This is a genomic window from Paenibacillus glycinis, assembly GCF_009909185.1.
In the GTDB taxonomy this organism is placed as follows: Bacteria; Bacillota; Bacilli; order Paenibacillales; family Paenibacillaceae; genus Paenibacillus_Z; species Paenibacillus_Z glycinis.
Map to the genome: position 1 here is coordinate 1 of NZ_JAAAMV010000009.1, position 227831 is coordinate 227831.

The 227831-nt window shown below is 57.5% G+C and carries 230 protein-coding genes and 1 pseudogene (1 of these 231 running past the window's edge); 177 read left to right on the forward strand and 54 right to left on the reverse strand.

Features of this window, described 5'->3' with window-relative positions:
* The coding region (locus GT019_RS12570) for an S-layer homology domain-containing protein (protein ID WP_161743526.1) at positions 1 to 1202 on the reverse strand (1202 nt) is incomplete at its 3' end.
* Positions 1203 to 1503: 301 nt separating this feature from the next.
* Here GT019_RS12570 and GT019_RS12575 point away from each other — a divergent pair.
* From GT019_RS12575 to GT019_RS12620, 10 genes are all read left to right on the forward strand, one after another.
* Entirely contained in the window at positions 1504 to 3510 is a 2007-nt protein-coding gene (locus GT019_RS12575) for a copper amine oxidase N-terminal domain-containing protein (protein WP_161743527.1), read from the forward strand.
* 302 nt (positions 3511 to 3812) lie between these two features.
* Positions 3813 to 4478 carry an MBL fold metallo-hydrolase gene (locus GT019_RS12580; RefSeq protein ID WP_161743528.1) on the forward strand — a complete coding sequence of 222 codons (666 nt, stop codon included), beginning with the start codon at positions 3813 to 3815 and terminating at the stop codon, positions 4476 to 4478.
* A gap of 23 nt (positions 4479 to 4501) precedes the next feature.
* A complete protein-coding gene (locus tag GT019_RS12585) occupies positions 4502 to 5584 on the forward strand; it encodes an amidohydrolase family protein (protein WP_161743529.1) in 1083 nt (360 codons plus the stop codon).
* Between the two features lie 18 nt (positions 5585 to 5602).
* On the forward strand, positions 5603 to 6001 hold the full coding sequence (locus GT019_RS12590; RefSeq protein ID WP_161743530.1) for a Rieske (2Fe-2S) protein: 399 nt from the start codon (positions 5603 to 5605) through the stop codon (positions 5999 to 6001).
* Positions 6002 to 6015: 14 nt separating this feature from the next.
* A complete protein-coding gene (locus GT019_RS12595; protein ID WP_161743531.1) occupies positions 6016 to 6900 on the forward strand; it encodes an aldo/keto reductase in 885 nt (294 codons plus the stop codon).
* Positions 6901 to 7086: 186 nt separating this feature from the next.
* Entirely contained in the window at positions 7087 to 7632 is a 546-nt protein-coding gene (locus tag GT019_RS12600; protein ID WP_161743532.1) for a thiol-disulfide oxidoreductase DCC family protein, read from the forward strand.
* Positions 7629 to 8069 (forward strand): hypothetical protein, encoded by a 441-nt coding sequence (locus GT019_RS12605; protein ID WP_161743533.1) that lies wholly within the window; start codon positions 7629 to 7631, stop codon positions 8067 to 8069. The genes GT019_RS12600 and GT019_RS12605 overlap by 4 nt, the downstream gene beginning before the upstream one ends.
* Positions 8066 to 9040, forward strand: a complete 975-nt coding sequence (locus GT019_RS12610) for an MBOAT family protein (protein ID WP_161743534.1) — start codon at positions 8066 to 8068, stop codon at positions 9038 to 9040. Before GT019_RS12605 ends, GT019_RS12610 begins: the two co-directional genes overlap by 4 nt.
* 239 nt (positions 9041 to 9279) lie before the next feature.
* Complete coding sequence (locus GT019_RS12615) at positions 9280 to 10044, forward strand: helix-turn-helix transcriptional regulator (RefSeq protein ID WP_161743535.1); 765 nt, start codon at positions 9280 to 9282, stop codon at positions 10042 to 10044.
* Between the two features lie 148 nt (positions 10045 to 10192).
* Positions 10193 to 10522, forward strand: a complete 330-nt coding sequence (locus GT019_RS12620; protein ID WP_161743536.1) for an antibiotic biosynthesis monooxygenase family protein — start codon at positions 10193 to 10195, stop codon at positions 10520 to 10522.
* A 102-nt stretch (positions 10523 to 10624) separates the two neighbouring features.
* Here the strand turns inward: GT019_RS12620 and GT019_RS12625 are convergent, their stop codons facing one another.
* The 5 genes from GT019_RS12625 to GT019_RS12645 form a co-directional block, all read right to left on the reverse strand.
* Positions 10625 to 11614, reverse strand: coding sequence for an oxidoreductase (locus tag GT019_RS12625; protein ID WP_161743537.1), 990 nt, complete (start codon positions 11612 to 11614; stop codon positions 10625 to 10627).
* A 300-nt stretch (positions 11615 to 11914) separates the two neighbouring features.
* Entirely contained in the window at positions 11915 to 12097 is a 183-nt protein-coding gene (tatA, locus tag GT019_RS12630) for a twin-arginine translocase TatA/TatE family subunit (RefSeq protein ID WP_161743538.1), read from the reverse strand.
* A gap of 16 nt (positions 12098 to 12113) precedes the next feature.
* Complete coding sequence (locus GT019_RS12635) at positions 12114 to 13313, reverse strand: ZIP family metal transporter (protein ID WP_328803953.1); 1200 nt, start codon at positions 13311 to 13313, stop codon at positions 12114 to 12116.
* Positions 13314 to 13333: 20 nt separating this feature from the next.
* Positions 13334 to 14380, reverse strand: a complete 1047-nt coding sequence (locus GT019_RS12640; RefSeq protein ID WP_161743540.1) for a multicopper oxidase domain-containing protein — start codon at positions 14378 to 14380, stop codon at positions 13334 to 13336.
* Between the two features lie 266 nt (positions 14381 to 14646).
* Positions 14647 to 14823 (reverse strand): hypothetical protein, encoded by a 177-nt coding sequence (locus GT019_RS12645; protein ID WP_161743541.1) that lies wholly within the window; start codon positions 14821 to 14823, stop codon positions 14647 to 14649.
* 270 nt (positions 14824 to 15093) lie between these two features.
* Here GT019_RS12645 and GT019_RS12650 point away from each other — a divergent pair, with 270 nt between their 5' ends.
* From GT019_RS12650 to GT019_RS12660, 3 genes are all read left to right on the forward strand, one after another.
* A complete protein-coding gene (locus tag GT019_RS12650) occupies positions 15094 to 15792 on the forward strand; it encodes a GT-D fold domain-containing glycosyltransferase (RefSeq protein ID WP_328803954.1) in 699 nt (232 codons plus the stop codon).
* 66 nt (positions 15793 to 15858) lie between these two features.
* The gene (locus GT019_RS12655; RefSeq protein WP_161743844.1) at positions 15859 to 16152 is read left to right on the forward strand and encodes an ArsR/SmtB family transcription factor; all 294 of its coding nucleotides are present in this window, start codon (positions 15859 to 15861) and stop codon (positions 16150 to 16152) included.
* A 67-nt stretch (positions 16153 to 16219) separates the two neighbouring features.
* Positions 16220 to 17032 (forward strand): oxidoreductase, encoded by an 813-nt coding sequence (locus tag GT019_RS12660; protein WP_161743542.1) that lies wholly within the window; start codon positions 16220 to 16222, stop codon positions 17030 to 17032.
* On the opposite strand, the gene GT019_RS12665 is transcribed toward GT019_RS12660, so the two are convergent.
* The 3 genes from GT019_RS12665 to GT019_RS12675 form a co-directional block, all read right to left on the reverse strand.
* Entirely contained in the window at positions 16992 to 18068 is a 1077-nt protein-coding gene (locus GT019_RS12665) for a glycosyltransferase family 4 protein (RefSeq protein ID WP_161743543.1), read from the reverse strand. The two genes, GT019_RS12660 and GT019_RS12665, sit on opposite strands and share 41 nt — an antisense overlap.
* Complete coding sequence (locus GT019_RS12670) at positions 18065 to 19291, reverse strand: glycosyltransferase family 2 protein (protein WP_161743544.1); 1227 nt, start codon at positions 19289 to 19291, stop codon at positions 18065 to 18067. The genes GT019_RS12665 and GT019_RS12670 overlap by 4 nt, the downstream gene beginning before the upstream one ends.
* Positions 19292 to 19434: 143 nt before the next feature.
* Complete coding sequence (locus GT019_RS12675; protein WP_161743545.1) at positions 19435 to 19815, reverse strand: hypothetical protein; 381 nt, start codon at positions 19813 to 19815, stop codon at positions 19435 to 19437.
* A 171-nt stretch (positions 19816 to 19986) separates the two neighbouring features.
* On the opposite strand from GT019_RS12675, the gene GT019_RS12680 reads away from it, so the two are divergent.
* A complete protein-coding gene (locus tag GT019_RS12680; RefSeq protein WP_161743546.1) occupies positions 19987 to 21234 on the forward strand; it encodes an exo-alpha-sialidase in 1248 nt (415 codons plus the stop codon).
* A 109-nt stretch (positions 21235 to 21343) separates the two neighbouring features.
* Here the strand turns inward: GT019_RS12680 and GT019_RS12685 are convergent, their stop codons facing one another.
* Positions 21344 to 21718, reverse strand: coding sequence for a hypothetical protein (locus GT019_RS12685; RefSeq protein WP_161743547.1), 375 nt, complete (start codon positions 21716 to 21718; stop codon positions 21344 to 21346).
* A 180-nt stretch (positions 21719 to 21898) separates the two neighbouring features.
* Here GT019_RS12685 and GT019_RS12690 point away from each other — a divergent pair, with 180 nt between their 5' ends.
* Entirely contained in the window at positions 21899 to 22327 is a 429-nt protein-coding gene (locus GT019_RS12690; protein WP_161743548.1) for a hypothetical protein, read from the forward strand.
* Between the two features lie 96 nt (positions 22328 to 22423).
* On the opposite strand, the gene GT019_RS12695 is transcribed toward GT019_RS12690, so the two are convergent.
* The gene (locus GT019_RS12695) at positions 22424 to 23221 is read right to left on the reverse strand and encodes an AraC family transcriptional regulator (RefSeq protein ID WP_161743549.1); all 798 of its coding nucleotides are present in this window, start codon (positions 23219 to 23221) and stop codon (positions 22424 to 22426) included.
* A 137-nt stretch (positions 23222 to 23358) separates the two neighbouring features.
* On the opposite strand from GT019_RS12695, the gene GT019_RS12700 reads away from it, so the two are divergent.
* The 11 genes from GT019_RS12700 to GT019_RS12750 all read left to right on the forward strand — a co-directional run bounded on the left by GT019_RS12700 (position 23359) and on the right by GT019_RS12750 (position 36149).
* Entirely contained in the window at positions 23359 to 25608 is a 2250-nt protein-coding gene (locus tag GT019_RS12700; protein WP_161743550.1) for an FAD-dependent oxidoreductase, read from the forward strand.
* Between the two features lie 143 nt (positions 25609 to 25751).
* On the forward strand, positions 25752 to 27308 hold the full coding sequence (locus tag GT019_RS12705; protein WP_161743551.1) for a response regulator: 1557 nt from the start codon (positions 25752 to 25754) through the stop codon (positions 27306 to 27308).
* 4 nt (positions 27309 to 27312) lie between these two features.
* Positions 27313 to 29070 (forward strand): cache domain-containing sensor histidine kinase, encoded by a 1758-nt coding sequence (locus GT019_RS12710; RefSeq protein WP_161743552.1) that lies wholly within the window; start codon positions 27313 to 27315, stop codon positions 29068 to 29070.
* A 229-nt stretch (positions 29071 to 29299) separates the two neighbouring features.
* Positions 29300 to 30286, forward strand: coding sequence for an ABC transporter permease (locus GT019_RS12715; RefSeq protein WP_407945080.1), 987 nt, complete (start codon positions 29300 to 29302; stop codon positions 30284 to 30286).
* Positions 30280 to 31140: a carbohydrate ABC transporter permease gene (locus GT019_RS12720; RefSeq protein WP_161743553.1), complete on the forward strand. Its 861-nt coding sequence runs from the start codon at positions 30280 to 30282 to the stop codon at positions 31138 to 31140. Before GT019_RS12715 ends, GT019_RS12720 begins: the two co-directional genes overlap by 7 nt.
* A 189-nt stretch (positions 31141 to 31329) precedes the next feature.
* Entirely contained in the window at positions 31330 to 32937 is a 1608-nt protein-coding gene (locus GT019_RS12725) for an extracellular solute-binding protein (RefSeq protein WP_235947878.1), read from the forward strand.
* Between the two features lie 16 nt (positions 32938 to 32953).
* Entirely contained in the window at positions 32954 to 33793 is an 840-nt protein-coding gene (locus GT019_RS12730; protein WP_161743554.1) for a phytanoyl-CoA dioxygenase family protein, read from the forward strand.
* A gap of 173 nt (positions 33794 to 33966) precedes the next feature.
* Positions 33967 to 34449: a DUF2975 domain-containing protein gene (locus GT019_RS12735; protein WP_161743555.1), complete on the forward strand. Its 483-nt coding sequence runs from the start codon at positions 33967 to 33969 to the stop codon at positions 34447 to 34449.
* A gap of 10 nt (positions 34450 to 34459) precedes the next feature.
* Positions 34460 to 34681: a helix-turn-helix domain-containing protein gene (locus GT019_RS12740; protein WP_161743556.1), complete on the forward strand. Its 222-nt coding sequence runs from the start codon at positions 34460 to 34462 to the stop codon at positions 34679 to 34681.
* 68 nt (positions 34682 to 34749) lie between these two features.
* On the forward strand, positions 34750 to 35523 hold the full coding sequence (locus GT019_RS12745) for a DUF817 domain-containing protein (protein WP_161743847.1): 774 nt from the start codon (positions 34750 to 34752) through the stop codon (positions 35521 to 35523).
* Between the two features lie 158 nt (positions 35524 to 35681).
* On the forward strand, positions 35682 to 36149 hold the full coding sequence (locus tag GT019_RS12750; protein WP_161743557.1) for a hypothetical protein: 468 nt from the start codon (positions 35682 to 35684) through the stop codon (positions 36147 to 36149).
* Between the two features lie 196 nt (positions 36150 to 36345).
* Here the strand turns inward: GT019_RS12750 and GT019_RS12755 are convergent, their stop codons facing one another.
* Positions 36346 to 36849, reverse strand: coding sequence for an Rrf2 family transcriptional regulator (locus GT019_RS12755; protein WP_161743558.1), 504 nt, complete (start codon positions 36847 to 36849; stop codon positions 36346 to 36348).
* A 223-nt stretch (positions 36850 to 37072) separates the two neighbouring features.
* On the opposite strand from GT019_RS12755, the gene GT019_RS12760 reads away from it, so the two are divergent.
* The 4 genes from GT019_RS12760 (at position 37073) to GT019_RS12775 (ending at position 40647) form a co-directional block, all read left to right on the forward strand.
* The gene (locus tag GT019_RS12760) at positions 37073 to 37516 is read left to right on the forward strand and encodes a carboxymuconolactone decarboxylase family protein (RefSeq protein WP_161743559.1); all 444 of its coding nucleotides are present in this window, start codon (positions 37073 to 37075) and stop codon (positions 37514 to 37516) included.
* A gap of 165 nt (positions 37517 to 37681) precedes the next feature.
* Positions 37682 to 38143, forward strand: a complete 462-nt coding sequence (locus GT019_RS12765) for a carboxymuconolactone decarboxylase family protein (protein ID WP_161743560.1) — start codon at positions 37682 to 37684, stop codon at positions 38141 to 38143.
* 75 nt (positions 38144 to 38218) lie between these two features.
* Positions 38219 to 38914, forward strand: a complete 696-nt coding sequence (locus tag GT019_RS12770; protein ID WP_161743561.1) for a YjjG family noncanonical pyrimidine nucleotidase — start codon at positions 38219 to 38221, stop codon at positions 38912 to 38914.
* A 356-nt stretch (positions 38915 to 39270) separates the two neighbouring features.
* Positions 39271 to 40647, forward strand: coding sequence for a DEAD/DEAH box helicase (locus GT019_RS12775; RefSeq protein ID WP_161743562.1), 1377 nt, complete (start codon positions 39271 to 39273; stop codon positions 40645 to 40647).
* Positions 40648 to 40820: 173 nt separating this feature from the next.
* Here GT019_RS12775 and GT019_RS12780 read toward each other — a convergent pair whose 3' ends face one another.
* The gene (locus GT019_RS12780; RefSeq protein ID WP_161743563.1) at positions 40821 to 41504 is read right to left on the reverse strand and encodes an NAD(P)H-dependent oxidoreductase; all 684 of its coding nucleotides are present in this window, start codon (positions 41502 to 41504) and stop codon (positions 40821 to 40823) included.
* A 176-nt stretch (positions 41505 to 41680) separates the two neighbouring features.
* Between GT019_RS12780 and GT019_RS32670 the strand changes: the two are divergent.
* Positions 41681 to 41874 (forward strand): annotated as a pseudogene (locus GT019_RS32670) (hypothetical protein); the annotation flags it as partial.
* A 139-nt stretch (positions 41875 to 42013) separates the two neighbouring features.
* On the opposite strand, the gene GT019_RS12785 reads toward GT019_RS32670, so the two are convergent.
* Positions 42014 to 43324, reverse strand: coding sequence for an ankyrin repeat domain-containing protein (locus tag GT019_RS12785; protein WP_161743564.1), 1311 nt, complete (start codon positions 43322 to 43324; stop codon positions 42014 to 42016).
* 284 nt (positions 43325 to 43608) lie between these two features.
* On the reverse strand, positions 43609 to 44103 hold the full coding sequence (locus GT019_RS12790) for a DinB family protein (protein WP_161743565.1): 495 nt from the start codon (positions 44101 to 44103) through the stop codon (positions 43609 to 43611).
* A gap of 712 nt (positions 44104 to 44815) precedes the next feature.
* Between GT019_RS12790 and GT019_RS12795 the strand changes: the two genes are divergently transcribed.
* From GT019_RS12795 to GT019_RS12820, 6 genes are all read left to right on the forward strand, one after another.
* Complete coding sequence (locus GT019_RS12795) at positions 44816 to 47281, forward strand: discoidin domain-containing protein (protein WP_161743566.1); 2466 nt, start codon at positions 44816 to 44818, stop codon at positions 47279 to 47281.
* Positions 47282 to 47754: 473 nt separating this feature from the next.
* Positions 47755 to 48084, forward strand: a complete 330-nt coding sequence (locus tag GT019_RS12800) for an ArsR/SmtB family transcription factor (RefSeq protein ID WP_161743567.1) — start codon at positions 47755 to 47757, stop codon at positions 48082 to 48084.
* Between the two features lie 107 nt (positions 48085 to 48191).
* Positions 48192 to 50453 (forward strand): ATP-binding cassette domain-containing protein, encoded by a 2262-nt coding sequence (locus tag GT019_RS12805; RefSeq protein ID WP_161743568.1) that lies wholly within the window; start codon positions 48192 to 48194, stop codon positions 50451 to 50453.
* Between the two features lie 285 nt (positions 50454 to 50738).
* The gene (locus GT019_RS12810) at positions 50739 to 51224 is read left to right on the forward strand and encodes a MarR family winged helix-turn-helix transcriptional regulator (protein WP_161743569.1); all 486 of its coding nucleotides are present in this window, start codon (positions 50739 to 50741) and stop codon (positions 51222 to 51224) included.
* Positions 51225 to 51271: 47 nt separating this feature from the next.
* On the forward strand, positions 51272 to 52312 hold the full coding sequence (locus tag GT019_RS12815) for an Atu2307/SP_0267 family LLM class monooxygenase (protein ID WP_161743570.1): 1041 nt from the start codon (positions 51272 to 51274) through the stop codon (positions 52310 to 52312).
* A gap of 231 nt (positions 52313 to 52543) precedes the next feature.
* Positions 52544 to 54058 carry a peptidase G2 autoproteolytic cleavage domain-containing protein gene (locus GT019_RS12820; protein ID WP_161743571.1) on the forward strand — a complete coding sequence of 505 codons (1515 nt, stop codon included), beginning with the start codon at positions 52544 to 52546 and terminating at the stop codon, positions 54056 to 54058.
* Positions 54059 to 54095: 37 nt separating this feature from the next.
* Here the strand turns inward: GT019_RS12820 and GT019_RS12825 are convergent, their stop codons facing one another.
* From GT019_RS12825 to GT019_RS12835, 3 genes are read right to left on the reverse strand one after another with little or no spacing between them, the layout of a single operon-like run.
* A complete protein-coding gene (locus GT019_RS12825; RefSeq protein WP_161743572.1) occupies positions 54096 to 55199 on the reverse strand; it encodes a GerAB/ArcD/ProY family transporter in 1104 nt (367 codons plus the stop codon).
* A 10-nt stretch (positions 55200 to 55209) separates the two neighbouring features.
* On the reverse strand, positions 55210 to 56358 hold the full coding sequence (locus tag GT019_RS12830) for a Ger(x)C family spore germination protein (RefSeq protein WP_161743573.1): 1149 nt from the start codon (positions 56356 to 56358) through the stop codon (positions 55210 to 55212).
* Between the two features lies 1 nt (position 56359).
* Positions 56360 to 57853, reverse strand: coding sequence for a spore germination protein (locus tag GT019_RS12835; RefSeq protein WP_161743574.1), 1494 nt, complete (start codon positions 57851 to 57853; stop codon positions 56360 to 56362).
* A 184-nt stretch (positions 57854 to 58037) separates the two neighbouring features.
* Here GT019_RS12835 and GT019_RS12840 point away from each other — a divergent pair, with 184 nt between their 5' ends.
* Positions 58038 to 58805, forward strand: coding sequence for an SDR family NAD(P)-dependent oxidoreductase (locus tag GT019_RS12840; RefSeq protein ID WP_161743575.1), 768 nt, complete (start codon positions 58038 to 58040; stop codon positions 58803 to 58805).
* A gap of 288 nt (positions 58806 to 59093) precedes the next feature.
* A complete protein-coding gene (locus GT019_RS12845; RefSeq protein ID WP_161743576.1) occupies positions 59094 to 59633 on the forward strand; it encodes a cupin domain-containing protein in 540 nt (179 codons plus the stop codon).
* Positions 59634 to 59731: 98 nt separating this feature from the next.
* On the opposite strand, the gene GT019_RS12850 is transcribed toward GT019_RS12845, so the two are convergent.
* Positions 59732 to 60511 (reverse strand): IclR family transcriptional regulator, encoded by a 780-nt coding sequence (locus GT019_RS12850; protein ID WP_161743577.1) that lies wholly within the window; start codon positions 60509 to 60511, stop codon positions 59732 to 59734.
* A gap of 243 nt (positions 60512 to 60754) precedes the next feature.
* On the opposite strand from GT019_RS12850, the gene pxpB reads away from it, so the two are divergent.
* From pxpB to GT019_RS12905, 11 genes are all read left to right on the forward strand, one after another.
* Positions 60755 to 61528: a 5-oxoprolinase subunit PxpB gene (gene pxpB, locus GT019_RS12855; protein ID WP_328803955.1), complete on the forward strand. Its 774-nt coding sequence runs from the start codon at positions 60755 to 60757 to the stop codon at positions 61526 to 61528.
* Positions 61525 to 62562, forward strand: coding sequence for a 5-oxoprolinase subunit C family protein (locus GT019_RS12860; RefSeq protein WP_161743578.1), 1038 nt, complete (start codon positions 61525 to 61527; stop codon positions 62560 to 62562). The genes pxpB and GT019_RS12860 overlap by 4 nt, the downstream gene beginning before the upstream one ends.
* Positions 62552 to 63343: an ABC transporter ATP-binding protein gene (locus GT019_RS12865; protein WP_161743579.1), complete on the forward strand. Its 792-nt coding sequence runs from the start codon at positions 62552 to 62554 to the stop codon at positions 63341 to 63343. The genes GT019_RS12860 and GT019_RS12865 overlap by 11 nt, the downstream gene beginning before the upstream one ends.
* Positions 63343 to 64146, forward strand: a complete 804-nt coding sequence (locus GT019_RS12870) for an ABC transporter permease (protein WP_161743580.1) — start codon at positions 63343 to 63345, stop codon at positions 64144 to 64146. The genes GT019_RS12865 and GT019_RS12870 overlap by 1 nt, the downstream gene beginning before the upstream one ends.
* Before the next feature lie 95 nt (positions 64147 to 64241).
* On the forward strand, positions 64242 to 65303 hold the full coding sequence (locus GT019_RS12875) for an ABC transporter substrate-binding protein (RefSeq protein WP_161743581.1): 1062 nt from the start codon (positions 64242 to 64244) through the stop codon (positions 65301 to 65303).
* 50 nt (positions 65304 to 65353) lie between these two features.
* Positions 65354 to 66784: a UbiD family decarboxylase gene (locus tag GT019_RS12880; protein WP_161743582.1), complete on the forward strand. Its 1431-nt coding sequence runs from the start codon at positions 65354 to 65356 to the stop codon at positions 66782 to 66784.
* Positions 66785 to 66909: 125 nt separating this feature from the next.
* Positions 66910 to 67689 carry a LamB/YcsF family protein gene (locus GT019_RS12885; protein ID WP_161743583.1) on the forward strand — a complete coding sequence of 260 codons (780 nt, stop codon included), beginning with the start codon at positions 66910 to 66912 and terminating at the stop codon, positions 67687 to 67689.
* A gap of 22 nt (positions 67690 to 67711) precedes the next feature.
* The gene (locus tag GT019_RS12890; RefSeq protein ID WP_161743584.1) at positions 67712 to 69439 is read left to right on the forward strand and encodes an FAD-binding protein; all 1728 of its coding nucleotides are present in this window, start codon (positions 67712 to 67714) and stop codon (positions 69437 to 69439) included.
* 19 nt (positions 69440 to 69458) lie between these two features.
* A complete protein-coding gene (locus GT019_RS12895) occupies positions 69459 to 69770 on the forward strand; it encodes a 2Fe-2S iron-sulfur cluster-binding protein (RefSeq protein WP_161743585.1) in 312 nt (103 codons plus the stop codon).
* 54 nt (positions 69771 to 69824) lie between these two features.
* Positions 69825 to 70784 (forward strand): type 2 periplasmic-binding domain-containing protein, encoded by a 960-nt coding sequence (locus tag GT019_RS12900; RefSeq protein WP_161743586.1) that lies wholly within the window; start codon positions 69825 to 69827, stop codon positions 70782 to 70784.
* An 81-nt stretch (positions 70785 to 70865) separates the two neighbouring features.
* Complete coding sequence (locus GT019_RS12905) at positions 70866 to 72065, forward strand: LLM class flavin-dependent oxidoreductase (protein ID WP_161743587.1); 1200 nt, start codon at positions 70866 to 70868, stop codon at positions 72063 to 72065.
* Between the two features lie 448 nt (positions 72066 to 72513).
* Here the strand turns inward: GT019_RS12905 and GT019_RS12910 are convergent, their stop codons facing one another.
* Positions 72514 to 73419 (reverse strand): alpha/beta fold hydrolase, encoded by a 906-nt coding sequence (locus tag GT019_RS12910; protein ID WP_161743588.1) that lies wholly within the window; start codon positions 73417 to 73419, stop codon positions 72514 to 72516.
* 136 nt (positions 73420 to 73555) lie between these two features.
* On the opposite strand from GT019_RS12910, the gene GT019_RS12915 reads away from it, so the two are divergent.
* Positions 73556 to 73918 carry a winged helix-turn-helix transcriptional regulator gene (locus GT019_RS12915; RefSeq protein WP_161743589.1) on the forward strand — a complete coding sequence of 121 codons (363 nt, stop codon included), beginning with the start codon at positions 73556 to 73558 and terminating at the stop codon, positions 73916 to 73918.
* Positions 73919 to 74076: 158 nt separating this feature from the next.
* On the opposite strand, the gene GT019_RS12920 is transcribed toward GT019_RS12915, so the two are convergent.
* The 3 genes from GT019_RS12920 to GT019_RS12930 form a co-directional block, all read right to left on the reverse strand.
* Positions 74077 to 74838, reverse strand: a complete 762-nt coding sequence (locus tag GT019_RS12920; RefSeq protein ID WP_161743590.1) for an SDR family oxidoreductase — start codon at positions 74836 to 74838, stop codon at positions 74077 to 74079.
* A gap of 45 nt (positions 74839 to 74883) precedes the next feature.
* The gene (locus GT019_RS12925; RefSeq protein ID WP_161743591.1) at positions 74884 to 75276 is read right to left on the reverse strand and encodes a MerR family transcriptional regulator; all 393 of its coding nucleotides are present in this window, start codon (positions 75274 to 75276) and stop codon (positions 74884 to 74886) included.
* An 86-nt stretch (positions 75277 to 75362) separates the two neighbouring features.
* Positions 75363 to 75617, reverse strand: coding sequence for a hypothetical protein (locus GT019_RS12930; protein ID WP_161743592.1), 255 nt, complete (start codon positions 75615 to 75617; stop codon positions 75363 to 75365).
* A gap of 136 nt (positions 75618 to 75753) precedes the next feature.
* Here GT019_RS12930 and GT019_RS12935 point away from each other — a divergent pair, with 136 nt between their 5' ends.
* Entirely contained in the window at positions 75754 to 75936 is a 183-nt protein-coding gene (locus GT019_RS12935; RefSeq protein ID WP_161743593.1) for a hypothetical protein, read from the forward strand.
* Between the two features lie 552 nt (positions 75937 to 76488).
* Positions 76489 to 76836 carry a CD3324 family protein gene (locus tag GT019_RS12940; RefSeq protein WP_161743594.1) on the forward strand — a complete coding sequence of 116 codons (348 nt, stop codon included), beginning with the start codon at positions 76489 to 76491 and terminating at the stop codon, positions 76834 to 76836.
* Between the two features lie 182 nt (positions 76837 to 77018).
* Here GT019_RS12940 and GT019_RS12945 read toward each other — a convergent pair whose 3' ends face one another.
* Positions 77019 to 77897 (reverse strand): LysR family transcriptional regulator, encoded by an 879-nt coding sequence (locus GT019_RS12945; protein WP_161743595.1) that lies wholly within the window; start codon positions 77895 to 77897, stop codon positions 77019 to 77021.
* A 175-nt stretch (positions 77898 to 78072) separates the two neighbouring features.
* Between GT019_RS12945 and GT019_RS12950 the strand changes: the two genes are divergently transcribed.
* Positions 78073 to 78531 carry a cupin domain-containing protein gene (locus GT019_RS12950; RefSeq protein WP_161743596.1) on the forward strand — a complete coding sequence of 153 codons (459 nt, stop codon included), beginning with the start codon at positions 78073 to 78075 and terminating at the stop codon, positions 78529 to 78531.
* Positions 78532 to 78907: 376 nt separating this feature from the next.
* Positions 78908 to 79114, forward strand: a complete 207-nt coding sequence (locus GT019_RS12955; protein ID WP_161743597.1) for a hypothetical protein — start codon at positions 78908 to 78910, stop codon at positions 79112 to 79114.
* 49 nt (positions 79115 to 79163) lie between these two features.
* On the opposite strand, the gene GT019_RS12960 is transcribed toward GT019_RS12955, so the two are convergent.
* From GT019_RS12960 to GT019_RS12970, 3 genes are read right to left on the reverse strand one after another with little or no spacing between them, the layout of a single operon-like run.
* Complete coding sequence (locus GT019_RS12960; RefSeq protein WP_161743598.1) at positions 79164 to 80273, reverse strand: Ger(x)C family spore germination protein; 1110 nt, start codon at positions 80271 to 80273, stop codon at positions 79164 to 79166.
* Positions 80270 to 81655 carry a spore germination protein gene (locus tag GT019_RS12965; protein ID WP_161743599.1) on the reverse strand — a complete coding sequence of 462 codons (1386 nt, stop codon included), beginning with the start codon at positions 81653 to 81655 and terminating at the stop codon, positions 80270 to 80272. The genes GT019_RS12960 and GT019_RS12965 overlap by 4 nt, the downstream gene beginning before the upstream one ends.
* Positions 81648 to 82727 (reverse strand): GerAB/ArcD/ProY family transporter, encoded by a 1080-nt coding sequence (locus GT019_RS12970; protein ID WP_161743600.1) that lies wholly within the window; start codon positions 82725 to 82727, stop codon positions 81648 to 81650. The genes GT019_RS12965 and GT019_RS12970 overlap by 8 nt, the downstream gene beginning before the upstream one ends.
* A gap of 244 nt (positions 82728 to 82971) precedes the next feature.
* Between GT019_RS12970 and GT019_RS12975 the strand changes: the two genes are divergently transcribed.
* The 4 genes from GT019_RS12975 to GT019_RS12990 all read left to right on the forward strand — a co-directional run bounded on the left by GT019_RS12975 (position 82972) and on the right by GT019_RS12990 (position 86918).
* Positions 82972 to 84363, forward strand: coding sequence for a sialate O-acetylesterase (locus GT019_RS12975; protein WP_161743601.1), 1392 nt, complete (start codon positions 82972 to 82974; stop codon positions 84361 to 84363).
* A gap of 225 nt (positions 84364 to 84588) precedes the next feature.
* Positions 84589 to 85014, forward strand: coding sequence for a MarR family winged helix-turn-helix transcriptional regulator (locus GT019_RS12980; RefSeq protein WP_161743602.1), 426 nt, complete (start codon positions 84589 to 84591; stop codon positions 85012 to 85014).
* Positions 85015 to 85121: 107 nt separating this feature from the next.
* The gene (locus GT019_RS12985) at positions 85122 to 85460 is read left to right on the forward strand and encodes a DoxX family protein (protein WP_161743603.1); all 339 of its coding nucleotides are present in this window, start codon (positions 85122 to 85124) and stop codon (positions 85458 to 85460) included.
* Between the two features lie 393 nt (positions 85461 to 85853).
* Positions 85854 to 86918: a major royal jelly family protein gene (locus GT019_RS12990; protein ID WP_235947990.1), complete on the forward strand. Its 1065-nt coding sequence runs from the start codon at positions 85854 to 85856 to the stop codon at positions 86916 to 86918.
* A 201-nt stretch (positions 86919 to 87119) separates the two neighbouring features.
* Here GT019_RS12990 and GT019_RS12995 read toward each other — a convergent pair whose 3' ends face one another.
* Together GT019_RS12995 and GT019_RS13000 are read right to left on the reverse strand one after the other, a co-directional pair.
* A complete protein-coding gene (locus GT019_RS12995) occupies positions 87120 to 87461 on the reverse strand; it encodes a nuclear transport factor 2 family protein (RefSeq protein ID WP_161743605.1) in 342 nt (113 codons plus the stop codon).
* 55 nt (positions 87462 to 87516) lie between these two features.
* On the reverse strand, positions 87517 to 88308 hold the full coding sequence (locus GT019_RS13000) for an SDR family oxidoreductase (protein WP_161743606.1): 792 nt from the start codon (positions 88306 to 88308) through the stop codon (positions 87517 to 87519).
* Between the two features lie 303 nt (positions 88309 to 88611).
* On the opposite strand from GT019_RS13000, the gene GT019_RS13005 reads away from it, so the two are divergent.
* The 5 genes from GT019_RS13005 to GT019_RS13025 all read left to right on the forward strand — a co-directional run bounded on the left by GT019_RS13005 (position 88612) and on the right by GT019_RS13025 (position 92585).
* Complete coding sequence (locus tag GT019_RS13005) at positions 88612 to 89034, forward strand: organic hydroperoxide resistance protein (protein WP_201755379.1); 423 nt, start codon at positions 88612 to 88614, stop codon at positions 89032 to 89034.
* Positions 89034 to 89657, forward strand: coding sequence for an isochorismatase family cysteine hydrolase (locus tag GT019_RS13010; protein WP_161743608.1), 624 nt, complete (start codon positions 89034 to 89036; stop codon positions 89655 to 89657). Before GT019_RS13005 ends, GT019_RS13010 begins: the two co-directional genes overlap by 1 nt.
* A gap of 20 nt (positions 89658 to 89677) precedes the next feature.
* Positions 89678 to 91003: an MFS transporter gene (locus GT019_RS13015; protein ID WP_161743609.1), complete on the forward strand. Its 1326-nt coding sequence runs from the start codon at positions 89678 to 89680 to the stop codon at positions 91001 to 91003.
* 263 nt (positions 91004 to 91266) lie between these two features.
* Positions 91267 to 91743: a GNAT family N-acetyltransferase gene (locus tag GT019_RS13020; RefSeq protein ID WP_161743610.1), complete on the forward strand. Its 477-nt coding sequence runs from the start codon at positions 91267 to 91269 to the stop codon at positions 91741 to 91743.
* Between the two features lie 215 nt (positions 91744 to 91958).
* The gene (locus GT019_RS13025; protein WP_161743611.1) at positions 91959 to 92585 is read left to right on the forward strand and encodes a DUF1003 domain-containing protein; all 627 of its coding nucleotides are present in this window, start codon (positions 91959 to 91961) and stop codon (positions 92583 to 92585) included.
* A 91-nt stretch (positions 92586 to 92676) separates the two neighbouring features.
* Here GT019_RS13025 and GT019_RS13030 read toward each other — a convergent pair whose 3' ends face one another.
* A complete protein-coding gene (locus GT019_RS13030; RefSeq protein ID WP_235947882.1) occupies positions 92677 to 93174 on the reverse strand; it encodes a cupin domain-containing protein in 498 nt (165 codons plus the stop codon).
* A 457-nt stretch (positions 93175 to 93631) separates the two neighbouring features.
* On the opposite strand from GT019_RS13030, the gene ilvB reads away from it, so the two are divergent.
* The 6 genes from ilvB to GT019_RS13060 all read left to right on the forward strand — a co-directional run bounded on the left by ilvB (position 93632) and on the right by GT019_RS13060 (position 99440).
* Complete coding sequence (gene ilvB / locus GT019_RS13035) at positions 93632 to 95377, forward strand: biosynthetic-type acetolactate synthase large subunit (RefSeq protein ID WP_161743612.1); 1746 nt, start codon at positions 93632 to 93634, stop codon at positions 95375 to 95377.
* Positions 95374 to 95892 (forward strand): acetolactate synthase small subunit, encoded by a 519-nt coding sequence (gene ilvN / locus GT019_RS13040; protein WP_161743613.1) that lies wholly within the window; start codon positions 95374 to 95376, stop codon positions 95890 to 95892. Before ilvB ends, ilvN begins: the two co-directional genes overlap by 4 nt.
* A 189-nt stretch (positions 95893 to 96081) precedes the next feature.
* The gene (locus tag GT019_RS13045) at positions 96082 to 97005 is read left to right on the forward strand and encodes a LysR family transcriptional regulator (protein ID WP_161743614.1); all 924 of its coding nucleotides are present in this window, start codon (positions 96082 to 96084) and stop codon (positions 97003 to 97005) included.
* Between the two features lie 147 nt (positions 97006 to 97152).
* Positions 97153 to 98136, forward strand: a complete 984-nt coding sequence (locus GT019_RS13050; protein ID WP_161743615.1) for an SLAC1 anion channel family protein — start codon at positions 97153 to 97155, stop codon at positions 98134 to 98136.
* Positions 98137 to 98205: 69 nt separating this feature from the next.
* The gene (locus GT019_RS13055; protein WP_161743616.1) at positions 98206 to 98427 is read left to right on the forward strand and encodes a hypothetical protein; all 222 of its coding nucleotides are present in this window, start codon (positions 98206 to 98208) and stop codon (positions 98425 to 98427) included.
* 155 nt (positions 98428 to 98582) lie between these two features.
* Entirely contained in the window at positions 98583 to 99440 is an 858-nt protein-coding gene (locus tag GT019_RS13060) for a hypothetical protein (protein WP_161743617.1), read from the forward strand.
* A 426-nt stretch (positions 99441 to 99866) separates the two neighbouring features.
* Here GT019_RS13060 and GT019_RS32675 read toward each other — a convergent pair whose 3' ends face one another.
* Complete coding sequence (locus GT019_RS32675) at positions 99867 to 100535, reverse strand: histone H1-like repetitive region-containing protein (protein ID WP_407945081.1); 669 nt, start codon at positions 100533 to 100535, stop codon at positions 99867 to 99869.
* A gap of 287 nt (positions 100536 to 100822) precedes the next feature.
* Between GT019_RS32675 and GT019_RS13070 the strand changes: the two genes are divergently transcribed.
* From GT019_RS13070 to GT019_RS13095, 6 genes are all read left to right on the forward strand, one after another.
* A complete protein-coding gene (locus GT019_RS13070) occupies positions 100823 to 101284 on the forward strand; it encodes a phage tail protein (protein WP_161743619.1) in 462 nt (153 codons plus the stop codon).
* Positions 101285 to 101977: 693 nt separating this feature from the next.
* Positions 101978 to 103021: a glycoside hydrolase family 19 protein gene (locus tag GT019_RS13075; protein ID WP_328803957.1), complete on the forward strand. Its 1044-nt coding sequence runs from the start codon at positions 101978 to 101980 to the stop codon at positions 103019 to 103021.
* Between the two features lie 38 nt (positions 103022 to 103059).
* Positions 103060 to 104625: a carbohydrate-binding protein gene (locus GT019_RS13080; protein ID WP_161743620.1), complete on the forward strand. Its 1566-nt coding sequence runs from the start codon at positions 103060 to 103062 to the stop codon at positions 104623 to 104625.
* Positions 104626 to 104735: 110 nt separating this feature from the next.
* A complete protein-coding gene (locus tag GT019_RS13085; RefSeq protein WP_161743621.1) occupies positions 104736 to 105665 on the forward strand; it encodes a GH25 family lysozyme in 930 nt (309 codons plus the stop codon).
* A gap of 73 nt (positions 105666 to 105738) precedes the next feature.
* Positions 105739 to 107082, forward strand: a complete 1344-nt coding sequence (locus GT019_RS13090; protein WP_161743622.1) for an esterase/lipase family protein — start codon at positions 105739 to 105741, stop codon at positions 107080 to 107082.
* Between the two features lie 297 nt (positions 107083 to 107379).
* Complete coding sequence (locus GT019_RS13095; RefSeq protein WP_161743623.1) at positions 107380 to 108117, forward strand: class I SAM-dependent methyltransferase; 738 nt, start codon at positions 107380 to 107382, stop codon at positions 108115 to 108117.
* Here the strand turns inward: GT019_RS13095 and GT019_RS13100 are convergent.
* The gene (locus GT019_RS13100) at positions 108114 to 108968 is read right to left on the reverse strand and encodes a helix-turn-helix transcriptional regulator (protein WP_161743624.1); all 855 of its coding nucleotides are present in this window, start codon (positions 108966 to 108968) and stop codon (positions 108114 to 108116) included. The two genes, GT019_RS13095 and GT019_RS13100, sit on opposite strands and share 4 nt — an antisense overlap.
* Positions 108969 to 109045: 77 nt before the next feature.
* Between GT019_RS13100 and GT019_RS13105 the strand changes: the two genes are divergently transcribed.
* The 8 genes from GT019_RS13105 (at position 109046) to GT019_RS13140 (ending at position 114147) form a co-directional block, all read left to right on the forward strand.
* A complete protein-coding gene (locus GT019_RS13105; protein ID WP_161743625.1) occupies positions 109046 to 109282 on the forward strand; it encodes a hypothetical protein in 237 nt (78 codons plus the stop codon).
* A 214-nt stretch (positions 109283 to 109496) separates the two neighbouring features.
* Positions 109497 to 110300, forward strand: coding sequence for a type II pantothenate kinase (coaW, locus tag GT019_RS13110; RefSeq protein ID WP_161743626.1), 804 nt, complete (start codon positions 109497 to 109499; stop codon positions 110298 to 110300).
* A 279-nt stretch (positions 110301 to 110579) separates the two neighbouring features.
* Complete coding sequence (locus GT019_RS13115) at positions 110580 to 111617, forward strand: GH39 family glycosyl hydrolase (protein WP_328803964.1); 1038 nt, start codon at positions 110580 to 110582, stop codon at positions 111615 to 111617.
* A gap of 2 nt (positions 111618 to 111619) precedes the next feature.
* Positions 111620 to 111919: a hypothetical protein gene (locus tag GT019_RS13120; RefSeq protein ID WP_161743628.1), complete on the forward strand. Its 300-nt coding sequence runs from the start codon at positions 111620 to 111622 to the stop codon at positions 111917 to 111919.
* A 161-nt stretch (positions 111920 to 112080) separates the two neighbouring features.
* Positions 112081 to 112272 carry an AAC(3) family N-acetyltransferase gene (locus GT019_RS13125; RefSeq protein WP_161743629.1) on the forward strand — a complete coding sequence of 64 codons (192 nt, stop codon included), beginning with the start codon at positions 112081 to 112083 and terminating at the stop codon, positions 112270 to 112272.
* Entirely contained in the window at positions 112269 to 112424 is a 156-nt protein-coding gene (locus GT019_RS13130) for a hypothetical protein (protein ID WP_161743630.1), read from the forward strand. Before GT019_RS13125 ends, GT019_RS13130 begins: the two co-directional genes overlap by 4 nt.
* A 171-nt stretch (positions 112425 to 112595) precedes the next feature.
* Complete coding sequence (locus GT019_RS13135) at positions 112596 to 112865, forward strand: hypothetical protein (RefSeq protein ID WP_161743631.1); 270 nt, start codon at positions 112596 to 112598, stop codon at positions 112863 to 112865.
* A gap of 283 nt (positions 112866 to 113148) precedes the next feature.
* Positions 113149 to 114147: a ribose-phosphate diphosphokinase gene (locus GT019_RS13140; RefSeq protein ID WP_161743632.1), complete on the forward strand. Its 999-nt coding sequence runs from the start codon at positions 113149 to 113151 to the stop codon at positions 114145 to 114147.
* 145 nt (positions 114148 to 114292) lie between these two features.
* Here the strand turns inward: GT019_RS13140 and GT019_RS13145 are convergent, their stop codons facing one another.
* From GT019_RS13145 to GT019_RS13155, 3 genes are all read right to left on the reverse strand, one after another.
* Positions 114293 to 114760 carry a DinB family protein gene (locus tag GT019_RS13145; RefSeq protein ID WP_161743633.1) on the reverse strand — a complete coding sequence of 156 codons (468 nt, stop codon included), beginning with the start codon at positions 114758 to 114760 and terminating at the stop codon, positions 114293 to 114295.
* Between the two features lie 18 nt (positions 114761 to 114778).
* On the reverse strand, positions 114779 to 115072 hold the full coding sequence (locus GT019_RS13150; protein ID WP_328803958.1) for a putative quinol monooxygenase: 294 nt from the start codon (positions 115070 to 115072) through the stop codon (positions 114779 to 114781).
* Between the two features lie 81 nt (positions 115073 to 115153).
* On the reverse strand, positions 115154 to 115813 hold the full coding sequence (locus GT019_RS13155; RefSeq protein WP_161743635.1) for a type 1 glutamine amidotransferase domain-containing protein: 660 nt from the start codon (positions 115811 to 115813) through the stop codon (positions 115154 to 115156).
* A gap of 200 nt (positions 115814 to 116013) precedes the next feature.
* On the opposite strand from GT019_RS13155, the gene GT019_RS13160 reads away from it, so the two are divergent.
* The 7 genes from GT019_RS13160 (at position 116014) to GT019_RS32290 (ending at position 123503) form a co-directional block, all read left to right on the forward strand.
* Positions 116014 to 116913 (forward strand): LysR family transcriptional regulator, encoded by a 900-nt coding sequence (locus tag GT019_RS13160; protein ID WP_161743636.1) that lies wholly within the window; start codon positions 116014 to 116016, stop codon positions 116911 to 116913.
* A gap of 138 nt (positions 116914 to 117051) precedes the next feature.
* On the forward strand, positions 117052 to 117888 hold the full coding sequence (locus GT019_RS13165) for a hypothetical protein (RefSeq protein WP_161743637.1): 837 nt from the start codon (positions 117052 to 117054) through the stop codon (positions 117886 to 117888).
* 141 nt (positions 117889 to 118029) lie between these two features.
* Positions 118030 to 119067, forward strand: coding sequence for an NADH:flavin oxidoreductase/NADH oxidase (locus GT019_RS13170; RefSeq protein ID WP_161743638.1), 1038 nt, complete (start codon positions 118030 to 118032; stop codon positions 119065 to 119067).
* 465 nt (positions 119068 to 119532) lie between these two features.
* Positions 119533 to 120414, forward strand: coding sequence for a LysR family transcriptional regulator (locus GT019_RS13175; RefSeq protein ID WP_161743639.1), 882 nt, complete (start codon positions 119533 to 119535; stop codon positions 120412 to 120414).
* A 354-nt stretch (positions 120415 to 120768) separates the two neighbouring features.
* Entirely contained in the window at positions 120769 to 122196 is a 1428-nt protein-coding gene (locus GT019_RS13180; protein WP_161743640.1) for an aldehyde dehydrogenase, read from the forward strand.
* 143 nt (positions 122197 to 122339) lie between these two features.
* Positions 122340 to 122903: a TetR/AcrR family transcriptional regulator gene (locus tag GT019_RS13185; RefSeq protein ID WP_161743641.1), complete on the forward strand. Its 564-nt coding sequence runs from the start codon at positions 122340 to 122342 to the stop codon at positions 122901 to 122903.
* 162 nt (positions 122904 to 123065) lie between these two features.
* Entirely contained in the window at positions 123066 to 123503 is a 438-nt protein-coding gene (locus GT019_RS32290; protein WP_161743642.1) for a MarR family winged helix-turn-helix transcriptional regulator, read from the forward strand.
* Between the two features lie 206 nt (positions 123504 to 123709).
* On the opposite strand, the gene GT019_RS13195 is transcribed toward GT019_RS32290, so the two are convergent.
* Complete coding sequence (locus GT019_RS13195; protein ID WP_161743643.1) at positions 123710 to 124186, reverse strand: glutathione peroxidase; 477 nt, start codon at positions 124184 to 124186, stop codon at positions 123710 to 123712.
* 347 nt (positions 124187 to 124533) lie between these two features.
* Here GT019_RS13195 and GT019_RS13200 point away from each other — a divergent pair, with 347 nt between their 5' ends.
* The 6 genes from GT019_RS13200 (at position 124534) to GT019_RS13225 (ending at position 128850) form a co-directional block, all read left to right on the forward strand.
* On the forward strand, positions 124534 to 124935 hold the full coding sequence (locus GT019_RS13200; protein WP_161743644.1) for a hypothetical protein: 402 nt from the start codon (positions 124534 to 124536) through the stop codon (positions 124933 to 124935).
* On the forward strand, positions 124932 to 125123 hold the full coding sequence (locus tag GT019_RS13205; protein ID WP_161743645.1) for a hypothetical protein: 192 nt from the start codon (positions 124932 to 124934) through the stop codon (positions 125121 to 125123). The genes GT019_RS13200 and GT019_RS13205 overlap by 4 nt, the downstream gene beginning before the upstream one ends.
* A 31-nt stretch (positions 125124 to 125154) precedes the next feature.
* Complete coding sequence (locus GT019_RS13210; RefSeq protein WP_161743646.1) at positions 125155 to 125883, forward strand: glycosyltransferase family 2 protein; 729 nt, start codon at positions 125155 to 125157, stop codon at positions 125881 to 125883.
* Entirely contained in the window at positions 125873 to 126997 is a 1125-nt protein-coding gene (locus GT019_RS13215; protein ID WP_161743647.1) for a glycosyltransferase, read from the forward strand. The genes GT019_RS13210 and GT019_RS13215 overlap by 11 nt, the downstream gene beginning before the upstream one ends.
* Before the next feature lie 28 nt (positions 126998 to 127025).
* Positions 127026 to 128099, forward strand: coding sequence for a polysaccharide pyruvyl transferase family protein (locus GT019_RS13220; RefSeq protein WP_161743648.1), 1074 nt, complete (start codon positions 127026 to 127028; stop codon positions 128097 to 128099).
* A gap of 175 nt (positions 128100 to 128274) precedes the next feature.
* Complete coding sequence (locus tag GT019_RS13225) at positions 128275 to 128850, forward strand: YjgB family protein (protein WP_161743649.1); 576 nt, start codon at positions 128275 to 128277, stop codon at positions 128848 to 128850.
* Positions 128851 to 129150: 300 nt separating this feature from the next.
* Here GT019_RS13225 and GT019_RS13230 read toward each other — a convergent pair whose 3' ends face one another.
* Entirely contained in the window at positions 129151 to 129651 is a 501-nt protein-coding gene (locus tag GT019_RS13230) for an SRPBCC family protein (RefSeq protein WP_161743650.1), read from the reverse strand.
* Positions 129652 to 129779: 128 nt separating this feature from the next.
* Entirely contained in the window at positions 129780 to 130118 is a 339-nt protein-coding gene (locus GT019_RS13235) for a DUF1801 domain-containing protein (protein ID WP_161743651.1), read from the reverse strand.
* A 307-nt stretch (positions 130119 to 130425) separates the two neighbouring features.
* Here GT019_RS13235 and GT019_RS13240 point away from each other — a divergent pair, with 307 nt between their 5' ends.
* The 14 genes from GT019_RS13240 (at position 130426) to GT019_RS13305 (ending at position 146858) form a co-directional block, all read left to right on the forward strand.
* The gene (locus GT019_RS13240; RefSeq protein ID WP_161743652.1) at positions 130426 to 131571 is read left to right on the forward strand and encodes a polysaccharide deacetylase family protein; all 1146 of its coding nucleotides are present in this window, start codon (positions 130426 to 130428) and stop codon (positions 131569 to 131571) included.
* Between the two features lie 391 nt (positions 131572 to 131962).
* Complete coding sequence (gene thpR, locus GT019_RS13245) at positions 131963 to 132517, forward strand: RNA 2',3'-cyclic phosphodiesterase (RefSeq protein ID WP_161743653.1); 555 nt, start codon at positions 131963 to 131965, stop codon at positions 132515 to 132517.
* Positions 132507 to 134039, forward strand: a complete 1533-nt coding sequence (locus GT019_RS13250; RefSeq protein WP_161743654.1) for a bifunctional metallophosphatase/5'-nucleotidase — start codon at positions 132507 to 132509, stop codon at positions 134037 to 134039. Before thpR ends, GT019_RS13250 begins: the two co-directional genes overlap by 11 nt.
* On the forward strand, positions 134030 to 135160 hold the full coding sequence (locus tag GT019_RS13255) for an ABC transporter ATP-binding protein (protein ID WP_161743655.1): 1131 nt from the start codon (positions 134030 to 134032) through the stop codon (positions 135158 to 135160). Before GT019_RS13250 ends, GT019_RS13255 begins: the two co-directional genes overlap by 10 nt.
* Positions 135154 to 136116: a carbohydrate ABC transporter permease gene (locus GT019_RS13260; protein ID WP_161743656.1), complete on the forward strand. Its 963-nt coding sequence runs from the start codon at positions 135154 to 135156 to the stop codon at positions 136114 to 136116. Before GT019_RS13255 ends, GT019_RS13260 begins: the two co-directional genes overlap by 7 nt.
* Positions 136113 to 136943, forward strand: a complete 831-nt coding sequence (locus GT019_RS13265; protein WP_161743657.1) for a carbohydrate ABC transporter permease — start codon at positions 136113 to 136115, stop codon at positions 136941 to 136943. Before GT019_RS13260 ends, GT019_RS13265 begins: the two co-directional genes overlap by 4 nt.
* A 118-nt stretch (positions 136944 to 137061) precedes the next feature.
* Positions 137062 to 138435: an extracellular solute-binding protein gene (locus tag GT019_RS13270; protein ID WP_161743658.1), complete on the forward strand. Its 1374-nt coding sequence runs from the start codon at positions 137062 to 137064 to the stop codon at positions 138433 to 138435.
* A gap of 89 nt (positions 138436 to 138524) precedes the next feature.
* Positions 138525 to 139352, forward strand: a complete 828-nt coding sequence (locus GT019_RS13275) for an HAD family hydrolase (RefSeq protein ID WP_161743659.1) — start codon at positions 138525 to 138527, stop codon at positions 139350 to 139352.
* A complete protein-coding gene (locus GT019_RS13280) occupies positions 139339 to 140949 on the forward strand; it encodes a bifunctional metallophosphatase/5'-nucleotidase (protein WP_161743660.1) in 1611 nt (536 codons plus the stop codon). The genes GT019_RS13275 and GT019_RS13280 overlap by 14 nt, the downstream gene beginning before the upstream one ends.
* A 161-nt stretch (positions 140950 to 141110) precedes the next feature.
* Positions 141111 to 142118 carry an aldo/keto reductase gene (locus GT019_RS13285; RefSeq protein WP_161743851.1) on the forward strand — a complete coding sequence of 336 codons (1008 nt, stop codon included), beginning with the start codon at positions 141111 to 141113 and terminating at the stop codon, positions 142116 to 142118.
* A 151-nt stretch (positions 142119 to 142269) separates the two neighbouring features.
* The gene (locus tag GT019_RS13290; protein WP_161743661.1) at positions 142270 to 143223 is read left to right on the forward strand and encodes a phosphotransferase family protein; all 954 of its coding nucleotides are present in this window, start codon (positions 142270 to 142272) and stop codon (positions 143221 to 143223) included.
* Between the two features lie 278 nt (positions 143224 to 143501).
* On the forward strand, positions 143502 to 144614 hold the full coding sequence (locus tag GT019_RS13295; protein WP_161743662.1) for a hypothetical protein: 1113 nt from the start codon (positions 143502 to 143504) through the stop codon (positions 144612 to 144614).
* Positions 144611 to 145561 (forward strand): VanW family protein, encoded by a 951-nt coding sequence (locus tag GT019_RS13300; protein ID WP_161743663.1) that lies wholly within the window; start codon positions 144611 to 144613, stop codon positions 145559 to 145561. Before GT019_RS13295 ends, GT019_RS13300 begins: the two co-directional genes overlap by 4 nt.
* A 91-nt stretch (positions 145562 to 145652) precedes the next feature.
* Positions 145653 to 146858 (forward strand): MFS transporter, encoded by a 1206-nt coding sequence (locus tag GT019_RS13305; protein ID WP_161743664.1) that lies wholly within the window; start codon positions 145653 to 145655, stop codon positions 146856 to 146858.
* Between the two features lie 85 nt (positions 146859 to 146943).
* Here the strand turns inward: GT019_RS13305 and GT019_RS13310 are convergent, their stop codons facing one another.
* Positions 146944 to 147765 (reverse strand): helix-turn-helix domain-containing protein, encoded by an 822-nt coding sequence (locus tag GT019_RS13310; protein ID WP_161743665.1) that lies wholly within the window; start codon positions 147763 to 147765, stop codon positions 146944 to 146946.
* A 282-nt stretch (positions 147766 to 148047) separates the two neighbouring features.
* Here GT019_RS13310 and GT019_RS13315 point away from each other — a divergent pair, with 282 nt between their 5' ends.
* The 8 genes from GT019_RS13315 (at position 148048) to GT019_RS13350 (ending at position 156099) form a co-directional block, all read left to right on the forward strand.
* Entirely contained in the window at positions 148048 to 149037 is a 990-nt protein-coding gene (locus GT019_RS13315) for a Gfo/Idh/MocA family protein (protein ID WP_161743666.1), read from the forward strand.
* A 187-nt stretch (positions 149038 to 149224) separates the two neighbouring features.
* The gene (locus GT019_RS13320; protein ID WP_161743667.1) at positions 149225 to 150373 is read left to right on the forward strand and encodes a glucose 1-dehydrogenase; all 1149 of its coding nucleotides are present in this window, start codon (positions 149225 to 149227) and stop codon (positions 150371 to 150373) included.
* Positions 150370 to 151542: a Gfo/Idh/MocA family protein gene (locus GT019_RS13325; RefSeq protein ID WP_161743668.1), complete on the forward strand. Its 1173-nt coding sequence runs from the start codon at positions 150370 to 150372 to the stop codon at positions 151540 to 151542. Before GT019_RS13320 ends, GT019_RS13325 begins: the two co-directional genes overlap by 4 nt.
* Positions 151543 to 151626: 84 nt before the next feature.
* Positions 151627 to 152397: an SDR family NAD(P)-dependent oxidoreductase gene (locus GT019_RS13330; RefSeq protein WP_161743669.1), complete on the forward strand. Its 771-nt coding sequence runs from the start codon at positions 151627 to 151629 to the stop codon at positions 152395 to 152397.
* Between the two features lie 40 nt (positions 152398 to 152437).
* Positions 152438 to 153199, forward strand: coding sequence for an SDR family NAD(P)-dependent oxidoreductase (locus GT019_RS13335; RefSeq protein WP_161743670.1), 762 nt, complete (start codon positions 152438 to 152440; stop codon positions 153197 to 153199).
* A gap of 27 nt (positions 153200 to 153226) precedes the next feature.
* On the forward strand, positions 153227 to 154201 hold the full coding sequence (locus GT019_RS13340) for a sugar phosphate isomerase/epimerase family protein (protein WP_161743671.1): 975 nt from the start codon (positions 153227 to 153229) through the stop codon (positions 154199 to 154201).
* 33 nt (positions 154202 to 154234) lie between these two features.
* Positions 154235 to 155020 carry an SDR family NAD(P)-dependent oxidoreductase gene (locus GT019_RS13345; protein ID WP_161743672.1) on the forward strand — a complete coding sequence of 262 codons (786 nt, stop codon included), beginning with the start codon at positions 154235 to 154237 and terminating at the stop codon, positions 155018 to 155020.
* Between the two features lie 203 nt (positions 155021 to 155223).
* Positions 155224 to 156099 (forward strand): LysR family transcriptional regulator, encoded by an 876-nt coding sequence (locus GT019_RS13350; RefSeq protein ID WP_161743673.1) that lies wholly within the window; start codon positions 155224 to 155226, stop codon positions 156097 to 156099.
* Positions 156100 to 156153: 54 nt separating this feature from the next.
* On the opposite strand, the gene GT019_RS13355 is transcribed toward GT019_RS13350, so the two are convergent.
* Complete coding sequence (locus GT019_RS13355; RefSeq protein WP_161743674.1) at positions 156154 to 157080, reverse strand: DMT family transporter; 927 nt, start codon at positions 157078 to 157080, stop codon at positions 156154 to 156156.
* Between the two features lie 329 nt (positions 157081 to 157409).
* Between GT019_RS13355 and GT019_RS13360 the strand changes: the two genes are divergently transcribed.
* The 13 genes from GT019_RS13360 (at position 157410) to GT019_RS13420 (ending at position 169923) form a co-directional block, all read left to right on the forward strand.
* On the forward strand, positions 157410 to 159146 hold the full coding sequence (locus GT019_RS13360; RefSeq protein WP_161743675.1) for a sensor histidine kinase: 1737 nt from the start codon (positions 157410 to 157412) through the stop codon (positions 159144 to 159146).
* Positions 159143 to 160237, forward strand: coding sequence for a response regulator (locus GT019_RS13365; RefSeq protein ID WP_161743676.1), 1095 nt, complete (start codon positions 159143 to 159145; stop codon positions 160235 to 160237). Before GT019_RS13360 ends, GT019_RS13365 begins: the two co-directional genes overlap by 4 nt.
* A gap of 105 nt (positions 160238 to 160342) precedes the next feature.
* Positions 160343 to 162058 carry an extracellular solute-binding protein gene (locus GT019_RS13370; protein ID WP_161743677.1) on the forward strand — a complete coding sequence of 572 codons (1716 nt, stop codon included), beginning with the start codon at positions 160343 to 160345 and terminating at the stop codon, positions 162056 to 162058.
* 88 nt (positions 162059 to 162146) lie between these two features.
* Positions 162147 to 163037: an ABC transporter permease gene (locus tag GT019_RS13375; RefSeq protein ID WP_161743678.1), complete on the forward strand. Its 891-nt coding sequence runs from the start codon at positions 162147 to 162149 to the stop codon at positions 163035 to 163037.
* A gap of 14 nt (positions 163038 to 163051) precedes the next feature.
* Positions 163052 to 163939 carry a carbohydrate ABC transporter permease gene (locus GT019_RS13380; protein ID WP_161743679.1) on the forward strand — a complete coding sequence of 296 codons (888 nt, stop codon included), beginning with the start codon at positions 163052 to 163054 and terminating at the stop codon, positions 163937 to 163939.
* A 153-nt stretch (positions 163940 to 164092) separates the two neighbouring features.
* Positions 164093 to 164746, forward strand: a complete 654-nt coding sequence (locus GT019_RS13385) for a M48 family metallopeptidase (protein WP_161743852.1) — start codon at positions 164093 to 164095, stop codon at positions 164744 to 164746.
* Positions 164747 to 164767: 21 nt separating this feature from the next.
* Positions 164768 to 165241 (forward strand): NUDIX hydrolase, encoded by a 474-nt coding sequence (locus GT019_RS13390; RefSeq protein WP_161743680.1) that lies wholly within the window; start codon positions 164768 to 164770, stop codon positions 165239 to 165241.
* Positions 165242 to 165383: 142 nt separating this feature from the next.
* Entirely contained in the window at positions 165384 to 165899 is a 516-nt protein-coding gene (gene msrA / locus GT019_RS13395; RefSeq protein ID WP_161743681.1) for a peptide-methionine (S)-S-oxide reductase MsrA, read from the forward strand.
* Between the two features lie 160 nt (positions 165900 to 166059).
* A complete protein-coding gene (locus tag GT019_RS13400; protein ID WP_161743682.1) occupies positions 166060 to 166389 on the forward strand; it encodes a PadR family transcriptional regulator in 330 nt (109 codons plus the stop codon).
* A 14-nt stretch (positions 166390 to 166403) separates the two neighbouring features.
* Positions 166404 to 167270, forward strand: a complete 867-nt coding sequence (locus GT019_RS13405) for a pentapeptide repeat-containing protein (RefSeq protein ID WP_161743683.1) — start codon at positions 166404 to 166406, stop codon at positions 167268 to 167270.
* A 250-nt stretch (positions 167271 to 167520) separates the two neighbouring features.
* Positions 167521 to 168273 carry a 3-oxoacyl-ACP reductase family protein gene (locus GT019_RS13410; RefSeq protein ID WP_161743684.1) on the forward strand — a complete coding sequence of 251 codons (753 nt, stop codon included), beginning with the start codon at positions 167521 to 167523 and terminating at the stop codon, positions 168271 to 168273.
* 188 nt (positions 168274 to 168461) lie between these two features.
* Entirely contained in the window at positions 168462 to 169052 is a 591-nt protein-coding gene (locus GT019_RS13415; protein WP_161743685.1) for a TetR/AcrR family transcriptional regulator, read from the forward strand.
* Between the two features lie 232 nt (positions 169053 to 169284).
* Complete coding sequence (locus GT019_RS13420; RefSeq protein ID WP_161743686.1) at positions 169285 to 169923, forward strand: HAD family hydrolase; 639 nt, start codon at positions 169285 to 169287, stop codon at positions 169921 to 169923.
* Between the two features lie 37 nt (positions 169924 to 169960).
* Here GT019_RS13420 and GT019_RS13425 read toward each other — a convergent pair whose 3' ends face one another.
* On the reverse strand, positions 169961 to 170308 hold the full coding sequence (locus tag GT019_RS13425; protein WP_161743687.1) for a DUF4260 domain-containing protein: 348 nt from the start codon (positions 170306 to 170308) through the stop codon (positions 169961 to 169963).
* A gap of 4 nt (positions 170309 to 170312) precedes the next feature.
* A complete protein-coding gene (locus GT019_RS13430) occupies positions 170313 to 170933 on the reverse strand; it encodes a TetR/AcrR family transcriptional regulator (protein ID WP_161743688.1) in 621 nt (206 codons plus the stop codon).
* Positions 170934 to 171220: 287 nt separating this feature from the next.
* Here GT019_RS13430 and GT019_RS13435 point away from each other — a divergent pair, with 287 nt between their 5' ends.
* The 3 genes from GT019_RS13435 (at position 171221) to GT019_RS13445 (ending at position 174133) form a co-directional block, all read left to right on the forward strand.
* Positions 171221 to 172021: an SDR family oxidoreductase gene (locus GT019_RS13435; RefSeq protein ID WP_161743689.1), complete on the forward strand. Its 801-nt coding sequence runs from the start codon at positions 171221 to 171223 to the stop codon at positions 172019 to 172021.
* Between the two features lie 487 nt (positions 172022 to 172508).
* Positions 172509 to 172937, forward strand: a complete 429-nt coding sequence (locus GT019_RS13440) for a DUF1641 domain-containing protein (RefSeq protein WP_161743690.1) — start codon at positions 172509 to 172511, stop codon at positions 172935 to 172937.
* Between the two features lie 17 nt (positions 172938 to 172954).
* Positions 172955 to 174133 carry an NAD(P)/FAD-dependent oxidoreductase gene (locus GT019_RS13445; protein ID WP_161743691.1) on the forward strand — a complete coding sequence of 393 codons (1179 nt, stop codon included), beginning with the start codon at positions 172955 to 172957 and terminating at the stop codon, positions 174131 to 174133.
* A 163-nt stretch (positions 174134 to 174296) separates the two neighbouring features.
* On the opposite strand, the gene GT019_RS13450 is transcribed toward GT019_RS13445, so the two are convergent.
* Positions 174297 to 175478 (reverse strand): MFS transporter, encoded by a 1182-nt coding sequence (locus tag GT019_RS13450; RefSeq protein WP_161743692.1) that lies wholly within the window; start codon positions 175476 to 175478, stop codon positions 174297 to 174299.
* Positions 175479 to 175915: 437 nt separating this feature from the next.
* Between GT019_RS13450 and GT019_RS13455 the strand changes: the two genes are divergently transcribed.
* From GT019_RS13455 to GT019_RS13545, 19 genes are all read left to right on the forward strand, one after another.
* Positions 175916 to 176668 carry an SDR family oxidoreductase gene (locus GT019_RS13455; RefSeq protein ID WP_161743693.1) on the forward strand — a complete coding sequence of 251 codons (753 nt, stop codon included), beginning with the start codon at positions 175916 to 175918 and terminating at the stop codon, positions 176666 to 176668.
* 42 nt (positions 176669 to 176710) lie between these two features.
* Entirely contained in the window at positions 176711 to 177298 is a 588-nt protein-coding gene (locus GT019_RS13460) for a TetR/AcrR family transcriptional regulator (RefSeq protein ID WP_161743694.1), read from the forward strand.
* 19 nt (positions 177299 to 177317) lie between these two features.
* A complete protein-coding gene (locus GT019_RS13465) occupies positions 177318 to 178550 on the forward strand; it encodes a serine hydrolase domain-containing protein (protein WP_161743695.1) in 1233 nt (410 codons plus the stop codon).
* Positions 178551 to 178810: 260 nt separating this feature from the next.
* Complete coding sequence (locus GT019_RS13470) at positions 178811 to 179527, forward strand: pentapeptide repeat-containing protein (RefSeq protein ID WP_161743696.1); 717 nt, start codon at positions 178811 to 178813, stop codon at positions 179525 to 179527.
* Between the two features lie 167 nt (positions 179528 to 179694).
* Positions 179695 to 180924: a serine hydrolase domain-containing protein gene (locus tag GT019_RS13475; RefSeq protein ID WP_161743853.1), complete on the forward strand. Its 1230-nt coding sequence runs from the start codon at positions 179695 to 179697 to the stop codon at positions 180922 to 180924.
* 262 nt (positions 180925 to 181186) lie between these two features.
* The gene (locus tag GT019_RS13480; protein WP_161743697.1) at positions 181187 to 181639 is read left to right on the forward strand and encodes a VOC family protein; all 453 of its coding nucleotides are present in this window, start codon (positions 181187 to 181189) and stop codon (positions 181637 to 181639) included.
* A 26-nt stretch (positions 181640 to 181665) separates the two neighbouring features.
* Positions 181666 to 182013 (forward strand): VOC family protein, encoded by a 348-nt coding sequence (locus GT019_RS13485; RefSeq protein WP_161743698.1) that lies wholly within the window; start codon positions 181666 to 181668, stop codon positions 182011 to 182013.
* A 205-nt stretch (positions 182014 to 182218) separates the two neighbouring features.
* Entirely contained in the window at positions 182219 to 182638 is a 420-nt protein-coding gene (locus GT019_RS13490) for a GNAT family N-acetyltransferase (RefSeq protein ID WP_161743699.1), read from the forward strand.
* Between the two features lie 199 nt (positions 182639 to 182837).
* A complete protein-coding gene (locus GT019_RS13495) occupies positions 182838 to 183458 on the forward strand; it encodes a PadR family transcriptional regulator (RefSeq protein WP_161743700.1) in 621 nt (206 codons plus the stop codon).
* A gap of 68 nt (positions 183459 to 183526) precedes the next feature.
* On the forward strand, positions 183527 to 184432 hold the full coding sequence (locus tag GT019_RS13500; RefSeq protein WP_161743701.1) for an alpha/beta fold hydrolase: 906 nt from the start codon (positions 183527 to 183529) through the stop codon (positions 184430 to 184432).
* Between the two features lie 251 nt (positions 184433 to 184683).
* On the forward strand, positions 184684 to 185577 hold the full coding sequence (locus GT019_RS13505; protein ID WP_161743702.1) for a M15 family metallopeptidase: 894 nt from the start codon (positions 184684 to 184686) through the stop codon (positions 185575 to 185577).
* A gap of 161 nt (positions 185578 to 185738) precedes the next feature.
* Entirely contained in the window at positions 185739 to 186419 is a 681-nt protein-coding gene (locus GT019_RS13510; RefSeq protein ID WP_161743703.1) for a response regulator transcription factor, read from the forward strand.
* Positions 186403 to 187713, forward strand: coding sequence for a sensor histidine kinase (locus tag GT019_RS13515; protein WP_161743704.1), 1311 nt, complete (start codon positions 186403 to 186405; stop codon positions 187711 to 187713). The genes GT019_RS13510 and GT019_RS13515 overlap by 17 nt, the downstream gene beginning before the upstream one ends.
* A 138-nt stretch (positions 187714 to 187851) precedes the next feature.
* A complete protein-coding gene (locus GT019_RS13520; RefSeq protein WP_161743705.1) occupies positions 187852 to 188379 on the forward strand; it encodes a hypothetical protein in 528 nt (175 codons plus the stop codon).
* A gap of 1 nt (position 188380) precedes the next feature.
* Positions 188381 to 189052 (forward strand): PspA/IM30 family protein, encoded by a 672-nt coding sequence (locus tag GT019_RS13525; protein WP_161743706.1) that lies wholly within the window; start codon positions 188381 to 188383, stop codon positions 189050 to 189052.
* Between the two features lie 455 nt (positions 189053 to 189507).
* The gene (locus GT019_RS13530) at positions 189508 to 190293 is read left to right on the forward strand and encodes a hypothetical protein (protein ID WP_161743707.1); all 786 of its coding nucleotides are present in this window, start codon (positions 189508 to 189510) and stop codon (positions 190291 to 190293) included.
* Positions 190293 to 190796, forward strand: coding sequence for a hypothetical protein (locus tag GT019_RS13535; protein WP_161743708.1), 504 nt, complete (start codon positions 190293 to 190295; stop codon positions 190794 to 190796). The genes GT019_RS13530 and GT019_RS13535 overlap by 1 nt, the downstream gene beginning before the upstream one ends.
* 229 nt (positions 190797 to 191025) lie before the next feature.
* A complete protein-coding gene (locus GT019_RS13540; RefSeq protein WP_161743709.1) occupies positions 191026 to 191664 on the forward strand; it encodes an HD domain-containing protein in 639 nt (212 codons plus the stop codon).
* Positions 191665 to 191865: 201 nt separating this feature from the next.
* Positions 191866 to 192219 (forward strand): YciI family protein, encoded by a 354-nt coding sequence (locus GT019_RS13545; protein WP_161743710.1) that lies wholly within the window; start codon positions 191866 to 191868, stop codon positions 192217 to 192219.
* Between the two features lie 215 nt (positions 192220 to 192434).
* On the opposite strand, the gene GT019_RS13550 is transcribed toward GT019_RS13545, so the two are convergent.
* Positions 192435 to 193154 (reverse strand): GNAT family N-acetyltransferase, encoded by a 720-nt coding sequence (locus tag GT019_RS13550; protein ID WP_235947905.1) that lies wholly within the window; start codon positions 193152 to 193154, stop codon positions 192435 to 192437.
* 1086 nt (positions 193155 to 194240) lie between these two features.
* Between GT019_RS13550 and GT019_RS13555 the strand changes: the two genes are divergently transcribed.
* The 3 genes from GT019_RS13555 (at position 194241) to GT019_RS13565 (ending at position 198661) form a co-directional block, all read left to right on the forward strand.
* Positions 194241 to 195287 carry a glycoside hydrolase family 19 protein gene (locus tag GT019_RS13555; protein ID WP_235947908.1) on the forward strand — a complete coding sequence of 349 codons (1047 nt, stop codon included), beginning with the start codon at positions 194241 to 194243 and terminating at the stop codon, positions 195285 to 195287.
* 76 nt (positions 195288 to 195363) lie between these two features.
* A complete protein-coding gene (locus GT019_RS13560) occupies positions 195364 to 197826 on the forward strand; it encodes a carbohydrate-binding protein (RefSeq protein ID WP_235947925.1) in 2463 nt (820 codons plus the stop codon).
* A gap of 346 nt (positions 197827 to 198172) precedes the next feature.
* A complete protein-coding gene (locus GT019_RS13565) occupies positions 198173 to 198661 on the forward strand; it encodes a C40 family peptidase (protein ID WP_161743711.1) in 489 nt (162 codons plus the stop codon).
* A 209-nt stretch (positions 198662 to 198870) separates the two neighbouring features.
* Here GT019_RS13565 and GT019_RS13570 read toward each other — a convergent pair whose 3' ends face one another.
* From GT019_RS13570 to GT019_RS13580, 3 genes are read right to left on the reverse strand one after another with little or no spacing between them, the layout of a single operon-like run.
* Positions 198871 to 199977: a GerAB/ArcD/ProY family transporter gene (locus tag GT019_RS13570; RefSeq protein WP_235948038.1), complete on the reverse strand. Its 1107-nt coding sequence runs from the start codon at positions 199975 to 199977 to the stop codon at positions 198871 to 198873.
* 8 nt (positions 199978 to 199985) lie between these two features.
* The gene (locus tag GT019_RS13575) at positions 199986 to 201047 is read right to left on the reverse strand and encodes a Ger(x)C family spore germination protein (RefSeq protein WP_161743713.1); all 1062 of its coding nucleotides are present in this window, start codon (positions 201045 to 201047) and stop codon (positions 199986 to 199988) included.
* A 27-nt stretch (positions 201048 to 201074) separates the two neighbouring features.
* Positions 201075 to 202547, reverse strand: coding sequence for a spore germination protein (locus GT019_RS13580; protein WP_161743714.1), 1473 nt, complete (start codon positions 202545 to 202547; stop codon positions 201075 to 201077).
* Positions 202548 to 202735: 188 nt separating this feature from the next.
* Between GT019_RS13580 and GT019_RS13585 the strand changes: the two genes are divergently transcribed.
* A complete protein-coding gene (locus GT019_RS13585; RefSeq protein WP_161743715.1) occupies positions 202736 to 203608 on the forward strand; it encodes an SPFH domain-containing protein in 873 nt (290 codons plus the stop codon).
* A gap of 13 nt (positions 203609 to 203621) precedes the next feature.
* Positions 203622 to 203819 (forward strand): Arc family DNA-binding protein, encoded by a 198-nt coding sequence (locus tag GT019_RS13590; RefSeq protein WP_161743716.1) that lies wholly within the window; start codon positions 203622 to 203624, stop codon positions 203817 to 203819.
* A gap of 54 nt (positions 203820 to 203873) precedes the next feature.
* On the opposite strand, the gene GT019_RS13595 is transcribed toward GT019_RS13590, so the two are convergent.
* Complete coding sequence (locus GT019_RS13595; protein ID WP_161743717.1) at positions 203874 to 204287, reverse strand: MerR family transcriptional regulator; 414 nt, start codon at positions 204285 to 204287, stop codon at positions 203874 to 203876.
* Positions 204288 to 204381: 94 nt separating this feature from the next.
* Between GT019_RS13595 and GT019_RS13600 the strand changes: the two genes are divergently transcribed.
* Positions 204382 to 205248, forward strand: coding sequence for an SDR family oxidoreductase (locus tag GT019_RS13600; protein WP_161743718.1), 867 nt, complete (start codon positions 204382 to 204384; stop codon positions 205246 to 205248).
* 191 nt (positions 205249 to 205439) lie between these two features.
* Here the strand turns inward: GT019_RS13600 and GT019_RS13605 are convergent, their stop codons facing one another.
* On the reverse strand, positions 205440 to 205883 hold the full coding sequence (locus GT019_RS13605; protein ID WP_161743719.1) for a MarR family winged helix-turn-helix transcriptional regulator: 444 nt from the start codon (positions 205881 to 205883) through the stop codon (positions 205440 to 205442).
* Between the two features lie 205 nt (positions 205884 to 206088).
* On the opposite strand from GT019_RS13605, the gene GT019_RS13610 reads away from it, so the two are divergent.
* On the forward strand, positions 206089 to 206796 hold the full coding sequence (locus tag GT019_RS13610) for an SDR family NAD(P)-dependent oxidoreductase (protein ID WP_161743720.1): 708 nt from the start codon (positions 206089 to 206091) through the stop codon (positions 206794 to 206796).
* Between the two features lie 295 nt (positions 206797 to 207091).
* A complete protein-coding gene (locus tag GT019_RS13615) occupies positions 207092 to 207691 on the forward strand; it encodes a TetR/AcrR family transcriptional regulator (protein WP_161743721.1) in 600 nt (199 codons plus the stop codon).
* A 324-nt stretch (positions 207692 to 208015) separates the two neighbouring features.
* On the opposite strand, the gene GT019_RS13620 is transcribed toward GT019_RS13615, so the two are convergent.
* A complete protein-coding gene (locus tag GT019_RS13620; protein ID WP_161743722.1) occupies positions 208016 to 208468 on the reverse strand; it encodes a MarR family winged helix-turn-helix transcriptional regulator in 453 nt (150 codons plus the stop codon).
* Between the two features lie 286 nt (positions 208469 to 208754).
* Between GT019_RS13620 and GT019_RS13625 the strand changes: the two genes are divergently transcribed.
* From GT019_RS13625 to GT019_RS13645, 5 genes are all read left to right on the forward strand, one after another.
* The gene (locus GT019_RS13625) at positions 208755 to 209309 is read left to right on the forward strand and encodes an NADPH-dependent FMN reductase (RefSeq protein ID WP_161743723.1); all 555 of its coding nucleotides are present in this window, start codon (positions 208755 to 208757) and stop codon (positions 209307 to 209309) included.
* 138 nt (positions 209310 to 209447) lie between these two features.
* The gene (locus GT019_RS13630) at positions 209448 to 209933 is read left to right on the forward strand and encodes a DinB family protein (protein WP_161743724.1); all 486 of its coding nucleotides are present in this window, start codon (positions 209448 to 209450) and stop codon (positions 209931 to 209933) included.
* 376 nt (positions 209934 to 210309) lie between these two features.
* Positions 210310 to 210642, forward strand: coding sequence for a winged helix-turn-helix transcriptional regulator (locus GT019_RS13635; RefSeq protein WP_161743725.1), 333 nt, complete (start codon positions 210310 to 210312; stop codon positions 210640 to 210642).
* Positions 210643 to 210897: 255 nt separating this feature from the next.
* A complete protein-coding gene (locus GT019_RS13640; RefSeq protein ID WP_161743726.1) occupies positions 210898 to 211626 on the forward strand; it encodes an NAD(P)-dependent oxidoreductase in 729 nt (242 codons plus the stop codon).
* 15 nt (positions 211627 to 211641) lie between these two features.
* Entirely contained in the window at positions 211642 to 212103 is a 462-nt protein-coding gene (locus GT019_RS13645; protein WP_161743727.1) for a DUF2269 family protein, read from the forward strand.
* A 54-nt stretch (positions 212104 to 212157) separates the two neighbouring features.
* Here GT019_RS13645 and GT019_RS13650 read toward each other — a convergent pair whose 3' ends face one another.
* Positions 212158 to 212406 carry a hypothetical protein gene (locus GT019_RS13650; RefSeq protein WP_161743728.1) on the reverse strand — a complete coding sequence of 83 codons (249 nt, stop codon included), beginning with the start codon at positions 212404 to 212406 and terminating at the stop codon, positions 212158 to 212160.
* Between the two features lie 246 nt (positions 212407 to 212652).
* Between GT019_RS13650 and GT019_RS13655 the strand changes: the two genes are divergently transcribed.
* From GT019_RS13655 to GT019_RS13690, 8 genes are all read left to right on the forward strand, one after another.
* The gene (locus GT019_RS13655; RefSeq protein ID WP_161743729.1) at positions 212653 to 213198 is read left to right on the forward strand and encodes a HupE/UreJ family protein; all 546 of its coding nucleotides are present in this window, start codon (positions 212653 to 212655) and stop codon (positions 213196 to 213198) included.
* Between the two features lie 150 nt (positions 213199 to 213348).
* Positions 213349 to 213744, forward strand: a complete 396-nt coding sequence (locus tag GT019_RS13660) for a (R)-mandelonitrile lyase (protein ID WP_161743730.1) — start codon at positions 213349 to 213351, stop codon at positions 213742 to 213744.
* Between the two features lie 219 nt (positions 213745 to 213963).
* Complete coding sequence (locus GT019_RS13665) at positions 213964 to 214497, forward strand: hypothetical protein (RefSeq protein WP_161743731.1); 534 nt, start codon at positions 213964 to 213966, stop codon at positions 214495 to 214497.
* 126 nt (positions 214498 to 214623) lie between these two features.
* On the forward strand, positions 214624 to 215778 hold the full coding sequence (locus GT019_RS13670; RefSeq protein ID WP_161743732.1) for a serine hydrolase domain-containing protein: 1155 nt from the start codon (positions 214624 to 214626) through the stop codon (positions 215776 to 215778).
* A 348-nt stretch (positions 215779 to 216126) separates the two neighbouring features.
* The gene (locus GT019_RS13675) at positions 216127 to 217023 is read left to right on the forward strand and encodes a nucleoside hydrolase (RefSeq protein ID WP_161743733.1); all 897 of its coding nucleotides are present in this window, start codon (positions 216127 to 216129) and stop codon (positions 217021 to 217023) included.
* A 64-nt stretch (positions 217024 to 217087) separates the two neighbouring features.
* A complete protein-coding gene (locus GT019_RS13680; RefSeq protein ID WP_235947927.1) occupies positions 217088 to 218008 on the forward strand; it encodes an ABC transporter permease in 921 nt (306 codons plus the stop codon).
* An 82-nt stretch (positions 218009 to 218090) separates the two neighbouring features.
* A complete protein-coding gene (locus tag GT019_RS13685; protein WP_161743734.1) occupies positions 218091 to 219011 on the forward strand; it encodes a carbohydrate ABC transporter permease in 921 nt (306 codons plus the stop codon).
* A gap of 51 nt (positions 219012 to 219062) precedes the next feature.
* Positions 219063 to 220682: an ABC transporter substrate-binding protein gene (locus tag GT019_RS13690; RefSeq protein ID WP_161743735.1), complete on the forward strand. Its 1620-nt coding sequence runs from the start codon at positions 219063 to 219065 to the stop codon at positions 220680 to 220682.
* Positions 220683 to 220737: 55 nt separating this feature from the next.
* Here GT019_RS13690 and GT019_RS13695 read toward each other — a convergent pair whose 3' ends face one another.
* The 3 genes from GT019_RS13695 to GT019_RS13705 form a co-directional block, all read right to left on the reverse strand.
* Positions 220738 to 222564, reverse strand: a complete 1827-nt coding sequence (locus GT019_RS13695) for a cache domain-containing sensor histidine kinase (protein WP_161743736.1) — start codon at positions 222562 to 222564, stop codon at positions 220738 to 220740.
* Positions 222561 to 224141, reverse strand: coding sequence for a response regulator (locus GT019_RS13700; protein ID WP_161743737.1), 1581 nt, complete (start codon positions 224139 to 224141; stop codon positions 222561 to 222563). Before GT019_RS13700 ends, GT019_RS13695 begins: the two co-directional genes overlap by 4 nt.
* Positions 224142 to 224218: 77 nt before the next feature.
* Complete coding sequence (locus tag GT019_RS13705) at positions 224219 to 225151, reverse strand: AraC family transcriptional regulator (protein ID WP_161743738.1); 933 nt, start codon at positions 225149 to 225151, stop codon at positions 224219 to 224221.
* Between the two features lie 241 nt (positions 225152 to 225392).
* On the opposite strand from GT019_RS13705, the gene GT019_RS13710 reads away from it, so the two are divergent.
* Complete coding sequence (locus GT019_RS13710; protein WP_161743739.1) at positions 225393 to 226388, forward strand: aldo/keto reductase; 996 nt, start codon at positions 225393 to 225395, stop codon at positions 226386 to 226388.
* Positions 226389 to 226582: 194 nt separating this feature from the next.
* Positions 226583 to 227831, forward strand: the 5' portion of a protein-coding gene (locus GT019_RS13715; protein WP_161743740.1) for an ATP-binding protein. The gene runs 341 nt beyond the window's last position; the window shows 1249 of its 1590 coding nt (coding positions 1–1249); its start codon is at positions 226583 to 226585; its stop codon lies beyond the right edge, outside the window.

Below are 227831 nucleotides of genomic sequence, written 5' to 3' on the forward strand. Positions count from 1 at the left end.
CCGCTTGTCTGAAGGGTATTGACGAGCAGGTACGTGAACGACTCGCGGGTCACGACGGCGTTCGGATCGATCTTGATCTGCAGGTTCGCCTTCGGACCGACGACTTGCTTGATCAGCTGCACGGCTTGTTCGCCCGTGATCGCTTCGTTATGCGGCGCGGACGGCGCTTGGTGAGCCTTCAGGTATTGCGTGGCTTGGTTCGCGATCGCGGTCGCATCGGCAACGGTGAGGCCGGCTTTCGGATTGAAGTTGCCGGCTTGATCCAATTTCACGAAGCCGAGGGCAAGCGCCGTTTGGATCGCGCCTTGGTGGTCGACTTCGATGTTATCGCCGTCTTTGATATCCGCCGGAACGAGGTTCAGTCTCGGCAGTTGGCCGCTTGTCTGAAGGGTATTGACGAGCAGGTACGTGAACGACTCGCGGGTCACGACGGCGTTCGGATCGATCTTGATTTGCAGGTTCGCTTTCGGACCGACGACCTGCTTGATCAGCTTCACGGCTTGTTCGCCCGTGATCGCCTCGTTATGCGGCGCGGACGGGGCCGTAGGCGCATGGTGAGCCTTCAAGTAGGCCAGCGCGTTGCTGATCTCGACGGCCGCTTCTGCCCGGGAGACTTCGCGCTTGGGGTTGAACTTCCCGTGGTTGTCCAGATGCACGACGCCGTAGCTCAAAGCGCGCTGGATCGTACCGGAGTAGCTCGTGGCAATGCGGTCCTGGTCTTTGATCTTCACGACGACCGGCTTCACCGCAGGCAGTTGGCCGCTGGCTTCGATCGCATGGATGAGTTGGTACGTGAATGCTTCGCGAGTCAGCTTCTTGCCTGGCAGCAGATTCTTGGGCAGGTCCATGCCGTTGACTTGCGCCACGATGAATGCGTTCGAGTACCAGGCGTTATTGCTGACGTTCGTAAAGTAATCGGAAGCTTTCGGCGGTTTGGCGAAGCGGACCAGATCCAAATTCAGTCCCAGCGCATTGACGATCAGCGTCACGCCTTCGGCTTGGGTGATCGTTCTGTACGGGGCGTATTGATAAGGGCTGATGCCGCTCAGCAGGCCGCTATGCTGCAGGGCAATGATTTTGTCTTTGCCCGGAACGTTGGCGATATCTTTGAACGATGCTGCGGAAGCCATCGATTGGCTTGCAACGCTAAGCGCGATGAGAGCTGCGGTGGAGAGTGCGATCATTTTGAACGGTTTCTTCATTTTCTGTCACCTCGTAGAGTAATGTGTTTGTGCATTTCGACATCATAGACGGGGCGTCCGCGAAAAAGGTTCCACGATTTTATGAGATCCCATGAATTGGAAGAAACGAGCAGCGGCAAGCGTCCATTCGCATAAGAGTGAAATAGCTCGCAAATCCTGTGTCGCGACTAAAAATAATTTTCCAATATTTCGCAACTATTACAAGGAGTGTATCGTCTTACTTACCATTGTAGCCAGATAAGACTGCCGACGGACGCGTTCCCGCGTTGGGGGCAAATAGAGTGAGCAGAGGAGACGTAGCATGAAATTGTCAAAATGGTTGTTGGTCGTATCGATGTTTTTGTTGTCCATCGGACTCACGGAATCCAACCCGGCTTCTGCTTCGGCCGAAGGCCTTGCGCCGCTCGAGCCGGCGGCGGCCGCGGATAGGCTCGACTTGACGATGGGGAGCGCCAAGATGATCCATAACGGCGTCATCTATCAATCCGCGCAGCCCGTCGCGGCCAAGGAAGGCAGAACTTATATCCCATTCAGCTCCATCGCGGCCCGATACGGCTATGCGATCTCGTACGACGCCGCGAAGAAAGAATCCATCGCGGCAAACGACAAGCATCGGCTCGTCTTCAAGATCGGCAGCGGTTTCGCTGCCCGGGACGGCGTCCAAACCAAGCTTGCCGGCGCGGCGTATATCTCGAACGGTTACCTCATGGTACCGCTTCGCTCCTGGGGGGAGATGGCGGACAGCACGATCGCGGTCGTCGGCAAGCAGATCACGCTGAAGTGGTCGACGGCGGTCATCCCTCCGAAACCGACGGCGGATTTCGAAGTGCAGCCCGCCGAGATCTATGCGGGCCAAACGTTGGTCACGTACGTGGACCATGCGACGAACGCGACGGGCATGCCGTTCATGGACGAACGCTGGACCGGCCGGATGGACGTGTTTCCCGATGCCGGCATCTATATCGTCACGAGAGAGGTGGAGGACAGCAACGGCGTCTGGAGCGATCCGTATTCCGTCACCGTGACGGTCAAACCGCCGAACCTGCCGCCGGTCGCGGATTTCGCCACGGATAAGCCGCAATACCGGATCGGCGAGACCGTGACGTACACGGATCTGAGCTCCGACGACGAGAACGCCATCGTCCGCAGCGCGTTCACGGGGAACGACAAGGCATTCTTCGAGCCGGGGGACAAAGCCGTCACGCTGACCGTCGAGGACAAGAACGGCCTGACGTCCACGGTCACGAAGACGGTCACGGTCACGAGCGAGGTGCTGTACACGAAGGACGAGTACGACCGGCTGTTCACGGCGACGGGTGATATCTACGCGGTCGACGGTCAAGCGGTGCTGAATTATCCTTCGTACAAATACGCGATCGTCTCGGAACCGTCCCAGATGATTCGCAGCAACAGCCCGGAGACGCTGGTTCAAGAAGGCATCGAGTACCATGCCCAGATGACCGGCAAGGTCCGGTTCATGTTCCATAACGTCAATAAGATCGGTTATCCCGTCACGATCCATCTGCTGGCGACCAACATGGGGAATTCCTCGGTCAACTACAACAAGAGCGCCGCGGGCATGGGCGGACCGACGGCATCGCCGGAGCTGGCCGGCAAGCTGTCCACGTCCCGTTATCTGACCTCGCTCGCCAGCAATCCCGCGCCGCAGTGGTCGACGATCCGTCCCGGCGAGACGATCGAAGTCCTGCCCGAGATCGCCAAGACGCCGATCAAGCCGGGCGAATCGCTCAGCTCCTACGTGGATGCGTATTCCGATAAAGAGCTGCTATACAACATCGTCGTCACTGCCGTAGGCAAGGATCCGAAGGCAGAGCTTCAGAACCTGCCGGTGATGCCGCGGGACGGCGTCCATGTCAGGGGCACGTTCTACAACGCCGACCGCTCCATCGCTATCGAAGACGTGCTCGGCGCAACCCCGCAGCGCATCATGTTCGGCGAGAAAGGCGGCATCGATACGATCCTGGACGGCATCGACGAGACGACGGGGCAGCTGGAGTACAATCGCGGCAATTACGGCGTGCTCTACCGCTTGCATTTGTCGCATGTGGCTCCGCGCACCATGATCGCGCTGAATGCGCGGGGCGGGTTGTACACGGGAGCGTTCCTCGTCAATAATCAGCTCGTGACGGTCGCGAACAACCAGGCGCTGCGAAGCAGCGACCAGGCGGCCGTCATGTACCGCACCGGACTGCTCGAGGAGGACGTCGACATCGTGTTCACCATCGCATCGGGCAGCAACCTGCCGATCGCGATGACCTTCACGCCGCTGCCGCCGCTTCGCCCATAGAGGAATAGCCGCGGGACGCATTCCCGGCGCAGCCTCGGCCCGCTTGAGAAACGGGTCGAGGCTGTTTTGCATTTTGGCGCGGCGCATCGGTTAGGTTACCTTGAAGTAAGTAACTGAATTCCATTTCAGTTCTTATTGTCGGACGCGTTTTCTTTTATAATGGGTATCATATTGGCCGGGAAGGCAGCGACATCCATATGGCGCTGAATGCCAAACGCCTAGCGGCGCGTAATCGCTAAAGCGCTTTCTCGGAGCGGACGAGCACGCCGCGCATGGAAATCGATCGCGAGGGAGCTGAAGCAATGGACCCGACAGACGGAAAGGGCAACGCCGGAACGATCCGATGGGACGTATTGACGATCGGGCACCTAAGCCGCAACAAGTTTTGGGGCGAGTCGTCCGATAAGGCATACCGGTCGCCCCGCTGCACCTGCACCTTGATCAGACTGAACGAACGAACGATCATCGTCGACCCGAGCTGTCCGCCCGAAGAAATGATCCGCGTCTTGGACCAGCGGACAGGCTTGAAGGCGGAGCAAATCACCGATGTGTTCCTGACGCATTTTCACGGCGATCACCGGTACGGCATCGAAGCGTTTCCGGACGCGAGGCGGTTCATGGCCCGGCGCGAGATCGATCACTGCCGCGGGCAGCTGCCGCCGGACAGCCCCGAAGGCCTGCTATTGGATCGATTGATCCCGGTGGACCATAGCTTGACGCCCGGTATTCAAATCGTGCATACGCCCGGACATTCGGAGGGACACAGCTCGCTCGTGTTCGATAGCGGGGGCTTGACGGTGGTCGTGGCCGGCGATGCGGCGATGACCCGGGATTTCTTCCGCGCGCGCGACTATTACTTCAATACGACCGATCCGGAAGCGGCCGTCCATTCCATCGACCGCATCGCGGCCATCGCGGATATCGTGATTCCCGGGCACGACAATTATTTCTTGAATCAGCGCTCTTAAACGAATCGGAGGCGAACTGACGGATGGAACAGCAGACGGAAACGAAAGCCGAACAAAAGTCGGCGCGAACGGGAATCATCGATTGCGACGTGCATCCTTACCCGCGCAACACGGAGGAGATCCGCTCGTACATGAAGCAGCCTTGGCGCGACCGTTATAACGGAGGCGGACGCGGCTTTTTCGGGAATCCCGTGCAAGGCGACCGGGTGGACGCGAGACCGCCGCAGGGAGGACCGTCCGGCTCCGATCCGGAGCTCCTGCGCAAGCAGCTCATCGACGAGTACGGCCATGCTTATGCGATCCTGATGCCGCGCGCTTTCTGCAACCTGCACCCCGATCCCGACTTCGGGACCGCGATCGCGGCCGCCTTTAACGACTGGCTCGCGGACACGTGGCTCGACAAATACAACGCCGACGGCGTATTCAAAGGCTCCATCACGGTAAACACGCAGGATCCGCAAGCCGCCGCGCGCGAGATCGAGCGTTGGGCGGGACATCCGCACTTCGTGCAGGTCATGACCGATTCCGGCGCCCGCGCCCCGTTCGGACAGCGGCAATATTATCCGATCTACGAAGCTTGCGAGAAATTCGGACTGCCCTTCGCCATTCACCCCGGCACCGACGGGATGGGCATCAACGTGCAGCCGTCGCCGGGATTTCCGACGCACTACATCGAGTGGCACACCTGCCTGTCTCTCGGGTTTCAGTCGCATCTGGTGAGCTTTATCACGGAGGGCGTCTTCGAGCGGTTTCCGGGCTTCAAGATCGCCCTGGTCGAGGGCGGCGTCTCGTGGCTTGCGCCGCTCATGTGGCGGCTCGACGCGGAGTATAAAGCGCTCCGTTCCGAGGTCCCCTGGTTGAAGCGCAAACCGAGCGAATATTTGCGCGATCACGTGCGGATCACTTCGCAGCCGCTGGAGAGACCGGATAACGACAACCATCTGCTGCAAATTTTCGACATGATGGACGCCGAGCATATTCTCATGTTTTCCAGCGACTACCCGCATTGGGATTTCGATTCGCCGACCCGCGCATTCCCCAAGCTGCCGGAATCGCTGCGCCGTCGGATCTTTTACGAGAACGCGCTCGAATTTTACAAGCTATAGGCCAAGGAGGCGCTAGGCATGGGAAAGCACGTGATTGGAGCAGTCGCCGATTTTCCGGCGGGAACGAGAAAAACGCTGATCCTGGAAGGACGCCCGATCGGCGTATTCAACGTCAACGATACGTACTACGCGCTCAAGAACAGCTGCCCGCATCAAGGCGCGCCGCTGTGCGTCGGCACCGTAACCGGCATGACCCTGCCCTCGGCGCCGGGCGAATACGCCTACGGCCGGGAAGGCGAGATCCTGATCTGCCCGTGGCATGGCTGGGAGTTCGACCTTACGACCGGCAAGTCCGTTTTCGACCCGCATAAATGCTTGGTCAAGACCTACGACGTGACGGTCGAAGCCCTGGAATCCCCGGGCGTGGATACGTATCCCGTCACGGTGGAATCCGGTTCGATCGTCGTGCACGTATAGAGGGGGACGGGGAAATGAAGTACGCGGTACTGGGGAGAACGGGGCTGAAAGCGAGCCGTCTCGCGGTCGGCGGGTACGTGTTCGCGGGGGTCAACAAAGCGAGGGGCTGGGACCCCTACAGCGCGGAGGGCAGGCAGACGGCGATCGGCACGATCCATGCCGCGCTCGATGCGGGCATCAATTATATCGACACGGCCCCGAGCTACGGCAACGGCCACAGCGAATCGATTATCGGAGAGGTCATGCGCACCCGCCGGGACGAATGCTTCTTGGCCACGAAGGTGGCCGGGCACGGCCAAGACAAGGCAGCCGTCATCCGGAACGTCGAGGAAAGCCTGAAGCGGCTGCGGAGCGACTATGTCGACGTCATTCAATTTCACGGCGGCACGTACTCCGCCGCGGATACGAACCATATTCTGAACGAGGGACCGCTGGACGCCTTGTTGACCCTCCGGGAGCAAGGAAAGGTGCGCTGGCTCGGCTTGACGACGGAAGACGCCTATTCGGCGCTGGATCTGGTCGAGTCGGATCAATTCGGTCTCGTACAGGTCAATTACAGCCTGATCCATCAGTCCGCTTCGCTGCATTTGTTGGACAGCGCCGTCCGCAAGAACGTCGGGGTCGCCGTGATGCGGCCCATGACGTCCGGAATCTTGCAGCGGCTGCTCGAACGGCTGGAGCCTAGCTGGCTCGAGGCGGCGGATCCGTTTGAAGTGTGCTTGAAATTCCTGTTGTCCGATTCGAGAGTGGGCGTCATCAACGTCGGCATGCGCTGGCCGAGCGAAGTGCAGCGAAACGTCGCGCTCGTCGACCGGTACGAGCCGTCCTTCGACATCGCGGAGCTCCCGCGCTTGACCGCGAAGATCTATGAAACGGACGACGCGGCGAACGGGTTCTGAACCGGGCTTCCTACAAGCCCCGGCGACCTGTCTGCGATAATGCCGGATGGGTGAACTGCCATCCGATCGAATGAAGAGGTACTACTTCGCGTAGTACCTCTGTTCGGCATGCGGCTATGAAAGTTGGCACTGCGCAGCGGCGGCCGCCGGGTCTACAATGACGGTAGAAGAAGGAGGGATGCCGTCATGAAACGATCGAAATCCGGCACGGAAGAACCCATCATCATCCTGATCGACGGAGATTGCCCGCTGTGTCATCGCATCGCCCGGTTCGTCTGCAAGCGCGACGCTAGGGAGAGGTTCCGGTTTGCCGCGCTTCGCTCGGCGGCCGGGAGACGCCTGCTGACGCAAGGAAGTAGCGGCGGGAGCATTGAGGTCGCAGCCGGACAAGTCGGAAGCGCCCCGTTGACCGGCCGCCCGGGGACCTCCGAGTCGGCGCTGGACGGAGCGGTCGGACCGGAGTTGCATGCTGACAGCTTCGTTCTGATTGAAGGCGGGAAATTTTACGTCAAATCCATGGCCGCGCTTCGCGTGCTGCGGAGCCTCGACGGGCCATGGCCGTTGATGTACGGAGCCGTCGCGCTGCCGGCTGTCCTCCGGGACGGCGTGTACGATCTGATCGCGCGCTGGCGCTACCGTCTCGCCGGCCGCGGACCGAGCTTATGCACGCTGCATGCCGACGGGAAGATGCGAGTCAGGTTGATCGAAGACGAGGAAGGTGACGGAGCATGACGGCAACGGCGCACTGGATAGAGGGATGGATCAAAATCGCCGGCATGCTGCAGCTCGGCGTGGCCGTCGGCAGTCTGGCGGTTCCGCGGCTCCTGCGGTGGAAGGAGCAGCTGACGCGCCTTCGTCCGCTGCTCGGACAGATCTTCTGGACGTACGCGGCCTACATATTCGTCACCAACCTGTTCTTTGCGGGCCTGTCCCTCGCGCTGGCTTCGAGCTTGGCGGACGGGTCGCGGCTGTCCACGGCGGTCTGCGGCTTCATCGCATGCTACTGGGCCGGCCGGCTCGGCATCCAGTTTTTTTATTTCGACAAGCGGGGCCTCCCGATCGGCGGGATCTATCGTTACGGGGAATGGCTGCTGGTCGCGAGCTTCGCTTTTTTCGCCGTCGTATACGGCGGGGTCGCATTTGCCGGCTTCGCGGGACTGTCGCGATGATCGCCGGCATCGTATGGCTGCTGGCGTCGTTGCCCGCGGCGGGCTTCCAGGTTGCCAGGCTGCGCTCGCTCGGGCTCAAGCGCCTGCTGGCGTGGACGGCCGCGATACTCGCCGTGGCGATCGCGGATATGGCCGCGGCCGGTTATCCCGCGACCGTTCGCATGCTGGCTATCATCGGCGTGCTGCTGTATGGCATGAAATCGGTCGTCTACATCGAGTGGACGAGCCGCACCGGCCGATATTTGTCTTGGCGGCGATGGATCGCCTTTCATCTCTGGTTCGGCATGAGACCGGAAGCATTCGCCCGCAGGGCGGCAGCGCCTTACGGCGATGCGGTCGGTTATATCCGGAGCGGAGCCTGGCGGTTTGCCGCCGGACTCGTCTTGACCGTGCTAGCCGCGCAGCCGTGGATCCCGCTGCCGGCGGAACCCGGAGCCGCGCGGAGCCTCGGCTCGATCATGGCGGTGCTGCCGCTGCTTGCGGGACTGAGCCTGATGCTGCATTTCGGCCTTTTCACGATCGTTGCGGGATTATGGCGGCTGGCCGGCTTCGATTGCCGGCGGCAGTTCCGCAATCCGCTCCTGTCAAGAAGCCTGGGCGAGTTTTGGAGCCGCCGGTGGAACCTGGCCTTCTCGGACATGACGGCGATCGGCGCGTACCGTCCGCTATCGCTGGTATGGGGCCGAACCGCCGCCCGGTTCGCGGCTTTCGCATTCTCGGGCATCCTGCACGAGCTGGCGATCAGCTTGCCCGTCCGGCAGGGCTTCGGCGGGCCGGCGGTTTATTTTCTGCTGCACGGCGCGGCCGTCTCGTTCGAAAGCCTGCTCGAGCGGAGCGGGAAGCCGCTGTCGGCCGTGCCGGGACTGGGCCGGGCGTGGACGCTGACGTGGCTGATCCTGCCCCTGCCGCTGCTGTTTCATCCCGCTTTCCTGCAAGAAATCGTCCTGCCGCTGGTTGCGCGGTTCAAGTAGCGGAGGGGGGACAGGAAAGACGCAAACGCCAAAGAAGCTTCCGCGCAGGAAGCTTCTTTGGCGCGTGGATTGCGCGCGCCTCCCGGCGCGCGGACGAGGCTTGACCGCCGAAGTGTCATCGGAATCTTAGCTGCGGCGATCAAAGGCGATCAAGATCAAGCAAGCCTCGATGACGGTCTGACGACGGAGGTCGATTACATCGTCAACGATTGACGCCGGAGGAGGTTGGGCTGCCCGGCATGGCCGGCGTCCGCCGCCGCGCCGCGGGGCTGCGTCGCGAGGAAGTCGCGGCACTGGCCGGAATCTCGCTGCATTGGTACACGGCGATGGAGCAGGGGAGGGATATCCGCGTCTCGGACAGCGTTCTTGAAAGCCTGGCCCGGACGCTTCGGCTTCAGCCGGACGAACGGGTCCATCTGTACAGGCTGGCGAATCGCAATATACCGCTGGAGACGGGGAGCGAAGCGTATCGACCGACGGCATCCGATCCCGAACTGGAGCTTATCGTCAATCAATTCGGCCGGATGCCCGCATACGCGATCGACGGCAATTGGAACCTGCTCTCGTGGAATCGCGCAGCGGACGAGATGTTCGGCGGCTTCAAGCTATCTTGCAAGGAAGACGGCACCAAGAACTTGCTGTGGCTGTTATTCACCGATCCTGCGTTCCGGTCCCGGTTCGCGGATTGGGAGACGTCGGCCGCCAAGCTGGTCGCGGCGTTTCGCACGGCCTACGCCCGCCGCATGGAAGATCCTTGCGTGAGCGAGATCGTCGAGGAGCTGGGGAAGACAAGCGCCGAATTCGTGGGAATGTGGGAACGCCACGATGTGCGTTGCCTGCACGAGAATCAATTCCGGATGATGCACCCGGCATCCGGCGAGATTGATCTAAGGTCCAATGCCTTCTATGCCGCAGAGCGGGAGGCAGTCACGCTGGTCGTGTACACGCCGGGCAGCGCCGCCGATAGCGAGAGACTGTCTTCCATGCTGAAGGCAGGCGGGTAAGAATCGCAGACGGCGCGTTGATGCGCAGCATGACGGGCGATATTCGGCATGATCGCGATGTATACGGGAGCGGCATCCATCCAAAGATAAGCAGAGCAAATGACGCCTCTGTCCGCATTTGCGAAACTACGAACAAGGAGTTCGCGTTATGACCCTTATCGCCATGGATGCTGGCGTCTTGACGTTCATCAATGTTTTCACGGTCGATCCCGCGAATCAGGAGCGCGTCGTCGAGCTGCTTGCAAGCGCGACGGACGTCTCGGTCCGTCATGCCCCGGGCTTCGTGTCCTGCAGTCTTCATCGAAGCTTGGACGGGACGAAAGTCACGATGTACGCGCAGTGGAGAAGCGAAGAAGATTACCAGGCGATGCGAAGCGATCCGAAGCCGCTGCCGTATCTGCAGGAGGCCCTGACCATCGCGACGTTCGAACCCGGCATGTACGAAGTCGTCCGTACCTTCGAACCGTCGCAAGCATAGCGGGACATGAAAACAAGTCCGCTGCGCATCACCGGCAAAGGTGAACGCAGCGGACTTTTCTTCAGCCCGGCATGGCATTGCGCGTGCAAACTTGGCATCGGGTTATCGCGAGAATTCCGGAATCGCTCCGTGCGTCATGCCCAGAAGGTCTTCGCTGAGGTTCCAAAGCGATTCGGCCGCCGCCGGATCGATGGCCCATGAACGTACGCCCGCGAGGAGCTTGCTGTCCGCGGGAACGATAGCCGCGATGTCGCAGTTCTCGCAGTACACGCCGCCTTTCCCTTCCAATAGCGGGCTGGTCGCGCACCATACGGACGTGGCAGCGCCTTGCTCGGGGGTTTTGAAGCCCTCAGGGGCGATAAATGCGCCGTTCTCGTCGCGGCGAACGCCCCAAGCGGCCAATTCCTCGTCGCTCAGGTGGCGCGTCAAGCCGGTGAGAATCGCGCCGGGGTTAACGGCGAACGCGCGAACGCCATGCGCTTCGCCCCGTTTGTCGAGCTCGACCGCGAAGAGCGAGCAGGCGGTCTTCGATGCGCCGTAGGAGAGATCCTTGTCGTACGGCCTCCGCGTATAATTCACGTCGTCCATGTCGATCGGCCCCAGCATGTGGCCGATGGAAGAAAGGGTGATGACGCGGGCATGGCCGGATCGGAGCAAGGCTTCCCACAGTCTTGCCGTCAGTTGAAAATGTCCTAAATGATTCGTCGCGAATTGGGTATCGAATCCGCGGGCGTCGCGGATCTCCGGAGGATTCGCGACCCCGGCGTTGTTGATCAACAGATCCAGCGCCCGATTGGACGCCAGAAATTCGGCGGCGAACCGGTCGATGGACCGGGGATCGGCAAGGTCGAGCTGCAGGACTTCGACGCCTTTCATGGCGGAGAGCGCGTCCTGCGCCTTCTTGACGTCGCGCGCGCCGACGATGACTTTGGCGCCCGCGCCTACAAGGACGCGCGTCGTTTCCAGTCCGATGCCGCCGTGGCCGCCGGTCACGATCGCGAGCTTTCCTTGAAGGTCGCGGCCCGCAAGCGCTTCTTGCGCCGTCGTTTGCGGACCGAATCCCGAATGTAAAGGTTGTTGTGCCGTAGTCATGGATGCGAAGTCTCCTTAATTTCATTTTAAGCAATAGGCAGAGGTCAGGATGCGAAGTTTCTATGGGTCTCTGGGCGAAGCTTGCGCGAAAGCGCATTGCGCATGTCGTTGGCCCGCAAGAATAGGATGCCACCGGTTACAACCATTTACGCAGCGTGAAGATCTCCCGAGGCGGAAGCATGCCGATAAACGTTGTATGTAGGACGAGTGCGCGGATCCGACTCGCCGCCGCGCTTGCCGCGGACGAAAAAGCCGCGTGAGGTTCACGCGGCATTTCGGCGTGCCGGCAATCGGCAGGCGCTATTTCTCGGCTTTTTCTTTCGTCGTATCCTCTTGCTCGATCAATTCCTTGGTGCCGGTGCGAAATTCCCGAATGGTCGTTCCGATCGCTTTGCCGAGCTGCGGCAGCTTGGAAGGGCCAAATAACAGCAGCGCAAGCAGGGCAATCAATACAAAACCGGTAATGCCGATATTCATGGGCATTCACATAACCTCCTCGTTAGTTCACTAAGATCGCCGTCGCGTACATGATCGCCACGCCGAGCGCAAGACCGGTAAAATTCGACCAGGAGACGGCAGGGGAGCCCGATTTGCCGGCTTCCCTCAGCATCATCTTGCTTATGACGTACACGACCTGCAGGATCGCGCCGGCGCCGATGCCGAAGAACAACGCCGAGAGCGTCGGGTTAAACAGGAAGCCTCCCGTCCAAGTGCCCAGGATGGCCGGCCCGCCGGCCAGCACCGCCAAAGCAAGAAAGGTCCTCCAGCCGGGCCGCTCCTTCAGCATCGGCGCGGCGATGCCGACGCCCTCCGTGATATTGTGCAGGGTGAAGCCGATGATCAGGAAGGTGCCGAGCGCGGCATTGCCGGCCGCGAACGCGGCTCCGATCGCCAAGCCTTCTCCCAGATTATGAAGGCCGATCCCGCCCGCGATCTTGTAAGCCGCGGCCCTGCCCGACACCGCGCCGTTCTTGCTGTTCGACTGATCCACCGCGAGCAGGAACAGGAAGCTCAGCAGCGCCGCGAGCCACACCAGGCTCGTGCCCTGGAAGATCCCGGGAGACGCCGCCCCGAGCTCGAAGCCTTCCTGAAAGGTGTCGATCGCGAGGAAGAGCAGCAGTCCGACCGTCAGCGCCAACACGGCTTGAATCCCCCGATCGGAGAACCGCCGCATGAACGGAAACCACAGCAAGCCCAGTCCGACCGGCACGACGCCGACATAGATGCCGATCAGTCCGTATTGCAGGAAGCGGTTCGGGTCAAGCTCGGGCGTCATGACGGCCAGCGGGACTTCCCCCGTGAACAACAGCCCGTTGGTCGTGATCAGCACGATGGAATAAGGATCGGCTTCCACCCAGCCGTAAGGAATCCGGATCTCGGTCTCGCCGAACCTGCCGACGGTCGGGCCAGGATGGAAATCGGCGTTCCAAAACGCGTCGTTCACCACCACCTGCGCGATCGTCACGGCTTCCGGACCCGTGTTCAGCACCTTCAACGTGAAGCCTTCATCGGTCAAGATAATGCGCTGGATGTCCAGCGCTTCGATCGGCGCCACGGCTTTATCCTTGATGCCGGTGCCCAGGTTCGAGAGGAGAGCGATGATGCCGACGAGCAGAACCAAGGGGATGATGCCCCATAACCAGATAACGGTCTTTGATTTCTTCGGCTTTGCTTGCACGGGTTCGACTTCCGCGTTCACTGTTGCCTCGCCTCCATTCCTTAAACTTTCGCCTCGAAGAATCCCATCCATCCCAGCTCGGCAAACTCGCTTTGGTGCGCATGGAACATGTATTTGCCCGGTTCCGGGAAGACGATCTCGAGAATGCCGCGCTGTCCCTGGCATTGCATGATCGTATCCGTAATGACGGGCCGCGCGTCGGGGTCCGCGCCGACTTCGTAATACTTGAAAATATTGGCGTGCAGATGGAAGGAATTGATAAGATCGAACTCCGTTAGATTGCTTAAGTACACCCGGACCAGCTCCCCGACTTTAACCGCGATGGGATGCGCTTGAAAGGCGAATGCGTAGCCGTTCACGGTATACACCTCGTTCGCGCCGTCCAAGTCCAGATCGTAGCCGTTCATCACCATGTTCAACTCCCTGGCCGGCTTCCGGGGCGTCTTCGGATCGATGATCAGATTGCCGTAAAGTCCTTTGTGAATATGCTTCGCGAGCGGAGGGATGTGACAGTGGTAAACGTGCATGCCGGCCGGCTTGGCTTCGAACTCGTAGACGAATTCCGTGCCGGATCGGACGGGCTCGAGACCGTCCATCCTCGGAGAATGGATGCCGTGGAAATGAATGGAGTGCGGATGCGTCGAGCCGTTCCAGAACTTGACCCGGACGATATCGCCTTCCGTGCACCGGATCGTCGGACCGGGGATGATGCCGTTGTAAGCCCAGCCCGGGAATTTGATGCCCTTGGCGATCTCGACTTCGACATCCATCGCGACGAGCTGATAGTCCCGTACCGTTTTCCCGTCCGCCCGCGTACTCGTCTTGCCGTAATCGAATGCCGTAAGCGCCTCGATCGCTTGCTTCAATCCGTCCGTCATTGCGGTCCCCGGATCGTATCCGTGCGCCATCCGTTCATGTTCTTTCGACTGATTGCCCGAATGCGCCGCATGATCCTGCGCGGCGCTGGCGGACCTCGTGAACAACGAAGCGGGGTTAAGCATGGAACTGCCGATTACGCCGAGGGCGCTGGCAGCCCCCCATTTCAAAACTTGCCGTCTGGAAACCGGACGCTTTGGATCGAACGCCATTCGTAGAACACCGCCTTCTTGTATGAGGGAAATTTAGTTGACCAAGTGCAACATTATTGGCAAAAAAAAGCATGTTTGTACACGGGACAAAATGTTGCACTGAAGCAAAACTTTTTTCAAGTTAACTATATGCTACGTGCCCCTCGTTGTAAACCTAAATTTTTCGATTCTGGTTTCTGCTCGGCGGGGGATTGCCGTGCGGCGATTCGACTTTGAGGCAAAGCAAAAACGTCCAAGCTTGGACGTTTTTTGGTTGTGCAGGCTATTTATCGCGTAATGACGGCAATGACCTTGCGAATCGGCACGAATATCCGGGTGCCAAGCAATGTGCGAAGAATGACGACTCTGCCGACCACTTTGACGATTCGGCCTCCGATTTCTTCCGAAGAAGATGTTTTCAGCACTACGAGCTTCCCGCGCAAACGGTTCAATAACGCAGCCATCCTGCTATCCCCTTTCTATCAGGTCTATCATTATTACTATGCGGCGGCAGCGAGATGGTTTGGGCTTGTATGCCCTCGCGAAAGGAAGTTGCCGGGCAGCCTAACAGCCGGCGGCGTCTAAGGGCATGCGCTTGCTTCATGAGAGGACGGGCGAGGAAAAGCGATATTTCCCGCGCATAGACCATGACCCATCCGGATTGGCGAACGCCTACGTATACTGGGATTGACCGGCCATCGAGGCCCCAACCGCGCCGAAAAGAGGGTATTCAAGTGACGAAACAATTAACGACCAAGCAGGTTTTCCGCCGCATCAAGCGTGCCATGAAACGCAAGAAACCGCTGTCCCTGGTCAGGGTCGGAGACGGCGAAAATATCGTTTTGGCGCAAAAATCCGTCTGGCCTCTCTGCACCGTCATGCGTCAAGAGTGGGCCAAAGACGCCAAAAGAGGCAAGAAGGGGATCCCGTTCCCGAATACGAAGTTCCGCAACCAGGTGGCCCGTTCCATCCGCCGGGCGACCATCGTCGGGATTCTGCCCCTGAACGACCGAATGATCAAAGCGCCCGCGTATTTGAAAAGAGGTCTGACCAATCTCGTCTTCCCCTATTTCCGTCTGCGGCCGAAGCTGACTTGCCATGCCTGCATCAACCGGATCGCGGTGCGGAAGGCGGTCTTCAAGAAGACGTTGAAGGGCAAACGGATCCTCGTCATCAACCGCAAGCCGTCCGCGATCAAGAAACGGCTGGAGCGCAAGCCGTACCGGCTGCGAGTAACCGCGACCATCAAATTCTCGCATCACAAGCAGATCAAGCGGACCGTAAGACGGGCCAAGAAGTTGCGGAAACGCTTCGACGTCGCGCTGATCTCCTGCGGCGTGAACGCGGTCATCCTGGCGCCGAAGATCGCCGCGGCAACCGGCAGGGTAGCCATCGATTTCGGCAAAGCCCCCATGAAGATGAAAAAACGATGAGCGGCCGGAATACAGGTTGACATATCGAGAAACGTCGATTTAATTACGTTATGAAGCGTCGAACCCATTGAAGTATTCAAGGCGCTGTCCAACGAAGCCCGCCTTCAAATCTTGGCGTGGTTGAAGGATCCGCAGGCGCATTTCGTACCCCAGGAGGGGGCTGATCTGTCCGAAATCGGGGTATGCGTCACCCAGATTACCGCCAAATTGAACATGACCCAATCGACGGCATCCCAGTATTTGTCCGTTCTGCAGCGGGCCGGTCTCGTACAGGCGACGCGATTGGGAAAATGGACCTTCTACAGAAGAGACGAAGAGGCGATTCAACAAGTCGCGGCTTATCTTCAGCGCGAGCTCTAAGTCGTAGGAACTGGATTCAATCCGTTTGAATTCAGTTTTTATTTTCCAGCATGCATCGACAAAACATGTGTTGACACCGTATGTACTGAACCGGCTGCCTGTAAAAAATCGTCTCGTGCTGTCCCCGATGACGCGCAAATCGGCCGAGCAAGACGGAAGAGCGACCGAGAAGATGGCACGTTATTATTCGAGCTTCGCGGAAGGCGGCTACGGGCTGCTTATTACTGAAGGAGTTTATAAGGACGAAGCTTACAGTCAAGGCTATGCGAATCAGCCCGGTTTGGCTTCCGAGCCGCAGGTGCAAGCGTGGAAACCGGTCACGGCTGCCGTTCATGCGAAGGGCGGCAAAATCGTGGCGCAGTTGATGCATGCGGGCGCCTTGTCGCAATGGAACGAATATACGGACGAGACGGCAGCTCCCTCCGCCGTGAAGCCCGTTGGCTTGAAGATGGCGCTGTTCGGCAGCGCCGGGGAATACAAAACGCCGCGCGCGTTAACGACGGCAGATATCCGGCTGATCGTCGAGGGTTTCGCCAATGCCGCATCGAACGCCAAGCGGGCGGGATTCGACGGCGTTGAGCTGCATGCGGCGAACGGGTATCTCCTGGATCAATTTTTGACCGGGTATACGAACCTTCGCGAGGATGAGTACGGTGGAACGATCGACAACCGCATCCGCCTCATCCAAGAGACGATCCGCGCCGTTCGCGGGGCGGGACGTGAAGTCGGATCTGTACGCGAATCCGCCGAAAGGCTGACCGAGCCAAGCAAAAAACGCAGAAAAGCATCAGCCGGCGGGATCGGTTCACGAACCCGCCGGCTGATCTTTTTCTTGCGTATTAGCCTTTCGCAGTCTTCAAGCCGTTCAGCATGCCGATAAAGTTCGCCGCGTATTTGTCGCTGGAAAAATGCGTCTTGATATGCTTCTCCGCGTTCGCGATGATGCGGTTGCGCAGCGGCAGGTTGGCGACGAGCGAGTGCGCTTCGCCGACCGCTTTGCCGATATCGGTGCGAGGATAGAGCTTCCCCGTGTGATCGTGCACGAGGAATCTTCGAATGCCGTCCGAATCCGTCGTCAGCACGGGGCAGCGGCAGAGCATCGCTTCCGCGACCGCGTAACCGAAGCCCTCCAGAATCGAAGTCGATAAGAGAAGCCCTCCCGAATCCCCGATGATCGATAAGTAATCCGCCATCTGCTCGTGCGGGATGTTCGCATGCATGACAAGCTTAGATCGAATTTGCAGCGCGTCCACCAATTGGTTGAACCGCTCGTTCTCCTTCGGTTCGCTCAAGCTCGGATCTCCGAATATCCACAGGTAACCGGTCGGATGCAGGCTGAGCAGGTTGGCGCCGATCAGCAGGTAATCCCGCCAATTTTTATTTTCCTCGATTCTCCCGATCCAACCGAAGATCGGATACGGCTTGGGCGGATAATAGGCGTAACCGAAATCCTTCGTATCGAGCGGGTCGTCGAAGCTGTAATGGAAAATGCCGGGCAAATGCTCGACCATCAGCCGCTGGAGATGGCTCGTCAACGGATACAATACGGCATCCGCCGCCCCCAGCACGCGGGCGGATATGTCCTTCAGGACGGCGTTCGCCGTACTCATCGTGCCAAGGCCCTGGATTTCGAAGATGAGCCGGCCTTTGTAGCCCAGCTTCCGCATCAGCATCAACAGCTTCACGTCGGTGCACACGACGATCGCATCGTACCGTTCGCGATCGAGCAGCCGCTTGATTGCCGCTTCGTCGCTCGTGACGACGGTGGGAATGTCTTTGATATTGCGCCGTCCCTCGCCGTCGACCGTATAGAGCAAATGGCATTCGACCTTCGTCTGATTCAGCGCTTTGCAGCGAATTCGGTTCAAGGTTTCCATCCCGCCGCTTGGATTGAAAAACGTGAAGAGTACTTTCATTCCGGATCACTCATCGTCATGAAGTTCGCTTTCATGTAGTCGGCGAGCGATTGTCTGCGGAACAGCTCGTCTTGGATGCGCGGCTTATGGTTCGGCTCGCTGGTATATCTGTAGTTGACCTGCTTATGGTCGTCCGTATAGTAGTCCGACAGCACGCTGGCCGGCGCCTTCTCCATTTGATTGAACATGACGGTCAAGTCCATCGAGTCCTTGAAGGATTGCTGCCCGAGAACGTAACTGTACGGAGATTGGACCATTTGGGCGGCATGCAGCAGAGCGGTCGTTCCGCCCGTATTCGGAAACCATTTGAAATCCGTCACCGGATGGGAAATGCGCGATAAATCCGCCGTAACCCGCATATCCGCCGATAGATCCAGGACGTAGCATAAGTAGTTGCTGAACGTTTGCTCGTATAAATTTTCGATTCGCCGCACGGCTTCGTCGCCCGACTCCTTGAGCGGGAACAGAATCGTGATCAGCGGCGCCATCCCTCTGCGCATTCTGGCATTGTGTCTGGCCAAATGGTAGGCATAGCGCCATTCCCGATGCTTCTCGTGCGAACGCAGCGTCGCCGATACGCTGAAGGCGGAGTCCACGCGGTAATCCATCAGCTCCACGGGGATGTATTTGATCTCGCAATGCTCCGTGAGGCGAAGCCAATAATCGTAATCTTCCACCGGCGCAAGGCCGTACCCGTCGATCAAGCCGGCATACCGGGCTTTATACATGAACGAGACGCCGATGATGGAGGAATCCAGCAAGAGGTCTTTGGCCTGCGATTGATATTGTCTCTGCGCGGCCAGCTGTTGCTCGGAGTTGATCGGTTTCCCGTCGTCGTCGATGCATTGGAACGAGCTGTACACGAGGCCAAGCTCCTTCGGACCTTTGCTGAGCTTGCCGCGCAGCGTCTCGAGATAACTCGGATAGTAGATATTATCGCTGGACACCCAAGTCCAATACTTGATGTCGGAGAAGCGCTGCAGATGCTTGAATCCCGTATTCAACGCTCCGGCGACGCCTTGATTGAAAGCAAGGGAGACCACTTCCGCCCGGCAGTCGCCGCCAAGGAATTGTCGGACGAGCGGCTCCATCTCGGGGGCACCGTCGATGACGATAATGAGTTTAAAGTTCCGGTACGATTGCCTCCGCACGGAATTCAACGCTGCCTCGAGAAAGGCCGGCTTTTGCTTATAGACAGGCATGACTACCCCTACGTCGATCATTACTTTCGCTCCTTCCCGCTGCTACCATCTCGTACTAGTTTATTACTGCCGTTTCGGATTGCTTGTGCGGGTAACCATGGCGAAGCAGACGAAAAGAAGGGAGCCCGCGACGCAGCTCCCCGCTTATTCGTGCGCGCTGCTCCCTAAGGCTCGGGTGAAGCGGACAGCGTCGAAATGACGGTCATTTCCTCCTGAAGCACGCGTTGTCCATGGACAAGATTGCCGAACTCGTCCAATCCGAACGTGGACAGGACGACTTCCGTCAGCGGGCCGATGACGCTGAGTTGCACCTCGTACGCGATATCGCCTCCGATGAAAAACGTGCGCGAATCGCTGGACTGGCCGGGCAGAAAGTAACCGGTCAAATAGGCAAGCTGTAGAACCTGCGTCGTGGCCGGCACGACATAAACCTCGACAAGCACGAGCGCTTGCACGTTGGTGATATTGCGGGCGTTCACGACCACGTTCGATGCGGCCGTGCCGATCGCCCGCGTATTCGTGATTAAACTCGTCGTATAAGGCATGTCCTCACTCCTTTTCTATCAGGGATAGCTCATACTATTCTCGGCCGCCTGAAAGTTTCGAGACGATTCTCCTTTCGCAATCGCCTATTTTCCTTTGCAATTGGCAAAAATACAGGCCATTCGGAGGCGAGCTTCATAGACTGATAGGAAGAAAAAGGCCGGAGGGACAACATGACCAATTTCAACTTCCAAGTCACGCCAAACGGCAATCCGAAGTTCGAGCCGAGCGTCGCGGTCAATCTGCTCATACCGGGCATCATGGTCTGCGTCGCGGTCGATACGACGACGGGCGTGCCGCTGATCGGCCTGTACCGTTCGCTGGACGGCGGCTTCAGCTGGGCGAACAGCCTGCTGCCGCTGCCCGCGGGCTTCACGGGAGCGGAGGCGCCCGTCGTCTCCTACGGATTTCCCACTATCTTCGTCGTGACCGCGCACGTGTTCCCGGGAGCGGATTCCGGCACGACCGTCGCTTACACGTCGACGGACAACGGGGCGACGTTCGGCGCTCCCGTCATCGTCGCGCCGGGTTTCGGCACGTATATCAACAACGACGAGACGAACGTCTATGTCGACACCTCGCAATCTAGCCCATACTTAGGCAATACGTACGCCAGCTACAACCATCAGTTCAATGTCGCCAACGGCGGGAACTCCACGGCCTTCTTCCAGCGCTTGCGGAACGGTTCCACGACGTGGGACCAGCCGATTCTGCTGTCGAGCGAATCCAACCAGGTCGAGCGGCCGGACATTACGGTCGATCTCGTCGGCACGATTTACGCCGCCTGGGTCACCGTCAATCCGATCTTCGAGTTCGTCGTTCGTCCGTCTTTTGACGGGGGCACGACATTCTCGCCGGCTGCAGTCGTCTCGAACGTCGTGCCCGTGCCTTCGCCGCTGCCCGTCGTCGGCTATAACTTCCGCGTGCTCACGTTTGCCGCGATCTCGGTGGACCGGTCCGTCGGTCCCTTTACGGATACGGTATACGCGATCTGGCAGGACAATCGGCAGGGCTATGCCGACATATTCATGTCGAAACGTTCGCCGAGCACGAACATCTGGTCGAGTCCGGTCAGCATTACGGGCGCGCCGGCGGGCTCGCAGAACTTCTTCCCGGACGTCGACGTCGATCCGCTCACGGGCGTCGTCAACGTCATCTATTACAGCAACCAGATCAACGGCTTCGATCTCGACGTGTACGTCGCCAGATCCATCAACGGCGGGGCGAGCTTCACGAATACGCGCATTACGAACCAATCGTTCAACCCGAACGGAAACTCGATGGTTCCCGTCCCGCTGATCGGCGATTATATCTCGATCGCGAGCGTGCCGCCGGGCGGCTATATCGGCGTTTGGCTGTCCACGCAGCCGGTGGGTACCCAGAACATATTCGCGGGCTATTCCGATGTCGTCATTCCGTGACGCCGGCGCGACGAACAATGAGCGTTTGCCGGCTGACACCTATCACACGGACACGAGAAAACGGCTCATTCATAACGTAATGAGCCGTTCCTCTAAACTATTCGCGGCGTTACATAGCCGGACTGAGCGAGATGATGAAATTCAATTCTTCTTGCGAATACTGCTGATCGGTTACGAGATTTCCGAATTCGTCGATTCCGACGACCGTCATCAGCGTGCTAGGCGGATCGGAAGACACGTTGAGCTGAACCTCGTAAGCGACATTGCCGGCAATGAAAAATTCCCTGACATCGTAAGAATCCGCAGGTAGGACGTAAGCAGCTACATAGGCCGTGTAAAATAAGCTGGAATCCACCGAAGCAAAGATCTGCACCATAACCGTTACCGGATTAACGAGGTCCAGATTTCTCGTGCTCACGACGATATTGGAAGCCGCCGTGCCGAAAGCCCGCGTATTGGTAACGGTACCCGTTGAAAATGGCATGTCGAAACACCTCCTTCGTGCAAGACATGCTCCATTCTATGAAGGAAAAAGCGAAATGATAGAATTTCCCCGAAAATGTGCGCTTTGCGGCACCGTCGCCGCATTCGACAGGATAGCGGTCCAAGCTCTTCTCTATCATGCTACATAACATAGCTAGTAGAAAGGAGTGTGATGATCAATATGACAACGTTCTTGGATTACAAAACGACGCAAAACGCCAGCTATGCCAACTCGATCGCGATACCGATTACGGTCATTAATACGCCGCAATTGGTCGCGCAGCAAACCTTGAATTTAACCGCGGGAGCGCCTGGTTTAACCCGCGTAGGCTTCTCGGGGGTTGTTGCCATCCAATTGCCTTTGCTGCCGATTGCGACGAATATCCTCGTCACGGTCGTGAGAGGAGCGACTCCTGCGGGCGTAATCGTCTTTTCCGCTTCGGAAAATCTCAACTTGTCCTTGTTGGGGCCTCAGCTGATCGCGTTCACCGGTTCCGATTTCAATGCGCCGAATATCACCCAGACGTACTCGGTATTCGTTCAAAGCTCGGCGCTCGGCACGGTTCGGGTAGGTCCGGAAAGCTACAACTTTATCGGCACGTCGGATTAATAGCGTTATCGGCCATACTTTCATCCACGAGGTAACAGGGAGCTTCCGGGAATCATGCCGGCGGCTCTTTGGCGCGTCCGACCGCAGTCGACCAATCTACACCCGGTGCGTCTTCCGATAAAAGGAAGGCGTCATGCCGCGCTTATGACGAAATACGCGGCTTAAGTAAAAGCCGTTCTCGTACCCGCAGCGGGAAGCGATTTTGTCGATGCTGAGCGTCGTCTCCTCGAGCAGCCGGCAGGCTCGGGAGAGTCGCAGCTCCGTCACGAATTCGGACGGCGTCAAGCCGTACGCCGCGCGGAAGCGCCGGGTCAGCTGAACCGGCGACAGCGCCAGCGAGTCGGCCAGATTCCGCATGCTCAGCGGCGCGTAGGCATGAGCCGTCATGAACTGATGCGCCTGCTGCAGCTCCGGTGGGATGCCGGCCGGCACCGGAGCCTTGAGATAGGCTTGCTCCAGGCTCGCCAGCCGCAGCAGGTCGTTCAGCAAATGCTGCTTATGCGCCTGCGCGGACCGGTCCCGTTCGGACGCCAGCAGTTTCAAATAACGAAGATCGGAGGACAAGCGTTCCGTATCCGCGAGGCTGATCTTGCCCGTTAACCGCAGTTCCTCGCCGGGCCGTAACGACTCGTGCCCTTCCGTGTCCAGACCGAAATGCAGGAAGTGGAAGCTAAGGGGACTGACCGTTCTCCGATGGAACGAGGTATGCGGCGGGCAGATCACCAAGTCGCCGAAGCCCGCTTCGCCTTCGTCGTCCGCGATCGCATAGACGAACCTGCCGTCTTGAACGGCAAACATCGTCCAATGCGGATAGAGGTCGCGTTCGAGCGCGAATCGTTCTTTGCGGTCCCAATAGACATGCGATACGAACCTGGCGTAATCTTGAGCATTCATCCGTCTGTCCACCTCCGTACTCATGTTGAAATAAAGTATATCCGATATTGCAATTCCATGCATGTTAATCGAAAAGGGGATCTTATACTATGAAACCATAGATATTCAATCATGATATTCGAAGGAGTGCATGGAAGATGAAGCAAGAGATCGTAACGTCGGATATTACGGTCGTCGGCGGCGGACTGGCGGGGGTATGCGCGTCGATCGCCGCGGCCCGGCTGGGTAGGACGGTATCGCTCGTTCAGAACCGGCCCGTGCTCGGCGGAAACTCCAGCAGCGAGGTCAGGGTATGGGTGTGCGGCGCGACGGCGCACGGAACGCACCGTTACGCGAGGGAAACCGGCATCATGGGCGAGCTGTTCGTCGAGAACCAATTCCGCAATCCGGACGGCAACCCGTATATCTGGGATTTGGTCGTGATGGAGGCGGTGCGGGCGGAACCCAATATTCGCTTGTTCCTCAATACGGACGTGCATGAAGTCGACGCCGACGGCGGGGAGAACGACCGGACGATCCGTTCCGTCACCGGATGGATGATGGGCTCCGAGCGCAGGATCACGTTTGAAAGCGCTGTCTTCCTTGATTGCTCGGGCGACGGCTTGGTCGGGTTTCTCGCCGGCGCCAAGCACCGGGTCGGCCGCGAGTCGAAGGACGAATACAACGAAGAGTGGGCGCCGGTCGTTGCCGACGATATCACGCTCGGCAGCACGCTGCTGTTCTATACGAAGGATGCGGGCCGCCCGGTGCAGTTCATCCCGCCTTCCTTTGCCAAAGACATCGCGCAGACGTCGATTCCGCTGAAGCGGGTCATCCGCAGCGGCGATAACGGCTGTTCCTATTGGTGGATCGAATGGGGCGGCGAGCTCGATACCGTTCACGACAACGAGCGGATTCGCGACGAGCTGTGGGCCGCCATCTACGGCATCTGGGACTACATCAAGAATTCGGGCAAGTTCGAGGCCGACAATATGACGCTGGAATGGGTCGGTTCGATTCCCGGCAAGCGGGAGTACCGCCGGTTCCTCGGCGATTACGTGCTCAACCAGAACGACATCGTGGCGCAGCGCGAATTCGAAGACCGCGTCGCGTTCGGAGGCTGGTCCATCGACCTGCACCCGCCGCAAGGCATGTATTCGACGGAAAGCGGCTCGAAGCATATGCATATGGACGGCGTCTACCATATCCCGTTCCGTTCGCTATATTCCGTGAACGTTCGTAATTTGCTGATGGCCGGCCGCGATATCAGCGCCTCGCACGTCGCGTTCGGCACGACGCGGGTCATGGCGACCTGCGCGGTCATCGGAGAGGCTGCCGGCACCGGCGCCGCGTTGAGCGCGGCGAAGGGCGTTACGCCGCGCGAGCTGCATCGCGGCCACCTGCGCGAGCTGCAGCAAACGATGCTGAAGCAGGACGCCTCGATCATCGGCCTGCACAACGAGGATGCGGCCGATCTGGCGCTGCAGGCGACCGTCAAGGCTTCCAGCGCGCTCGCGCGGCTTGCGTTGGAGACGCCGGCGGAAGCCTGGCCGCTCAAATCCGACATGGGCCTGCTGCTGCCGGCCGACCCGGACATCGACGGCATCGAGCTCCTGGTGGACGCCGAGGACGCCGCGACGCTGACGGTCGAGCTATGGAATACGGGACGCGGCGAGAATTACGTGCCGCATGCGCTGCAGGCGACGGCATCGGCGCAGGTCGGCAGAGGAGTCAAGCAATGGGTGAGGCTGGACCTGAGCTGGACGCCGGACGCGCCGCAGAACGCCTTTCTCGTGATCAAAGCCGACGAGCGGATGTCGTTGCATCTGTCCGACCGGCCGCAAACGGGCGTGCTGGCATTCGCCAAGGGACCCGAGCCGTCCGTCTCCGCGGACCTCGAAGATCACCAGCATTCGCAGCCCGTCATCCAATGGAGCATGCGGCCGCTCGTCCGCAAGCCGTTCTGCTTCCGGCTGCTCTCGCCGACGCGCGCGTTCTCGCCGGAGAAAGCCGTCGACGGCTACGGGCGTCCGTTCGCGGGCCCGCGCATGTGGTCTTCCGCCGCGCTGCGTGACGACGCGCCGGAGTGGCTGGAGCTGAGCTGGGCGAAGCAGGTGAACGTCCGGTCGGTCCACGTCACGTTCAATGACGACGTGAACGAGGACCTGATCAACCTTCATCACCACCGCACGCCGTTCGCCGTCCTGCCGGAGCTGGTGCGCAATTACGCCGTCGAGGCATACGCGAACGGCGAATGGACCGCCGTGGCGGAAGGGCAAAACAATCACAAGCGCAAGCATGTCCACGCGCTGGGCGAGGCGGTGTCCGCCGACAAGATCCGAATCGCGGCCTACTCGACCAACGGAAGCCCTTGCGCGGAGATCGTCGAGGTCCGGGTGTACGAATAGTCTGCGGGCGCGAACAATAAGATGGTCTTGCAGCGGTAGCTGCAGGCCATCTTATTGTTGTTTTCTTATAAACGTTTGCTATAAATTATATATGCTTTTACATATATTGGTTTTGAGTAGATTGCATTCGGAAGGGGTGCCGCATGAACGACGATCGAACGACCGTATTGGTGGTCGATGACGAGCTGCCGATCCGTCAGGAGCTTCGGCTGTTTGCCTGGGAGAAGCATGGGACCGAATGGATCGGAGAGGCGGAGAACGGCGAGGAGGCGCTGCGGCTGTGCCGCTGCCTGGCGCCGGATATCGTGATCACGGACATCACGATGCCGGTGATGAACGGGCTCGAGCTGTTCCGAAGCCTGAAGGCGGAGCTGCCGCATGTTCAGGTGATCCTGCTCACCTGCCATTCGGACTTCGCCTACGCGAAAGAAGCGGTCAAGCTCGGCGCGGTGGAGTACCTCGTGAAGGTCGCGATGGACGACCGCGATCTCGAAGCGGCGCTGCGCCTCGCGAAAGCGGCCGTGCACCGCGAGAAATCGCTGCGGCTCGGCGCGGCGGAGCGCGGGCGGCGGCTCGCTTCCGAGCGGCTGCTGGCGTTGTCCCGCCAGCCGCATGACGACGGCGAGCTGACCGCTTGGCTGGAAGCCGCCTTTCGGACCTCGCTTCCGCTGCGGCTTGCCGCGCTGCATGCGGAGACGAGAAAGGAAGGACGGCTGATCGTTCATCATGCGCTCGAGGACGAGCTGAGCTCGCAGGAGCGTCTGAAGCCGTTCTCCTGGGTGCCGGCGGATAACGGTGTCTATGTGCTGGCCTTCCGCGCCGGGTACGGCGATCCGCCGGCATTGCGACGCGAGCTGGATACGTTGATCGAAGCGCTGTACCGCGCGCTTGACCGCAAGCTCTCCTTTCTCAGCGGCGCCTGCAGGCTGTACGGCGTTATCGGCGAACCGATCGGGCGTTGCGAGGAGTTTGCCGATCGGTACCGCGGGGCTTGCGAGAAGCCGGATGCGGCCTTCTATGAAAGCGCTTGCCGCGTGTTCGAGGCGCCTTCGGGCGGATCGTCCCCGCTGGACGAGACCGATGCGGATGAAATGTCGGCCAAGCTGCGCAAAGCCCGGTGGAACCGGGACCAGCTGGCGGAGACGATACGGGGAGCATTCGTCCCGTGGGCGGACGGCAGGCGCTTCGCGCCGGAAGAGCTGCGGCTGTTCGTCGCCGATTGGCTGCGGGATTGGCGCCGGGAACAAGCGGTCCAAGGCGTGAAGGAGCGCAAAGCGTCGAGCAGGGTAGCCGAAGCCCTGACGCTCGATGAATTGGCGGAAGCGTTCGCGCATGCGATCGAATCGCCGGACCGGGTTCGGAAGTGCCGCAAGGAAATTACGGACGCGAAGGCGTATATCGAGGCGAACCTGGAGAAGCCGATCACGCTGAACGCCGTGTCCAGGGAGGTGGGACTGAGCCCGCATTATGTGAGCCGGCTGTTCCGGGAAGAGACGGGCGTGCCGTTCAACGACTTCGTGACCGGGAAGCGAGTCGAGAAGGCGACCGCGCTGCTGCTGCAGACGTCGCTCAAGGTGTACGAGGTCGCGCAGCAGGTCGGCATTCCGAGCTACCGCTATTTCGCCGCCGTCTTCCGCGAATGGACGGGCGCCGCGCCGACCGAGCTCAGGACGGCGGATCAACACGGCAAAGGGGGATGACGGGATGACCCGGCTATACCGTTGGTACCGGAGATGGAGCCTTGCGACCAGGCAGTTTCTCTTTCTATTCATCGTGACGTTCGCGTTCTTCATCTTTCTCGCGTGGAACAACTATTACAAGGCTGCCGACCTGTTCAAGAACCAGATGGTATCGGACTCCGAGCTCCTGATCGCGCGCACGAACCAATTTCTGGACACGTACCTGGACAATGGCCGGAACGTCCTGCTGCTGCTGGCGACGGACGCCAAGACGCTGCTGGACAAGGACGGCGGCGAGCTGTCCGAGTCGCTGCGGTTCATCGCCGAGAACAACAGCGCGTTCGCCAAAACGCTGTACTTCATCCGCAAGGACGGCAGCGTGTACGCGAGCGCCCAGGTCAATTACGACATCATGGGCAACCCCAATCTGAGCGCGATCTACGACAAATCGCAGCAGACCTACGGGGCGGCCGTCGTGAGCCAGCCCTACGTATCGCCGCTCTCCGGCGCGACGGTCGCCATCTCGCTCCCGGTCAGCGACGATAACGGAAGCATGATCGGGGTGGCGGTCATCGAGCTCGATCTGGACAAGCTGAACCGGAAAATCATCGAATTGACCTCCGGCACCTACCAGACGTTCGTGATCATGTCGGACAAGGACAAGGTGGTCACGTTCGACCGCGACAACGGCATGCTGCCGCAGAAGCCGGGCACGTATCACGAGGATTTGCCCGAGCCCTTCGTCAGCCGGTTGGCCGGACTCCCGGTGACGGCGAGCGAGATGAGCGGCCAGGCGGGCAAGCTCGTGGTCGTCAAATCCGGACAGAACCGGCTCGGCTGGACGCTGTTCGTGCTGATCAAGGACCGTTATTTCTATCAGAACGTCACCCGCCTGCTCGATACGTACAAGACGGCCGCGGCGATCTGGCTCGTGATCCTGCTGTTCATGGCGTTTGCCATGTCCCGCTACTTGACCAAATCGATCCGGATGCTCGCGGCCAAGATGGACCGGGTCCATGACATGGGCGTGATCCCAAGCCTCGTCGTGAAGCGGGAGGACGAGATCGGGCGGCTCGCCCAAAGCTTCAACGCCATGATGGAGCGGATTCGCAATCTATTGAAGGAAACGAAGCAGATGGAAGAGCGGAAAAAGCAGCTCGAGCTGAAGGTGCTGCAAAGTCAGATCGCGCCGCATTTTCTGTACAATACGCTCGCCTGCATCGGAAGCTTGGCCAAGCAGCACCGGACGGAAGAGGTCAAGGAAACGATCAGGGCGCTGGTCGGCGTGCTCTCGCTCAGCTTCGACAAAACGTCGGAATTCATCGCGGTGGAGGAAGAACTGGAAGGGCTGGACATGTATATGCAAATCCAGAAGATCCGGTACGGCGACAAATTCGCGTACGTGCGGGAAATCGAACCCGAAGCGTTGTCCTGCCGCATCCTGAAGCTGACGCTGCAGCCGATCCTGGAGAACGCCGTCTTCCACGGCATCGTGCCGAGCCGCCGCGAGGACGGACTCGTCCGCGTTCGGGGCGCCGTCCGCAACGGAAAGCTGCGGTTCTATATTCGCGACAACGGCGTGGGGATGGAGCGCGCGAAGCTCCGCGGCGCGCTGGACGAGCCGCCGGCGGAACGCGGCGGAGAGCCCCCGTCCGGCATCGGAATGGCGAACGTCCACCATCGCCTGCGCCTGCGCTGCGGGGAGGCGTACGGACTGCGGATCAGGAGCCTTCCCCAGACAGGGACGGTCGTCCAGATCACGATCCCTGTGGAATATGAATGATCGGTTTGCGTCGACCTTCGGTCAACGCAGCATTCATTCGTTCATCCATCGACGATGATCGGTTTGCGGTGACCTCCGGTCAACGCAGCCTTCATCCATCGAAGATCGGTTTGCGTCGACCTCCCGAAAAATTGTCGGTTTTGTACGTCATTTCGCAACATCGCTGCATAGTTGAAGCCTGGCCGCCCTTGCTATACTTGGTTTACGCCATCCGATTGAATGCGTTTACATGAAAAGCGAGGTGAATCCGATGAACCGGCGGACTTCAGTCCCTTCCGCGCATGATCCCGCGGCGCAACCGGGCGTCCTGTCCGCATTCGGCAGAAGCATATGGCGCTACAAGGCTTTCTACGTGATGCTGCTTCCGGGACTCCTGTATTACATCGTCTTCAAATACATCCCGATGTACGGCGTCATCATCGCGTTCAAAAATTACAACTTGATGGAAGGGATCTGGTCCAGTCCGTGGGCCAGCCCGTGGAACAAGCATTTCCTGACGTTCTTCGAATCGCCCTATTTCTCGCAGCTGCTGACCAACACGTTCCTGATCAGCGTCTACAAGCTGATCTTCGGCATGGTTCCGCCGATCGCCATGGCGCTGCTGCTGAACGAATGCCGGATCAAATGGTTCCGTTCGTTGATCCAAACGTTGACGTACATGCCGCATTTCCTGTCGTGGGTCATCATCTACGGCATCCTGCTCGCGCTGCTGTCCCAGAGCTCCGGCTTGTTGAACCGATGGCTGGAGGACGCGGGCGGTACGGCGATCCCCTTCCTGACCTCGACGTCGTATTTTCGGTCGATACTGGTCGGTTCGGAGATTTGGCAAAATCTCGGCTGGGGCGCGATCATTTATTTGGCGGCCATTGCCGGCATCGATCCGACGCTGTACGAGGCGGCGCGGGTGGACGGCGCCAGCAGAATGCGGATGATCTGGCACGTGACGCTGCCCGGCATCCGGACCGTCGTCATCATGCTGCTGATCTTGAACCTGGGCCATATCCTGGACGCGGGCTTCGAGCAGATCTACATCATGTACAACGTGCAGGTCTATGCCGTCGCCGATATTCTCGACACGTGGGTGTTCCGCACCGGCTTGCAGCAGCTGAACTTCAGCCTGGCCTCGGCGGTCGGATTATTCAAGGCCGCGATCGGGCTGATCCTGGTGCTGGGGTCGAACAAACTGGCGAAGCGCTGGGGGGAAGGCATATGGTAAAAGGCACGAACGACCGCGTCGTTAATACCGTCGTGTTCGTCATCCTGTTCGGATGCGGACTGGCCGCGGTGTTTCCGCTGCTGTATGTCCTGTCCGTCTCGCTGACGCCCTTCAGCGAAGTGCTGAAGAACGGCGGCTTCATTCTGATCCCGAAATCGATCACCTTCGACGCGTACCGTAAGCTGCTCACGGAATCGAATATTCCGAGCGCCTTCAAGGTGACCGTGCTGGTAACCGTGATCGGCACGATTCTGAATCTGGTCGTTACCGCCTTAATGGCGTATCCCTTAAGCCGCAAGCAGCTCCCGGGCCGCAAATTTTTCCTGATGATGGTGGTGTTCACGCTGCTGTTCAGCGGCGGCATCATTCCGACGTATCTGGTCGTCAAGGCGCTCGGGCTGCTCGATACGATCTGGGCGATGATCTTGCCGAACCTCGTCTGGAGCTTCAACGTGCTTATCATGAAGAGCTTCTACGAGTCGCTGCCCGAGGAGCTGTTCGAATCCGCGAGAATCGACGGAGCCAAGGAGTTCCGGATCCTGCTGCAGATCGTCGCTCCGCTCTCCATACCGGTCACGATGACCATCGGGCTGTTCTACACTGTGGGGCACTGGAACGAATTTTTCCAAGCGATCATGTACGTGACCGATCGGACGCTGTTCCCGCTGCAAGTCGTCGTCCGCGAGATCTTGATTCAAACCCAGCAGCCGCTCGAAAACGTCGACAACATGACGCCGGGCGAAACGCTGCAAATGGCTTCCGTCATCATGGCCAGCCTGCCGATCATCGTCGTCTATCCGTTCTTGCAGAAGCACTTCACGAAAGGCATGCTGCTCGGCTCCGTCAAAGGTTGAAGCTCGGCGCGTCCGTTACTGCAGGAACGGGCGCGACCGGTTGAAACAATACCATGCGCATGGAAGGCCTCGCGAAGCCTGCAGCGCGGTTGCGGACGAAGGCTCCCGGTCATCGCTGCATCTCAGGAGTGCCCGCGCCGCCGCTTCTTCGCTTCGCTGCCCGGCCTTACAAGGGAAGGGGTTCATACAATGAGACGAATGAAAATCGTATCCGTCATGCTCGCCGTCTTCATGCTTTCGTGCAGCGTGCTCGCGGGCTGCTCATCCGGCAATTCCTCGAACGGGGAAGCTTCGGACGCCAACAAGCCGGCCAACGCCGCCGCGGGCAACGCCAACCAGCCGGCTGACGCCGCCGCGGACAATGGCGCGCCGGCCAAGGATGCCGAAGGCTCCGGCGCTTCGGCCGGCGCGGTCAAGCTCGACATCATCGAGACGGGCAACAATTTGCCGACGCCGGACAAGGACTTCATCAAACAGGCGATCGACAAAGCGATTCAGACGGACTTGAATCTAACCGTCTACGCTTCGGGGGACGATTACAAGAACCAGTTGAACGTGCGGATGGCCTCCGGCAATTTCCCGGATTTGTTCCAAGTGCCGGACCGCGCCGCGCTGAAGCAATTCGTGGATCAGGGACTGCTGCTCGACCTGACGCCTTATATGGATAAGCTGCAGGACGTCAAAGGCTTCATCGGCGACGAAAGCTTGAAGAAGACGACGATGGGCGGCGACGTCTACGCCATTCCGAAAGCGCCGAATATTCCGTACAATACGTATTGGATTCGCAAGGACTGGCTCGACAAGCTCGGCCTTCAGCCGCCATCCACGATCGACGAGTTCCTGAACGTGACGAAGGCGTTCGCCGAGCAGGATCCCGACGGCAACGGCAAGAAGGATACGATCGGGCTGACCGGCAGCAAATTTTCCACGTTCGCTCCGATCTTCGGCGCGTTCGGCGTAGGGGATCCGAACACGTTCTACGTCAAGGAAGGAAAGCTGGTCAATTCCTTGTACGATCCGGCGATGAAGGACGCGCTCGCGTTCATCAAGAAGCTGATCGACACCGGCGCTGTCGACCCGGAGATCATGGCCAATACCGGCCTGCAGCATCAGGAGAAGGCGATCAAGGGGCAGGCGGGCATCGTCTGGATCGACTGGCCGAACCTGAGCAAGGATCAATTCACCGAGCAGATCAAGAAAGTGAACCCGAACGCCGATTGGATCCAGCTCGCGCCTCCGAAGGGACCGGGCGGCCAATACGACGGTCCGTTCGACGCCGGCGGAACCTCCGGCATGTACGCGATCCCGAAGGCGCTGGAGAACGACAAGGAAAAGCTGCAAAAGGTATTCGATCTGCTGAACTACGTATCCGGCACGGACGGCTCGCAGCTCGTGCAGTTCGGCATTAAGGGCACGCACTTCAATCTGGAAGGCGACAAGGTCGTGCCGACGGACCTGATGGGCAAGGAGGCGGGCTTCACCTGGCTGTACCAGTTTACCGGCCGCCCGGAGATGGCTTACCTGCAGACCAAATTCGCGCCGCAATCGAAGTACATCGAATTTGCCAACAGCCAGCCGAGAATCCAGATCCTGAACGGATTTCTCTCCAATCCCGACGGCTATAATCCCGCGGATGCCACGCGGTTCATCGAAGAAGAATTCGTGAAATTCATTTACGGGAAAAACCCGATTGCCGGATACGACGCCTTCCTCAAAACGCTGGAAGCGAGCATGAACTTCAAAACGTACATGGACGCGTCGACCAAGCAGCTGGAAGATCTCGGTTACGGCAAATGAGGAGGAGGAACGCTGCATGACGACCCCGAGTCAGCCCGATATGCCGGAGCTGGTCAGGCAATTTCAGCGCGACGGCTACTTGATCCTGCGGGATGTCCTGACGGAAGAACGGGTGGCGCGGCTTAACCTGGCCGTCGACGAGCTGCTCGCCGGCGAACCCGAGGCGCTGTCCTATAATTGGTACAACAGCGTCGAGCGGCATCCGGAGATCGCCGGCCTGATCGACGAACCGGCCCTGCTGCCGCTGATGGTGAACCTGCTCGGCTACAATATCCAGCTGCACATCTCCCACTTGACGGTGCGCAAGCCGAATCCGGACGATCTCCGCACGGCTTCCCAAAGCTTCATCAATTGGCATCAGGACGGACCGCATCCGCAGTTTCCGCGCATCCACGGACTTGCTTCGACGTATTACGTGAAAGCGTGCTACATCCTGAGCGACATGTCGGAGCCGGATCGCGGCAACACGAAGATCATCCCGGGCAGTCACTTGAAGGCCGATTTCACCCCGGTTCAGACGAGCGTGGACGTGCCCGTCGAAGGGGAATTGCAGGTGTGCGGCAAGCCGGGCGACGTGTTCATCTTCCCGCAAAACCTGTGGCATGCCGGCGCGCCGAACCGGTCAGGCTTCACCCGGCGGCAGCTGTTCGTCGGCTACAGCCCGATCTGGATGAGGCCGATCGATTATCACCGGGCCTCGGAACGGATGCTGGAAGGCGCTTCGCCGATTCGCCGCCAGCTGCTCGGGGACATCAGCGGCAACTGCTTCCATTATTACGTGCCCGCGGATGCGATGGTGCCGCTCAAGTCGTTATGGCTGGGAGCCGGCCCCGGGCAAGATTCCTATACGAATTGAGCAAGCATCCCTATCGGTATCGTCCGGCGCATTCCCTCGTCATGGGGGAATGCTTTTTTTTGTGTACGCACACTAACAACAATAATATATTCATTATCAGCAATTATTTATTGTAAAACGATAAAATATGTGCTAAATTGTTCTTAAATTCAAAGATAAGCGAGGGCTTTGTCATGAAACGTGGAACGACACTTTTTTTGAAGGCGGCCGTTATTCTGATCGGCAGCCCGATCCTTGCGCTGTGCATCTTCGTGGTGCCGGGGCTCGCGAATTTCGCGGTGGAATTATATCCGGACCAGCACTATCTGAAAGCGCTGGTCTTCATCGATTTGTACGCGGCGGCGATTCCGTTTTACTATGCCTTGCACCAAGCGTTTCGACTATTGAGCTATATCGACGCGAACCGGGCTTTCTCGGAATTGTCCGTAAGGGCTCTGAAGAACATCAAAGCCTGCGCGATCGCGATCGCCATTATTTTGGCGGCCGGCTTGCCGCTCTTCTATCTCGTGGCGGAGAAGGACGATGCCCCCGGCATGATCGTCATCGGATTGGTCCTGATCTTCGCCTCTTTGGTCATCGCCGTCTTTGCCGCCGTACTTCAAATGCTCTTAAGAGAGGCGATCGCGATCAAATCGGAAAACGATTTGACGGTCTGAGGTGGATAACATGGCGATCATTATCAATATCGACGTGATGCTGGCGAAGCGGAAAATGAGCGTGACCGAACTGTCGGAGAAGGTCGGCATCACGATGGCCAATCTCTCGATCCTGAAGAACGGCAAGGCGAAAGCCATTCGATTGGCCACTTTGGAGGCGATCTGCAAAGCCTTGGATTGCCAGCCCGGAGACGTTCTGGAATACAAGACGGACGAAGAGACCGAAGGATGAATACGGGGGGAGCTTCGCCGGAGCGCGAACGGTCGGATGCTTCCGTCCGCATATCGCGATGGGGAGGCATGAAAACGGCGGGACTGCAGCTCGTTCGCTTCGGCTGGGAGCAGGCATGGTCGTGCCTGTTTCCCGTCGTTATTTTCGCTTCGCTCGCGATCACCGGGCTCATCCCGTTTCCCTGGCTTCCAAGGTACGACTGGCTGCTGCTCATTTGCCTCGCGATGCAGGCGTGGATGGTGCGTTCCGGTCTCGAGACGCGCGATGAGCTGAAGGTGATTACGTTGTTTCACGTGATCGGGCTGGCCCTCGAGGTGTTCAAGGTGCACATGGGGTCGTGGTCGTACCCGGGGGAGGGATATACGAAGGTATTCGGCGTTCCGCTGTACAGCGGGTTCATGTACGCGAGCGTGGCGAGCTATCTGTGCCAAGCATGGCGGCGCTTGAAGGTCGAACTGCTGGGCTGGCCGCCGTTCCCGATCGTCGTGACGCTTGCCGCCCTGATCTATCTCAATTTTTTCACACACCATTACTGGATCGATGTCCGTTGGTGGCTGTCGGCGCTCGTGCTTCTCGTATTCTTGCGGACGTGGGTCGGGTTCGAGGTCGGAGGCATCCGTTACCGGATGCCGCTTGCGTCTTCGTTCGCGCTGATCGGATTCTTCATCTGGATCGCGGAAAACATCGCGACGTTCTTCGGCGCATGGCAATATCCCGACCAGTCCGCGTCATGGCGGATCGTTCATATCGGCAAGGTAAGCTCCTGGCTGCTGCTCGTCATCGTCAGCTTCTTGATCGTCGCGACGTTGAAGCGGGTGAAGGACCGGCAATCCCGTCCTTGATGCCGTTGCCCGCATGTGCCCGGCGCCCGAATACGGAGGAGGGGCGGATAGGCCTTTATTGGCCGGGCGGAGCCTGATTTTGCTTGTTATCGCCATAAACTAGTCCCATTTTCTTCGTATTTTCATAGAATACGATAAACGAGAGCGAGGTGATTAGTATGGCGATTCAATTTCTCGACCAACGCTTGTCGATGCACAACAACGGTTTCGGCGGGGAGGAACCGTTATCCGATTTGCCGTTGTTGATCGGCGATATCGGTCTTCAAGTCGTAGGCGCGATACCGCTGAATACGTCCGATGTCCGCGTATTGCTGACCGGGACGGCAGGCATCGCTTTTTCCGGCCCGCCGCCGGAAGAAGGCCCGACCGTCGTATCGCTCAGCGTGGAACGCGGCGGCGACGGAACGGCAGGAACGGGCGTCACGATCTGGAACCAGCAGTTCGAGATCGAGCAGCCGGGCGTGTTGTTCCCGATCAGCGTCAGCGCAGCCGATTTCCCGCCGGCGCTGGATGTCCTGGCCGGCGAGATCCGGTACGTGCTCTTCATCGCGACGGACGGCTTTATCGATCTGATCCTGTCCGGGCCGGCGGCGTTCAACGGCGTTGCCGTTGCGGGCACGACTTAAGTCGGATACGAGGGTCCATGCACGCGATTCTGGCGGCACGTGAACGGGAAGCGTAAACGGGCCGCCGATTTATCACGAACGCGTGAAGAAGCCACGACAACCGCAGGAATGCGGCAGTCGTGGCTTCTTTGTCATGTCTATGCCTCTGGCTGGCATGTACCGTGCGGGCAGCATCGGCAAGCAGCCGATCGCGGCGTCAAACCTTGCCGCCGGCCGCGAAAAACTCGCGCGTCTCCTTGCGCGATTGCGGGGTCAGCACGCGTTCGAGCTCCTCGTTCAACCAGGTAAGCGATTTGTTGCGCAGCGCGTTGCGCATGCTCTCCTCGGCTTCGACCATGGCCATGTTGATCGTGCACGGAGTTGCCTTTGCGCATGCGGCGTATTCCGGATCCTGGCAGAGGTAGCTGTTATCTTTAATGTTTTTGCATTGAAATATAGGGGTCTTGCCCTCGACGGCTTCGACGACGTCCCAGAAGGATATATCGTCCGGAGACTTGGCCAGCCGGTAGCCTCCTTTTGCGCCGGGAACGGAGCTCACGATGCCGGCTTTCGTCAGCTTGCCGAACACCTTCGAGAGGTACGTCTCCGATACGCCTTGGAATGCGGAGAGTTCTTTGATTCCGATGGTAGCGTCGGGAGGAAGATCGATTAAATATACCAAGCAATGCAGTCCATATTCAACGCCAATACTATACTGCATGCGTACACCTGCTTTCTGAATTATGCTACTAATCATCTTAGGTGCATTTAAAACCCTTGTCAAATGGGGGCTTCGGGTCATTTCCGGCGATAAGACGCTTGATTTCCGGTTGACAGCCGCAATTGAAAGAGCTATATTGTGGATGAAGTTAATCGACGATATAACTTGTCGGCATTATTCTTCGCCACACCAAATAAACCTATCGATTACGGAGGAGATTACGATGGAAGTCAGAGTGAATTACATGCAAACCAATCCGGGCGCGTTCCAGGCGATGTTGAAATTGGAAGGGTTCATCAAGACGAGCGGGCTGGATGCCGGATTGTACGAGCTGATCAAGATCCGGGCATCGCAGATTAACGGCTGCGCCTTTTGCATCAACATGCATACGCAAGAAGCGCGGAAGATCGGCGAGACGGAGCAGCGCATTTATCTGCTTAACGCATGGCGCGAAGCTCCGTTCTTTACCGACAAAGAGCGAGCGGTGCTGGAGCTGACGGAAGCCGTGACCCGCATCTCCGAGCAGGGCGTGCCTCAGGACTTGTACGAACGCGTTCGGGCGCACGTGGACGAAGCGGAATTCGTGACGATCGTCATGGCGATCAATGCGATCAATGCTTGGAATCGCATCGCGATCTCCACGGGAATGTTCCCCGAGCAGGCGTAAAGAAGGCGCAGGCCCGCAATCGCCGATGCCGCCGGGAACGCATGAACGGCGGCCCGACGGCTCGAATGAGGCAAGTCGGGGCAGGAGATACTCTGTTCGCACGGAAGCGATTCACCGATCCGAATGACGCATTATTCGAACAACTACAAGGGAGCGTTACGATACATGGAATTGAGATTGAATTATATGAAGGTACAGCCCGAATCCCTGCAGACGCTCTTGAAATTGGAAGGGTACGTGAAGAAGAGCGGCCTTGACCCTAAATTGTGGGAGCTGATCAAGATTCGCGCCTCGCAAATCAACGGCTGCGCCTATTGCCTGGATATGCATACGAAGGACGCGCGCGCCATCGGCGAGACGGAGCAGCGGCTCTATCTGCTTAACGCCTGGCGGGAAGCCCCGTTCTACACGGCATCCGAGCGGGCCGCGCTCGCGCTGACGGAAGCGGTCACGAAAATTTCGCAGGGCGGCGTGCCGCAGGAATTGTACATGCAGGTTCGCGGGCACTTCGACGAGGCGCAATTCGTCGATTTGATCATGGCGATCAATGCGATCAACTGCTGGAACCGCATGGCGATCTCGACGGGGATGGTTCCCGGCGAATATCAGCCGGCCGCAAGCAAATAAGTCGAATCCAATCGCAGGCGATATCCCCGTGCACCCGGCGCGCGGGGATTGCTTGCATTCCTGACGGGAGGAACCATGGGCTACAAGCTATTATTATTCGATTTGGATGACACGTTGCTGGATTTCGGCGCGAACGAGACGGAATCGTTGAATCGGCTGTTCGGGCAATACGGGCATGCGGTTTCGGATGAGTTGCTTCAGGCGTACCATGCCGTCAACAAGCAGCTATGGGGAGCGTACGAGAACGGAACGATCGCGCTGGACGCGGTCCTGAATTCCCGATTCTCGGAAACGATGCTGCGGCTGGGTAATGTCGTCGACGGCATCGAGTGGGAGAACCAGTACCGCGAGCTGCTGGGCGGTGGCGATCAGCTGCCCATGGAAGGCGCATTGGAGGTCTGTCGGCGCTTATCCGAGACGCACAGGCTGTTTGTCGTTACGAACGGGATCACCCGGACGCAGATCAAACGATTGAAACAATCGGGCCTGCACGACTATTTCGAAGCCATATTCGATTCGCAAAGCATCGGGCATCAAAAACCGTCCAGGTTATTTTTCGACTACGTCGCGGCGAATATTCGGGATTTCGCGATCGAGGACGCGCTCGTGATCGGAGATTCGTTGAACACGGACATTAAAGGCGGCCTTCAATTCGGCCTGCATACCTGCTGGATCAATCGCAAAGGGCAAAGCAGCCCGCCGGACATTCGGAGCACCTATACGATCGCCAGCTTAACCGAATTGTACGCGATCTGCGAAGCCGGACATTGACTTGCCAAGTTCTTCGCAATTGTCACTATGGTCAGGATATAAAATAGTGCTTACTTCTTGGCCGGCACGACCGGCCTATCCATCTTGATCTCGCGAAAAGCCGCTCATGCAGCGGCTTTTCCGTTGTTCCAAGAGGGATTATCGGCGAAGAATCGGGACGCGGATTTAAGCGAATATGAGGCCGCGAAAATGAAAGAATGGACGCGCCGGACGCCGGCGGGAAAAATCCTGCTTCTTTTTTGGTTCACTTCTATGGTATCCTTATACGTTATAACAGAAGGAACGGCGAGTTGCGTGCCGCAGCGCTCGTTCAAGATGATAGGATTCCAATATGATGGATACAATAAGGAGACAAAATGAACTTTAAAAAATTGAATATTGCGCCCGCGATTTTGAAAGCTTTAGCGAAAGAGAACTATACGACGCCGACTCCTATCCAGGAGCAGGCGATCCCGGCCGCTTTGGCCGGCAAGGACTTGTTCGGCTGCGCCCAGACGGGAACGGGGAAGACGGCTTCGTTTGCCGTGCCGATCATCCAGCTGCTGAGCGAGCAGCCCAGCAGACCAGGCGCGCAGCGCCATATTCGCTCGTTGATCCTAACCCCGACGAGGGAGCTTGCCATTCAGATTTACGATAACGTCAAAGCCTATGGCCAATTTACGTCCTTGCGCAGCACGGCGATCGTCGGCGGCGTCTCGCAAAAAGCGCAGGAGCGGACGCTGCAGCAGGGCGTGGATATTTTGATCGCGACGCCGGGCAGGCTGATCGATCTCATGAGCCAGAAGCTGATTGACCTTCAGCATGTCCAGATCCTTGTGCTCGACGAGGCCGACAGCATGCTCGATATGGGCTTCATTCATGACGTGAAGCGCATCATCGCGAAGATGCCGAGCAAGAAGCAGACGCTGTTCTTCTCGGCCACGATGCCTCCGGAGATCGCCAAGCTGGTCAAAACGCTGTTGGTGAACCCGGTTAAGATCGAGATCACTCCCGTATCCTCGACCGTGGATCGGATCGCGCAATCGCTGTACAAGGTGGATAAAGGGAACAAACAACATCTGTTGAATCGCCTGCTCCAGGATAAATCGATCACGTCGGCACTCGTATTTACCCGGACCAAGCACGGCGCCGACCGCGTGGTGCGCGAATTGAACAAAGCGAATATTGCCGCCCAAGCCATACACGGCAACAAATCGCAAAATGCCCGCGTAGCGGCATTAAGCAATTTCAAGAGCGGCGCCACGCGCGTATTGGTCGCCACCGACATCGCGGCGCGGGGAATCGACATCGACGAATTGTCGCATGTCATTAACTTCAACCTGCCCAACGTGCCGGAAACCTACGTTCACCGGATCGGCCGTACGGGCCGGGCGGGACTGAGCGGGACCGCGATCTCGTTCTGCGAGTTCGAAGAGCTTCCGTTTCTCAAGGATATTCAGAAATTGATCGGCAAAAACATTCCCGAAGTGACGGAGCATCCGTACCCGATGCTGATCATGACCGCCGCTCCGAAGGAGGAGCCTCCCGGTCGGCAGGCAGCGGCAAGGCCGGCCGCCAAGGAAGGCGCGGGCACGGCGCCGAAGGCCAACCGCGGCCCGAATGGCAAGCCAAGCTCCAACGCCAAGCCAAGCTCCGCCGCAAAACCGAACTCTTCCCATCCCAATCCGAATGCCAAAGCGAAACCGAAGCCAAAGCCGAAGTGGGTTGCAAGAGGGAGTAACGCCGGCAGATAAGGAAGGTCGGGTTGATTACCGCTTCGCATGCAATGCCGCGTCATTCGCGGCATTTTTTTATTGGGAATTTGATGTGAATAAACGCGAAAAAACACCCCGAACGACCGGCGGTTGGGGGGCCGCTGACGATTCGGGGCGAAGTCGTTGTTTGATGAGGTCTTGGGAACGGGCGTTTAGAAATGCTTCGCGGCTTCGCGGGCTCGCGCGATCGCGTTGGCTTTGATTTCTTGCGCCTTGTCGGATTGCGCGGCCATGCCTTCCACGTATACGGCTTCGAAGCTGGGGACGCCCAGGAACTTCAAGACGGCGTCGAGGTGGCGGTGAGCCATCTCGAAGGACGCGTATCCGCCTTCGGACAGTACGCTGCCGCTGGCTTGGATATGGAATGCTTTTTTGCCGCCAAGCAGCCCGACAGGGCCGTCTGTCGTATATTTGAAGGTTTTGCCCGCCACGAAGACGGAGTCGATGTAGGCTTTCAATACCGGCGGATAAGAGAAATTCCACACCGGGTTCACGAAAACGTATTTGTCGGCTTCCACGAATTGATCGGCCAGTTCGCCCAGGCGAGCGACTTTGGCTTGCTCGGCGGCGGTCAGCCCATCGAAGGCCGTACCCGACTGCAGCTTGTTCCAAGCGCCGAAGATTTCATTGTCCAGGTAAGGGATCTCGGCTCGGAACAAATCGATATGGTACACGTGATCGTTCGGGTTCGCTTCGTTGTAAGCGGCCAAGAACTGTTCGCCGACCGCGAGGCTATAGGAGCTCTCGCTCGTGCTCGGATGAGCCGTGATGTACAAGACCTTTTGCCCCGGCGTACCGGAAGAGCCTGCGAATAGCGTATTCAATTTGTTTAACATGTCTGTGCACGTCCTTTGGATAATGGTTTGCTGAATCGAAAGCGAATCCTGCGTAGCGGCTATCCTGTGCTTGCTTGGTCGTGGGATCAATCAACTCCTGTCGAAGCGCGCGTCAGATATACAACGACGCAATAGGACGCGTTGTGACAACGGACCGGATCATAGCGGCGCAGATCCATTATTTGCAGGTGGAGCAACTCGAATCGGCGCGGGAAATCGCTTGTTATGGAAGAAGAGCCGATACATCTCGCAGGCGGCCTTGGAATTCCGCGAGGTCGTGACCGCGTATTTCGCGGGCCGGTTCGAGGGAAGAGCGGAGGCGCGGCGTAAGATCGGGTTAGTGCAGAAGCCTGGGGCAAATTTGAAATAGGCGAAAACGAGGCAAGAGCCGTTTGCGGAAGCGCAAACGGCTCTTGCACGTGCGGCGTAAAAAGAAACTAGCGCCTATTAGCGCCGCGCGAACGGCGGCTGCGGCGTTCTCCGGTCAAGCCGCTTCCCGGAAAGCAGCATCAGCCGGCCGCTCCGTGCGCGAGGAGCAGTTGCCGAACGCTATCGCTGCCGGCCGCGCGATCGGGGAGTTTCGCTCCGGCCTCGATAAGCATCGTCGCTGCGCCGGCATAATCCCCGGCAGGATCCTGGAGGTTCAGGGATCCCCAGATGCAGCTGCGCAGCGGCGTGGCGCCGAACTCGTTCTCCGCATGGACGGACGCGCCGCGGGCAAGCAGGAAGCGGACGATGTCGAGGTCGCCTCGGCTGGCGGACGCATGAAGGGCCGTCGATGACCGCGGGCTTCGCCGCGCATCCACGCGGAACCCTGCGTCGAGCATGGTGCGGACCGCATCGAGCCGATGATCTCCGGCGGCATCGACGAGGAGCGCTTCATCCTCCGGCTTCAAGGAGGCGACCAGATTCCCGTGCGCGTCCGTTATCGCGCGGACGGCATTCGCATCCGCCTCGTAGCAAGCCAACAAAAGCCGTTGTTCCGGCGAGCTATGCGCCAGCATCGCATCGACGAGCTCGCGGTAATGCAAGCGTAAGGCGAGGATTAACGGGCGCGCGAACGGACCGACTTTGTAGACGTAAATGTGGCCGCCGTCCGAATCGCCGGAGGTGAAGGCGCCTTTGCCGACCTGCGCATGCACGGCATTCGGGTCCGCTTCGAGGATCCGGCGCAGCATGGCGGCATCGTTCAGCATGCAGGCCATAAAGATATCCGGCGCGGCCCCTCGCTCGACGAGATAGCCGCATATTTCCTTATCGTGCACGGCCCATTGCGCGGGCGTGCTGCCATGATCCAAGTCTCTCATATCGATCTCCGCCCCGCGAGAAAGCAGGAAATCGACGACCTGGCGATCCTTGGCGAAGTGCAGCGGGACTTGGCCGTCGGGACCGCGCCGGTTCACGACGGCAGGGTCTTCCTCCGCCAGCCGCTCCAGCGTCTCGATCATCCCCAGCGCGGCGGCGGCGTGGGCATCGACATCGGCGCCGCGTCCGATCAGGTAACGCGATAGCGCGTGATGGTCATGATGCAGCACGCCGAAGCCTCCGGCCCACCATTGGCTCTTCGCGTTGATGTCCGCGCCGTGCGCCAGCAGGACATCGACCATCGCGCGATCGCCTCTCGATGCCGCCGCGACGATAGCCGGACTATCGAAGGCGAAGCAGGGAACGTCGATCAGCGCGCTCAGCCACGGATGCGTTCCGAACAGCCGCGCCGCCGTATCGGCATCCCCTTGCGATATCGCCTGCGTAAGCTGTGCGGCGGTTTCTTTATCCGGATCGCTTAAGGAATCGAATGCCTTCCGCTGTTCTGCGTCCATTGTCATTTCCCTCCAATTGCTTCTATTGATCGCTTCGCAATCGCGATTTTGATCTAATTTCGTCAGCGAATCCCGATCTCCTTCATGCAGCGGTCGCTATCCGCGCGCCGTCGCTGCGGATCGGGCGCGTGTGACCAAGAGCGTCACGAGAAAAGGAGCGCAAAACCGTCGCCGGTTTTCGCTCCTTTTCTGATGACCGATTCTGAATGCCGGAGACGGCGAGATTTCCGATCGGTATGGCGCTGCTCGGAAGCCGAGGTCGCGCATGGATTTCCGATCGTTCGTCAAGCCCGATCGTCGGCCGAGGGACCGTACATGCCCGGAACCGGAATGTCGAGCAGCCGCAGATAGACGCCGAGCTGCGCCCGGTGGTGGATCATGTGGCTGATGCCGACGGTACGGAAAGCGGCCGCCCGCGGTTGGCGGAGGATGATGCGGTCGCCGTGGCGCAGCGTCCATTCTTCGCCCAACGATTTCTCGTCGCATTCGGCCAGCAGCTGTTCCAATTTGCTGACGCTGGCGTCGAACTCCTCGAGAAACTCCGAGCGCTTCTGCAGCGCCTCGCGCCGCTGCGGCACGGTCGAAAGATCGAATTCCGGGTACTGGAACATCGCGACCTGCCAGTTCACCAGGTTGATCAGATGCGTGGAAAGCCCGCCGAGCGCCATCGATTTCTCATGCGGTTTCCAGGCCATATGCTCCTCGGGCAAGCGTTCCAGGACGAGGCGGGTAGCGGCCAGCTCCTTCGCGGCATCGCCGATAATCAGTTGTTTCGTCATCAGATCATTCCTCCTTATCAAAGTAAGCATACTATATGCTTGTCCGAACGCATAGGATTTGATTGCCAATCCGATGAACCCTGTAGGCCCGACAAGATTCCGGCGGTCGGTTCCGTAAGGAGAGGATTGTCGTCGCGACAAGACGCCTTTCCGTAACGCGGAGAGGCGTCTTGCTTATTGGCGTCCGCCTGCCACGGCAGCCTTTCGAAACGGTTTTCCCGGGCGTCGATCAACGCCAATTTGCAATTGAGCCGCTCCAACGTTCTCATGAGCAGCGAGATTCGATCCTCCACTTTGCTCTTTTGTCGCGCCGGCATCGTTTTTCTTTGCGGCAGCGTGCTTTCCTGCCCTTGTACAGCTCCAAATACTGCTTGATATCGACTAAAGGCAGCCCGGTCGAACGCAGGGCCTGCACCGTTTCGATCCGGTTCCCGACGCGTACAGGTCCTGCGTCGATCGGATGATGCAGGCCATGATGGCGGCAAGGGGAGTCGAGCTTCGGGAGCGGGTCTCGCGAACGATGCTCGCGCTGGTCCGCGGGGCAGGCTCACGCTGAATCGCGCCGGGCATGCCTGTCCGGACATAGGGGTACCTCGGACATAAGCGTCATTGGGTCCGAGGTACCTTTTTCCTTTTTAGGCGAATTTTCGGATCGTATTTCTAAGGATATCCGGCGACGGGGACGATAAGGGAAGAAAGGAGGTTAGAACGGATGAGAATGCGGGTAAGGGTAATTAGCAGGGCTCTGTTGGCGTTCATGACGGCATGGGCCGCCTTGGCGGCGTTTATTCCATTCGATCAAGTTCGAGGTGAAGGGACGATGCTCAAGACAGGCAATTACGTGTACAGCGCCGCTCCGGACGGCGGCAATTCTCCGGACCTGTTGGCGACCGGCCTGATGTCTTCGGCGAACGGCGTGTTGTACGACGGCACCGCCGCCTACGCGGGCTGGATGGGGCGGGCGAAGTCGCCGGCGACGGTGCACGTGGTCATCGATTTGCTTCGGGATTATCCTCTCGACCAAGTGCGGCTGGTATTGAATTCCCCGAACAAATATTGGGGCTTCAAGGACTTGACCGTCAAATACCGTCCGGAGGCGGCGACGGGTTATTACATCGCGACGCGGCATATCCGGCAGGATACCGGATTGAACTACGACGTCGCGGTGCCGATGGCGGGCAAGACGGCCAGGTTCATCGTGCTGGACATCACGCGCACCCAGGCTTTTCAGCATATCCCGCTGACGGAAGTCGAGATTACGCGCGGCACCGGCACGCCGGGGCAAAATCCGAAGCCGGCCTTCACGGCGGAGCAGCTGAAGGCCGAGCTGAACAAGGACGCCCTGTTGGCGGACCGGTTCGGCCAATGGATGAACGATGCCTGGCCGGGCAAGATCGCCTCCGACGCGCAGCTGCGGCAGAACTACGCGGACGAGGCCGCCGCTCTGGCGAGCGTCGCGCTGGACCCGGCGCTTTACGATCCCTATGGCGGCGTGAAGCGCATCGGGAAGTTCGACAGCACCGGGTTCTTCAGGCTGCAGCAGATCGACGGCAAATGGTGGTTCGTCACGCCGGACGGCTATCCCTTCCTGCTGAAAGGGGTGGACGCCGCCAGCTTATGGGATGCCGGATACCGGACGCCGACGCTGAAGCCGGACGGCACGCCGAGGCAAATCTTCGAGCAGCTCCCCGACAAGTCGCTCTACGGTCCGGCCTACACCAAGGACGAGAACGGCGAATACGTCAGCTTCGTCGTCGCGAACGCGATCAAGAAATACGGCAGCGACTACGAGGCCAAATGGGAGGAGATAACGCGCAAGCGTCTGATCTCGTGGGGCTTCAACGCTTTCAGCAAGTGGACCAAGCCGAAGAACGTCGCGTTTCCATACGTGCAGGTGCTGCAGGACCCGACCAACCTGAGAAGAATCCTATGGTCGTACGACGTGTTCGATCCCCAGACCGCCCCGATCATCGAGAACGCGTTGAAGGCGCAGCTGCAGAACGCGCGCAACAGCAAATGGCTCATCGGATATACTTACGATAACGAAGCCGGCTGGACGGCCGACATCGTCAAGGAGCTGCTCGGGTACGGATCGGATTCTCCGGCGAAGGGCGCCTTCGTGGATTATCTCGCCTCGCGGCACGGCGGCAATCTCGCGACCGTCAACAAGCTGCTCGGGACGAACGCCGCCTCGTTCGACGCGCTCAAGAACACGCCCATCGCGATCGCCAAGGTGCCCGCCGCGGACGTGTCGGGCTATATCACCTTGGCCTCCGGGACGTATTACGCCATGATCCGCGACATCCTCAAACGGTACGACCCGAATCATTTGTTCCTTGGCTCCAACATCGTTCCTACCTGGCGAACGAGCCTGGATTGGGATCGGGGAGCCATGCCGTACGTCGATGCCTTCTCCGTGGACAGCTATACGCGGGACGGCAGCTGGATCGACGAGTACGCCGCTTTCGGGAAGCCGCTGCTGAACCTGGAGCATTCCTTCGGCATGTCCGACCGCGGACTGTCGTACATCAGCGCCCCGACGAAGACGGCCGGCATCGCGGAGCGGGGAGAAGCGTACCGGGCATTCGCGGAAAGCCAGGCGGAGAGCCCGCTGTTCGTCGGCTCCGGCTGGTACGCCTATTACGATCAGCCCGTCACCGGACGCGCGGACGCCGAAAGCTATAACGTCGGACTCGTCAATCAGCAGGATCAGCCTTATACGGACATGGTCGCCATCATGAAGCAGGCGCATGCCGGCTTGGAGAACGTTCACCTGTACGGCAGGGATCTCGCCGTCGGCGGCCCGACGGCAGCCAGCTCCTCGATGATGGCTTCGCTCGGGTCCGGGAACGCGGTCGACGGCAACGGCACGACGCGCTGGGGATCGAGGTATACCGACAACGAGTGGATCTACGTCGATCTCGGCGCGGTCAAGACGGTGAACCGCGTGTGGCTGAGCTGGGAAGCGGCTTACGCGAAGGCGTACAAGATTCAGGTATCGAGCGACGCCAAGACGTGGACGGACGTGTACGAGACCGCCGCGGGCGACGGAGGAATCGACAATATCGCGTTCACGCCGAAGAGCGCAAGGTATGTGCGCATACTCGGCTTGAAGCGGGGATCGGCGTTCGGCTATTCGTTATGGCGTTTCGAGGTATACGGGCCGGCCTCCGGTTGATCGGATCGTCCCATGCGGCGGTTTGCCGCGGGCGGAATATCGCCGTCGCGGCAAAACCAAGCTTTCCGCATCGCGGACTCCTGGAGGAGAAGTGCCGCGAATAAGGTTGTCAGCAGAAGCCGCGAATTCGCGGCTTTTTTCTGTGGCGAATAAAGTTGTCGATGTCATGAGGTCGCCTGCGAACATAAGCATGCGGACGATCGAGGGACATCGAGCGGCCGAGCGAGCGGGTCGTACCGGGGAATCCGGGCGCATGCGTTGCCAAAGCCGATGACCGGACGATTGAAGATTAGCGGGATGCTGCGCCGTTTCCCGCGATCCGGCGCCTTGAAGATGCAGTTGACACGACACCAAACGGTGCCCTATAATGAAAATGACACTAAACGGTGTCCGATGATTGACCGTTCATCGGAACGTTCGAATCGATCATGAACAACCTGCATGCGAACGCGCAGAATTTAGGAGAGAGTGCTGTGACCGAAGACAACCGATTGCGGGATGTGTTCGACGCGATTGCGGATCCGACCAGGCGCCGGCTGATTCGGCTGCTGGCGGAGGCGGAGGAGCTGCCGCTGCATGAATTGACGTCCCAGTTTCAAATGGGCCGCACGGCGGTATCCAAGCATTTGGCGATCCTGAAAGAGGCCGGAGTGGTACGCGACCGAAAAGTCGGCAGGGAAACGCGATTCAGGCTGAACGCCGCGCCGTTGAGGGAAATTCAGGATTGGGTAGCCTTCTACAGCAAGTTCTGGAGTACCAACATGCAACGCTTGAAGCAGTTATTCGAAGAGGAAGAAGAATGAGCCTGGCATTGTCCGTGGACGACCCGCAATAACGCGCGTAGCGCATAGGAATCAGGCCGATATGCGACCGCCGAACACGAATACGATCAGAAGGATGGATGCGAAGCATGAGCGAATCGAATCAGGAATTTATCGTCATCTCCGGCGCGCGGGAAAACAATCTCAAGAACGTGTCCCTGCGCATCCCCAAGCGGAAGATCACGATCTTCACCGGGGTATCCGGATCCGGCAAGTCTTCGATCGTCTTCGATACGATCGCGGCGGAATCCACGCGATTGCTGAACGAGAATTTCAGCATATTCGTGCGTACGTTCCTGCCCCGCGTACCGCAGCCGGACACGGATGCGATCGAGAATCTGAGCATGGCCGTGATCGTGGATCAGAAACGGCTCGGCGGCGGTTCCCACTCCACGATGGGCACGATCACCGATATCTCGCCCATACTTCGCCTGCTCTTCTCCCGGGCAGGCCAGCCGCATGTCGGGCCGGCAAACCTGTTCTCGTTCAACGATCCGCAGGGCATGTGTCCCGAGTGCAACGGGATCGGCCGAAGACTGGGCGTCGACATGGTCAAGGCGCTGGACATGTCCAAGTCGTTGAACGAAGGGGCGATCATGCTGCCGGATTACGGGGTGAACGGCTGGGAATGGAACATGGTCGTCCAGTCGGGTTCTTACGATCTCGATAAGAAGCTGAGCGATTATGCGGAAGACGAGCTAAACCGGCTGCTGTTCGCCAAGGCGAGGAAAGTGGAGATGGATTTCGCCGGCAAGGCAGTGAACGTTACCGTGGAAGGCATCATCGAGAAGTTCACCAACAAGTATATCAAGCAGGACGTGAAGACGAAGTCCGAGCGCACGCAGAAGATCGTCGCGCCGTTCATCTCCGAGGGCCCTTGCTCCGGCTGCCGCGGAGCGAGGCTCAGCCAGGCCGCGCTCGGCTGCAGGATCGGCGGGTTCAACATCGCGGAGCTGTCCTCCATGGAGGTCGGCCGGCTCATCCGCGTCGTCCGGGAGATCGACGATCCCGTTGCCGCGCCGGTCATAAGGTCGTTGACGGAGCGGCTGCAGCATCTGGTCGATATCGGGCTGGACTACTTGACGCTGGACCGCGAGACGGATACGCTGTCCGGCGGCGAGTCGCAGCGCGTCAAGATGGTGAAGCATCTGAGCGGCAGCCTGGTCGACGTCACGTACATCTTCGACGAGCCGAGCATCGGCCTGCATCCCCGCGACGTGCATCGGCTGGTCGCGCTGCTGCAGAAGCTGCGCGACAAGGGCAATACCGTGATCGTCGTCGAGCATGATCCCGACGTGATCAAGGCGGCGGACCATATCGTCGACGTCGGCCCGCATGCCGGCAGCCGCGGAGGCACCATCATGTACGAAGGAAGCTTCCCGGGCTTGCTGGAGTCGGGGACGCTCACGGGCAACCATATGAAGCGGCAGCTCCGGCTGAAGGAAACCAGCAGGCCGGCGTCCGGCAAGATGTCGATCCGGGATGCTGCGCTGCACAACCTGCAGCACGTAACCGTGGATATTCCGACCGGCGTGCTGACCGTCGTTACGGGCGTCGCCGGCTCGGGCAAGAGCACGCTGATCAACGACGTTTTTCTTGCGCGGCATCCGGATGCGATCGTAATCGACCAATCGGCGGTAGGCGTATCCACGCGATCGAATCCCGCGACCTACACGGGCATCATGGACGACGTGCGCAAGGCGTTCGCATCCGCGAACAAGGTCAATCAAGGCTTGTTCAGCTTCAACTCCAAAGGGGCCTGCGAGAACTGTCAAGGGCTTGGCGTCGTGTATACCGACCTTGCCTTTCTCGACAGCGTGAAGCTGCCGTGCGAGGTTTGCGGAGGCCGACGGTTTAAGGAAGAAGTGCTCGCGTACAAGCTGAACGGCAAGTCGATCGCCGACGTGCTGGAGATGACGGTGGAGCAGGCATTGGCGTTCTTCGAGCTGAAAGAGGTCAAGCGCAAGCTGCAGGCGATGAGCGACGTGGGACTGAACTACGTTACGCTCGGCCAGCCGCTCAGCACGCTCTCGGGCGGGGAATGCCAGCGCATCAAGCTAGCCAGCGAACTGCACAAGAAGGGCAGCATCTACGTGATGGACGAGCCGACGACCGGCCTGCATATGTCGGACATCGGCCATCTGCAGGAGATCATGAACCGGCTCGTGGATGCCGGCAATACGGTGATCGTCATCGAGCATAACCTCGAAGTCATCAGCCAAGCGGATTGGATCATCGACATGGGTCCGGACGGAGGCAGCAAGGGCGGCCAAGTCGTGTTCGAGGGCACGCCTTCGCAGATCGTCCATGCGGAACGGTCGATCACCGGCAGATACTTGGCGCAATCATAAGACGGACCGCAAGCTCCCCGTGCGATAGACAGGCGAAAGCAACCTGCCTGCAATCGCGCGGGGGCTTTTTGCGGTGCGCGATTGCGAGAAGCGTCGGAGCACGGGTTGACAAACCGTTCGGCTACGTATATTTTAAATATGCATAGAATAAATATTTTTAGGATAAATAAAGACAGACCAGACAGGAGCTGCACTTATGAATCTCTCATTGACATAGCTATTCGGCTCGAGGTCTCCGGTGCTTGGACAAGCCTCGTAAATTTCAACGATAAAGGTGGATGCATGATGACTGAACGCGGTGCCGAGGGCACGGAAATCGATTTAAGGCTGACGCGCGTATTGCGCAAAATGGTCGGCGAATATTTCGGGAGCCTGGAGCGCGATATCGACAAGTATGGGCTCAGCACGGAAACGTTCCAGATTCTGGAGTTTCTATATCATAAAGGACCGCATCCCATCCAGAAAATCAGCGATACCTTCTCGATTCCGAGCGGGAGCATCACGTACGTGATCGACAAGCTGGAGAAGAAGGGCTTCGTGGAACGGCTTCCCATCCCGGGCGATCGCCGCAAAACGAACGTCGCGTTGACCGGGGAAGGCCAACGCTACTTCGGCGATATCTTTCCCAAGCATGCGCAAACGATCGCCGACAATCTGTCCTTCGCGACGGACGAGGAGAAGCTCGAGCTGATTCGCGTGCTGAAAAAAATCGGGTATGGCATCAAAGAGCGCGCAGGCGATGCGCATGATTCAGGTTCGGCTTCTTTCTAACTAGACGGATTTAACTTACACTTCGAAGCTAAGGGGATATTATGACAATGGAAATCGGCGTAGATACATTCATCGAAACGATGCCCGACGTGCATACGGGCAAAACGATCAGCCACGCGGAACGATTGCGCGAGGTCGTGGAAGAAATCGTCCTGGCGGACCAAGTCGGGCTGGACATATACGGCGTCGGCGAGCATCATCGCAAAGAATTCGCGGATTCCGCGACGGCCGTCGTGCTGGCGGCAGCGGCGTCCAAGACGCAGAAGATTCGCCTGACGAGCTCGGTTACCGTGCTCTCGGCCGCGGACCCGGTGCGCGTGTTTCAACAATTCGCCACGCTGGACGGCATCTCGAACGGACGCGCCGAGATCATCGTGGGCCGGGGATCGATGGTCGACGCGTTCCCGTTATTCGGATTCAATTTGGACGATTACGAGGAACTGTTCGAGGAGAAACTGGAGCTGTTTCTCAAATTAAGGGATTCGGAGAAGGTCACCTGGAGAGGCGGGCACCGGCCGGCGTTCACGAATCTCGGCGTGTATCCGCGCCCGGTTCAGAACCCGTTCCCCGTGTGGATCGGCAGCGGCGGCAATCCCGAATCGGCAGCGCGCGCGGGCGTGCTTGGCTTGCCGTTCGTATTGGCGATCATCGGCGGGAGCCCCTTGCAATTCGCCCCGGCCGTGCAGCATTACAAGAAAGCCGCCGCGCGCGCCGGACATGACGTATCGAAGCTGCGGGTCGCCACGCACTCGCTCGGGTTCGTCGCGGACAGTACGTCGCTTGCGGTCGAGAAGTACTTCGAGCCGACGCAGGCATCGTTCAATTATTTCGGCCAAGAGCGCCGCTGGGGCCAATACACGCGTGCGCAATTCGATGCCTCGCGCACCTTGGAAGGCGCGCTGTACGTAGGCGATCCCCAAACGGTCGCCGACAAAATCGTGTTCATGAGCAAGCAATTGGGCTTTTCGCGGTTTTTCATGCATCTGCCGGTCGGCACCATGCCGCACGAGGATGTGATGCGGGCGATCTATTTATTGGGCACGGAAGTCGCGCCGCGGGTCCGGGAAGCGCTCGCGAAAGAAAATTAACGGGACGATCAGCAAGGAGCTTGCCGGGAGGCGGCTCCTTTTTCTTATTTCCCGGGCGATTGCCCGTCTGGTTCCGTGGTCGCCATCGGCGGCTTAAGACGGGCGGATACGAGGGGATTGGCCGTTTCTATGCCGCGTAGGTATCCGCGCAAACGTGAAAACCGCGGTTTTCATATAGTGGAAGGATAGCCGCCGGACGGCGGTTCATTCAGTTTGCAGGGAGGGGATCGTATGGTTTGCAACGCGCAAGCTTTAGGGACATGCTCCGAAGCCGAAGGCACCAACACGGTCGCGGGCGGAGATTCTTCGCACGCGGAAGGTTTGAATACGAGCGCGAGCGCCGTCGCGGGGCACGCGGAGGGCTACTTGACGCAGAGCAACGCGCCGGCTGCCCATGCCGAAGGCGGAGGATCCATCGCAAGCGCGCTATATGCGCATGCGGAAGGGCAGGAGACGAGAGCGCAAGGGGACAACTCCCATGCGGAAGGATTCGCCACGCTGGCGAATATCTCCGCGCATGCCGAAGGCTACCTGGCCCAGGCGATCGGGCCCGCCTCCCACGCCGAAGGCGGGGGTTCCATCGCTTCGGGGCTCTACGCGCATGCCGAAGGCCGGGAGACGAGAGCCCTCGGCGATCAATCGCACGCGGAGGGGCTGATCGCCATCGCGCAGGGGCTGAACGCCCATGCCGAAGGCGAGCTTACGCAGGCGACCGGGCTGGATTCGCATGCGGAAGGCTTGGAAACGCTCGCCTCCGGCCAAAGCGCGCATGCCGAGGGCGAGTCCAATACGGCGAGCGGGCGAGCCTCGCATGCCGAAGGCAATCTGACCGTGGCCGGCGGCATATTCGCGCATGCGGAGGGGCAGCTCGCATCCGCGAGCGGCGACGTCTCGCACGCTGAGGGAAGCCAGACGGTTGCGAGCGGACAGGCTTCCCACGCGGAAGGCGCGATCACGACGGCCAGCGGCTTCGCTTCCCATGCGCAGGGCGTGGATACGGCGGCGAACAGCTTCGTCGGCCATGCGGAGGGCTGGGGCACGTCGACGAACAATCTGGACGGCGCGCATGTCATGGGTCGATTCGGAATGGCGAACGAGCTGGCGTATTCCTGGTACCTGGCGAACGGTACGAGCGGAGACGCCCCGAGCTTGGCCGCGAAAATCTTAAGCAACGGCAACGTGAAGATCGACGGCACGGTCAGCAGCCCGGCGGCCGACTATGCGGAAATGTTCGAGACCGCGGACGGCAATCCGATTCCGCCGGGATATTTCGTGACGCTGGAAGCGGACAAGGTCCGTATCGCGCGGCCCGGAGACCGGTTCGTCGTCGGCGTGTCGAGCGGGAAGCCGGCGTTCCTGTCGGACAGCGGAGAATTGAGGTGGCAGGCGAAGTACGCAACCGATGCGTGGGGCGCGACGTTATATCACGACGTGCAGGTAACGGCGGTGACCGGGTCGGACGGCGCGATTCTCGTGCCCGCCCGCACGGAACGCCGGCCGGTCTTGAATCCGGCATGGGATCCGGCGATCCCTTACGTGCCCCGCATGCAGCGGCCGGAATGGGTGGCCGTCGGCATGCTCGGCAAGCTGCTCGTGCGGGACGACGGCAGCTGCGCGGCCGGAGGATTGTGCCGGCCGGACGATAACGGGGTCGCGACGGCGTCCGAAGCCGGCTATTACGTGCTGAAGCGGACCGGCGAGAATCAGGTTCTGATGCTGATGGGCAACGCGTACGGCATCGGATAGCGCCCGCGAGCAGGCAGGGCCGGGACGGTCGGAACGCTCAAGGCGCCTTCGGCAGCCGGGATCGTTTCGTCCCTTTGCGGGCGCTCCCGATCATCCACAGCAGCAGCGGGATGCCGAACAGGAATATCGGATAGGCGACGTTCTTCCAGAAAGCGGGGAAGATCACCTGGGATTCGTCGACGTTCCGCGGGAACAAGGCCACGGCGAAGACGAGACAGGCGACGATCGGCAGCGTGCGGGACCAAGCCTTGACACGGAACAATCGGGCCGTCCCGTAGCTCGTCATGAACAGGTAGAGGCCTAATTTGACGAAGACGGTGAAGCTCATGCCGACGACGAGAAGGATGTCCAGATTTTGCACGAATTCCATGACGGAGATGTACTGGCTGAGGGAATACACGGGATACTGCAGCTTGGCCGGAACGGTGTTGCCCAGCATCATGATCGCATCCATGACGACGTTCAACAGCACGACCGCCGCGAGTCCCACCGACCACAAGCCGGTGGCCACGGCCTTCCGTTTATTGCCGATGAAGGCGATCAGCATCACGACCATGGCCGACTCGCTCATGAAGGAAGCCGCGGGCGCGCTGCCCGAGAGCACCGGCATCCAGCCTCCGCTCGGCATGAGCGGGAACAGGCGATCCGGATGAAGGTCTTTCAGGGAAAAGATGCGGAACAGGATGACGTTGAAGACGATGATGGGGCCGATGACCTCGCTGCAGCGCCCGACGATCTGAATGCCGCCCTGCACCCCGTAGACGATGACGAGCAGCATGAACAGCAGGATGACCCAAATCGGCGTCTTGTCGAACAAAGTCAAATGAACGAAGTCGGCATACTCGCGCAGGACGATGCCCGCCACGGCCGTCCACAGCAGCAGATAGGCGAAGACGATCGTTTTGCCCAGCCAGTCGCCGATGATTTTCGGGACGTATTCGACGAACGTATCCTCCGGATACAGCAGACTGAGCTTGATCGCGACAAAGGTAACGAGCAAGGCGGCGATTCCGGCCAAAAGGGTGGCGAGCGGCGAGCCTTGATGCGCGGCCCGGAACGTCGGGGCGATCACGAGCATGACCGACATGCCGGTTTCCATGGAAAACAACAACCAGAACAGTTGATAGTTCGTCAGCTTCATCTCGAGCTCCTTACCGTTTATTGGGAGGCGGTCCTTGAAGCCCGATCCGCTTGATCTTCACGTGCGAATGAACGGTAATCTCCGCGTCCGAGAACGCCTGCGCCCAATGCGGTTCCAAACGCGTCCACGCGTCGGGATGCTGCCGTTCGACGGCTTGCCCGAAGTGAAACACGTCGACTTTGAACTGCTTTTGCGCCTTTCGGATGACGGCCGCCTCGTCTTGCTCGACGCGGCGGTTCAAGTCAGCCTCGAAGCCGCGCAGCACGGCGGGATCCCGCAGATCGACGTCCGGCAGACTCTCGAGGATGACGCCGCTGCCCTTCAGGTCGACGTCGATTTCGACCCGGCCGGATTGGACCGTCGTGCGAATCTTGGCGCGCAGCCGGGTCACTTCCGTATTGAAGAGGCCTTGTGCGCCCCGAGCGTTCGCCGCGATCGGAATCCGGTCCGTCTCGCCCGTTATCCATAATCGGTAGACGGATTCCATCCGATCGTAATACCCGGCCAATCGCTGGTCGCGGTCCAGGATCGCCCGGCCGTAGATCTGCAGCGTTTTTTTGTGGAGCTTCTCGTCGCGCACGATCTCCACGGCGGGCAGCGTCGGGCCGCTTCCCGCGACGTTTTCCTCGATCATGACCTCCAGGAGCGAGTTGCCCGTCGTCTTGCCGATGATATGGCGGATCTTGGACAGCGCGATCGCGGGCATGTTCTCGAGCGGGTAGGAGACCTGCATGAAGTCGAGCGCGGTTCCGCCCTTCACGATCCAAATATCCGATTTGAGCCGGCTGTCCGGATCCCGGGTCACCGAGTCCACCACGTCGGCGATCCCGGCCTTGGCCATCTCTTCGCCGAAATAGATGTTGTTGCGATGTCCGCGGGTGATTCGCCGGGACAGCTTAAGCTGCATGTCCAGGAGGCAGTCGGACACCGTCTTTCCGGTCCCGGTCTCGACCAAATAAGACCGTTGATCGCCGCCGCCTTCCCCGGATTTCGCCGGAATCATGAATTGCCCGACCACTTGGATGGAGCCGTCCCCGAGCCGATCGACGCCGGAGCCGAGCTCGAATAAGCGGTCGTTCAATTCGCGGCGATCCCAGCAGCCGGTCAGCGCGAGCAGGATCAGGAGGGTCGCCGGCAAGCCGATTCGTTTGCGCCGCATACTACCTCCCTGCCGGCTTTCCGTTCAGGATGGCCTTGCGCATTTTCTTGTTCCGCCTGGGGGCGCGCATGAGCACGTCCTTGATTTGGCCGGGCTGGAACGGCGCGATAGGGGATAAGAAGGGCACGCCGAACGATTCCAGTCTGGCCATGTGGATCAAGATAATCAGCGTGCCCATGGCGATGCCGAACAAGCCGAGCGCCCCGGAAACGATCAGCAGCGGAAACCGCAGGATGCGGAACGGGATGCTCATGTTGTACCGGGGGATGGCGAAGGACGCGATCCCGGTGATCGAGACGATGATGACCATCGGCGAGGAGACGATGCCCGCCTTGACCGCGGCCTCCCCGATCACGAGGGCGCCGACGATGCTGACGGCGGATCCGACGGCTTTGGGCAGGCGCACGCCGGCTTCGCGCAGGCCTTCGAACAGAAATTCCATCATTAACGCCTCGATGACCCCGGGGAACGGGACGCCTTCGCGCGCGGACGTAATATTCAACAGGAAATTCGTCGGCAGCAGCTGCGGATGAAACGTCGTGACCGCGACATAAAGCGACGGCAGGTATAAGGAAACGGTAAACAGAATAAACCGGGTCCACCTGATCAACGTGGCGTACAGAAACCGTTCGTAGTAATCCTCGACGGCCTGGAAAGCGGACCAGAACGTGATCGGAACGATCAGGACCTGAGGCGTGCCGTCGGTCAAGATCGCGACTTTCCCCTCCATCAGATTGGCGGCCACGATATCGGGACGCTCGGTATTCATGATTTGCGGAAACGGGCTGTACGTCTTGTCTTCGATGAACTCCTCGATATAGCCGGATTCCAGCACGAGCTCCATGCTCGCGTCGGTCACCCGTTGCTTGACGAGCTCGACCAAGTCCGCGCGCGCTTGCCCCTCGATGTAGGCGATCACGACGTTCGTCTTGGAATGCTTGCCGAGCACGACGGATTGAAGCTTCAGATGCGGCGTTTGGATTCTTCGGCGCACGAGGCTCGTGTTGGTCTGAAGCGTTTCGGTGAAGCTTTCTCTGGGGCCGCGGATCGACACCTCGCTGGCGGGCTCTTCGACGCCCCGGTGCTCCCAACCGCATGTTTCCAGCAGAAGCGCTTCGGACTCGCCTTGCACGAATACGGCCAGATCGGCGCCGAGGACCGATTCCGTGATTTCTTGCAAACTGCTTTCGGTCCGAATCGGACGAACGACGGCAAAATGCTCCTTCAAGAGCGGAAAATCCACGGCCTGCTTGGCGCCGGGGCTGGTTTTCTCCAAGACCCAGGATTGAAAAAGCGGCGACTGGAAGACGCTCTTGTCGACCAAGCCGTCGACGTAGACCATGAGGATCGCGCATGCTTCGGACAGCTCGACCCGCTGAAAGACAATATCGTAACAATCCGCGAACAGCTGCCGCAGCATCGCTTCGTTCTCGTCCAACTCGGCGCTGATCGATTCCCGGGGATAAGTAACGGCATTCCGTGAGGTGGTCAACATCCGACAGCTCCCTTTGATTTTCCTATATTATCCTTCCCGCGCCGAAATCTATTCAGCGCCGCCAAGCCGCCTGGCGTCCGGCAGATGTATATTTCCGGCAGATTGAAGTCATCATAGAGGCTGTGGAACAGGGGATGTCGTCGTTGCCCGCGAAGAGATCGATCATGCGCAAAGGAGCAGGATTATGGGAAAACTGGATGGGAAAGTCGCGTTGATTACGGGGGGCAGCAGCGGAATCGGCTTGACGGCCGCGAGGCTGTTCGTCGCGGAAGGCGCGAAGGTCGCGATCACGGGCCGCAATCAGGCAACGTTGAACGAAGCGGCGGCGGAGCTGGGCGCGAACGCCCTGGCGGTTCAGGCGGACGCTGCCGATCCGGCGAGCATGGAGCGCGCGGTGTCCGAGACGGTCGCCTCCTTCGGCAGATTGGACATCGTGTATGCGAATGCGGGCATTTCGTCGCCCACGCCTCTTGGCGGCACGGAGCTGTCGGTCTTCGAGGAAGTGTTGAGGATCAACGTAACGGGGGTGTTCTTCACGGTCCAGGCCGCGCTTCCTCATCTGAAGGAAGGCGCCTCGGTCATCTTGACCGGCTCCACGCGCGCGACGGACGGCGCGCCGGCCAGATCCGCGTACGCGGCGAGCAAGGGTGCGATCAGCAGCATGGCGAGGGTGCTCGTGACGGACTTGTCGCCGCGCGGGATTCGCGTCAACACGGTGGTGCCGGGAGCGACCCGCACGCCGATCTGGAAGAAATCGACGCCCGAGGAATCCGCGAAGCTGGAAGCCGGGCAAGCGCGCACGATACCGTTGAACCGCATGGGGGATCCGGAGGAAGTCGCCTACGTGGCGTTGTTCCTGGCATCCGACGAATCTTCGTTCGTGCAGGGAGCGGAGATCACCGTGGACGGCGGGGCGCGATCCGCGCCGCTGGGAGCGCCGGTCTACCGCTAGGCCGTGCCGGCGCCAGACGGCCGATGCGGCGTCCTAAGTCTTGTCCGCGCGCGAATTCGAATCGAGGTCCCTGGGAGCTCCGGCCCAAGGGGCTTTTTTTATTGCCGTTTGTTCGCCGCGTTCTCCGCGTTCTCCGCGGCATCGGGCACGCCGTCGAATCGCGCGGTCATCACGAATAATTAACCTTATTCGACATTGACCGCCGTAGACATTCCGTGCTGCGTCCCGTTAGTATAAGAGCTACAGGACGATACACGGAATCTCTTCCCTGGTACGAGGAGGATGTTTATGGCGAATTCAGGAAACGAGATCACGAATCCCCGCAGCGGGCAGCGCATGATCTTCCGCAAGACCGGGAAGGACACGAACGGAACGATGGCGGAAATCGAAAGCTTTAACCCGCCGTCGCAGGAAAGGGAGCCCGAGCATGTGCATCCTCAACAAAGAAGCTCGTGCGAAGTGATTGCCGGCACTATCCATTTTCATATGGACGGCAAGACGCACATATTGAAGCCCGGCGACAGCCTGGAGGTTCCTGCCGGAGTCCCGCATTATTTCTGGAACGAAAGCGCAGAGGAAGCGCACACGATTCAGCGGTTTTATCCGGCGCTCGAGATCGACGGCTTCTTCAAATGCTATTTCGCGTTCGCCAGGAACGGCATGCTTAACGAGAAGGGACTGCCCAGCCTGCTTCGCATGTCGCGTCCGATGCTGAAGTACCAGAACGAAATTCGTACGGTAAATCCGCCGTGGGCGGTGCAAAAAGCCGTGTTCACGGCGCTGGCTCCGGTGGCCGGATTGCTGGGCTACAAGAAGACGTACGAGTAAGCGCGCGACACGCGGTCGTTGAATATTCGCTTAATAAAAAGCAGAGGATAAAAAAAAGAGCCGATAGGCTCTTTTTTTGTTTGCCTTCGCGGCTATCCCTAAGGCGAGTCAAGCAGCGGCGGCGGTCCCGCGTAGCCGAGCTTCAGCGAGATGTCGTAAGCGGCCTGCTTGACCTTGCCGATCAGGCGGGGCAGGCAATCTTCCCCGAATCTTCCTTCGGGCCCGGCAATGCTGAGGCCGGCGACCATCGTCCCGGTATGATCGAAGACGGGTGCGCTCAATTCCGCCGTGTAGTTCTCGAGCTCGGATCTGCTGAAGCTGTATCCCGACGCTTGGGATCGGGCCAGCGCCTCGCGCAGAAGCGGCTTGCTGACGATGGTCCCGATCCCGATCGGTTCCGGCTCGATCTCGTCCAGGTAACGATCCTGTTCCTCCTTCGGCATGAATGCGAGCAGGATCCGCGACGACGCGCCGGCATAGAGAGGCGCCCGCCGTCCGATCTTGGTGTACAGCCGTACGGGATGGTCGGTGTCGAGCTTCTCGACATACATGGAAGAGTCGCCGTCGCGCACGGCCAGGTGCACGGCCTCGCCGATGTCGTCCCGGAGGCGCTGCATCTCAGGCGCGGCGACATGACGAATATCGAGTCGTTCGGCAACGAGATTCCCGAATTGAAGGAACAGCAGGCCGAGCGAATACAGACCGTCCTGATCCCGGTGCAGCAGCCCCATATCCGTGAGAGAGCCGATCATGCGGTGAACGGAGGATTTGGGAATGCCCGACAGGCGGATCATATCGTTCATGCTGAGCTTCGTATGGGCTAGAAAGAGATTCAAGAGATCCATGGATCGAATGACGGTTTTGTTTTTGTTTTGCAAGTGCGTTCCCCCGGTTTCCGCTCCCTGTATCGACGTCCGCAGGCTAGCAGGACGTCCTCAACCAGTATACTGCATTGGCGAGAGCGTTTGAATATGCGCAGCGCGATTTCCGAATGACGACAATATTTTTATTTTCTCTTGATTTTTGCGTAATCCCGACTATAATTATCGTATATATTGGGTTTGAATTTCGGGATTATTGTACCGAATTTCGGGATTAAATACAACAAGGCGTTGATAATCGTGGGCAGTTTGAATGGAAACTATGAACAATACGGCGCCTTCGAGGCGAAGTTCCTGACGCTGGGAGACGCGGCGATCGTCGTTCAATTCGGCGAAACGATCGGTCCGCGAACGCATGACCGCGTGAGGCAGCTCGCGGAATATCTGGAGCGTCATCCGTTCGCCGGCATGATCGAATACGTGCCGTCGTTCTTGTCGGTCGCCGTGTATTACGAGCCGTACGCACTGCTCCTCGCGCATGCCGGGGATGAAGAGCCGTCGGCGAAGAATGCCGATCCCGGCGGAATCGCCGTTCGATTGCTGACGGATATTCTCGCCAAGCTGCAGGCTTCCTCGCAAACGCAGGCGAGAATCGTGGAAATTCCCGTCTGCTACGGCGGGGAATTGGGCCCCGACTTGCCGGAGGTCGCCGCGCATCACGGACTGACCGAGCAGGAAGTCATCGAGATTCACGCTTCGGCGGATTATCTCGTCTATATGCTGGGCTTTGCGCCCGGATTCGCTTATCTGGGCGGCTTGTCGGAACGCATCGCCACCCCGCGCAGGCAGACGCCGCGCTTGGCTATCCCCGCCGGCACGGTCGGCATCGCGGGCGATCAGACGGGCGTCTATCCGATCGTGACGCCGGGCGGCTGGCAGCTGATCGGGAAGACGCCGGAGCCGTTGTTCCTGCCCGCCGCGATGCCGCCGACGCTGCTGAAAGCGGGCGATATCGTGCGGTTCCGACCGATCACCCGCGCGGAATTCGACAGCCGGGAGGTGGGAGCGCGATGAGCCTGGTCATTGTCAAACCGGGGCTGCTGACGACGGTTCAGGATTTGGGAAGATACGGCGTGCAGAAGTTCGGCGTCATCGTCAGCGGCGCGATGGATGCTTTCGCCCTGCGCGCGGCCAATCTGCTGGTCGGCAACGAGGAGCACGAGGCCGGGCTGGAGATCACGATGATCGGTCCGGAAATATACTTCTCGGACGCGGCGCTGATCTCCGTATGCGGCGGAGATTTGTCCCCGACGTTGAACGGACGGGAGCTGCCGCCGTGGCGGACCGTTCTCGCGCCGGAAGGCAGCCGGCTGCGCTTCGGGCCGATCAAGTCCGGCTGCCGCGCCTACTTGGCGGTTGCCGGCGGACTGGACGTGCCGCCGCGGATGGACAGCCGCTCCACGTACTTGCGCGCAGGCCTCGGCGGACACGAAGGGCGCGCCTTGCAGGCCGGGGATCGCCTCGCGACGGGCGTTCCCTCTCCCGGCGGCCGCAGGCTGGCAGAGATGCTCGCCAACGGCGCGCAAGGATCGGACGCCGCGGTGAGCGGCTGGTCCGTCGCATCCGACCTGCTGCCGTCCTACTCCGCGAGTCCGACGCTGCGGACCGTTGCCGGACAGGAGTCGGAGCTGTTCGACGAAGACAGCCGGCGCCGGTTCTTCGGCGAAGCGTTCACGGTGCGGACCGAGTCCGACCGCATGGGCTATCGGCTGGCCGGCGGCGCGCTGCGGCTGAAGGCGCAGCGGGACTTGATCTCGGCGGCGGTCACGTTCGGCACCGTTCAGGTTCCTCCCGACGGACAGCCGATCGTCTTGATGGCGGATCGGCAGACGACCGGGGGCTATCCCAAGCTCGCGCAGGTCATCTCCGCGGATCTGCCGCTGCTCGCGCAGACCAATCTCGGCGGGCAGGTGCGATTCCGCGCCGTGTCCCTGCAAGAAGCGCAGGAGCAGTATCTGAACCGGGAGAAGGGGATCCGGGCTTTGCGCAGCGGACTTGCGCAACTACAGACTAACAGGAACGGGAAGGTGATCGCGCATGGCGAATGACAAGCAGCCGAAGCTCTCCATTCAGGATTTGGCGGTGGCTTATCAATCGAAGGGTCGCAGGACCGTCGCCCTTGAAGGGGTGAACTTGGCCGTCAAGGACGGGGAGTTCGTCTCGGTCGTCGGCCCGAGCGGATGCGGGAAGTCCACGCTGTTGAAAGTCGTGGCCGGCTTGCTGCAGCCGGCGGCCGGGGCGGCCTACATCGACGGCGAGCCGGTGAACGGCGTGCCGGATCAGGTGGGCATGGTGTTCCAGAACGATGCGCTGCTCCCCTGGAAGACGGTTGCCCAGAACGTGCGGCTGCCGCTTGCGATCAAGGGCTTGCCGGACAAGGCGCAGGAGCAGGAGGCCGATCGCCTGCTGAAGATGGTCGGTCTCGACGGCTTCGCGGGCTTCTATCCCAAGCAGCTCTCCGGAGGGATGCGCAAGCGGGTCGCGCTCGCGCGGACCTTCGCCTACGATCCCGACATCTACTTGATGGACGAGCCTTTCGGCCCGCTGGATGCGCAGACGCGCGTCAAGATCGGCGAGGAGTTCCTGCAGATGTGGGACGCCGTCGGCAAGAGCGTGCTGTTCATCACGCACGACATCGAGGAAGCGATCGCGTTGTCCGACCGGGTAATCGTCATGTCGGCGCGGCCCGGCCGCATCAAGGCCGAGTTCGATGTCCGTCTGGCGCGTCCGCGCCCGTTCTACGACATCCGCTTCGACCCGCTGTTCAAGGAGCTGCAGAAGGAAATATGGGCGCAAATGTCGGACGAGCATGCGGGAGGGGTCAGCTGATGGCGGCAAAATCGAAAAACGGCGCAGCCCGCGCCTCGTCGTTCCGCGAACGCCGATATTCCAATACGTCCGTCTGGACGGGGAGAATCGTCGTGTTCGTCCTGCTGGTCGGACTGTGGGAGCTGCTGTCCGGCAGAGCGTTCAACTCCTTCTGGCTCAGCAAGCCTTCGCTCATCGCCGGTCGAATCGGGGAAATGCTGGGGGACGGCGACCTGTGGTTCCATATGAGCGCCACGCTCCAGGAAGCGATCGGCGGATTGGCCATCGGGATGATCGGGGGGACGCTGCTCGGCATCGCGCTCGCGTTCAGCGGCATATTCGAAAAGTGGATCTACCCGTACATGATGGCGCTCTACAGCCTGCCTCGGGTATCGCTCGCGCCGCTCTTCATCGTATGGTTCGGCATCGGGCAGTCCTCCAAAATCATGATGGTCGTGGCGATGGTCATCTTCGTCGCGTTCTACAATGCTTTCGAAGGCATACGCAACATCGACAAGGACCTGATGGACATGATGGACACCTATAAAGCCAAGTGGACGCACAAGCTCCGCTGGGTGGTGCTGCCCTCGATCACCGTCTGGATCCTGACCAGCGTGCGGCTCAATATCGGCATGGCGCTGATCGGCTCGGTCATCGCCGAGCTCGTCGGCTCCAACCGGGGGCTGGGCTATTATATCTCGTATTCGTCAAACATGCTGGACACGACGGGGATATTTACCGGGCTCGTGCTGATCATGGTGATCGCCGTCGTGCTGGAACAGCTCGTGCTGCTGCTCGAGCGCTGGCTGCTGAAGTACCGTTAAGACCAAGACAAGGATCACGCTCCAACCCGACAACGGGAGCAGCCTGATATACAACGACTAATCCCAACGGGAAGATCCTGAGGAGGACAAATCCAATGAAAAAGACCAAACCAGTTGCGTACCTGCTTCTCATGTTCATGTTTACCGTGCTCGCCGCATGCGGCAATTCATCGTCCGAACCGAATGCCAATACCGGAACTAACGCCGCGAACGGCGGGACGAACAGCGGTAACGGCGGAACGAACGCCGCGAACGGCCAATCCGACACGCAAACCCCGGCCGGCGGCACCATTCGGCTCGGCCTGGTCGGCGGAGGCATGACGCCGATGGTCGCCCAGATCGGCATCAGCGACGGCTCTTACGAGAAAGCCGGCATCAAGATCGAAGAGAAGGACTTTACCGCCGGCGCGGACATGGTGCAGGCGCTCGTGGGCGGCAGCTTGGACGTCGTGCTCGGCTCCTACGAGCATGTGCTGAGACAGCAGCAGAACGGGCTCGGCGTCAAGGCGTACGGGGAAATCTTCAACGGCGTCGGCTATGCGCTGGTCGTCAAGAAAGACGCGCCGTATCAGTCGTTGAAGGATCTGAAGGGCAAGACGCTGGCGGTAACGAAGGTCGGCAGTCTCTCCGACACCGGCCTGCGCGAAGGACTGAAGGAAGAAGGCCTCGATCCGGAGAAGGACGTTCGTCTGATCAACGGCGGCAGCGGCGCGACGATGCTTGCCGCGATCGAAGGCGGCCAGGCGGCGGGCGGCATGGTGTCGGAACCGACGATTTCGCAAATGCTCGCGACCGGGAACTACCGGGTTCTGTACGATCCGCCGTTTGATTTCGCGGGCATCGTGGTCATGGCCAAGACGGATTGGGTAGCCAAAAACCCCGACCTGATGAAGCTGTTCCTGAAGGTGAGCGGCGAGGTCAACGGGCGCGCGCAGCAGGATCCTGCCAGCGCCGTCGCGGCGATGCAGAAAATCTTCGATAAGATCCCGCCGGACGTGATGAAAACGGCCGTCGGCAATCAACTGGCCAAAGTGCCCGAAGGGCTGAAGGTTACCGAAGACGGCGCCGCGTTCGTGCAGAAAACGCAGTTGGATCAAGGCATCCTGAAGAAAGAAATTCCTTTCGCCGACGCGGTTGACTTGACGTTTCTCCCCTAATTCCGGCGATCCGGCTTTGCATTCATACCTTAAGAACAGGAGTTGACATCATGGCCCAGGATTTAAGAACGTATCTCCGTCAATTGACGGAGTTCGACCCGAGCAGCGTGCGGCTGGTGGACAAGGAAGTCGATCCGCGGTTCGGGATTACCGCGTATGCCGCGGCCTTGGCGGAGAAAGGGGATTATCCGGCCCTGATCTTCAATTCGGTGAAGGGCGCGGAGTTCTCCTGCGTCTCCAACCTGCTGACGGAATACGAGCGCATCGCCCTCTATCTGGGCTGCGAGGTATCGGACATTCCCCGCGTGTACGGGGAGAAGCTGAAGAAGCCCATCGCCCCGGTCGTCGTCGAACGCTCGCAGGCGAAGGTCAAGGAAAACGTCATATCCGAGCAGGATGTCGATCTGGGCAAGCTGCCGATTCCGGTTCACAACGAGATGGACGGCGGCCCGTACCTGTCCGCCGGCGTGATGATCATTCGCGATCCCGATTCCGGTCTGATCAATGCCGGCATCTACCGCCACCAGATCTTCAACGCGACCGACATGGGCGTTTGGTTTCTCGGCGCCCATCATGGCGGCTTGATCTACAAGAAATACAAGAAGATGGGCAAGCCCGCGCCGATCGCCATCGCGCTCGGCCATCATCCCGGCTTCGTCATGGGCTCGGTATCGCGGGTGCAGGGCATCGGCGGCGAATACGAGGCTGCGGGAGCGCTGATGGGCGAGGCGCTGGAGCTGGTGCAGGCGGAAACGTCGGACCTGCTCGTCCCCGCGCATGCGGAGATCATCCTGGAAGGCGTCATATTGCCGGACGAGGATCACGTGGAAGGGCCGTTCGGCGAATGGCCGGGGCATTATCTGGGCGGCGGCTCGGTGCCGAAGATTCGCATCACGCGCATCACGTACCGCAACCATGCGATTTTTCAGGATATCGTGGCCTCCAGCAGGGAGCATCTCGTGGTCGGCGGCGTTCCGCGCTCCGGCAGCATCTATCAGACGGTCAAGGAAGTCGTCCCGAGCCTGAAAACCGTGCACGTGCCGTTCTACGCCCGGATGCACTGCTACATCTCGCTGCATAAGGAGCGCGAAGCCGACGTGAAGAAAGCGGCATTCGCCGCGCTCAACACCGAGCAGGAGAATCTGCGGCATATCGTCGTGGTCGACGACGACATCGACGTGTTCAAGGGCGAGGAAGTGGCTTGGGCGATCGGGACGCGCTTCGACGCGGAACGGGACCTGCTGGTCATTCCGAAATGGAACGGCCCCGGCGGCTTGCTGCCGACGAATTGGGAATACAACGCGGAAGGCAAAAATACGCCGCGGATGTCCAGCGCCGCGATCATCGACGCCACCAAGCCGGCTCCGCCGGTCGTCTTCCCGAAACGCGCGGTCGTGCCGCGGGAATTCATCGAACTGGCCGACCTGCAGGCGCTGCGCGAACCGGGCGCGGAAGATCGCGGGAAGTGGTTGGATTCTTAAGCGTCGCCTGCGGCGCAGCATCGCCTTGCGGTCCTTCGGGGCCGCGGGGCGCGGCTGCGCCGCTTGGCATCGTAGGCCGGAAGGCGAACTAGACGCGCTCAATACGCAACGGGAGGTAGATCAACATGAAAACGGTGGATTTGAACTGCGATTTGGGTGAAAGCTTCGGCGCGTACACGCTGGGGCGGGACGCGGAAATTCTCAAGCACGTCACGTCGGCGAACATCGCCTGCGGGTTCCATGCCGGCGATCCCGCGACGATGCGGCGCACGGTCAAGCTGGCGCTCGACAACGGGGTCGCGATCGGCGCGCATCCGGGCCTGCAGGATCTGATCGGCTTCGGCCGCAGGGATATGGACATCAGCCCCGAGGAAGCCTACGATCTGGTCGTCTACCAGATCGGCGCGCTGTGGGGCTTCGTACGCGCCGAAGGAGGCGCGCTGCAGCACGTGAAGGCGCACGGCGCCTTGTATAACATGGCGGTGCGCAGCGAGCGGTTGGCCCAGGCGATCGCCGAGGCGGTGTACCGCGTCGATCCGTCGCTCGTGCTGTTCGGCCTCGCCGGCAGCGAGCTGATCGCGGCCGGCAAACGGGTCGGGCTGCGCACGGCAAGCGAAGTGTTCTCCGACCGGACGTATCAAGCGGACGGATCGCTCACGCCCCGGCGCCTGCCCGACTCGGTGATCACGGACGACGAGCGGGCGCTCGCGCAGGTGATTCGCATGGTTGCCGAGGGCAAGGTGCGCACCCAGCAGCAGACGGACATCGACATCCAAGCCGATACGATCTGCGTGCACGGCGACGGCGTGCGCGCCGTCGAATTTGCCGGGAAGATCAGAAGCTCGCTCAGCGAAGCCGGTCTTGCCGTGCAGCCGATCGGCGCGACGCCGGCCGGGTCGAATTAAGCGGGTGGAAGGAGTGGCGTTCATGATAACGAATGCGATACAACTGCAAACCGATGTGCTGATCATCGGAGCGGGCGCGGCGGGCATGATGGCCGCGAGGGCCGCGGCGGACGAAGGGGCCGACGTCATCCTGTCGGACAAGAGCTTGATCGGACGCGGCGGAGCCACGATTCTCGCCCAAATGACCGTGGCGGTCGCGCTGGGCGAGGCGGAGGAGGACAGTCCGGACGTTCATTTCGAGGACACGATGAAGGGCAGCCGGGGTCTGGCCGATCCGAGCATCGTGCGCGCGATCGTCGACCGCGGACCCGAGGTGATCCTCGAGGCGGAGGGATACGGCGTGAAGTGGGCCAGAACCGCGGACGGCAGGCGCTCGCAAGCGTTCGCGCCGGGGCACTCCCGCGCGCGCTGCGTCTACGTGGACATTCTGAACACGGGCGGCGCGACGGTCAACGGCCTGAAGCGGGCCATCTGGAAGGACGAGCGCATCCGGCGGCTGAAGAACGTCATGATCACGAAGATCGTGGTCGACAACGGCCGGGCGGTCGGCGCGGTCGGCTTCGACATGGAGGAGCTTCGGCCCGTCGGCATCGCCGCGGACTCGGTCATTCTCGCGACCGGCGGATTGACGGAAGTGTACGAGCGCAATAGCGCTTCGACGAATATGACGGGCGACGGCTTCGTCTTGGCGGCGGAGGCGGGCGCGGAGCTGCGGGACATGGAGATGGTGCAGTTCTTTCCGATCGCGCATCTGTATCCGCCGCTCGTCGGCATCGACCCGATCATGTGGGATCCGTTTCGCTACAAGCTCGGCGGCCGGCTGCTGAACGGCGAAGAAGAGGAATTCATGCACCGGTACAACGGCGAAGTCGCGGGCAAGTACACCGCGGCTCGGGATCAGACGACGCTGGCGATCTTCCGGGAAGTGGAGGCGGGGCGCGGCACGCCTCACGGCGGCGCCTATCTGGATTTCCGCATGGTGCCGGAGGACAAGCTGAAGGAAGCGTTCGGCCCGGTCATCGAGATCTTGCGCAATCAAGGGGTCGACCTGACCCGCGACATGGTGGAAGTCGCGCCGATGGCGCATTTCATGCTCGGCGGCGTGCGCGTGGACGAAGGGATGCGCTCGCGGGTTCCCGGGCTGTTGGCCGCCGGCGAGCTGATCTACGGCATGCACGGCGCCAACCGCCTCTCCGGGAACGCGATTACCGAAGCGCTCGTGACCGGCCGCATTGCCGGCGAAACGGCGGCTCGGGAGCGGAACCGTCCGGATGGCCGCGGGTCCGCGCAGGATAACGCGCCAATCGTCCTGCGCTCGCTGGAAACGGAATTGCCGCGGCTGGAGGCGTTCTGGCATCCAACTGAGGTCGACCGCGACACAGCCTCGCTCCAGGCGTTCAAGCGGAAGCTGCAGGCGGTCATGTGGAAAGGCGCGGGACCGCTGCGGACGGAGGAGAGCTTGACGGCCGCCTTGGCCGAGGTCCGGGCGCTTCGCGCGGAGCTGGATGCGATCGCGCTCGCCAAGCCGGGCAAATTCGCCCTGCCGCTGGCCGAGAAGCTGGAAGCCGCGAATATGCTGCAGGTCGGCGAAGCGATCGTGCTGGCCGCGATCGAACGGCGGGAATCGCGCGGCGCGCATGTGCGTCTCGATTACGAAGAGACGCTGCCGACGGCGGCGGGCTTCAGCCTGACGCTCTCGGAACGCGGCGATTGGCGCCTGTCGCCCGCCGCGCCGGCAGCCGACGCCTAACATGAAGGAGGGAATCATCATGTCTACCGTAAAGCTGCAGGTCACCCGCGGCGAGCAAGGCTCGGAGCCGGCCGTCGAGACGTACGAAGTGCCCTACCGGGACGGAATGAGCCTGCTGGACGCGATCTTCTGGATCCGCGAGCATGAAGACCCTTCGCTTGCGGTGCGCTATTCGTGCCGTTCGGCCAACGCGTGCAAGGAATGCTCGGCCATCGTGGACGGAAAAGCCGGCTTCCTGTGCAGCATTCGCGCGCAGGCCGGCAGCGAAGTTCGCGTCGAGCCGCTGAGCGGACGGCCTTGGATCAAGGATCTGGCGACCGCGCTCGACTAGCGCGCCGCAGCCGATCACCGACCGATACGGATCAACGAAAGGAGCCGATTGTAAATGACCGAACCGAAGTTGACGATAGCAATGTCGGAGAGCGACCGGACGCTGAAGCTGCTGTCCGGCGCGCGCCGCCTGCCGGGTTTTGAATTGGAAGCGAAGCACGAAACGGTCGAGCAAATCTTCATCAACCAAATCTCGCAGGCGATGTACGACGTATCGGAGCTGTCGCTGGCCTCGTACCTGATCGCCAAAGGAGGCGGGGACGACAGGCTCACGGCCATTCCCGTGTTCCTGTCCCGTTCCTTCCGGCACAACGCGATCTACGTGCGCGCGGACAGCCCGTGGCGCCACCCGTCCGAATTGAAGGGACGCCGCTTCGGCTTTCCGGAGTTCCAGATGACGGCCGCCGTCTGGGTCAGAGGCATGTTCCGGGAAGAATGGGGCATCGCCGAGGGCGAGATGCAGTGGTTTACGTTCCGGCCCGAGCGGGTGCCGGTGCAGATTCCGGCCACGCTGACGGAAGGCGATCTGTTCGAAGCGCTCGTCGACGGCCGCGTCGATGCCGTGATGTCGGCCCGCCGCCCGCCGGCGAACCTGTTCCCGGCTTCGGGGGAAGGCGGCGTCTTGCGCCGGCTGCTTCCGGACGCGTGGGACGAGGAGCGCGCCTATTACGACCGGACGGGCATTTTCCCGATCATGCATCTGGTTTCGCTGAAAGCGGAAACCGTGGAACGCTTCCCCGACCTGCCCAAGCGGATGTACGAGCTGCTGCTCGGCATCAAGGACGAAGGCATCGCCGGCCTGCTGGAGACGATCAAGAACAACACCTCGGATCCGTGGATCTGGGAATCGGTCGAACGCTCGTCGCGGTTGATGAACGACGATATTTGGCCTTACGGCGCCGAGGCGAACTGGGCGCAGATCGTCAAATTCATGGGCTATTTGCGCGAGGACGGCCTGCTCGGCCGCGAGCTCGCTCCGGAAGAAGTGTTCCATGCTTCCGTATGGAACACCTGATCCAAGAAGGCGAACGAACCTGCTCCAAGCGGGGGAAAGGCACGCCGCCATTTTATATTTTCGGATAGGAGTAGGTACACGATGAGCGCACCGCAACAACCGGAAACGCTTCTCTGGACGACCGAGGAGCCGCAAAACCATCCGGACAGTCCGCTGTCCAAAGCCTTTGCCCAACCGCTGATGCTCGGTCTGTTTCTGCCGCTGCAGACGGGAGGGTGGTCGCAATCGACGCTGCCCCGGGGAACCGACTGGACGTTCGATTATAATGCAAAGCTGACGCGGCAGGCGGAGGACCTGGGCTTCGATATCGCGTTCGGTCTGTCCCAGTGGCTGCCCAAGGGCGGCTTCGGCGGAGAATCCCATTACCGGGAAAACTTCCTGGATCCGTTCGTATCGGCGGTCGCGCTTGCTTCGGTCACGCGCCGGATCCTGCTGATGGGCACGATCCACGTGCTGTACGGTCCATGGCATCCGATGCATCTCGCGCGTTTCCTGGCGACGGCCGATCATATCTCGCAGGGCCGCTTCGGGGCGAACATCGTCACGGGCTACGCGGAGAACGAGCCGCGGATGTTCGGTTTGACCAGGGCGGATCACGATCAGCGCTATGCCAAATCGGCCGAATTCACCCGCATCTGCAACGCGCTGTGGTCAGGCGTCGACAACCTGACCTATAACGGCGAGTTCTACGCTCTCGAGGATGCCTACGTCTCGCCCCGTCCGCTGTACGGACGTCCCGTGCTGGCGACGGCGTCCGGCTCGCCGGCCGGCTTCGACTATGCGTCGCGGTATTCGGACATCGTGTTCGTCTCCAGTCCGGCCGGGGAAAAGCTGGCCGACGCGCTTCCCAAGCTTCCCGCGCATGTCGCGCAGGTCAAGGACGCCGCGGCGGCGCGCGGCCGCCAAGTGCGCGTGATCATTAACCCGACCATCATCGTGCGGCCGACGCGGGAAGAAGCGTTCGCCTACTACCAGGCGATCATGGACCATGCCGATCTCGGCTCGATCCGCAGCTTCTCCTCGCGGCATGCCGCCGGCGACAGCCAGTCTTGGCTGGAGCATTCGGCCAGGGGCCGCGCCGTCGGCGGGCATCTGCATATCATCGGATCGCCCGAGGAAGTCGCGGAGCAGTTGAAGCAGCTGCACGCGACGGGCATCGACGGCATTCAGATCACGTTCTACGATTACGAGCCGGAGCTTGCTTACTTCGGGGAGAGCGTCATTCCGCTGCTGGAGCAAGCCGGACTTCGGCTGCCGATCTCGCCGGACGCTCAATCGTAATTGACTTTGTCCTCGACGCAGGGTTGGACCGTTAACGGCGGTCATGAAATGTTAACGCGGCTGTAAAGGCAGCGAAGCGAACTGAACTGCACCTCTAATGCTAGGTATCGTCTAGCCGTTGGAGGTGCAGTTTTTTTGCGGCTGCCTTGAATAGACTGTTCATCGAATGGCATTCGGTGGGCAGACAATCGCGATAATTTGCTGCTGAACATTTTATTAAAAGCCATAACGCCAGTTTTTGACGTCGTGAACGCAAAATTTAATACGTTTGATGCAATGGAAAAAGACAGCATGAATATTCAAGTTCAATGGGAAGAGGATGATAAAGTATTCCGTGATGTTATCGAGATTCGAGGGGGACGATGACATCAACTCGCGCCAACATTCAAGCATCGAGGCATCCGGCAGAAATAGGATGCCTATTCGCGTTTATGGACAGGACGATCATTTACGTATTCAGCATGATCGCCGGCGCGGTCCGCGCCGTTCGTTCGATCACTCTCCGGATGGCCGCCGCAACCCGGTCGGGACGATCTTCTTGCACGTAATGCGAGGCGTCTTCGAGCGCTTCCGTTTCATGCAGCTTGAGGTATCGCTGCCATTTCTCCATCTCGGAGGCCGGAAATCCGGCGCTGTCTTTCAGGCCCCACAGGATTTGCGCCGGTAAATCATTCAGCGCGGGCAGGTTTGATTCAATCTCCGCGAGCCAAGGCCGTGCTTTCCGAATGTACCGGGGGAAAATCCATGTCGGTTTTCGGGATTGCGGCGTAGGGAACGGGTCGGTGTAGGCTTTTCTCAATTGAGACGTGACGTTCTCCGTATGAAATATCCCATGCGGAACGATTTTGCTGGCGAAGAAGTTCCGCCTGGTCTGGAGCCAGTAGCCCAGCGGCCATCCTCCCATGGCCAAGGAAAACATCTTCATCGCCGGCAGCGTCGCCGGCCACGCCCACGTATTCATCAGCACCAGACCGCGCAGGTTATCCCGGTTCCGCACCGCGTAGTGCAATCCGATCGGTCCGCCCCAGTCCTGGACGACGAGCACGAAATCCGTCAGCTCCAGCCGGCGGATAAACGCCATGACGGCTTCCGCGTGCTCTTGCGGCGTAAACCCGTACTTGGACGGAGCCTTGGACATTCCCATCCCCGGATAATCCAGCGCGACAAGACGGCATTCGCCGCGTAGTTCCCGGATGACATCGCGATAAAGGTACGACCATGTAGGATTCCCATGAAGGAGCAACACCGTCGGTCCTTGTCCTTCGTCGATGTAATGCAAGTATCCGTCCCGATAGGGCATCCAGCGATCCTCGAACGGATACTCCGCCGAATCTACTTCAAACGTTCTTTTCATGCTTGTCGCCTCTGCTTTCCTTAATGCTCCCATAATATTCCTGACTTGTTCCCAATCGTACCGGAATGTGGTACATTTGAAAAGTAGTTACATTCAAGTGCAATAGTTTCAAAAAATGAAGCATGGAGGGTTACCGATGATCAGTCCAACCTGCCCAGGCGCGATCGAACCGATCTTGACCATCTTGGACGGCAAGTGGAGCCTGCTTCTCTTGCGCGAATTGTTTAACGGCACCAAGCGCTTCGGCGAATTGCGCCGTGCGCTGCATCCGATCAGCCCGAAGACGCTGACGGACCGATTGCGCATGCTGGAAGAAAACGGAATCGTGACGCGCACATTATATCCAGGCGTGCCGCTGCATGTGGAATACGAGCTGACCGAACGCGGAACGCACCTGCAGCCGATTTTTGCCGCCATGTGGGATTGGGTTCAAGCGTACGGCTCATGTCCGCGCCAGGAGACGGACGCCCAGGGGCAAGCAGCCGAAGCGGCGATGTGATCGCGCGGGCTGCGGCACGGCGAGCGGGGCAGAGGACGGATAACGGCAGAAAAGCAAAAAACTCGCCAACCTGCGGCGAGTTTTTCGCTTTTCTTTTTTGTTTTACCGGTTTTGTTTTACCGTTTTTGCTTGATCATTTTGCCGAAGCAATCGCTCGGTTATTCGACGGCGCTTTTCGTCGCCTCGTAAATCTTTCGGGCATACTCGTCGATATCGTCTCGCGACATGCGCAAGCGGTCGACGGAAGTGCCGTATCCGATCTCCGCTTTCCCCGCGGCCAGTCCTTCGAAAATGCCGTCCGCGAAGGCGTCCAGCGGTTCTCCGTGGATATGCAGCCCCGATCCGCCCAGATTCGTGTTCACCGCCGGCGGAGCGACTTCGACGACTTCCACGGACGTCCCGGAAAGTTGTAGGCGCAAGCTCATCGAAAAGGAATGCAGCGCCGCTTTCGTCGCCGAATAGATCGGGGCGATCGCAAACGGGGTAAACGCGAGGCCGGAGGTGACGTTAATGATCGCCGCTTCCGCTTTTGCCGCAAAGTAAGGCGCGAACAGCATGGCGAGATGGATTGGGGCTTCGAGGTTGGTCGCGATTTCTTGGTTGAATTGCTGCCAATCGTTCTTCGCCTCCGCCTTCAACACGTTAAAGCGCTGTTGGATTCCGGCGTTGTTCACGAGCGCGTTCACGTTCGGATAGTTCGTCGTTACCCAATCGAATAAGGCCGCGCGCTCGGATTCGATCGTCAAATCGCTCACGCGGGTAATCAAGCCGGGGAGCCGTTCTTTCGCTTGCTCCAGTATTTCCTCGCGTCGTCCGGTTACGATGACCGTACTTCCCGCGTTGACAAAGCGCTCCGCGAAAGCAAGTCCGATTCCGGCGCCGCCGCCCGTGATGAGTATCGTATTTCCCGTAAGTTTCATGCGGGTTCCTCTTTCCGTGTTTTGTTTTCCAGCGCTTCTATCAGCTTAGCATTCTTCGTTTCCTTGCTGGGCGCGATGCTGGGTGCGATTGGTATAACGCGCGATTTTTTTGTCGATGCCTTTCAGCGATTCCGTCATCAGCGCAATTTCGGCCAGCACGGCTTGCTTGTGCTTCTTCATCATGTCAAGCCGTTGTTCGATGGTGCGATCGCCTTCCCCGACCCAGTCTACGTACTGCTTGATCACGCTAATGGGCATATGCGTGTTTTTCAAGTAGATAACGATGCCGAGCAGCGTGAGATGATCTTCCGAAAATAATCGCCTTCCCGCCTCGTCGCGCGCGAGGTGCGGAAGCAGTCCTTTTTTTTCATAATAACGCAGCGTGGATTCGGGAACGTTCAATCTAGCCGAAGCTTCGCCGATCGAGTAATACTTCATCCGGAGGCCTCCAAGAGATAAGCTTTCATTGCCGACAAGACTAGCATACGACTTAAACCGCGGTTTAAGTCAACACCGAATTCGAATCATCGGCCGCGGGGGGCGTTTTTTATCGAACGTCCCGTTCTTGCAGCAGACCGTTTCCGAGTATCTCGAACGGGAGCAACGGCGACAATGGACGGGAATGGAATATCGATCGGCCCGAAGGTTTTATCGTGGACCGTCAAAAAATCGTCATGCAGCTGAAGGATATGGCCGCGCACGATTCTGCCGTTCGATAGAAGAACGGTTATTTTGCGCAATAACGAAAAATAGTTTTCGAGCCGATCGGCCATTTTCATTGGAACCCTGCCTCCGATCTGCCGGATCCGCCGCTTGCAGGAGGAACCCCGCTTAAAATAGATAGTTTAATAGACTAGAACATGCGCATTTCGAAATTAATATAGTATCCTATTCACACCAATAGGAGGGACTAGCATGGAATATATCCGAGAGCTGTTAATACTTCGCGCGGCTTCGTTATCGCCCGTACAGGTCGTGCTTGACGGAGGCGTGATGCTGTTGGGGACCGTGGCATTCGTCAACGATAACGCGGTCGCGATATCAAGCGGGATCGGACTGAGAGTCATCGCGATCAATAAAATCGTCTCCGTGACTTAATGCGATGTCAAACGAAGATTTGCGGCAGCAAGGAATGCGATGGAGACCGATTCGATGGCATCATAATGGAGTATATGATGATCCGCGCCATTATGAAGCGGCGTTCTTGAAGCGCAAACTACGGATAACTCTCGGGTAAATTACTTATTTTCGAGGCGCCGATGCGGCGCTTTTTTTCTGGATCGAAGGGCCGGACATGGAGTAATAAACGGTTATAGCCATTCTTTCACTTGCCCGGGCATGGCTTCGCATGCGTTAATATAGATGTCGGGCCGACGAAATCTTGGCGAAAGGAGCTGATTCAGTTGATCAAGCATACGGAGGTGCTTTTCGCCTAATAGCGGAAAGCGCCATGCGGAGGGGGGCCTTGCGGCCTCCCTTTTATAACATGGAACGGATGACGGAATGAACCGTTTTCACGTATACTGATTTGAGAAGCGCGATGTTGCCGCATGATCGTGCTTTTTCCAATTTGACGAGAGGGGGAAGGAAACGTGAACAAATCGATATCCGAAGGCGATGTTGGGGCCCACACGATTAAGGAGGTTTGCGTTGAATTACAAAAACGGAAAAGATGTGCTTCCCCCTAGACTATTGGAGGAGCTTCAACGCTATATTCAAGGAGAACTGCTCTATATCCCGAAGCCGCAAAGCGAGCGCGCCGCCTGGGGCGAAAAGAGCGGATCGCGCGTCATGATCGAGCGCCGCAACGAAGAGATCTTCCGGCATTACGAGGACGGAAGAACAGTCCCCGAGTTGGAACGGGAGTACCATTTGTCCGGCGAAAGCATTCGGAAAATTATCGTCAAGCTGCGCAGCGCCGCGGCGTTCGCCCTAAACGCGCCCGATACCGTTGACAAGGCTGACGCATACGAGCCTGTCCGGGCCGGTAAACGTTGAAGCCAGGCCAACCGGAACGAGGCAAAGGCCAAACGGACGGTGCGTATCGCTATCGCGAGTTCGTCGGTTAGCTTAAGCGCCTCTTGCGGAGCAGCGTATGATCGCATATAGGAAGCATCTAATAGGCCGCTGAATGCCTCAGCGGTCTATTTGCCGTCTGCAAGGCGAGCGTCGCGATACGCTCAGCGCTTCGGGGCAGCCGAAAGCTGCTTGATCGCCAGCTGACGATATAACTTGGAGCCGATGTCGGCAGAGCGCGCGGCGAGCACGATCGTGCGGCGCAATTCGGGTTCCGCGATAGGAACGGCGTGCAAGCCCAGCAGTTCCGCTTCCGCGCGGAACAATTCCGGCATCACGGTGATGCCGGTGCCAACGGCGACGTTGAACAGAAATTCAATGCTCTCGTCGACTTCGAGCTTGACTTCGGGGCGATACCCGTACTTCTCCGCAATCGCGCTGAACTTCGCGTGCGCCTCGCATTTCTGCGTCGCGAACACGAAATGCTCGTCTCTCAAGTCATCCAAACCGAGCGACTCTCGTCGTCCGAGACGATGGCCTTCCGGAAGCACGGCGATATAGGATTCGCTGAACAGCTTCTTGCTCCACAGCCGGCCTCGGACGAAGGCCGCATCCATCAAAGCGCCATCGAGATCGCCCTGCTGAAGGTCTTCCCGCAGCTCGGCCGACGTTTGCCGGATCCTGACCGTAATTTGATAACCGGAAGCCTGATAATCGCGAAGCCTTCCCGGAAGCACCTGCTTCATGACGCTCGGAAGACTGCCGAGCGTATAACCCGGTTGGTCCGCGTATTGGCGCATCTCCGCTTCGATCGCATCAAGCGATTGCACGACGGGCGCGATCCGCTCGCCAAAGCGTCTGCCGGCATCCGTCAGTTCGACGCCCGCGGCGGTGCGGCGGAACAGCTCGACGTCGTAGGCGGCCTCCAGCTGCCGGATATGCTTGCTGATCGCCGGCTGAGTCAAGCTGAGTTTCTCGGCCGCTTTGGATAAGCTTTTCCATCGTGCGGCTTCCTTAAAGCTGCGGAACCATTCCACCTGCATCCTGCGATCCTCCCATTACGAATGGTAATACCCGTCCAACATAGCGGATGTTCCGTTACGGTACCAGTCGCGTTATTATCAAATGACTCGATCTTAACACAGCGACGGCGGATCGAGAAGCTGCAAGGATTGACAGCATTGGAAAAAAGATACGTTACAAAAAGGAGCATGCGCAATGTCAGAAGTTTTGGATGTACTTGGACCGCGTCTACAGCATTTAACGGAATTGTCGGACGGCATGGGCTACTGCCTGATGAGAGGCGAGCTTGAACCCGGCGTATTCGTTCCTGTTCATAGCCATGAGGATCGCGAAACCTTCTTCGTCGTTTCGGGGGAGATCGAAGCGTGGAACGGCGATAAATGGTCGGTGCACCGTGCCGGCGATACGGTGGACATTCCGTCCAACCAGAAGCACGCCTGGCGGAACGTCTCGAGCGAGAAGGTAATCCTGCTGATCGCATCGACGGTCAAAATGGGTAAATTTTTCAGTGAAATCGGCCGCCCCGCCGCCTCCGTGCCGCCGGGTCCGCCCGAGCCCGCGGCTTTGATGCATTTCGTGGAAGTAGCGATCTCGTACGGCTATTGGCTCGGCACGCCCGACGAGAACGCCTCGATCGGCCTGTCGATGGGTTAACATACGCAGCATGCGAATGAAAAGGCGGCGCCAGGGAAAATTGCCCTGGCGCCGCCTTTTTTTGAGTTGTGCCGGTTTCGGCGCCTAGGCGAGCACCGGGGCGCATGGCGCGTATGCGGTTGCGAAGTCGGCTGTATGTGGAATGATGCACTCGCTGTGCTTGCATGTGTACCAGCACAACGTTAGAGTCGCCGGCCTGCATGTTGGCATAAATCGAGTGCAGAGGATCATTATCATTATTTAACATATTATGTTAAAATTTACTCATTACCCCAACGGACTCGCGGAGACGAGTCACGTCATAGAACAGGGGATCAAGATAGCCGAATGCCAAGCTAGCAACTTCGAGAGAACAGCAAGGAGAGAAGCGCATCGCATGATCAGATTAATCGGATTATTCGTCGTGTTCGTCGCGGGGGGATTCATGATGATGGGAAGAATGAACGCCGAGCGGCGCGAGAAATGGACATTTATCGTCCTTACATGCATCGGACTCGCGCTATGGGCAAGCCTGCTGCTTCATCGGCCGCTGGATCTGAACAAGGCCATAGGCTGGATGATCGATCGCCTGGCGAACCTGTGACATGGCCCCGTATTCGGCGCGGGAGACGCTCCGCAACCGCAAGCTGCGGCTACTCCCGCAGCTCGAACATGTTCGTGCCCAACAGATTGATTTTGACATGCAGCTCCAGCCCCGGGATGTCGTCGTTGACGGCAAGGCCTTTGCGGTACCAGACTTCGTTCAAGGAGTAGATGTCGACGGAGCGTTTCTTCCCGACTTCGTAGGTTTGCATGATTTCGCCTTGGATGTTCTTCCGGATCAGCTCGATCATGGGCTGCAGTCCAAGCGGTGTGCCCTGCTCGCGAAGGGAGGCGTCGAGGCTGACGTACACGCGGACGATTCGTTTGCCGTCCTTGTAGGCGGCGGTTTTCTTGACCTTGTTGTTCTTGAGCCCGGCGGTTCCCACGAAAGCGCCCCGGTCGTCCTTTAGAGGGAGGAGGCCACGCACGGTCCGTTCCTTTAACCATTTCACCCCGCTTGCTTCCTCGCGGTTGAACCTGGCCATGCTCTTGCCGTTCTTCAACGCGACCAGGCCGTTCACGATCGGCAGCGAAATCGGCTTGCCGTCTTTATCCCAGTTCTCGGAGAGCTTGATATGATCGATGAGCGCCGTCTCGAACGGTTCCCTCGCGGATCGTATGAAACGCTGGTAATTCACCGGCTCGAAGGAGGATTGCATCTGTTTAAATAAAAGATTGGGCTGGTAGTACATGGTGTTCACGGACGAAGTACCCGTAATCGGCTTCGTGCTAAGGACCTTCGCGAGATCTTCGTTCGTTGCGAATACCCAGGGCGTGTAGCGTTGATCGCGCGTTCGCATCAACTCGTCATGGATATCGAATACCCCTCTGGCAAGCATGCGATCGCTGAAGATAAACGCTTTGTTTTGCGTCCAGTCGGTTCTCATCTGGCTTTCCTTCTGCAGATCGTACATCGCCATGCCGATACTTTCGCCCTCGCCTTTGCCGACAACGATGGGATTCGGGGTATTGCCGCTTCCTTCCTGCTTCGCCATGGATGCAAGTTCGTTGATTTGCGCATAGATTTTATATTTGCCTTCGACATAATCGATGCCGATCAAATTGACGAAATTGAAATATTGAATATTTTTGACGTCCCAGCATCCGCAGAGGGATAACGTCAGGCAGGCGGTCAACGCCGACTTCCAGGCTCGATTCATTTTGTACCGTCCTTCATCCTCGTATCGTCCTGCAAATGGAGGTTCTGCGAACGCTTGGTCATTTTATTCGCCGGTTTCTTGAACAAGGCCCCTACGATATCCGCCCAGCTCGGCGGCGCGAGCGGAGAGAGGTACGGGATGCCGAATGATCTGAGATCCGATAAATAGGCGACGATGAGGAAGATGGACATGAAGAATCCGAACATCCCGAGTATGGAGCAGATCAACATGACGAGAATGCGAACGATCGACACGACGGCGCTCAGCGTCGGATTCACGAGCGTATAACCGGCGATCACCGTGGTCGCGGCCACGACCGTAACCGTCGGAGACGTAATGCCGGCGCGTATGGCGGCATCGCCGACGATGATGCCGCCGACGACGGTTACCGTCGGCCCGACCGACTTCGGGAGCCGCAGCCCCGCTTCCTTGAACAGCTCGAATATGATGAGCACGCTTATCGCTTCGAGCGGAAGCGAGGTCGGAAGTCCGATGCGGTTCGTTGCGATCGTAGCCAACAACGGCAAAGGCACCTGCTCGAAATTGAATCCGAGCAGCGCGATGTAAAAACCGGGCAGGAACAACGCCAACTGACAGCCGAATAAGCGCAATATGCGCTGAAAAGAGCTGATTATCGAACGATAATAGCCGTCCTCCGGCGATTTCAGGAGCGACGTAAGCGTAACCGGAGCGATGATGGCAAGCGGTGACCCGTCCAGCAAAATCACGAAACGCCCGCCGATCAAGTACTCCGCGGCAAAATCGGGTCGGCCGGTGTTGTCGATCAGCGGCAGGACCGTCATCGTCCGATCCGAGATGGCCTCTTCCAGCTGCGAGCTCGTGATGAGCGCGTCAATGTCGATTTTCCGTAATCGTGCCCGAGCCTCGTCGACGGCCCCCCGATTCGCGATATCTTGAATGTAGAGCAGACTAATCGCGGTCTGGCTTCTGACGCCTATCGTGAACGATTCCACTTTGAGCGTCGTCGTTCCCAGCCGTTTGCGGATCAGCGCCACGTTCGTCGTGACGCTTTCGGTAAATCCGTCGCGCGCGCCTTTCGAGGACGTTTCCGTTACGGACTCTTCGGGGTCTCGCTGCGGCGGATCCGAGACATAGTGCAGGTAGCAGCAGGCCGTTTCCCGGTCGAACAGCAGCAAGTTGCCGTTAAACGCATGCGAGGCGAGCTCGTTCTTCCATTGCGACGTTAAGGTTAAGGGATGCTGCCGCCATGCGTCCGCGCCGCGCGCGCCTATTTCATTGATTTGCTCCCTATTGGACATGCCCTGGCAGAAGACGAACAGGAAGCTGCCGTACGGCTCGAGCACCACGTCGCCGCAGCCTTCGAATAACGTCCGGATGTCGCTTTCGCTTAGGTTAGCCATGGGACTTTACCGCCTTTCGCATCTTTCCCGTCCAAATGCAAATCACGAGGACGACGCTTACGCCGCCGCAAAGCAGACTGGAGCTCGTGTAGTACGTCTTCACATGTTCATGGAATTTGACATCCGACAGCTTGAACAGATTGACGAAATAAAGGGAGAAGGAAATCAGAAGGAGCAGAATCTCGGGATGCCGCCATTTCTTCACCCATAAGGTGTGCAGGATGTAGATCGCCAGCGAGATGCGGATGAACGCGCCGGCCAGCCATTGATAGATGGACAGGAAGTCGGTTTGGCTCAGCATGCTGCCGATGGAAGCCATGCGCCACTGCTCGTAGGCCGGGTAGCGCAGCTTCTCGGCTTCGAAGGGGCCGAACATCGCGATGATCCCTGTCAAGGGTCCGATCGTCAGCTCGATCAGCATCAGCACGACCAGCATCATGTTCCTGCGGGACAGTTTTCCGTTGACTTCGTCCTTCAGGAAGAACACGAGGAAGATCTCCGCAATGCCCGCCGTCGTGTACCATGCGCCATGCGTGATCGTAAGCGCCGACTGTTTGAACACGGGAAAGAGGTAGCCGTAATCTTTGTATTTAAAATTAACGGCCATGACATAGAAGCCGAACAGCACGATCCATGGCAGCAGAATGCCGTTCGTGATCGCGATCGCGGCCAGTCCCTTCCTTGCCGTGAAGTAACAGATGCCGGTAAGGCACAGTCCCACGACCCATGGCGGGGTATAGGTCAAGTAAGATGTATTCGACCATACGATCGTATCCCGTAAGCTGATGCTCGCCTGGATGAAGAAGTAGACGGTGAACAGCAGCGTGAATAGGAACCAAAACGTCGTATTCGTCTTCTCCTTCGCCCAGGTGGAGAGCGAGGAAGGGAGATGCTTGTAAATGTAGGCGTACAGCAGCCCGATCAGCATGGAAGGGACGATCGCGGCCAAGACGGAAACCCACGCGTCGCGCGTCGCGGTATCCAGCAGGATGGGAATCAGGATGACATGGTTGGAGACTCCGATAAACGTAATCAGCAGCATCGACAACTGGAAGGGGGTGATTCCGTTCAAACCGATCAGATCCTCCTTTCGGATGCAATGTGGCTAAGATTACCAAGTCAAGCGAATTCTATGCAGCGGTAATGGACAACGAACGCCTTCAAGGACGGGAAGTCGCCCTGCGGGTGCAGCCGGATACGCCACTTCTTATCGAAGTTTTGCGTCGAAGTTTTACCGTGATCGCCGTCGATGCCCATGGTATATTATGGGTATGGGGCCAGCGTTTCGGGCCGGGAGAAAGGATCGTGATATCCAGATGAAGCAGATCGGAGCTATCATTCGACAAGGGCCTCGGCATTGGGCGATCATTCAGCAAGAAAACGGGTTCGGCAACATCGCGTTATCGGGGACGTGGGCGATGCGCGAAGAAGACGAATTCAACGCCGCGCAGGTATACGTCAGAGTCGTCGGCGAGGAAGACGGAAGAGAGGTGCTGGCCTGGCAGCCGGCCGCCATGCAGCCCGGGCGCGCATGGTCGATCACCCTGCACGCGATTGCGCAGGGCGGACTCTATCGGCTGGAAACGTGTTTGCAGCTGGACGGCAATCCGGCGTTGGAATGGGCGGTTCGCGGCGACATGGTCCACCATATCGGCGTCGGCGATCTGTGGGTCATCGCGGGACAGAGCAACGCCGCCGGCTACGGCAAAGGGCCGTTCCGAGATGCGCCCGAGCTCGGCATCCACTTGCTGCGCAACAACGGGGAGTGGGACTTGGCGTCGCATCCGTTTAACGAATCCACGGCTTCCATTCATTACGAGAACCGGGAATGGGCCAATCCGGGCCATTCTCCGTTTCTGGCTTTCGGCAAGCTGCTGCGCAAAGAGGTCGGCGTCCCCGTCGGCCTGCTGCAAACCGCCTTGGGCGGATCGCCGCTCAAAGCGTGGAGTCCGGACGAGGACGGCGTGCTGTACCGCAACATGATGTCGATCATTCAATCCGCCGGCGGCAAGGTGCGCGGCATCCTCTGGTATCAAGGGTGCTCGGATTGTACGCCCGCGGATTCGTCCAGCTACCTGGAACGCTTCGGGAGTGCCGTACGGCATTGGCGCCGCGAACTGAACGATGCAAGCCTGCCGGTGCTGACGGTGCAGCTGAATCGCTGCACGGATGCGCCGACCGAGGACGCCGACCGCTCCTGGGGACGCGTGCGCGAAGCGCAGCGCCAAGCCGCGCTCGCGATTCCCGACGTGCATGTCGTTCCGGCCCTGGATTGTCCGTTGTCCGACGGCATACATAACAGTCCCGCTGGCAATATGATCATCGGCGAGCGCATGGGCAAGGCGGCCTTGGCGCATGTATACGGGCGTGCGGCCGTGCATGCGGAAGCGCCCTGCCTCGCGTCCGCCGCATTCGCCGAAACGGAAGGCTTGCCCGGCATTCGCCTGCGCTTCGCGAACGTATCCGGTTATCTGCTCGCGATCGGTCCCGTCTCGCCGGTATTCTCGGTCGAGGATCGCGACGGCGAGATCGCGGTCGACGGCTGGCAAATCACCGGCCGCAGCGAAATCACCTTGAAGCTGGCCAGGGCGGCGGAGGGGGATACGCTCGTGCACGGGGCTTATCGGATGAATCCATCGAGCTTCCTGCCGCTGGATTCGGGAACGTACATGCCGATTCTCGCGTTCTATGGCCAGCCGGTCGCTTGAATCGGGAAGGGCAGTCATGTTCCGGGCGATCGTGCAGGCTGGGCGCTGCGCGTTCCGCGCAGGATAAGATAGGTTAGGGTAGGATAGGCGGAAATCTCCGGCCGGGGATTTTCGCCTTTCGTCGTTTCTGACGCGAATGCGAGCCTGGGATGCAGTTGTTGTTGCATTTGAATGCTATAGCATATATAATTCGTTCATAAAGGTTGCCTGTCAAAGGAGACGACGATGGAACTATTTGATTTTACGGGATTTCAGATACATCGCACGGACGTGAAGATGAACAACTATTTTACGAAGCAGTTGAAACCGTTCGAGATCACCCCGGATCAATGGGGCATTCTCAGCGTGCTGGACGACGATAAGGCAACGACGCAGAAGGAGCTCGCGGAAGCGATCGACCGCGATCAGACCACGGTTGTTCGCATGATTCATTCCTTGGAGAAGAAAGGAATCGTCATGCGCTTCGTCCACGATACGGATAAGCGCTCGCATAACCTGTACCTCACGGACAAAGGGGCGGCGCTCAAAGCGAAGGTGCTTCCCGTCGTGATCGCGGCGCATCGTCATGCCACGCGCTACTTGAGCGAGACGGAAATCAACGAGCTGAAAGCGATGCTCGAGAAGCTCTACGCGAGCGTCAATGAGGAATAAGCGAGGGAGGTGAGCGGATGAAATCCGGCGTTTGCGCACACGGGCCATTTATATGCTATAGCATGTAAATACATCGAACAAAAACCAACTTAAAGGAGCGGCAAACGATGGTTATCATGATTTTGCAAGTGATTGTCGGGGTCTTTTTTATGTTTACGGGGGTTCGCATCATCAGCGGCAAAATGGCGCATGAATTCAAACGCTTCGGACTTCCGCCGTTTTTTAATTTCATGACGGGATTCATCGAGATCGCAGGCTCGCTCGGCATGATCGCGGGGCTCTGGTACGCGATGACGGCGGCGGCAGCCGGGCTACTGCTAGGCGCCACCATGCTGGCAGCGGCCTTCGTCCTGCTGGTCTTAGCCAAGGATCCGTTCCGGAAGGCCATACCGTCGATCGTGCTCTGCCTGCTGTCCCTCGCGATCAGCATGAGTCTCTTGATTTAACCTGCGGATGCGAACGCGCGAGAAGCAATTCCTCGCCTTGGTTGCTTATATCGGCTTCCAAGACGACCGGATGCGGCCGGACGCCGAAACGTAACGCCAGCGCCGAAATGAAGGACAAGCCCCGCCGCAAAGGCGCGGCCGCGACGAAGCCTGTGCACGCGAACGCGGCCGCCCGGCAGGGCTTGTTTTTATCGTCCGACGTCGGCAACGGCCTCGAAGCGCCGATCCTGAGGCGAGGAAGCGGAGGCATGCGCGCCAGCCCCGTAATTTATGCCGGAAGCTTACATATACCTAGAAGGAAGGTTAATAAGGACAGACAGGGAGGCGGATGCGTTGCGGTATGGAATCGCGTTTCATTGGAGCCGGTTGGATTGGGCGTTCCCCGATCCGCTCATGAAGGCGGAGTTCGAAGCGCGCGGTTATTGGAAGAAAGCCGTTCCAACCGGCGTCAAGGTCGACCGGGCAGGCGGCTATTACGTCTGCGTGCCCCGGCTCGCTCCGGGTATCCCCGCCACGATGAACCGGGTTTTCCTCCGAAACGGAAAGCCGATGCTGGAGGCTTTTCCAAGCTGGGCGTGGAATCAGCCGGAGTCTCCGATGACGCTGCATTCCGTCCAAGGCTTCGAGATCGACGAATCGGACCGGATCTGGCTGCTGGATCAGGGGAAAATCGCTTTCGAGCCTTCGCCGTCGGGTTCCCAGAAGCTGCTCGTCTGGGATTTGAACGTCCGGCGGATGATCGACGTCATCCCGATCCCCGACGAGGTCGCGCCGCCGCGGACCTCGTTCCTGAACGATCTCGTCGTCGATAACCGGAACGGCTTCGTGTACATCACCGATTCCGGCCAGGGCTGGCTGGACCATCCGGTGCGCGGAGGGATCATCGTCTACGACATGAAGAAGCGGGCGTTCCGGCGGGTATTGGACCGGCAGTTCAGCACGCAGAACGTTCCCGGATTTCAATTCGCGATCGACGACAAGCCCGTGACGTTGCGCGGAGGCGCGGATGGCATCGCATTATCGGCGGACCGCTCCACGTTGTACTACTGTCCGTTGACGGCGCGCAATCTATATGCCATCGATACGGCTTGTCTGCGGGATTTTCGGCTGCCTCCGGAGCAAATTGCAGGCGCCGTGCAGGCGATCGGCAGCAAACGCACCGCGACCGACGGGATGCATGCCGATGCGGAGGGGAACGTTTACTATACGATGCTCGAGGGCAAAGGAATCGGGAGGTACGTTCCAGGCAGCGATACGTTCGCGGAGCTCGTGTCCGACGACCGGATGCTGTGGGTGGACGGCGTTGCGTTCGATCAGCGGGGCGCGATGCTGTTCAACAGCAACCGGCTGCACGAAATCATGGGCGGCGGCGAGATCGACTGGACGTACCCGTATAACTTCGTCGTTTGGAAAGCTTTTATCGGACCCGGCGCGAAGTCGTATTTGTACGGGGGTTGACGCGGAGCGCCAAGGAAGGAATGAGTAAGTGAGCAACCGAAGATCGATGACGAAGCCCGAGCGAAGCCGGAGAACGCGAGACGGATCGCAATACGTTCATATCAAAATCCCCTCGCGGATGACGGAGAGGGCAAGCCCGCTGGAACGGCGGACTTGCGACCTGGCAGCCGGAGGGGTATTTTTTTGGCGGTCGATCGAGACTTACGGCAAGGTTACGCGCAACGCCTTGATTTTCCCGCCCGACAGCTCGAACGCATGCCGCAGCAGGAACGGATCGGGCAGATTCGTTTTATCGAAGTCGCCGTCGACTGACGCGATGACCGCATACGCGCCGTCCTGCTCCGTGGCATCGATGACGGAGAAGCGGACGCGCGCGCCGAACACGTCGGCATCGCTCCAATTGCGGATGGCTTCCGTTCCTTGAAAGGTCCGATTATCGTCGAAGACGAACGCGTTCTCGTCGAAAGCGGCGAGAAAAGCATCCCGCCGGTCAGCGTTGGCGGCGTCAAAATAGGCTTTCACGGATGCTGGCAATGCAATCATCGGAATTCCTCCTCATGGTCGAATAGGCGATTAGGATTGGCAGAGGCTGCTCCGATCATACCGTCGGCACCGTTCCGCCGTCGATGACGTACTCGCTGCCCGTGATGGAGGCGGCGCGATCGGATACCAAGAAGGCGGCAAGCTCCGCGACCTCCTCCGGCAGCCCCGGACGGCCGATCGGGATTCCTCCGAGCGAGTTCATCAATTCCTGCAGCGCCGCTTCGCGGCTTCCGGCGGCGGTCGCGATCCGGTCGATCATCCGATCCGCCGCTTCCGTCTGTATGAAGCCCGGCGCGATCGTGTTGACGCGGATTCCCTTCGGCGAGAATTCTTTGGACAAGCCTTTGCTGTAGGTGGTCAACGCCGCTTTCGACGCCGCGTAGGCCAACGTCGTTTCGTACAGCGGCAGCTTTCTCTGAATGGAGCTGACGTGAATGATGACGCCTTTGCCTTGCGCCGCCATCATCGGCAGCAAGCTTCTGTCCAGCCTGACGGCTCCGAGCAGATTCATGTTCAACGTCTCCAGCCAGTCCTCTTCGGTCAAGGCGAGCGCGCCGCCGGGAGGCGTGGAAGCTCCGCCGACCGTATTGACGAGGATGTCGATGCCGCCCAAGGTTTCTTTCACGGCTTCGACGAGCAGCGCCGTGCCTTCGGGCTTCGTGACGTCGGCCGAAACGAAACGCACGCCGGGAACATCGTAATCCGCCGGAATCGTGCGCGCCGTCGCGAGCACCTCGGCGCCGGCAGCGGCCAGCCGCTTCGCGATCGCGTAGCCCATTCCTTTCGTTCCTCCCGTTACCAATGCGCGTTTTCCAAGAAATTCATGCTCATAGGAAGCTAATTTCATCTTGTATATCCTCCTCGTGTAATGTCGGTTAGTGTCTATCGATCACATGAGTTAGCTTACGCCCATTCGATAGATAAGTCTAATTTATAATAATAATGTAAGTCATTATTATCGTTCATGATGGATTGTCTTTGGCAGGACATCGAGCAGTCTTCTATAGCGCTTGATTTCTGTGGCTTTTCTGCATGCGATCTTCGGCGAGCATGAATAATTCAACCGGAATGAAGTCATTCTAGATGCTAGCGAAATGGGGTTCTTCGACCCCATCCATCCAACCAAAAGGAGTGGCGAGAAATGATCAAAATGGAAAAGGAATTGTATACGGCGAACGTGAACGTGGAGGGCGGAAGGGAAGGGCATGCGGTTTCCAGCGACGGCATTCTGAACGTGAACATGCGGGTGCCGAAGGAGCTGGGGGGACCCGGCGGAGACGGAACCAATCCCGAGCAGCTGTTCGCGGCCGGATTCGCCGCATGCTTCGAGGGCGCAATCGGGGTCGCGCTGCGCAAAAAATCGGTCAAAGCCGAAGCGATCAAGATCGCGTCCAAGGTCACGCTCGGCAAAGACAAGGATGACGGCTTCGTGCTGGCCGTCAAATTGGATGTGACCATCAACGGCGTCGAATCCGGCATCGCGAAGCAAGTCGTCGAAGAGGCCCATGCGATATGCCCGTACTACAGGGCCGTGAACGGCAACATCGCGGTCGAAACGAATCTCGTAGGTTGATGCGCTGCGATCCGATCTTGACCGGCCTGCTGCTGGTGGACCCGTACAACGATTTTTTGGCCGAGGAAGGCAAGCTGTATCCGCGCACGAAGGAAGTATCGGAATCCGTCTCCTTTCGCGAGCATATGAAAGCGGTCGTGGACGAGGCGCGAAAAATCGGCATGCGCGTTTTTTACGTGCCGCATCACAGGTCCGAACCGGATGATTTCGAAACTTGGCTGTATCCGAATCCGAATCAGGTGAAAGCGCGGCTCTCTCAGGTGTTCGCCAAGGATTCTTGGGGCGGGCAGTTTCATCCGGACTTTATGCCTCGGAAGGGCGACGTCATCGTCAAGGAGCACTGGGCCAGCAGCGGATTCGCGAACACGGATCTCGATCATCAGTTGAAGATGCACGGCCTGCAGCGGATTATCGTGATCGGCGCTTTGGCCAATACGTGCATCGAAGCGACCGCGCGCTACGGTTCGGAGCTCGGGTACCACGTGACGCTCGTGACGGACGCGACGACGGCCATGAGCCATGAGGCGATGCACGCGGCCCATCGCATCAACGGCCCGACCTATGCGCACGCCATCGTCACGACGAAAGAATTGCTTGGCGAGCTCTCGCAAGCAACCAAGTAACCGACAAGGACGGCACCGCCATGAATGATAAAATCGTCATGCCGATATGGACGTTCGGACTGTTCATCGTCTTGATGAACACGACCATGTTCAACGTCTCGATCCCGAGCATCATCCGCGATATCGGCGTGTCGGCGGCACTCGGATCGTGGATTATCTCTAGCTATTCGATCGGCTATGCGTTATCGACGGTCATCTACAGCAGACTGTCCGACGTGCTGCCGATCCGCAAACTGCTGACGGTCGGATTGGCGATCCTGGGGTTGTCCTCCGTCTTCGGCATCTTCGCGACGAGCTTCCAGTCCCTGATGGTCGCCCGGATCGCGCAGTCCGCAGGCGCCGGCGCGATGGCGGGACTGGGGCTCGTTCTCGCCAGCCGCTACATACCCGCGGAGCGGCGGGGCAGGGCGATATCGATGATCTCGTCCGGTTCGGCCCTGGCCTTCGGACTCGGGCCAATCATCGGCGGCTTGATCAGCGAGTACATCGGCTGGAACGGATTGTTCGCCGTCACGTGCCTGGTGCTGGTGCTTCTCCCGTTATTGCTGCGCCTGATTCCCAAAGAGCAGCCGAAGCCGTTTCGTTTCGATCTCCTCGGCGCCATGCTCACCGTCGTGAATGCCGTAACTATTCTGACCGCGGTGACGAAGAGCTCGCTCGTCTGGCTCGCGATCGGCCTGCTGTCGGTCGCCGTCCACGCCTGGCATCTCGGGCGGGGCAAAGAATCGTTCATCAATCCGAAGATTTTCGCAAGGCCGGTCTACTTGAAATTGCTGATCGTCGGTTTCTGCATCTTGCTCGTGAATCTCGGCAATTTGTTCCTCATGCCGCTCGCGCTTGCGAATCTGTTCGGCAAATCGCCGCTGGTCATCGGGTTTACGATCGCGCCGGGCGCCGTGTTGTCCGCCTTTTTCACGCGTTTCGTCGGACGTTGGATCGACCGGTACGGCAATCTGCGGTTTCTGATTCTCGCGCAATGCGTCATCGCCTGCGTGCTGACGGCGTTTCGGGCGGAGCTCGGCGCATCGCCGTACGTGATCCTGATCGGGTACCTGTTCTTCTCGCCGGCGAATTCGGCCGCGATGGCGTCGTTGAACAATGAAACGTCGCGCATCCTGCCGGCCGATCTGATCGGCTCGGGCATGGGCTTCATGCAGCTCATCCAGTTTTTCGGAGGCTCCGTATCCGTCGCGGCTTGCGGGATGCTGCTCGCCCATGAGAAGATGAAGTCGCTGACGCACGCTTACGAATCGGCATACGGCCTATTGATCGCGGTATGTCTGTGCTCGTTAGTCGTCCTCCTCTGGTATGTCGTGACCCGGCCCAAGAAGGCGCTGCCCGCCTAAACGAGCAAGCGCGAAGTTCCGGAGGCCGACGATGGCGCGAGGCAGCATGTTCGGCGGAGCCGGATCTTATAGGAACCCATTCGCCACATCGGCGAGATGGGTTCCTTTCGCGTTTCGTACGCCAATCGGCAGCGAACGGAAAACTGACATCCTCTGCTCGCAGCCCGGGCCAAATAAAGGTACACTATCCACAGGGGAATGCGCGTCCCCGATGCGCGATCCTGTAACTGGCTGCATTCAAACGGAGAAGGGAAGAAGGACAGATGGGAGACATGTTGGTTAAATTGTACCAATTGCCGGAAACCGAATCGGCAAAACAATACGCGGCGCGTACGGGGATCACGGTACGCAGGGCGATCGGCCCCGAGCTGGTGACCGTGGCCGAGTGGGTCGAGAAGCGCTTCGGCAAAGGCTGGCGCAGCGAATGCGAGATCGCTTTTGCCCGTCAACCGATTGCCTGCTTGATCGCGGTCAAGGAAGGCGAGCTGCTCGGCTTCGCCTGCTACGACGCGACCTGCAGAGGCTTCTTCGGCCCGACGGGCGTCGACGAGCAGACGCGCGGTCTCGGTATCGGGAAGCTGCTGCTGTCCGAAACGCTCCTGGCGATGCGGGATTACGGTTACGCGTACGCCATTATCGGCGGCGCGGGACCGATCGATTTCTACAAGCATACCGTCGGCGCCCTCGAGATCGAGCAGCCGGAGCCCGGCATTTATACGGGCATGCTGAAGCTTGTCTAACCTTCGAAGCCTCCGCATATCGGACTGATAGCCGGAAGCACGCCTTCAAGAGACGCGACTCGCGCGCACGGTGCGGAGCACGGCCTTGAAGGTGTTTTTTCTCTTGCATCTCGACGTATGGTCATGGCGGACATTCGCATAAAATCGCGCGAAGAGGTTCAAATTAACTCGGACGGCATACGGCACCTATCGTGCGCAAGGACGGAATCGAAGAAATGAATAACCCGCCAATCAGCAGCGAGATCGATTTCGACGAGGCCTCCGTCATTCAAGGCTTCGATATCGAGCTCAGCGAAAAAAACGCGCAGCGCATCGACAGGCTAGTGGATGATTTCGAAAAAAGCATATTGAACCGCGTCGACGAAGAGTATTCGGTCAACGCGACTTTCTCCGATCGGCTCGCGGACAACATCGCCAGGTTCGGCGGCAGCTGGACGTTCATCGGATTCTTCGGCGCGCTGCTCGTGATCTGGATGATATGGAACTCGCTTCCGTTCATCAAGCCGCTTCACTACGACGAACCGCCGTTTATTTTGCTGAACCTGTGCTTGTCGTTTCTGGCGGCTTTCCAGGCACCGATCATCATGATGAGCCAGAACCGCCAAAATGCCAGGGATAAGCATGAATCGGTGATCGATTTTGCCATCAATTACAAGGCCGAACAGGAGATCGACGATATTCAGAGCCACCTGCATCGCATCGAAGCGGAGGGCGTGCGCAACAAGGAACAGTTCAGCGGCGAATTGATGCAGATCAAACGGCTTCTGGCATCGATCGAAGCCAAGCTGGCGAATAAGGAGGAATCAAGAATCAGGAGTGAGTCGACGGGAAGTGAGCCGTGAGCCTGCACAGCGTGTTCTAGAGCGGGGAGACTTGCATCTTGACTGAATTTCATGCCGATCGCAGACGAAAAGGACATCCGGCAGGATGCCCTTATTTCGTTTTCCAGTTGGCGAGGAGCGGTCCTTCGCGTCCGAAGACCGGGTCCTGATCGGGCAGCGGGACGAGCCGGATGTCTTCCAGATCCCGCTGACGTTCGCCGGCGTTGCCGGTTCTCGTGTTATAGCTCATCCCGCCCGGGTAGGCGCCAGCCACCGAGAAGCCTGCGCCTGCGCGAAGCAATTTATGCCCTGTGCCGGCCGGCAGCACGAGCACGTCGCCGGCTTGCACCTCGATTTCGTTTCCGTTCTCCCCGCCGATCATCAGCAACGCCGATCCGCCGAGCACGGCCAGCGCCTCATGGGAATTACCGTGATAGTGATGATAGGCGTAAACGCCGTTCACCCAGCCGTTACGCCAGTCGTTTCGGTTAAAGGTTGCTTCGGCCTCGTGCGGGGCGGTTCGGAAGGCGCCGGCATATACGAGCGCGGGCAGGACGGGATTATTGGGGATCCGTCCGTCATCTTCGAAGAAGTACGTCGACAAGTGCATGCGCAGCAACTCCCTGGCTTTTATTAGGTCCATCGCGTTCAATCAGGGATGGAGAAAGCGAATGAATCGCCCAGCGTCCGTTCGATGACGCGTTGGAACGCGAATCGTTTGTGTTGTATGTATTGTATTAACCGACTGACTAGAAGTCAATTAAAAGCGCTACGGAGCCGGCCGGGCAACGGAACAAGCTTAGGATGCGTTGAGCCCGTTCAGTCATGCAAGGTCATTCTGTTCGGTCGCACGGCAAACCTCCGGATCCGAAATGCCGGCTACCCTAACGATAGTTTTCATCTATGGTTTCCATAGAAACAATGATATTGATCTATCCATCTGGATTGCATACAATCGAGCGACAGGTACCGTGTAGGCTCCTTTTGTCCCTTGCGGGCGACTTCCCGTCGCATGCGGGCCGGAGGAGTTTTAAAGTCATTTTCTTTGGAAACGGGTGAAGAAAATCATGCAAAACGTAGAGGAGCAACACGCAACGGACGAACGGCTTGCCAGACTCATGAAGAACGATACGGTAACGGGATCGGAAGCGCTTCTCCGAAGCTTGCTGCTCGAAGGCGTGGAATGCGTGTTCGGGATTCCGGGCGGGAGCATCATCAATGTTTACGACGCGATTCATGATATGCCGGAGTTTACGCATATTTTAGCCCGTCACGAGCAGGGGGCGATTCATGCGGCCGACGGCTACGCGCGCGCGACGGGAAAAGTCGGGGTGTGCTTCGCGACCTCGGGTCCCGGGGCGACCAATCTCGTGACGGGCATCGCCACCGCCAATATGGATTCCGTCCCGCTGGTCGTGATCACCGGGAATGTCTCGACGGCGCTCATCGGCACGGATGCGTTCCAGGAAGCGGACATTACCGGCATCACGATGCCGATCTCGAAGCACAGCTATCTCGTTCGGGATGCGAAGGACCTGCCGAAGATCATCCGTGAAGCCTTCTATATTGCTTCCACGGGCCGCAAAGGACCGGTGTTGATCGATATTCCGAAGGACGTGTCGAGCCAAACGACGACCTTCCGGTATCCGGCGGATAAATCCGAGATTCGGGGTTACCGTCCGGACGTCGATCCGAATGCCGGGCAAATCGAAAAATTGCTCCGAGCGATAGAGAAAGCCGAACGCCCGGTCATTCTGGCCGGCGCAGGCGTTATTTATGCCGACGCCGCGCAGGAATTGCTCGCGTTCGCAGAGAAAACGCGGATACCGGTGACGACGACCTTGCTCGGTTTGGGCGGATTTCCGAGCGCGCACGAATTATGGATGGGCATGCCCGGGATGCACGGAACCTACACCGCCAATAAAGCGTTGCAAAGCTGCGATCTGCTGATCGGCATCGGAGCGCGCTTCGACGACCGGGTCACGATGAAAACGAGCGGATTCGCGCCTAACGCGACCGCGATCGCGCATATCGATATCGACCCGGCCGAAATCGGCAAAATCGTACAAACGGCGATTCCGATCCTCGGCGATGTGAAAACCGTGCTGAGGCAGGCGAACTTGCAGGCTCAAGCGGCAAAATCCGAAGCTTGGCTGACGCTCATTCAAGCAAACAAAATCGAGCATCCGCTTCGTTACGCGGATTCGGATACCGCGCTGAAGCCGCAATTCGTGGTCGACATGATCAGCGAGACGACGAACGGCGAAGCGATCGTCACGACGGATGTCGGGCAGCATCAGATGTGGGCCGCTCAATTTTACAAGTTCAAGCGTCCGCGCTCGATCATTACCTCCGGGGGACTCGGCACGATGGGATTCGGGTTGCCCTCGGCGATCGGAGCGCAGGCAGGCAGCCCGGACCGGCTCGTGGTGTCTTTCAACGGCGACGGCGGGATCCAGATGTGCGCGCAGGAGCTGGCGATTTGCGCCCTTCATAACCTTCCCGTGAAGATCGTGATCCTGAATAACCAGGTGCTCGGCATGATCCGGCAATGGCAGGAGCTTATCTACGACGGCCGGTTCAGCCATATGGAGCTGTCCGGCAGCCCGGATTTCGTGAAATTGGCCGAAGCATACGGCGTTAGAGGACTTCGGGCAACGAATAAAGAAGAGGCCCGCAGCGCGTGGAAGCAAGCCATGGACCTCCCTGGGCCCGTGCTTATCGACTTCGTCGTCAATCAGGAAGAGAACGTGTATCCGATGGTGACGCCGGGCTCCACGATCGACGACATGATATTGGGGGATGAAGAATGAAACGTCACACGATTTCCGTGCTCGTCAACAATCATCCGGGCGTACTGCAGCGGGTTGCCGGCTTATTCGGGCGCCGCGGCTTCAACATCGACAGCATCACGGTCGGGCAATCCGAAGAACCCGGATACTCCCGCATGATCATCGCGACTTCCGGGGACGACAAGCTGCTCGAGCAAGTGCATAAGCAGCTCTATAAGCTGATCGACGTCGTTCGTATCGATGAATTGACCGCATATCCGCTGGTCGAGCGCGAGCTTGCGCTTGTCAAAGTAAGCGCCGTATCCGAAGCGAAGGCGATTATCCTGGGGATCGTCGATCCGTTCCGGGCTGCGGTCATCGATGTCGGGAAGCGGCATCTGATCGTTCAAGGCGTCGGAGAGCAAGAAAAAATCGATGCGTTGATCGAGCTGCTGCGACCCTACGGCATCATGGAAATCACCCGTACGGGCTTGACGGCGATGTCGCGCGGGGAGACCGCGGAGACTGCAACGCCTGACGCGGCCTTAACGCGTTAAACAAAGCCATGGCGGCGAAACTTCTATTATTCGTTGACCCAGAAATAATAGGCTGCATGGAGCCGCGTTCCACGCGGCTTTTTGGTTTGACAAGCCGGCTCGCCGACGCTTGGGCCGGCCATCGGATACTCGAGAGCGATTCCCGAATCGCCTCTCCGAGAAACACCGGGAAGGAAGGAACCGATCGACATGGAGTTAAGACAATTGGACTACTTTATCGCGACATGCGAGGAACTGCATTTTACGAGGGCTTCCGTCAAGCTTGGAATTACCCAGCCTTCGTTAAGCCATCAGATCAAAGCGCTTGAAGACGAGCTCGGCGTCCCGTTATTCGACCGCATCGGGAAAAAAATCGCGATAACCGAGGCCGGCTTGATCTTGTACAAAAAGAGCAAATCGGCCTTCGGCCATTTGGCGAGCGCCAAAGAGCAAATTCAAGAGCTGCAGCAGATCGAGCGCGGCACGCTGGCGATCGGCGCGCTTCCGGGGGAGCTGAACCAGCTGGTCTCCTCGCTGCTGCTCGACTTCCACCGCGATTTTCCCAAAGTCCGCATCAAGATCTTCGGCGCCGAGGATATCGTGAGCCGCGTCTTGCACAACGAATTGGATTTGGCCATCACGATCTTGCCGGTCGAGGATGAACGGATCCGCATGATTCCGCTCTATCGGGAAAAGTTTTATTTCGTGGCGACGGCGGAGCATACCTTCGCGGGACGCGCGGCCGTCGATTTCGAAGAAGTCCTGAAGGTGCCGATCATCATGTTCCCCGAAACCCACCGATGCCGCCAATTAATCGATACGACCTATTCCAAGGCCGGTCATACGCTCGTTCCCCTGATCGAAACCTCGACGATCGATTCGTTATTCGGATTCGTTCGTTCGGGCGGAGGAGGCACGATATTATCGAAGACGCTGATCGACATGTACGATTACGACGACCTGGTTCACATCCCGGTGCAAAATCCTACGCTGTGCAGGGAAGTGGGCATCGTGTATCACCGCGACAAATACATGGGAAAAGCTTCGCGAGGCTTCATCGATACGCTGACGGCGCATATAAGGTCGTTGAAGCAAAACGCGCCGCTCGAGTACTGCGACAGCGAAGGCGCGTAACAGCATGTTTCATTGGTTTCATCTATCGTTTCAATAGAAACAATGGCATTGATCTATAATTTTAAATTGCATAGAATAAGTGAATCGGAAGCGCCGCGGGACTCGCGGGCGAGCATACGATCAATATAGAGAGAGTGGTGAACATCCATGCAGACCATAGCTGCCGTACCGAAACAAAGAAGCATCGGTTCTGTTCAATTTTTGCCCGTCAACCTGTTCGCGTCGGTTATGGGAATGTCGGGTCTATCCTTGGCTTGGAGACAAGCGAGCAAGCTGTACGGCATTTCCACGGTCACGGCGGATGTCATCGGCATCGTGGCGATCTTGATGTTTCTTGCGGTGAGCGCAGGCTACATTTCAAAATGGGTGCGGTATCCGCACAAAGTCAAAGCCGAATTCACGCATCCCATCTTGGGCAATTTTTTCGGTACGATCACGATCGCGATCCTGCTGCTATCCACTGTAATCGGCTTCCGCAGTCAAGCGACGGGGCAGGTGATCTGGATCATCGGTACCGTCTTGACGCTCGCGTTCAGCTGCATCATGCTCGGACGCTTGTTGAACGGAAATCACGATCACGTGAACGTGGTTCCGCCATGGCTGATTCCCGGCGTAGGCACGTTGGATATCGCCGTCGCCGGCGGAACGATGCCCTTTCCTTGGGCGCAGGAGATCAATCTGATGTCGCTTGCCATCGGCGGCATCATCGCGCTGGTGTTCCTTACGATGATTTTAACCCGATTGATTCATCATGATCCGCTGCCGGCGGGACTCACGCCTTCGATGATGATCATGATCGCGCCGTTCGAGGTCGGGTTTCTGGGCTATGCGAACTTCGAGCATCGCATCGATCCCTTCGCTTCGATCCTGTTTTATTTCGGCTTGTTTTTGTTCGTTGTGTTGTTCTTCAAAGTGTTCAAGAAGTCGATCCCGTTCGGCGCTTCCTGGTGGGCGGTAAGCTTTCCGTTGGCGGCGCTCAGCAACGCGGCGTTGGAGTATGCGCTGTACGTGGATTCTTGGCTGTTGATCGCCATTTCCACCGTCATTCTGGCGTTTCTAAGCATCGTGTTGCTCGTTCTGTTCGTACGTACGTTGACTATCTTATTCAACGGGAAACTGCTCCAAGGATAATGCTGCCAACGGCCAAGGGAAATAAAAGGGCATAGCCACAACATTCAGCTTCGGAAAGGGCGGATCTTGATGTACGGCACAATGGAGCTTCATCATGACGTCGATTTTGAGAATGCCATCTTCTTCGGTCAATACGTGATGGTGCTGAAGGACGAGAAAGTATCGGGCGGAGGGCTATTGGAAAGCTTTGACGAGAAACACGTCTGGATCAACGGCAAGCGGCATTCGCGCCTGCAGTCCTCCTTCATTCAGATGCCGCCTCCGGACGTGCATTACGATATTCCGAGCTAATCGCAGCGCATACGAAGGACTGGACGGATGGATAATAAAAGACTGGTACATGCGTCGATAAGCAGCGAACCGGTCTCGGGAAGGAGACAATGGATATGGTTTGGGATCTATTGAAGTCGAGGCGTTTTTTATCCGCTTATGGGTTGGTTATCGTTATGCTGGTCGGTACCGTCGTGCTCGGACAACGGGATATTCTCTTCCCGGAAATCGCCGGCATGGCGGTGGGGGTGCTTGTATTTCCGGTTCCGCATTGGATCAGGAAACCCGTTCATTTATGGCTTTCGCCGACATTGGCCGCCTTCATCGGCACGGCGATGAATAATTTGGACGTAACGCCCGTCGTGAAATTATGGATCGGCCTCGTGGTCATCGTCATTCTGATGCATGTCTTTCGAATCAATTTCGGACCGACGATTCCCGCCGCGTTGCTGCCGATCTTTTTGAATTTGCACGATTATGTCTTCGCGATCGCAACGGCTGTTTTTACGTTCGCGGTCATGTTGGCGGGATTTATGATGAGGAAATCGGTCGATGCGCCTGCCGGACATTTTCGCAAGAAGACGGATACGGTGATCATCACCGTCGTTTTGGGCCTTTGGATCGGACTGGCTGCCGTAACCAACCTTGACGTGATCGTGGTTCCGCCCGTATTTGCCCTTATATTCGAGGTATTCCATGCCGACAAATTCCCGTGGAAAGTCATTCCATCCCGCTTGGCGGTGTTGACGATAACGGCGATAGCAGCCGTCGGCGTGCTGCACGTGCTGCCGGGTTCCATCATTTGGGTAGGTGTCATAAACGTGTTGATTACCCTGCTGCTGTGCAAGTGGCTCAAAGCTCCCGTTCCGGTCGCGTTCGGCGTCTCGTTGATGCCGCTTATCGTGCCGGCATGGGGGACATGGGGATTCCCAATCGGCGTCTTCGTCACGACTGGCGTGTTGATGTCCATCTCGGCGGCTTATCGCCAGTATCGAAACAGACGCGCCGTACCTGTACAAGAGAAGGCTGCGTGAGCAAAGGTACGCCGAAGCGAAATAATCATCGCCGGGAGGCCTTGTCTATAGGGCTGATAGCAGGAAGCCCTTAGCATCCCCGTGGGGACAAGCTTTGAGGTAACCATGTCTAGACCATCGCCGTTGGGCGGTGGTTTTTTTGTTGGCGACGTGCATGCGCAATCGGACGAAATTCACTGCAATCTTAGAGCAGGGACCGAAAAAACCGTTTTATTCGGTGGGCGAGTGTCGCTATATTGGAGGCGGGCATAGATTATCGCAAAGACATCCAGAAATCGGAGGGGACGGCAGATGGCGTTGGCGTATTTGCATCCGCAAGCTTACGTTCGGCCGCAGCGCGGCCTCCTTGGCGGCGGTTTGCCAGGCGGCATGTTAGGCGGCGCGTTAGGCAGCATGTTGGGCGGCGGCGGTTCCCTTGGCAGCATGTTAGGCGGAGGCTCCATCGGCAGCATGCTGGGCGGGGGATACCCCAAAGGCGGCATATTCGGCAGTCTGTTGGGAGGCGGATATCCCAAAGGCGGCTTGCTGGGCAGCATGTTGGGCGGCGGAGGCCTTAAAGCCGGTGGCCTGGGCGGCGGTTTTCCGGGAGGAGGATTCCCAGGCGGGGGGTTTCCGGGAGGGGGGTTCCCGGGCGGGGGCTTCATGGGGGGAGGATTTCCGGGTGGAGGCTTTCCTGGAGGCGGGTTCCCTGGCGGTGGCTTTCCCGGAGGAGGCTTTCCGGGAGGCGGGTTCCCTGGTGGAGCATTCCCGGGCGGTGGCTTTCCGGGCGGAGGATTTCCCGGAGGCGGGTTCCCTAGCGGAGGATTTCCAGGCGGGGGCTTCATGGGCAGCGGATTTCCCGGCGGCGGATTCCCGAGCGGAGGATTCCCTGGCGGGAGCTTCATGGGAGGCGGATTTTCCGGAGGCGGGTTCCCTGGCGGAGGCTTTCCGGGAGGTGGATTCATGGGCGGAGGCTTTCCGGGAGGGGGATTCCCAGGCGGAGGCTTTCCAGGTGGCGGATTTCCCAGCGGAGGCTTTCCAAGCAGGGGGATCCATGGAGCAGCTCTCCCCGTCGGCGGCTTTTCGTAAAGAGCAACGGCAGCGATGATTTAGCATGACTTTGCCGGGCCCCCGAGGATGCAGCGTATCTCAATCGGAGGTCCGGCGAGGTTGGCTGAAGCGAACGGCTATCGATTGAGAGGCTGCATGTGAAGCTAAACAATCCGGTAGATTGACTATTGTTATGGACAAACCATACGAGACAGCGAGGTTCAAACGATAGGAGGGAGTTAAATCCGGACAAGCGTTTGTGTTGACAGGACTTCATAAAGTGTCCTACAATCAAGACACCAAATGGTGTCTTTTTATTGACGAAACAATGCGTGATTAGAGGAGAGATGGAAATGTCCTATACCGTCGATTTTAAAAACGTATCCACGGTCGGCCTGGAGTCTTCGCCGGCAGCGGAAGCGCTTGCCGGTTTGCGCGCGAACGAAGCCCGGTATTTTATGAACAAATACGAGCATGAATTTACGGTCGTGCCCGCCAGCGAAAGCGCGGAGACGCTGGATTACGTGAACCGGGTCTTGAAAGAACGCGATATCGCGTTCGCCGCCAAGCCGCTCGAAACGTCGCGCTTTCAAGTCGAAAATATCAAATTCGCTTACGTCTTTTACGAGGACGGTCTCAGCATCAACGTCATGTACACGGTGGACGACCCCAAGAAGCGGGCCGTCGGCTTCAAGCTTTCCGAGGGGATGGAGGTACCGGAGGAGCTGGAAGGAAAGTTTAAGTTCGCCAGGCAGAAGTCCAAGCTGGCCGGCACGATCCGAGGCTCTTTCTTCGTCATCAAAGGCGAGTATTGAACAACCGCCGAAACGCGCATAGGATCTCGTCGCAGCCGCGCATGTCGCGGCTTTTTTGTATGCCGAGGCACTGCTGCCGCGCCCGAATGCCGCGATTTGCCGGTTGTTCGATGGCGCCGGGAACGGATCGTCCCGAAGAACTAGAAAGCAGTCCCTGCCGAAGCCGCGCCATGCGCGGCTTTTTTGTTTTGCATGCCCGGAGGGACGCGGCGTTATGCGCTTACACACGATAGGGAACGCGTAGCGAAAGTAGGATCCGCGAAGCGTTACATTTGGAGGATATAACCAATCTATATACCTTGCATGCCTTGTTTTCATGGTAAGATCTCCCCCATGAGCGAACAGACGCTAATCGCTTAGCTTACGTCGCATGCCGGCCCGAGCAACATTTTCAAACCCGGGCTTGAGGTTCGGGACTTGCGCGTATGAACGAATCGGCGAAGATCAACGGTCGAAACCGTAACATCGTTCGATAAACACAGGCGTACCGGCCTTGATCGCGCTCGCGTTCGTCATCGTGATGTAAAGCGCTGGCACCGATTCTGAAAATAAATCTAATATTTACTAAATGTTAATAATAAATAATGTATTTTTTTAGAATTAACACTTGGGTAAATAGCCTTATTGCTAAAAAAAATAATAGTATTCATAATCATTTCTTGTTACTCAAACTATTACTAGGAGGTTTTTATCGTGTCATCTACGCTGAAATCAGCATTTAGCAATCATTACGTATCCGCGGAGGATCAAGGGGCGAGTCCGCTCGTCGCCAACCGGACGGTTGCCGCGGGATGGGAAACCTTCACTGTCATCGCGAATTCGGACGGTACCGTATCCTTTCTATCCGCGGCCAACAACAAGTACGTGACAGCCGATCTGAATCAAGGCACGAAGCTGATCGCAAGAGCGACGTCCATCCAAGCGTGGGAGAAATTCAAGAAAATAGATCGCGGCAACGGTAAAATCGCGCTGCAAGCGCTGGCCAATAATCTGTACGTCTGCGCGGACATGAACGTGGGGTCGGTCCTGTACGCGAATCGCACGGCTCCGTCGGGCTGGGAAGAGTTCGTCCTGTCGGGCGCGGAATCCGCGCCGCAGCCGCCGCAATCGACGCAGCCGGGCGGATTTCTCGTGACCGAACAACAGTTCAACCAGATCTTCCCCGGGCGCAATCCGTTCTACACCTACTCGGGATTGGTCGCGGCCGCAGGCGCTTATCCGGGATTCGCGAATACGGGCGACGCGACGGTCAGGAAACAAGAGGCTGCCGCATTCCTCGCCAACGTCTATCACGAAACCGGCGGATTGTACTACATCGTCGAGCAGAACACCGCGAATTACGGGCACTATGCCGACTATAACAGCCATTATCAAGTAGCGCCGGGTAAGCAATATTACGGCCGGGGTCCGCTGCAGATCAGCTGGAACTTCAACTACGGCGCGGCTGGCGAAGCGCTGGGTCTGCCGCTCCTGAGCAACCCGGATCTGGTCGCGCAGGACGCATCCGTGGCTTGGAAGACGGCGCTCTGGTTCTGGAACACGCAGACCGGCGCAGGATCGGTGACCGGTCATGACGCGATGGTCCAATCCAGGGGATTCGGCGAAACGATCCGAACGATCAACGGCGCATTGGAATGCAACCGCGGCGGCGGCGGGCCGGTTCAAAGCCGGGTGGAGCAGTATAAACGGATTACCGGGATCCTAGGCGTGAACCCGGGCAACAATCTTTCTTGCTAAACCGATCCGACATTCGAACTTGAAAAGGAGACTACACGATGAGCGGTGACAATTGGCGCCTGGTATGGAGCGACGAATTCGACGGGGCGAACGGTTCGCCTCCCGACCCTGGCAAATGGGGCTACGACATCGGCGGAAGCGGTTGGGGGAACAACGAGAAGCAGAATTACACCGACAGCACGAAGAACGCCTATCTGGACGGCACGGGACACCTGGTCATCAAAGCGATTCGAGAAAACAGCAACGGCATGCCGTACAGTTCCGCCCGCTTGGTATCGACGAACAAAGGCGACTGGACGTACGGGAAATTCGAGGCGCGCGCCAAGCTTCCCCGCGGAAAGGGCATGTGGCCGGCAATCTGGATGCTTCCCACCGATTGGAAATACGGCGCCTGGCCGATCAGCGGCGAGATCGACATCATGGAACAGCGCGGCTCGGATCCGCTCAAGGTCATGGGCACCATTCATTTCGGGAATCCGTGGAAGTATATCGGTTCGAGCTATACCCTGCCTGACGAGGGCTACCATGTCTACGCCGTGGAATGGGAACCGAACGAGATCAGGTGGTATGTCGACGGCAATCTGTATCAGACAAGGCAAGCATCGGAGTGGTACAGTTCGGGAGGCCCAAGCCCGGCGCCGTTCAATCAACGCTTTCACTTCCTGCTGAACCTGGCTGTCGGCGGCAACTTCGACGGCGACCCGGACGGCTCCACGTCGTTCCCGCAGACGATGACGATCGATTACGTCCGCGCGTATGCGCGCGACGGAAGCGCCGGCACGCCGGAGAGCGTGACGCTTCCGGCCAAAATAGAAGCGGAGAAATTCAGCGCGATGAACGGCGTGCAGCTGGAAACGACGACCGATGCGGGCGGCGGACAAAACGTCGGCTGGATCGACGCGGGCGATTGGATGGAGTACAAGGTGAACGTCCCTGCGGCTGGGGTCTATACGGTGCAGTACCGGGTCGCAAGCCAGGGAACGACCGGCCAGATTCAACTGAAATCCGGCTCCGCCGTGCTCGCGACTACCTCCGTGCCGAACACGGGAGGCTGGCAGAACTGGCAGACGATCTCGGCGACGGCGAGCCTAAGCGCGGGCCAGTCCACCTTGCGCGTCCACGCAAGCGGAGCGGGATTCAATCTCAACTGGCTAAGCTTCGCCAGACCGCAAGTCCAGAACCTGTTGACGAACCCGGACTTCGAAACGGGAGATTTGAGCGGGTGGTTCGAGTGGCACAACCATGCGCTCGCGCACAAAGTCGATAAAGATCAACCCTATTCGGGAAGCTACAAGCTGACGCATTGGGCATCGACCGGATACCAGCAAATCACGGCGCAGAAGGTTAACGTGCCTAACGGTCTCTACAAGGCCAGCGTATGGGCGCGTTCCGGCGGGGGGCAGATTGCGCTGAAGCTGTATGCGAAGGATTACGGCGGCGCCGAACTGTCGGCGAATATCGGGACAAGCCCGGTTACGAATTACACGCAATACACGATAAACAACATCCAAGTCACCAATGGGCAGATCGAGGTTGGAATTTGGCATGACGCCAATGCGAATAACTGGGCGGCCTTCGATCATTTCGAGTTGGCGCTCCAGTAACGCGCGAAGAACAGCGCGAAAGGGCCGATAACCAATGGCCCTTTCGCGTTTTTATTACGGAAACACGGCAGGAAACGCGACTGCAAATTCATGCAAAGGGGCCGAAGCCAATGCAAGCCAAGTCAGCAACGAATCTAAAGGTCATCGACGTGTCGCACCATCAGAACGACCGCGGTAAGATCGATTGGGCGAAAGTGAAAACGGATGGGGTCGCCGGCGTCTTCGTCAAGGCGACGGAAGGCGGATCGGGCCATGACAAGCAGTTCTCCTCGAATGCCCAAGGCGCTTCGTCGGCAGGATTGAAGGTCGGTTTCTACCATTACGCCCATCCGGAGCTGAACGATGCCGGCAAGGAGGCGGCCAACTTCGCGAATGCGATATCGGGATGCGCGGCCGATTTCCCGCATGTGTTGGATGTCGAAGGAGAGGCGGCGACAGTTCCGGGCGAGCAGTTGACGGCCTGGTGCGTCGAATGGCTGGAAACGGTCGAGAAGCTTACGGGCCGTCCGGCGATGCTCTATACGGGCGCGAGCTTCGCGAAGTCGAATCTGCGACAGCCCCTCGGAAAATGGCCGCTGTGGATTGCGCACTACGATACGGACCGGCCGATGGCCAACGACACCTGGTCGGAATGGGCCGTGTTCCAGTACACGAGCGAGGGAACAGTCGCCGGCATCGTCGGCAATGTCGACGTTAACGCGATGGAGAAGGCGTTCTTCGACAATTTTGCCGGCACGCCGGCCGATTCCGGCTCGACGGACGAGGACTCCGTCAAGATCGTCGTCAACGATAAGCTCGCGGCTCGCGGGCGGCTGATCGACGGGCATGCCTATCTGCCGGTGCGCGAACTGGCCGAGGCGCTTGGCGTGCCCGTGGAATGGAACGCGTCGGAGGCAAAGCCGTACGTGGCCGGAAAATCGGTCACCGCGTTCAAGCTGATCGGCGGCAGCGCCTATATCGGTGTCCGGGCGGCAGCCGAACTGCTGGGCGGCCAAGCGTCGTTCGACGGTCAAACCGAAAAGGTCTATTTCTATCGTTAGCGATTCCTCCTGCACGAAGCCCCGAGTGCTCGGGACATGAATGAGGGGCAATAACGAATCGATGGAGGTACCGATGACACAGCGGCCGATTGTTTTGATACATGGCTATTCCGATAAAGGAGAGTCCTTTCGCGCGTGGGTCGACAAGTTAGCCGAGCGCGGCTGCGATCGCGGGAACATTCACGTCTGTTCCTATGAGACGCTGACCAACGAGGTGACCATACCGGATATCGCCGAAGGGTTCGACCGCGCGCTCCGGGAACGAATCGGCCTGAAGGACGACGAGGAGTTCGACGCGATCGTGCATTCGACCGGGATGCTGGTCCTCCGATCCTGGCTCGCCGTCTATTCGAAGCGGCGGGACCGGCTGAAGCATCTGATCGGCTTGGCGCCGGCAACGTTCGGGTCGCCGCTGGCGCACAAGGGCCGGAGCTGGTTCGGCGGCGTATTCAAAGGGCGAAAAGAGCTCGGACCCGATTTTCTCGAAGCCGGAGACCGCGTCCTGGACGCGCTGGAGCTGGGGAGCCGGTTTACGTGGGACCTTGCCGAGAAGGATCTGTTCGGCGAGCTGCCTTATTACGGCTCTCACGGCGATACGCCGTACGTGTATATTTTCTGCGGGACCGAGGGGTACGGCGGCATCCGGAAGCTGATCAACGATCCCGGCACGGACGGCACGGTGAGAAGGGCGGGCTGCGGGCTGAACGTCCGCAAGATCAGGGTCGATCTGACGAACGATAAGGTCGATAACCGCATCTCGTTTTCGAATTGGAGCAACATCGACATTCCGATGTTCCCGATCCAAGGCGCGGACCACGGTTCGATTATTGCGCAGCCATCCGAAGCGTTAGTCGATATGGTGCATGCCGCTTTGGGCGTGGAAGACGCGCAGGCGCACCAGAATTGGTTGCAGGACGCCGCGGAGCGCACGAGAGACATCGTCACCGAGCTTACCAAATGGCAGCAGTTTCTGATCCGGGCCACGGACGAACGGGGGGATCCGATCCGGGACTATTACATCCAGCTGGAAGGCAAGCGAGACGACGGCCTGCACGAGGAGCTTGAGAGCTTCGACGTCGACGTGCACACGTATAGCGGGGATTCCAGCCTGCGGAACTTCCACGTGAACTTGGACGAGCTGGATCCCGCGTCCCTGGAGAGCCTGTCGTTGACCGTGATCGCGTCCTCCGGGTCGTCGCTCGTCACGTATCACGGATTCACCGACGTGCCGACGGCGGATGCGAACGTATACGGCGACAAAGGAACGTGGCATGCCAAGCTCGACCTGAGCAGCTTGCTTCGAGAGGGCGAAGTCAAATTCTTCTACCCGTTCACGACGACGCTGATCGAGCTGCGGCTCAACCGGGAACCGCTCCCGTTGACGGGAATCAACTACGTTTGCCGGTTTATTGACTAGCATAGCCGCGCCGTGCCTGCAAGACGCCGCATGCAACCGGCAGAAAGCCCGCTTCGCGTCCGAAGCGGGCTTTTCGCGTGCGGGGCCGAGTTATTTAGCTGTCGCTCGGCGTAGAGGTATGCCTAATTCATCCTAAATTATGGTAACATGAGGTTGGGATTTGATAGGAGCGGCAATAGGGCGATCGTCTTGCGGAGAAAGCCCAATCGCTAGTCGTATAGCCGTTAGTTGCGGTTGTCGCATGGATGTAGGCAAAATGGCTTTTTAGATCTGGTTGTAGCTGGAGGAGGTATCGTTATGGCCGATAAAATCTTTGAAGAACCGCGGCTTGCGGACGTGTACGATTGGTTTGATTCGCCCGAACGTCCGGATCTGGACCCCTATGTCGCAATGACGGAGGAGTTCGGCGCGCAGGCCGTGATCGATTTGGGCTGCGGAACCGGCAATCTTGCCTGCCGGCTCGCGGGTCTCGGCAAGGACGTCGTCGGGATTGACCCTGCGCTTGCCTCGCTCGACGTCGCAAGAAGGAAACCGCATGCGAATCGGGTTCGTTGGATGCATGGAACAATGGCCATGCACGCCGACCTGCAAGCGGACCTCATCGCGATGACCGGCAACGTCGCGCAGGTTTTTGTTGCCGACGATGAGTGGCGATCGACGCTGCGTGCATGCCGCGAGGCGCTTCGGCCGGGCGGGCGGCTCGTATTCGAGGTCCGGGATCCCGCGATGGAAGCATGGAAGAACTGGAATCGCGAGCAAACCTATCAGATCGTCGACGTTCCCGATATCGGAAGGGTAGAGTCGTGGACCGATCTCCTTGACGTGCGGCTGCCGCTGGTCGCGTTCCGGCATACCTTCGTTTTTCATGGCGACGGGGCGGTGCTGACTTCGGATTCGACGCTTCGGTTTCGCGGCCGGTCCGAGATCCTGGATTCTTTGTCCGCCGCGAACTTCGCTGTCGAAGCCATTCGCGATGCTCCGGACCGCCCGGGGATGGAATTCGTTTTTATCGCGTTGCGCGGGCCTGATAACTAAGTCCGGAACCGCTGACGAAACGCTTTCGGCCGCGTCCCCGTATGCTTGCCGAAGCACCGCACGAAATACGAGAACGTCACGAAGCCCGTCGCCTCGGCGATCGCGCCGAACGGCTCCCCGGTATGAATCAGCAGCTGCTTCTCCTGCTCGATCCGGTAGCGGGTCAGGTAGTCGAGCGGCGTGCAGCCGAACGCCTTCTTCATGCATAGCGCGATGTAATTAGGATGAAAATGCAGCTGCTCCGACAACTCCTTATAGCTGATCGGCTCCCGATAATTGCGGCGAAGGAAAGCGGCGGCTTCGTCCGCAAGCGCCAGCTGCGCATCCTTGGCGGCCGTGCCGCCTTCCTCCTGGAGCCGATACAGCAGCTGCTGAAAGATTCCCTGCTGCTTGAAGCGGGCTCCGGTATCCGCGGCCGCCTTCAGCCGCAGCAGCTCTTCGAGCCGCTCGTACGTCGTTTCCTTCGCGGGCAGTTCGCCCGATCGCGGTACGTGAAAGACGAACGTCTCGATCTGCATATACGGCATGGAGAGAGCCGGACCCGCATAGGGCTCCCGTTCCGTTACCTCGCTCCAGCTGCCGAGCGTTTGGAAATGCAGCCAGTGGAAATGCGTCTCCTCTTCGCACGGCTTCGCCGTCCGATGGGACCGGTCCGGCCTTAAGATCGTGAAGCCGCCGGCGGGAACGTTCAGCTCGCGTCCGTCCTCCTCGAGGTACAGACAGCCGCGGGTCGTCACGAGCAGGTCGAACACGCCGATGCCGGAACGGTCGGCATGCCGTTCGCCCGCAGGATAGACATCCTGGCCGGACGTGATGTAGTGCGGCATGGGCGGGGAAGTGAATCGGAACATTTCGCGGGATCTACCCGGGCTCGCAGTGGAAATACGGCCTGCTGGCGGACAGCGCGTACGAAGCGAGCGAGTCCGACGTGCCCTACCAGCCGTTCGATGCCGAGCATGCTCCGGTAAAGCTTCGCGTCTCCGGCAAGCTCGTCCGCGAATGGAAGATGGAGGACAACAGCGCCGGCACGCCGCCGCTCTATCCGAAGAGCGAGGGGCAGGATACCGTGCCGTTGACGCTCGTGCCGTATGGCGGCGCGCGCCTGCGCATCGCGGAATTTCCGTTGATCGGCGAACGCGAGAAGGCGTGGAAGAAACGAATGTAAGGGGTTAAACATCGGTGCCGCGGAGGTCGCAGACTTTCGCGGTTTTTTGGGTGTCGCGCCGAATGGAGCGGAGAATCGGCCATGATCATCGCGTGCCCGGGTTTGACGCCGTTCAAGCGGGGCATATATGATGAACAGGATGACGGTTCGAAAGTTGGAATGCAGAGGTTTCGACCTGAAAATAGCGAAGCGACAGAAAGCGTGGCGAACGGGAATGGATAAGATCGGAATCGATGCGGGCGGCACCTTGATCAAGATCGCCTGCATGGGACCGGAAGGCGGGCTCGAGCTCCGCAAAGCGCCGGTGCGGGAGCTGAGCGCGATTTCGGCGTGGCTCGGCGGACGGCGGGATGCGCGCGTATGCGTGACCGGCGGCAAAAGCGCGCAGTTGAAGGCAATGACGGACGAGGCGGTCGCGGATATCCCGGAATTCGCGGCGACGATGGCAGGCGCGGAATATTTGCTCGGCAAGGATTCGCCTGCTTACGTGCTGACGAACGTCGGGACCGGCACCTCGATTCACCGCGTGCAGCCCGGCGGACACGCGAGAATCGGCGGGACCGGCGTCGGCGGCGGAACGTTGATGGGACTGTCCCGGTTATTGACGGGATTGACGGACTTCGAGGAGATCGTCAAGTTGGCGCAGTCGGGGACGCGCGGCGGGGTCGACTTGAAGGTCAGCGACATTTACGCCGGCGCGGAGCCTCCGATTCCCGGAGACTTAACGGCGAGCAATTTCGCGAAGCTGTTCCTGCGCGATGACATGGACGATATCCCGAAAGCGGATCTGGTCGCTTCGGTGATCGGCCTCGTCGGGGAAACGGTCGCGACGACCAGCGTCCTGGCAGCCGGTCAAAGCGGCCTGTCGTCGATCGTCTACATCGGGTCGTCGTTCTTCCGCAACGAGCCGTTGAAGGACGTCGTGCGTGCCTATACCGTTCTGCGCGGCGGGACGCCGATATTTCCGGATAACGGGGAGTTTTTCGGGGCGATCGGAGCTGCGCTGAGCGCGAAGTGAGGAAGCGCGCGGCGGGGGTAGATCTGAAGGCTGCATAGAGCCGGAAGGGGAATCGGCGTCAGGACTCGTAGATCGGTTCCCGCGACCGGGTCGGGCGAGCGGTCGTGCCTGTGCCCGCGTGTCCTGTCTGTTCGATTTCCTTGGCTCCCCGACTTACCGCGTTTAATCTTCCGTATCATCGCCTCGGACGCTTTCAATTCAGCCAAACCCAAACTTACCTCGTTCACTCGATTTATCAAACTCGCCTAAGTTCTCAAACTCTCCGAGCTCCGCAAGCACATCAAGCACCTTGATACGCCTAACTCGCCTCACTCGCTAACTCCCCAAACTCCCCAATCTCAACTCTACGTTCGCCTCCGAACCGCCTACGCCTCGTCGGCAAGTTCGCGATCTGCCAGCTATGATTTTGCCAAATCGGACTATTACATTTGCATGGTTGCGGACACCGGCACCCGGATCCTTTGGCGGCTAGGGGAGAGCATTGAGCATACGCCGACGAAATACTACGTCTACCCGCCGGAGGATTACGCCAAGTGGGCGCGCATTTGCATCGGCATCATTCGCCATTACAATCGCGGCTGGGCGGACGGCTTCCATTACGGCATCCGGTACTGGGAAATCTGGAAGGAGCCGGAGGGCGGCGGCGGTCTGATGTGGAACGGGACGGAGGAACAGTATTACGACCTCTACCGGGTCGCGGCCCCGATCATCAAAGCCTTCGACCCGACGCTTCGAATCGGTGGCTATGCCGCCGCGCAGGTGAAGGCGATGCCGCATTTCTTCGAGCGGTTTCTCGGGATGTGCGCGGAGGAGCGGCTTCCGCACGATTTCTTTTCGTGGCATTCGTACAACGACGATCCCGATCTCGTCCTCGAGCTCAGCCGATACGTGCGGGAAGGGCTGGACCGGCATGGATTCGCGGAGACGGAGAGCCGCTTCAACGAGTGGAATTTCTTCGACGCGCGGTGGGAGACGCTGTTTCTGCCCGGGAGCGAGTATTATCGGCGGGATTTGTTCGAGCGCGCGAAAGGCGAACAAGGCGCGTCGTACGCAGCCGCCGTGCTGGCCGTGCTTCAGGACTGCCCCGTGGACGAGGCGAATTATTACGACGGCCAGCCATCCGCGATGTGGTGCGGGCTGTTCGATTATTACGGCGTGCCGACGAAGACGTATTACGCGTTCAGGCAGTTCAACGAGCTGCGCCATTATGCGCGGCGGGCGGAAGCGACGTGCAGCGAAGACGGCGTCTACGTATGCGCGGGCGTAAACGGAACGTTCGGGGAAGCGGCGAAGCTGGCGGCGTTAAGGTTGCCGTGAAGATGCAGGACTCGTCCCGGGATTACGGGTCTTTAGCCGGCGCGGAAGCCGGCGACCCCGGGGAACCCGGCGCGGAAGCCGGCGAACCCGCGGAACCAGGCGCGGCGGCGATGATCAGCAATTACCGCGGCCCGTCCGGTTTTTGCGAAATTACGTTTCGCGGGCTTCCCGTGGGCGAGCGCTGGGTGGCGGAAGAATACCGGATCGAACGCGGACGCGCGGGTCAACTGGCGGCCCGTATGAGCTGGCGCCCGTTCGCGCGCTGGCGCTGTTCGTTCCGAAGCATACGGTCGTGTTCTTGAAGCTTAAGCGCGCGTAAGGCCGCATGCATCGCAACCGAAGCAGCTCGTTCAGTCTCCAGCTTCCAAGCGCCTCGCGCATTCATGCGCCGAACGCGACAATACCTCGCGGCCGGCAGCATGACGCGAGCAGCTATTAAACTCTCATCGAAGGAGCGCTGCCCATGCATACCAAGGAATCCCTTCTCCGCGATCTGGAGAGCATGCGAATCAATCCCCGCGGCATGTTGTTCGTCCATTCCTCGTACAAGGCGATCGGGCCTGTGGAAGGCGGGCCGGACGCGGTGTTGGACGCGCTGTCGGCGTATATGCGGGACGGTCTGCTCGCAATGCTTGCGCATACTTCTGGAAGGTGAACGATCTGTTCATCCGCGAAGGCATCATGCACACGGGTCATTTCGGTTACGCGGACACGCGGGTGACGAACGCGGCGACGACGAACAAGCTGCTGAGCCGGATGCTGCAAGCCGATCCGGCGCTGTTTTCGACGAACGAACCGCTCGCTTGAGCAGGCAGGCAGCCGACAAGGAGAATGAATGGAACTGGCCGCATCCAATCGATTTATGCCATTAAATTTAAATGAGATTAATAATTATCGTGCCTTTGCGTTGCCGCAAGGCGTGCTCTCCGAGAGTGCCTACGCGCTGAGAGGCGCGTTTCCGCGCGGGCAGCAGCTGATGTGGGGGATTCCGTTCGTCAACGGCTGCTTCATTATTGCAACGCGCGTTCGTTCGTGGCGTGGGATCACGACGGCTACGAGGGCGAATCCGGCAATTACCGCCAAATTCTCGCCCGCGGCCGGACCCATATGCCTTACGCCGCTCCCGCGTTCGGCACGCAAGTGCAGCTGAACGACGGCAATAACCCGTCGGAAAGCGCGAGCATGATGGGAATGCCCGACGGCATGATGGCGCCCGTCGCCGACGTTCCGCCGGAACGGGGCGATTGAACGTCCCCCTGTCGCGAGCATGCACACAAGCTCCGGATCCGATTCCGGAGTTTGCTGTGTCTATGCGCCGCAACCCGGGTAAGTACGGGATATTGACGCCGGCGCGTTCGCGCCAACGCGCCGTTTCCCCGATGTTTCCGTATCAGGCGAACATTTGTGATAAAATGGATTCGAAAGGGATGGAAGCGCCGACTTTCGCGAGTCGAGGGGATCCCGCTTGCTTGAAGCGGAATCGACGGACGCTGGTATTCGCGTCGAAGCTATTCATAAGGACGGTGCATCGATGAAAAATGCCGAGATTAAAGTCTTTGCGGGAAGCTCCGGGAAATCGTTCGCAAACAAAATTTGCGACTATCTGGACATTGAATTGGGGCAATCGGAGGCGATGACCTTCTCGGAAGGAAATACCTTCGTACGGATTAACGAAACCGTCCGCGGCAAGGATATTTACCTCGTCCAATCGATCGGCATGAACCCCAACGATGACTTCGTCGAGATACTCTTCTGGGTCGATGCCTTCAAGCGGGCGAGCGCCAACTCGGTGACCGTGATCATGCCGTACTTCAGCTATGCCAAGGGCGACAAAAAGGACGAGCCCCGCGTGTCCATCCGCGCGCGAGTGTGCGCCGAAGCCATCGAGCTTGCCGGAGCCGATCGCGTCGTGACGATGGATTTGCACAGCCATCAAATTCAAGGCTTTTTCAAAAAGCCCGTGGATCATCTCTTTGCCTTGCCCGTACTGTCCGAGGCCATCCTGCAGATGAATCTATCCGATATCGTCGTCGTCTCGCCGGATGCCGGATTTGCCAAGCAAGCGAGGAAATACGCGGATTACCTGGGCACGTCGATCGCCATCGGAGATAAAACCAGGAAGCACCACAACGAACGGGCGGAAATCTTGGAGATCATCGGGGACGTACGAGGGAAAACCGCGGTCATCATCGACGACTTCTCGCTCACGGCCGGATCGATCGTGGAATTGTCGAAGTGCTTGATCGAGCGGGGAGCAACGCGCATCATCGCCTGTCTGTCGCATCTGTTGATAAATGAAGCGGCCGTGCGAAGAATCGAAGCCAGCGCGATCGAAATGGTGATCGGAACGGACTCCGTGGAGAATCCCCACCTGATTCATTCGCCGAAAATCAAGCTCGTCTCCGTGGCGCCGTTATTCGGCGAGGCCATCAGCCAAATTCATAACCAGGCGTCGGTTAGCCCATTGTTCGAACGGGTGCCGAACAAAGTAATCGCAAGCTCGACGGCTTCGTTATTCTCGGAACCATGACCGCGGCGAAACGGCGCAACGCCGCTGACAAGCGAATGACCTAGCCCAGCGCGTTGAACATCATACGAAAAAAGAGCTGGCCCCGTTGACGGGGCCAGCTCTTCGCGTTTCTGCGCTTGACGGCGAAACCGGATATCCGCCTTGATTATACCGTTAAATCGGTATAGAACGGAGGAACCGCGCCAAGCATGCGGACATAGACGAACAATTGGCCTTTGTGATGCGCCTCGTGCCCGATCAGGCGGTGCAGAACTTCCTCGATCGGTTCCGTGACGCGAAATGCCGGAATGGTCGCTTCAAGGCGCAAATCGGCTTCCGTATAGGAGGCAAGCTTCCGTTCATGTTCCTCGGTCAGCCGATTCAGAAGCTCGCGAGCTTCCGCCAGCGTCGACGGAACCGGTGGGACGATCATATCGCGTTCTTCGATGGCGGAAAAAAAGAAGTCCGGCGTCATGGCCAGGTGATGCACCAGCTCGACGGTCGTCATCGCGCCGTCCCAAGGACGCCACGATCCGCCCGATTCGGGCAAGACCGCGACCAGTTCGAGCAATGCATTGCGGTGCATCTTCCAACGTTTCATCACTTTTTGTGCGCTTGCGAGTTCGGTTGTCATTGTTTTGGCCTCCTGGTTTTATTTCGAGAGCGTGTTCAGTCGGAATACTTCCCGGCTGTCGATCCATTTTTCGACGGCTTTGCGGTATGCCAGGTAATGGCGCGACGCGAGATGCTCCGCAAGGGCCGACTCGTTCTTCCACGTTTCGTATAGTACGAACTGCTCCGGGCAGGCATGGCTTTCGTGCACCGCATAATCGAGACAGCCGTCTTCGGCGCGCGAAGCCGCCGCGACCTTGAGCAACTCGTCCCGAACCGGCTTCGCGTTACCCGCGCGGCCTTTCAGGACGGCAACGATCGTTATAGGTTCCACGGTAAAAATTCCTTCCATCTAGCAATTTCATCCGTCATGCGATATGAATAGGCCGAACATTCAAGGGAAATCTAAGGACAATTACGTTAATTGGCGAATGACTTCCCGGGCCGCGCTTTCCGTGGATTGCGGATTTTGGCCCGTAACGAGATTTCCGTCGACTTGGACGTTATCCGCCCAGTTCGGCGCCGTTGCGAGATTGGCGCCCAATTCGCGAAGCCGCGTTTCAAGCAGGAACGGCATGAATCTGTCCAACGTCGTTTCCCGCTCTTCCTCGTCCGTGAACGCGGCGATCGTTTTGCCGGCGACCAACGGGCGACCGTCGGACAATTTCACGCCGACGAGGGCAGCCGGCCCGTGGCATACGGCAGCGACCGTTTTGCCGGCTTCGTACAGCGTGCGGATCATCGATTGCAGCAGCGCGTTGTCGGGCATGTCGAACATGGTGCCATGCCCGCCGGGAAGGAAGATGGCGGCATACGCATGGATGTCGTCCACGGCATCCAGCGGAATCGTGTCCGTCAGATAATCGGCGGTGTCCAGCATTTCTTGAGACGCGCCTTCCAAGCTTCTATGATCGATCGGCGCTTGCCCGCCTAACGGGCTTGCGACCGTAACTTCGTAACCTTGCTTGCGGAAAGCGATGTAGGCCTCTCCGAATTCGGACAACCATAAGCCGGTTCGTTCATCGGCATTCATTTTGTCGGCTGTCGTCACGACCATTAAAATACGCTTTGTCACTGTAAGTCCCTCCTGGACGGAAAATTTACGTGAACAGCCCGATATCGCCAAAGAGAGCTCGTTGCATCCGCGCAATCCGCGCAACGCAGCATGTCGCGGCGTACCGTAATTTGCTGTAGGCATACTGTAACACGCCGCGACGGCGGGTTGTACTTCCGCTATGTTAGGTGGGGAATAACCAAAAGTAATGAGGGATGAAGATGAGGATAGATTGGTTGGAGGCCTTTCGGCAAACCGCGGAAACGAAGAGCTTGACGAAAGCGAGCGAAGCCCTGCATATCAGTCAGCCTGCGCTAAGCAAGCAGATTCGCAACCTGGAGCTCGAGCTGGGCGCCCAGTTATTGATGCGGTCGTCCATCGGCGTGACGCTGACGCCGGCCGGTCAAATCTTGCTGGATAAAAGCAAGAACATCCTGAACGAAGTGAACGCCATGCGGAGGGAAATCGCGTTTAGCCAGGACGAGGGAAAAGCCGACCTGACGATCGGCTCTTGGCCCAGCATCGCGACGATCTTTCTCCCCGGCCGGATGGCGGTCAATCAGCACGCAATGGCCAAACTGGAGATCAAGGTGCGCGTCTTCAGCTGTTTTTTCGACCTGCTGACCAATATGGAAGACGGCACGATCGATGCCGCCTTGTTCGACGATAGCGGCGTGAAGCATGCCTTTCATTCGACCCCCGTATTCACGGAGAAGTTCTATCTGTTCGCTCACGTCGACCACCCCGCATTCGGGCATAAAGCAGAGGTGTCGTTCGACGAGATCAAGAACGAGACCTTCGTGATGCTGCCCGAGGGCTGCGACATCCGGAAGCTCGTTCAAGAGGAGTTCGGCGCCAGGGGCGAAGAGCTGAATATCGCCTTGGAGATCGAGCTGGGACAGAGCATATTAGGGTTTATCCATGCCAATTTGGGCATATCGATCCTGCCCGAAATCTTCATCACCCAGAAGAAGGACACGACCGCGGCCATTCCCATATCGGATTTCGGCGCGATCCGTCAGATCTCGATCATCACGCGCGACGAAACCGTCAGCAAACGGCTGCTGCGCCTAATCGATTTAGCTGAACCGATTACGGCCCCGAGCGAATCGCCGATCTGAAGCGAGAATCATGCTCATCGATAAATAAATTTATAACTCCTCTCGTATTTCGTGATTTGTTGTCTGCTCCGCGGCAACTTAGACTAAGCATGTGCGGGTTATGATCCGGCAACTAGAAACGGAACGGAGAGAGACCCCATGAATGCTGTACTTGATACTCATGTCCGTCTTGCGATCGAAAAGGTAGAACGCGAGGCTTGGTTCGATATGTACGCCGCCGCGCCGGATGACTATATTCAAAATTCGAAGCTTTCGTCTGCGCGCCTGGGAACGAGCATCGCGCTTGCCGATCACGGCACGCCGATCGCGGAATTCAATCGCGTGCTCGGCATCGGGATCGACGAGCCCGCCAGCGAAGCGGAGCTGGAGCAAGCCATAGCCTGGTTGAACGAGCATGCTTCGCCTTCCTACGCGCTGCAAGTGGCGCCGACCGCGCTTCCGGAGGCGGTTTGGACGTGGATCGAAGCAAGAGGCCTGAAGCGCGCCGGCAACGGTTGGGCCAAGCATTACCGCGATGCTGTGCCAACGGAGGAGCATCCCATCCCGACCGCGCTCGAGGTAATACGGCTGGAGCCGCATCATGCCGCGGACTTTGGGCATGTCGCGCAAGCGGGATTCGGATTGCCCTTGCCGATCGGCGCATGGCTGTCCGCGTTGGTCGGACGGCCGAAATGGAACGTGTACGTGGCCTACGAGGGTCCTACTCCCGTGGCATGCGGCGCGATGTTCATCGATCATGGCTGGGCTTGGCTTGGCGTAGATGCGACATTGTCCGATTATCGCGGCAGAGGCGCCCAAAATGCGTTGATCAAACGACGACTGACCGATGGCATCGCCGCAGGCGTCGTCGGGTTCACCGCGGAAACCGGACAACCGCCCGAAGGACAAGAGGAGCTGAACAAATCCTACTGCAATTACGTTCGCGCCGGCTTCAAAAAAGCCTACGTGCGTCCCAACTACGTGTCCAACGGTTAAGGAAACACGGCCGGCACCGCTTGCAGTCAAATCGGCGACGGCCATACGCCCGCATACGATTTCGGTTTAGCTAACGAGTGATAAGCGGCGCCGAGGTAAACAATAGGCTTCGTACGCCCGTTTTGAAGGAGGAGAGAGCGCGTGAACCATTTATTCAATCCGTTTCAAATTAAAAACCTTGCCTTGAAAAACCGCGTCGTCATGCCGCCGATGTGTCAATACGCCGTCGTCAATAAAGACGGGATCGTAACGGACTGGCATTACGTTCACTACGTCAGCCGCGCAGTCGGCGGAGCGGGCCTCATCATCATCGAGATGTCCGACATCGAGCCGGACGGACGCATAACGGACAATGATCTAGGACTGTGGTCCGACGAGCAGATCGCGCCGCTTAAGCGTATCGTCGATGCTTGCCATGGTTACGGCGCCAAGGTCGGCGTGCAAATCGCCCATGCGGGACGCAAAGCACAGGATGCGGAAGTTCCGGTCGCGCCGTCCGCGATCCCGTTCGACGAGAATTCCAAAACGCCGAGAGAGCTGACGACGGAAGAAGCGAAGGCCATGGCGGACAAATACCGCCTGGCCGCCGAACGCGCCGTCAAAGCAGGGGTGGATACGGTCGAGATTCATGCCGCGCACGGTTACCTGATCCATCAGTTTCAATCGGCCTACACGAATAAACGCACGGATGCGTACGGCAAGGACCTGACCTTGTTCGGCGTCGAGGCCGTTCGCGCCGTCAAGCGCGCGCTGCCGGACGGCATGCCGCTGCTCATGCGCATCTCGGCCAGAGAATACGTGGATGGCGGGTATGGCATCGAAGAGAGCGTTGCCCTCGCGAAAGCTTACCGCGACGCCGGCGTGGACATGTTCCACGTAAGCTCCGGAGGCGAAGGACCGATCCTTGCGCACGGCAGGCCGGGTACGCATGTCGCGTATCAAGTGCCGATGGCAAGGGCGATCAAGCAGGAACTGGACGTTCCGGTGATCGCGGTCGGGCGATTGGACGAGCCTTCGCTCGCCAACGCCGTGATCGGCAACGAAGACGCCGATCTCGTCGCCGTGGGCAGAGGGATGCTCCGTAATCCTTACTGGACGCTGGATGCGGCAACGAAGCTCGGCAAAGAAACGCAAATTCCGGGCGTGTACGGCATCGGCTTCAAAGATCTGAACAGATGAACGCGTCCCGGAACCTCGGCATGAATTGAAAGCACCGGGGTTCGCACGAACAGCGAAACGGCCAGGCGCGAGACGGCAAAAAACCTTGAAGGAGAGGCCTTCAAGGTTTTTTGCTATGCCGTTTCCGCTGTTGAATCGCATCCCCTTGCACGCATGGCAGCCTCCCCCCATAACGGATGGTTATTCCCCCCCTAACCTATCGGTACTTCAATCCGGCGCTGCGCAATGGTACTGTATGGCTACGGCCCGGTTCCCGATCATCGGTTGCCTCGGACGGCGCGGGCATAAAAAATTTTATAAGCGATTCATTATTTCGTAATTTGTTGGATATGTGTTAAAACCTTACAATAATTTCATGCTCGTGAATTGGATCGTTAATCCTTTTTTTTCTGACTATTTCTGAAAATGAACGCATCTTTTTCATGAAGAAGCAAGCGATGCATGATTAAAGAAGAAGGAGCTCTCATGGTCGATTTTGAATGGTACAGAAGCTTTATCGCCATTTATAAACACAATTCCGTATCGGAGGCCGCCAAGACCCGGATTATGACCCAGCCGGCAATGAGCCAGCATCTCGCCTCCCTCGAAGCCGAAGTCGGCGAACAATTGTTCACGCGAACCTCGCGGAAGCTCATCCCGACGGAACGCGGCAAGCAGCTGTATTCCCATCTTGCGCCGCATATCGAGTCCTTGGAAGAAAAGACGATGGGATTGAAGCTGCATCAGTCTCCAACCATGCAGACGATCAGAATCGGCACCACGCAGGAGCTGTTTACCGAGAAGGTCATGGCTCATCTGTCCTGCATGGAATGGAATACGATCACGTATTTCGGCGAATCCGATCAATTGCTCGAGCTGCTCAAGGAAGATCGCGTGGATATCATCCTCACGACCAGGAAATATATGACGCCCGGCATTGAATATGTGCGGTTAATGGAAGAAAAGTTCGTCGTCGTGGCGCCATCCGATACGGTCGTGCCGGAATTCAAGCAGCAGAAGGATATGGAGAGCTGGCTGTCGGAGCAGCGATGGATCAGCTACGGTCTCGAACTTCCGATCATTCGAAGATACTGGAAAGAATTTTTCAAGAAAGGGCCGCTCATTAATCCGGTTCATGTCATTCCAAGCATGAACTTGATTTTGAAAGCAATCGGGGAAGGCGCGGGAGTGAGTCTGCTTCCGACCTACATGCTGGAATGCCCGCAAGCGGCGGGCGGGGGATGGAAGACGGTCTTCGAGCATATGACGGTTCGCAACGATTTGTTGATCGGCTTCAAATCCAAGCATAAACATGCGCTGGTCATCAATGACTTCATAAAATGCGTAAGCGAACGGAAGGAAGAATGAGCGGAGATGGATCGATCTGCTTGCGTTCCGGATTAGCCGAGCTCGTCAATTACAAACTAATAGCGCGGGCTAATCCGGCAAAAAAGCGGCTGTCTTATCGACAGCCGCTTTTTTGCCGTTCGCGCGCCTGCAGCGACGGATACTGGGAATCATTGCTTGGAATATTCGTTCCAAAAACCGTTGACCGGACGGAGAGGAAGAGCTACAATAACTTTGGAACAAATATTCCAAATTAATCGAGGTGAACAACGAAATCAGCAGGATAGAGCGTAATATCATTGCGAATTGCACATCATTAATGCCTTTAATTATTAGAATATACATTCCAATTCCATAAAAAGAGGAGATTAAAACATGAAAATTTACGATAAACTATTTATCGGCGGTCAATGGAAGGCTCCCGTAAACGGAGAACGACTGGAGATTCGTTCCCCGCATGACCAATCCGTCGTCGGACGCGCGGCGCAAGCTTCCCCGGCCGACATCGACCTGGCCGTCGCGATCGCCAGGGATGCCTTCGATAACGGCCCTTGGCCGAAAATGAAGCCAAGCGAGCGACAAGCCGTCATCGCGCGATTCAACGCGCTGCATGCGGCGCGCGCCGATGAGATCGCCGCCTTGATCACGTCCGAGAACGGCACGCCTCGCTGGTTCACGAACGCGGTGCAGCGCTCGCTGGCCGAACAGACGAACGCTTACCTTCGCGCCGCGGAAACGTACGGATGGGAAGAAAGCTTGAACGACGGCAAAGGTCCGATCATTCGCCGCGAAGCCGTCGGCGTCGTCGCCGCGATCATTCCCTGGAACACGCCGCACCAATCGGCGCTCGCGAAGATGATCCCCGCGCTGCTGGCGGGCTGCGCGGTCATCCTCAAAGCATCGCCCGAAACGTCGATCGACGCGCTGCTGCTCGGGGAGATCTTCGCCGAAGCCGGCGTTCCGGAAGGCGTCGTCAGCATCGTTCCCGCCGGCCGCGAAACGAGCGAATACTTGGTCTCCCATCCCGGCGTCGACAAAATCGCGTTTACCGGCTCGACCGGTGCCGGCCGCCGGATCGCGTCGATCGCGGGCGAACAGCTGAAGCGCGCGAGCTTGGAGCTGGGCGGCAAGTCCGCGACGATCATACTGGACGACGCGGACTTGGAAGCCGCGATTCAAGGCTTGAAATATACGTCATTCATCAATAACGGGGAAAGCTGCATCGCGCATACCCGCGTCCTGGTCTCCAAGAAACGCTATGAAGAGGCCGTCGAGCTGCTGAAGGTCATGACGGAAAGCCTTGCGGTAGGAGATCCCGCGGATCCCGCGACGTTCATCGGACCGTTGGTCAGAGCCGACCAGCAGAAACGCGTTCAATCCTACATCGAGCTGGGCATTCAGGAAGGCGCTCGCCTGGTAACCGGCGGAGCGGGCGTTCCGGCGGGTCTGGAGGACGGTTATTACGTCAAGCCTACGGTGTTCGCGGACGTCGACAACGGCATGCGCATTGCCCGGGAAGAGATATTCGGGCCCGTCCTGGTCGTCATTCCTTACGAGGACGAGGCCGATGCCGTGCGCATCGCGAACGATTCGCCGTTCGGCCTGTCGGGGGGAGTATGGTCCGGCACGCTCGAGCATGGTCTCGACATCGCCCGCCGAATCCGCACGGGCTACTTTATCGTCAACGGCGCATCGGCATCGTACGAAGCGCCGTTCGGAGGCTTCAAAGCGAGCGGCATCGGCCGCGAGTTCGGCGTCGCGGGGCTAGGCGCGTACGTCGAGCAAAAAGCGATCAACATTTAATCCCGTTCATCACTTCCGTGAACCGCGACCCGCGAGATGGACGATTGCAGCCGCGGCGTCCCTTGCGGGTCTTCCATGCTTGCTCGCCTAACTTGACATGGGCTGCTTTATGATACTAAAGTTAAGCTCAAGAGGTGGGGCGGATGAGCAAGAAAAAAGACATTATGGATGCGACGCTCGCATTGATCCACGAGGAAGGGCTCCAATCGGTGACCTTCTCCAAACTGTTCAAGCGGGCGGGCGTAGGGTCCGGGACGATATATAATTACTTCGCGAACAAGGAAGAGCTCGTGAACGCCGTTTATAAAGATGCCCGCATGCTCATGGGGGAATACCTGCTGCGGGATTTCGACCCGCAAGCAAGCTTGTACGAGCGATTCAAGCGTCTTCAGCTCAATCGGCTGAATTTCGGCATCGACTTTCCCATGGAATTTCTGTTTATCGACAGCTATTCCTTCTCGCCGTATATCTCGTCGGAGCTGCGGAACATGGACGATGCGCGCAATTCGGGAGAAGTGATCCTATCCCTGATCGTCGAAGGCCAGAAGCAGGGGATAATCAAGGAAATGGATTCGCATCTCTGCCATCAGTTGATTCACGGCATCATATCCTCGATCCTGAAGGGGCTCTACATCGAGAAATACCCCATGAACGAGACGCAGGTTCAACAGGTGCTGGAAGCGTCTTGGAAAGCGATACTCGTCTAAGAAGCAGCCTTCGGGCTGTTTTTTATTACCCGCTCCGTTGTTGGGGTCATGGATACCAGGGGCGAATAAAGTGATTACAAAATTAACTTGTGCAAAATTTAATGAAACGTTATATAATAGAGCGACGGTATCCGAATACGAGCGAAGGAGGTATCCCGTCCAATGGAAATGGAACTCGATGACATGCTGTGCTTCTCCATATACGCAGCCTCCCGTGAACTCACGCGGCTGTACCGACCGATACTGGATCAATTCGGCCTGACCTATCCGCAATATTTGGTCATGGTCGTGCTATGGAAGCACGGCAATACGACGGTCACGGCGCTAGGGGACAAGCTGCTGCTCGATACCGGCACGTTGACGCCATTGTTGAAAAGGCTGCAGGAAGCCAAGCTCATCGACCGCAAACGCTCGATCGAGGACGAACGGAAAGTGGAGATCGGCTTGACGGAGAAGGGCGCGGCTCTGGAAGCGCAGCTGAAGGACGTGTCGCGGAACCTGTTCGTCGAGCTTTGCAAGACGGAAGAGAATTACGTGCAGACGCTGGCGGCCGTCCAGAAGCTGCTGAAGGATGCCCAGGTGTTATCGGGACGCGAATGAAAACGAAATGCGGCAATCAAGCGGAAAGAGAGGCGATCAGGCGCCTCTCTTTTTTATTTGACCTATCGTCGAGAAAGCGCAGCTGCAGGAAGCGAGCATTCAAGCGGAAATGCAGCGGAACATCACGCGATCGTTCTAACGCCAAAGAGGAGCAATCGGCAGAAGGGATCTGCGCGATTGCTCCTTTGATGTGGCGAGCGGACGGGTTACAGCAAGCCGGCGACGTCTTTTTCCAGCTCCGACGGCTTATCGGTGGAGCCGAACCGTTTCAGCACCTTGCCGCTGCGGTCGACGAGGAACTTGGTAAAGTTCCATTTGATCGATTTGGAGCCGAGCACGCCCGGCGCGGATTTCTTCAGATGCTGGAACAACGGGTGGGCATTGTCGCCGTTCACTTCGGTTTTCTCGAAGAGCGGGAAGGAGACGCCGAAATTGATTTCGCAGAAGCTGTGGATGTCTTCGTTGGAGCGTTTCTCTCCGCTGCCGAACTGGTTCGTAGGGAAGCCCAGAATTTCGAAGCCTTCGTCCTTGTGCTTGGCGTACAGCTCTTGAAGCTCCTTGTATTGCGACGTGAACATGCAGTTGCTCGCCGTGTTGACGATCAGCAATACTTTGCCTTCGTATTCGCGCAGCGATTTGGCTTCGCCTTTAACCGTTCTGACTTCAAAATCGTAAATGGACATGATACCTCATCCTCTCATTTTATATTGCCTAAAATTAAGTTGTGCACTTCGTATCTCACAGGTATGAGTATACCGCTAAAATAAGAATCGGTCAATTATATTTTGCACAATATGATATGGGAAAATTAGATATGGCGATATCCGCCTTTTCACTGGAACGGCGGCACCGAACGGTAAGCGATTCATCAGCCAAGGACACCTGGAGCGGTGTCCTTTTTGTCTTGCAGCAGCAAACGAACATTTCGGTGCGGTTGGTAGAATGCCCTGATCGTTCTGCCTGCCGTCTGTATACGCTAGTAAGGATGGAGACGCGGAGTTTCCATTTGGAAGAGGAGGATGAATGAGCGATGAAGATTATCGTAAACGAGAGAGAGCTGAAAGAATATTTCGACGGGCTTGCTCGTCTGCTGCCGCCGCCGAACGGAGCGCGGCCGCCGGCATCGGACTCGCTTGACGCATCGGCGCTTATCGAAGAGCTGCGTCAGTCGATACGCGAGGAGATGGCATCGATCCAACTTGCGGCGCAGCGCGATGCCGGCGCGCATGCCTTGAATAAACTGGGGCAAATCTTCGAGCCGCACGCAGGCAAACCGGCCGAATTGTTAACCTCGGCCGGCATCGTGGAAGGCACGATCGCGAAGGTCGGCGCCGATTATTTGGCCGTGCGCGAACACGGCGGGACAAGCGTCCTGGTGCCGCTGGACCAGCTGGTCGCCTTTCAATTAACGGGAAAGCAGGTGGAGCGATGATCGAAGAGCTGCAGTCGCTCGTGAATAAAGAGGTTCAGATCGCGAGCGCCCTGGAAACGTTGCAAGGCACGCTCGTGTCGGTAGACGGGGCATCGGTGACGCTCCGCACGTCGGAGATTTTCGGTTATGAGAGCGGCAGCTATGCGATCGTTCAGCTGCGCTTCATTTCTTATATTCGCTCGCTGTAACGATGATGGAAGATAAGGGAGGAGAGGCAACATGTCGTTTCAACGCGTGCCGGGACTGGTCAGCGTGGTCGTCACGGTCTACAACAAGCTTCCTTATCTGACGGAATGCTTGACGAGCCTGCTCGATCAAACCTACGCGAGCTGGGAGCTCATACTCGTCGACGATGCATCCACGGACGGGTCCTACGAACATGCCGTGAACTGGCTTAACGTCAACGAGCCGGCGCTTCGGGAGGGCAAAGGCATTAATTTGCTGCGGCTGCCGCGCAATACCGGCTACGCCGGCGCCATTACGGCCGGGATGTATTTGGCCAAAGGCGAGTTTATCGCCATCCAGGATGCCGATGACCTGTCGCATCCGGAGCGGCTGGCAAGGCAAGTCCGCCATCTGAACCATCATCCGCAGATCGAGCTGCTCGGCACGAACTACGAAGTGTTCGAGGACGGGCAGCCGGACCGCAGGATGCCGGTGTATTGGCTTAAATACGGCGAGCAGATCGGAAAGGTTTACGCGGAAGGCGGGCACTGCATCTGTCATGGAACCGTGATGTTCCGCGGGACGGTATTCGATCGCATCGGCGGACATACGCGGCGCATCGAAGGCGCGGAGGATTACGAATTCATCGCCAAAGTGATCCGCTCGGGTGCGAGGAACGTGGACAATTTGCGGGAGGTGCTGTATTACTACCGCAAGCATCAGCAGCAGCGCTCGCGCGACTATTTCGGCAAATCGAAGAAGGAGCACGGCCATGACGCGTAACCGGATCCGACTGCTGATGGTGATGGACAGCTTGGCCGTCGGCGGCACGGAAACGTACGTGCTGAGCCTGGTGAAAGCTTTCCCTTCGCTCGGCGTCATGCCGGCATACGCGGGCGGAACCGGCGCGATGTACGACGCCTTTGCCCGCGCGGGCTGTCCGATTCACCGCGTGGAGCTGTCGGCGGAACAATTGCTGCAGCCTGCGCGCCAGGAGGAGGCGGAGCGAGCGCTTGCGCAGATCATGCGCAGCCGAAAAATCGATCTGGTGCACGTCCACCAAACGCCGTCGGGCCTGCATGCGGCGAATGCGGCAAGGAAGCTGGGCATTCCCGTCGTGTTCACGGTGCATGGCGCCTACTATCCGCCCGATCAGCTGCAGCTGATGCAGGCGGCCGGTTGCGCGTTCGTCAGCGTGAGCCTACCGGTACAAGCTTATTTGGCCCGTCAGGGCATTCCGTCACAGGTGATCGCGAACGGCATCGATTTCGAGCAGTACCGCTCCGAATCGTCCGCCGCGCTGCGGGCTGGCCTTCGCATCCCGAACGGGGAGCAGGTGGTGGTATATGCGTCGCGTCTCGCTTGGGACAAGGCAACGGTATGCGCGATGCTCGTGCGTGCGGCGCGGACGATTCGGTTGGACGGCGCGATTCCGCTCCATGTGGTGATCGCGGGTTCGGGCAGCCAAGCCGCCGCCATCGCCGAGCTGGCCGAGACGGCGAACCGCGAATGCGGCGCGAACTTCGTCCATCTGGTCGGCAGTCAGATGCAAATGCGCGATTACTACAATATGGGCGATCTCGTCGTCGGGACCGGACGGGTAGCGTTGGAGGCGATGGCATGCGGCAAGCCCGTGCTGGCCATCGGCAATCACGGCTATTTCGGCCTCGTGGGCCAGGCTGCATACGACGAGGCGTGGCGGTATTATTTCGGCGATCATGACTCCAAGGCGCGCCCCTCCGAGCAGTTGATCGGCGAGGCGATCCGCCGCGCGCTCGCTTCCGGGGACCGATTGGAGGAGACGGGCCGGCAATCGCAGGCCTGGGCGCGGGCGAATTTTCATATCCGCGACAAAGCGCTTGAGATGAAGCAGCTGTACGATGACTGCTTCCGATGACTGAACAGGAATGGAGTGAACGCGACGAATGCGAAAGGTGTTGTATCTAGGATGGATCGGCTTCAACAACCTGGGGGATGAATGGATGTGGGAGATGTTCCGGGCGCTGGCGGACGTTCATCTAAAGGATGAGAAGCATCGCGTCATTCCCTCGCTGCCGCAGGTGGAATGGAAGAAAGTAAGCGAGTACGACACGATCGTGCTCGGCGGCGGATCGCTGATCGTCCCGGGCTACGTCGATCTGGTGCATGACGCGCTGGAGCTCGGGAAGACCGTCATGGTCTGGGGCAGCGGCCATGACCGGCTTCATCGATGGGCGCCGTCGCCGGATGGGCGGCTCGCGCCGGAGTCGGCCGATGAAAGCGCGGCGTATCGCTCGAAGCTGAAGGCCGTGATGGAGCACAGCGCGTATTGCGGAATTCGAGGACCATGGACAAAGGATTATATCGCCTCGCTCGGCGCCCTGCCGAAGCATCTCGCCATCAGCGGAGATTCCGCGATGCTGATGAACGCGCTGCATGCCGGAGCGGCGCCGCAGCCGGCCGGACGCGTCGACGGGCAGCCTTCGACGATCGGCATCAATTGGGGGACCACCTATAACCGGCTTTACGGCGGAAGCGAGGAACCGGTGGAGGACCTGCTCGCGGAAACGGGCCGCTCGCTGCTTGCGCTCGGGTACAGGCTCCACCTCTATTCGCTCTGGGGCCCGGACCGGGAGGCGCTGGCGAGACTATACGGCAAGCTGGGCTGCGACGAGCGCGTGACGTTCGATCCCAAGGTCTATCCTGCCGCTGATTACGTGCGACTGCTGGCCGGATTCGCCGCCACGATCAATTTCAAGCTGCATGCCAATCTGCTCTCCGCGGCGGCGAACGTCCCGTTCGTCTGCATCGGTTACCGGTTCAAGAGCTTCGATCTGATGCACGGCCTGGACTTGGCGGATTGGATCGTCGCTTCGGACGACCCGCGATTGGGCGAGAAGCTGACGGAGAAAGTCCAAGCCGCGGCGGCATGGCGGGAGGGGTATGTCGGCAAGCTGGAAGAGGGGCGGCAGGCTGCTTATCAGTCGCTCGTAACGCCGTTTCGCGAGGGATTATTCTAACGCAATATGCGGCACGGAAAGAGATTGTCCGGGATTGAAGGGACGATCTCTTTATTTTGCGTGATATCTCGTGCATCATGCTTGATCAACGCCGAGTAACCGAGACGGCTTCAGGGTAAATTAACGGAGAAGCACTTGAACCATTCCATCAATCGAACGCAGGAGGACCTTAACGATGAATAAATTACGTAAAGCGGCAGCGGCCGTAACGCTCTCCGGCTTTGTGCTCGCCTTCGGGTTAGCGGCCCGGGCAGACGCCGGCGGAGCGGCGATCAAGGTGCGGCAAGCGAACGCCCAAGACGCTGCGATGGCCTCGAAGACGCTGAACAGTTTCTATAAACCGGCGCTGAACGGCCGATTTCCCGGTTCGGTGAACAAGCTGAAGATAGGCGTAAGCACGCGTCAGAACGTTCTCGGCTTGATCGGCAAGCCGGACAAGACGAGAACGAACGCGGACGGCTTCGACTCGTATTCGGCGGAGATGGGACATCCCGGCTATGCCATAGCCTACAAGCTGAACAAGATCCGGGAAATGCGGTATTTCGGGACCAATGTCGAACGCCAGACGAATATCGGGGGCATCACGAAGCGAATGCTCTTCAAGCAATGGGGCGCGCCTTCGCGCTCGAACATCATCCGGAACGGATCCTTGGTTCAGCAGAAAATCACCTATAACCGCGGCAAATACAAACTCGCGTTTATATTCAACAGCAGCACGCAACTCGATCATATCAACTTGCTTAAGCGCTGAACGGGAACCGATTCCGGTGCCGGGCGACGGTAATAGCGCAAGGCCAAAAACCGCGAGCTCGCGGTTTTTTTGTTATGCACGCGGGAGCTCATTCGATGTTGCCGCGTAAGCGGCGCCGTACGGTTTTCCGGACAGCAGCGAATGCGTCCGCAGATCCGCAACATAAAGCGGTGCCGACGTTGTGTCCTGAAACGGAAAAGCGGCAGCCCCGGACGAGGAGATACGTCCGGGACTGCCGCTTCGCGACGACTCATGATGGTGGAGCCTTCCTGCTGATGTTTCCGGTAGCATGAAACGGGATTATTGCTGGCTGGCCAGGTAAGCGTCAAGCTGAGCAAACGTGCCGCCGAAACCTTGCTGTACCATCGGACGCATCTTTTCGAATGCAGCAAGCTCTTCTTCCGTAGCGTTGACGGGGCCTCCTTGCAGCGTAAGCGAAGTCTTGCCGTTCTCTTCTTCGAGGGTCAGGATATTGATGATCTCGAGCGGCCAATTCGGATCGAACGGAGCCCGGATCGTGTTGCCTTCCTCATCGGAGAACGACTGGACAAAGACAAGCTTTTCCGGAGGCGTGACTTCCTGATACGTAAACTTGCCCCACATGACGAAGCCTTCGGGAGACCTCTGGCTGCCCAGGAACATGCCGCCCGGGCGAACGTCCATTTTGGCCACGTGCAGGGAGAAGCCTTGCGGGCCCCACCATTTCGCGAAATGCTCCGGGTCCGTCCATACCTTGAATACGAGTTCCCGCGGAGCGTCGAACGTGCGGGTAATCTCAAGTCCATTGGCATATGCAGTCATAATATTGCCTCCTTTTTATCCTTGCAAAATTTTCCATGAATATCGCGTTAATTCGTGCCTATATGATCGGACGGGGGCAGTAGGCGTTCAACGTCGCCGGCATCATGCCTGCCATCCCGGTTCTTCCCTTAAAGCGTGCCGGATGCCTGGGCTAGCAGCCGGGATAACAGGCCGTAATCAGGCGACTCCCCTTCGCGAATCTTCAGCCATTTCCGCTCGGCCGGACCTTCGAAGCCTTTCGGGACTTCCAGTTCGTTCGCATTCATGATCATGAACGCCACGGCGTCCTTGGAAGGCGATATAACCGCCGCGTACTTCCCGTTTTTCAGGAAATGCGGCTTTTTGTATTGAATCCGTTCTTCGAAGTCCGGCATGGTCTCGTGGACCATTTGACGAAGCCGGTTGCAGAGATCGACCTGCCACGATGACTGGAGATTTTGGATAAACGTCGAGACCTCTTGGTTCATGAGTCGGTTCCTCCTTTCCGAGAAAATGCTTGCCGTGAATGAGCGACGGATTATTTTCAATCCGAATATACCCGATCGGGAATATTCCTGTCAAGGAATTTTACGAAACCCCGCGCATTGCGTAATGTCCGCCGACGGTTTGCGTCTTCCCGCGGGCGATACGGCAGCGGCTATTTTCGAAAAAACGTTCGGCCTGCCAATATTAAATGACGAATGCGGCAACTTCCGACGAATTTCGCGCGTTTATATGGTGATGTTTGCGATCGGCCGTAACGCCATCGAATTAAACGACGCAGGAGTTGGCCCTATGCGCTATAAAACCAAAATCATCCTTCTACTGACGCTGCTGCTGGGACTGACCGCGCAATGCTGCGTGCTGACCGTCCAGGCCTACCATGGCCGCTTGCCTTATGTCGGCCGGCTGTTCTACGGCGTCGGGAGCGCGGCCGGCGCCGTCGATCCGGAAGGCGCTGCGCCTTTGTACGACAGGCTAAGTCCCGGCGCCGACGAACCGCATGGCGTCTACTACAAAGGGCGCGTGCTCGTGCTGATGTATCACGAAGTCGAGCAACGGCCGCACGATGCGGGCTCGTTGTCGGCCGCCAAGTTCGAGCGCCAGCTTGCGTTGATGAAGCGCAACAACTTTCACTGGATCACGATGAGCCAGTATCGCGATTTCATCCTGCGAGGAAGCCCGGTTCCGGATAACGCGGTGCTGCTCACGTTCGACGACGGCTATGAATCGTTCTACCGGTACGCCTATCCGATCTTGCGCAAGCAGGGGGCGCCCGCGACGAGCTTCCTGATCGTCGGGACGGTCGGGAACCCGCGCCACGCCGGAGTGCCCAAGCTGAATTGGGAGCAGGTCAAGGAAATGGGCCGGCATGGAATATCGTTCTACAGCCATTCCTACGACTCCCATAAGTACGAGCCTACGGATGCGAAGGGAGCGCATTCGATCGCCGCGCTGACCGGACCCGTGTATCTGAAAGACAAAGGCAGGCGGGAGACGATGAAGGAGTACAAGCAGCGGGTAAAAGCCGACCTGACGCAAGCGAATGCCGTCCTGGACCGGGAGCTCGGCGCTCCGAATCATGTGCTGGCTTTTCCGTACGGCGCGTTCTCCAAGCCGCTGCTCGCGATATGCGCGCAGCTCGGGATCGACGTGACGCTGACCGTCAAGGACGGCCTCGACGGTCCCGGCCAAAGCAACGGCTTCCGTCTCAATGCCGGCGGCGCGCGCAACGATCCCGACCTGCAGCTCGCCTTGATGAAGCAGGCGCGGCAGCGGCTGGGGCATGCCCACTTCGACCAAGCGCCCGAGCGCAAACGCGAGGCGTTGTGGACGTTGGCGGCCATGGCGGTCGTCGCGGCGCTGCTGACGGAGTCGGTCTACAGGGGCCGGCGCGAGAAGCGGAACCCGGGACCGCCGCCCGGACGGTTCGAGTATTAGAACCGCCGATCGGCAGTCCCGAATACGAGTCGACTTTACTTTTGCCGCAGCGGCCCGCTGCGGTTTATTTGCGTTCAAGGGACTTGATTTACAATTTATTTAAAATAAATGGATAGCATAAATTTTAATTATGATATATTCTGGCGTAATGTCGATTTTCGGGTTGATCCTCGATCGGCAAATTACTGGAAGATAGTGTAAGTGATGACGGAGCCAGTTTACAATATTTCAACATCAAACCGATTGACTCGAAAGGATACCTTGAATTATTCTGGTGTATCGTCGACTTGCAGCCGTGTACAAGTCGACAAAAATAGCAAACGATAGGGTATAAGGAATTATTTTTCATTTATTCATTTGAATGGCGGCAACGGAGGAAGTTGAATCGAATATGGAGTCGTTTATCGCAATTGACTTTGATGCGCGCATCGTGGCCGAGCTGAGCCAAATCGCCGGCTGTCTTGAAACGCATGCGCACGGGGGCCGCTTCGAGCCGCCGGAAAATTATCACTTGACGCTGTTGTACCTGAACGAGCTCGAAGAGACCGAAGCGGCCATCGAAAGGCTGGATCGGATTTACTTAGACAGCTTTGAATTGCGCCTTAACCGACTGGGCTTTTTCGCGAATGCCGACGATCATGTCCTATGGGTAGACGTCAAGCGCGAGCTGACCGAGCTGCGCGGGCTGCAACAAGCAATCGATCAAGCCATGGCGGGCTTATACGCGCCTTATGATCAAGCGCCGTTTTGCCCTCATATCACGTTGGCGTATGGCGATGCTTTTGATAAGGAATGGGAACAGATGGCGTCGGCTTGTCCCGTGCCTGCTTCATCCTTTACGGTTACGAGCTTTCATCTCTATGAAGTCATGCGGACGCCGGCAGGCAGGCGGTTTAGGAAGCGGAAGACATTTCTACTCGATCGGGGGCGTTCGCATGGCGAATGACGAGAAGAGCATTACGATCTTATGCGTGAACGATTTTCATGCCGAGATCCTGCCGACGAATCGGACGCTCGGCAGCGCGCGGCTGGCAGGCGCGATCCATCGATTTAAGCGGGACAACCCCGACACGATCGTCGTGTTCGGCGGGGATAACTTTAAGGGCGACCCGATCGCCGAATATTTCCGCGGCGAGCCGGTTACGAATCTGATGCGAACGGTAGGCGCGGTCGCTTCGGCGGTCGGCAATCACGATTTCGATTTTGGCATCGAACAGATGAGAGATTGGCAGGTAAGGGGAGCGTTCTCGTTTCTGGCCGCGAACGTGATGGACAAATCGAGCTTATCGGTGCCGGATTTCGTGAAGCCGTATCTCATGGTTGAACGGAACGGGTTGAAAATCGCCTTCATCGGCCTGTCCACGAAAGAACCGATGGACAACGTCGATCGGCCTCGGGATATTCATGCGCTGGAAATCGCGGATGGCGTGGAAATAGCCAAAAAATGGGTAGAATACCTGCAGGCCGGGAACGATCCGCTCGGCAAACCGGACGCGATCATTGCGCTGACGCATTACGGACTTAAGTTAGCGGTCGACGACAAAACGCCGGTAGGGGAGGAAGCGATATCGCTTTGCCGGCAGGTTCCGGGGTTAGCCGGCGTCCTTACCGCGCATTGGCATCAATTCATGAGTCTCGATATCGAGCAGGTTGCCGTTGCGCAGGGAGGATCGCACGGAAAAGGGTTTGCCTTGCTCACGCTTCGATTCACGCACGATCATCGTTTGCTGCGGGTCACGCCAAGCTTCATCGATTATAGCGATTCATTGCTTCCCATAGAGCCGGATGAACGCATTGAAGCCCAAGTCGAACATTATCATCGGTTGGCCATGGAAGAGCTTGGCGCAGTCATCGGCGTCGCGAAATCGGATATTGTCCATCGGTCACCGGCGGGAAACGAGGTGCTGCCGGAGGGAACGCCTTTGTCGAAGCTGGCCGTGCACGTCATGCAGCAGGCGACGGGCAGCGCGATTGCCATGATGTACGCGGGGCGAATGGGGAGCGGAATCAAGCAAGGGAACATCACGCTGTATCTGTTGAACAAAGTCCTGTTCTTCGCCAATCGCATCGTGACGATGAAGCTGCAGGGCCGCGATATCGTCCGAAACATCGAGAACGGCATCTGCACGCTCAAGCGGGAGGGAGCTTCGCCGCTGGCATTCGGCGGCGTGCGGGTAACCGCGGATTACGCCAAGCCGTTCGGGCAGCGGATCGAGACGATCGCGCTCGAAGACGGTACGCCTCTGATGCCGGAGAAGTACTACGCGATTGCCGTCGACGAATTCCTGGCTTCCGACGAGATGGGGTATGATTTCTCGAATGGCGCGGATCGCATCGTGACGGACGGAACCGTCAGGAGCGGCATGATTGAGAGCATCCGGGCCAACGGCGGTTTGGACGAGGAAATGCCCACGAATTTTACATTGAAGAACAAACCGCGGATCGGAGGAGATGCGATATGCAGGTGAGGCTCGAGCAGGTGACCAAGACGTTTGCCGGCAGCAAGAACACGCAGGCCACTGCCGTGAAAGAATTGGACGTTACGATCGCGTCCGGCAAATTGGTCGGGCTGCTGGGTCCGTCGGGCTGCGGCAAATCCACGACGCTGTTCATGATTGCCGGCATTCATGACGTGTCCGAGGGGCATATCTATTTCGGAGATCACGACGTGACCGCGCTTCCCTCGGATAAGCGGGGCGTAGGCATCGTCTTTCAAAACTATGCGCTCTATCCGCATCTGACCGTGTGGGACAATATCGCCTTTCCGCTCCTGAACGCGAAGGAAATGAAGAAGCGTTTGAAGCAGCGTTTTGCCGAGCTGTCACCGCCCATGGCGAATTTCAAAGCGTATATCCAACGTTTGGTGGAGGAAGCGGCCAAGCTCGTTGAACTGACGGCGTACCTGGACCGCAAGCCGGCCGAGCTTTCCGGCGGACAGCAGCAGCGGGTAGCCATCGCGAGAGCGATCGTCAAAAATCCGTCGATCCTCCTCTTGGACGAGCCGCTTTCCAACCTCGACGCGCGCCTTCGCGTGCAGACCCGGGACGAGATCAAACGGATCCAGAAGCAGACGGGCATCACGACGGTGTTCGTGACGCATGATCAGGACGAAGCGCTCTCGATCTGCGACGAGGTGATCATTCTGAAGGACGGCGTTCTCCAGCAGCAGGGCCCGCCCCAAGAGGTCTACGACCATCCGGCCAATCAATTCGTAGCCGAATTTTTGGGCAGTCCGCAGATCAATCTCGTCGGCGGCAGCATCAAAGCCAACAAGCTTTATCTGGGGAATGAAGAGTGGTTCGCGCTGCCGGAGTCCCTGTCCGATCAACCTGTGAACATCGGCGTCCGATATGAAAACATCAGGCCGGATAGAGAGAACCGGAAGCAAGCCTTCGAGGCAACCGTAACTTCGATTGCAAGAACGGGCGGAACGTCGACCGTGCAGGTCCGGCTCGCCGACGGCCAGCCGATGCGATTGCACCGCGATTCGGATGACGTGCTTCAAGAAGGGGATCGCGTGCGATTATACGCAAGGCCGCGGACGGTCTATATCTTTAATGCGGAAGGGGAGAAGATCCTGCAATGCTGAAGAAGAAAGCCGCAAGGCAAGCGCGTTATGACCGTTCGGCCTATCTCTACTTGCTTCCGGCGCTGGTTTTGCTTGCCGTCTTCCTCCTGTATCCCATACTGAATACGTTTCTGACGTCGTTCAAAAACGAGTATCGGTTTCTCACCGGGGAATTCGCGGGATTCGGCCTGCAAAATTACGCGGACATCTTCAAAGACGCCACCTTCGGCCGGGCGATTATCAATACGCTGTTTATCGCCTTCGTCTGCATCCCGGCTTCGATGGTCGCCGCGCTGACGATTTCGCTTCTATTAAACGCGATCGAACGATGGCAGGGTTTCTACATGACCTTGTTCTATTTGCCGCAGGTAACGAACGTCATTGCCGCCGGCCTCGTGTTTGCCTTCATGTTCAATTCGAACTTCGGGCTCGTGAATACGGTATTGGGCTGGGTCGGCATCGATCCCGTCGCCTGGATCAAGGGAGAAGGCATAGCTGCTTCGCCAAAGCTCTACTACGAGGCGTATGCCCGCTGTCTGTTCATCCTGTTCGTCTATACCGTATGGCAGGGGATATCGCTTAAGATCATCCTGTTCATGGGGGGATTGCAGAACATCAACAAACAGTATTACTTGGCGGCGAAGGTCGACGGGACGAGCAGCTGGCGCATCATTCGCAAAATCACGCTGCCGCTCTTATCCCCGACGACCGTCTACGTGTTCATCACGTCGGTCATCACGGCGTTCAAAGCGTATGCGCAGGTAATCTCGCTGTTCGGCAGCCACTACGGCCCTCCGGGAGACGACTCCAAGATGATGATTACGCTGGTGGGCTACATGATGGATGCAATGGGCGATTATTTGACCCCGGGTTCGATCAGCAAGGCAAGCGCGGCGGCGATGATTCTCGTCCTGCTGGTCATGCTCGTCACGATCGTGCAATTCAAATTAACCAAAAAGCGGGTTCATTACAATTGAAAACACAATTTGCGAGAAAATTCGCCGTCTATCTTCTGCTTACGATCGCGGTATCCCTTATGCTCGTGCCGTTCTACTGGATGATCAACACGTCCTTAAAGTCGAGCGTTGAACTGCTGAGGACGCCGCCGACGATGATTCCTGCCGAGCTTCGCTTTCAGAATTTTCTGGATGCTTTGATCAAAGCGCCTTTTCTAAGGTATCTGTCCAACACGGTATTCGTCGCGATCGCCGTAGTGGCCGTCAGCACGGCGGTTACGGTATTGGCGGCCTTCGCGTTCGCGAGATTGCGCTTCCGGGGGAAGACGCTGTTATTTTTCGCGGTGCTCGGCACGATGATGGTTCCGCAGGAGATGCTGATCATTACGAACTTCATGACCGTGTCGAAGCTGGGATGGATGAACAGCTGGCAGGCGTTAATCGTGCCGTATTGCATCAATCCGTTCAATATATACTTGCTGAGGCAGACCTTCAAGCAGGTGCCTGACGAGCTGTACCTGGTCTCGCGGGTGGACGGCGTAAGCCATTTTCGATACTTGCAGAAAGTTGTGCTGCCCTTGTCCAAGTCGTCCATCGTGACGACGATGATATTGTCGACGATCTGGATCTGGGACTCGTATGCATGGCCGAACTTGATCACGACGGACGACGGCAAGCGGCTTGTGTCGAACGGCCTGCAAAATGCCTTCACCAGCGATACCGGACGAATCCAGTACGAGCTGCAGATGGCCGCCGCAACCATGGTGATCGTTCCGTTGGTGCTGTTCTTCTTGCTTCTCCGAAAATATATCCTTTCGGGAATGGACAAAGGCGGCCTCAAAGGCTGACAGAGGCTTCATATACGGCGTATCGGCGATCTGCCGGCAGATCGCACGGACCCTTCACATAGCGCAGCGGGGTAATTAAAGCGATAAGCAAACAGGATGGAAAACGGGAGGCACTACGATGAGGAAGTTAGTAACGACAAGTTCGGTTTTGACGATAGCAGTGGCATTGACGGCATGCGGAGGCGGAAACGGCGCGAAAGGCGAAGCCGGCGCGTCCGGCGCTCTGGAGAAAGCCGTTCAGGCCGTCGTGACGGATAAGAAGGACGTCACGATTTCCTTCTGGACGAGCACGGGAGCCAGCAATCTTCCGTTTCTGGAACGAATGGTCGATGACTTCCGGACTCAATATCCCAATATTAAAGTCGATTTTTCCGCGCAAGGCAGAGTCGACGAGTTGGCGAAGAAGCTGACGCAAAACATCGTTTCGAAAAGCACGCCGACCTTATCCAATCTAGATGCCAGTACCTTTCCGGAATATATCGACAGCGGCGCAATCGTGGATCTCCAGCCCTATTACGCGGACGGGAAGATCGGCTTCTCCGGCGAGGAGCAGGCGGATTTCTACCCGATCTATCTCGACGAGGCCAAAAGCTTCGGTCCCGAGGGAACGCTGTACGGATTTCCGACCAACAAGAAAACGACGGACGTCTTGGTGTACAACAAGACGTATTTTGACGGCAAGGGCTGGACGGCGCCGTCGACTTGGGATGACGTCGTGAAGGACAGCCAGACCATCAAGGACGACACGGGCAAGCCCGGCTTCAGCTTCGATAATTCCTACGGGGATGCCGCGTTCAAGCTGATGTCGCAGCAATGGGGGAGCCCGTATGTTGCCGCCGACGGCACGGCAGACATTAACAACGACGCCACCAAGGACGCATTGGCGTTCTACAAAGGCAATATGACGAAAGGTTACTTTACCATGCCTGCGCTCATGCCAAGCGCGGGCGGCAAAACGAGCAGCAACGGGTTCGTCATGGAAGAAACCTACATGTATGTCGGGGCGGCCGCGGGCGTTCCGTTCGCAATTCCCAATCCGAAAGCGGGCCAGAAGCAGTTCGACCTCGGGGTAGCGCCCGTTCCGCAGAAGGATCCCGCGAAGCCGGTGGCGTTGTCCAAAGGAGAGGATTACGCGATCTTCGCAAACGCGACCGACGAGCAGCGCGTCGCCGCGTGGCTGCTGATCAAGTTCCTGTCCGGCGCCGAGGAAAACGCGGACTGGCTGATCAATTCGGGGAACCTGCCGATTCGCAAATCGATGCTGGAGGTTCCGGCGTACAAGCAGTTCCTGGCGTCCGACAAATCGGATCCGAAGAAGTATTACATGGCTGCCGCCGTTAAAGCGGCGCTCGCCACTCCCATGACATACGACAAGGTAACCGCAAAATCCGGCGACATCGCGACGGAGACGGGCAACCTGTGGGAGTCGGTCATGATCGGCGGCGGCGATATCGCTTCCTTGTTGTCGCAGGCAGCCGAGAAGGTAAAATAATCCTCCCGAAACGAACGGGCGCCGTGCACGAACGTTGTGTCCGGCGCCCGCCCGCTTTCAACTTATTCAGAAACGGAGCGTCGACAGCTATGGGGAGAAAGATGTTCTTTTTTGATTTCGACGGCACGTTATTCAGCCATGCGACGAAGGAAGTGCCGGAAGGAAATATTCGAGCGCTGCGGAGGCTGCAAGAACAAGGACATGCCGTCATGGTCGTAACCGGGCGAGGAGCCGAATCGCTGCGGTTCATCCAAGCGGCCATCCCGCTTTCGTTCGATGCGATCAGCGTGCTGAACGGCCAACTGATCTATGAAGCGGGAGAGATCGCGTACGAGAATCAAATCCTGCTCGCCTCGATGGGTCATCTTATCCGGATCGCCAAAACAAACCGTTTCTCTTACGGCGGCTATGATAAGAACGGCGTCGTCGTGAACGGGATCAACGATCGCGTCGCGTCGGTTTGGCGTAATTTCAACGCGCCGTTGCCGGCGGCGAGGGACGAATTCGAACAAGACACGCCGCTCTACCAAGGGCATTTATATATCACGCAGGACGAAGCAGCGCTTTTCGAACCCTATCTCGACGATTACATCGCGAATTGGTCCGATCCCTGTTTGGTGAATTTGATACCCAAGGACGCAGGGAAGTCGCAAGCGGTCCGCTGGTGCATGGCGCGTTACGGCGTTGCGAGGGAGGACACCTTTGCTTTCGGAGACGCTTTTAATGACAAAGACATGCTGTTGTCCGTAGGACACGGGATCGCGATGGGCAATGGCGATCCCAGCATCAAGGAGCTCGCGGAATTCGTGACCAAATCGGTAGACGAGAACGGCATTGCATGGGCTTTAAAGCACTATCACGTGCTGGAGGATGACGAGGAGATGACGACAGGGGGCGGAAATGATGTCCGCGACTAAGAATCCCGTAACCTGCGTGATCCTCGCGACGAGCGACCTTCATGGATACATTCGCGAGACGGACTATCGGACGGGGGAAGAACGGCAGGATGGGCTGGCCAAGCTGGCGACGCTGTTCCGCAAGGAGCGCGCGCTCGAGCCGGGGCTGATCTTGATCGATAACGGAGATCTGCTGCAGGGCTCCCCGCTTGCGGCTTATGCCGCGGGAAGATTGCGGGAGGACGAGCCTCATCCGTTCATCCCGGTCATGAACGAGCTGGGCTATGACGCCATCGTTCCGGGCAATCACGAGTTCAATTACGGGATGCCTCTGCTGCGCCATGCGATGCGGGATTCCGACTTTCGGTGGCTATCCGCGAACATTGCGGATGCTCGAACGGGCGAGCCGGCTTTCGGAAAGCCGTATATCGTCAAATGGCTGACGGGCGGGGTGAAGGTCGCGATCCTCGGGGTGACCACCTCCCATATTCCGAATTGGGAACATCCGCAACACATCGTTGGCCTGAACTTTCTGGATGCCGTGGAAACGGTACGAAGCTGGACGGCCAGGATTCATGAAGAGGAAGCGCCCGATCTGCTGGTCGTCAGCTATCATGGCGGCTTCGAGCGGGATCTTGCGCTTGCGGGCGAATCCGCCGAGGAACGGCTCACCGCCGAGAATCAGGCTTATGCCCTGTGCACGGAAATCGCAGGCATCGACGTGCTCGTTACCGGCCATCAGCATCGTTTAATCGCTAGCGAATTAAACGGCGTCACCGTCGTGCAGCCGGGCTGCAACGGACAAGCGGTTGGCAAGATTACGGTGTCGTTCGTCCATGAGGAGGGACGTTACCGAATCGCGGAAAAGCGGGCAGAGCTTCTCATGCCGGACGCATCGACGCTGCCGGATGAACGGGTCCTGCAGTTGACCGAGGCATGCGAGTCGGAAACGCAGGCGTGGCTGGATCAGCCGATCGGCAAGCTCGAAGGGGATATGCGGATCGCGAGCCCGTTCTCCTGCCGTGCCGCTCCGCATCCGTTCATTGCCTTCATTCATCGCGTTCAGATGGAGGCGGCGCGTGCCGATATCTCCGTGGCGGCGCTGCTCTCCGAAGATACGCAAGGATTCGGTCCGGTCATTACGGTGCGCGATGTCCTGACCACGTTCGTTTATCCGAACACGCTGACCGTATTGCGGTTGACCGGACAAGCCGTCCGCGATGCGCTGGAGCGTTCGGCCCGTTATTTTGCCATCGGAACGGATGGTCGATTGACCGTCAGCCGGCAGTATTTGGAGCCGAAGGCGCAGCATTATAATTACGACATGTGGTCGGGCATCGAATACGAGCTGAACATCGCCAAGCCGGTCGGCAAAAGGGTCGCGAAGCTGAACCGGCATGGAGCGCCGATCGCGCCGGACGAAGAGCTGGACGTCGTGATGAACAACTATCGGGCAGCGGGAGGCGGCGACTACGACATGTTCCGGAATCGGCCGGTTATCCGAGAGGTGGCGTCCGATATGGCGGAGCTGGCCGTCGAGTTTATCCGGAAGCACGGCACGATCTACCCGATCTCCGCTGACAATTGGCGAATCGCGCTATCGGAGAGCGACGGATAGGCTGGCCGCGAATGCGAGCGAATACGTCGTATGAATGTCTTTCTTCGCTTTCCGTGCCGCAATTTGCATAAACGGCGCCAAAAATAAAACAATAAGGCGTCGTCCGATACATGCATGCGTTTTCGGCAAACGGGCTTAAGCTTAGGAGGAATGAATTCGTGATTCGAGACCGATTGAAAGGGAAATTGGGTTTTGGCACCGCTCCGCTCGGCAACATGTTTCGCGCCATTCCGGAGGAGGAAGCGATGGCGACCGTGCAGGCGGCCTGGGAGCAGGGCATTCGCTACTTCGACACCGCGCCATTCTACGGCGCAGGGCTGGCGGAATCCCGGCTCGGGGAGGGACTGGCCCCCTATAAGCGGGACGAGTACGTGCTCAGCACGAAGGTGGGCCGATATATCTCGGACGAACTCGAAGACCCTGCCGCGCGCGACTTGGGCGAGAAGGGCGGCGTGTTCCAGTACGGCAACAAGAACAAGATTATCGTCGATTACAGCGAAGACGGCACCATGCGCTCGATCGAACAAAGCTTGGCACGGCTGAAGACGGACCGTCTGGATATGGTGTTCGTCCACGATATCGCGCAGGACTTCTACGGAGACGAGTGGCTGGTGCATTTCGAGGCCGCCCGCAAAGGAGCGTTCCGAGCGCTGAAGCGGCTTCGTGACGAAGGCGTCATCGCTTCCTGGGGGCTTGGGGTCAATCGCGTGGAGCCGATCGAGATCGCGATGGAACTGGAGGAGGCCGTGCCGGACGTCAGTCTGCTGGCCGGGCGCTATACGCTGCTCGACCATGGGAGAGCGCTCCAACGGTTGATGCCCTCCGCGGCATCGCGTCATATCGATATCATCGTCGGCGGTCCGTACAGCTCGGGTATCCTGGCCGGCGGCACGCACTTCGAATACCAGAAGGCCAGCCCGGAGATCATCGCGAAAGTCGAGCGAATCAAAAGCGTCGCGCAGCGCTACGGCATCAGCCTGAAAGCGGCGGCGATCCAGTTCTCGCTCGCGCATCCGGCCGTCGCGGCCGTGATTCCCGGCGCCAGCCGCCCGGAGCGGATCGCCGAGGACCAAGCCGCTTTGCAGGAAGTCATCCCGGCTGAATTTTGGCGGGACATGCGCGAGATGCAGCTGGTATCGCCGGAAGCGCCGCTGCCGATCGATAAGTAAGCGCCGCCCGCCGGCTTGGCGCGGTCCGCGTTCGCCGGCATGAACATTCAGAAGCTTGCGTCGGCTGCAGGCTTCTTTTTCTTGTATTCCCGGTGCGGTCCTATCATAATATCGTGTGTAACTTGCTTGTCGCCAGAGAGGATGAGACGCGATGGGAGACGCCGTTATCGAGCAAGCCGAACGAATCGCAGGAGATTTTCTCCAGGAACCTGTAAGAGCTTCGTTTCAGATCCTGGGGAAAGGCTTCGTCAATCAGGTTTGCGTCGTCGAAACCGATCGGCGCAAAGTCGTTGTCCGCATGAACGATGCAAGCGCCTACCCCGCGTACGCGAAAGAAAAATGGTGCATCGAACAAGCAGCCGCAGTCGGCATCCCCGGACCCGCGGTGTTGTCCATCGGGATCGTCGGCGATACCGCCTATATGATTCAGTCCTATATCGACGGTGACAACGGCTTGGACAGCAAGGCGCCGAAGGCCGATATTTGGAGGCGGCTGGGCCAATATGCCAAACGCATTCACGCGATCCCGGTAAAGGGATTCGGAGAGAATTTGGCCGATCCCGCTCAAGGCGAGTTTCGATCGCCGCCTCATGCCGGATCGGACGGCAGTTGGCAGGGGTACGTGCAGTACAATATCGATTGTTTGACGGAGCGGGATCCGTTGATACGGCTTGGCGTACTCGACGAGGCGTCATCCCGGAACGTGCGAAGACGGTTTGAACGCTTGAAGAAAGAGACGTATCGCTTCGGATTGATCCACGGCGATCTCTCCTTGAAGAATACGATCGTGAGCGGGGCGGGAGAAGTCCGTTTATTGGACTGGGGCAATGCGGAAGTCAGAACGGTCCCGCACGGAGACCTGATGCGGGTGATGCAAGGCCGATTCCTGGACGGAGACCCGAGTCCGGAAGCGTTCATGGCTTTTCTGGACGGATACGGCGGCATGGGCGAGGATGACCTTGCGGCTGCGAGAGAGCTGCTCGTCCTGCGATCGTTCGATAATCTCAGGTGGGCGCTCGACCGCAGTCCCGACCGGATCGAGTCTTATGCCGCGATCGCGAAACATGCGCTTGGCCTCGTGATGGATCCCGGGCATGCCGATTGAATGGGCCATCGCGATGATTCACGACGATCCACGTCGTCACCTTACGAGTAGGCACGCCAACGCCGGCGTGCCTACTTGCGCTGCGCGCTTTCATGCGTTTTCGCAAAATAACGAAACCCGCGCGGATAAGCTGCCGATCCATGGCTTCGATCCGGCGGGATAGTTTTATGAAAAGCGGGCATAATACCTCCTAAAAATTGGGATCGGAAATGCAAAGCGCGGCATGCGATGGTCCTAACGGCGGTTCGACATCGCAGCCCGCAGAAGGAGGAGATAGAATGACAGGCAAAGGGATTCTGCGTTGCAGCCTGATCGGCGCAACCTTGTCGATGTTGTTTTGCGAGCCGGCGCACGGTTTGGCGACGAGACCGGCGCGGCCTTCGGCCCAGCTCGTCGTCAGATCCTCGCCGGACGCGGCACTGGCATCCGCGTTGACGCTCGATTCGAAAACGTGGAACGACGCGCTGGCGGCAGGCGCGGCGCAGCCGGAGGAATACGCGCCCGTATCCGACGTTTACCTGACGGTCAAGGACAAGACCTATATGATCGATCCGTCCTACCGGCTGTACGATCCGGCCAATGCCATGGCGATTCAGCTTCGCGGCGAGACGAAGCGACAGCTGATCGCCCATGCCGCGGCGCTGAAGTCGAAGCATTACGGGAAATTGCTGGCATGGCCGGAAGCCAAGGAGATCGTCACGATGAAATCGATCTTCACCGTCGTCGACCTGGAGAGCGGGCTGCGGTTCGAGGTCCAGCGAAGAGCGGGCAGCACGCATGCCGACGTCCAGCCGTTGACGAAGCGCGACACGGACGTCATGAAGCGAATCTATGAAGGGAAATGGAGCTGGAGAAGAAGGGCGGTCCTCGTTGCGAAGGACGGCGAGACGATCGCCGCTTCGATGCACGGCATGCCGCACGGGGGAGACGGCATACCGGACAACGACTTTAACGGTCATTTTTGCATCCATTTTCTGGGCAGCAGCACGCACAAGACCGGGAGCGTCGACCCGGATCACCAGACGATGGTGCATAAGGCGGCCGGCAAGCTGCCGCAATACATGCGGCAGGCTTCGCCCGAGAACGTCGCGGAGCTGTTCTTCATCGCGATCAACCAGCGGGATCCCGAGCTCATGGCCGCGCTCTTCCCGTATCGCAACCATGATCAACTAACGCGTCTGAAGCAGGAGGCCGCGAGCGTCATCGCCATCCGCCGGACGTCGGATTACGCGGAGGCGGCGTCCGGCGATCTGCTTGCCGTGGATTTGCCGGCGAGGGCGGTCATTTACCGCGACGGTTTCCGGAAGGCGGAGAACACGTTCGTCTTTCATTTGCGCAGGAGCTCGATCGGGGAAGCTTGGAAAATCGATTACGTGGAGAATGCCTTATGAATTGGTTCTGGTTGACGGGTATCTTATGGCTGCTTCATCAAGGCGACGGCAGCGAGCAAGCAAGCGAGCATTTATCCGTGTCGGTCCGGGGGCAGGCCGCCGTCGTGATCCATCGCGCCGAATACGCGTCCCCCGGCTTCACGATGGTGGACCTGAACAAATTCGACCGGCTCGTCGCGAGCTTGGAGAAGCAAAGCTACGAAGCCCCCCGCAACGCGTACATCGGCGACCATGGGGGAATCGTGCCCGAAGCGTTCGGGCACAGGCTCGATCAGCAGGGGTTCACCGAACGGTTTTTCGAATTTTTTTACGGTACGGGGTCGGCGGCGATCGACGCGCCGCTCTTGAACGTCTATCCGCGGGTCGACCGCGAGCTGCTGGCGGAGATCAAGGAAAAGCCGATCGGCCACTACGTCACCTACTACAATGCCCGGAACCGCAACCGTTCGCATAACATCCGGCTGGCGGCGGGCGCGATCAACAACACGGTCCTCTTCCCCGGGGAGACGTTCTCGTTCAACGCGGTCGTCGGCAAGCGGACGAAGGAGAAAGGCTACCTGCAGGCGCCGATCATCGTCAGAGGCGAATTATCGGAGGGAATCGGCGGCGGGATCTGCCAAGTATCCTCGACGCTGTTCAATGCGACCGACCGTGCGGGATTGCACATCGTGAAGCGCTATTCGCACAGCCGCAACGTACCGTACGTGAGACCCGGGCGCGACGCGACCGTCAGCTGGGACGGTCCGGATTTCGTCTTCCAGAATCGCTACAATCAACCGATCCTGATCCGCGCGCAAGCGGTCCCCGGCAAATTGTTCGTGGCCATCTACTCCTCCGACGTCATCGAATACAAGCCGCGCGCGGTGCCGAACATGTCATTCGGCCAGCTGCCGGTGGAGATCCTTGCCCCGCATGACGCCGATAGCCCCGATTCCGGCGGCCGGTAAGCGGGTTGCGCTTATATCGCCCGAATTTACGGCAGCATCCGAACGCCGCATGCGTTGCATCACCAATCCGCTTCGCGAAAGGAGTATACGCATGACCGAGGTTAACGCTGCAGCCGCCGGCTCCAAGCGCGCGCTGCGCAACGTGTTTTGGGCGGCCGGCTTCGGCTGGATGTTCGATGCGATGGATGTCGGTTTGCTGTCCTTCATCCTGGTCGCGCTGCGCAAGGATTGGGGGCTGACGGCGCAGGAGGCCGGCTTGCTCGGCACGGTCAATCTGGTCGGCATGGCCATCGGCGCGGTATTGGGCGGCTATCTCGCCGACCGCATCGGCCGGCGTCCCGTTTTCTTGTTCACGCTGGTCGTTTTCGGCGCGTTCAGCTTCGGCAGCGCCTTCGCAGGCGGGCTCGGCATCATGCTGGCGCTGCGGTTTCTGATGGGCGTCGGACTCGGAGCCGAGCTGCCGGTCGCTTCGACCCTCGTCAACGAATTCGCGCCGCCGGAGACCAGAGGCCGGATGGTCGTTCTCTTGGAAAGCTTCTGGGCCGCCGGCTGGATCTTGGCCGCCGTTCTCGCCTACTTCGTGATTCCGCCGTTCGGCTGGCGGGTCGCGGTCGCCGTCGGCGCGCTGCCGATCCTGCTCGCGATCTGGATTCGCCGCGAGGTGCCGGAGTCGCCGCAGTTCCGGCCGAAGCAGGAGCGGCGCACCCGAATCCGCGAGCTGTTCACGACGTATAAGCGCGAAACGATCGCGCTGTGGGCGGTATGGTTCGCCATCGCCTTCTCCTATTACGGCATGTTCCTGTGGCTGCCCTCCGTATTGGTCGACAAAGGCTTCTCGATGATTCAAAGCTTTCGCTACGTGCTGCTCATGACGCTCGCCCAGCTGCCCGGCTACTTCGCCGCCTCGTACCTCGTGGAGAAATGGGGACGCAAGGCGACGCTCGCCGCGTTCCTGATCCTCTCCGGCGCGATGGCGCTCTGCTTCGGGTTCAGCCAGAGCACGGGCACTTTGCTGCTCACGGGCGCGCTGCTATCCTTTTTCAACCTGGGCGCGTGGGGGGCGCTGTACGCGTACACGCCCGAGAACTACCCGACCGCCATCCGGGCGGCGGGAGCCGGCTTTGCCGCCGGCTTCGGCCGGATCGGCAGCGTGGCCGCGCCTTACCTCGTCGGCGTCCTGGTCCAGGCGAAGATCGGCTATGCCTCGATCTTCGGCGTGTTCGCCGCGGTGCTGTTGATCGGGACGCTCATGCTGCTTGGATTCGGCGTCGAGACCAAGGCTCGCAGAGCATCGTGACCGGGCGAATCGGGTTCGGCCTGCGGTTGTCGGCGAGCCGGCGCGACGCGGAGAGGGAGGATGGGCCTCCCGGCATGCCCGGCGCTCAGGTCGGCAGCTCCAGATGCCTGAACCCGGTCGGGGTCATGCCCGTTTTTTGCTTGAACAGGTTCGAGAAATAATGCGGATCGACGTAGCCGAGGCGGAAAGCGATCTCGCTGACGGTCATGTCCGTATCCTTGAGCAGCGATTCGGCCTGCCGGATTCTTCTCGACAGCAGGTAATGGTAGATGGTGAAGCCGGTTTCTTTCTTGAACAACCGGTTGAGCTGCTTGTAGGACATCGTCATCTGCTTGCTGAGGCGCTCCGAATCGAATGGGCCGACCAGTTGATCCATGTAGGTCTTAACGTGCTGCACCTGATCGGAGAGCAGCAGGTTTCGGCTCTTCAGCAATCTGGTAAGCGCTATCATAATCTCCGTGCACACGAGCACGACCGCGGCTTGCACCTGCTCGAGCGGCTGCGGCTGCGGCTGCCTCATCAAAGCCATCCCTTTGCGGAACAAATCCTCCAGCGGCGCATCCGCGACGAGCGCCCGTTCCTTCAGCTGGTACGCGGACAGCAGGTCGTCGCTGTTCCCCCCGATATTGAACCACAGATACGTCCAATACCCGTCCTGGTCGGGCATGGCCGTCACTTCATGGTAGCTGCCCTTGCGCAGGATGAACACGTCGCCTTCCTTCGGATGATGCGTGAACGAATCGACGCGAATCGTGCCTTGGCCGCGCAGCACGTAAGCCAGCACCGTGATGTCGGAACGGTTGCGCACGTTCCGGTAATTGGCGTGGCAGTAATTGATCCCCAAGTACGGAACGTAGACGCCGATGTCTCCGTCCGACGGAATTCTGTACACATCCCCATGCTTCATGTCCACAAACCTCACTTGAGCGTTGGTTTCCTGCTTTTACCGCATTATACCACATGTCCGTCGATCCCACTTTTTATTCCTTTTTCCATATGTTGCGCGCCGGTTCCGGGAGGTAAAATAGACGGGTACGGCCGGTGCGCGCAGGATGGGAACCCGGACGTTCAAGGCGTCCGCGAGAGTATGAAATAGCGACAGATGGCATCATTGCCGGTTCTATTTTGTATAAATAGATACAGGCTGTTTTGTAACCCCTTACAATACGAACCAAACGGAGGTAATGAAATGGAAAAAGTTCGTTTCTTGGTCATCGGCGTCGGCGGCATGGGAAGAGAGCATGTCAGAAGGCTGCTCCAAGTGCCCGAAGCCGAGATCGTCGGGTTGGCGGATCCTTCGGAGGCGTCGATCGATCAAGTGAAGCAGCGCTTCCCCGAGCTGGTCAACGTAGCGGTATACACGGACTATCGGGAGGCGATCGCGCAGGCGAACGCCGATGCGGCCATCATCGTATCGCCCCACAGCATGCACTTCGAGCAAGGGATCGCCTGCTTGGACGGCGGCTTGCACGTATTGATGGAGAAGCCGTTCGTCGACGGCTCCGAGAACGCCGAACGCCTCATCGCCCATGCCGCGAGCGTGAACAAGCATCTCGCCGTCGCCTACCAGCGCCACCTGATCGGACCGTATATTTATATTCATGACTTGATCCGCGGCGGCGAGCTCGGCACGATCAATTACATATGTGCGTATCAGGCGCAGAGCTGGTTGAAGGGCACGACGGGGACGTGGAGGCAAAATCCCGCGCTGTCCTGCGGCGGGCAGCTGAACGATTCCGGCAGCCACCTGCTGGACGTCGTGCTGTGGGTAACCGGCCTCGAACCGGAAAGCGTTACCGCCGTCATCGATAACCGCGGATCGCAGGTCGATATCGACTCGGCCGTCACGATTCGCTTCGTCGGCGGCGCGATCGCGACGTTCAACGTCGTCGGCAGCTCCAGCATCGGCTGGCATGAGGACGTGTCGATCCACGGCGACAAGGGAACCGTGCTGTTCCGCAACAATCAAATCTTCGTCGCCAAGGAAGGACAACGGGAAATCGTCGAAGTGACGGACGAGCTGCCGGCCTCGAGCGATCCGAATCGGGATTTCGTCGATCTCGTGCTGGGCAGGGTCAGCGAAGCGGCGGCTCCGTCGAGCTGCGGACTGCGAATCGCCCGCGTGACGGAAGCGGCCTGGAAAAGCGCGGCGAACGGCAGCCAGTTGATCCGTCTGTAATTCAAGGCTTGATCGTGCATGATCCATACGCTCGCTCCATGTCATCAAGGCTGCCGGACGGCAGTCTTTTTGGCAGCCGTGCGAAGCCGGCGCGGGACCGATGCAGCCGGCTTGGACATGTCCCCGCGGCGGGAGATTCGCGCATGAGGTTAGGATGACTGACGATTCGGCATAAGGAGTGAGGATTGTGAAAGCGATCGCGATCAGCGGCATCGAGCAGGTGACCGTATCGTTGACGGATAGCCCGAAGCCGCAATCGGACGGTCCGGCGGATGTCTTGATTCGGGTGCTCTGCGTCGGCCTTGACGGCACGGACCGGGAGATCATCGCGGACAACTTTGCCAGATATCCCGAAGGCAGATCGGACATGGTCATCGGTCACGAGCTGCTCGGCGTCGTCGAGCGAGCCGGGCCCGAGTCCGGATTCGCCCGCGGCGACTTCGTCACGGCGCTCGTCCGAAGACCGTGCGGCGAATGCGTCAATTGCCGCAACGGGCAGCAGGATTTCTGCCAAACCGGACGTTATACGGAACGGGGCATCAAAGGGGCGGACGGGTACCTGTGCGAATACGTCGCGGAGCATTCGGCATTCGTGATCGAAGTTCCCGAAGCCTGCTTGCCGTACGGGGTGCTCGTCGAACCGCAAAGCATCGTGGAAAAGGTATGGGCGCAAACGCTGAAGATTCAGCAGCGCATGATCTGGCAGCCCGGAACCGTGTTGATTTTGGGATCGGGTCCGCTGGGCATATTGGCGGCGATGACGTGCCGGATTCTCGGCTTCGACACGCACGTGTGGTCCAAGTCGGACGCCGCGAGCGCGAACGCGGACATCCTCCGCCGCATCGGGGCGCATTACCGGGAAGCGGATTCCTCCGCCGAAGACGCGTTCAAGTCCGGTCTGACCGCATACGCGGAACGGCTGGGCACGGGCTTCGACATGATCTGGGAATGCACCGGTCATGCGCCCCTTGGCTTCGAGGCGATCCCCTTGGTCCGCAACAACGGCATCCTCGCGCTGCTCGGCGTCACGCCCGGGAGCGGCCGGCTGGATTTGCCGAGCGATACGACGTACCGGGAATTGGTCGTCAAAAACAAATGCGTCATCGGTTCCGTCAATGCGTCGCGCGACGATTTCGAGACCGCCATCCATCGTCTTCGCGAGATCGAGCGCCATTATCCCGGCATGCTGGACAAGCTTCAAACCGACCGGATGTCCATCGAGGACGTACCGGCGATCGAATTCGGACGCATCGCGATCAAAGCGGTCGTCGACGTGGTTCCCCAAGCGGAGTGGGCTTCGCTAAGCACGCGATACAAGGAGGACAGAGGACGATGAGCAAACGACAAATCCGGGTCGGCATGATCGGCTATAAATTCATGGGCAAGGCCCATTCCCACGCCTACAGGGACGTGCCGTTCTTTTTTGACGGCGGCGGCGTGCCGGCGATGCAGGCGATATGCGGACGCGACGAGGCGGGCGTGAAGGCGGCTGCCCGAAAATTCGGCTGGGCCTCGTACGAGACCGATTGGCGCAAGCTGATCGAACGGGACGATATCGACCTGATCGATATCGGCGCCCCGAATAACGCCCATGCGGAGATCGCGATCTCCGCCGCCCGCGCCGGCAAGCATATCCTTTGCGAGAAGCCGCTCGCCATGAGCGTGGAGGAAGCCCGCCGGATGCTGGAAGCGGTCAACGAGGCCGGCGTCGTTCACATGATCTGCCACAACTACCGGTTCGTGCCCGCCATTCAATACGCGAAGAAGCTGATCGACGCCGGGAAGCTCGGCGGCATCTATCACATTCGGGCGAATTATCTGCAGGACTGGATCATCGACCCGAACTTTCCGCTCGTGTGGCGGTTGAAGAAGGAAGTGTGCGGCTCCGGCGCGCTCGGGGATCTGGCGGCGCATTCGATCGATCTTGCCCGTTATCTCGTCGGCGAGTTCAAGGAAGTGAACGGCATGCTGGAAACGTTCGTCAAGGAACGTCCGATCGGCGAGATGAGCGGCGGCTTGAGCGCCAGCGCGACGGGGACGGGAGGCGCGCTCGGGACGGTCGACGTCGACGACGCGTCGATCTTCATGGCCCGTTTCGAGAGCGGCGCCGTCGGCGTATTCGAAGCGACGCGTTTTGCCGGCGGCAACCGCAACGGCAACCGCTTCGAGATCAACGGCACGAAGGGCTCGATCCGCTGGGACATGGAGCAGATGAACACGCTGCACTATTATTCCGCGGACGACGAGGCCGGGCAACAGGGGTTCCGCGCCATCAATTGCCAGGAGGAAGTCCACCCGTTCGCCGGCGCGTATTGGCCGCCCGCCCACATCATCGGGTACGAGCATACGTTCATCAATCTGTTCGCCGAGCTGATGGACGGCATCGCGAACGGCATCAACCCGGCGCCGAATTTCGAGGACGGCCTGCGCAATCAAATGGTGCTGGAAGCCGTGCAGCGATCCGCCGAGGCGGGCCGGTGGGTATCCGTCACGGAAGTCGGCTGACGGCGGGAGTACCCAAGGACGACAAGCGCATATTGCGCAAGGGAATGACCAAGAGACATGAAAGCAGCGGGAGGCGGGATCGGCATGGGAAATCGGCTTAACGGCAAGGTTGTGGTCATCACGGGCGGGACGAAGGGCATCGGCAAAGGGATCGCGCTCATTTGCGCCGCCGAGGGCGCGTCGGTCGTGGTGGGGGGAAGAAACGAACGGGACGGCGCGAGCGTCGTTCAGGAGATACGGGACGTCCATGGCGCGAAAGCGTTGTTCGTCCAAGGGGATATCAGCCGGGAAGCGGCGTGCAAGCAGCTGATCGACGCCGCGGTAGACAGGTTCGGCAGCGTCGACGGGCTCGTCAACAACGCCGGCATTTTCCCGAGAGGCTCGATGGTGGACACGCCGGAGGACATGTTCGATGCGATTTTCGCCGTCAATATGAAAGGCTCCTTCTTCAGCTCCGCGTACGCGATTCAGTCGATGCAGCAGACCGGGGGCGGCTCCATCGTCCATATCGGCTCGACGAACGGCTACAAAGGCGGCAAGGAGTTGGCCGCCTACGCCTGCTCCAAAGGAGCCATGCGCACGCTTAACCGCCACATCGCGGCCCATTACGCAAGCGATCGCATCCGCTCGAACTGGGTGACCGTCGGCTGGGTAGCCTCCGAAGGGGAGGTCGAGCTGCACCAGAACAACGGCGTAAGTCCGGAAGAGCTGCAGAGGAAGGCCGCGGCGCATATCCCTTCCGGCCGCATGCAAACCCCGGGCGACATCGGCTACGGCGCGGTCTACCTGTTGTCCGACGAATCGAGCCAAGTGACCGGCACCGAGCTGCATATCAACGGCGGAATCGGCTTATGACGGACCGACCCATCATGAATCATGGAGGATGTACGATACGATGACTACGCTGAATTTGGAAGGCAAGGTTGCGCTTATTACCGGCGGAGGCCAAGGGCTGGGGCTGGAATTCGCCCGGGCGCTCGCCAACGCCGGCGCGAAAGTCGCCGTGACCAGCCGCGACCCGCGGAAGGCGCGGGAAAGCGCGGATCTGATCCGCGAGCAAACGGGGCAAGACACGCTGGGCATTGCGGTCGACGTGACGGATTCCGCGCAAGTCGCGGCGATGGCGGAGCAGGCGGTCGGGGCCTTCGGGCGCGTGGATATCTTGGTCAACAGCGCCGGCATCAACGTGCGCAAGCCGATTCTCGAGTACGACGAAGCGAGCTGGGACCTGGTGCAGGCGACGAACCTGAAGGCGCCGTTCCTGTGCGCCAAGGCAATCGTGCCGCATATGATCAAGCAGCGGTTCGGCCGCATCATTAATATCTCCTCCATGCTGGGCCAGGTCGCGCTCGCGGAACGGTCGGCGTACTGCTCCAGCAAAGGCGGATTGATCCAGCTGACGAAGGTCATGGCGCTGGAATGGGCCGAGCATAACATTACCGCGAACGCGGTCTGCCCGGGACCGTTCGCGACGGAGATGAACCAAGTCGTCATCAACAATCCCGAGGCGAACCGGTTCTTCCTGGATCATCTGCCGGTCAAGCGGTGGGGGAAGCCGGAGGAGCTGACCGGTCTTATCGTCTATCTGGCGTCGGAGCTGTCCAGCTTCATGACCGGTTCGGCGGTCGTCATCGACGGAGGATGGACGGCGGAATAAGACGCATGAGGAGAGGGGCGTGTTCGTATGAGGTTCGGACTAACGGTAAGCGGAACCGTGTACGCGATGGGAATGACGGCGGCGGCAGGCAGGCCGCGCATAACGGCCAAGGAGCTGCTGCAAACGGCCGAAGCCTACGGGCTGCAGGGCGGCGAGATCCCGCTCGAGGTGCTGAAGCAGAGCGATGCCGACGAGGCGGCCGAGTACGCGCGCGACCGGGGGCTGTTCATCAACGTGGCGGCGGGCGGCTTCGATCCGGGAGCGCTGAAGGAAGCGCTCGCGTTGGCCGACCGGATCGGGGCGCTGACGGTGCGAACGGTCGTCGGCGGAGCGAAGTACGGCGGCGATCGCCGGCATATGGCCGGCGAATGGCGGCGATTCCTCGAGTCGATCCTGCATTCCTTCCGGAACGTCATGGAGACGGCCGACCCGGCCGGCGCGAATTTGGCCGTCGAGAACCATCAGGACCTCGCGTCCGAGGAGCTGCTCTGGCTTTGCGAAACGATCGGCTCCGAGAAGTTCGGGATTACGCTCGACACGGGCAATCCGCTGGCGACGGCCGAAGAGCCGATCGACTTTTTCCGCCGGGTAGCCCCTTGGGTGAAAAACGTGCATCTCAAGGAATATGCGATCTATCCATCCGAGGAAGGGTACCGGCTCGCGCGGAAGCCGCTCGGACACGGGGTAATCGATTTCCCGGCGCTGCTGCGAATCTTTCAAGAAACGAATCCGCAGGTGACGATGTCGATCGAGCACGGGGCCTTGGAAGCGCGGCATGTCCGCGTGCTGATGGAAGACTTCTGGACGGAGTACCCGCCAAGGACCGCCCTGCAATTAACGCGCTTGCTGCGGTTCGTCGAGGATCATGCGACGACGCGAGGGGATTGGCGCACGCCGTTCGAGAAGGGCGCGCCGGCGGAGGAGATCGCCGCCTACGAGCTGGAAGAGCTCGATGCGGCCTTGGCCTATCTATCGAATTTGCGAAAGCGGTATTCCGTATAGCCGGCAATTCAATCTATCCACGAGGTGAATCCGATGGCGACAGTGGAGTTAAGCGGTAAAAACGCGCTCGTAACCGGTTCCAGCAGAGGGCTGGGCAAGCAGTACGCGATCGACTTGGCCCGCGCGGGCGCGAACGTCATTATCCATGACGTCGATGAAGAAGCCGCCGCCCGTTTTGACGAGGCGGAGTCGGGAAGCGCCGTGGCCGCGGAGATCGCCGCGCACTATGGCGTCAAGAGTCTGTTCCTCGCGGCGGAGCTGTCCGACCCGGAGCAGGTGAAGACGCTGATCGAGCGATCGATCGCGGAGCTTGGATCGCTCGATATTCTGGTCAATAACGCCGGCGGCGACATGGGCCTGCATACGCCGCGTCCGGATCCGAACGACGCGCTCGACATCGCCGTCGAAGACATCCGCTCGGTCGTGGAGCGGAATTTGCTGTCGACGATGTATGCCTGCAAATTCGCCGGACTGCATATGCGCGAGCGGCGTGCCGGCAAGATCGTGAACGTCGGTTCGATCGCCGGGCACGTCCCCGTGCGGGAAGGCCTGATCTACGCCGCGGCCAAGATGGGGGTTTCCCAATACACCCGCAGTCTGGCGGAGCAGCTTCGCCCGTTCGACGTCAACGTCAATTGCATTTCCCCGGCGCCGACCTACACGGCTCGCTTCCTCGCGACCCGGACCGTGACCGGTCAAGAGGATCGCTCGCGCTTGCAGCGGATCGCCCAACCCGAGGATATGTCCAGCATCGTCATGTTTCTGTGCGGACCGCAATCGGACGCGTTATCCGGCGAGACCATCGTGTGCTGGAAATAAAGCTGTCCTCTATGAGGCCAGGCCAGGAGTGGACAAGAACAGGCATGCATGACAAGCCGCGATTCATTGCGGCTTTTTTTTATGGACATCGCTTCGCGCGCATGAGAATCGAGGCGCCTCGGAAAGGGTCTGTATGCCATGCCATGGATCGTGCTATCATATAAGAACTGAATATAATTAGCCGGAGGTATACCAATAACGATATGAATAAGTCATTATTGCAGCTTATCGTGAGAATTGCCGATCTAGGCAGTTTCACCAAAGCCGGTCAAGAGCTTAACATGACGCAGCCGGCCGTAAGCCGCGCGGTCAACGCCTTGGAAGCGGAGTTAGGCGTCGGCTTATGGATTCGCAATCGTCGCAAGGGCGTCGTGCTGACCGATGTTGGCGAGCGCATCGTCTACCTGTTTCGGGGCATTTTGGACGGCTACGAGAAAGTAGGCCAAGAGGTTGCCCGGGAAAAGGGGCTTGAAACGGGGATCGTCCGCATCGGGGCGTTTCCCGTCGCTTCCACGTATTTCGTGCCCAAAATCATTAGCGATATCACAAGAACCTATCCCAATATCCGGTTCGATATCTTGGAAGGGACCATCGCGGAAATCAAAACATGGCTGGATTCGCGCCGGATCGACGTCGGGTTCATCATTCCTCCGGTCGACGACTATGAAGCCTTCCATTTGCATCGCGAGGAGCTCTACGCCGTGCTCCGAGCGGATCACCCGTTGTCGGCCAAGCCTGTCATCGAAGCATCCGATCTCTTGGATCAATCCTTGATCCTTTGCAAAGCGGGATATGAATCGCCCGTCATCGAGTGGTTCGATCGATCCGGGGAAACGATTCAAGCGAAGTACAGCCTCTATAACAACATGACCGCGCTGCAATTCATTCAAGAGGGGATGGGCGTCGCCGTCATGGCTGAATTATCGCTGCAGAGCGTGCCGGACGACGTCGTTCGACGCCGACTCTCTCCGACGGGGCATCGCGATATTCATATGGCCGTGACGTCATTCGAAGATTGCTCGATCGCGGTCCGATTGTTTATCGATACCGCACGGCGATTGTTCCGGATCGAACCATAACCGATGGCGCAAAAGAAACCCCGTCGTTAGCCGCGAGCTAACAACGGGGCCGCCTTACTTTGTTGACCCGGACTGCAAAGCCGCATTCGCCTTCCTCTCCGGCGACCGATCCCGGCCTTTCGCCGAAGTCAACACCATGCCGGCTATCGTGAGGAGGCCCCCGATGATTTGCGATAGCGCCAAGGCTTGACCCAGAATCACCGAAATAATGGCCGTGAAGATCGGTACCAGATTCATGGTGATCCCCGTTTTGCTCGCGCCCAATACTTTAATGCCGTGATTCCAAAAAATTTGCGAGCCGATGGACGGGAAGATCCCTAGATAAATAATGCCGGCGATGCCAAGCGGCGTCACTTTCTCCGCCTGGATCGGCTGCAGGAACAGCACGGGAATCATCACGATCGTCCCGACCATCGCCATCATGGCGACGAACGCGAAGGCCGGAATCCCCTTCGTTCGCCTAACGAGCAACGAATAAGCCGCGAAGCATAACACGCCCAGAAACATCAGCAAATCGCCTTTGTTGTACGGAGTATGAAATAGCTGCAGCAGCTGTCCCTTGGTCAACACGGTCAGCACGCCGATAAAGGACGTGATTAACCCGGCGGACTGGAATATACTACCTTTTTCCTTAAGCAGCAGGAACGAGAACAGCATGATTAGGGCAGGAGTCAGCGTATTAATGAGGGCGCCGTTCGTTGCGGACGTGAACTGCAGGGACGCATAGGATAAATAACAATAGACGACAATATTTAACGTGCCTAACAATACGATCATCCGCCAATTCTTCTTCCACAGCCGAAGCCACGGAGGCTTCTCCGCGAAGTGCGCGATCGGAATCAGAAAAATCAGCGCCACGGCCCATCTTAAAAAAGCGACCCATATCGCAGGGAATTCGGACGTGCTGAACTTTCCGAAAATCATATTTCCCGCCCAAAACAAATTGGCGCACAACAGAAGAAGCCATGCTTTCTTTTTCATATCCAGTTTCCCCCTTGACTAAAAGTCCTTGATGTTGAATGCCTCTCATCCGCCCCTATCCGATGATACCTCAGCAAGTAACATAAATAAAATGCGCGTTTTTAATGTCGAACATATCACATCTGGTATGATCTTATTATCAAGATTCAAAACGTTGCTTATAAGGCTTCCCAATCGGCTCCGAAGCGATCCCGTCATTTCCCAACGCGGCCAAAAAGGATAAACAAGCCGAACAGCGAATATTATGGCGTACTTGTTCGCAAGATGTCGGAGGTGCGCGGAGGCCAATGATGAATGCTGCCAAAACGGTTCAGAGGAAGATGGGGTTCTTGCATAGGTTGCGCAATCGGTTTGGTTTCTCTTCGCTTCGCAAACGGATTATGGTGTTGCTGACCATCGGGCTCGCGGGATGCGCCATTCTCATGGCGTCCGTATCCTACAACGCGATCTACACGATGCAGCGGGACAAGATCAAGACGTCCATGGCGTTCGATCTGTACCAGCAGACGTCGAAGCTCAATCAGGTGTACGACAATTTGCTTCAGGTCACGCAGCAGATGACACCTGTCGGCACGGTGGGCAATCTCATGGAGACGTATCTCGCCGCCAGGGACACGTACAGCCAGCGGCTGCTCTCGCGCGACGTCTCGTATAATATCGGATTGATCACGTTCTCGAACCCGGCGATGGAGCTGGTGATGTATTACGATCCCGCGAGCGGGAACCCCGCCTTTTCGAACTTGCCGCTGCGCGGCGACTTTACGCTGCAGGCGCTGCCTAACGTTGCCGGGATAGGCGAGCTGAAGTACCAGTCTCCGCACAAATCGCTCTGCCGGTTCAGCGACGATCAGGTCGTGTCCGTGACGCGGGAGGTGCGGTTCTCGGACGGACGGCAGCTCATCGTATACGTCGAATCCAAGTCCGATATTTCGACAGATATGAATTCGCTTACACAAAGCCTGAACATGCCTTACGCGCTGGTTTTCACGGACGCGGCGGGCGACGTGACCTACAGCAGCAACTCGGACGCGTACGCGGTGGGGCAGCGTCTCAGGTTAAGCGGGCCATCGGGCGTGACGGGCGATTATGTATGGAACCGGATGCAGGGGGATTACGGCTACGACATCACGCTGCTGCTTCCCGTCTCCAGCTACAACCACGAGCTCTATACGTGGAAAAATCATATGTATTGGATTCTCGCCATCGCGCTGCTCATGATGTTCCTGCTCACCTTATTGTTGCGGCGGCTCATTAACCGGCCGTTTCTATTGATCGAGCGGGAGATGCGAACGTTCGGCAAGGGCTACATGGGCACCAGCCAATATCGCACGGGCATCGATGAATTCGACCGGATCTTCGATCAGTTCAATATCATGAAGCGGCAAATCCAGCAGCTGATCCTGGATGTCGAGCACAAGGAGAAGCGCCGGCATCAGCTGGAGATCGAGAAGCTCGCTTACCAGATCAACCCGCATTTTCTAATGAATACGCTTAACTCGGTGCGTTGGCTGGCGGTGATGCACAAGCAGGCGGAGATCGAGAAGTTCGTCTCGTCGTTGATAATTTTGCTGAACTATAACTTGGGCAAGTCGAAGGAATCGGCCACCTTCAAATCGGAAATCGAGGTCATGCGCACGTACCTGGAGCTGCAGCAGATGCGGCATGATTTCGAGGTGAAGCTGGACATCGGGGAAGGGGCGTACCTGGATAGTCCGGTCGCGCGATTCATCCTGCAGCCGATCGTGGAGAATGCCGTCTGTCACGGCCTTGACGATAACGGCAAGCTCGAGATCTCCGTATCCGCCGACGATGCGGCGCAGATGGTGCGCATCGTCATCCGCGACGACGGCAAAGGGCTGAGCCAAGAAACGCTCGCCCTGCTGCAGCGCGACACGCCGGATCAGCAGCAGACGGGATGGGGGATCGGGCTTCGTTACGTGCGGTCCATGCTGGAATCATTTTATGGCCATCAAGCCCGTATGGGTATAGAGAGCATGCCGAATCAAGGCACGACGGTCACGTTGGAGCTGCCGTTTCTTCAGCAACGAAAGGAGAGAGCGATTTGATACGCGTATTGATCGTAGACGATGATAAGCTGGCGCGCAAAGGGTTGATATCGATCATGCCCTGGTCCGATCACGATATGGTGGTCGTCGGGGAAGCCGCGAACGGGGCGAAGGCGCTGGAGTTCATGGAGGGTCAGCAGGTGGATCTCATGTTCGTGGATCTCTCCATGCCCGTCATGTCGGGCATGGAGCTGCTGCAAGTCGCCAGGCAGCGATTTCCGGGGCTGCGATCCGTCATTTTGTCGTTTCACGAGGAATTCGAAAGCGTGCAGTCCGCTTACCGCATGGGCGTGCTCGACTATATCTCCAAGGTGCGCCTGGAGTCGGAGGACGACCAACTGATCTTGAAACGCATCCAGCAGCAACTGAGGGGCGAATCGCCGCACCTGCCTGCAACGGCCGCCGAGGCGTCCGCGCCAGCACCTGCCCGCGAGCAAACCGTCCGCTTGCAGGAGGAAGAGGCGTGGTGCGGCCTGGAGCAGGAATGGCGCGCTCATTACTGGCTCTTCAACGAATCGGTCTTCCAGCGCCTGTGCAGGCAGACCGTGGAGGCCAAGGTTTCCTTCCGCCGCCTGGAAGGGCTGTTCATGCGCGTGCTGTCGCAATTGGAGAACGCGATCGCGCTGGATTCCGAGCTGCGCTCGGATGCGCATGACGTTCGCTCGGCGGTGGAGTGGATCCGCGATTACCGAAAACGCGTGTACGCGCAGGTAGCGGCCTCCTCCGATTTCACGAATACGACGACCAGCATCCTGAAGGCGGTGCTGTTCATTCGCGAGCTGGCCGCGAACACGCTGCATGCCGAGGACGTCGCCGATCACGTGCACATGAGCCGCAGTTATTTCAGCCAATGCTTCAAGAAGCTGACGGGGTCGACGTTCAACGATTACTTGCGGCAAGAGCGGATGAGCGCCGCCGAGCGGCTGCTTTGCGAGACCAACCAATCGATCGCGTGGGTCGCCCAAGCCGTGGGCTACAACGATTCCAAGTACTTCTCGCAGCTGTTCTACGAACAAACGCGTCTATTGCCATCGGAATTCCGAGCTCAATACCATAGGGGGACGAATGATTACAATCTATCGCACAAATAACTACCTCGGCCCGTTATCCGCCGCAAAACGCGGCACATCCGTCTTACTTTTTTTTCCTTGCAACCCATGTACAATGAGAAGGCAAGCAAAAAGGGGAGGGATTAGATGAAAAGGAATATGGCTGCGCTGCTTACCGTTGCTTTACTCGGTCTAAGTCTGACGGCATGTTCGTCCAATGATTCGCCGAATAATGTGAAAGCGTCTTCAAACTCGAACGCGAACTCCGATACCCCGGCACTGACGGGCGACGACCTGGCGTTCTCGAAATTTCCGAAGCCCGTCGACGTTCACATCGGCATGGTGGTGGACCCGACGGACAAAACGCTGCCGGAAGGCGACAGCGTGGGCAATAACCCGTACACGCGTTACCTCAAGGACAAGTACAACATCAACGTCATCGTCGATTGGACCGCGGCTACCGGCAACGACTTCAAACAGAAGGTCAGCTTGACGATCGCATCGGGCAAGCTGCCCGACGGCATGGTCGTCGACGACCGTTCCTTCATGACCAAAGCGGCCAGCTCGGGGCTGCTGTACGACATCACGGATATTTTCCAGCAGTATCAATCCTCGCAGGTGAAGGACATCATGGCGAGCACCGACGGCCGCGCCTTGGAGAACGCCAGCTACAAAGGCAAAATGGTAGCGCTTCCGAACATTACGGTGGATACCGACGGCGTTCACGTCCTCTGGATTCGCAAGGACTGGCTCGACAAGCTGAAGCTGCCGGTGCCGAAGACGGTGTCCGACATCGAGAAGACGGCGAAAGCGTTCATCGATAACAAGCTTGGCGGAGCCAATACGATCGGCATCGCGGGACCTTCCAAAAACTCGTTCCCGTACTCGACCTTCCTCGTGTCCTCCAACAACATGGGCGGCTTCGATCCGATCTTCGGCGCGATGGACGCTTATCCGGGCTACTGGCTCGACAACGGCGACGGAACGGTATCGTACGGCACGACGACGGAGAATACGAAGAAAACGTTGGCTTTGCTGGCGGACTGGTACAAGAAAGGCTTGATCGATCCGGAGGTCGGCACGCGCGACAACGTCGGCGATCCGATCAATGCCAACCAGACGGGGATCTTCTTCGGTCCTTGGTGGAACGGCGGCTACGGCAACGGAGATTCCTTCAAGAACGATCCGACCGCCAACTGGCAGGCTTATCCGGTCTACTCCGACGATAACAAATGGAACGCGCACATGAAGACGACGGGCAGCACCTACACCGTGATCAGCAAGAACGCCAAGCCGGACGTCGTCAAGGCCATCATGATCATGAACAATGCGCTCGTGCGCGACGAATCGACGTTCGATTTGTCGGTTAACGTGGGCTGGTATCCGCTTCGCAACGTCATGGCCGCGGCCAACGAGACGGAGTACGAGTACGCCGAGCTGTTGAAAGTATTGAAGGGCGAGACGCAGCCCGAGGATTACAATAAGCCGAACAGCTTATATAAACTGATGTACGCGGATGCGAAGAAAGTCAAGGACGTCATCAAGCCGCCGTACGACGATCTGAACGTCAGCAATTTCAGCACGGCGAACTTCGGCGACTTCCAGCGCTTGTATTCCATCATGATCGGCGATCGTCCGTTCACGACGGTTCCGATCGACAAGAAGGTCTACAGCGTCACCTACAATCAGACCCCGACCATGGAGACGAAATGGGCGAACCTGAAGAAGATGGAAGATGAAACCGTCATGAAAATCATCCTCGGCCAAGCGTCCATCGATTCCTTCGACCAATTCGTGAAGGACTGGAAATCGCAAGGCGGCGACGAGATCACGAAGGAAGTCGCGGAGCTCTTGAAGAAATAATCGCGCAAGAGCTTGCGGAAGGCACTGGCGGCATCGGTGCTATTCGCAGGCTCTTGCTATCCTGCAAAGGAGAGGGAGGTTAGCCGGAATGCGAAAATTGGGCCATCAGAAACACTATTATTTGATGCTGATGCCGGGCATGGTCTGGCTTGTGATGTTCAGCATCGTACCGATGTTCGGGATCCTGATGGCATTTCAGAATTATAATCCGGGATCGGGGCTGTTCAAATCCGAGTGGGTCGGGATGGATAACTTCAAGTATATGTTCCAGCTGAACGACAGCAAGACGGTCATCGTCAACACCTTTATCATCGCCATCGGCAAAATCGTGTTCAATTTGTTCGTACCGCTCGTATTCGCCATTCTGCTGAACGAGCTTCGCAACTTGCGCTACAAGAAGCTGGTGCAAACCGTCGTTTACCTGCCGCATTTTCTGTCCTGGGTTATCATGTCCACGATCGTAATCGGGATATTCGGCTACTACGGCGTCGTGAATACGGTAATCGGCATGTTCGGCCATGATCCCAAGCTGTTCATGGCGGACGCGGGCATCTTCAGGCAGCTGATCATCGGCACCGACGTGTGGAAGGAATTCGGTTATAACGCGATCATTTTTCTCGCGGCATTGACGGGCATCAATCTCAATCTGTACGAAGCGGCGGCAATCGACGGCGCGAATCGCTGGCAGCTGATCCGGCACGTTACGCTGCCCGCACTGACGACGACGGTGGTGCTGCTCGGCGTCTTGAGTCTGGGCAACGTGCTGAACGCCGGGTTCGATCAAGTGTATAACCTGTATAACCCGCTCGTATATTCGACCGGCGATATCCTGGATACCTGGGTGTACCGTCTGGGCTTGCAAAATCTTCAGTTCTCGCTGGCGACGGCTGCCGGATTGTTCAAGTCGGTCATTAGCTTCGTGCTGATTTTCATATCCTATCGGCTTGCTTATCGCTACGCCGATTACACGGTATTCTAAAGGAGGGCGCTGCATTGGTCAGAAATACGACGTTAGGCTCGCGGACATTCGAGATCGCCAATATCATCGTCCTCGGCCTCCTGGTTATCAGCTGCGTCTACCCGTTATGGTACACGTTCTGCGTATCGATCTCCGACAAGGCCGCCGCCAACTCGGGCTTGGTGACGATCTATCCCATCGGCTTCTCGCTGACGCCGTACAAGGAGATCATCAACGACGGACGATTCTTCAACGCGTTCTGGATTTCCATTCAGCGGACCGTGCTCGGCACGGGATTCTCGCTCCTGATGACGGTCTTGATGGCGTACCCGCTGGCCCGGCCGAAGAAGGATTTCAAGATGCGCAACACGTTCATGTGGATCCTGGTCTTCTGCATGCTGTTCAACGGCGGACTGATCCCGTGGTACCTCACGATTCAAAACTATCACCTGATCAATACGATCTGGGCATTGGTGCTTGGCGGAGGCGTGCCGGTATTCGACGTCATCCTGATCATGAACTTCTTCCGCAATCTGCCGAAGGAGCTGAACGAGGCGGCCGTCGTCGACGGGGCCGGTCCGTGGTCGATCTTGTTCCGGGTGTACATCCCATGCTCCATCCCCGTGCTGGCCGCGGTGGCGCTGTTTCTCAGCGTGTATCACTGGAACGAGTTCTTCAACGGCTTGGTGCTGATGAACACCGCCGACAAATATCCGCTCCAAACGTATATCCAGCAGCTGGTCGTCAACATCCCGGTCGGCACCAGCCTGACCCCCGAGCAATACAAGAAGCTGTCGGAGCTGTCGAACCGGACGCTGAATTCGGCCAAGGTGTTTATCGCGATGGTGCCGATGCTGGTGGTCTACCCGTTCCTGCAACGATACTTCGTCTCCGGCATCATGCTTGGCGCCGTGAAGGAGTAGCGCGTAAGCCGGGAGGCAGCGCGTCAGCGAACATAAATGCCTGAAAGCCTGATGACGAATCAGGCTTTTTTTGTTGGGGATTTCGCCCCTGACCCGGCGAATCGGGTATAATGGAATCCAATCCCGGAGCAGAGAGGATAGGCCGTTACGTTGATGAAGGTTGAATATGGACAGCGCGAGATCCCCTTTCACGTGGCTTACGGACCATGGAGCAAGCTTTCGATCCAGGTCGAGCCGACGGGCTTCGTGACCGTGAAAGCGCCGAACGGCGCAAGCGAAGCAGCGATCCTGCGCGCGGTGGAGAAGCAAGGCGCATGGCTTGCGGAACGGCTCGACGCGATTGAGAAGGGCCGCTCGGACGCGCAGCTGAGGGAGTATCAGGATCAGGGGAAATTCCTCCACTTGGGCCGTTATTGCTTGCTGCACGAGTTGATCGGTACCGAGGGACTGAACGAGGACGAGCTCAGGCTGAAGCTGAAAAAGTTTTATTTCGCCAGCTGCAAGCAGGTCGTTCTCGAACGGATCGAGAAATACCAGCAGATATTGAAGGTGAAGCCCAAATCGATCGAGATCGTCGAATCCCGCACGAAATGGGGCAGCTGCAGCTCGAATAAGGCCTTGACTTTCAATTACCTGTTAGCCATGGCTCCGGTCGAGGTGATCGATTACGTCATCATTCATGAATTGTGCCATCTGACGCATATGAACCATGACCGGTCATTCTGGAGACGCGTCGGAAGCGTCATGCCGGACTACAAGGAGAAAGAAGCGTATTTGGACCGGTACGGCCACGTGATGACGATGTGATCGGTCGGACGGCCGCGGTTTATGTGGAAGATCCCGTTCGTAATCATTGATTGGCAGGAGGGTGATGAAGTGGCTCCGAAGCATATCGTTTCCGCGGCAACCATCGTTGTCAATGACCGCAACGAACTCTTATTGATAAAAGGACCTAAGCGAGGTTGGGAGATGCCGGGCGGGCAGGTCGAAGAGGGAGAATCCTTGCGGGATGCCGCGATTCGGGAGACAAAGGAAGAGAGCGGCATCGATATCGAAGTGACCAAGTTTTGCGGCATTTTTCAAAACGTAGGCAGCAGCATTTGCAACACGCTATTTCTGGGCCGACCGGCCGGAGGAGAGCTGACGACGACCCCGGAATCGTTGGAAGTCGGATTTTTCCCGATCGACGCCGCGCTGGAGATGGTCGCTTGGGGAAATTTCAGGGAACGCATCGCGCTTTGTTTGGATGAATCGGCCCATCCGTTTTACGTAGAATTCTCGATCCCGCTGAAGGATTGCTAGCGTACCGGAGGCGATCGCTGTACGGCCAGCGACCCGACTTCGGCATGCCTATCGTTTATTTTCGACAGAATACGCGTTATAATAGATGATCTTGTTAACAATACCGTTTAGTTGATATTTAACGAATCGAGGAGGGTGCGCGATGGAAAAAGCAACATTCGCCGGCGGCTGCTTCTGGTGCATGGTGAGCCCGTTCGAGGAACAGCCGGGTATTCATGGGATTATCTCCGGCTATATGGGCGGAACAATTGCCGACCCCACGTACGAGCAAGTGAAGACGGGGACGACAGGTCATCAGGAGGTGGTCCAGATTACGTTCGATCCGGCCGTGTTTCCTTACGAGAAATTGCTTGAGCTCTACTGGCCGCAGATCGATCCTACCGATGACGAAGGACAGTATATCGACCGCGGCAGCCAATATCGAGCGGCTATTTTTTATCACAACGAAGAGCAGCATCGCCTTGCTTTACGGTCCAAAGAAGCGCTTGAGCGAAGCGGACGGTTCGATAAACCGATCGTAACGGAAATAAAGCCCGCGGTCGAATTCTTCCCGGCGGAGGAGTATCATCAGGATTATCACCGCAAAAACCCCGCAGCGTATAAAGAAGAACGGATGACGTCCGGACGCGACGCTTTCGGCGCGCGCTATTGGAAGTAACGACTGACACCCCAACCTTGATCGGCTTTGCGCCGATCAAGGTTTTTTCTTTTTACGGGATACGGAATAACGAGCCGAAAATCAGGGAAGTATTGATAACAACATACTACCTTGACAGTCACGGTAATATATCGTATCATTCGGTTATGGGGGTAATGAAATGAGCGAGAACAAGATCACGTCCGATCTGCTGCGCGGACATACAGATACCATGATTTTACGGCTCTTGTCCGAAGCGGACCGCTACGGCTACGAGATCGTCAAGCTGATCGCGGAGCGATCGGGCGGCGAGTACGAATTAAAGGAAGCCACGATGTATTCCAGCGTCAGACGGCTGGAGACGGACGGCGATATCGAGTGGTATTGGGGCGACGAATCGCAGGGCGGCCGGCGCAAGTATTTTCGGATTACCGACAAGGGCAAGGACACCTATGCCCGCAACAAAAGCAATTGGGCTTATGCGCAGCGTGTGTTGGATAATTTATTATAAGGGGATGCGCTCTGATGAATCCGAAATTGACGAACTATCTGAACGGCGTGTTTACGCCATATGACGGCGTGAAAAGCGTCACCGAATTAAAGGCCGATCTGCTCTCCGATCTGCAGGAGCGGTACCTCGAGCTCAAGTCCGAAGGCAAAGACGACGAGACCGCGTTCGCGATGACCATCGCGAGCATCGGCGACATCGAACAAACGATCCTGGAGGTCGCCAACCTCTCCCGTTCGCTGGAGCGGCAGGTGCTGACCAACTTCAGCGCGAGCAACCTGACGCAGAGCGACTTTGCGGGCGTGACCGCGCACAAGGGACAATTCAATGCGAGCGCGCTGCACGGCTCGGATTTCTCGGGGGCGGACTTGACCGGCAGCTCGTTCAAGAGCAGCGACATGCGCGAAGCGAACTTCGACGGCGCCAATCTGACCGACTGCGTCCTGTCGGCCGTCGACCTTGCGAAGGCGAGCTTCAACCAATCGCTGCTTGTCCGCACGAATTTCAGCATAACGGGTCTGGACGGCGCGGCATTCAAGGGCGTCAAGCTGACCGACGTGACGTTTAACAAGCTGGACCTTAGAAAAACGATCTTCGACCAATGTTCCTTTACCGGCGTGAACTTCGAAAGCTCCGACCTGAGCGGACAGCGTTTTGACGGGCAGTTCTTTAACGGCGTTAAATTCGACAAGTCGGCGTTGAACGAAGCTTCGTTCAAGGGCGCAACGCTTAGAAACGTATCGTTCATTCCGTTCTTTTCCTTGACGAATAAGTATTACCGCACGATCAAGACGATCTCGTTCGACGGCGCCGCGATGGATAAGCTGACCTATGCCGCGCTCAAAGGCATCGGAGCCAACTTGTCGAACGTGACGGTTATCTGACAAAGTCGTTGCCATGGGCGCGTATCGGACGAGGTCCTGAAGTGAGGCGACGATTACGAAAACACGAAAACAGAGGCGGAGCGTTCGCCTCTGTTTTTTATATTGGGAGGGACATCCCGTTCACCGGCCGACGTACTTACAACCGAAGGTTATATTTTCCTACGGATATTCTTGACAAAACGAGCGGAGCTGCACTATATTTTATTTATGAACCAATCGGTCCATAAATAAAAAATAGGAGTTGTTCAAGATGACAACCGTATTAAAGCCCCTTTTCGGCAAAACGGCATTCGTAACGGGCGGAGCCCGCAGCATCGGCGCGGCAATCGTAAGACGGCTCGCAAGCGACGGCGCATCCGTTGCTTTCACATATGTGAGTTCGCAAAACCGAGCGGAGGAGCTGGCGAACGAGATAGAAGCCTCCGGCGGACGTGCGGTGGCGATACGCGCCGACAGCGCGGATGCGGAAGCAGTGAAACGGGCCGTCGCAGAGGCCGTCAACGTATTTGGCGCCGTGGACATTTTGGTCAATAATGCGGGGATCGCGAATCTCAAGCCGTACGATCAGTTTGCAATCGAAGAATTCGATCGGATGATCGCGGTGAATTTCAGAGCCGTATTCGCGGCGATTCAAGCAGCGGGCCCGCAAATGAAAGAAGGGGGCCGCATCATCAACATCGGCAGCAACGCCGCCGATAATAATCCACTAACGGGAGCCAGCTTGTATGTTTCGACTAAAGCCGCAGTAGCAGGATTGACGCGTGCGCTTGCCCGTGACTTGGCTCCTAAAGGCATCACGATCAATAACGTCCAGCCGGGCCCGACCGATACGGACATGAACCCGGCGGACGGACCGTACGCGCCTATCGTGAGCGGATCGATCGCGCTTGGTCGCTACGGCAAAGCTTCCGAGATCGCGAGCATGGTCGCGTATCTGGCTTCGCCGGAAGCTGGTTTCATTACGGGAGCATCCATTAACGTCGACGGCGGGGTAAATATTTAACGACCGGCTTAACGCATCAGGCATTCTAATATCCTTTCCCTTGCGAATCCAATTTACTTTTGAAGGAAAAGCGTTGTTCTTTTCCGACCGAAAGGAATTGGATTTTCTTCATACCCTAAACTTGACATCGTCACGAGCGCGGGTAGTATAAAGACCATACACCAATCTTGAGCGAAGGGGATTTTAATATGGCACTTGGACGTCCTCGCGCCTTTGACATCGAACTCGCACTCCATCATGCCTTGGAATTATTCTGGCGCAAAGGATACGAAGGGACTTCGTTGTCCGATTTGACCGAGGCCATGAAGATCAACAAATCAAGCTTCTATGCGACGTTCGAGAGCAAGGAGCGATTGTTTTTCAAGGTGCTCGATTATTACTTCGACGGCCCCTCCCGGGAAACCGCGGCGGCCTTGACCCAACCGACAGCCAGAAAAGTCATCGAAACATACCTCGGGGCCGTGGCGGATCTGACGACGAATCCGATAAACCCGCCGGGATGCCTAACGATTAGAGGCGCGATAGCATGCGCCGAGGAATCGGAGCCGGTCAGACAAGCGTTGACCGCCAGGCGCATCGACGCCGAGCAAGCCCTGAAGCTTCGCCTGGAGCAAGCCAGAAGCGGCGGAGAATTGCCCGAGCGCGCCGATCTGGCACAGCTCACGCGATTCATCATGACCGTGGCGGCGGGAATGTCGATACAAGCCGCAAATGGCGCAAATCGCGATGAATTGGAAGCCGTCATTGCGACCACGGTGCAAGTGTTGGATATACATTAGCGGCCGTCAAATATCGTGTCGCCGCCGCCTGCGCCGCAACCATGCCGATGCCTACGCCGATCAAGCATCAGCGGGTATCGGTTTATTCGTTTTTGAGCATTAAGGCCGTTGACAGGGCATGCATGCCTTGCGTTAACATGAATAAGCAAGCCTCGCCGGGAACTCGCGTAATTATTCTGATCGCTGGAGAAAGAATTGTTGGCGCAACAATCGGAAAGGAGAATGGGAGAATATGAAGTGTCTCATCTTTGATTTGGACGGAACGCTGGGGAATACGTTGCCGCTTTGCATTGCCGCATTCAAGAAGGCCATCGAACCGTTGGCGGGACGCTCGATCAGCGACGCGGAAATCATCGCGACCTTCGGTCCCTCGGAAGAGGGAACGGTGCAGGCGTTGATTCCGGAACGCTACGATCAAGGAATCGCGGATTACCTCCGACATTACCTCGAGCTGCATGCCATGTGCGAGACGCCGTTCGAAGGAATGACGGAATTGTTGGCGTTCGCCCATGGCAGGGGCGTGCCGATGGCGCTGGTAACCGGAAAAGGGGAACGAAGCACGGTCATGACGTTAGCCCGGTTCGGGATCGAATCCTATTTCCAGGTCATCGAGACCGGCTCGCCGCAAGGACCGAGAAAAGTGCAGGGCATCCAGGAAGTGATCAAGCAATTGGACGTCGCGCCTCGGGATTGCGTGTACATCGGCGATGCGCCAAGCGACATTCAAGCGGCCAGGGAAGCCGGCGTGGCCATCGTTGCCGCCGCTTGGGCCGAAACCGCCGATCCGGCACTGCTGGACTCGCTTGAACCCGATCGCTTATTTACATCCGTCGCCGATTTCGGCACGTATCTCAGACAAGCCATCCTATAAAGAAGTCTCGGGCGGCAACCGGATCGGTTGCCGTTTATTACAGCCGCTGAATATGGGTATCCTTGAATTCGGAGGCATACTTCAGCCCGTAGCCCATCATCCGGTCCATCCCGATATGAGCGGTCCAGATAAACCCGATCATGACGAGAAAGTCGGCCGAGAAGATAAATCCCGCCAGCAGCAGCAGCAAAGGCACGGAAAGCGTATGGGCGAAATTGTAAAGGTAAGCGCCGACCTTGGCGTTCACGGCATAGCCGATCATGAAAGCGTCCGGAAGCAGCAGCAGCGAGAGGAAAGCGACCCAGCCGAATCCGTTGGCAAAATACAAGTAGGTTCCGAGCGACAGAACGACCAAACCTTCGAGTCTAATCAGCTTCTTGTTCATCGTATTATTCTCCTTTTTCCCGGTCTGCGATTCGGATTCCAGCCAGCATCCAGCCGATCCCTCGCGACACTTGTTCATATGAGAGCGGTTGATCGGACAACAGGGCAGGGGATTGCAACGTCAATCCGTCGAATACGGCCTGAATCAGCGCCGCGAGCATTTCCTTGCCGCTCGTATCCAACTGAACCTCCAGTCGGTCCACGACAATCATAATGCCTGCCTTCATTTCCTTGTAAATCCCCGACAGCTCGGCCGCGAGCTTCTCGTTGTTCACGCTCTCCGACCAGAGGCTGATCAGCAGCGTGAACCATTCGGGGTTATCCTTGCGGAAATCGACCACGTGGTTCAAGACCTGACGAAGGAGTTCATCGGGCGAGACCTGCAGGTCCAATTTGGCAAAAGCGGCTTTCATTCCGCGGTTGATCATCCATTCTCGGACCACTTCGACCAGCAGCGTTTCCTTCGTGCCGAAATGATAGCCGATCAGCCCTTGAGCCACGCCGGCCTTGGCGGCGATCTCCTTCATGGTCGCTTTGGGGTAGCCTACTTGGCCGAATAGGTTAAAGGCCGCAAGCATGATGGCGCCTTTTCGTTCGTCTTGAATAACCGATGGGGTAGGGTTCATTTTCGTTCGCTCCTTTTACTGTTTGATTGAACAGCCAGTTGTTTATAGGCCTATATTAATACTGTTTGGTCGAACAGTCAAGTTTTTTTATTTTAGTTTCCCCAAAAGCTTCGATCATGCCGATTACTCGCACAATGTCGCGCGATGTGTGCACTAATGCATGAATCGTCGGCAGTTGGCCATTGAAGAGATGTTCGAACTCCTTATAATATGACTCAGATGCGCAACAATACATCATGATGCACGTTCCGGCGCAAACTGCCGAGGAGAAAGAGGAGGTATCGGATATGGAATTGGGACTTCAGGGAAAAACGGCGATCGTAACGGGAGCCAGCGCGGGGATCGGACTTGCTTGCGCAAAGGCCTTATATGAAGAAGGCGTCTCCGTCGTCATGGTGGGACGAGATCAAGAGCGCTTAACGCAAGCGGCAGCTTCGATGCGAGCAGGGGGCTCCAAAGGAGAAACAACGCGCATCACGCTCGTGTCGGGCGACATGCATAAGCCCGAAACCGCGCGACGGGCGGTCGACGCGGCGATCGAGCACCACGGCCGTATCGATATAGTAATCAATAGCGCGGGGAACGCGCAGTTCGGTCCGTTTTTCGAGTTATCCGAAGAAGCGTTTTTGGAGGCGTGGCAGGTAAAGCTTCTCGGTTACATGCGGATGGTGAAGGAAGCGGCGCCTTATATGATCAAGCAAAGAGACGGGCGAATCGTGAATATCGTCGGCATTGCCGGACGAACGCCGTCTCCCGGTTACCTTCCCGGCAGCACCTCGAATGCGGCTCTGTTGAATTTTACGAAAGGCATTTCCGGCGAGTTGGCGGCATCGAACGTCAGAATCAACGCCATATCGCCCGGAGCCACGGAAACCGAACGGGCCATCAGGTTCGCCCGGCAGCAAGCGGACGAGAAGGGAATCGACGTTCAAACCCAAACGTCGAGCATGAGCGCGGCCATCCCGCTTAGACGCATGGTGGATCCGGCAGAAATCGCCGCGATGGCGCTTCTGCTCGTATCGGATCGCGTTCCGTCGATCACGGGCACGGAAATCGTCATCGACGGCGGTCAGACGCCCGGCGTATGATGGCAAAGCGCGCGAATGCCGTTATCGGATGATTCCCGCGACAAGAATAACGAAGCGGAGAGTCGCCTTGTTGCGGCTTTTTTGCTTTCGCTGCATGCTTGCGCGCTTGCATATAAATCGATATTGATAGCGAAAAGCTATCATGATCATAGAAAAAGCGCCATTGATCGATGAGACACGAATTCGTTATAGTTGGGTTGTACGATTCGACATTCCACTTACTCGATGTGAATACGAAAATCAATCGACTGCTCGTCATACACGAGTTAAGTATACTGTCTGGGCTCATAATCGGAAGAATATTGCTATTCAGCGAGTTCGGGATTGTCGATCGGAGATGGTTTCCTATTACGGAAGGATTCGGAATGGTCATACGTCCGGAAGGAGACTGCGGATCACAATGTGAAGTTTTTCACATACTGACCATTCATGCGTGGTTCAGCCCTCCCGAAACGGGGGGGAGACCAGGTTTGAGAGGAGCATTGAAATGATCGAAACGACCACTCGAAAGGAAGAAGAAGCAGAACTGGGAGCAAATAACGCATCGGCGGACGTACTTCATCATCTGTTGAAGCCGGACGTGCATGAGGCATTGACCGCCGTGGTCGCGAACCTGCCGAAGCTCGCGGAGATGACGGCATTGCTCACCCAAGCGTACGACTTGGCGAAGCAGGCATCTGGGGACCGCGTGCTGATGCAGGATACGCTCGGCGGCATCAAGGAAGTCGTGAAGCCGTTGGAGGAAAAGGCGAAGCATTACGCGTCTGCCGCCATCGAAGCCCGCCATCGGGCGGAGCAGGAGAAGACCTCGATCGGACTGATCGGCATGCTGCGGCTGCTCAAGCATCCGGAGTTTCAACGGGTGCTTCGCTTCGGGCAGGCGTATCTGGATATTCTGGGCGCAAGACGAAAATAACAACGGGAGATGGGAACATGAGCAAGCAAATCTTGATTTTGGGCGCCGGTTACGGCGGTCTTCTCGGCGCGCTCTCCGCTCGCGAACACTTCACGGCGGAGGAAGCCGCGATTACGGTCATTAACCGGTACGAATCGCACCAGATCGTGACCGAGCTGCATCGACTGGCGGTAGGCAACATCGCCGAGAAAGCGGTTTGTCTGCCGCTGGAAACGTTGTTCAAAGGAAAAAACGTCGATCTGCGAATCGGTACGGTATCCGCGATCGATCCGGAGGCCCGCAAAGTCGCTCTGGACGACGGCACCTCGTACGCTTACGACGCGCTCGTGCTAGCGCTCGGCAACGAAACGAACTTTCACGGCATCCCGGGCTTGCGGGAAAATAGCTTTGCGCTGAAATCCGCCGCGGACGCGAAGCGGATATACGCGCATGTCAAAGAAAAACTCGCCGCTTACGCGGAATCGAACGACGAAGCCGACGCGACCTTCGTCATCGGCGGCGGCGGCTTGACGGGCGTCGAGCTCGTCGGCGAGCTCGCGGACGAGCTTCCGGACATCTGCCGCTCGCTGGGCGTCGACTTCGCCGACGTATCCTTGTACCTCGTCGAATCGAAACCGTCCATTCTGTCCACCTTCTCCGCGGACCTGATCGGACGCGCGGTCGCGAGTCTCGAAGCTCGCGGCGTTCAATTCCTGACGGGACGCAGGATCACGGAAGTGAACGGTTCGACGGTCAGTCTGAACGACGGCCGGACGATCGAGTCGAACACCGTCCTCTGGGCGGGCGGCGTGCAGGGCAATGCGCTCGTGGCGAGCTGCGGCATCGACGTCGATCACGGCTTCGCGGCGATCAACGAGTTCCTGCAATCCGTCTCGCATCCGGATATCTTCGTCGCCGGCGACAGCGCCGTCGTCAAAGGGCCGGATAGCCATCCGTACCCGCCTACCGCGCAGCTGGCTTGGCAGATGGGCGAGCTCGTCGGCGCCAACCTGTTCGCTTACTTCAAAGGCGGCAAGATGGTGGCGTTCGAGCCGGTCAACTCCGGATCGCTCGCGAGCCTCGGCCGCAAGGACGGCATCGGTTGGGTCGGGGAAAGCGGACTGAAACTGAAGGGCAAGCCGGCGTCCTTGATGAAAAAAGCCAGCGACGTGCGCTATTTGGCGCATATCGATGGCTTGTTCTCGCTGGCTTATTAAGACGCTCGCCAGCATGCATACAATCCTCTTACTGCAGTGCACCCCTGAAAGCAGACATTGGAAGGACCGTTCCGGTCCATCCGATGAGGACTGAAATGGGTGCATTTTTGCGTTCGCTTGGATTCGTTCGAATCGCCGACAAGCGTTATATGCCGATATCGGATCAGGCGGCCGACGACTTATGCGCTTGCGCGCCAAGGAGACGTCGCGACAACAGCAGGGCGAAAGCCAGAAAGACGACTGCGATAAAACCGTACAACAGGATATACCCGCCCAAACGGAACAATAGACTGCCCACGATCGGGCTGCAAGCCATCCCCATGTAACGGAAAAAATTATAGGCCCCGACGGCGGTCGCGCGATTCGTCGTGAATGCGCCAGTCAGCAGCGTCGTCTGCACGGGGAGCGAGAGCCCGAGGAATAGTCCGAAGCAGATAATGCCCGCCAACAGCCAAGCCAACGAGATCGAATAGAAGACGAGAAAAAACAACAGCGACGCCACGTTAAGAAAAGTCGTCAGCACGATGACCTTTTTCCCGTCCATCCTTGCTTGAATTCTGCCGCCCACGAAGCTGCCGACAACGAGGCAAAGAGACATCGGCAGGAAGACCAATCCCTTCTGCTCGGCGGACAAGCCGTATCGATCGCTTAAGATGTCCGGCAGAAACACGAGGAAATTATAAAAGACGTAATACTGGATAAACCCGAGAATAATGACCGACGAACCGATGCGGTTCCGTAGGATAGCCGCGAAATCCCGCACTTGAAAGCGGGCGGGCTTACCGTCGTCGGGCTTCGTTTCCCGCAGGAAAGCGTAGTTGCAGAGCAGCACGAGCAGACCCGTGGCCGCAAGCGCGAGAAACACGGAATGAAAATTAAACCATCCGCTCAGAAAACCGCCGATGACCGGTCCCAGCACGGGTCCGAGCGATACCATCATCTGGAAGGTCCCCATCGCCTGGCCGCGTTCTTTTCCTTCGAACAAGTCGCTGATCACCGTGACGGCCACTACGGAGCCGGCGGCGATGCCGATCGCCTGCAGCGCCCGGAAGACGAGCAGCAGCTCGATAGTGGCGGATAAGAAGCAACCGATGGACGCGATCACGTACAGCGTTATTCCGAACAGGATGACTTTTCGCCTTCCTTTCGAATCGGCAAGGGGACCGTAAACGATCTGCATGATGGCCAGAAAGAAGGTGAAGACGGAAATCGTCAGGTTGACGACGAACGAAGAGGTGTGGAATTGACTGGCCACCTCCGGCAACACCGGCGTGTAGATGGTTTGCGTGAACGGCCCGAGAAAGGCGGCGAACGCCACGATATAAACGATGAATTTACGGTTCATGATGCGAGATCCTCTCTATGAAATGACATTGACATGGACGAGATGCTGCATTGTCATCGTACTCGAGTTCAAATATTTATTCCAACGCATTTCATGTTATAATCTCATTGATTTGAAGGAATATATGCGTGTCGGCAGTGCGAATAGTTCAGAGAAGAAGGAGCCGCAAAATGAGAACCGAGGATCAGATAAAAGCCAAATTAATTCAACTTCAAACCGTGCAGAAACAATTCGACACGGAGGAGATCAGAATTCAAATCGAAATTCTGGAATGGGTGTTGAACCAACCAAGCGGAAAATACCATGAATGAACAAAGGCCGCTCTCCGCGTAAAAGGGTCTGTTCCGGGAACGAACGACCGCCTTGACAGTTGGTTTAAGCACTCCCTATAATGATGTTAGTTACCGCTAACACACATCCAGAGGAGAGTGCTGAACATGAACTTGCATGGAAAAGCGGCTATTGTAACCGGAGGCGCGCGCGGCATCGGGAGCGCGACATCGAAATTATTGGCACGACGCGGCACAAAAGTCGTCGTGAATTACGTGAGCAATCGGGATGCGGCTCAAGCGACGGTTGACGCGATTCGAGCGGACGGCGGCGAGGCCATCCCCGTGCGGGCGGATATTCGGGACGCGAATCAGGTTGCGGAGCTTATCCGACAAACGACGGAAGCCTTCGGCGGGCGCATAGATATCGTCGTGAATAATGCAAATCTGCCATTTGTAACCAAGCCGTTCGTTGAAACGACATGGGAAGAGTTTGCCCAAAAGTTAAACGATGAATTGCAGGCGGCATTCGTCATGACGCAGGCGGTTATTCCATTCATGACCGAGCAGCGTTACAGGCGCATCGTATACGTTTCCTCCGGCGCCGGCAAGCACATCGCCCCCAACATGATCGCCCATGGAACGGCGAAGGGCGGCCTGGATACTTTCGCGAACTATATCGCAAGCGAATTCGGTCCCTTCGGGATCACGTCCAATGTGGTCGCTCCGGGAGTGGTGGAAACGGACGCGACCGCATTCATGCCCGAAGAAACGAAGCAAGCGATAAGCAACTTCACGCCGCTTCGCCGCATGGCTCGACCCGAGGACGTGGCGAGGGTCATTTCGTTCCTGGCAAGCGACGACAGTCAGTTCGCGACTGGGACGTACACGCCGGTAAACGGCGGAAGCTACATGGAATAAACGGTCGCAAGAGGTTGTTTTTCAAGAACGGGGGCAATTGACATGGATGATCATGAGACAGGCACTTCGGATCGGATTCTGGATGCCGCTCTCCGATTGATGCAGGCGAAGGGATTCAAATCCGTCACGATCAAGGATATCGCCGCTGCTTCGGACGTAAGCGAGATGACGGTATTTCGCCATTATAAGACCAAGAAAGGGGTGCTCGAAGCTGCCGTCCAAAAGTATTCGTACACCCCTGGTTTGAAGATAATCGTCGAACAAAACGTCGTATACGACTTGAACCATGACCTAAAGCTTATTGCCGCCTCGTATCTCGACTTAATGGAGGTCAATCGGGGGATCTTCTTGATCGCCGTTCAAGAACGCGCGACGATGCCCGAATTGATCGGCCTCATCGCCGACAATACGAAGCGACTGCATGGCGTGTTGACCGACTACTTCTTGACCATGCAGGAACGCGGCAAAATGGCGGTTACGGATGCATCCAAGCAAGCGATGATGTTTTTGACGATGTATTACGGTTATTTTTCTTCCCGTGCCTTGTGGGATACGCAATTCATCAGCGACACGCAAGAAGAATTCATCGCAACCAGCGTGAGCACGTTTTGCGAAGGTTTGGCTACCTAACAGTAACGGAGGGATATCGATGCCAAAAGCAGGCTTGTCGGAAACGCGTCTACTTCGGCTGAGCAAAGTCCTGCAAGACTACGTGGATCGCGGAGAGATCGCCGGGGCGGTCGCCGCCGTTCATCGCAAAGGCAAGGAGGCTTATGCCGACGCGATCGGCTGGCAGGACAAAGAGGCGCGCATTCCCGTTCGGCGGGATACGATCTTCCGCATCATGTCGATGACAAAGCCGATCACGGCCGCAGCCGCATTGCTGCTGGCCGAAGAAGGAAAGATTCGCCTCCACGATCCCGTGGATGCTTGGCTCCCGGAGCTCTCCGGCCGGGTCGTGCTGCGCGATCCAAACGGAAGGCTGGACGACGTCGTGCCGGCGTCCCGTCCGATCACGCTTCACGATCTGCTGACCTCGCGCATCGGCATCGGCTGGGAGGATCACCCGCTGCAGTCCGAAATGATGAAGCTGCTTCCCGCACCATTGGCCAAGCCGCTGGGAGAACAGCATGCGGAGGAGCATCTCGATCCCGATTCCTGGATGAAACGGCTGTCCGAGCTGCCGCTTCTCTACCAGCCGGGCACGCGCTTCCTGTACCACATCGCGCATGAAGTCCTTGGCGTATTGATCGCCCGGGTATCGGGTCAAACGCTGGATGCCTTTTACCGTGAACGGATCTTCGAACCCCTCGGGATGAATGACACAAGCTTCGCCCTGCCGCCGGAAAAGCGAGGCCGGCTGTCGGTCGCATACGCGCCGAAGGCCGAGGGAGGCCTTATCGAGCTGGATCGCCCGGAATCGACGGCTTGGGCCGAAGCGCCGATCTTCCCGTCCGGAGGTGCCGGCCTTCTCTCCACGGCGGACGATTACCGGCGTTTTGGACGGATGCTGCTTGGTTACGGGGAGGTGGACGGGGTGCGCATGCTGTCGCGCAAATCCGTGGAGGCGATGATCACCGATCATCTCGCGCCCGAACAGCGCGCGCAGCCCTTCTTCGACGAGACCGATTACGACGGATCGATGATGTGGACGAACAAGGGATACGGGTACGGCGTCTCGGTCAGGACCAAGCAGATCGGCATCGGTCCTGGCATCGGCTCGTTTTTCTGGCCGGGGGCGCTGGGAACGACTTGGATCGCGGATCCGCGCGAGGAGCTGATGGCGACGCTGATGATTCAGCTCAGAGGAGCGCAGCTTCCCAAGAACAGCCTGATCGCTTATGATTTCTGGACCATGCTCTATCAGGCCATAATCGACTGAAGCACATTGTATATCCTCATCCAAGCAAAGCATGCAACAGCCGTTTCCCGAGCTCCGTCGGGGGACGGTTTTTTCGTTTTGCCTGAGTACGGTGCATCTCTCTTGGATTATGGGCAGGCGCGGATTTTTCAACCGGCAAAGTAATTAAATCGAAATAGTACATTGACAGACACAGTAATATATCGTATTATCCATATGTAGAGTTAATCGATGGAGCATGAACGCAGGATAAATAATTTCTTATAAGGAGAGTTGATGGTATGAACGAGAAGGTAGCGATCGATCTGAACGGGGTTTTTGCGCCATACGACGGGGGAAAGAGCGGCGCCGAATGGAAGACGGACCTGCTGACCAACCTCAGCGCGCACAACCTGGCCAAGAGCGATTTTGCCGGCGTTACCGCCCATAAAGGAACATTCAAAGCGAGCGCGCTGCGGGGATCCGACTTTTCGCGGGCCGACTTGACAGGCAGCACGTTTGCGAACGGCGATGCGCGCGAAGTCAATTTCGACCACGCGAATCTGACCGACTGCACCTTGGCTGCAGCCGACCTCGCGGAGTCGAGCTTCAATCATTCCGTACTCTTGCGCACCGACTTCGACAAGTCGGGGTTGGCCGGCGTAAAATTCAATGGCGCGAAACTGACCGATGTCAAGCTGACCATGACCGACCTTAGAAAAACGAGCTTTGAAAACTGCCTGTTCGACGGCGTCGACTTCGATTCCTCCGATCTGCGAGGCTTGCGTCTGGATCGGCAAACCTTTAACGGCGTTAAATTCAACAAAGCGGCCTTGAACGACGTTTCATTCCAAGGCGCGACGCTTAAAAATGCGTCATTCCAGGCCGGATTCGCTTTGACCAATAAGTATTACCGCGCCATCAAAACCATCAACTTCGACGGCGCCAGGATCGATAAACTGACCTTTGCCGTCCTTAAAGGAATCGGCGCCGATTTGTCGAAGGTTACGGTGATCTAACGGACAGTTCTCGATGCTGACGACTCGGAATAGGAGGTGATTCATCCTTTCATTGCCGTTATGCAGTCTCTTCGATGGACCGAAGGCGCTTTCCAGCATGGATAAGAATTCAGATAAACAATCGATCGATAATAATAAAAAGCGAGGGATACTTCATGCAAAAGACGATGGAACACAGCAACGGCGGCTTCTCCGAAACAGGGCTGCGCAAAATGCGCGACGTGCTGGAACGACATGTCGATTCAGGGAAAATCCCAGGACTCGTCGCGCTGGTCAGCCGGGGCGACGAGACGCATGTCGAAGCGATCGGCACGATGCGCCATGACGGCGGCGAGCCGATGCGCCGGGACACGATCTTCCGGATGGCCTCGACGTCCAAGCCGGTCGCGATCGCGGCGGCGATGGTCTTGCTCGACGCGTGCAAGCTGCGATTGGATGACCTGGTCGAGACATGGCTGCCGGAACTCGCCAACCGGCAGGTGCTGAAGCGGTTCGACGGACCGCTCGACGACACCGTGCCGGCGCGGCGGCCCATTACCGTGCGAGATCTGTTGACTTCCACGTTCGGGCTCGGCATGGATATGACATCGCTGGGCACGCCGATCATGGGCGCGATCTTCGAGCGGGGCCTCACGCCCGATCTGCCCGAGCCGATGCCCGAGCCGGACGAGTGGATGCGCCGCCTCGGCACGCTTCCGCTGATGTACCAGCCCGGAGAGCGCTGGCAGTACCACATCAGCAACGATCTTCTCGGCGTCCTCGTCGCCCGGGTCACGGGCCAGTCGTTCGAGTCGTTCCTGCGGGAGCGCATCTTCGGGCCCTTGGGCATGAAGGACACCGGTTTCCACGTGGCCACCGACAAGATCCGCCGGCTGCCGCCGCTCTACGCGCCCAATCCGCAGAACGGCGATTTCATCGTGTGGGACGAAGCGGAGGGAGGACGCCACAGCCAACCTCCGGCATTCCAGGGGGGCGGCGGCGGACTGGTCTCCACCGTCGACGACTACCTGTCCTATTTCCGGATGCTGCTCAATCATGGGATGCACGGGAACGAACGGATCCTGTCCCGGCCCGCGGTCGAGCTGATGACGACCAACCGTCTCGCGCCCGAGCAGCAAGCCGCCCGACATGCCATGGCCACCAACAACGTCCATGTGTCGTTCGGCCAAGGACAGCACGGCGGTTGGGGCATGGGGATGGCGGTGCGGACCTACCGCGGCGACTACGCGCCGATCGGCCAATTCGGTTGGGACGGCGGCAGCGGCACCTCGACCTACGCTGATCCGAAGAATCAACTCACCGGAATCCTGCTCACCCAGGTCGGAATGTCCACTCCGGATTCGGCGCGGCTTATCCACGATTTCTGGACCACGGTCTATCAGGCAATCGAAGACTGAGAAGAAATGTTGGCGGCCATGCGCGGATTTCGGCGCATGGCTTTTATTATTTCGGTTATGTAAACTGTTGATAATTGATTTATACGAACATACGTTCTATAATGTAGGTATTATCACATTTCATATATGATTTACGCATGACTGATCTTTGATATGATGTACATGACGATATGTTGATCGTTTGGAAGGAATTAGTAATACTTGGTAGAATAAATACGAAGCTGAACCGGTAGTAAATTCGTGCGCATAAGGAGATTAGACCATGGCAGAAAACAAATTATTGAGAATGGACAACGTTGGCATCGTCGTAGAATCCCTTGAAACCGCAATCCCTTTCTTCGAAGAGATCGGCTTGAAGCTCGAAGGGCGAGCTACTGTCGAAGGCGAATGGGCCGGTCGCGTAACCGGGCTGGGTTCGCAGTGCGTAGAGATTGCCATGATGGTAACCCCGGATGGCCACAGCCGACTCGAACTTTCGCGATTCGTCACCCCGCCCACGATATCGGATCACCGAACTGCTCCTGTAAATGCCCTTGGTTATCTACGCGTGATGTTCGCCGTTGAAGACATCGACGACGTGGTATCCAGACTGGCTAAGCACGGAGCCGAGCTCGTTGGCGAAGTGGTTCAGTACGGGGACTCGTATCGGCTCTGTTACATTCGTGGCGTCGAAGGACTCCTCATCGGTTTGGCGGAACAACTCGGCAACAAATAATTAACGTTTATAAGGAGCTGGATACGATGATAAAAGGTTTCGGAGGCATCTTTTGGAGAACGAAGAATCTGGAAGCGACAAAAAAATGGTACGGCGACGTCCTGCAGATTGAAATCGAAAATTGGAACGGAGCCATCATAAAGCCTCAATCCGGAAACGAGACCATTTTTTCTTTCTTTACCGAGGAGGACGGGTATTTTCCGACCGAACAGCAGGTGATGTTGAATTTCCAAGTCCATAATCTGGACGAGACGATCAAGCATCTTGAACAGATCGGCGTGCCGCTTGCGAAGAAGAAAGAAAGCAGCGAGTACGGAAGCTTTGTATGGATCGAAGATCCTGAAGGTCGGCTGATCGAGCTTTGGGAGAAATAACGCGTCGCAATTCGGCGCATGAAGGAAAGAACAGCCTGTCGATGGATGAATCATCCGTGAGACAGGCTCTTTTTCTATTCTGATCACAGGATGATCGGGTTCGTCGTTATATATTCGAACGCGCCGCTTCAAGGACGCGAATGCTTAGCTGCAAAGCGGCTAGGCTACATGGTCAGGCATACTTTAGGATACGGAGGAACGCGACATGATCAGAGCGTTAATGGAAGAGAGAGAATGGCTCGAAGGATACCCGGTCATGAAGGAATTACGAACCCATCTGAGCCAACGTACGTATCTTGATTTTCTTCGCAAAATGAGGGAAGAAGGATACAAGATGTTTGCGTTATACGAAAATAACGAAATCGTCGCATTAGCCGGGCTAAGCATACTGACGAATTTTTACTTCGGGAAGCATGCTTTCATTTATGATTTAGTCACCAAATCCACGGCGCGATCAAAGGGACACGGGCGCGAATTGCTGGCGCATATTCATCATTACGCCAGGGAAAACGGCTGCGGCATCGTGGCCTTGGGCTCGGGGTTAGCCAATATCGATGCCCACAGGTTCTATGAGACAAAGATGGGCTATGAAAAAGCCGCCTACACGCTGATTAAGGTCCTTTAATCACGGGTTGCAAGCGGTTATCTTCATTCAGGCAGAGATGGACATGCTCTCTTCGCCGAGTATAGGCCTTCGAGGGCGGCATCATGCGATAGCGCGATAAAAGTCTGGCACCCGGCATCGCCCGCGGGCCGGACTTTTTTTGGAAACAATTGCAAACACCCATTGACTTAGTTATGGAATGAATAGTAATATTATAACTATGAAGAACAAGACGAATAAACCTCAACGATCGCCGTTAGCGTTAGCCGTTCTCGCCCATCTGGCCGAGGAACCGATGCACCCTTACAGAATGCAGCAACTGATCAAAGAACGAGGGAAGGACGAGGTCATCAACGTCCGTCAGCGCACGAGCATTTATCAGACGATCGAGCGCTTGCTGAGAGAGGGCCTCATTGCCGTTCAAAGCACCTTAAGCGAAGGGGGACGTCCCGACCGAACCGTTTACGAATTGACCGAGGAAGGAAGTGAAGTATCGAAGGAGTGGCTGAGGGAGATGCTCTCGGTCCGCTCCCAGGAATATCCGGATTTTCCCGCGGCCATCTCGTTTCTGACCTTGCTGACGCCGGAAGACGTTCAGCGCCAATTCGAGCGAAGGGAAGCGGCTCTTCTGGAAGCCATCCAACGCACGGATGAGCAGCTGCTCCGATACAAGGAGACCGTTCCCCGTTTGTTCATGCTGGAGGTTGAGCATAGCCGAGCCGTGTTGGAAGCCGAACTGCAGTGGCTGCGCGCCGTCATCGCGGATTTCCGCACGGGCGAGCTCTTCTGGAGCGAGGAATGGTTACGCGGGATAGCGGAGCGTCTGGGCAGTCCGCAATAACATCAAACAGGGATAGCAGACGAATGCATGCGCATCAAATAAAAGCTACTTCCGAGGAGGAGTTTGAAATGATGAATACAACCGCTGCTAAGTCCGGTGCAGCAACGGCGGAATCGCTCCGCGAAGTCAGCTGCGTCCTGTCCAAGGACGGAACTACGATCGGTTATCGGCAATACGGTCGCGGCCCGGGCGTGATCATGGTGCATGGCGCCAATTTATCCTCGCAAAACTTGATGCAGCTCGCGGAACGGCTGGCCGATGGGTTCACGGTCTACGTGCCTGACCGCCGAGGCCGCGGTCTGAGCGGACCCTTCGGCGAAGGTTACGCGATCCGGAAGGAAGTCGAAGATGTGGAGGCGCTCCTGAATCATACAGGCGCCAGCCATATCTTCGGGATCAGCTCGGGCGGGCTCATTGCGCTCGAAGCGGCGCTTGCCTTGCCCGCCATTCGCAAGCTCGCCCTTTACGAACCCGCGCTATTGATGAACTCGGAGCGGACGGAATGGCTGACTCGTTACGATCGGGAGATCGCCCAAGGCAAGACGGCCGCCGCCCTCGTCACGTGCTTGAAAGGCCTGCAGCTGGGCGGACCGGTGCTGAATGCCATCCCGCGGTGGCTGCTCGAGACGATGACGAACAAGATGATGGTAGCCGAGGACAAGAAGGCGAAGCAAGGCGACGTGACGATGAGCATGCTGGCTCCGACGCTGCATTATGACGGGAGGTTGCTCGTCGAGATGACCGGCAAGCTGGACCGTTACAAGACATTGCGCGCCGATACGTTGTTACTGGGCGGCAGCAGGGGCTTGCCATACTTGAAGCCTGCGCTCGACGCCTTGGAGAAGACGCTGCCTCGGGCCAAACGGTTGGAATTGCCCGGACTTGATCACGGCGGAGCGTGCGACGTCAGCCAGTCCAACCGAGGCGGCAAGCCGGAATTGGTGGCACAGGAACTGCGGCGGTTTTTCGCCTAGGCATCTAGGTTGACGACGCTGGCATACTCGATGACCATGAAAACCAGCCTTTACCTCTCCCTTAGACAACCTAGCTTTACTTGAAATAAACCACCATTTGTATATCCCTCAGACCCGCGGCCCGTTGCTGTGGGTCTCTTTTTATGCAGCGGACCTGATCGCGGTTTTCATAAATATTTAAGAATTTCAGCCGCTTTCTCTTCATTTGTTTTCTTTAACCTAGCGAAAGAGAGCTTGAGGAGGAAACAAACATGCGAAAGTGGTTTATCTTGCTTGCGGCGCTGGTGGCGATGGGATTCGTATACGATCGGTTCAAGGCGCCGGCGAATACCGGGCTTCCGATGGATCCAGCCTTGAACGGGAAGCCGTCTACGACATCAAACTCAACGACGGAGACCCCCCCGCCGAAAAACGAACTTACGATCCGAGTCGATCGCGATCAGGTGCACGAGGGAAACTTGCTGCTCGTGAACGAGAACATTGCCGTGCCGCCCAATGATGCGGACGCCGAAGCGGTGAATTTGTACGCGCATAAGGAATTGCTGCTCGGCTTCGGCTTGCTTAACAGCAAGATCAAGCTGTCGCCCGACTTGACGCATAAATTCGCAGCGATGATCGCGGACGCCGCCAAAGACGGAGTCGACCATTTTATCATCAACAGCGGTTACCGGGACGACAAGGAGCAGCAAACGCTCTACGACCAACTGGGACCGGAGATCGCCGCGCTTCCGGGATATAGCGAGCATAGCTTGGGGCTGGCGCTCGACATCGGTTCGACGTTGACGCAGATGAAGGACGCCCCGGAAGGGGCATGGCTGAAGGAGAACGCTTGGAAATACGGCTTTATCGCGCGGTATCCTGAGGATAAAACGGACATTACCGGCGTCATCGGCGAACCGTGGCATTTCCGTTACGTCGGGCTTCCGCACAGCGCGATCATGCAAGAAAATCATTGGGCGTTCGAGGAATACTTGGCTGCGTTGCAATCGCGCAAATCGATCACGGCGGTCGTCATGAACCGCACGTACGTCGTCTATTACTTCCCGGTAGCTTCGCGTACGACGCTGCGCGTGCCGACGCTGGGCAGCTACGAAGTATCCGGCAACAATACGGACGGCGTAATCGTGACCGTATTGCAATCCTGAACGATACCCGGCAGATCGCGAGCGATTCATGCGAATCCCGCAGCGCCGATAACATTCCCTATTCGCTAATTCAGCGGATGGGGATATTTTTTTACCGTACTTTTACCGTTTGTTTGGTATATTTAATTATTATTCCGAATATAGCGGCGGTGAGGATAGCCATGAATATTTTGCTGGCGGAAGACGATAAGAAGCTCGGCAAGCTCGTGAAATACATGCTGGAGAAGAAAGGCGGCTATCACGTCGATTGGGTGGAGAACGGCGATGACGCGCTTGATTATGCGCGCGGTTCGGCGTATGACGTGCTCATCCTGGACTGGATGATGCCGCTCATGGACGGGGTAGACGTCTGCAAGCGCCTTCGGGGCGACCGTTACGGACAAGCGATCGTCCTCTTGACGGCGAAGGATTCGCTGCAGGATAAAATCTTCGGCCTCGACGCCGGAGCCGACGATTATCTGACGAAGCCATTCGAGATGGACGAGCTGCTCGCTCGTCTTCGCGTGCTGGCACGGCGGAATTTTGCCCCGAGGCAGTCGGATACGGCGACGTTCGGGCGATTCACGCTCAATCGCGCCTCGCGCCAGCTGTCGCGGGACGGCGCGGGGATTCCGCTTAGCCCGCGCGAATACCAGCTGCTCGATTTCTTCCTGCAGAACGCCGGCAACGTGCTGACGAGAGAGGCGATTCTCGATCGCATCTGGGGGCTCGGCAGCGACGTCTCCTACAAAAACGTCGACGTCACCGTGAAGATGCTCCGGGACAAGCTGGACGATTCCGGAGGAGTACCGGCCATTCACAGCATCAGGGGGGTAGGCTACCGGTTTGAAATGGACGCTTAAAAAAGGGAAGAAGCGCGACTTATTCCAATACACGCAGCGAAAGCTGACGGTTACCTACACGTGGCTCATCCTTCTGTTTCTGGCCTTATTCGCGATCATCGTATCGCTCTTCTTCCTCTTCATGGCGTACCGGGAACAAAGCGATTCGCTTCGTTCGACCATGAATGCGACCGAGGACGGCCGCGTCGTCATTCCGGACTTGGAGAACGGCCGCAGCGATGAGCTGTACTTCTTCTACGTGCTGGACAAACGCGGCCAAGTACTCGCGCATAGCGATGTCATCCCGCAGCTGAGCGACGGCAATAAGGAGGCAATCGAGAAGTGGATGCCGGAGGGCGATTCGTTCCGCTTGCGTTGGCAACCCGGACAGCAGCAGCGTTACGGCGATTTGATGATTCGCACGGATGAGAGGCTGCTCTTCATGGGCGCGCATCCGATATTGACGACGAACGGGCCGGCTACGGTCTATGCGGCGAAGGACGTCACCTTCTACTGGGATATTCTCCGGAATCTGCTCGTCGTGTTCTTCGTGATATTGATCGTGTTCATTCTTGTTGCCGTCAAGCTCAGCTCCTCGATGTCCAAGAAAGCGATGGTTCCGATTCAGCTGACGTTCAAGCAGCAGCAGCAATTTCTGGCGGATGCTTCCCACGAGCTGAGGACGCCGCTCAGCATCATGAACACGTCGCTCGACGTGATCGAGCTGGAGAACGGGGACGCGATGACGCCGTATGCGAAGGAAGTCGTGACGGATATGAAGGAAGAGATCGGCCGGATGAGCCGCATGGTGCAGGATCTGCTGATGCTCGCCCGGTCCGATGCGGGCTCGGTCGAGTTCGAGATGCGCGCTTTCGACATGGTCCCGAAGCTCCGCCAGTGGGTGCTTGCCTTCGAAGGGGTTGCGCAGAAGAAGGCGATCGCGCTTCGTACGATGCTGCCGGAGACGCTGACCGTGAAGGGCGATCCGGAGCGGCTGAAGCAGCTGGTCTATATCCTGCTGGACAATGCGATCAAGTATACGCCCGAGGCCGGCAGGGTCGACATCGGACTCGACCCGAACCCGAGGCAGTGGCGCATCATCGTCCGGGACAGCGGCATCGGGATTGCCGAAGCGGATCAACCGCGCATTTTCGACCGGTTTTACCGCGTCGAGAAGCATCGCTCCCGCGAGGAAGGTAGCGCCGGGCTAGGACTCGCGATCGCGAAGCAGATCGTGATCGCCCATCGGGGCTCGGTCGTGCTCGAGAGCGCGCCGGGGAAAGGAAGCACGTTTTCGGTCGAGTTTCGCGTGTAGCTTACGCGGATGGCGAACGGCCCTTTCTCTGCGGATGACGACGAGCAGGGAATTTTTTGCCTTTACCGTACTTTTACCAAGGTTCCATATAGTTAGTCGTGCAGAGACAAGATTAAGTGAAGAAGGGATGATTCAAGCGTGGGACGCATTAGACCGTGGGTGAAAAAAACGCTGCTCGTATCCGTCATCGTCGTAGCCGTCGGAGCCGGATTTAGCGTGATGGCCGGCGAGCGCGGGCGTGACGTAACGAAGGTGGTGCGGGTTAGTCAGGAGTTTCACGGCAACCCTGCAGGCGACATGAAGATCGAGGTGAGAAACGGCGGCATCGCAGGCGTGCCTGCGCCGCCCGACATGGGACCCCGCGACGGAGACGGACCGATGCGCATGCCATTCGGCGGAGAGTCCGCCGTGCCTGCACCGCCCGTAGCGCCGATGATCCGGGAGGGCGGCATCCGCTTCGAGCGGGGCCACGCGCATGGCATCGGCGCGGGCTTAGCGATTGGCGCGACGATTTTGATCGCCGGGCTATTGTTGCTCTGGATGGGCAAGCGAGGCAGACGGTCGAGCGCCGCGGACGGGCCGAATGCGCTGGCCGGCATCCCGACGGCATCGGACTTCCTGGACCAATGGGAGATGCAGCAAAATCAAACGAAGGAGTCGAAATAAAATGGGTATCTTCAGACGCGTCAAGGATGTGTTTCTGGCCGAAACGAACGGGCTGATCGACAAGTGCGAGAAGCCGCTCCATATGGTGAATCAATACATGCGGGAATTCGGCATCGAGCTGGAGAAAGGGCAGCATGCCCTGGCGCGGCAGCTGTTTATCGAGAAGCGGCAAGCGGCGCTGATCGCGCATGCCGAGGCGTCCGTAGAGAAGCGGGAGCGTCAAGCGAAGCTTGCGGTGAACCAGGGCGAGGATCAGATCGCGAAGCTGGCGCTGCAGGAGAAGCTGCTGCAGGAGAAGAAGCTGGCCGTCTACCGCGAGCAGTACGCCGCGATCCAGGAACAGACGAAGGCGCTGGAAGAGCGCATCGCCCAGCTGCAGGTGCAATCGGAGGAGTACAATCACCGCCGGCTGCTGCTCGAATCCCGAGTGAACGTGGCCAGCTCCCTGAAGGAGCTGAACCAGCGCGTCGTCTCGTTTCAGACGGACGGCATGGTCAGAGGATTCGCCCGCGCGGAGGAGAAGGTGCTGATGATCGAGGCGGAGCTGGAGGCGATGCACCGGTTCAACTCGCCGGCTATGCGGTCCGCGCCGCAGTATCTCGACCCGGCGTTGACGGCGGAGATCGAAACGTCGCTGGCGGCATTAAAGCAGCAGCCTGCGGCGGAAGCGTGAAACGAACGCAGGCGGCATATGCCTAAGCAAGCGCATAAAATGCGATATAGCATGAATGAAAACCGGCAGATTCTGCCGGTTTTGTGATGTCCGCTAATGGCGAGACCAAGCGGATTCCTTGCCGATACTCGATGCGCAGAAGTCATCGAATGCAGGGCAATGCCAGCGTTCCTCGGTGATTTGGGGCGAGCAAGCAGGCTGTTTTTGGCTATTTACGAGAGATAACGCGCATCAAGCGTTGCTACTGAGCCAAGCTCTCCAGATCCGGCTGCAATTTGTTCCGCAGCATGCATAGCATGGCAGCCCCGCTGATTCTGCTCGGGATTGAACAAATGATCATGGAGCGGGAGAAGCAGCAGGAGCGGATGCGTTGACCCTTCATTGAATGGATGGCGAATTATTGGAAAAAATAACTAATAATTACTCATCGCGCGACTAGGGGAGGGGGATAAGCATTGAATAACTTTAGGAACAAATATCGAAATCGGTATTATCAAGCCAATTTTACTCCCTTCGGAACGATCCAGCTTCACCAGCGAAATCCTCACATCGTTGCATTATGGTCGGTTGCGTTTCCCGGGTTCGGCCATTTTTTGATCCACAAATTCATCACGGGCTTCGCATTGTTTTTTTGGGAATTTTATATTAACCAAGTTACGCATCTGAATACGGCCATGATGTATTCGTTTAACGGCGATATCGCCAAAGCAAAGGAGATTTTGGACGAAAGGTACATCTACCTCTATATTCCGGTTTATTTATTCGCCATCTGGGACAGCTACCGGACCGCAGTCGATGAAAATATGATCCATTTGTTGGCGAAAAGAGAAAATGCCAAATTCACGACATTCTCGATTAATCCGTTCGGAATGAACTTTATCAGCAAGAAGAAGCCGTTGGTCGCATTCGCTTGGTCGTTGGCCTTTCCGAGTCTCGGGCAAATGTATATTCATCGCATCATCGGCGCCTTGCTGCTTCTGATCATGACTATCGTCGTCATCCTTAATTCGGACCTGGTGGAAGGCATTCACTATTGTATGCTGGGGGACTTCGGAAGAGCCAGAGAAGTCGTAGACGAACAATGGTCCCTTTATTTCCCGTCGATTTATTTCTACGGCATATACGATGCTTACTCCAATACGGTGGAATTAGGAAAACTGTTTAGTTGGGAACAAGCGGATTTTTTGAAAAGGCACCATCAACCGCAAAATTTCGTACTCCATAAAGGAGAAAAAATATAATGGGCTTACAGATTTTCTCTACCTTTCAGCACTCGCATTATCTCGAACTCGCAATCAGCGAGCTGAAAGAATACAAGATCGAGGATATCTATGCGGTTCCGCTCGATAATCGCAAATTAGATAGCAAAATGTTCGATACGATGCATGCCATGGACGGAACTTCATTGGTCGACACGGCGCTTATACTGGCCATGATGTGCGGAACGGTCGGGGTGGCGAGAGGGTTCGTCCTGGATTGGGGACCGGTGTTTTGGGGCCTGATCGGTTCGGCTAGCGGATTTGCCGCCGGTTTTGCATTCGATGTCATCAAAACGGCCATTAAACGCAAGAAGATCAAAACCGGCAAGACCAGACTTGGCGAAATCATAATCATCGTCCAGTGCAAGAACGAGCAAGCCGAGTTGGTAGAGCAGACCTTATGGCGTAACATGGCGCTTGGGGTTGCTGTTACGAGCATGCAAAGCTTGGAACGGAATCAGGCGGTATTGGCGGACAAGAACTAATGCACGCGATATTCGATATCGGATGGCGATATCATTGGAACGCTTCAGACCCGCATAATATGCGGTTTTTTTGCATGCGCAGGCGAATACTCGATTCGGTAACAGGGGATTCTTGAGGTAGATAAGGGATCATTCGTTTGGCGGATCGTTATCATAGAAAAACCCTCATTGATCTATGCGTACTAAACCTCTACTATGAGCATGAAGATAAATTAGGAGGCGATAAACCATGTCCATGTCAATCGCGGATATCAAGATTCCCGACAGCAAGCTGGCCGTCGAAGCGGCGGAGCTGTTGCGCGAGCATGGCGACGATCTGCTGTGGAACCATTCGAACCGGGTATTTCTCTTCGCGTCGCTCCAAGGCAACCTGCAGCAAACGAAGTATGATCCGGAATTGCTCTATATCAGTTCGCTATTCCACGATCTAGGCTTGACCCCGGCATTCCGCAGTCCGGACAAGCGCTTCGAAGTCGACGGGGCGAATGCCGCGCGCGATTTCCTGCGAAGCCGCGGCGTGCCGGAAGAATCCGTCCGGCTGGTCTGGGACGCCGTTGCCTTGCATACGACGATCGGAATCGTCGAGTACAAAGAAAGCGAAGCGGCATTGATGAACTTCGGCGTCGGCTACGACGTCGTAGGCAAAAACTTCGACCTCATCTCGGATGAGATCCGCCGGCAAATCGTCGACGCGTTCCCGCGCAACCGATTCAAGCACAAGATCCTGCATGCCTTCTTGGAAGGCTTCAAGCATAAGCCGGAAACGACCTACGGCACGATCAACGCCGATATCTGCGAAGCGCTTCTGCCGGGCTATAAACGTCCTAATTTTTGTCAGCATGTGCTTCATTCCAGATGGGAAGAGTAATCGCGCGCGAGGCAGACGGCGTCGAACGACTGGCGTACCGAGAGATGTCTTTTCCTCACTGCTCGTTCCGCAGACCAGCCAAAAAATAATTTCATGCGTTTCCGGTCCTGCGGTCGATGTTGATAGTCCTTGTTCGTTGTTAGAATAGAGAGGCCGAACATGAATGGTCTTCTAATCGGAACTTGACCAGGAGGATGAGGCATGCTGTTTATGTTGATCGTCAAAGCCTCGGCGAATTCGGAAACCGGCAATCTTCCGAACCCGGAGCTCGAAGCAGCCATGACGAAGTACAACGAGGAACTGGTTAAGGCAGGCGTGCGGATTATGGCTAAAGGGCTTCATCCCAGTACGAACGGGCTCCGCCTGTCTTTTCCGGAACCCGGGGGAAGGCCTGTGGTTACGGACGGCCCCTTCACGGAATCGAAGGAATTGATTGCCGGGTTCATTCTGATTGACGTGAATTCGAGGGAAGAAGCGATCGGGTGGGCCATGCGGATGCCGGACCCGCAAGGACACGGGGAGGGCCAGATAGAATTGCGCCAAGTCTTCGAATGAAAGCCGCCAAGCGCTTGATCCTCGCGAAAGCCGCGTAAATGATACGCGGCTTTTTTGCGTGATCATCGTGCCATGAATGTCGATAATCCACCTAATCTTCCTCTAGCGGCATGCGGATATTTCTTCTTTCGATATTCGCTTATACCTTGATTCGGTACAGGCTGGTGCATAAACGATATAAATTCATCGGAAATGTTTAATGCTCGTTCACCGGATCAGACGATAACAAAATCGGTCCCGTAGCATGCAAGCCCCAGCTTCTGCGCCACGCGCCGCGAAGAATGGTTATCCCAGAAGGTACTGTATAGAGGGATCCGATCCGCCCGGCGAACCGCCTCCGCCCAACCGGCAACGACGGCAGCGGCATAACCTTGTCCGCGAAATTCCGGCAGCGTCTCCAACCCCGCTTCGTGGGCGCGCGAGGCGATGCGGACGCTGCGGCAGACCGATACGGCTCGCCCGTCGGAAACCGCCGCGATGCAAGGCTGCGCATCGTCCACTTCCGGAATCAGCCAATCGAAGTCGCCTGCCAGCAGTTCCGCATTTTGCCTCGTGACGGTGACCGGATTCGACGCGACCGGGCGTTCGTCCGCGAGATCGACGGGAACCAGATAAGCCGGCCCCATCGTGTAGACTTGCGCGTCCAGCAAGTACATATACGAATCGAAATGGCGGGGGGTCGACCGCAAATCTCCACGGCCGTCTTCGGCGCATAGGGCCTCCAGCCTCCGGACGAGATCGTCCGGCACGTCGTGTCTGAACCTGCAGACCGTCGTTCCTTGAATCGTCCGCCCGAGGAACATCCGAGGCGCCGGACCTCCGCCTGGCTCGTTTATCGTCAGCAAGCTCCCCTTACTGTCATGTGCATAGAGCGCCTCGGCTTGCAGTTCCATCAACCCGTGGGCTCCGATATCGCCGAATGATCGTTGATTCAAAAGCAGGTCACGCTCCTTCGCCTAGGGCCGTTTATGACATTCGCCGGATTTGTGCGGCGATTCGCCTCGTAGCGGTCTGAAGTTTCGACGTTTCTATTTCACTATACCATCAATCCCATTGGCCGTTTCGGTAAATAATGAGCTTGAATTGACTTTTACTACACAGAATGGGGCGGAGTGTAAAAGCCGCGTAAATCGCGGCTTTTTGCGTTAGGGGATAAGTTAAACGCCCGAAGTGGTCAAGCCTCGAATCACGGGTATCAGAATGTTGGTCGCAGAGGGCGAAGGATCGAGTTGGAGCGCCACCGTTCCGGAGAAGAGCACGCGCGTCAAACCCGGCGCCCCTGTCATGACGCTATCGCCCGCCGTGGTCAGTATAGGAATACATATGGGGCTTGGCTTACCTATGATCGGGCAAGAGACGCTAATCCGCGGAAGATATGGAACGCATCGTATTCTGCTTCGTTAATATAGGGAACGGATTGCTGGACGGCCTAGTCGATCATATTGCGATCGAACCGTTTCGTTTCCGACAGCCGGGCAAACTTCAACGCAGAACGAAAGGGGAGAATCACGATGTCGGGTCCGTCGCCGTTGATGGATGCTTTAGGGATCGCGGGTATTTTCGTCGTCATAGTCGGTTTATTGGGGCTTTGCTGGTTTTTTGTGTTTCGCAAAGAAAAATAAACGCGCCTCGAGCCGATTGAACGCCAAGAATCGCTACGAAAGCCGCCTGCCGGGCATAAAACCGGCAGGCGGCTTTCGTATAGTTCAAATTATGTCTTCCTATCTAGGGTTTGTTTCCAATAGAGCCGTTAGCATTATTTTTGTTGTGCAATTATGTATTTATATAGGAAAGGGGACTTATTTCCATTAATATCTTCCGTTCATGATAATAATTGAAAGCGTAAACGATTATTACGCATAAATAAATTGATATATTGTTCTATATTTCATTATTTGTATTAACTGGTATCGAAACCTACAATAGCCTTACCATAAGCAAGCCTGCAGCATGAAGTGCTTATGTTGAACGGCATCATACGAAGATGCAACCCCATAATTTCACTATTTAGGAGGTTTACCATGTTATCCGTCATTAAATCCGCATTCAACAACAACTATGTCTCGGCCGAAGACCAAGGAGCCAGTCCGCTGATCGCCAATCGTACGGCGGCAAAGGGTTGGGAAACCTTTAACGTAATTAACAACCCGGATGGTACCATCTCTTTCCTCTCGTCGGCCAATAACAAATACGTTACCGCCGATTTGAACGAAAATACGAAACTGATCGCAAGAGCGACGACGATACAAGCATGGGAGAAATTCAAACGCGTCGATCGCGGCAACGGAAAGGTCGCCTTGCAAGCCGTGGCCAACAATCAATACGTATGCGCGGACATGAACCTGGAAGGCGTGCTGTATGCGAATAGACCGACGGCTTCGGGCTGGGAAGAATTCGTGATCGCCGCTCAGCCGAATCAGAATCCGGAAGCTCCCGCCCAGCAGCCTTCCGGCGGATTCGTCGTAACCGAGCAGCAGTTCAACCAAATCTTCCCGGGTCGCAACCATTTCTATACCTATGCCGGATTAGTCGCCGCTACGAGCGCGTATCCCGCTTTCGCCAAAACGGGCGGCAGTACGATCGAACGCCAAGAAGCCGCCGCGTTCCTGGCCAACATCCATCACGAGACAGGCGGACTCTATCACATCGTCGAGGCGAACAAGGCTAACTATAACCACTATTTCGACTATAACAGCAAATATAAAGTCGTTCCCGGCAAGCAATATTACGGTCGCGGTCCGCTGCAGATCAGCTGGAACTACAATTACGGGGCCGCCGGCGAGGCGCTCGGCCTTCCGCTGCTCTCGAATCCGGATCTGGTCGCGCAGGATCCTGCCGTCGCGATGAAAACGGCGCTGTGGTTCTGGAACACGCAGACGGGTGCCGGCAAGATGACGTGCCACAATGCGATGATTCAATCCAAAGGATTCGGCGAAACCATCCGCACCATCAACGGCGCCTTGGAGTGCAACCGCGGCGGAGGCGGCGCCGTGCCGAACCGGGTCGAGCAATACAAGAAAATTTGCGCCATTCTCGGCGTTGCTCCGGGCGACCATCTTAGTTGCTAGACCTGCCTCGCAGGAGATTCAGATCCGCGGCATACGATCAAATTCTGCCGATCAGGCAAGAGAAAGAGGGACGACAATGGCTCAAGCATGGCGAAGCACCTTATATCCGGACAATTGGAAGCCGGGGTATACAGATACGCAGGGCAACTTTCTCCAAGACTTTTCTTACGCGGGTTATTGGCGAGGAGAAAAGCCGATTCCGTCCGCGCCGCCCGGCGCCGTCCATAACGTCGTAGCGCAATACGGAGCAGACGCCAGCGGACAAGCGGATTCGACGGCGGCCATCCAGAATGCGATCAATGCGGCCGGTGCCGCGGGAGGCGGCGTCGTTTACTTGCCCGCGGGGACATACCGCGTTCGCCCGCAAGGCGCGAGTTCAAGCGCGCTGTGGATGAAGCAGAACAATGTCGTTCTGCGGGGAGCCGGTAAGACCGCCACGTTCATCTACAACGATACGCCGAACATGCGGGAGAAATCGGTCATTCGCGTAGCGCCGGACCATTCCGCCGACTGGCATAAGCCGACGAACGCGCCGACGTCCATCCGAAGCGACGTCAACCCGATGGCGACCGTGATTCCCGTCGGCAGCGTCGGCGAATATGCGGTGAATGATTTTATCGTCCTGCATGCCGATGCTACGGATGCCTTTTTGGCCGAGCACGGGATGTCCGGCAAGTGGGACGCGGGTACCGTAAAAGGACCGACCTTTTACCGAAAGATCACGGCCATCGACAAAGCGGCCAATACGCTGACGCTCGATATTCCGATTCGCTATGCGCTAAAGACGAGAGACAAGGCAAGGATCTATAAAGTAGGCGAAATGCTGTCGGAGATCGGGATCGAGCAATTGTCCGTCGGCATGAAGCAGCATACGGGCTCCAGCTGGGGAGATCTGGATTACAAGAAGCCGGGAACCGCGGCGTATGACGTGCATGCCGCGAAAGCGATCGGGTTTTCCAACGTCAAGAACGGCTGGATCGATCAAGTGGACAGCTTCAAGCCTTCGTCCAACGCGAGCGACCTGCATCTGCTGTCGCATGGGATCGTCCTATATCAGTCTCGCACGGTAACGGTTCAGAACACGCATATGCAAAAGCCTCAGTATAGGGGAGAAGGCGGGAACGGGTATCTCTACTTGATGCAGGGCGAGGATAATTTGGTGCAGCATGCCGCGGCGACCCTGGGAAGACATAGCTTTACCTTCCAATACATGTGGACCAGCGGCAACGTCATTTACGATAGCACGTCGAACAAACCGCGTCTGGCCACCGATTTTCATATGTACCTGAGCATGGCGAATCTGCTGGACAACATGACGATGAACGGCGATTATATCGAAGCGGTCTATCGGCCTTACGGAACCGTGGAGCATGGCTGGACCACGTCGCAATCGGTCATCTGGAACACGAACGGGGTCGCCTATGCCCAGGGACAGTCTGCGATCGTGAAATCCAGGCAGTTCGGTCGCGGCTATGTGATCGGTACGCGCGGCGCGGCCGCCGGCGTAGAGTATACGGTGCCTTCCGGCGATCGTTCGGCGCCGCAGGACTTTGTCGAAGGCGTCGGAACAGGAGGAGACCTGAATCCGCGGTCGCTGTACGCCGATCAGAAGCTGAAGCGAAGCGGCGAAGCGCCGGCCGTCCTCTTTGCGCCGATTCCCGGCAGGATCGAAGCGGAGCAATACAGCGCGATGAGCGGCGTGCAGACCGAGAACACGAAGGATGCCGGCGGCGGCTTGAATGTCGGTTGGATCGAAGCCGGCGATTGGATGGACTACGCCGTGAACGTAACTGCCGCCGGGACGTATAAGATCGAGCTAAGCGTGGCGAGTCAAGTCGACACCGGTTCTATCCAGCTGAAATCCGGCGATACCGTGTTAAGCGCGATTGCCGTGCCGAATACCGGAGGCTGGCAAACCTGGAAGACCGTGAGCGGCGAAGCGAGTCTAAGCGCGGGCCAGAAGACGCTGCGCGTATACGCGGCAGGGCCGGGCTTCAATTTGAATTGGCTGCAATTCACCATTCAAACGCCCGCCGCTCAACAACCTGCTACCGGACAGCCGTCAACCGGACAACCGGCGGCAGGGCAGCCGGCAGCCCAACCGCCGATAAATCCGATCAAGAACCCCGGATTCGAAACGGGGAGTCTGGAAGGATGGACGGAGTGGCATAACGGCGCCGAATCGGCATGCAAAGCGGACTCCGACAAACCGCGCACGGGCAGCCATAAACTGACGCATTGGCTGGCCGGCGCGTATCAGCAGTTGACCTCCCAATCGCTGGCCGTGCCGAACGGCACCTATGCCGTCAGCGTATGGGCCAGATCGGGCGGCGGACAAAAGGCGCTGCATCTGTACGCGAAAAATTACGGCGCCGCGGAGGTGCAAGCGGTAATCGGAAGCAATCCGGTCGTCGAGTATACGAAATTCACCATCGATAACGTCCAGGTCACGAATGGCCGAATCGAGATCGGCGTCTGGAGCGACGCGAAAGCGGGCAACTGGGCCGCGTTCGATGATTTTGAGCTGTTGAGGAAATAAGTCTGGAAGCCCGGCAGACCGATCGCAGGAATCGGTTCGCTCTGGCATGCAGCCGATTATACGAGCAGGGATCAAACAAGAGATAGGAAACAAAAAAGAGCCGCGCGACGGCTCTTTTTTGTTTCGCGCTGCAGGCGCTGCAGGCGCGGTCGCATGCATAGATTAAAGCTATCGTGATGATAGAAAAAGAGACATTGATCCTTATGCGACAATTCGATAAGCTTGGGTTGTCGATTCGACATTCCGCTCACTCATTGAGGATCACAATGGCTCGCTGCTCCAATCCCTCGACAAAGGGATTTCGGCAAACGATTGTACGAAATTCAATGCATGGAGGGTGACTATCATGAATGTCAAACAAACCGCGATTAAAATTTCCGTCGTCGTTCTTTGGACGGCAACAGGCTTGACGGCTCTCGGCTCGGGACATATCGCAAAAGTGAATGCGCTTTCTTCCGAAACCGCTGTCAAACTGATCAAGTACAGCGATCATTATCTGGGAACGCCATATAAATTCGGGGCGAGCACGTCGACTACGCATTACTTCGACTGCTCGTCGTTTACGAAGCACGTGTTTGAAAAATTCGGCTATCGCTTGCCGCGAAGCGCGGCCGAGCAAGCCAAACTAGGGCATGCCGTATCGAAATCGGAATTTAAGAAAGGCGATCTCGTCTTCTTCAAGGTTCCGAGCCGCGGCAATTTCATCGGCCATGTCGGCATCTATGTCGGCAAAGGCAAAATGTTGAACACCTTCGGGTCCGGCGGCGTCAAGCTCGCGGACATGGACAAGTCCTATTGGACGGAGAATTTCGTTACCGCACGCCGTTTGGACTAGTCCGAAGTGCGTTAGACGAAACCAATCGGCTTCGAATCATGCAAGCAGGGCAGCCTATATGTACGATCGGCGCAAGATGACTGCCCTCGTTTAGATTGCCTGACGATGGGTACCGTTATACCTCGATGAAGAAGATCGCCTTCACCGTATCGCAACGGGGAAGGCGGTTTTTTCTACCTATTCATTGAACATCGAGTGAATAAATTCGTTTACGCATCGGGCTGCACGGTCTTTAACGCCGTTCGCGAAAATTTGCTGCGAATCACATAAAGGACGAACAGCAGCGGGATATACGCATACACGAAGTAAAATCCGATCTCGACCATCCGTACCCCTAACCCGTGAATCTTGATGCGATCGTCGAACGGCAGAGCGGCCAAGAAGACGGCGAGCAGAATCGCGAGCAGCGACCAGGTGGGTTTAAGATTCGTCGTTCGTTTGATGATTCGCGTGCAGCTCCAAATCGAGAGACAGAGGACTGGGATAATGATCACAAGCCACATGCAGATAAATATAAACTCGATTCGTTCGATAAAGGATAACTGGATCACTTTCAGCATAACGAAGGTCGGCCAGAAGGTATGCTGCAGCAGCCCCTCGCTAAAATACATGAAGGTGATGAACATGAGGGCGGCATATTTGAGCGTGACGAATAACAATCCGATATGGGCCCATCTCGCATTGTTCTCCGGGGCCTTGATAAACGGAAAATAAAGCAGGATGCTTTCGAATCCCATAAAGAAGATGCCCGAATATTTGGAAGACGCGAGCAGCTCCCGAACCGGATGATAAAAGATCGGCATTAGATTGTTCACATGGCCGTATTTGAGGTTGAAGTACAAAAAGAAGGGCAGCAGACTGGAGAACAGGAGCCCGAAAAAACAGTAGCCCACGATTACCCGAAATCCGCCGGAAACGGCGTAATACAGGATACAGACGAGCAGGAAGGCCAGCAACCACGTTGGAAAGTGAGGGAACATCCAAATTTGGATGATCTCGATATAACCGCGAAAGACCGTTAACGCGAGCAAAAGAAAGTACCCGACCAACGCCAGGGAAACGATGCGGCCCACGGATTTGCCGAAGAGGAAGCCATGCAGGTCGATAACATCCTTGGCCGGATTGCCAAGCATCTTGAAGATCATCCATAGGATGACATGAAGGCTTAACCCCGTCAGCAGAACCACGATCCAAGTATCGTAACCGGACAGATCCAGCATGAAATGCTGAAAACTTAAAGCACCAGCCCCGATTACAGACGCATGGATGAGGAAAAACACGAAAAAGCCGGAGACCCTGTAGTTTTCCTTGACCATGTTCAGCACTAATGCCCCACTCCCAACAATTGGATCTTCACTTCCGTCCGCACCTCGAATTTGAGGTTTGGATACTGGCGGGCATAGAAGGTTTGCTCGTTCCAGCCCCGGTGGTGAGCTCGGTAAAGATTGCCGATCCCGACCGGATCGACTTCGTTTTTTTGGAAATTTTCCAGAATGGCTTTCATGTCGGCCGCCAAGCGACGTTCGATTTGTTCCTTGACTTCGCGCATGTCGCGGTCGATCAAGATAACGTTCAAGTTTGCCGGATAATCGCCAAGGTCGATATCAAGCTTCAAGGAAATCAAGGCCGATTCGTTGTGCACGGTTACTTTGTGGGCCGAATGAATGATCCTGAACGAAATCAATTTGTTCTGTTCGTTTTTGAAGCTGTATCTGCTGGAGCGAACCTCGACATCTTTTTCTTTTAGGAGCTTGATGAACAGCGCTTGCTCATTGTTCAGCAGCAGCTTCAATCGGTCGCCGCGAAACACGCCTACGCCGTCCATGCGCAAAGCGCCTTTGCCGTCTTTGGTCAGCACGGGCAAGAAAACATCTTGCCCCGCCCCGAAATATTGGTCTAGAAAGAGATGGCCGTTGGTGTTCGGCGTATTCTCATACCTCATATTTTGTTCGACCAAGCGGGATAAATAGGCCGGCGGATAGTTTAACGACTCGGCCAAAATATCGCTCGCTTGATCGGGCGTGAGCACGATCTTGGCGCGATTGCTGATCAAGGGGTCCCGAACAATGCCGGTGGCTACCGCCGATATCCCTCGCCTTGCCAATTTTTCGTTAATGACAACCGTTTTTAATTGACCGCTTGCAATGGGATGGTCCGTTTGCGAAGCGAAAGGCGTGTATACCTCGCCATACGATTTCACGTCGCCCTCGAGCAATAACATTCTCGCTTTCTTCTCGTAGGCCAGATAAGTCGCGGTCACCTTGATTGCATCTCCGTGCGGGTCATTGCCGATGCTTTGGATGAGTTTAATCCGATCGACGATCTGTTGTTCCGCGCAGCCGGACAATAAGAAGCAGCAGAAGAGAAGCGGGATTGATCTGATCATGAACGCGATTTCCCTTGCTTGATTTTTTTATTCGTGATTGTAATCATCGCTGCGATCTTTCTGCTTCGAAACCTTGTAGCGCTCAAGTTTGAGCGGGCGCAGGTATCGCTGCCGGTAATTCGTCATGCTGAATGGAGAGCGAATAAAACTGTCCGCGTAATCGCGGATCCGGAACGGGAACATCGGAAGGAGGTAAGGCGCGCCCAATGATTTTAAACGCAGCAAATGGCCGATCAATAGGAGAAATCCCATCGTAATGCCTAACCCGCCCCAGGCTGCCGCCAATGCAATGAACGGAAACCGCAAAAAACGAATCGTGTTCGCCATTTTGAAAATGGGGGTGACAAAGGAAGACAGGGCGGACAGCGAGACCACGATGATCAAGATGCTGCTGGTGAGACCGGCTTGCACGGCCGCCGTCCCGAGGACGACGCCTCCTACGATCCCGAGCGTTTGTCCGACCTTGGTCGGCAGCCTGGCCCCGGCTTCGCGCAGCATATCGACCGTAATCTCCAGCAGCAGCACTTCTATGAGCGGCGGAAAAGGCACGTTCGCCCTGGATTCGATAATCGGGCCTAGCAGCTCCTGCGGGATGACGGAATAATGAAAGGTTAACACGGCAACATAGAAGGGGGAGGCCAGAATCGAGAAGGCGACGCCCATAAACCGGATACACCGAAAGAAAGAAGCCAGCACCCAAGGCAGATAATAATCTTCGGGCGAAGCGAAAAAATCAAACACGGTGCTAGGGCCGGATATGACATAAGGCGACCCGCCGCTCAAGACGGCCACTTGGCCGCTAAGAAGACAATATTTTGCCCGGTCCACGCGTTCGGTCGAAATATATAAAGGGAACGGCGAATTGGCATTATCCGTGATGACTTGATCGATCAGGGAACTATCGAACACCACGTCGAAATCGGCGTCTGCGATTCGCTGCCGGACGGTATCGACATAATCGGGATTGCAAATCCCATCTACATATACAATGACGACGCGCGTTTGCGAAAGCGAGCCTTTGATGTACTCCTCGAACCGCAGATGTTCGGAAACCAGCTCTTTGCGCAGTAAATTCAAATTCGTATCGAGATCCTCGACGAAGCCGGCCTTCGGGCCGATGACGCTATATTCGTTGTCCGCTTCGTTGTTGCTCCGGTACCCCCGCTTTAGATCCGCGACGTCGATTAACAGCCCTTCATGCAAATCGGGTTCCAACTGAACGAAAAGGAAGCCTCGAATCAATCGTTGCACGATCTCGTCGACATCGGAGGACGCCTTGGTATTTTCCAACGGAATCACTCGTATTAAGGCATGCACATCGTCAAGCTCCGCATTCGAAGTTTGAATCCGGTGCAAGACCTCGTTATCGATCAGCTTCTGGTCCACGATGCTTCTGCAATACGTAAAATGAATCCGTTTCTCGCCGATCGCATGCATCGATTGCTCGAGATCGTTCGATTGGATGGTATCCTTCAAAACCGCGTAGATGTTGTCAGGCATGAGCTACGCACCTCTCCGTGCTATCTTCGCCATATTATGAGCCTGCGAGTGGAATATTATACCGTTTCGGTCCGAGGCGGAAGCGACGCAAGATCTTCGAGGGCGGGGAGCTGTTCGATTTTCGTTGCTAGAAACTTCCAAAAGTGATATCATAATAGTATCAAAATTATATCGAGGTGCATGAGATTATGAAAGATATTCGCGCATGGCATGTCAACGGCTTCTTCGCCTTGCTCGTATGCCTGGCTTCCTTGGCGGGAGGCATCGCCCTGCTGATTATCGGAGGCAATCGGGCGGAGCCTTCCGGCTGGCTGATCACGCTCGGCATCGTGCTCATTCTGCTGTTCTTCGTGGCCATCACGTCGATGACGATCGTTCAGCCGAACCAGGCGAAGGTCATTACGTTCTTCGGCCGCTACATCGGCACGGTCGCCAAGGCGGGACTATGGATGGTACTACCCTTCACCTCCAAGAAGAAGGTCTCGCTGAAGGTACGCAACTTCAACAGCAAGACGCTGAAGGTCAACGATCTGGAAGGCAACCCGATCGAGATCGGAGCGGTCGTCGTCTTCAAGGTGACGGATTCGGCGAAGGCGGTGTTCGACGTCGACAATTACGAGCGGTTCGTGGAGATCACGAGCGAAACGTCGATACGTCATACCGCGGCGAAATACGCGTACGACACGTTTACCGACGAGCCGGGTTTATCCCTTAGGGGGAATGCCGACGAAGTGGCCGCCGAGCTGTCGGCCGAGCTGCAGCAACGGCTGCTGGTCGCCGGGGTGGAAGTGGTCGAGACGCGCTTGACCCATCTCGCGTACGCGCCCGAGATCGCCAGCGCCATGCTGCAGCGCCAGCAGGCGATCGCCATCATCGCCGCGCGTGGGAAAATCGTCGAAGGCGCCGTCTACATGGTCGACGCCGCGCTGCGCCAACTCATCGATAACGGGATCGAACTGGATGCGGAGCGGCGCGCCGCCATGATCAACAATCTGATGGTCGCGGTCGTATCCGACCGGGCGGTAACCCCGGTCATCAATACGGGCACGCTGTACGGCTAAGGATGGCTCGCAAATGCCATCCAAGGATAAGAAGGCTTTCCCGCTGCGACTTGATCCCGACGTGCACCGGGCTTTAGAGAAATGGGCCGCGGACGAATTCCGAAGCGTCAACGCCCATATCGAGTTTCTGCTTCGCGAGGCGCTTCGCAAGGCCGGCCGATTGAAGCCGGACAGGCCGCCCGCGGCCGGCGAAGCGGAAGAACGCGAATAGCCTTGACGGCGAACGACCGTCAAGGCTTTTTCGTTTCTCGGGACTCGCGTGTTCCTAGTCGGATGTGCCGGCATGCCAGTTCTTCAGCATTTCTTGCGCCTTTTGCGGATCTTCGATGAGCAGCATCCGATACTCCAGCATCTTGTTCAACGTGTCCAGCATGTGATCGTATTCTTTCTTCTTGTTTTCGATCTCCGTCTTCTTGCCGCGGATCCAATCGATGATCTGCAGGTTCGTATGCGCATTGGCGTCGTGATCCCGCAGCGCTTCCTTCAACTCAGCCAGCGAACAGCCGATGGACTGGAACTTCTTGATCAGCTTCAGCCGTTCGACAGCCTCGCCGGAATAATTGCGGTAATTGTTGCTTTCTCGCCGGACATGCCGCTCGTCCAGCAAGCCTTCCTTTTCGTAATAGCGGATCGCATGGATCGTCAATCCCATCTTGTCCGCCAGTTCCTGAATCTTCATCGCAGTTTCTCCTTTGGACCGCTTGCCCTAGAGTTCACTTCATAGTTTATGCTTAAGATGTTCAAGCAGTCAACACATGAAGGAGGAAGTCAAGATGCATGTTTTTGTTACTGGCGCAACAGGGTACATCGGTTCCGCGGTCGTACGGGAACTGATCGGAGCGGGATATTCCGTGACGGGTCTTTGCCGATCCGAGGAGAAGGCCGCGGGATTGCGGGAGGCGGGAGCCGAGCCGGCGTACGGCACCCTGGACGATCTCGATACGCTGCGCAGGGCCGCCGCGGCTGCGGACGGCGTGATTCATCTGGCGTTCACCAACGATTTTTCCGACTTTGAAGGGGCGCTGGCTCTGGATTTGCAAGCCGTTGAAGCCATGGGGGCGGCGCTCGAAGGCTCGGGAAAGCCGTTCATCACCACGGCTCATGCCAATGGACATGCCGTGGACCGGGCAGTGCTCGCATGGGCAGAGCGGGGAACGCGCTCGTCCATCGTCTCGCTCGCGCCGTCCGTGCACGGCGAAGGCGATAAGGGCTTCGTGCCGATGATGATCGATATCGCCCGGGAGAAAGGCTTCGCCGCCTACGTCGGCGACGGATCGAACCGCTGGCCGGCGATTCACCGCCTGGATGCGGCGGTGCTGTACCGTCTGGCGCTGGAATCCGCTCCGACAGGCTCGCGGCTGCTTGGCGCCGGCGATGAAGGCATTCCGCTCCGCGAGATCGCCGCGGTTATCGGGCAGCACTTGAACGTGCCGGCGCTCAGCATTAGCCCTGAAGAAGCTGCCGCGCATTTCGGCTTTCTTGGTCCTATCGCGGCTTTGGACATTACCAGCTTGTACGATACCGCGCAAGCGAGTCTGGCGACGCGGGAGCTTCTGGGCTGGAAAGCGATCCATCCCGGGCTGATTGCCGATCTCGAAGCCGGGCATTATTTTGCATCGAACAGGAGCATCTTCCGATAGTCAATCAAGGCGTCAAGAGTAGCAATCATGCGAGGCCGCGAATATCGCGGCCTTTTCGCGTGATGGAATATAGTTTCGATATAGGGATTGTGGAGAGTGGTGCGAATGATTCATGACATGAATTATTCACGTCATGAATCACTGTCGTCTCTCGATACCGCCATGTTTACAGTTGCGTCTTTTCAATTCGCTTAAGACTTTGTTTTTGTCCGTTCGGCCAACGCGGTAATCGACTCGATGTCTGGATCCGTTAGATGATCGAGGAAATGTTTGCGTATGGCCTTCGCGACGACGGGCCGGGCATCGTCCAACGACGATTGGCCGGCGGGAGTAATGAGGACCTGGACGCCGCGGTCCGTGTCTAACGGTTTCCTCGCCACGAGTCCGCGTTTTTCCATCCGCGTCAAATGGTGCGACAACCGACTCTTATCCCAGTCCATCGAATCGGCCAGCTCCTGTTGGCGAAGGCTGCCGTTCCCCAGAAGGCTTAGCCGATCCAATACGCCATAGTCACCCTCGGACAATCCCGTATGCTCGGACATCTCTTTGATAATGCGGCCGAAGATGCTCTGGAACGAGCCTTTCCAGGTATGCCAGAGTTGCATTTCTTTTTCGTTCAGTTCGTTGATATCCATGAAGGCAGTATAGCATGATTGACACGTCAACCTCAACATGCTAGAGTAGACACAGGTTGATACGTCAACCTAAATTGTAAAGCTGCAAGCTGATTGCAAGAAAGAAGGGATGCAATGCAGGAAGAACCCGTCGCATTTATCACTGGTGCCCAAGAAGGAATCGGACTTATGCTCATCACTTCATACAACGAAAGGAACATGATAGATGGAAATTCATGACAAGGTCGTTCTTATTACAGGCGCGTCCGCGGGAATCGGCTCGGCCACGGCACGCCGCTTTGCAACCGCCGGCGCCAAATTAGCATTGGCGGCTCGATCTGCAGATAGACTGCATCGCCTAGCCGAAGAATTGAAAGCTCAAGGAAGTGACGTTATAGCGCTGCCCGCCGACGTGAGCGATCCGAAGCAAGTTCAACGCCTCATTGAGGAGACGGTCCGGCACTTTGGCCGCCTCGATGTAGTCGTCAATAACGCCGGACAAGCCGCGGTCGGCGCGATTGCCGATATCAATCCCGAAGACTTGCGTAACATATTTGACCTCAACGTGATTGGACCTTTAACCGCGATGCAGGCTGCGATCCCAATCATGCGGGAACAAGGGGGAGGACTGATCATCAATGTAAGCTCGGTGGTCGCCAAGATGAACATTCCCGGAATCGGAGCCTATGCAGCCACCAAATCCGCTCTGAATATGCTTTCCGATACGGCACGAGCTGAATTGGCCTCGGAGCATATCCGGGTGATTTCCGTCTATCCGCGCGCCACCGCGACGGAATTTGGCAAAAACGCGCTGGGCACGATCCAGTCGCCGCCGCAAGGTTCTTCCAATCCGTCCGACACGCCCGAATTCGTGGCGGATAACATCCTGGCAGCCGCTCTACATGAGCCGGATGAGCAATACATGGCTGAATAATCGACGATCCCCGCGTTCAAAAAAACGCAGGTTCCGCTTCAACCCGAACTGCCGGTCATAGCCGGCAGTTTTTTCGTATCTCTATCTTAATAAAGGTACGCCGGAACTCTTCATTTTGCGAATCGCACATTTGAATTGGAGGGAAAGTTATGCGGGTTGCAGAGGGGATCGACATGTAGGAGCTGCACTGAGGGCTATGACGTTCTGCCCGACCGTTGTATTCGATCACGAGCAGTCCGCATGTCAATATTAGCCAAGCTGTTTTGTTTTTGTGGAAGAAACGGAGGGGCGCCGATTGGTCGATAAAAAGAAACACTCGCAAGAGATTAGCAAGCTTATTTTGCAAGCCGCGCGGTCCCTGTTCGCCGAACACGGCGTCGAGGAAGTCAGCATGCATCAAATCGCCAAATCGGTTCAAATCGGACAAGGCACCTTGTATCGCCGTTATGCGAATAAATCGGACTTATGCTTGGAATTGATGATGGAGACATTCGACGGCTTGGTAGAGGAGATCAACGGGCTGCTCGAATCGATGAAGGACCTGCCCGTAAAGGACAGACTCGTTTCCGTCGTACGGCGCGTGCTTGCATTCTACCATGAGCAATTAATCTGGCTGAACGTGATCAAGAACTGCAAGCCGAGCAAGCAGGATGATATGTACTTCTTCGATAATCCGTGTTATATCAAGCTAAACAAGATTTATCGTTCTCTGCTGGAGGAAGCGCAAAGCAAGAAGGAGACGATTCCGTTGACGCCTGCTTTCACCGCGCATCTGCTTCTCAGCGCAATACTACCAGAACCCCTCATTTACAATTCCAAGGTGCTTGGCTATTCGATCGACCAGATTGCCGATCAATATTGCGGCACCTTCATAGACCCGCTGTTCAAGCCATAGAAAATCCCGCAGCCCGGCAGGCTGGCGGGATTTTTCGTTTCTACGGGATGTTGACGACACCCTCGGCAGTTACGCAACTTTCCATTCGAACCAGGACGGAGTAAAGGGAATCACTGGATGGCGGTGGAACGGCCAGTCGTCGGAAATCTACCGGCGACTGGTTTTTCGTTTCGATTGATGCAGCTCGTTTTCTGAGAGCCGTCAGATCGTCTCGTTGCGATAGACGCAGGTTGAAACAACGCCTATGGGGAAGGAATCGAAGAATGGGGGAGTGGTACCGAAGATTGCTTGAACGTTAAGATCGGGCGGGAGGCTTTTATGGATTCATCCTTGTAATTTTTGCGATCCAAACCCTATTTTTTTCAATAAAGCGATGAGCTGCTCTTTCTCTTCGTTGTCCAAAAAGGAAAAATGCTGCGAGATCGTTTCCACGTGTTTTGGAAAAATATCGTCGAACAGAGCAACTCCTTGCGCGGTCAGTACGGCATCATTCGCCCTGCCGTCTTGGGGGTTCGGCTGGCGATCGACGAGTCCTTGCTTGACTAATTTGTTCACGACGAAGGTGATGCTTCCGCTCGGAATGGAAAATTTTTCGCTGATTTTTTGAAGGGGAAGAGGACCCTTGCTATAAAGAAATTCCAAGATCCGAAAGGTTTCCGGACTCAGATTGTGCTTCGCGACATCTTTCTCGAGGTTGTTATGCACGGCTTGGAAAGCATTCGCGAATACGCGCAACAATCGCAAATCCAGTTTATTTTGTTCCTCTTTGAAATTCATGACATCACCCCTTCCTGAGCAGACTGAATGCGTTGCGTTCATGGCTATTTGTATACTAACAATAGGTTGATGGAGTGTCAATTTGGGAAGACGATTGACAAGAAACTATTATAATTATATTATATTTATATCCTATTTATATTATTTATTAGGATTGATCTTTGGGAAAGGAGTGAATGGCACGTCTTTATTTAAACGGTTGTTAAGCAAACGTCCAAATAGTCAAGAAGCTTCGCAAGGAAACGCGCATGCACCGCTAAAATCGAACTCAAATGGAGGAAATCACATGTTGAACATTGGAATTATTCTAGGAAGTACCCGCCCGGGACGCAACGGCGAAGCAGTAGCGCGTTGGGTGACCGACATTGCGAAGAAACGCAACGACGCGCATTACGAGCTTGTGGACCTTGCCGATTTCAATCTGCCGTTGTTGGACGAACCGATACCCGCGTCCATGGGTCAATACAGCAAGCCGCATACGATTGCTTGGTCGCAAAAAATCAATTCCTTCGACGGCTTCGTATTCGTTACGCCGGAGTACAATCATGCCACCTCCGGCGCATTAAAGAATGCCGTGGATTATCTATTTCATGAATGGAAGGATAAAGCGGCAGGCTTCGTCGGCTATGGCGGTTCCGGCGGCGCGCGCGCGATCGAAAATCTCAGGCTCATCGCCGGTGAACTCCACATGGCCGACGTACGCGCGCAAGTGGGCCTTTCGCTCATGACGGATTTCGAGAACTTCAGCGTCTTCAAGCCGGCTGCCCATCACGAGGCGTCAGTCAATACGATGCTCGACCAAGTGATCGCTTGGAGCGGGGCACTGAAAGCATTGCGTTAAATCGCTTTACCCGCTTATAAGGGGCGCGTTAATGTTATTCAGAGTGGAGAAAGCGGAGAGAGCGGCCGGCGTGCGGTTATACTTCAACGCCTTCGGCAGAAAACCGCATTTAGAAACCGGAACTAGAGGAGAACTACAATGAACGCACAAAAATTAATCAATCAACTTGAAGTGATTCGCGAGATGACGATTAAATCCATCCCTTCCATCACGGACGAGATGGCGGACGAGATGCCGGCAGGGTACAGAAACACCGTCCGTTGGCATCTTGGACACATCGCTGCATTTACCGATCTTTTTCTGAGCAATTTCGCTGGCTTGACTCCGTATCTGTCCGAAGCGCATATCTCCATGTTCAAATCCGGGTCCAAACCTGCCGATTGGGGTCAGACGCAACCTCCGACTTTGGAGGAGCTGGCCACTTTGCTAAAAGGACAAATGGAGCATATCAAGTCGCAATTCGGCACCAAGAACCTCGAAGAAAAAGCAAACAAGCCGTTAAGCTTGTTCGGCACGGAAATGGATTCGATCGGCGAGATTTTGAATTTCAGCTTTTATCATGAAGGGCAGCATCTCGGGCATATCAAATGCCGAACGAGTGCAAGCCCATTGAAACAAGCGTAAACAGAACTCGCAAGATCGCAAAGGCCGTCCCTTAGGGACGGCCTTTTTGTCGGCTTTGCTTTTGCACATAAAAAAAGCCCAACGGGCCACTTCGGTCGCGATGGAGAGGAGAAAATAAAAAAGGCGATATGTAGAATTACCATATCGCAAAGTGAATCGTGACACCTTTAATCATACAGCTAAAACAAAATATGTATACTCGCATTCTATTCGTCGAAATTATGTTGACAAAATACCCATAAGCAAAATAGTGCTAGTTACGAAACAAAAGAGCACATGGTCACTTAACGATTGACATGATCGCGGCGCGCTTATAAAGTGAAGATAAGTCAATTTCAGGAAATGCGCTTACCTCGAAGCAAGGAGATGATGATCAATGATTCATCAGCGCGAATGCCCGGTGGAGACGCTCATTCATGTATTAGGCGGCAAATGGAAGCCGATGATTTTATGGCATTTGATGGAATCGAAGAAGCGGTACAACGACCTGGAGAAGCTGATCCCGGACGTATCGCAAAAGATGCTTTCGCAGCATCTCCGCGATTTGGAACAGGAAGGCATCGTCGATAGAACGGTTTACGCCGCCATCCCGCCAAAGGTTGAATATTCGCTAAGCGAATACGGCAAAACGTTGATCCCCGTAGCGGAAGTCATGTGCGCTTGGGGAGAGAACCATAATAAGCGCAAATACGAAGAGTCCGCGTCCTGAAGCAGGTTTAATTCGCTTGTACGCGCACGCCCCACATTCAATTCAAGTCAAACAAAAGCTGCCGCGGGATTCCGGGCAGCTTTTGTTGTCGCTCCAATCGTCTGCGCGATTCCTTTTTCGGTCATCAGACCTTTGTTTTCCTCTGCTTACTTATAAGTAAGTACCCCACTTTAAAGTGCGTTCTTAACAAGATTCCGAGGCGATGCTAAGCTGAAGTTAAGAAAATATTGGAAGCCAATAAGAGGAGGAAACACAATGAAGATGATCGTTTTCGGAGCGACGGGGAATACGGGGAAACGCATGCTGGCGCAAGGGATGGATCGGGGTCATGAAATGACCGCATTCGTGCGAAATGCCGGGAAGCTTGCCGAACAACTGGGCGAGCAAGCCGCAAATCAAGTGAACGTAATCGCAGGAGATATGATGGACCCGGCGATCGTCGGCGCGGCGCTTGCGCATCAAGACGTTGCGATTATCGCGGCCGGCCATGCGGGCCAGGGAGAGGAGTTCGTTCGGCTCGTCGATAACATTATCAGCCAATGCGAAGCCCAACCTAGTTTCTCCGGGCGCGTATGGATCATGGGAGGAGCCGGACTGCTCGATATTCCGCATACCGGTCTGATCGGCAACGATTTGCCGGGCTTCCCGCCCGAGTACAAAAATCACGACCGGAATTTCGAAAGGCTGCAACGGACTCGGCTCGATTGGTCCGTCATGTGTCCGGGAACCATGCTGGATGCAATGGCGTCTCCGGAGCCGGTTCAGCTGCATGTAACGACGGACGCCTTGCCCGTTCCGATGCCGGAGACGATCAAGACATACTCCGAGGCCGAAATTGCCGGCCACTTGTTCGGCCGCTTTCAAGAATTGAACGTCGCTTACGACGATGTCGCGAAATGCATGTTGGACCATGTCGAGCTCGGAGGACCGTTCAAGGGGAAAAGGGTCGGTATCGCCTATCGAAGCGCGATTACGGCGCGATAAGGAGGAGTAAGGAAGATGGGGAGTTTGTTTGGATGGGTTCTCGTATTTCACGTCTTGGCTTCGATCGCGATCATCGGCCCCGCTTTCGTGGTTCCCGTCATTCGAAGATCCGCCAGAACCGTCGGCCAGCTGCGCTTTGCGATCGAGGTAACGAACAAGATTGCCATCCTGCCGAAGCTCGGCGGAACCGTCCTAATCATTACCGGGGTATGGCTGATGATCCTAACGAAGGCGGGGCTGTCCCAAACGTGGCTGAATCTATCGATCCTGCTGTCGCTGCTCATGATCGCCACGATCGAGGCCTTGATCGGGCCGCGCATGAAGAAGGTGATGGAAATGGCGGCCATCAGCCAAGGCAAAGGAGACGAAGTCCCCTCCGAGCTCGGTCGAATGTTGAAGAAGGTCGTCCCCGTCGAGACGGCGGCGCAGCTGCTGATGGTCGCGATAGCGGTGCTTATGGTGTTGAAGCCCTTATAAAACAGGCGTGAAACGAAAACGGGAGGCAGCTTATGCTGCCTCCCGTTCACGGAATTACTTTGACGTATAAGCCGCCCGGTCTTCCTCGCTTAGCGTATAAAACTTGCTCGAATTACGGAAGATCGTCGTGCCGTCGGAGATCCGAACGGAATGATCGTTGTACGAACGGATCGTGGTAATCGGTCTAAGCCGCATGCGATCTTGGAAGGTCTCGATAGGTTCTTTATGCATGATCGCCAACTCAAAATCGTGATCGGTTTTCAATTCCTGTTTTGCGCCGAAAATCGCCTTTTCTTTTGTCACGATTTATTCGTCCTCCAAAAGTAGCATTTAGATGCTTAATATTACAGCAGTGCAAGGAACAAAGCAAATGCAAAGCAAATGCAATCCGCGATGATGCCCCATCATTCGTCAGCTTTTCACACATTTAACAATTTTCTGATAATAATCGGTAGATAGGCGTAACTTGGCTTCGCTATACTTGTCCTGATTATGCAGCCTCTGAAGTAACGAGAGCGCGGGCAAGCCATAACGGGGAGGAAGTCATTCATGTCGGGCTGGTATTCGTTTTTCGATCTTGGCATTCATCACATCTTGGGCGGGTACGATCATCTGTTGTTTTTGTTTTCGTTAGTCATCGCGCGCCAAAAATTCAAACAGTATGCGACGATGATCACCGCATTTACGATCGCGCACAGCATTACGTTGTCCTTGACGGTACTGGGAATCATCGATATCTCTCCGAAATTCGTCGAACCGATGATCGCGCTCAGCATCTGTTTCGTGGCAATCGATAATATGATTCGCAAGGAAGTCAGCCATCGCTGGATATTGACGTTCTTGTTCGGCTTGGTGCATGGCATGGGTTTTGCGGATCTATTAAAGGGAATGAATCTGCCGACCTCGCAGCTGGCAACGGCTTTGATCAGCTTTAACCTCGGCATCGAAACCGTTCAAATCACGCTTGTAGGCGTCGCGCTGCCGGTCTTGATCTTGATGCACCGGTGGAAATACTCGAAATATGCGGTCTATGCGACTTCGTCCCTGGCATTCGTCTTGGGCGCAATCTGGCTAGGACAACGGGTTTTCGCATAAATCGCGGCTGCGCCGGGCCGTATCGATTTGATTCTCTACGCCGAGTGGGCTACGATTGCTTGCGGCCGCTTCCGTGTCAGGAAGAGAGAACCGGTCAACGAAGACATGGCCGCGACAAAAATTCGCAACGCTCATGGAGGGACGTAGAAGATGGATATCAAACGAACCGGATCGCAACCGTCCGGCAAAGGATCGCCGGACTATTTTACGGGCGCGGTGCGCGTCGATCCCCTGTTCGAAGCAGCCGATCCGGCACGCGCGGCCGGTGCCGCCGTTACGTTCGAACCCGGAGCCAGAACCGCCTGGCATACGCATCCGCTGGGGCAGACGCTGATCGTAACGGCAGGCCAAGGCAGGGTTCAACGCTGGGGAGGCCGGATGGAGGTCATCAATCCCGGGGACGTGATCTGGTTTCCGCCCGGCGAGAAGCATTGGCACGGCGCATCCCCGACTTCGGCGATGACCCATATCGCCATTCAAGAACGTCTCGACGGCCGGGCCGTCGATTGGATGGAGCAAGTCAGCGACGATCAATACCTGTCCTAACCGGGAGCGAAATAACGGCAGCGGACGGGGTAGTGCATAAGGCGCTTTTGCCTAAAGGCGCCTTTTTCGTGATCCTTCGTTCGCAGCCCGATCGCCGCATGCTCCGGTCTCGCTTCCAGACGCTTTTGTGTATTTTTTACATCGCGTCCCGGTTAATTTACGCCATATTTACGAGGGTTCATATTAGAATGGGATTGTTACGGAGAGGAGAGAGAGGCAATGCAGCATACGGATAGGCAGCCAGAGGTTCATTTCGCGTGCGCTCCAGGGTACTTGGACATGTATTCCTTATCGTACCGGTGGTTCGGAGCCGTTTGGACGTATAACGAACGCTATCAACGCTTGGTGAGAGGGTATTGGTTCGCAGACGGACAGCATGACGTGATCGAATGCGCGAAGCATTCGGGTTGGGATTCCTTCGTGGTCGTGCGGGATGCGACGATCATCAAACAGATCTATACGACGATTCGCAGCAAACAGCAAGCGCTCGATTGGGACAAGCGCTCCCGGATTCCGCTCCGCGACGCGTTAAACGAGCAGTGGAGATCGATAAAAACGGGTTATTATATATTCCAATCCCGCGAGCAGTATCCTTTCTACCTCTCCTGCATCGAGAAGAAAGGGTGGCTCGCGTATATCAGGCATGCGACGGTATGCGAGAACGATGACGATAAGATGGCGTTCATGAACAAGGTAAATCGCGAGCACAACATTCGATTAAATGAGTGCAAGACGATCGGGGGCCGGCATTAATTAGCGTCGGCATGACGGCGATGGGCGAGATGCGATACGTTTGCGAACCGAGACGATGGTCCTACTTACGTCATCCGAACCGTATGATACTATTGATGGTAAGCGTTTCCGAAAGGGGATAGATCGATGGATCGGATGCAACGACGTTTGACCCCGCTTCTCAACAGCATCGTGGAAAAAGGACCGCCAGGCTGCGCGTTAACGGTCGTGCGGCGCGGGGAGGTGCTCTTCCAGGACAACTTCGGCTATGCGGATCTGAACGCGAAGAAGAAAATCGGCGCGGATACCATTTACCGCATTTATTCGATGACGAAAGTGATTACCTGCACGGCCGCGCTGATGCTTTACGAGCAAGGACGCTACCTGTTGAACGATCCGTTGGAAGAGTATTTGCCCGAATTCAAAAATCCGCAGGTCTATCGCTACAACGAATATGGCGAAAGAACGGTGTCGCCCGCGTCCCGATCGGTTCTGGTCAAGGATCTGTTCACCATGACATCCGGGCTTACTTACGGCGGCACCGGCACGGAAACCGAACGCCAAACCCTCGCCTTGATGAAGAACGCAGTCGCCACGATGAACATGCGAGAGCTGTCCAAGCAGTTGGCGGCCATTCCGCTTGCCTTCGATCCCGGCACGCACTGGAAATACGGCACGAGCCACGACGTTCTGGCCGCTTTGATCGAGGTGCTGTCCGGCACGACGTTTGGAGCGTATTTGCAGAAAGAGATTTTCGACCCGCTCGGAATGAACGATACCTCGTTCCGAATCGCGGACGACAAGCGGGACCGGTTATGCGCGATGTATGACATCGCGGACGACGGCACGTTGACCGTCAACGATCGGATGGACGCGCCGTACCAGCCGGGATGCGGCTACGAGAGCGGCGGAGGCGGCCTGCTGTCGACGATCGAAGACTACAGCCGGTTCGCGCAGGCGCTGTCGAGGGGCGGCGAATGGAATGGCGTCCGTCTTCTCGGTCCGAAGACGATACAGCTGATGCGGACCAATCATTTGGACCCGCAGCTGCGCAAGGATTTCGACTGGTCGCAAATGAGCGGCTACGGCTACGGCCTTGGGGTTCGCGTGCTGATGGATCCCGCAACGGGAGGAAACAACGGCACGATCGGCGAATTCGGCTGGGCGGGCCTTGCCGGATCGTGGACCCTGATCGACCCGCACGAGGAATTGTCCGTCGTTTATATGCAGCAAATGCTCCCAAGCCATGAACCGTATATCCATCCAAGGCTGCGGGCAGCCATATACGGCGCGCTGGACTGAATCCATATTGAAAAAGCCTCCGCTACACGCACCGTTGTATTACGGATAAGCGATGATGTTCGATTACCAAAAGGCTGCCGCGAGGCAGCCTTCTACATGCAAACCAAAGCCAATTCGATCGATTCGTCGATCGGGTTGGCTTTTTTCGTTCCTCCAAGATAACGACAAACTGGCGACAATTTTCGTAAGTCGCAACATCGTATATTTTTACTTGAAATCGTACTTTTGTATATATGAACCCATCCCGATTCGCTCTAGAATAGAGCATGTAAGCCTTTTCAATATCGTTGCGCGGCTCATGTTCAGCGCATGTACGCGAATGAAAATACGCAGCTATGGAGGCGGAAGATGGAGAGGACGAAGATCATCATCGATACGGATATCGGCGACGATATCGACGATGCTTTGGCGATCGCCTTTGCGCTGGAGTCGCCGGAACTGGACGTGCTCGGCATTACGACGGTGTTCAAAAATGTGACAGCGAGGGCGAAGATCGCGGTGCAACTGCTGGAGCGGGCAGGACGCGCGGACATTCCCGTCCATGCCGGCATCGGAAGTCCGATCCTGAACAAGGCGGACGTGAACGAGATTCCGAACCAATACGACGAAGCAAGGGACGGAGCGGCGGCAGGGTACGGCACGGACGGCATCGATTTCATCGTCGAGACGATCATGGCCTCGGACGGCGATATTACTTTGGTGCCGATCGGTCCGCTGACGAATATCGCGATCGCCATTCTCCGGGAACCGGCGCTCCGAAGCAAGGTGAAGGAGATCGTCATGATGGGCGGCTGCTTCTACAGCCATCTGAGCGAATGGAATATGAGGTGCGACCCGGAAGCCGCAAGAGTCGTGTTCGAATCCGGCATCCCGATCAGGGCGGTCGGCCTGGACGTGACGGTGCAATGCGTCCTAAGCAAGGAAGACGCGGACCGGTTGATGACAAGCCCGAAACGATCGGCCGCGTATCTGCCCGATTTGCTTGCCAGGTGGCGGAAGGTGTCGGATCACGAGCCGATGCTGCATGATCCGCTCGCCGTCTGCGCCGTATTCGACGATCTCCTGCTGGCTTTTCAGCAAGACGACATCGTGGTGGAGACGCAGGGCGAGTATACGCGCGGGCAGACGTATAACCGTAGCGCGCTTTACTGGCGCGGCAACGCCGACCGGTCCGTCATCCGGGCCGCCAAGCGCGTCGATTCGGCCGCGTTCCTCAAGCTGTACATGGACAGGGTGTGCCACTAAATCCTTGACGCCATGACGCCATGGCGCACTCGCAAAGACTCGCGGACGAAGGAAGGGATAGCGGTTGAACAAGCACGGCGTGCTCTATGAACTCCGTAAAAATCGAACCTTGTTTCTAATGGCGCTGCCTGCCGTTTTATTGGTTTTCTTGATCTCCTACATCCCGATGGCGGGGATTATCCTGGCGTTCAAGGACTACCGGTTCGATCTCGGCGTGTTCGGCAGTCATTGGAACGGGTTCGAGAACTTCAAGTACTTCTTTAACTCAGGCACCGGGCTGCGGGTCACGCGCAATACGATCCTGTACAACTTGCTCAATCTGATTACTTCGCAGCTGTTTGCCGTCATGATCGCGATCTTCATTCACGAGATGAGAGGGAAGTATTTCAAGAAAGTATCGCAATCGATTATTTTCCTTCCGTTCTTCATCTCCTGGACGATCGTCGGCGTCTTCGTGTACAACATCTTCAACTACGAGACCGGAACGCTGAACTCGGTGCTGAAAGCCTTGCACATGGCCCCCGTGAACCTGTACGAATCGCCTTCGATATGGATCGTGATCATCTGTTTCTTCAACTCGTGGAAGTGGGTCGGCTATACGTCGGTCATCTATATCGCGTCGATCCTCAGCATCGACTCGGAATGCTTCGAAGCGGCCGAGATCGACGGCGCGAACGTGTTTCAGAAAGTCTTCTATATTACGATCCCGTCGATCAGCCCGACGATCTTCATCATGTTCCTGCTCAACATCGGCCGGATCTTGCGCGGCGACTTCCAGATGTTCTACCAGATCGTCGGCAATAACGGCCAGCTGTTCGATTCGACCGACGTCATCGATACGTTCGTCTTCCGCTCGCTGCTGACGAGCGGCGATATCGCGATGCCGGCCGCGGCGACATTCTATCAATCCGTGCTCTGCTTCGTCATCATCATGGCGGTGAACGGATTCATACGAAGGACCAGACCGGACAACGCGTTGTTCTAGGATGCATGCCCGAGCAGTGAGCGGAGCTCACGACCAGGGTAGAAGGAAGGGGCCATTACGTTTTCGCCAGGAGAGGGGATCTATGGAGAATAAGCTTGCTATCGACCGGAAGGGAACGATTCCGAAGACGGAAGGCGCGAACCTGTTATTCAACCTGATCAGCTATACGGTCGTGACCGTGGCGGCGATCCTATGCCTGCTGCCCTTCGAGATCCTCATCTCGGGATCGTTTACCGACGAGAATGCGATCGCGCTGCATGGTTACGGCATCCTGCCGAGCAAATTCTCGCTGGAAGCCTATCGCGTGTTGTTCAAGTTCCCGGAAGCGATCATACGGGCATACGGCGTATCCATCTTCATTACGGTGGTCGGGACGATCGTCGGACTATTCGTGACGTCGATGACGGCCTACGTGATGAACCGCAAGGATTTCAAGTACCGGAACAAGCTTGCGTTCTTCTTCTACTTCACGACATTGTTCAACGGCGGCATTCTGTCCACCTACATCTTCTTCGTGAAGTACCTGCAGTTGAAAAACGACATGCTCGCCTTGATTCTGCCGTTGCTGATCAACGTGTTCTATCTCATCGTGATGCGAACCTTCATCAGTTCGATTCCGGATTCGATCAGCGAATCGGCCAAGATCGACGGGGCGGGGGACTTCACGATCTTCATGAAGCTTATCCTGCCGCTGACGAAGCCGGGGCTCGCGACCATCGGCTTGTTCTATGCCCTGGATTACTGGAACGACTGGTACAACGCGATGCTCTACATCACGGACGTGAACAAATACCCGCTGCAATATTTGCTGTTCTCGACGCTGCAATCGGCCGAGGCCATCTCTCGGATCTCCAAGATGGCCAGCGTAGCCGCCATATCCGTGCCTACCTTGTCGCTCAAGCTGGCCATGGCCGTTATCGCGACGGGACCGATTATTCTGGTCTATCCGTCCGTGCAGAAATATTTCGTCAAGGGCCTCACGGTCGGCGCAATCAAAGGATAATGCCGGATCATCCGGTTTATCGCATAAACGACTCGTTCAAGGGGGATGCGTATGAGAAGATCGAACGTAATGACGCTGCTTCTGGCCGCCGTGCTCGTCATGGCGGTTGCGCTGGCGGGCTGCGGCAATAACGCCGGCAATTCGAACGCCGACGCGGGCAACGGCGGCAATTCGGGCACGAGCGGCAATTCGAAGACCGACGGCAATACGGGCGCCGGCGACAAGGCGAGCGGAACGACGGATAACGGCGCTGCGGGTACCGGCAATGCCGCGGCGACAACGGATATTGACCTGTCCAAGCACGTCAATCTCACCATGTACCTGATCGGTTCGCCTGCCAGGGATTACGACATGGTGCTTGCCGAATTGAACAAGAAGCTCGAGAAAGACTTGAACGCGACCTTGAAAGTGAACTGGGTCGGCTGGGCCGATTATGGCACGCAATATCCGCTGCTGCTCGCTTCGGGCGAACCGATCGACCTGATCTATGCTTCGACGTGGACGAACTTCTACCAGAATGCGCGCAAAGGCGCATTTATGGACGTCAAGGACCTGGCCAAGAAATACGCGCCGAAGAGCCTTGCCCAGATCACCCCGGATTTCTACAAGCAGACGGAATTGGACGGCCACCTCTACGCCATTCCCTCGGAGTTCTATCAGTACGGCGATATGGGCTATATCGTCCGAGGAGATCTCATGAAGAAATACGGACTGACGTCCATCGACAATATCGATGATTACGGGAAATTCATGGATGCGGTCGTGAAGAACGATCCTCAGCTCGATCCAAGCGGCGATATCAGCTCCTCCGGCGGTTTGGAGTCGTATTATGCGAACTCGCAAGGCTATTACGGCATACTTTCGAGCCAGTTCTCCCCATTCTATATCAACATGGATGATGCCAATCCCAAGATCTTTAACTTGTACGAGACGGACGGCATCCTGGATTACTTCAAGAAAATGAAAGACTGGGGGGACAAGGGCTACTGGTCCAAATCGATTCTCTCCAACAAAGACGATAAAATGCTAACGGAAGGGAAGGCCGCGTCCAAGCTGCATAATCAAGATTCCTGGAGCGGCGTATACATGGAGCATCCGGATTGGGACGTCCAATTTTACCTGAACAGCAAGTACACGTATAAAACGCAAGCGATGCAGGATGGCATGGCGGTACCGGCTTCGTCCAAAAATCCGGAACGCGCGCTGATGCTCCTGGAATTGCTGCGCACGGACCGAAGCTACAACAATCTCCTGACGTACGGCATCGAGGGCAAGCATTACGAAATTACGGCCGACAATAAGCTGAAGCCGCTGGATCTGGACGGCTTCGCGCCGGACGGCTATTGCTCTTGGGGCTTTAAGGCGCCAGAGCTCCGCTACGATGTCGTCGGTACGCCGCCAAACAACGCGGAAGTGCGCCAGCGGCTGGCGGACCGGGCGAGAGAGAACCCGTACGCGCTCTTCACGCCGGACTTCGAGCCGGTGAAGAACGAGATGGCCGCCGTCACCAATATCGTGCAGCAATATTCGTTCCCGCTCAACTATGGCTACGTGAAGAATCCGGAGGACGGGCTGAAAACGCTCCAATCCAAAATCAAAGCCGCAGGCGCGGAGAAAATCATGAACGAGATGCAGAAGCAGCTGGACGCGTTCCTAGCGGCGAACAAGTAACCCATTCCGCATGCGGAAGGTTCAGGAAGGGCGGCATGCCTCCTGAACCTTTTGTTTACCGGAAGCGATTCGGGATGCGTATCTCGACCTCCGTGCCGTCGCCCGGCGACGAGCGGTAGGCGAGGCCGTATTCCTGGCCATAGCAGAGCTTGATCCGGTGGTCGATGTTGCGGATGCCGTATCCTTGAACGTCAGGATCGGCGATCCCGCCGGCAAGCAGACTTTCGGCTTGTTCCGAGGGCATCCCCACGCCATCGTCCCGGACGGTCAAGACGATCTCGCCGCGCTCGAGCCTTCCGGTTACGGTTATGGTGCCTTCCTGGCTGTTCCTGGCTTCGAGAATGCCGTGGATAATGGCATTTTCGACCAAGGGCTGAAGGATGAGCTTCAGGATATCGCAGGCGTACAACTCGGGGGCGACCCGAACGTCCAGCTTGATTTTATTGTCGAAGCGCAAGTTCTGGATTTGCACGTAGGCGCGAATATGATTGATTTCGTCTTCGACGGCGACGATGTCTTTGCCTTTGTTCAGGCTGAGCTTGTAGAACTTGGCCAGCGATTGCGAGATGACCGCGATGTCGGGCACGTCGTTGTCGATGGCTTTCCAGTTGATCATTTCGAGCGTGTTATACAGAAAATGCGGATTGATCTGCGCCTGGAGCGCCTTGAGCTCCAGGTTTTTGATTTCCTTGCCGTTCTGATACTGCTCTTGGACGAGCAGCCGGATTCGTTTGACCATGTGATTGAAGCTGTCGGCCAGCTCGCCGATCTCGTCGGGAATCGCGGATTGCACTTCTACGTTCAGCACGCCTTCCTGCACCAGCCGCATTTTTTTCTTGAGCAGCAGGATGCGCTTGACCGTCGCGCCCGTGATCAAGTAGGCCAGTCCGTAGGAGAGGAGGCCGCAGACAAGCATCAATACGAGCATGAGGTCCCGGATTCGGATGCTTTGCCTAAAGATTTCCGACACCGGAATCGCCGTCACCATCGTCCAATCCGTGTTCTCGATCGCCCTTGTCTTGACGACATGCTCGCCGCTGCCGATTGTCGCGTTGTTCCATGACATGCCGGCGTCCCCGGTGTCCAGCGCGTTCCGGGTGTCCTGGATAAGCGCCGGATCCGGGCTGATGCGATGATAATTGTCCATGTTGGAGCAGCTGACGATCGCGCCGTTCGAATTTTGAATATAGACGACGCCGTCATTCGTGATATTCGCTTTCTGCAGGATCTCATCGACGATGTCCTTGCGAATGTTCAGTTCGATAATGCCGATGATTTCCGTCGTCTGCTCGCTGTTGCGGATTTTGCGGAGCAGCGAGATGACCGGTACCGGATCGAGGTTGGTGTTGTTGTTCGCGATCGCATGCTCCGGCAGCCAGCTGACCTTATCCTTGGAAGCGAGCAGCGCTTCATAGCTCTTGGTTCGGGAGAAGGCGTCCATGTCGAAGAAATTGAAGTTCTGTCCGGCATACATCAGCCAACCGGGCACGTACAGGCTGGCCCGATAGACGTCTTCCGCGTTTTGAAAACTGCTTAAGAAAGATTCCAGCTTCTGCCGGTCGATATTCTGCTGGACATAATCGTCCCCGAACGCATGCTCGTCCCTGGTGAGCATCGTCTGCACGTCGGCATTGAAATAGATGACGTCGGACGCTTTGATCAGCGTGTTCAGTTTATAGCTTAAGAACGTGAAGGCCTGGTCGAACGACTGATCGGCGGAGTGAAGGATTTGCTTCTCGTAATCGCGCGAGACGTTCTTGTACGAGAACGAAGTCATCAGCGCGAGCGGCAGGAAGATGAGGATGAAATAGGAGATCAGGAGCTTGCGCCGAATCTGCATGTTCGTGAACAATCCGGTCAACGTCCGCAGCGGCTTTCTCACGGCTTGTGGTTTCTCCTGAATTGCGTAGGCGTCATGCCGGTGATTTTCTTGAAGGCCTTCGCGAAATAATTGGCGTCGTTGTAGCCCGACAGATCCGCGACCTCGTACAGCTTGGATTGCGGCTCCATCAGCAAATCCGCGGAACGCGCGATGCGGACTTCCGTGATATATTCGCCGATCGTCTTGCCGGTCTCTTTCCTGAACAGCGACGATAGATAAGTCGGCGTCAGGTGAACGTGATCGGCCAGCAGATTCACGGTGATTTCCTTGTCGCCGTAGTGGCCCCGGATATACTTCTTCACGTCCTGCACGGCCCGGCAGTTCGATTCCATGTTCGCGATGCGGTCGAGGAGAAAGGAGGCTCTGCGCTGAAAATAGTCTTTCAGCTGCTTGAACGTGCCGATCTTGGATATCGTCGCCCAGTCGTATTCCTCCTGCTCGGACCCGGACTGGCTCAGGTTCAGGCCGCGCTTCTCGGCTTGCTCCGCGAGCATGCGCAGCATGCGGCAGAACAGGTTCTTGACATCGTCGACCGGCGTGCCGGTCCGGGTTCGGATAGTCTGATAGAGGTGGTCCGTGAACGACAGGATCGCATCCTTGTGCAGCTCCCGCAGCAGCTTCGCGTAGGTATGGAGGAGTTCGTTATCGAGCTTGCACGCGGCGTTCGGCTTGTCGGCGGCATAGACGAGCTTGCCGAAGTCGCAGTAGAAGAGGTGACTCAGATATCCGGCCGCCGCCTCGTAGGAATCGGGAATTCCCGGCCATCCGGGCGAAGCGGTGCCGACGATCCAGGACAGCTTCGGGCATGGCGGATGCCGATCGTTCAGATGCGCCGTCAGCAGCGGGTAGACCGCGGCCAGCTCTCTCTGGCGCTCCGGACGATGCGCGGAGATGACGACGATGCCCACGGAATCCTGCATGGCCGCCAGGTGCGTGAAACCGTTCGAAGCTTGATGCAAATAGTCGATGATCCGGTTGGCGCAGCGCTGTTTGACGTCGTTCGGTTCTTCTTCGCCGTAGGCGGGGACGAGGATGGAAACCGTATACGCGCTGCCGGGGGCGAAGGAGATGCCGGCGAGCTGCAGGCTGCGTTGCAGCTCGCTGTCATCGATCGGGCCGCGAATGACCCCGTTGACGATCGTCTGCCTGATGAACGGCAGGCTCTCGGACAGCGCCGATTGCATATGGTCGACTTTCAAATTCTCGCGGCACAGCCGTACGGCCTTGGCGATCGTCTCCTGCAGCTCGTCGACATCGATCGGTTTCTCGACGTAGCTGACCGCGTTGATGCGGATGGCGGCTTTCAAGTATTCCTTGTCGGAATGCCCGCTCAAAAAAATGATTTGGCAGGCGGGAAACCGTTCCCGGACGGACGCGGTGAAGTCGATGCCGTTCATGCCCGGCATGCGGATATCCGATACGACGATATCGGGCTGCAGGCGGCCGGCCGCTTCGAGTCCTTCGATGCCGTCCTTGGCCTCTTCGACGAGATCGACGCCGAGTTCATGCCAGTTGATATGTTTCATCAGTCCTTTTCTGGTCGCGGACTCGTCTTCGACGAGCAGAAGCTTAATCATCCGATTTCACTCCCCACTTTGAAAACGATTACATCTAACCAGATTATACGTGATCGTGCCGGATATGCAACTTCTCGTCATTCCTTCTTTTTCGTCGCGGATCGTTGAATGCTTTTGATATCTCGAAGGGGCGGGGACCCGAATAGCCGTCTGTATTCCCGGTTGAATTGCGACGTGCTTTCATATCCGACTTCGAATGCGGCAGTCGTGACATCCATCGCGCCGCTTAACATCAATCGCCTTGCTTCCTGAAGGCGGAGCTGCTTTTGATATTGCAGCGGCCCCATCGCCGTGACGACCTTAAACTTATGCTGCAGTCCCGATACGCTCATATTCGCATAACCGGCGAGCTCGCGGGCAGTAAATGTACGCGTGACATTTTCTTTTATCCAAGCGATGGCTTTCCCGATGCCGTCTGCTTGCCGGTCGAACAGGACCTGCTGAAAAAACAAATGCCCGTGATCGCCCGACAGCAGTTTGAAAATCATTTCTTGTTTGATGAGCGCGGATAGATAGCGAACTTCCGCCGGCTTGTCGACCAGCTTCAAGAGCCTGATAAACAATTCCAGAAAATCGGCATCGGAACTGCCGATGAAGGCTCCGGCGTTCAATTTCTTGTCCCGCGGCATAACCTTGATCTCGGCAGCCGTCATTACCGCGGCGATTTCCGCCATGGTAAAGTCGATACGCAGCCCGATAAACGGCGATTCCTTCGTCGCTTGGACGACTTGCGTCGTTCCGGGCAGGTCAATCATAGCGGCCAAGAAGTTACCCGGATGCGCATGGAAGATGTGCTTGCCGACATGAATTTTCTTCGTGCCTTGAAGAAAGAGACAAAAGGAAGGGGTCAATACGCATGGGATCGGCGGTCGATCCCGACTGTGCCGGTCGATCGTCAAATACGGGATGACGGTGCCGGTGCTTCCGTCTGCTTGCGCGATATGCCCGGTCATTTCTATGAGACGGTCCAATCTCCTCTTAAGACGGGAGCCGTCTTCTTCGATTAACATTCGAGTGTCGCCCTCCTTCCCCTGCGAGATCCTTGGGGCAATGTAGCTAAATTATACGATTATCGTGAATGAACGCAAGCGAACGAAGTCGGGACATTGGCGCGACCTGCAGAATTAGGCAAGATTAATGCAGCAATAGGCGCACGCCATAGCTCCGTTTCACGGATAATGGGACGGAGGACGCCGCCGTAAGCAAGCGCGTTCCGCGCGAGTAACATGATTCGAACGGAGGAAACCGACCATGACGACGAACAAACGCAAACTAGGCAATCAGGGGCTCGAGGTGTCGGCAATCGGCCTCGGCTGCATGCCCATGAGTCAATCGTACGGACCGGCAGACGAAGGCGAGTCCATCGCCACGCTGCATCGCGCCATCGATTTGGGCTGCAACTTCTTTGATACGGCTCAAGGGTATGGACCTCTCGCGAACGAGGAACTGCTCGGCAAAGCCTTTCGAAACCGGCGGGAACGGGTGATCATCGGGACCAAGTTCGGCTTTCGGTTTCAGAACGGCAAACAGGTCGGGGCCGAAAGGGCCAGCAGACCGGATCATATCCGCGAAGCGGTGGAAGGTTCCCTGCGGCGGCTCGGAACGGACTACATCGATCTCCTATATCAGCATCGCGTCGATCCGGCTGTTCCGATCGAAGAGGTCGCGGGAACGGTCGGGGATCTGGTCAGGGAGGGGAAGGTGCGGTTCTTCGGCCTGTCGGAGGCGGGCATCGCGAATATTCGCCGCGCGCATGCTGTCCATCCGGTGTCCGCGTTACAGAGCGAATATTCTTTATGGGAGCGGAACTTGGAACCGGAAATCATTCCGCTGCTGCGCGAGCTGGGTATCGGACTCGTTCCCTTCTGTCCGCTGGGGCGGGGGTTTTTGACCGGGCAGATCAAGCGAGCCGAGTCGTACCCGCCGGACGATACCCGGCATAACGATCCACGCTACCAGGGAGAGAATTTCGACGCCAACCTGCATGCGGCAAGGATCGTATTCGAGATCGCCTCGGCAATACAGGCCAAACCCGGACAAATCGCGCTTGCCTGGCTGCTGCGGAAGGGAGATGACATCGTGCCGATTCCCGGGACGAAACGCCGAAATCATCTGGAGGAGAACGTCGCCTCCGAATCCGTGGCGCTTGATGCTGCGCAGATGAAGCAGCTCGACGCCGCGCTGGGTGCAGGGAAAGTATCCGGAAACCGTTATCCCGATTGGATCATGGCGACCATCGATCGTTAAGGGAGGGACGAGCCCTTCCGCGGCTGCCGAGCTGAAACAATCCGACCGCGAACGCGGGACCACGAAAACCATTCGTCAAAAACGAATGGTTTTTGTTGCGTCTTCGGAGGGAAAATAAACCAATATAGCGAATAGTTAACTATTCGTTCTCCGCATGAGAGCGAAACGACACGAAGAATAAAGGTGACGTCGCTATGGTAAACACCGTCCTGTATAAAATATTGCTTCCCATCATGATCGGCATTATTTCGTTTTCGTCGATCTATTTAGGACGGACGGATCACGCCGGCTTCATGATGGCGACGGGGATCGCGATGTTGCTCGCATTCAACGCGAACCCGAATAACCGCAAGTACGCGTATTTGCAGTTGGTGCTGTTAATTCTATTTCATTGGTTAAGCCAGCTGAATTGGTGCTTGATGATCTATGTGATCCTGCTCATTCGGCAACTAACGCGCAGCGACGATCTAAAGCGCGAGATTCTCAGCATGCTTTTTATTATGACCGTTTACAGCCTCATCCGCTTCTCGTATTCCCCGATCAATGACTACTCCCTGCTCGTCACGCTCTCCGATATCGCGAGCTCGCTCGTATTCGTTACCTTGGTATGGAAAATCAAAAGCAATCAAAAAGAGAAAGAAAGCCTGGAGAAAAAGAACAACGACTTATTGAAAAGGGACGTTCTGACGGGGTTGCTCAATTACCATGAATTCCGAAAAGAACTGAACAAGATGAAGGAACGCGATGAAATCTGTTTAATCATCTTGAGCTGCCAAGACTTGAGATCCATGAATTTCGAGCACGGCTACGAGCAGGCCAACCATGGCTTGAAGGATCTTGCCTGCCAGCTGGAACGCCGCTTCGGTTCCTCGATCGTATCCCGTTACGGCGGGAGCGAATTCGCGATCGCGATGGAAACGATTGCCGAACTGACGCCTGCAGAGAGCATAAGAGACGTATTGGCCGCGATCATTGCGTCGTATCCTCATTTGGACATTATTTACGCGCATGCTTACTCTAATGGACGCTCCGCAGGCGAAACGATAGCCGATGTCGAAAATCAGCTTTTTCTGCAGAAGAAGGAAATTTGGATGAATCGGGACGAGCATATTTTTCGGGCGGACAAGTTGAAGGTGATCGGCGAGCTGGCGGCGGGCATGGCCCATGAGATTCGCAACCCGCTGACCACGATCAAAGGGTTCCTGCAATTAGCCCATCAGAATGACTACAAGGACATTGACCGCTATCACCCCATGATCATGGATGAAATTACGCGAGTCAGCGAGCTCACCTCCGAGTTCTTGCAATTCTCCAAACCGAATCTGTCGCACGTGAAAACGGAATCGATCGAGTCGTGCATCGCAAGGGCGGTCTCGATCATGGCGACGGAAGTCGAGCGGAACGGTCATGAGTTCCATATCGACTATCCCGTGCATTCTTATT

What these genes read in the sequence shown, in the direction of transcription:
- GT019_RS12575 (WP_161743527.1), top strand. Translation starts at nt 1,504, where the DNA reads ATGAAATTGTCAAAATGGTTGTTGGTCGTATCGATGTTTTTGTTGTCC.
- GT019_RS12580 (WP_161743528.1), top strand. Translation starts at nt 3,813, where the DNA reads ATGGACCCGACAGACGGAAAGGGCAACGCCGGAACGATCCGATGGGAC.
- GT019_RS12585 (WP_161743529.1), top strand. Translation starts at nt 4,502, where the DNA reads ATGGAACAGCAGACGGAAACGAAAGCCGAACAAAAGTCGGCGCGAACG.
- GT019_RS12590 (WP_161743530.1), top strand. Translation starts at nt 5,603, where the DNA reads ATGGGAAAGCACGTGATTGGAGCAGTCGCCGATTTTCCGGCGGGAACG.
- GT019_RS12595 (WP_161743531.1), top strand. Translation starts at nt 6,016, where the DNA reads ATGAAGTACGCGGTACTGGGGAGAACGGGGCTGAAAGCGAGCCGTCTC.
- GT019_RS12600 (WP_161743532.1), top strand. Translation starts at nt 7,087, where the DNA reads ATGAAACGATCGAAATCCGGCACGGAAGAACCCATCATCATCCTGATC.
- GT019_RS12605 (WP_161743533.1), top strand. Translation starts at nt 7,629, where the DNA reads ATGACGGCAACGGCGCACTGGATAGAGGGATGGATCAAAATCGCCGGC.
- GT019_RS12610 (WP_161743534.1), top strand. Translation starts at nt 8,066, where the DNA reads ATGATCGCCGGCATCGTATGGCTGCTGGCGTCGTTGCCCGCGGCGGGC.
- GT019_RS12615 (WP_161743535.1), top strand. Translation starts at nt 9,280, where the DNA reads ATGGCCGGCGTCCGCCGCCGCGCCGCGGGGCTGCGTCGCGAGGAAGTC.
- GT019_RS12620 (WP_161743536.1), top strand. Translation starts at nt 10,193, where the DNA reads ATGACCCTTATCGCCATGGATGCTGGCGTCTTGACGTTCATCAATGTT.
- GT019_RS12625 (WP_161743537.1), bottom strand. Translation starts at nt 11,614, where the DNA reads ATGACTACGGCACAACAACCTTTACATTCGGGATTCGGTCCGCAAACG.
- tatA (WP_161743538.1), bottom strand. Translation starts at nt 12,097, where the DNA reads ATGCCCATGAATATCGGCATTACCGGTTTTGTATTGATTGCCCTGCTT.
- GT019_RS12640 (WP_161743540.1), bottom strand. Translation starts at nt 14,380, where the DNA reads ATGGCGTTCGATCCAAAGCGTCCGGTTTCCAGACGGCAAGTTTTGAAA.
- GT019_RS12645 (WP_161743541.1), bottom strand. Translation starts at nt 14,823, where the DNA reads ATGGCTGCGTTATTGAACCGTTTGCGCGGGAAGCTCGTAGTGCTGAAA.
- GT019_RS12665 (WP_161743543.1), bottom strand. Translation starts at nt 18,068, where the DNA reads ATGAAAGTACTCTTCACGTTTTTCAATCCAAGCGGCGGGATGGAAACC.
- GT019_RS12670 (WP_161743544.1), bottom strand. Translation starts at nt 19,291, where the DNA reads ATGATCGACGTAGGGGTAGTCATGCCTGTCTATAAGCAAAAGCCGGCC.
- GT019_RS12675 (WP_161743545.1), bottom strand. Translation starts at nt 19,815, where the DNA reads ATGCCTTATACGACGAGTTTAATCACGAATACGCGGGCGATCGGCACG.
- GT019_RS12680 (WP_161743546.1), top strand. Translation starts at nt 19,987, where the DNA reads ATGACCAATTTCAACTTCCAAGTCACGCCAAACGGCAATCCGAAGTTC.
- GT019_RS12685 (WP_161743547.1), bottom strand. Translation starts at nt 21,718, where the DNA reads ATGCCATTTTCAACGGGTACCGTTACCAATACGCGGGCTTTCGGCACG.
- GT019_RS12690 (WP_161743548.1), top strand. Translation starts at nt 21,899, where the DNA reads ATGACAACGTTCTTGGATTACAAAACGACGCAAAACGCCAGCTATGCC.
- GT019_RS12695 (WP_161743549.1), bottom strand. Translation starts at nt 23,221, where the DNA reads ATGAATGCTCAAGATTACGCCAGGTTCGTATCGCATGTCTATTGGGAC.
- GT019_RS12700 (WP_161743550.1), top strand. Translation starts at nt 23,359, where the DNA reads ATGAAGCAAGAGATCGTAACGTCGGATATTACGGTCGTCGGCGGCGGA.
- GT019_RS12705 (WP_161743551.1), top strand. Translation starts at nt 25,752, where the DNA reads ATGAACGACGATCGAACGACCGTATTGGTGGTCGATGACGAGCTGCCG.
- GT019_RS12710 (WP_161743552.1), top strand. Translation starts at nt 27,313, where the DNA reads ATGACCCGGCTATACCGTTGGTACCGGAGATGGAGCCTTGCGACCAGG.
- GT019_RS12715 (WP_407945080.1), top strand. Translation starts at nt 29,300, where the DNA reads ATGAAAAGCGAGGTGAATCCGATGAACCGGCGGACTTCAGTCCCTTCC.
- GT019_RS12720 (WP_161743553.1), top strand. Translation starts at nt 30,280, where the DNA reads ATGGTAAAAGGCACGAACGACCGCGTCGTTAATACCGTCGTGTTCGTC.
- GT019_RS12725 (WP_235947878.1), top strand. Translation starts at nt 31,330, where the DNA reads ATGAGACGAATGAAAATCGTATCCGTCATGCTCGCCGTCTTCATGCTT.
- GT019_RS12730 (WP_161743554.1), top strand. Translation starts at nt 32,954, where the DNA reads ATGACGACCCCGAGTCAGCCCGATATGCCGGAGCTGGTCAGGCAATTT.
- GT019_RS12735 (WP_161743555.1), top strand. Translation starts at nt 33,967, where the DNA reads ATGAAACGTGGAACGACACTTTTTTTGAAGGCGGCCGTTATTCTGATC.
- GT019_RS12740 (WP_161743556.1), top strand. Translation starts at nt 34,460, where the DNA reads ATGGCGATCATTATCAATATCGACGTGATGCTGGCGAAGCGGAAAATG.
- GT019_RS12745 (WP_161743847.1), top strand. Translation starts at nt 34,750, where the DNA reads ATGAAAACGGCGGGACTGCAGCTCGTTCGCTTCGGCTGGGAGCAGGCA.
- GT019_RS12750 (WP_161743557.1), top strand. Translation starts at nt 35,682, where the DNA reads ATGGCGATTCAATTTCTCGACCAACGCTTGTCGATGCACAACAACGGT.
- GT019_RS12755 (WP_161743558.1), bottom strand. Translation starts at nt 36,849, where the DNA reads ATGCAGTATAGTATTGGCGTTGAATATGGACTGCATTGCTTGGTATAT.
- GT019_RS12760 (WP_161743559.1), top strand. Translation starts at nt 37,073, where the DNA reads ATGGAAGTCAGAGTGAATTACATGCAAACCAATCCGGGCGCGTTCCAG.
- GT019_RS12765 (WP_161743560.1), top strand. Translation starts at nt 37,682, where the DNA reads ATGGAATTGAGATTGAATTATATGAAGGTACAGCCCGAATCCCTGCAG.
- GT019_RS12770 (WP_161743561.1), top strand. Translation starts at nt 38,219, where the DNA reads ATGGGCTACAAGCTATTATTATTCGATTTGGATGACACGTTGCTGGAT.
- GT019_RS12775 (WP_161743562.1), top strand. Translation starts at nt 39,271, where the DNA reads ATGAACTTTAAAAAATTGAATATTGCGCCCGCGATTTTGAAAGCTTTA.
- GT019_RS12780 (WP_161743563.1), bottom strand. Translation starts at nt 41,504, where the DNA reads ATGTTAAACAAATTGAATACGCTATTCGCAGGCTCTTCCGGTACGCCG.
- GT019_RS12785 (WP_161743564.1), bottom strand. Translation starts at nt 43,324, where the DNA reads ATGGACGCAGAACAGCGGAAGGCATTCGATTCCTTAAGCGATCCGGAT.
- GT019_RS12790 (WP_161743565.1), bottom strand. Translation starts at nt 44,103, where the DNA reads ATGACGAAACAACTGATTATCGGCGATGCCGCGAAGGAGCTGGCCGCT.
- GT019_RS12795 (WP_161743566.1), top strand. Translation starts at nt 44,816, where the DNA reads ATGAGAATGCGGGTAAGGGTAATTAGCAGGGCTCTGTTGGCGTTCATG.
- GT019_RS12805 (WP_161743568.1), top strand. Translation starts at nt 48,192, where the DNA reads ATGAGCGAATCGAATCAGGAATTTATCGTCATCTCCGGCGCGCGGGAA.
- GT019_RS12810 (WP_161743569.1), top strand. Translation starts at nt 50,739, where the DNA reads ATGACTGAACGCGGTGCCGAGGGCACGGAAATCGATTTAAGGCTGACG.
- GT019_RS12815 (WP_161743570.1), top strand. Translation starts at nt 51,272, where the DNA reads ATGGAAATCGGCGTAGATACATTCATCGAAACGATGCCCGACGTGCAT.
- GT019_RS12820 (WP_161743571.1), top strand. Translation starts at nt 52,544, where the DNA reads ATGGTTTGCAACGCGCAAGCTTTAGGGACATGCTCCGAAGCCGAAGGC.
- GT019_RS12825 (WP_161743572.1), bottom strand. Translation starts at nt 55,199, where the DNA reads ATGAAGCTGACGAACTATCAACTGTTCTGGTTGTTGTTTTCCATGGAA.
- GT019_RS12830 (WP_161743573.1), bottom strand. Translation starts at nt 56,358, where the DNA reads ATGCGGCGCAAACGAATCGGCTTGCCGGCGACCCTCCTGATCCTGCTC.
- GT019_RS12835 (WP_161743574.1), bottom strand. Translation starts at nt 57,853, where the DNA reads ATGTTGACCACCTCACGGAATGCCGTTACTTATCCCCGGGAATCGATC.
- GT019_RS12840 (WP_161743575.1), top strand. Translation starts at nt 58,038, where the DNA reads ATGGGAAAACTGGATGGGAAAGTCGCGTTGATTACGGGGGGCAGCAGC.
- GT019_RS12845 (WP_161743576.1), top strand. Translation starts at nt 59,094, where the DNA reads ATGGCGAATTCAGGAAACGAGATCACGAATCCCCGCAGCGGGCAGCGC.
- GT019_RS12860 (WP_161743578.1), top strand. Translation starts at nt 61,525, where the DNA reads ATGAGCCTGGTCATTGTCAAACCGGGGCTGCTGACGACGGTTCAGGAT.
- GT019_RS12865 (WP_161743579.1), top strand. Translation starts at nt 62,552, where the DNA reads ATGGCGAATGACAAGCAGCCGAAGCTCTCCATTCAGGATTTGGCGGTG.
- GT019_RS12870 (WP_161743580.1), top strand. Translation starts at nt 63,343, where the DNA reads ATGGCGGCAAAATCGAAAAACGGCGCAGCCCGCGCCTCGTCGTTCCGC.
- GT019_RS12875 (WP_161743581.1), top strand. Translation starts at nt 64,242, where the DNA reads ATGAAAAAGACCAAACCAGTTGCGTACCTGCTTCTCATGTTCATGTTT.
- GT019_RS12880 (WP_161743582.1), top strand. Translation starts at nt 65,354, where the DNA reads ATGGCCCAGGATTTAAGAACGTATCTCCGTCAATTGACGGAGTTCGAC.
- GT019_RS12885 (WP_161743583.1), top strand. Translation starts at nt 66,910, where the DNA reads ATGAAAACGGTGGATTTGAACTGCGATTTGGGTGAAAGCTTCGGCGCG.
- GT019_RS12890 (WP_161743584.1), top strand. Translation starts at nt 67,712, where the DNA reads ATGATAACGAATGCGATACAACTGCAAACCGATGTGCTGATCATCGGA.
- GT019_RS12895 (WP_161743585.1), top strand. Translation starts at nt 69,459, where the DNA reads ATGTCTACCGTAAAGCTGCAGGTCACCCGCGGCGAGCAAGGCTCGGAG.
- GT019_RS12900 (WP_161743586.1), top strand. Translation starts at nt 69,825, where the DNA reads ATGACCGAACCGAAGTTGACGATAGCAATGTCGGAGAGCGACCGGACG.
- GT019_RS12905 (WP_161743587.1), top strand. Translation starts at nt 70,866, where the DNA reads ATGAGCGCACCGCAACAACCGGAAACGCTTCTCTGGACGACCGAGGAG.
- GT019_RS12910 (WP_161743588.1), bottom strand. Translation starts at nt 73,419, where the DNA reads ATGAAAAGAACGTTTGAAGTAGATTCGGCGGAGTATCCGTTCGAGGAT.
- GT019_RS12915 (WP_161743589.1), top strand. Translation starts at nt 73,556, where the DNA reads ATGATCAGTCCAACCTGCCCAGGCGCGATCGAACCGATCTTGACCATC.
- GT019_RS12920 (WP_161743590.1), bottom strand. Translation starts at nt 74,838, where the DNA reads ATGAAACTTACGGGAAATACGATACTCATCACGGGCGGCGGCGCCGGA.
- GT019_RS12925 (WP_161743591.1), bottom strand. Translation starts at nt 75,276, where the DNA reads ATGAAGTATTACTCGATCGGCGAAGCTTCGGCTAGATTGAACGTTCCC.
- GT019_RS12930 (WP_161743592.1), bottom strand. Translation starts at nt 75,617, where the DNA reads ATGAAAATGGCCGATCGGCTCGAAAACTATTTTTCGTTATTGCGCAAA.
- GT019_RS12935 (WP_161743593.1), top strand. Translation starts at nt 75,754, where the DNA reads ATGGAATATATCCGAGAGCTGTTAATACTTCGCGCGGCTTCGTTATCG.
- GT019_RS12945 (WP_161743595.1), bottom strand. Translation starts at nt 77,897, where the DNA reads ATGCAGGTGGAATGGTTCCGCAGCTTTAAGGAAGCCGCACGATGGAAA.
- GT019_RS12950 (WP_161743596.1), top strand. Translation starts at nt 78,073, where the DNA reads ATGTCAGAAGTTTTGGATGTACTTGGACCGCGTCTACAGCATTTAACG.
- GT019_RS12955 (WP_161743597.1), top strand. Translation starts at nt 78,908, where the DNA reads ATGATCAGATTAATCGGATTATTCGTCGTGTTCGTCGCGGGGGGATTC.
- GT019_RS12960 (WP_161743598.1), bottom strand. Translation starts at nt 80,273, where the DNA reads ATGAATCGAGCCTGGAAGTCGGCGTTGACCGCCTGCCTGACGTTATCC.
- GT019_RS12965 (WP_161743599.1), bottom strand. Translation starts at nt 81,655, where the DNA reads ATGGCTAACCTAAGCGAAAGCGACATCCGGACGTTATTCGAAGGCTGC.
- GT019_RS12975 (WP_161743601.1), top strand. Translation starts at nt 82,972, where the DNA reads ATGAAGCAGATCGGAGCTATCATTCGACAAGGGCCTCGGCATTGGGCG.
- GT019_RS12980 (WP_161743602.1), top strand. Translation starts at nt 84,589, where the DNA reads ATGGAACTATTTGATTTTACGGGATTTCAGATACATCGCACGGACGTG.
- GT019_RS12985 (WP_161743603.1), top strand. Translation starts at nt 85,122, where the DNA reads ATGGTTATCATGATTTTGCAAGTGATTGTCGGGGTCTTTTTTATGTTT.
- GT019_RS12990 (WP_235947990.1), top strand. Translation starts at nt 85,854, where the DNA reads ATGAAGGCGGAGTTCGAAGCGCGCGGTTATTGGAAGAAAGCCGTTCCA.
- GT019_RS12995 (WP_161743605.1), bottom strand. Translation starts at nt 87,461, where the DNA reads ATGATTGCATTGCCAGCATCCGTGAAAGCCTATTTTGACGCCGCCAAC.
- GT019_RS13000 (WP_161743606.1), bottom strand. Translation starts at nt 88,308, where the DNA reads ATGAAATTAGCTTCCTATGAGCATGAATTTCTTGGAAAACGCGCATTG.
- GT019_RS13005 (WP_201755379.1), top strand. Translation starts at nt 88,612, where the DNA reads ATGGAAAAGGAATTGTATACGGCGAACGTGAACGTGGAGGGCGGAAGG.
- GT019_RS13010 (WP_161743608.1), top strand. Translation starts at nt 89,034, where the DNA reads ATGCGCTGCGATCCGATCTTGACCGGCCTGCTGCTGGTGGACCCGTAC.
- GT019_RS13015 (WP_161743609.1), top strand. Translation starts at nt 89,678, where the DNA reads ATGAATGATAAAATCGTCATGCCGATATGGACGTTCGGACTGTTCATC.
- GT019_RS13020 (WP_161743610.1), top strand. Translation starts at nt 91,267, where the DNA reads ATGGGAGACATGTTGGTTAAATTGTACCAATTGCCGGAAACCGAATCG.
- GT019_RS13025 (WP_161743611.1), top strand. Translation starts at nt 91,959, where the DNA reads ATGAATAACCCGCCAATCAGCAGCGAGATCGATTTCGACGAGGCCTCC.
- GT019_RS13030 (WP_235947882.1), bottom strand. Translation starts at nt 93,174, where the DNA reads ATGCACTTGTCGACGTACTTCTTCGAAGATGACGGACGGATCCCCAAT.
- ilvB (WP_161743612.1), top strand. Translation starts at nt 93,632, where the DNA reads ATGCAAAACGTAGAGGAGCAACACGCAACGGACGAACGGCTTGCCAGA.
- ilvN (WP_161743613.1), top strand. Translation starts at nt 95,374, where the DNA reads ATGAAACGTCACACGATTTCCGTGCTCGTCAACAATCATCCGGGCGTA.
- GT019_RS13045 (WP_161743614.1), top strand. Translation starts at nt 96,082, where the DNA reads ATGGAGTTAAGACAATTGGACTACTTTATCGCGACATGCGAGGAACTG.
- GT019_RS13050 (WP_161743615.1), top strand. Translation starts at nt 97,153, where the DNA reads ATGCAGACCATAGCTGCCGTACCGAAACAAAGAAGCATCGGTTCTGTT.
- GT019_RS13055 (WP_161743616.1), top strand. Translation starts at nt 98,206, where the DNA reads ATGTACGGCACAATGGAGCTTCATCATGACGTCGATTTTGAGAATGCC.
- GT019_RS13060 (WP_161743617.1), top strand. Translation starts at nt 98,583, where the DNA reads ATGCTGGTCGGTACCGTCGTGCTCGGACAACGGGATATTCTCTTCCCG.
- GT019_RS32675 (WP_407945081.1), bottom strand. Translation starts at nt 100,535, where the DNA reads ATGCTAAATCATCGCTGCCGTTGCTCTTTACGAAAAGCCGCCGACGGG.
- GT019_RS13070 (WP_161743619.1), top strand. Translation starts at nt 100,823, where the DNA reads ATGTCCTATACCGTCGATTTTAAAAACGTATCCACGGTCGGCCTGGAG.
- GT019_RS13080 (WP_161743620.1), top strand. Translation starts at nt 103,060, where the DNA reads ATGAGCGGTGACAATTGGCGCCTGGTATGGAGCGACGAATTCGACGGG.
- GT019_RS13085 (WP_161743621.1), top strand. Translation starts at nt 104,736, where the DNA reads ATGCAAGCCAAGTCAGCAACGAATCTAAAGGTCATCGACGTGTCGCAC.
- GT019_RS13090 (WP_161743622.1), top strand. Translation starts at nt 105,739, where the DNA reads ATGACACAGCGGCCGATTGTTTTGATACATGGCTATTCCGATAAAGGA.
- GT019_RS13095 (WP_161743623.1), top strand. Translation starts at nt 107,380, where the DNA reads ATGGCCGATAAAATCTTTGAAGAACCGCGGCTTGCGGACGTGTACGAT.
- GT019_RS13100 (WP_161743624.1), bottom strand. Translation starts at nt 108,968, where the DNA reads ATGTTCCGATTCACTTCCCCGCCCATGCCGCACTACATCACGTCCGGC.
- coaW (WP_161743626.1), top strand. Translation starts at nt 109,497, where the DNA reads ATGGATAAGATCGGAATCGATGCGGGCGGCACCTTGATCAAGATCGCC.
- GT019_RS13120 (WP_161743628.1), top strand. Translation starts at nt 111,620, where the DNA reads ATGCAGGACTCGTCCCGGGATTACGGGTCTTTAGCCGGCGCGGAAGCC.
- GT019_RS13125 (WP_161743629.1), top strand. Translation starts at nt 112,081, where the DNA reads ATGCATACCAAGGAATCCCTTCTCCGCGATCTGGAGAGCATGCGAATC.
- GT019_RS13140 (WP_161743632.1), top strand. Translation starts at nt 113,149, where the DNA reads ATGAAAAATGCCGAGATTAAAGTCTTTGCGGGAAGCTCCGGGAAATCG.
- GT019_RS13145 (WP_161743633.1), bottom strand. Translation starts at nt 114,760, where the DNA reads ATGACAACCGAACTCGCAAGCGCACAAAAAGTGATGAAACGTTGGAAG.
- GT019_RS13160 (WP_161743636.1), top strand. Translation starts at nt 116,014, where the DNA reads ATGAGGATAGATTGGTTGGAGGCCTTTCGGCAAACCGCGGAAACGAAG.
- GT019_RS13165 (WP_161743637.1), top strand. Translation starts at nt 117,052, where the DNA reads ATGAATGCTGTACTTGATACTCATGTCCGTCTTGCGATCGAAAAGGTA.
- GT019_RS13175 (WP_161743639.1), top strand. Translation starts at nt 119,533, where the DNA reads ATGGTCGATTTTGAATGGTACAGAAGCTTTATCGCCATTTATAAACAC.
- GT019_RS13180 (WP_161743640.1), top strand. Translation starts at nt 120,769, where the DNA reads ATGAAAATTTACGATAAACTATTTATCGGCGGTCAATGGAAGGCTCCC.
- GT019_RS13185 (WP_161743641.1), top strand. Translation starts at nt 122,340, where the DNA reads ATGAGCAAGAAAAAAGACATTATGGATGCGACGCTCGCATTGATCCAC.
- GT019_RS32290 (WP_161743642.1), top strand. Translation starts at nt 123,066, where the DNA reads ATGGAAATGGAACTCGATGACATGCTGTGCTTCTCCATATACGCAGCC.
- GT019_RS13195 (WP_161743643.1), bottom strand. Translation starts at nt 124,186, where the DNA reads ATGTCCATTTACGATTTTGAAGTCAGAACGGTTAAAGGCGAAGCCAAA.
- GT019_RS13200 (WP_161743644.1), top strand. Translation starts at nt 124,534, where the DNA reads ATGAAGATTATCGTAAACGAGAGAGAGCTGAAAGAATATTTCGACGGG.
- GT019_RS13205 (WP_161743645.1), top strand. Translation starts at nt 124,932, where the DNA reads ATGATCGAAGAGCTGCAGTCGCTCGTGAATAAAGAGGTTCAGATCGCG.
- GT019_RS13210 (WP_161743646.1), top strand. Translation starts at nt 125,155, where the DNA reads ATGTCGTTTCAACGCGTGCCGGGACTGGTCAGCGTGGTCGTCACGGTC.
- GT019_RS13215 (WP_161743647.1), top strand. Translation starts at nt 125,873, where the DNA reads ATGACGCGTAACCGGATCCGACTGCTGATGGTGATGGACAGCTTGGCC.
- GT019_RS13220 (WP_161743648.1), top strand. Translation starts at nt 127,026, where the DNA reads ATGCGAAAGGTGTTGTATCTAGGATGGATCGGCTTCAACAACCTGGGG.
- GT019_RS13225 (WP_161743649.1), top strand. Translation starts at nt 128,275, where the DNA reads ATGAATAAATTACGTAAAGCGGCAGCGGCCGTAACGCTCTCCGGCTTT.
- GT019_RS13230 (WP_161743650.1), bottom strand. Translation starts at nt 129,651, where the DNA reads ATGACTGCATATGCCAATGGACTTGAGATTACCCGCACGTTCGACGCT.
- GT019_RS13235 (WP_161743651.1), bottom strand. Translation starts at nt 130,118, where the DNA reads ATGAACCAAGAGGTCTCGACGTTTATCCAAAATCTCCAGTCATCGTGG.
- GT019_RS13240 (WP_161743652.1), top strand. Translation starts at nt 130,426, where the DNA reads ATGCGCTATAAAACCAAAATCATCCTTCTACTGACGCTGCTGCTGGGA.
- thpR (WP_161743653.1), top strand. Translation starts at nt 131,963, where the DNA reads ATGGAGTCGTTTATCGCAATTGACTTTGATGCGCGCATCGTGGCCGAG.
- GT019_RS13250 (WP_161743654.1), top strand. Translation starts at nt 132,507, where the DNA reads ATGGCGAATGACGAGAAGAGCATTACGATCTTATGCGTGAACGATTTT.
- GT019_RS13255 (WP_161743655.1), top strand. Translation starts at nt 134,030, where the DNA reads ATGCAGGTGAGGCTCGAGCAGGTGACCAAGACGTTTGCCGGCAGCAAG.
- GT019_RS13260 (WP_161743656.1), top strand. Translation starts at nt 135,154, where the DNA reads ATGCTGAAGAAGAAAGCCGCAAGGCAAGCGCGTTATGACCGTTCGGCC.
- GT019_RS13270 (WP_161743658.1), top strand. Translation starts at nt 137,062, where the DNA reads ATGAGGAAGTTAGTAACGACAAGTTCGGTTTTGACGATAGCAGTGGCA.
- GT019_RS13275 (WP_161743659.1), top strand. Translation starts at nt 138,525, where the DNA reads ATGGGGAGAAAGATGTTCTTTTTTGATTTCGACGGCACGTTATTCAGC.
- GT019_RS13280 (WP_161743660.1), top strand. Translation starts at nt 139,339, where the DNA reads ATGTCCGCGACTAAGAATCCCGTAACCTGCGTGATCCTCGCGACGAGC.
- GT019_RS13290 (WP_161743661.1), top strand. Translation starts at nt 142,270, where the DNA reads ATGGGAGACGCCGTTATCGAGCAAGCCGAACGAATCGCAGGAGATTTT.
- GT019_RS13295 (WP_161743662.1), top strand. Translation starts at nt 143,502, where the DNA reads ATGACAGGCAAAGGGATTCTGCGTTGCAGCCTGATCGGCGCAACCTTG.
- GT019_RS13300 (WP_161743663.1), top strand. Translation starts at nt 144,611, where the DNA reads ATGAATTGGTTCTGGTTGACGGGTATCTTATGGCTGCTTCATCAAGGC.
- GT019_RS13305 (WP_161743664.1), top strand. Translation starts at nt 145,653, where the DNA reads ATGACCGAGGTTAACGCTGCAGCCGCCGGCTCCAAGCGCGCGCTGCGC.
- GT019_RS13310 (WP_161743665.1), bottom strand. Translation starts at nt 147,765, where the DNA reads ATGAAGCATGGGGATGTGTACAGAATTCCGTCGGACGGAGACATCGGC.
- GT019_RS13315 (WP_161743666.1), top strand. Translation starts at nt 148,048, where the DNA reads ATGGAAAAAGTTCGTTTCTTGGTCATCGGCGTCGGCGGCATGGGAAGA.
- GT019_RS13325 (WP_161743668.1), top strand. Translation starts at nt 150,370, where the DNA reads ATGAGCAAACGACAAATCCGGGTCGGCATGATCGGCTATAAATTCATG.
- GT019_RS13330 (WP_161743669.1), top strand. Translation starts at nt 151,627, where the DNA reads ATGGGAAATCGGCTTAACGGCAAGGTTGTGGTCATCACGGGCGGGACG.
- GT019_RS13335 (WP_161743670.1), top strand. Translation starts at nt 152,438, where the DNA reads ATGACTACGCTGAATTTGGAAGGCAAGGTTGCGCTTATTACCGGCGGA.
- GT019_RS13340 (WP_161743671.1), top strand. Translation starts at nt 153,227, where the DNA reads ATGAGGTTCGGACTAACGGTAAGCGGAACCGTGTACGCGATGGGAATG.
- GT019_RS13345 (WP_161743672.1), top strand. Translation starts at nt 154,235, where the DNA reads ATGGCGACAGTGGAGTTAAGCGGTAAAAACGCGCTCGTAACCGGTTCC.
- GT019_RS13350 (WP_161743673.1), top strand. Translation starts at nt 155,224, where the DNA reads ATGAATAAGTCATTATTGCAGCTTATCGTGAGAATTGCCGATCTAGGC.
- GT019_RS13355 (WP_161743674.1), bottom strand. Translation starts at nt 157,080, where the DNA reads ATGAAAAAGAAAGCATGGCTTCTTCTGTTGTGCGCCAATTTGTTTTGG.
- GT019_RS13370 (WP_161743677.1), top strand. Translation starts at nt 160,343, where the DNA reads ATGAAAAGGAATATGGCTGCGCTGCTTACCGTTGCTTTACTCGGTCTA.
- GT019_RS13375 (WP_161743678.1), top strand. Translation starts at nt 162,147, where the DNA reads ATGCGAAAATTGGGCCATCAGAAACACTATTATTTGATGCTGATGCCG.
- GT019_RS13385 (WP_161743852.1), top strand. Translation starts at nt 164,093, where the DNA reads ATGAAGGTTGAATATGGACAGCGCGAGATCCCCTTTCACGTGGCTTAC.
- GT019_RS13390 (WP_161743680.1), top strand. Translation starts at nt 164,768, where the DNA reads ATGTGGAAGATCCCGTTCGTAATCATTGATTGGCAGGAGGGTGATGAA.
- msrA (WP_161743681.1), top strand. Translation starts at nt 165,384, where the DNA reads ATGGAAAAAGCAACATTCGCCGGCGGCTGCTTCTGGTGCATGGTGAGC.
- GT019_RS13400 (WP_161743682.1), top strand. Translation starts at nt 166,060, where the DNA reads ATGAGCGAGAACAAGATCACGTCCGATCTGCTGCGCGGACATACAGAT.
- GT019_RS13405 (WP_161743683.1), top strand. Translation starts at nt 166,404, where the DNA reads ATGAATCCGAAATTGACGAACTATCTGAACGGCGTGTTTACGCCATAT.
- GT019_RS13410 (WP_161743684.1), top strand. Translation starts at nt 167,521, where the DNA reads ATGACAACCGTATTAAAGCCCCTTTTCGGCAAAACGGCATTCGTAACG.
- GT019_RS13415 (WP_161743685.1), top strand. Translation starts at nt 168,462, where the DNA reads ATGGCACTTGGACGTCCTCGCGCCTTTGACATCGAACTCGCACTCCAT.
- GT019_RS13420 (WP_161743686.1), top strand. Translation starts at nt 169,285, where the DNA reads ATGAAGTGTCTCATCTTTGATTTGGACGGAACGCTGGGGAATACGTTG.
- GT019_RS13425 (WP_161743687.1), bottom strand. Translation starts at nt 170,308, where the DNA reads ATGAACAAGAAGCTGATTAGACTCGAAGGTTTGGTCGTTCTGTCGCTC.
- GT019_RS13430 (WP_161743688.1), bottom strand. Translation starts at nt 170,933, where the DNA reads ATGAACCCTACCCCATCGGTTATTCAAGACGAACGAAAAGGCGCCATC.
- GT019_RS13435 (WP_161743689.1), top strand. Translation starts at nt 171,221, where the DNA reads ATGGAATTGGGACTTCAGGGAAAAACGGCGATCGTAACGGGAGCCAGC.
- GT019_RS13440 (WP_161743690.1), top strand. Translation starts at nt 172,509, where the DNA reads ATGATCGAAACGACCACTCGAAAGGAAGAAGAAGCAGAACTGGGAGCA.
- GT019_RS13445 (WP_161743691.1), top strand. Translation starts at nt 172,955, where the DNA reads ATGAGCAAGCAAATCTTGATTTTGGGCGCCGGTTACGGCGGTCTTCTC.
- GT019_RS13450 (WP_161743692.1), bottom strand. Translation starts at nt 175,478, where the DNA reads ATGAACCGTAAATTCATCGTTTATATCGTGGCGTTCGCCGCCTTTCTC.
- GT019_RS13455 (WP_161743693.1), top strand. Translation starts at nt 175,916, where the DNA reads ATGAACTTGCATGGAAAAGCGGCTATTGTAACCGGAGGCGCGCGCGGC.
- GT019_RS13460 (WP_161743694.1), top strand. Translation starts at nt 176,711, where the DNA reads ATGGATGATCATGAGACAGGCACTTCGGATCGGATTCTGGATGCCGCT.
- GT019_RS13465 (WP_161743695.1), top strand. Translation starts at nt 177,318, where the DNA reads ATGCCAAAAGCAGGCTTGTCGGAAACGCGTCTACTTCGGCTGAGCAAA.
- GT019_RS13470 (WP_161743696.1), top strand. Translation starts at nt 178,811, where the DNA reads ATGAACGAGAAGGTAGCGATCGATCTGAACGGGGTTTTTGCGCCATAC.
- GT019_RS13475 (WP_161743853.1), top strand. Translation starts at nt 179,695, where the DNA reads ATGGAACACAGCAACGGCGGCTTCTCCGAAACAGGGCTGCGCAAAATG.
- GT019_RS13480 (WP_161743697.1), top strand. Translation starts at nt 181,187, where the DNA reads ATGGCAGAAAACAAATTATTGAGAATGGACAACGTTGGCATCGTCGTA.
- GT019_RS13485 (WP_161743698.1), top strand. Translation starts at nt 181,666, where the DNA reads ATGATAAAAGGTTTCGGAGGCATCTTTTGGAGAACGAAGAATCTGGAA.
- GT019_RS13490 (WP_161743699.1), top strand. Translation starts at nt 182,219, where the DNA reads ATGATCAGAGCGTTAATGGAAGAGAGAGAATGGCTCGAAGGATACCCG.
- GT019_RS13495 (WP_161743700.1), top strand. Translation starts at nt 182,838, where the DNA reads ATGAAGAACAAGACGAATAAACCTCAACGATCGCCGTTAGCGTTAGCC.
- GT019_RS13500 (WP_161743701.1), top strand. Translation starts at nt 183,527, where the DNA reads ATGATGAATACAACCGCTGCTAAGTCCGGTGCAGCAACGGCGGAATCG.
- GT019_RS13505 (WP_161743702.1), top strand. Translation starts at nt 184,684, where the DNA reads ATGCGAAAGTGGTTTATCTTGCTTGCGGCGCTGGTGGCGATGGGATTC.
- GT019_RS13510 (WP_161743703.1), top strand. Translation starts at nt 185,739, where the DNA reads ATGAATATTTTGCTGGCGGAAGACGATAAGAAGCTCGGCAAGCTCGTG.
- GT019_RS13525 (WP_161743706.1), top strand. Translation starts at nt 188,381, where the DNA reads ATGGGTATCTTCAGACGCGTCAAGGATGTGTTTCTGGCCGAAACGAAC.
- GT019_RS13535 (WP_161743708.1), top strand. Translation starts at nt 190,293, where the DNA reads ATGGGCTTACAGATTTTCTCTACCTTTCAGCACTCGCATTATCTCGAA.
- GT019_RS13540 (WP_161743709.1), top strand. Translation starts at nt 191,026, where the DNA reads ATGTCCATGTCAATCGCGGATATCAAGATTCCCGACAGCAAGCTGGCC.
- GT019_RS13545 (WP_161743710.1), top strand. Translation starts at nt 191,866, where the DNA reads ATGCTGTTTATGTTGATCGTCAAAGCCTCGGCGAATTCGGAAACCGGC.
- GT019_RS13555 (WP_235947908.1), top strand. Translation starts at nt 194,241, where the DNA reads ATGTTATCCGTCATTAAATCCGCATTCAACAACAACTATGTCTCGGCC.
- GT019_RS13560 (WP_235947925.1), top strand. Translation starts at nt 195,364, where the DNA reads ATGGCTCAAGCATGGCGAAGCACCTTATATCCGGACAATTGGAAGCCG.
- GT019_RS13565 (WP_161743711.1), top strand. Translation starts at nt 198,173, where the DNA reads ATGAATGTCAAACAAACCGCGATTAAAATTTCCGTCGTCGTTCTTTGG.
- GT019_RS13570 (WP_235948038.1), bottom strand. Translation starts at nt 199,977, where the DNA reads ATGGTCAAGGAAAACTACAGGGTCTCCGGCTTTTTCGTGTTTTTCCTC.
- GT019_RS13575 (WP_161743713.1), bottom strand. Translation starts at nt 201,047, where the DNA reads ATGATCAGATCAATCCCGCTTCTCTTCTGCTGCTTCTTATTGTCCGGC.
- GT019_RS13580 (WP_161743714.1), bottom strand. Translation starts at nt 202,547, where the DNA reads ATGCCTGACAACATCTACGCGGTTTTGAAGGATACCATCCAATCGAAC.
- GT019_RS13585 (WP_161743715.1), top strand. Translation starts at nt 202,736, where the DNA reads ATGAAAGATATTCGCGCATGGCATGTCAACGGCTTCTTCGCCTTGCTC.
- GT019_RS13590 (WP_161743716.1), top strand. Translation starts at nt 203,622, where the DNA reads ATGCCATCCAAGGATAAGAAGGCTTTCCCGCTGCGACTTGATCCCGAC.
- GT019_RS13595 (WP_161743717.1), bottom strand. Translation starts at nt 204,287, where the DNA reads ATGAAGATTCAGGAACTGGCGGACAAGATGGGATTGACGATCCATGCG.
- GT019_RS13600 (WP_161743718.1), top strand. Translation starts at nt 204,382, where the DNA reads ATGCATGTTTTTGTTACTGGCGCAACAGGGTACATCGGTTCCGCGGTC.
- GT019_RS13605 (WP_161743719.1), bottom strand. Translation starts at nt 205,883, where the DNA reads ATGGATATCAACGAACTGAACGAAAAAGAAATGCAACTCTGGCATACC.
- GT019_RS13610 (WP_161743720.1), top strand. Translation starts at nt 206,089, where the DNA reads ATGGAAATTCATGACAAGGTCGTTCTTATTACAGGCGCGTCCGCGGGA.
- GT019_RS13620 (WP_161743722.1), bottom strand. Translation starts at nt 208,468, where the DNA reads ATGAATTTCAAAGAGGAACAAAATAAACTGGATTTGCGATTGTTGCGC.
- GT019_RS13625 (WP_161743723.1), top strand. Translation starts at nt 208,755, where the DNA reads ATGTTGAACATTGGAATTATTCTAGGAAGTACCCGCCCGGGACGCAAC.
- GT019_RS13630 (WP_161743724.1), top strand. Translation starts at nt 209,448, where the DNA reads ATGAACGCACAAAAATTAATCAATCAACTTGAAGTGATTCGCGAGATG.
- GT019_RS13635 (WP_161743725.1), top strand. Translation starts at nt 210,310, where the DNA reads ATGATTCATCAGCGCGAATGCCCGGTGGAGACGCTCATTCATGTATTA.
- GT019_RS13640 (WP_161743726.1), top strand. Translation starts at nt 210,898, where the DNA reads ATGAAGATGATCGTTTTCGGAGCGACGGGGAATACGGGGAAACGCATG.
- GT019_RS13645 (WP_161743727.1), top strand. Translation starts at nt 211,642, where the DNA reads ATGGGGAGTTTGTTTGGATGGGTTCTCGTATTTCACGTCTTGGCTTCG.
- GT019_RS13655 (WP_161743729.1), top strand. Translation starts at nt 212,653, where the DNA reads ATGTCGGGCTGGTATTCGTTTTTCGATCTTGGCATTCATCACATCTTG.
- GT019_RS13660 (WP_161743730.1), top strand. Translation starts at nt 213,349, where the DNA reads ATGGATATCAAACGAACCGGATCGCAACCGTCCGGCAAAGGATCGCCG.
- GT019_RS13665 (WP_161743731.1), top strand. Translation starts at nt 213,964, where the DNA reads ATGCAGCATACGGATAGGCAGCCAGAGGTTCATTTCGCGTGCGCTCCA.
- GT019_RS13670 (WP_161743732.1), top strand. Translation starts at nt 214,624, where the DNA reads ATGGATCGGATGCAACGACGTTTGACCCCGCTTCTCAACAGCATCGTG.
- GT019_RS13675 (WP_161743733.1), top strand. Translation starts at nt 216,127, where the DNA reads ATGGAGAGGACGAAGATCATCATCGATACGGATATCGGCGACGATATC.
- GT019_RS13685 (WP_161743734.1), top strand. Translation starts at nt 218,091, where the DNA reads ATGGAGAATAAGCTTGCTATCGACCGGAAGGGAACGATTCCGAAGACG.
- GT019_RS13690 (WP_161743735.1), top strand. Translation starts at nt 219,063, where the DNA reads ATGAGAAGATCGAACGTAATGACGCTGCTTCTGGCCGCCGTGCTCGTC.
- GT019_RS13700 (WP_161743737.1), bottom strand. Translation starts at nt 224,141, where the DNA reads ATGATTAAGCTTCTGCTCGTCGAAGACGAGTCCGCGACCAGAAAAGGA.
- GT019_RS13705 (WP_161743738.1), bottom strand. Translation starts at nt 225,151, where the DNA reads ATGTTAATCGAAGAAGACGGCTCCCGTCTTAAGAGGAGATTGGACCGT.
- GT019_RS13710 (WP_161743739.1), top strand. Translation starts at nt 225,393, where the DNA reads ATGACGACGAACAAACGCAAACTAGGCAATCAGGGGCTCGAGGTGTCG.